Source organism: Streptomyces sp. NPDC034111 (genome assembly GCF_055575375.1).
Map to the genome: position 1 here is coordinate 57,672 of NZ_JBVIST010000004.1, position 225,662 is coordinate 283,333.

Sequence of the window (225,662 nt, forward strand, 5' to 3'; positions counted from 1 at the left end):
GCGGACCCCTGCCGTGCGTTGCGTAGAAGCGGGCCACCTTCCATCCCCTTCTCCCGGTGGGCGCACCGCCGCACGTTACTGACGGCACATCAGATTGGCCGCTCAAGGTACGCCGGGGACCTTGCCGAGGGAAGGCACAGCGCAGCTCCGATCGGTACGGACCCGTGGCAGCGGGGGATTTCCGGCCTGCCGGCGCCACGATCCGGCCGTATCCGGCGCCCGGCCGGGGCCTTGCCCGCGGAACGACGAAGCGCGGGTCCGCAGACCCGCGCTCACTCTTTCCCGGCCACCTCGGCCCGCCCGTCAGGACGGTGCGGCAAGCTCCGCCCATACGGTCTTGCCGGCGCCGTCGGCGTTGCGGACCACACCCCAGTCCAGGCACAGCCGCTGCACGATGAACATCCCGTGGCCGCCCGGGCGGCCCGGACGGTGCGGGCTGCGCGGCGCCGGCGCGCCCGTGCCCAGGTCGGAGACCTCCAGCCGCAGCACCTTGGAGGTGCAGCGCAGCCGCAGTTCCTCGGGCCCCTCGGCGTGCAGACAGGCGTTGGTGACCAACTCCGAGACGACCAGCAGCACATCCTCGGCCGCGGCGCGCTGATCGGCGTTGGCGGCCGGCAGCCAGCCCCAGTCGTGCAGGGCCTGCCGGGCGAAGTCACGGGCCCGTGCCACGGCGCCTCGGGTGCCTGCCAGGCGCAGCCGGCGGATCTGGCCCGCCGGCACGGCGGTGGCCGGAACGGCGGCGGAAGCACCGGCGCCGCCCGACTCCGGGCCGAGATCGCCCGGCGGGTACGGCCGGGTGGTGCTCATCAGCGCTTCACCTCACCGATTCGCCTATTCACGGAGAACAGATAACTGACTGATTGCAACGGATTCAGGTGTCTCCTGCCCGACCGGACGGTGAGAACACCCACTTGTTGGGTACGGAAGTTGTGACACGTACTACGTGCCCGGAATGCATCCTTCCGGGCACCGATGTCATGTCAGTCGGCCAACGCCGCATCGAGGGAGTCGTGCACTGTGAAGACCGCCTCCGCGCCGGTGATCTCAAAGACCCGGGCCACCACCGGCTGCATCCCGGCCAAGTGGACCCCACCCCCCTCGGCCTCCGCCTTCAGACGCGCGCCGAGCAGCACATTGAGTCCGGTGGAGTCCATGAACTCAAGGGGTGAGCAGTCGACCACCAGGCGTGCATAGCCGTCGTCGACGCAGCCTTCGAGTGACTCACGCAACAAATCTGCGGTGTGGTGATCAAGCTCACCTGCAACCGTCACGACCGCGCTGGCGCCGTGATGGCGGATCTCGACGTGAAGCCGCCCCCGGCTTGCACTGCCGACCGTCCCGCGGTCCATGCGCGCGCACCCCTCTTGCTGTCTAGACGCCTGGATTGCTCATGACTGCGCTCGTCGAACCCTACGCCTTCCTGACGCGCGCTGGTAGCCGAACAATCCGCATATTGCCCAATATACGGACAACACGCACTTGCCATCTTCAGGCAAAGCCAGGTAGGCGTAGTAAGGACACATTCGAAACGGCCGGCTTTGGAGGCGCCGCACACCGCAGCTTCACGTAGAGGCATCGGCAGCCATATGCCGAGAACGATGGAGGAGACCATGTCACCCCGGCTCGACGAATTGCGCACCGACGACACCCGGCAGCCCGCATCGTCGACACCCCTGTCCGACCCGACCGGGCACATCCCTTCCCAGATGTCCCCTGCCGACACCGAGGCGGCAGGCATCCCTGAGATCGACGACCTGCCCGAGATCCCGCCGTTCGACGAGGTGGGTCCGGTGGACGCGAGGGCTCTGTCCAAGACCCTCTTCGAGCGGCTTGAATCGCTCGAGGAAGGCACCCACGAGTTCGCGTACGTCCGCAATACCCTGGTCGAGCTCAATCTCGCCCTGGTGAAGTTCGCGGCCTCCCGCTTCCGCTCGCGCAGCGAGCCCATGGAGGACATCGTCCAGGTCGGCACCATCGGCCTGATCAAGGCGATCGACCGCTTCGAACTCAACCGTGGGGTCGAGTTCCCGACGTTCGCCATGCCGACCATCGTCGGCGAGATCAAGCGCTTCTTCCGCGACACCAGCTGGTCGGTGCGGGTACCGAGGCGTCTTCAGGAGCTCCGGCTGGACCTCGCCAAGGCCGGCGACGAACTGGCGCAGAAGCTCGACCGCGCCCCCACGGTGCACGAACTCGCCGAGCGCCTCGGCATCACCAATGACGAGGTCGTCGAGGGCATGGCCGCGAGCAACGCCTACACGGCGAGCTCGCTGGACGCCCAGCCCGAGGAGGACGACAGCGAAGGCGCGCTGGCGGACCGCATCGGCTACGAGGATCACGGTCTGGAGGGCATCGAGTACGTCGAGTCCCTCAAGCCCCTGATCGCCGAACTCCCGCCGCGCGACCGCAAGATCCTCTCGCTGCGCTTCGTCGCCAATATGACGCAGTCCGAGATCGGCGAGGAGCTGGGCATCTCCCAGATGCATGTCTCCCGTCTGCTCTCCCGCACCCTCGGACGGCTCCGCAAGGGGCTGATGGTCGAGGAGTGAGGGACCCGCGGTCGTCCGCTGCCGGCCCACCGTGGCCGGCACCCGCCCGCGCAGAGGAGGGCCTGCCCCGGGGTTTCCCGGGACGGGCCCTCCTCTGCTGTGTCGCCCGTCCCCTGCGGGGCCAGAGGGCCTTCCCTAGAAGCCGTCCTCGTTCAACTCCGTGATACCGGCGAAGAAGTAACTCCACATCACCGCGCCCGGGGCATCGGAGTCGACCGCACCCGGCGCAAGGGCATCCATCTCGTCGAGGAAGGCGACCGGCCCGTCCTCGTCCGGGTACGGGTGCCAGCAGGCGTCCATATAGCGGCGTACGCCCTCCAGGACGCGGGTGAAGTGGTCGAGGTCCGGGGAGAGTTGCACGAGGTCGCTGTCGTCCTCCGAGACGATGTGGACGCTGCCTTCGCGGCGGTGCAGATACAGCTCGCCGTGCTCGCTGGAGCCGAGGGTGAGCAGATCGGCGGCCTCCCAGCCGTCCGGTAGGCCGACGCTCTCCAGGGCGTCCTGGTCCGGCGGCGTCATCGTCTCCGCCGGGCACGGCTCGAAGGTCGTCCAGGCGCACGCCCACCACGACGGAAGCCCGACATCGCGCAAATGGGCCCGGCTCGCGGGGTGTTCGAGGGCGGCCGGCAGCTTGTGCTCGGGAGTGCGGACGACGTCGATGGGGGCGAAGGCCGCGTCCAGCCGCGCGGCGGTGAGCGGGCCGGTGGGGGCGGGGGCAGCCGGTATCCGTCCGGGTGTGCCCTCCTCCGAGGAGTCGTGGTCGATCCGGCCGCGCGGCCAGGTGTCCAGCACCGCAGGGTCGGTCTCCAGGAGGGCGAGGCCGCAGGTGTCCGCCACGAGATAGCGCGTCCGGCCGTCCTCACCGACGAGCGCCTTGGCGTCCGCCCATGCCTCGGGCGCGGACAGCTGCCGGTTGGCCAGGTGCTGTTCGTCCTTCGCGTCGTACCGGAAGCGCAGGTCGGCGACGGCTTCCTCGGGCGGGCCCGGCACCTGCGCCCCGGTCTCCAGATCGAGCCAGGTGTTCTCCCAGGCGCCTTTCACCCGGAGCAGCGCACGGCCGTTGTGCCTCTGCCACCCGAGGGTGTTCAGATAGGTCAGATTCGGGTGCGCGGCATACGTCCCGACCGGCCGCCACCACGCCCAGACCGTCCGCCACGGCATCCCCGGCGCGGCGGCCGCGATCCGCTCGGCGTACGCGTCATGGCCCAGCGCCTTCGCCGCGAAGTGCAGCCAGGACGCGAACTCGGCGCGGGAGACCTCCGCGCTGCCGAACACCGCCTCGGCCTGCTGGAAGACCTCGCGGCCCGCGTGCGGCGCGGACGTCATGCCCTCGATGTGTGCCCGCACCGCCGCCCGCCCGGCGTCCAGCAGCAGCGCCGGATCGTCCAGTACCCGGTCCGTCAGCGCGGCCCGTTCCTCCACCCCGTTGCTCATGCACCCATGGTGACAGGGGGGTCCGACACTCGCGGGCCGTCCCGGGCGGCGGCAGGTGTCAGACCAGAACTCCCTTGTGCCACACCGCCGATACCAGCGGGACGCCCGGCCGGTAGGCGAGGTGGACGTGCGAGGGCGCGTCCAGGAGGGCGAGGTCGGCGCGGGCGCCGGGGGTGATCCGGCCGACGTCGGTACGGCGCAGGGCCCGGGCGCCGCCCGCGGTGGCCGACCAGACGGCCTCGTCGGGCGTCATCCCCATGTCCCGGACGGCCAGTGCGATGCAGAACGGCATGGAACTGGTGAAGGACGAGCCGGGGTTGCAGTCGGTGGACAGCGCGACGGTCGCGCCGGCGTCGAGCAGCGGGCGGGCGTCGGGCCACTGGGCGCGGGTGGAGAACTCGGCGCCGGGCAGGAGGGTGGCGACGGTGTCCGACTGGGCGAGGGCGTCGATGTCGGCGTCGCTGAGGTGGGTGCAGTGGTCGGCGGAGGCGGCGCCCAGTTCGACGGCGAGCTGGACGCCGGGGCCGTGGCCGAGCTGGTTGGCGTGCACCCGCGGCACCAGGCCCTTGGCCTTGCCCGCGGTGAGGACGGCCCGGGCCTGGTCGCCGTCGAAGGCGCCCTTCTCGCAGAAGACGTCGACCCAACGGGCGTGCGGGGCGCAGGCGTCCAGCATCGGGCCCGTGACGAGGTCGACGTAGCCTGCCGGGTCGTCCGCGTAATCCGGCGAGACGATATGGGCGCCGAGGAAGGTGACCTCGTCGGTGTGCGCGGCGGCGATGCGCAGCGCACGGGCCTCGTCCTCGACCGTCAGGCCGTAGCCGGACTTGGTCTCCTGGGTGGTGGTGCCCTGGCGCAGCCCCTCGGCGAGGTAGCGGGCAACGTTGGCGTGCAGGGCGTCGTCGGTGGCGGCGCGGGTCGCGGCGACGGTGGTGCGGATACCGCCGGCGGAGTACGGGCGGCCGGACATCCGGGCGTTGAACTCCGCGGTGCGGTCACCGGCGAAGACCAGGTGCGAGTGGGAGTCGACGAAGCCGGGGATACCGGCCCGGCCGCCGGCGTCGACGGCGTTGTCGGTGGCAGGTGCTTTGCTGGAGGCACCGACCCAGGCGATGCGGTCGCCGTCGATGACGACCGCGGCGTCCTGGATCAGACCGAGGGGGCCGGCGCCGAGGGAGGGGTCGTTGGTGACGAGCTGGGAGATGTGGGTGATGGCGGTGGTCGGTGTGGAGGTCGTCGTCATCGCGGGGGTGTTCTCCTTCAGCCGCGTACGGCGGCGATGGACTCGGCCAGGGCGGTGGGCACGTCGGCGAGAAGAGTGTGCACGCCGTCGCGGACGATCTGCCGCCCGCCGACGATGGTGTGTCGCACGTCCGCTGCGGAGGCGGCGAATACCGCCGTCTCGGCGGCCAGCCGGGGCAGTGGTCCGGCGGTGCGTACGGAGTCCAGCGCGATCGTGGTGAGGTCGGCGAGCGCGCCGGTCTCGATCGTGCCGGCGTCGTCCCAGCCCAGGGCGGCATGGCCGTCGGCGGTGGCGGCGCGCAGCAGGGCGGCGGCCGTCCAGTGGCCGCGGGTGCGGGTGCGCAGCCGCTCGTCGAGCTCCATGGCGCGGGCCTCTTCGAGCAGGTCGATGACGGCGTGGCTGTCGCTGCCGAGCGACAGCGGGCTGCCGCGGCCCTGGAGCTGGGCGGCCGGGCCGATGCCGTCGGCGAGGTCGCGTTCGGTGGTGGGGCACATGCACACCCCCGTGGTGGAGCCGCCGAGCAGGGCGATGTCCTCGGCGGTGAGGTGGGTGGCGTGCACGGCCGTGGTGCGCCGGCCCAGCGCGCCGTGGTCGGACAGCAGCTGGGTGGGGGTGCGGCCGTGTGCCTCCCGGCAGGCGTCGTTCTCGGCGGTCTGCTCGGAGAGGTGGATGTGCAGCGGGGCCTGCCGTTCGCGGGCCCAGTCCGCCACGGTGCTCAACTGCGCGGCGGGGACGGCGCGTACGGAGTGGATGGCGGCGCCGATGCGGGCGTGCTCACGGCCTTCCTTGAGCGCGTCGGCGCGCTGTGCCCAGCGGTCGGCGGTGCCGTCGGAGAAGCGCAGCTGGTGCTGGTTCGGCGGGGCGCCGAAGCCGGCCGAGAGGTAGGCGGTGTCGAGCAGGGTGATGCGGATACCGGCGTCGGCGGCGGCCGCGATCAGCGCCTCCCCCATCGCATTGGGGTCGTTGTAGCGGGTGCCGCCGGGCGCGTGGTGGAGGTAGTGGAATTCGCCGACGCAGGTGATGCCGGCCAGTGCCATCTCGGCGTAGACGGCGCGGGCGAGGGCGTAATAGGTGTCGGGCGTGAGGTGGTCGGCGACGCTGTACATCACCTCGCGCCAGGTCCAGAAGGTTCCGGAGCCGACCTGGACGGTGCCGCGCAGCGCGCGGTGGAAGGCGTGCGAGTGGGCGTTGGCGAGCCCGGGGATGGTCAGCCCGCGCAGCGTGACGGCGCCGGGCGGCGGGGTGTCGGCCCCCTTGTGGACGGCCGTGATCCGCCCGTCCGCGGTGTCCACGGTCACGCCGGGCTCGACGTGCGTGCCGAGCCAGGCGTGTTCGAGCCAGAACGCAGTGGGTGCAGTCGGTGTTGCCTGCGGCGTCAGTGGCACGCCAGCCCCTCCAGTACGTCGGCGAGTGCGAGGACCCCGGCGGCGCAGTCGTCCTCCTCGGCCGCTTCGGCGGGTGAGTGCGAGACGCCGGTGGGGTTGCGGACGAACAGCATGGCCGTGGGGACGGTTCCGGACAAAATACCGGCGTCATGTCCGGCGCCGGTGCCCAGGACGGGCACGGTCCGCTCCCCCGCCTTGCCGAGGATCGCGCTCAGTTCGTCCCGCAGGGCGTGCTGGAACTCCACGACGGGGGTGAAGGATTCGCGGACGACGGTCAGGTCCACCCCGTCGCGGGCCGCGCGCTCGGCGGCCGCCTGCTCGATCCCCTTGATCACGGTGTCCAGGGTGTCCTGGTCGGGGGCGCGGGAGTCCAGCCAGCCGCGGACGAGCGAGGGGATCGCGTTGACGCCGTTCGGCTCCACGCTGATCTTCCCGAAGGTGGCCAGGGCGCCGGCCAGCCGGGCCTGCTCGCGGGCGGCGAGCACGGTCGCGGCGTAGCTGAGCATCGGGTCGCGGCGGTCGTCGAGACGGGTGGTGCCGGCGTGGTTGGCCTCGCCGTGGAAGTCGAACCGCCAGCGGCCGTGCGGCCAGATGGCGGAGGCGATGCCGACCGGGTCGCCGGAGAGGTCGAGGGCGCGGCCCTGCTCGACGTGGAGTTCGACGAAGGCGCCGATCCGGGCGAGCCGTTCGGGGTCCGGGCCGATGGCCTCGGGATCGTATCCGGCGCGCTCCATGGCCTGCGGGAGGGTGATGCCGTCGCCGTCGCGCAGCTGGTGCGCGGCCTCGGTGGTCAGCGCTCCGGCGGCGAGCCGGGAGCCGACGCAGGCGAGGCCGAAGCGGGCGCCTTCCTCGTCGCCGAAGTTGACGATCGCCAGCGGCTTGCCGGGCTCCGTTCCCCTCTTGCGGAGTTCGTCGAGCGCCGCGAAGGAGGAGACGACGCCCAGCGGGCCGTCGAAGGCGCCGCCGTCGGGTACGGAGTCCAGGTGGGAGCCGGTGACGACGGCTTCGCCGGGGGCCACGTCCTGGTAGCCGGTGGCGCCGAGCCAGGCCCACTGGTTGCCGTTGCGGTCCAGTTCGTAGCTGAGCCCGCGGGCCTCGGCCTGCGCCTTGAACCAGGCGCGGCAGTCGGCGTCGGCGTCGGTCCAGGCGTAGCGCCGGTAGCCCCCGGAGGCGGAGCTGCGGCCTATGGGCCGCAACTCTTGCCACATCTCGTGGAACGAGGCGGTCACGCGCCCTCGCCTTCGCCCTCGCGCATCGGGATGCGGACGCCGCGCTCGGCGGCCACCTCGTCGGCGCGCTCGTAGCCCGCGTCGACGTGCCGGATGACGCCCATGCCGGGGTCGTTGGTGAGCACCCGGCGGATCTTCTCGCCGGCCAGCGGGGTGCCGTCGGCGACGGTGACCTGCCCGGCGTGGATCGAGCGGCCCATGCCGACGCCGCCGCCGTGGTGCAGCGAGACCCAGGAGGCGCCGGAGGCGACGTTGACCATGGCGTTGAGCAGCGGCCAGTCGGCGATCGCGTCCGAGCCGTCCTTCATGGCCTCGGTCTCGCGGTAGGGGGAGGCGACCGAGCCGCAGTCGAGGTGGTCGCGGCCGATGGCCAGCGGTGCGCGCAGCGTCCCGTCGGCGACCATCTCGTTGAACCGCTCACCGGCCTTGTCCCGCTCGCCGTAGCCGAGCCAGCAGATCCGCGCGGGCAGGCCCTGGAAGTGGACCCGCTCACCGGCCATCTTGATCCACCGGGCCAGTGACTCATTCTCCGGGAAGAGGTCCAGGATCGCCTTGTCGGTCGCGGCGATGTCGCGGGCGTCGCCGGACAGCGCGGCCCAGCGGAACGGCCCCTTGCCCTCGGCGAACAGCGGCCGGATGTAGGCCGGTACGAAGCCGGGGAAGGCGAAGGCCCGCTGGTAGCCCGCGAGCTGGGCCTCGCCGCGGATCGAGTTGCCGTAGTCGAAGACCTCGGCGCCGGCGTCCATGAAGCCGACCATGGCCTCGACGTGCTTCGCCATCGACTCCCGTGCCCGCTGGGTGAAGTCGGCGGGCTTCTCGGCGGCGTAGGCGGCCATGTCGGCGAAGTCGATGCCGACCGGCAGGTACGCCAGCGGGTCGTGGGCGCTGGTCTGGTCGGTGACGATGTCGATCGGCGCGCCCTCGGCGAGCATCTGCGGCAGCAGCTCCGCGGCGTTGCCGAGCAGCCCGATGGAGAGCGGCTTGCGCTGGTCGCGGGCCTCGACGGCGAGCTGGAGGGCGTGCTGGAGGCTGTCGGCCTTGACGTCGAGGTAGCGGTGTTCGATGCGCCGCTCGATGGCCCGCGGGTCGCAGTCGATGCAGATCGCGACGCCGTCGTTCATCGTGACGGCGAGCGGCTGGGCGCCGCCCATACCGCCGAGGCCGGCGGTGAGCGTGATCGTGCCGGCCAGGGTGCCGTTGAACTTCTTCGCCGCGACGGCCGCGAAGGTCTCGTATGTGCCCTGGAGGATGCCCTGGGTGCCGATGTAGATCCAGGAACCGGCGGTCATCTGCCCGTACATGGTGAGGCCGAGGGCCTCCAGGCGGCGGAACTCTTCCCAGTTGGCCCAGTCGCCGACGAGGTTGGAGTTGGCGATGAGTACCCGGGGCGCCCATTCGTGCGTCTGCATCACGCCGACCGGCTTGCCGGACTGGACGAGCATGGTCTCGTCCTGCTTGAGCGTGGTGAGCGTGCGCACCATCGCGTCGAAGGAGCGCCAGTCACGGGCGGCCTTGCCGGTACCGCCGTAGACGACGAGCTGGTCGGGGTGTTCCGCCACCTCCGGATCGAGGTTGTTCTGCAGCATGCGCAGCGCGGCTTCCTGCTGCCATCCCCGAGCACTCAGCTCCGTACCGCGCGGTGCCCGCACGGGTCGCGGTCCCGACATGGGCCGTGCCTCCTCGCCATCGAATGGATTGAGCTATTCACATAGTGGCGCCACTGAATAGCACTAGTCAACAGCCCGCCGCGAGCGCACTGCGAGGAGTCGGCCGCGGCGCTCGAAATTTCGACTTGCCCGGCGGGAAAGTCTGCGCTAACTTTCCTAGTGGGAAAGTGAACGGGGAACCGTCCGGAACGCCTTGGGGAGGCGAAGGGCATGAGCACATCGGTGGACGCCGAACAGGCATGGCTGGATCTACAGCGGATCCGAGTGCCGCAGGAGCGCGTGTACGACGAGATCGAAAGATCCGCGCAGAGGGACGCGAGCTCCACGTACACCACGGCCGGAATCATGTGGGTCTTCATCGCCAGCTGGGGCCTCGATCTCCCCGGCTGGGCCTTCTGGCTGGTGCTCGCCGCGTACGTCGCCGTGCTCGGCAGGCTGGCCGTGGTCTACAACCGCCGGTCCCGGATCCGGCTGCACCGCTCACGGCTCAGCTGGCGGCAGTTCGCCATGTTCCTGGCGGGCATGGTCGTCACCGGCGCGACCATCCTGCTCTCCGGCCATCTGGTGACATCGCTGGGACTCCCGTACGGCAGCCTGATCCAGGCCACCGTCTCCAGCGCCGTGTTCATGCTCCTCGTCGGCCCGGCCAACCGCTGGGCGGTCAGCACGCTGCGCGACCGCGGCAGCAGAGCCGTGTGTGAGGGGGCGGGCCGATGAGCACCCCGAGCGGGTTCGACGAACTGATCCACCCCTCCACCCGGCTGTCGGTCGTGGCGCTGCTCGCCGCCACGGAATGGGCCGACTTCTCCTTCATCCGCGACAGCCTCTCGCTCAGCGACTCGGCGCTCTCCAAGCAGCTGCACACGCTGGAGGAGGCCGGATATCTGGAGATCCGCAAGGAAGGCGGCGGCCGTAAACGCCGCACCAAGGTACGGCTGACGAGCCGCGGCCGTACCGCCTTCGAGGGCCATGTGGCCGCCCTCCGGGCGATCGTCGAGGGCGCGGGTCCGACGGCGGCGCCCACGGCGGCGACGGCCGAGTCCACCACAGGAGGGGCCGCGGCCCCCCGGCAACAGCAGCACCACGCGGAGGCGGGCCGATGAGGACGACCGGACAGCAAGCAGCAGCCCAGGCACCGGGCACCCCGGAGTCCGCCCAACCTGTCATCCATATCAGCGACTTGAGGATGTCGTACGGCGGCGCCGATGTGCTGCACGGCATCGACCTCGACATCCACCGCGGCGAGATCTTCGCCCTGCTCGGCCCCAACGGCGCCGGGAAGACCACCACCGTCGAGATCCTGGAGGGCTTCCGGCAGCGTTCCGCCGGGGAGGTCCGCGTCCTGGGGACGGACCCGGCGCGCGGCGGCGACGCCTGGCGCGGCCGGATCGGCCTCGTCCTCCAGTCCTGGCGCGACCACCGCCGCTGGCGGGTCGCCGAACTGCTGACGCACTTCGCCGCGTACTACCCCGACCCCCGCGACCCCGCCGAACTGCTGGCCCTGGTGGGCCTCACGGAGCAGGCGGACCAGGTGGTCGACCGGCTGTCCGGCGGCCAGCGCCGACGGCTGGACGTGGCACTGGCCATCGTCGGCCGTCCCGAACTCGTCTTCCTGGACGAGCCGACCACCGGCTTCGACCCGGAGGCACGCCGGGACTTCCACGCCCTGGTCGAACGCCTCGCCCGCGACGAAGGCGTCACGGTCCTGCTGACCACCCACGATCTGGCGGAGGCCGAGCGGCTGGCGGACCGGATAGCGATGCTGGTCAACGGCCGGATACGGGCCTGCGGCACACCGGCGGAGCTGGCCCGGCGGGCCGCCGCCCAGGCCGAGGTCCGCTGGACGGCGCCCGACGGCACGGCCCGCCGCGAGCGCACCGAGGACCCGTCCCTGCTGGTCTGGGAGCTGCACCGCGACACCGGCGGACCGGTCGACGGGCTGGAGGTCCGGCGCCCGACGCTGGAGGACACCTATCTGCACATGGTCCACCGCGACGACGCGGCCCCGGCCGCAGCCGGCGCCGGGGCCGGGGCCGGGGTGCCGCCCGGGGACCGGCACGCCGCGTGAGAAGCGGGAACCGCCCGGCGGAAGAGATGACAGGGGAAGACGTGACAGGGGGACCGAAGTGACAGCGGCAATGGACACCACGCAGGCCCTCGGGCCAACCGGCCCGACCACCAGGCCGGTTGGGGACGGGGGCCGAGGCGGCGGGCCTCAAGCGGGAGGACGCGAGGCGCGGCGGCGCTACTGGCGGGCCGGCTTCCGGCGCGGCACGATCGAGCTGCGCCACCTCCTGCGCACGCCCAAGGAGTTGACCGGCCATCTGGCCAACCTGGTCGTGGCGCTGGTGCTCGCCGGCTACCTCAGCGACGACGTGCCCGGCACCCATGTGCCGATGGCCCATCTGACGCTCTCCGGCTTCGCCGCGTATCTGCTGTTCCAGGTCGGCCTGGTCAACCTCCCGCAGATCCTGGTGACCGAGCGGGAGGAGGGGGCCCTGCTGCGGCTGCGTGCCACACCGGGCGGCATACCGGCCTATCTCGTCGCCAAGTCGGTGCTGGTGGTCGCCCTCGCGCTGGGCACCCTGGTGCTCCTGCTGGGCTCCGCCGCACTGCTGGTGGACGGCCCGCTGCCGCACGGGGCCGGCGGCTGGCTGACCCTGCTGTGGGTCAGTGCGCTGGGGCTGCTCGCCGTCGTACCGCTGGGTGCCGCGATAGGTGCCGTGCTGCCCAACCCGCGGGAGGCGCTTGCGCTGATCATGCTGCCCACGATGGGGCTGCTGGTCACATCGGGCGCGATGTTCCCGCTCACCTCACTGCCGGTGGTGGTCCAGAAGATCGCCTCGGTCTTCCCCCTCAAGTGGATGGCGCAGGGCCTGCGCTCGGCCCTGCTCCCGGACGCCGCCCGCGCCGCGGAACCGGCCGGCTCCTGGGAGCTGCCGACGGTCGCCCTGGTGCTCACCGCCTGGGCCGTCCTCGGCTTCCTGCTCGCCATACCGCTCCTGCGCCGCGCCGCCCGCCGGGAATCCGGCTCCCGGCTCAGCCGGCGCCACGACAAGGCAGGCCTGAGCGGCGCCAGGCCCGCGTAAGGCCGGCGCCCGCCGGCCCCGCGTGTACCGGCCCCCGCGTGCACGGCCCGACTGCGATGGCGGTGGACCCGTTCTCAATGATGGAGTGGAGCCATGAGCATCACGGACCGAGACCGAGCCGTCGAGGCAGCCGTTGCGCAGGGGCTGGTGGGGGCGGAGGAGCCCGTCGCCGGACTGCTGGATGTCGGCGGCGTACGCCGCTCCGCGGGTGAACTCCGCGCCGCCTTCGAGGAGTTCACCGCGCCCGGCACCCCGGTCCTGCATGCGTTCGCGGTGAAGGCCGCCTCGCTGGTGCCCGTACTCCGGCTGCTGGCGCAGGAGGGGCTGGGCTGCGAGGTGGCCAGCCCCGGCGAGCTGGCGCTGGCCCGCGCCGCCGGGGTGCCGGTCGCCCACACCGTGCTGGACTCACCGGCCAAGACCCCCGCCGAACTGCGGGAGGCGCTCGCCCTCGGGATCGCCGTCAACGCCGACAACCCCGAGGAACTGGCCCGTATCGACGGGCTGATGGCCTCCGCGCCGAGCGCCGCACCGATCGGTCTGCGGGTCAATCCGCAGATCGGCGGCGGCAGCATCGGCGCAATGAGCACCGCCACCGACACCTCCAAGTTCGGGGTGGCGCTGCGCGACCAGGGCGCCCGCGACTGGGTCATCCGCTCCTGCGTCACCCGCCCGTGGCTGACCCGGCTGCACGCCCATGTCGGCTCCCAGGGCATGCCGCTGGAGCTGATGGCCGCCGGGGTGCGGGCCCTGCTCGACCTCGCCGAGGAGATCAACGAACGAGCCGGTGAGCGCCGGATCGACACCCTGGACATCGGCGGCGGACTACCGGTGAACTTCGCCTCGGACGCCGTCACCCCGACCTATCGCGAGTACGTCGCGGTGCTGCACTCGGCCGTCCCCGGCCTGTTCTCCGGACGCTACGGGCTGGTCACCGAGTTCGGCCGCTCGCTGCTCGCCAAGCACGGCACCGTCCTCGCCCGGGTCGAGTACGCGAAGTCCGCGGGCGGCCGCCCCATCGCGGTCACCCACGCCGGCGCCCAGGTGGCCACCCGTACGGTCTTCGTGCCCGAGGCCTGGCCGCTCCGGGTCGCGGCCTACGACGCCGAGGGCCGACCCAAGAACGGCGAACCGGTCGGGCAGGACATCGCCGGGCCCTGCTGCTTCGCCGGCGACCTGGTCGCCGAGAACCGCCCGCTGCCGCGGCTGGAGTCCGGCGACCACGCCGCGCTCCTGGACACCGGCGCGTACTACTTCTCGACCCACTTCGCCTACAACTCCCTCCCCCGCCCCGGGATTTACGGCTATGCGGCCGCCCCCGACGGCACCGTCCGCTTCGCGACCATCCGCACCCCCCAGACCCTGGCTGAGCTCACCGCGGAGAGCGGCGGGGCACACGGCGAATCGCTGCGCGAGCTCGGAAGGTAGTCGATGCGCCGGCCGCCCCCACAGCGGCCGGCGCAGGTCTCAGGCCCGTGCTCCCCCGGGCCGCGCGTCCCCGGCGGCCGGCCCCGTCAGCAGGTACCCGCGGACCTCCCTGCCTGCCGCGCCGCCCCGTGCCGCGGCCTCCGTACGGACCCACAGCAGTGCGTCATGCGCCCGCTCCCAGCGGCCCAGCCACCGGGCCTTGGCCCACAGGCCGAGCGCCGCGCCGGCCATCAGCAGACCACCGGCCGCCGGCAGCACGAACGACGAGCCGACGGCGGCCAGGAAGGCGAGCAGCAGCCACCAGCGGTGTGCGCGCCGCCAGATCCGGAGGGTGACCGAGCGGTCCTGGAGGATGTCGGCCTTCGCGGCGCGCGATGCCCCGCCCGCCAGTGCCACATACCGGCCGCGGCGTACCGAGAACACCACCCCGGCGGCGATCACCAGCAGCGCCGCCCCCGCGAACACCCCGGCCCGCCGCCCGGCCGCCCCCGGCACCAGAGCCCCGATGCCCGCCGCCAGCAGCCCCGGCCACCACAGCCAGCCGGCCGGGGCCCGCACCACCACCGCGACCCGGGCCAGCGCATACGCCCCGCGCCCCACGACAGACCTCCTCATCGCAAAGAGACCGCCGGAGCTTAACCAGCCCGGATGAGGATTCTCTGAGACGGCGACGGGGCGGGACGGCTTCCGCTACCGCGCGACAGGCCCACCCGCGACAGGCCCACCCGTGAAAGGCCCCGCGCCCACCCGCGAACGGCCCCGCTCCCACGGGCGAAGGGCTCCGCCCGGCCCCTCACCCCATGCATTCCCTCACCCCACGCATCCCCCTCACTTCCCCACTGCCCTCACTCCACGAACAGACCCCGGGCCGCTGCCTTGGCGTCGAACTCCTCCAGGCGTGCCTGGGCGTCCGGGAGGGCGTCGCACATCGCCTCCAGGAGGACCCGGCCCAGGAGCATGGGGGCGCAGGCCGTGTCGAAGGCCAGCCCCGTGCCGACCGCGGCCGGGAGGAGGAGGTCGGTGTGGTGGGCGACGGGGGCGAAGGCGCTGTCGGCGACGGTGACGACGGTCAGACCGGCCGTGCGGGCGTAGTCGAGGGCGTCGACGACCTCACGGGGGTGGCGGGGCAGCGCGAAGCAGAGCAGGGCGCTGGCACCGGCGCGTACCGCGGCGTCGATGCGGTCGGTGAGCATGGTGCCGCCCTCGTCCAGGAGGCGGACGTCGGGGTGGACCTTGCGGGCGAAGTAGGCGAAGCCGGCCGCCTGGGCGGTGGCGGCGCGCAGGCCGAGCACCGGCAAGGGGCGGGAGGCGGCGAGCAGCCGGCCGGCCTCGCTCACCGGGGAGGGGTCGGCGAGCGCCGCGGCGAGGTGGCGGAGGTTGTCGATCTCCGCCTCGACGGCCTGCTGGTACTCGTTGGACGCGCCGGTGTCGGCGGGCTTCTCGGCAGGGGCGACCTCGCGCAGATGGCGGCGGAGCGCCGGGTAGCCGTCGAAGCCGAGAGCGACCGCGAAGCGGGTGACGGAGGGCTGGCTGACACCGGCCAGTTCGGCCAGTTCGACGCTGGAGAGGAACGGCGCATCGGCCGCCCGCCGCACCATGCAGTGGGCGATCCGGCGCTGGGTGGGTGTCAGCCGGTGGCCCTCGAAGAGCTTCTGGAGGCGCGCGGCGGTACCGGTGTCCGCCGCCGCGCCGGCCCCGGCCGCCGCGCCCCGCGCCGCCGTGGCCCGCGCCTGCTCCGTACCGGCCGTCCGGCCCTCGGCCGCGCCGGCGCTGCCGCCGCCGTTGTCCCCGTCCCCGCTCATCGCCTCTTCTTCCCGGCCTGTTCCGAGGCCTTGTCCTGTGTCGACCGACTGTACGGAATTTCTGGCGGGCACCGGCCCGCATTAGGCCTCATGATCCGGCCGTACGCGCTCGCCGCCCAGCCCGGAGGCCGCGCGGGCCCTCCCCCGCGCCCCGGACCACCGGACAGCAGCCCGCACCGCACGGCAACCGCCCGCACGCAACGGCAGCCCGCACCGCCCCGCAGCCCGGCGGCCCCGCGGCCCCGCGGCCCCGCACGGCAACGGCCCGGCCCGCCCGCAAGCAGCCCCGCACCCCACGGCAACCACCCGGCCCGCACGTCAGCCCCGCACCACCCCGCCCCACCCGGGGCCCGCCCGCGCCCGCGCACCCCGCCCTCATACCGCGGCCAGCCGGTCCAGCAGCCCCGCCGCCACCGCGACATCCGCCGTCAGCGGGCGGTCCTCCATCCGGGGGTCGAGGGCGTCGGCGGCGAGGCCGTACGCGGTGGCCAGTGGGAGGCCGGGCTCGGGTTCGAGGGAGCGCATGCGCACGGCACGGACGGCGGCCACCAGTTCGCAGGACAGGATCTGCCGGTAGTACGTACAGGCGCGCAGGGTCTGGCGGGCGCCGAGCGAGGCGAAGCTGGCCTGTTCCTCGACGCCCCGGGAGAGGACCGCATGGCCGAGGGAGGCCGGGTGGGAGACCGCGCGCATTTCGCCGAGGGCCGCGCCGGCCGCGTATTCGAGGATCATCACGCCGGAGCTGGCCGGGGCGGCGTCGCCCAGGAAGGGCCGCAGACGGGTGAGGTCCGGTTCGGAGAGGGCGGCCAGGCGGGCGGTGGAGAGCCGGGCGGTCTGGAGGACGGCGAGCCGGAAGGTGTCGAGGGCGAGGGCCACATGGGCGGCGTAGAAGTTGCCGTGGTGGTAGGCGGCCTGGTCCTCGATGCTGATCAGGGGGTTCTCGGCGGCGGCGTTGATCTCGACGGTGAGGACGCGGTCGAGGGTGTCGGCGGCGTCGAGGGCCGGGCCGTGGATCTGGGGGATGCAGCGGAAGCCGTAGGGGTCCTGGATGCGGCCCAGGGGCGCGGTGGGGCGGGCCGGGATGCCGGAGAGCGCCCGCAGACGGGCGGCGGCGGCCGCGGAGCCGGGGTGCGGACGGGCGAGCATGACCGGTTCGGCGAAGGGTTCGTAGGAGCCGCCGACCGCGAGCAGGGAGAGCGCGGCGACCGGCAGCGACGCGGCCAGGAGGCGGCGGAGTTCGTCGAGGGCCAGCGCGGACTGGCCGAGGGTGAGGGCGTTGCTGCTGATCAGGGCCAGTGCGTCGTTGTTGTCGAGCGGTACGGGGGCCGGGGCGTGGGCGCCGGGCGTGCAGTGCCAGGGGTGTTCGCCGGCCAGCGCGAGCCCGGTCTGGGCGAGGGCGGCGAGGTCGCCGGTGCCGACCGCGCCGTGTTCGTTGACGACGGGGTGGGCGCCGGAGTCCAGGGCGGCCAGGAGGGCGGTGATGACGGCGGGGTTGAGGCCGGCACCGCCCGCCAGGAGCTGGTTGGCGCGTACCGCGAGCATGGCGCGGACCTCGCGGGCGGGCAGTGGATCGCCGATGGCACCGGCGTGGCTGCGCAGGAGCCGGAGTCCGTGTGCGGCGTCGGCGGCTGTGACGTCCTCGGTGCGGTTGGCGCCGACGCCGGTGCTGCGCCCGTAGACCCGGCCGGTGGCGGCGAGGCGGCGGGCGGTCTCCCAGGACTCCCCGGCGCGGGCGAGCGCCTTGGGGTCGGGCGGCGCGGGGCGGGCGGTGCGCTCGGCGAGGGCGGCGATATCGGTGGCGTGCAGACCTGAGCCGTCGAGTGCGATGCGCCGGCCGGCCCGTCGGCCGTTGTCCAGCATGTGGGAAACCAAGGGGCTCAACTCCCTCTTGAAACGGCCTTTGTGGACGGAAGTCCGACACCTCGTTCCGTACGGCGAGTCGAAGTAACAGGCGACATCAGGCGCCGTTGATCGCGGGTGGCATGCACCGGAAGACCCGGTGCAAACAGGCGATGTACCGGTGCCCTGCTCCGCCCATTGACGTCTATTCACATGCCTAAGACTCTGCATGATGCTATGCAGGCCGGGCAAGGGGCAGCGGTGATCACATTCGACGCAGTCAGCAAGCGCTCCCCGAACGGCACCACCGCCGTGGACGACCTGTCCCTGGACCTCCCCGAGGGCGGCGTCACCGTCCTCGCGACATCCGGGAGGCGGACGCCGCCGAGCTGCGCCGCGGCATCGGCTACGTCATCCAGCAGTCCGGCCTCTTCCCTCACCGTACGATCCTCGACAACATCGCGACCGTCCCGCTGCTGCTGGGCTGGGGCCGGCGCAAGGCCCGCGCCCGGGCCGCCGAACTGCTGGAGCTGGTGGGGCTGCCCACGGACGCCGGCAAGCGCTACCCGCACCAACTCTCCGGGAGAACTCAGTCTGCTGCTGGCGCTGACGGGTCCGGCCGAGGCGCTGTCCGTCGACCGGCCGCCGCCGGGTCCCCCGTGGACGGGCCGTCGCCGTGCGGGCCGTCATAGTGCGGCGGGAGACCGAACAGCGGGAACAGCCGCTCGGTGTCGAGGAACGACTGGAGGGCGGTGATCCGTCCGTCCGCCGTCTCGATGACCTGGATCGCCCAGGGCTTGCCGTCCGCACGGTACTGGCCGAACGCCGGCCGTCCGTTCGCCGCGACCGGCACCAGATGCGAGCCCCGGCAGCCGCAGCCCGGCCCCAGCAGCCACTTCAGGATGTCCTCGCGGCCGCGCAGCCACAGCTCGTACGGCGGCATGGAGAGCGTGGAGTCCTCGTGCAGCAGGGCCGTCAGAGCGTCCATGTCGAAGCGTTCGAAGGCCTCGACATAGCGGTCGAGCAGGGCCTGCTGGGCCTCGTCCAGCGGCTGCGGCGGTGCTCCGCCACGCTCGGCGAGGGTGGCCCGGGCCCGCTGGAGCGCGCTGTTGACCGAGGCGACCGAGCTGCCCAGCAGCTCCGCGACCTCGGACGCCGACCAGCTCAGCACCTCGCGCAGGATCAGTACGGCCCGCTGCCGGGGCGCCAGCCGCTGGAGCGCGGCGATGAACGCCAGCCGGACCGACTCCCGGGCGACCGCGGTCTCGGCCGGGTCCCCGGCCGCCGCCAGCACCCGCTCGTCCGGGACCGGCCCGATCCAGGTGGCCTCCGGCAGCCCGGTCCCGATCGGGGCGTCCACGCTCGACGGTGAGGCGAGATCCATCGGCCGGGCCCGCCGCCGGCTGCCCTTGAGCAGGTCCAGACAGACATTGGTGGCGATCCGGTACAGCCATGAGCGCAGCGAGGCCCGCCCCTCGAACCGGTCGTGGCTCCGCCAGGCCCGCACCATCGTCTCCTGGACGGCGTCCTCGGCCTCGAACGCCGAGCCCAGCATCCGGTAGCAGTAGCCGGTCAGCTCGGTGCGGTGCGCCTCCAGCCGGTCCGCCAACGCGTCCTGCGCGCCCGCCCGTTCACCGCCGTCCGGCACCGCGGCCCGGCCCGTCGCCGGGGCCCCGCCCGTCACCGTGGCTTCGCTCATCGAGGACCGCTTCATGGTGGAACCGTCCCTCCGCCCGTCGGCCGACCACCGGAATCCGCGCCCCGACGGTACCGGAGCACCCGGCACCAGTCTGCGCCCCCGGCACCACCCTCGCGAACCGGTAAGGCACGCGGAGGACGGGCCGGCCGCCGGCCTACTCCGCCACCCGCAGCGCCGAGCCCCGCTCCGACAGGCGCGGGGCGCACACGATGCGCTTGCGGCGGACCCGGCGGCCCTCGATGGCGGCGACCGCGAGGCGGGCGGCCTCCTTGGCGATGTCGGTCAGTCCCCAGTCGACGGTGGTCAGCGGCGGGGTGAGGACCCGGGAGACGGGGTGGTCGTCGAAGCCGACGACGGAGAGGTCGCGGCCCACGGTCAGGGCGGCCTCGGCGGCGGCCGCGTAGACGCCGTAGGCGATGGAGTCGGAGAAGCAGAAGACGGCGGCGGGCGGGGCGAGGCCGGGCGCGGTGGGCCGGCGGCCGTCGGGGCTGTTGGTCAGCACACGGCGGGCGACCGCGGTCGCCTCGCCCAACTCCTGGGCGCAGGGCAGGACTTCGACCTCGATGCCGAGGCGTGCGGCGGCCTCGCGGACATAGACGTCGGCGGGGCGGTCGGGGGTGGAGGGGCCGGTCGGGGTCAGTACGGTGACACGGCGGTGGCCCAGCCCGCGCAGGTACTCCAGGACGGCGTCGATACCGGCGCGGTTGTCGAAGAGCACCTCGCCGGCGGTACGGGCGCGGCTCAGCGCATCGCCGATGGAGACCACCGGCACCGCCTCGGCGATCTTCGACCAGCCCTCGGCGCTCGGGTCGACGGGAGAGACCAGCAGACCGTCCACGCGCTGGTCGCGCAGCTGCTTGGCCAGCGCCAGTTCCCGCTCGGGGTCACCGCCCGCGTCGAGGATCAGCGCATAGCGGTCGCCGGCCAGCAGCTCGCGCCCTATGGCGGCCATCAGCTGCTGCTGCCAAAGGTCCTGGAGGTCTCCGGCGAGCACACCGACGGTGCTGGTGCGGCCGCTGGCGAGGGCGCGGGCGATCGGATCGGCCTCGTAGCCGAGTTCGGCGGCGGCCCTGCGCACCCGCTCCTCGGTCTCCTTGGACACGTGCTTGCCGCGCAGCGCGTAGGAGACGGCGGCGGTGGAGAGTCCGGTGGCCTCGGCCACCTCGCGGAGGGTGGTGCGCTTGTTGGGCCTGGCCATGTCCGGAAGCCTACCCAAGGAGACGGGCGGGCCTGCGCTCAAGGCGGTGCGGAGCAGCTTCGCCGATCCGGCCCAGCCTTGACAGCACAGTTGGTTAACCGCTTCACTTAACCGCATCAGTTAAACGGTTAAGTGAAGCGGTTGAGGAGGTCGGCGCCCGTGGCCACCGACGTCCACCAGCACCTCTGGCCGTCCGGGTTCTGCGCGCTGCTGCGGGCCCGCAGTGCGCCGCCGCGGCTCGACGGCTGGACGCTGCACCTGCCCGGTGAGGCTCCGTACGACGTCGACCCCGCCGACCACGACCCCGCGGCCCGCGCCCGGCTGGCCCGTGCGGACGGCCTGGAGCGGGCCCTGGTGTCGCTCTCCAGCCCGCTCGGCATCGAGTATCTGCCGCCCGGGGAGGCCGCACCGCTGCTCGCCGCGTTCCACGACGGCGCGCTGGCGCTGCCCGCCCCGTTCGGTGTGTGGGCCTCGGTCTGCCTCTCCGCACCGGAGCCGGACACCGGTGCGCTGCGACGCGAACTGCGGCGCGGCTGCGTGGGGCTCCAGCTCCCCGCCACCGCACTGCTCGACGCGGCGGGCTGGGCCCGTAGCGCACCGCTCCTGGACGTCGCCGCCGAGCTGGACAAGCCGCTGTTCATCCACCCCGGCGCGGCCCCTTCCGCGCCCAACGGCGCGCCCGCCTGGTGGCCGGCACTGGTCCCGTACGTCCAGCAGATGCACGCCTCGTGGTTCGCCTTCCGCGCCTTCGGGCGGCCGCGCCACCCGGATCTGCGGGTCTGCTTCGCGGCGCTGGCAGGCCTGGCGCCGCTGCACGGCGAGCGGCTGGTCGCCCGCGGCGGCGGCCGGGACCGCGGCCGGGTGGACGGCAACGCCTTCTACGAAACGTCCTCGTACGGCACCCGTGCGGTGGACGCCCTGGTGCGGGCCGTCGGCATCGATGTGGTCGTCAGCGGCAGCGACCGCCCCTACGCCGGGCCCGTCATCCCCGACCTCGGCGCGGAGGCCGCGGTCCACGCCCTGCGCACCGCCAACCCGGCCCGCCTGCTGGGCCCGACGAAAGGAGCCCGCCCATGAAGCCCGCCGCCTCCCAGGCCGCCACCGCCCGCGAGGTCCCCTACGGCGAGCTGCCGTTCACCGCGCTGCCCGAGCGCAACCTCGACAAGCACGAGCTGCGGGCCCTGGTCGACACGCTCGCCGCCCGCCCGGACCTGTGGCGCAAGCAGGTGGCCTTCTCCGACACCGAGCGCCACTACGCGTCGCTGCACCGCGATGAGTTCGTCGATGTGTGGCTGCTGTGCTGGACCCGGCAGAACGACACCGGCTGGCACGACCACGACATCTCCTCCGGGGCGGTCCATGTCGTCCAGGGCATGCTGACCGAGTCCAACCCCCGGATCGGCGGGGAGCATCTGGCCACCACGGTCGGTGCGGGCACCTCGTTCTGCTTCGGGCCTGACCATATCCACCGCCTCACCGGCGCGACCGACGACGCGGTCTCGGTGCACGCCTATTCGCCGCCGCTGTGGCGCCTGGGCCAGTACGACATCACCGAGGAGGGGCTGATGCGCCGGGTCTCGGTCTCGTACGCCGATGAGCTGCGGCCGATGGGCGGGGCGGCCACCGCCGCCTGAGCCCCGGCCGCCCGAGCCACGGGTGTCACCACGGATCAACTGCCGTTCGCGTCCCACCTATTGACCTTCCATTCACCGCCATCGATCCTGCATGAACCCATACAGGCGCGACCCGAGGCGGACTCATGGCAGGTGTGGTCGAACAGCGCTCCATCGACGTCGTCCCCGACGACGAACGGCACGGCAGCGCGGTCAGCCAGTTCACGCTCTGGCTGGGCGCCAATCTCCAGATCACCGCCGTCATCACCGGCGCACTGGCCGTCGTCTTCGGGGCGAACGCCTTCTGGTCACTGATCGGGCTGCTGCTCGGCAATCTGCTGGGCGGGGCCGTGATGGCACTGCACTCCGCGCAGGGGCCGCGGCTCGGACTGCCGCAGATGATCACCTCGCGGGCGCAGTTCGGCGTGCGCGGCGCGGTGGTCCCGCTGGCTCTGGTCATCGTGATGTACATCGGCTTCTTCGCCAGCGGCAGCGTGCTGGCCGGGCAGGCGGTCGGTGAGCTGACACACCTCGGCGAGACACCCGGGATCGTGCTGTTCGCCGCGGTCACCGCGGTCGCCGCGGCGGTCGGCTACCGCCTGATCCACGCCCTCGGCAGAATCGCCGGCCTGGTCTGCGCACTGGCCTTCGTCCACCTGGGCATCCAGCTGTTCCACCGCGCCGACGTCGGCGCGCTGCTGCACGACCACCGCTTCGGCCTGCCGGTCTTCCTGCTCGCCGTCTCCCTCTCGGCCTCCTGGCAGCTGGCGTTCGGCCCGTACGTGGCCGACTACTCGCGCTATCTGCCGCGGCACACCTCGGCGCGCGCCACGTTCTGGTGGACACTGGCCGGCTCGGTGCTCGGCTCGCAGTGGTCGATGACCTTCGGCGCACTGGCGGCCGCCGCGGCCCCCGCCGCGTTCGTGGGGCACGAGGTCGGCTATGTCGTCGGCCTGGGCGGCGCCGGGCTGGTCGCCTCGTTCCTCTACTTCGTGATCGCCCTCGGCAAGCTCACCATCAACGTCCTCAACACCTACGGCGGTTTCATGTCGCTGGTCACCAGCGTCAGCGGCTTCCGCGGGCAGCGGAAGCTGTCGCCGCGGGGCCGCGCCGGGTACATCGCGGGGATCATGCTGGCCGGCACCGCCGTCGCCCTGTTGGGCAAGGACTCCTTCCTGACGTCCTTCAAGGACTTCCTGCTCTTCCTGCTGACCTTCTTCACCCCCTGGTCGGCGATCAACCTCGTCGACTACTACCTGATCTCCAAGGAGCGTTACGACATCCCGGCACTCAGCGACCCCGACGGCCGCTACGGCGCCTGGAACGTCCGGGCGCTCACCGTCTACGCCCTCGGCGTGCTCGCCCAACTCCCGTTCCTGGCCACGCACTTCTACACCGGTCCGCTGGTCGCACCGCTCGGCGGCGCCGATGTCTCCTGGCTGGTCGGGCTCGCCGTACCGGCCGCCCTGTACTGGTGCGCCGCCCGCCGCGACACCGCGCGCCTCGCGCCGCCGGCCGCGCCCGGCGGGCAGCACCGCGAGGAAACCCCCGCCGGGTCGGGGGGCTAGCCCTACCGCGCCGCGCCCCATGGGTCCGTAGCCTCGACGGCATGGCAATACACGACCGCGAGCTGCGAAAAGAGCTCGACGCGACCCTCCAGACCCGTGAAGAGCTGGGGCCGGAGTACGAGCCGGAGCTGGTGGAGTCCTTTCTGGAGAAGCTGGAGGTGACCGTCGACCGGCGGGTGCGGCGGCAGTTGGCCGAGCAGCAGGTGCAGGTCGCGCGCGGCGCCCGCCCGGCGCGTCAGCGCAGCGGCGGCAACGACTTCTGGCAACGCTTCGGGATCGCCGCGCTCTCGCTGGTGCTCAACATCCCGCTGTCCTTGATCGCCTCGTCCCACGCGGGGCTGCCGGGTCTGCTGGTGTGCTGGGCCGGCGTGGTCGGCGTCAACGCCGTGCACAGCACGGGTGTGCGCGCGCTGCTGCTCGCGCGCGGCGGGCGCCGCGACGGGGAGTGGGACTGACTCCCGCGGCGGAAAAGGCTGTTGCGGGGACCGCCGCACCCCGGCCGGGGCCGGGGGCGGGACGACGGCGGTCCCCGCAAGGGACGCGATCCGGCTTCAGCGCCGGCGTCGCGTCCGGGCGGCGATCTGGGAGGTCCGGGAGCCGCTCCGGAGGTCCGTATCGCCGTGCACATCAATGTGCCTGACGCGTGTTAAGCCCGTGCTGCGAGCACATGACGCATACGTACACCTTGCGACGACGGCCCGTTCCCTGACGGCCACTTGACGCCGCAGCGGGTCCGGTACGGGCGGCGGCCGCCCCGGGGGACGGCCGCCGCGACCGGTGCTACTTGCCGGCCTCGCGCGCCAGGAAGGCCAGCAGGTCCTGCCGGCTCACCACGCCCTTCGGCTTGCCCTCGACGAGGACGATGGCCGCATCCGCGCTCTCCAGGACCGCCATCAGGTCGGAGACCGACTCGCCGGAGCCGACCTGCGGCAGCGGCGGGCACATGTGCTTCTCCAGCGGGTCGGTCAGCGAGGCCCGCTGGGTGAACAGCGCGTCCAGCAGCTCCCGCTCGACGACCGAGCCGACGACCTCGGCGGCCATCACGTCCGGGTGCCCGGCGCCCGGCTTGACGATCGGCATCTGCGAGACGCCGTACTCGCGCAGTACGTCGATCGCCTCACCGACGGTCTCCTCGGGGTGCATGTGCACCAGCGAGGGCAGCGCGCCCTCCTTGTGCTGGAGCACATCGCTGACCCGGGCGGCGGTGCCGCCCTCCTCCAGGAAGCCGTAGTCGGCCATCCACTCATCGTTGAAGATCTTGGAGAGGTAGCCACGGCCGCTGTCCGGCAGCAGCACGACCACCACGTCGTCCGGCCCGAGCTTCGCGGCGACCTCCAGCGCGGCCACCACGGCCATCCCGCAGGAGCCGCCGACCAGCAGGCCCTCCTCCTTGGCGAGGCGGCGGGTCATCTGGAAGGCGTCCTTGTCCGAGACCGCGACGATCTCGTCGGCGACCGTACGGTCGTAGGCGGTCGGCCAGAAGTCCTCACCGACACCCTCGATCAGGTACGGGCGCCCGGAGCCGCCGCTGTAGACCGAGCCCTCCGGGTCGGCGCCGATGACCTTGACCCGGCCCTCGCTGGCGTCCTTCAGATAGCGGCCGGTGCCGCTGATCGTGCCGCCGGTGCCGACGCCCGCCACGAAGTGGGTGATCCGCCCGTCGGTCTGCTCCCACAGCTCGGGGCCGGTGCTCTCGTAGTGGGAGCGCGGGTTGTTCGGGTTGCTGTACTGGTCGGGCTTCCAGGCACCGGGCGTCTCACGCACCAGGCGGTCCGAGACGTTGTAGTACGAGTCCGGGTGCTCGGGGTCCACCGCCGTCGGGCAGACCACCACCTCCGCGCCGTACGCCCGCAGCACATTGATCTTGTCCGTGGACACCTTGTCCGGGCAGACGAAGATGCACTTGTAACCCTTTTGCTGGGCGACGATCGCCAGGCCGACACCGGTGTTCCCGGATGTCGGCTCGACGATGGTGCCGCCCGGCTGTAGCTCACCCGACTGCTCGGCGGCCTCGATCATCCGCAGCGCGATCCGGTCCTTGACCGAACCGCCGGGGTTGAAGTACTCGACCTTCGCCAGGACGGTGGCCTGGATCCCTCGAGTGACGTTGTTGAGCCGCACCAGCGGGGTGTTGCCGACGAGCTCAATCATCGAATCGTAAAACTGCACGGTGGTCTCCGCGGTCGGGGGCACGCTCTCCTGCGCCCGTGCCGCCAGCCTATTGCCCGGGTGGGTTGGCGCACGGATGCGTTGCGTTCCGTGCAGGAACGGGCAACACACTGTTGTAGGAGTTCTTGACGGTTCAAGAGCGCGTCCGGCCCCAGGACCGTGGCGCGCCCGCACTCTACGGGGAGGTACCGGGCCGATGCCGATGACGATGTCCAGGGCGAGGGTGGCGCGGCGGATCGCGACCGCCGCCGCATTCGGCGGCGGCGGGATCGGCCTGCTCGGTGTCGCCGCCGTCGGGGTACTGCTGACCGAGGCGCGGCTGGCCCGCCGTACGGTCGGCGGCTCCAGCGACATCCCGCCGTGCGCCGACGGCCACTACGGCGCCGCGTTCGGCCACCGCACCGACCGCCCGCCGCTGCGCCTGGGCTTCCTCGGCGACTCCACCGCCGCCGGCCAGGGCGTGCACCGTGCCTCGCAGACGCCGGGCGCGCTGCTCGCCTCGGGGCTGGCCGCGGTCGCCGAACTTCCCGTCGACTTCCGCAATGTGGCGCTGCCCGGTGCGCAGTCGGACGACCTGGCGCGCCAGGTGGAGCTGATGCTGGCGGACGGCACGGAGACCCCGGACGTCTGCGTGATCATGATCGGCGCCAACGACGTCACCCACCGGATGGCGCCCGTGCAGTCCGTGCGCCATCTGTCCGAGGCGGTGCGGCGGCTGCGTGCCGCGGGGTGTGAGGTGGTGGTGGGCACCTGCCCTGATCTGGGCACCATCGAGCCGGTCTACCAGCCGCTGCGCTGGGTGGCCCGGCGGCTCTCCCGGCAGCTCGCGGCCGCCCAGACCATCGGGGTGGTCGAGAGCGGCGGCCGTACGGTCTCGCTGGGCGATCTGCTCGGCCCCGAGTTCGAGGCGCGTCCCCGGGAGCTGTTCGGGCCGGACAACTACCACCCGTCGGCCGAGGGGTATGCCACCGCGGCGATGGCCGTCCTGCCGACGCTGTGCGCTGCGCTGGGCCTGTGGCCGGAGGGGGAGCGGCCTGAGCCCGCCCGGGGCGAGGGCATTCTGCCGGTCGAGCAGGCGGCCGCTGAGGCGGCTTCCGAGGGCGGTACGGAGGTCACCGCCTCCCGTGCGCCCTGGGCGCTGCTCAAGCACCGCAGGCGCCGCCAGCTGCCGGCCGCGGAGCCGACGGACCGGTCGTCGGTCACGGGGTGAGGCGACGGGGCGGCAGGCGTCCGCGGCGGCTGCGGCGCGCGGGGCCGTACGGGAATATCCGGCGGCCCTCCGCCGTTCTATAAGCGCCCGCTTAGAAAAGAGGCCCGCATCACAGCGCGCACCCCGTGACCTCAGCAGTACGCGCAGGTAACTTCCCCCACAGTCCCTGCATTTTCTCCCCTTGGAGCCGTGATGCCCGAAGCCGTGATCGTCTCAGCCGCCCGCTCCCCGATCGGCCGTGCCTTCAAGGGCTCGCTCAAGGACCTGCGCCCGGACGACCTGACCGCGAAGATCATCGAGACCGCGCTCGCCAAGGTCCCCGAGCTCGACCCCAGGGACATCGACGACCTGATGCTCGGCTGTGGCCTCCCCGGCGGCGAGCAGGGCCACAACCTCGGCCGCATCGTGGCCGTCCAGATGGGGATGGACCACCTGCCGGGCTGCACCATCACCCGCTACTGCTCCTCCTCGCTCCAGACGACCCGCATGGCGCTGCACGCCATCAAGGCCGGCGAGGGCGACGTCTTCATCTCGGCCGGTGTCGAGATGGTCTCCCGCAGCGTCAAGGGCAGCTCCGACGGTCTGCCCGACACCCACAACCCGCTCTTCGCCGAGGCCGAGGCCCGTACCGCGGCGCGCTCCGAGGAGGAGGGCGCGGGCTGGCACGACCCGCGCGAGGACGGCCTGCTCCCCGACGCGTACATCGCGATGGGCCAGACCGCGGAGAACCTCGCCCGCCTCAAGGGCGTGACCCGCCAGGACATGGACGAGTTCGGCGTACGGTCGCAGAACCTCGCCGAGAAGGCGATCAACGACGGCTTCTGGGAGCGCGAGATCACCCCGGTCACGCTGCCCGACGGCACGGTCGTCTCCAAGGACGACGGCCCGCGCGCCGGCGTCACCGTCGAGGGCGTCTCCGGCCTCAAGCCGGTCTTCCGCCCCGACGGCCTGGTGACCGCCGGCAACTGCTGCCCGCTGAACGACGGCGCCGCGGCGCTGGTCATCATGTCCGACACCAAGGCGCGCGAGCTGGGTCTGACCCCGCTGGCCCGGATCGTCTCCACCGGTGTCTCCGGCCTGTCCCCCGAGATCATGGGCTACGGACCGGTGGAGGCCAGCAAGCAGGCGCTTCAGCGCGCCGGCCTCTCGGTCTCCGACATCGACCTGGTCGAGATCAACGAGGCGTTCGCCGCCCAGGTGATCCCGTCCTACCGGGACCTGGGCATCGACCTGGACCGCCTGAACGTCAACGGCGGCGCGATCGCCGTCGGCCACCCCTTCGGCATGACCGGCGCCCGCATCACCACCACCCTGATCAACTCCCTCCAGTGGCACGACAAGCAGTTCGGCCTGGAGACGATGTGCGTGGGCGGCGGCCAGGGCATGGCGATGGTCATCGAGCGGCTGAGCTGAGCCGAGCTGTAGCGGAGGGTGGGGCCGGGCGCTCACTCCGCGCGCCCGGCCCCACCCTCCGCTCGCTCCGCGGGGGGGGCGGACAAACGGACCAACTTCCGCCCCGCGCACACCCTTCGCGCTCGTACGGACACGGGCGGCTACCCCCGCGTGAGCTGCATCACGTGGTAACGAGATCGCGACCCAATCTCCCCCACGATTGTGACCAACGCCCCGGCTGAGAGGCGTTCTTGCAGGTCAGCATGGGGTTACCCCGGCGCATAAGACCTATGGCCCCCAGCATTTCGGGACATAGTGCACGCGGAGCGGTCGCCGACCCCCGGCAGGCTGATGTAGGAAGTCGGAGAACATTCTGCTAACGGGGGTACGCCGGTGAGCGAGCCGCCACCCGGAGTCACCCCGTGAGCGAGTGCATCAAGGGGGTCACCCCCACCGAAGGGCGGGGGAAGTCCATGTACCGATGCACGGCCCGTGGGAAGCGGGCCGCCGAGCGTACTGCGGAGGACGCATGAGCGAGCGAACCACCGGAAGGTGCACGCCTCGCGAATGCGGGCCCGAGCGAAGCGAGGTTTCAGCATGAGTGCCACCACCCTGGTCCTGGTCACGGCCGCGGCCGCCGCCGTGGCGCTGGGCGTCGCAGCCCTGCGCACCGCCCGCGCACTGCGCCGCCAGCTCGCCGAGCTGCACGCCGAGCTGGTCGCCTACCGCCAGGACACCGCCGCATACGCCGGAGCGGAGGGCGCGGCCATCCCGGCCGCCCGTACGGTCCCGGCCGCCGAGACCCCGCTCGCGGACATACGCGCCGCCGTCGCCGATGCACTGGCCGAGGAGCGGGAGCGCGAACTGGCCGAGGCCCGCGCCTTCTGGGCCGCGCAGGAGGCCAGGGACGCCGCCGACGCCCCGTCGCTGCTGGGCGGTCTGGCCGGCCTCGGTGACGAGAGCCCGCTGGACGCCCGCGCCGACCACCGCGAGCTGCCCGAGCGGCCGGAGTCCGACCGGTTCGACATCCATCCGTTCCTGCCCCGCCAGGCGGACTTCGCCGGCATCGAGCCGCTGCTGGGCCCGGACGCCCTGGAGTCGGTGGAGGCGCTGGAGTCCCTGGACGCGCCGGAACTGGAGCCCGTCGAGGAGGCCGAGTCCGCCGAACTGGCCGCGGCCCGCCGGCGCCACCCCTCGCACCCCGACTTCTCGCCGTCCCCGGTGATCAGCGACCACGAGCGCACGGTCGCGCGGCTGGAGGAGCTGGCGCAGGAGCGCACCCCGGTCGCCGACGTCCGGCCGGGCCCGCTGGGCACCCTGGACGTCTATGTCTTCGCCGACGGCACCACGCTCTGTCTGACCCCCGGGCAGCGCGAGGCCGCCGAGCGGGTGGCCGGCGCACTGCACTCCGGGCTCACCCCGGTGCTGCTGGGCGGCTCCGGTATCTCCGGTGCCTATGCGCTGACCTTCTCGTGGGGCGAGAGCCGCGACGAGAGCGTTTATCTACTCGCCGACCGCGTCATCGCCTCCCTCTGACCCGGCGGCGCCCGGCGCACCCCGCACGCCCCGCGGACGCCCCCTAGCAGCGTTCCGCCGCCGCCCGTACGCATCGCAGGGCCTCCGCCAGTTCGTCGGCGGGGGCCACTTTCGCGTCAGCCTGCGCCGGGCGGGCGGCCGCTGCCCGCAGCGCCTCGACGAGGTCATGTCCGGCCACCGCGAGTTGGTCGCCGGCCGCGAACATCCCGGCGTCCGGGAACTCCCGCGGGGGCTCTCCGGGCCGCTCGATACGCTGCGCACGGGCCGCCAACTCCCGTGCCAGGGCGAGCCCTTCGGCCGCCGCGCCCTGGCTGAGCCGGCTCTGCGGCAGCACTCTGAGGCGGTCGGCGAGGGCATCCACTGCGGTCTGCAAAGGGGTCACGTCAAGCACGTCGTGAGCCTATGCGCCACTTCCGGGTGGTTGCCAACGGCGGAACCCTGAGGCACGGTGTGCTGAAGAACCAGCATCGACCGCGTCCGGAGGCGCCGATGTCTCAGCTCTTCTCCGAAGAGACCCACCGGAACATGCTCTCCCGTATCCCGCACTGCACCGGCCGGGAAATCTCCGACTGGCTCCGCACCGTTGACGAAGGCCCCGCTCTCTTCCGCTTCGACGAAAAGGTCAGCTGGCTCCGCGGCGAGCACAACCTCGCCTACGGGCACGCCAAGGCAATCGTCCATGAACACGACCTCAGGCGCGCTGCGCGGAAGTTCTGATCTGCCATGACGGGCTTAGCGCCTGTCCAGTTCAGGACACGCGACACACTCACGCGGCACATAAGGCGAAGGGCCCGCAGGCAGTGCCTGCGGGCCCTTCGTGGCGCGTGGCGGGTGCCCGCGCCGGGGTGCGTCAGTCGCCGCGGAGGATCGAGATCAGCCGCAGCATCTCCATGTAGATCCACACCAGGGTGAGGGTCAGGCCGAACGCCGCGAGCCAGGACTCCTCACGCGGGGCGCCGTAGGCGATGCCGTCCTCGACCTGCTTGAAGTCCAGGGCCAGGAACAGCGCGCCGAGGACCACACCGACGATGCCGAAGACGATGCCCAGGCCGCCGCTGCGGAAGCCGAGGCCGTCGCCGCCGCCGAACACCATGAACAGCACGTTGACCAGGGACAGCAGGATGAAGCCCATGGCCGCGATCATCACGAAGCGGGTGAAGCGGGCGGTGACCCGTACGATCCGCGTCTTGTAGGCGACCAGCATCGCCACGAACACCGCCATCGTGCCCAGCACCGCCTGCATCGGGGCGCCGCTCATGTTCGGCAGGGTGTTGAGGTAGCCGCTGAGCGCACCGAGGAACAGGCCCTCCAGCGCCGCGTACGACAGGATCAGCGCGGGCGAAGGCTTGCGCTTGAAGGACTGGACGAGGCCCAGCACCATCGCGACCAGTCCCGCGCCGATGGCGAAGCCGAGGTTCTGGGTCAGGAACAGCCAGCCGACCGTGGCGCCGGCGACGACCGTGCCGAGCGTCATGCCCGTGCGCGCGACGACATCGTCCATCGTCATCGGGCGGGTCTGCGGCGCGTACTGCGGCGGTGCCTGGGTGCCGGGCTGCTGGCCCTGGGCGTACGGGTTGGTCGGGGCCTGCGCGTAGGGGTTGCCGCCCTGTGCGTAGGGGTTCGTGCCGGCGTACGGGTTCGCGGTCGGGCCCCCGGCCTGCGGCGGTGCGTTGAAGCCCGCGTAGCCGGTGTCGCGGCTGAAGCCCCGTCGCGAGAAGACCGGGTTGCTGCTCCTCATCCTTCACTCCTCCATGGCCGCCCTGCGCGGCCTTGACGGCAAGCGTAATGGCTTGGCAAAGGCGCGTCGCTAGTTCTTGAGCAGGATCTTTCCCCGAAGCCGGGAGGACGCGTCCGCCATGAGGAGGACGTATGGGAGGGCGCGGACGTGCCCGGAGGCGCCGCGGCGGCCCTGCCCGGCCCCGCCGGCGGTCCCGCGCCGTTATTCGCCGCAGTGGCCGTCACGCGTCCGCAGGCAACCGATTCACCGGTGGAGCCGTCTTCCCTTCCGGCCGGAAGCTGCCCTGGTGGGCGGATCTACAGAGATGACGCATGGTCAAGATCCGAACGCCGGAGTGCCCCTTCTCGATGCACAGATGCATCACCGTACGTAGTGCTATGGGCGCGATCGGTTTAATCCGAGGGTACAGATAGGGCTATTCTGGCGGGAAACAGCAGCGAAAGAGGGTTGAGGTCCCTGTGCCTGACGTCTCAGTAGTCGTCATCGTCTACAACGACGCCGACCGGTTGCCGACCGCGGTCCAGTCCGTACTGGATCAATCGCTCCGGGACGTCGAGGTGGTGATCGTCGACGATTGCAGCACCGACCGTTCTTTCGAAGTCGCACAGCAACTCGCGGCCGCGCACCCCGGGCGGGTGCGGGCCTTCCAGCTGCCGGAGAACAGCGGTGCGGGAGGCGAGCCGCGCAACGTCGGCATCCAGCACACCCAGGGCCGCTACGTCATGTTCCTGGACAGCGACGACGTCCTGGAGCTGAATGCCTGCCGGAACATGCTGGAGGCCGCCGAGGAGAGCGGCTCGGACATCGTTTCCGGCCTGTGCGTGCGACTGCACAAGGACACCCGCAATCAGAAGCGGGACGAGTGGTATTCCTGGCTTTATTCCACCACCCGCACACTGGAATCCGTCACCGAATTGCCGGACCTGTTTGTGTGGGACACCCTCTCCACCAACAAGTGCTATCGCCGCGACTTCCTCATCGAACATAATCTCCGTTTTCCCAAGGGGATGTTCTACGAGGACCTGATGTTTATCGCCGATGCCTATCTCGCCGCGAAGCGCATCACACTGATTCCCAATCAGGTCTATTTCTGGCATGTGTTCGAGCGGTCCGCCGTGAAATCGGTGACGAACCGGCGCCACGAAATGACGAACTATGCGCACCGGCTGGAGATCCACCGGCGCATCGACGCATTGCTGGCCGAGCGCGGGCTGGACGAGATGCGGCTCGCCAAGGACGTCAAATTCCTCAAGCACGACCTGGTACTGCATCTGCGGGACCTGCCGTTCCGGGACGCGTCCTACCGCAGGGAGTTCGCCGAACTCTCCCGGGAGTACCTCGCCGGGATCGCCCCCGAGGCGTACGAGCGCGTACAGCCGATCCAGGCCATCTGTGCGTATCTGCTCCAGCAGGGTGACTGGGACAACCTGATCCCGGCGGTCGACACCCTCATCAACCGCGACAAGGTCTCCTCGCCGCTCACCGAGCACGACGGCCGGATCTACTGGTGCGGCGGCCACCTCGACGACGCGTTCGGCCGCAGCGTGCTGGACGTGACCGACATCGGCTACCACGAGAAGCCGGTCAACCAGCTGTTCCTGCGCAACCAGCTGACCGGCTACCGCGACTCCGGCCGGTCCGTCGCGCTGACCGGACGGATCACCAATCCGCTCGGCATCATCCCGGCGGACGCCAAGCTGACCGGTGAGCTGGAGTTCAGCGCCCGGCGGCGCAGCCTCCAGTCCTTCCACTTCCCGGTGCGGGTGCTGCGCCATGAGGGCGACAGCCTCCACTGGGAGGCCGCGGCGGACCTCACCGCCAAGCTGCGCCCGCTGGGCATCGTCGACACCATCTGGGACGTACGGCTGCGCCTGGACGTGGACGGGGTGCGCACCACGACCCGGCTCACCGTCGCCGACACCGCGCTGTCCGGCGGGCTGCCGGTCCGGCCCCGGCTGACGCGGATGGTCGCCGATCATCTGGAGCCGCATGCCTCGGCCCGGGGACATCTGGCGTTCCGGCTGGTCAGCGAGGGACGTAACGCCGAGCGCGTACAGGAGCTGATCACCCGCGGGGTGCGCGGCAAGCCGGGGACGCTGGCCAAGACCGGCTACCGCAAGGCGAAGGCGCTGCGCAAGAAGGTCACCTCCGGCGACAACAAGCTCCGCGCCTACCACGAGGTGTTCTGCCGGCTGCCCGTCAAGAAGCGCACGGTGGTCTTCGAGAGCCATCTGGGCAAGCAGTACAGCGACAGCCCGCGCGCGATCTACGAGGAGATGCGCCGTCAGGGCCTGGACTTCGAGGCGATCTGGTCGTACTCCGGCTCGCCGAAGGACTTCCCCAAGGACGTCACCCTCGTCAAGCGCTGGTCGCTGCCGTACCTCAAGGCGCTGGCGCAGGCCGAGTTCTGGGTGGACAACCAGAGCTATCCGCTCAAGCTCACCAAGCGCCCTGAGACCACCTACCTCCAGACCTGGCACGGCTCGGCGCTGAAGAACATGGGCTTCGACCAGCCGGCGCTGAAGGCGCAGACCCGGGAGCAGCAGGCCGAGCAACAGCGTTCACTGGACCGCTTCGACCGTTTCCTGTGCCGCTCCGAGCACGATGTGCGCACCCTCGCCAAGGCGTTCCGGCTCAAGGAGAAGACCCTGCTGCGGGTGGGGTACCCGCGCAATGACGCGCTGGTGCGCGCCCGGCAGCGGGAAGCGGAGCTGGGCCGGCGTGAACGCGGGCCGCTGGCCGCGGAGTTGGGCATTCCCGAGGACAAGACCGTACTGCTTTACGCACCGACCTTCCGCAAGGCGGGCGGCCGGCACGGGCGCTTCGAATTGCCCTTCGACGTGGAGCGTTTCGCCGATCAGTTCGGCGACCGCTACGTCCTCCTGGTGCGCTCGCACTACCTCAATCACGTGGTACTGCCACCGACCGTGCAGGGCCGGGTCATCGACGTATCGGCGCGCCATGACGTGACACCGATCCTGGAGCTGGCCGACGGGCTGATCACGGACTATTCGTCGGTGATGTTCGACTACGCGCTGCTCGACCGGCCGCTGGTGTTCTTCACCTACGACTACGACGAATACGTCCACGAGGGCCGTGGCACGTACTTCGATCTGCTGGAGCATGCGCCGGGCCCGGTGGTCCGCACCGAGGACGAATTCCACGAGACGATCAAGTCGTTCGAGTCGCAGGCTCTGGAATACGCGAAGAGCCGCAAGGATTTTGTCGCCAAGTTCGGTGAATACGACCGGGGCGACGCAGCTCAGAGCATCGTCGATCAGTTCTTTGCGCAGTGGAGCCGTTGATGACCAAGTCGTACGCAGCCGAGCCGCGGGACATCTTCTTCGTCTCCAACAGCGTCAACGAGATGGGCGGCATCACCAGTTGGTCGCACCAGATGGCGCGTCTCTTCAGCGAGCGGGGCCACCGGGTGCACCTCGTCGGCATCGTGCCGGCGCCCGAGGGGCGGGCCCAGGAACTCGCCGATGACCTGCCGTTCGGTACCACCACCCTCTACTCCGCACACCCGCCGTCGGTCCGCCCCGCACGCGGTCTGAAGGACCGGCTCAACCTCGCCGAGCAGCGCCGCCGGGCCGCCCGGGAGGCCGGGATGCACGAGCAGGCGGCCAAGATGAGCGCGCTGTTCCGGGCGGCGAAGCCGGGCGGAGTGGTGATCGTCACTCAGGTCTGGGCGATGGAGTGGGTGGCACTGGCCGACACCGCGGGGCTGACGGTGATCGGTATGAGCCATGAGTCGTTCGAGACCTGCCGCAAGTCGTCCCGCTTCGGCCGGGTCAAGCGGTTTTACGCGGACGTCGACCGGATGCTGACGCTCACCCGCGAGGACGCCGACCGCTGGATCCGGCAGCGGATGGACAACGTCGGCTTCATGCCGAACCCCCTGCCGTTCTTCCCCGACGTCCCCTCGGACCGGTCCCGTAAGTGCGTGGTCAGCATCGGCCGGCTCCACGAGGAGAAGGGCGTCGACCTGCTGCTGGAGGCCTGGGCGAAGGTCGCGCCGCAGCATCCGGAGTGGACCCTGCGGATCTACGGTTCCGGCGAAGAGGCGGAGGCGTTGCGCAAGTTGGCGGCGGAGCTGGGGGTGGCCTCGTCGGTCGAGTGGATGGGCCGGACCAGCGATGTCCCCGGGGCGCTGCGGGAGAGCGCGGTGTTCGCGCTGAGTTCGCGCGGTGAGGGCTTCCCGCTGGCCCCTATGGAGGCGATGGCGACCGCGGTGCCCTGTGTGGCCTTCGATGTGGCTCCGGGCGTCCACGAGATCATCACGGACGGCGAGGACGGTTTCCTCGCTCCCCCGGGCAATATCACCGAATTCGCCCGGCATCTCGACACCCTGATGTCCGACAAGGACCTTCGGGACGCGATGGGTGAAGCCGCGCGGAAGAACATCCAGCGGTTCTCCACGGACGAGATTGTCGGCCGATGGGAGAGCTTGTTCGCACTCATCGAACGCTGATCCGACAACGCACAAAGCGAGGAGGGCCGCCGGCTTTCGCCGGCGGCCCTCCTCGTTGAATTTTCAGCCAAGTCGCCTGTCTTTGACCCGCCGTTCGCGGGAGTGCCCGGAGCCGGACTTGAACCGGCACGGCCCGTAGGCCAGCGAGGTTTAAGCTCGCCGTGTCTGCATTCCACCATCCGGGCCTGGGATCCCCCATGCCACCTCAAAGAGGGCAGCACGAGCGTAGCCCGCAGCGCACGACGCACATCGGCCGCTCATCCCGAGGTTGTCTTATTTTATTGGCAACTGAGGGTGCATCAGCGCTGGGTACAGGCCTTCGGCACATGCCTGAAGCCCACTCTTGCCAGAACCCGCCACGGCGCAATTTCGTGCCCGAATTGACGGAAACTCGACGCCCCCTCCGCACGGCCCTCACCCCTGCGGGTGGAAGCCTCCGGATGCTCCGTCCGCGGCAGCGGCATCAGGGTTCGTCTCCTCCCCAGGGATGACCGGGCACCGCCCGGCTACTTCCCAGGGGTAAGCCGAGGACGGTCACAGGGGTTGACGTCCCCCGCCCCTCGCCTGACCCACGATGGAAACCGTCCGCTTGACGTCCGCGGCGCGCCGCCCGGTGGCGCCTCGGCTCCGATGGTCCCTCGTCCCGACAGGAGCTCCTTCCCGTGACCACCACCCACTCAGGCGTCTCCACCGCCGACCGCACCACCGCGGTGGCCGCCCGCGCCACGGATCTCACCAAGGTCTATGGACAGGGCGAGACCGAGGTGGTCGCCCTGGACGCGGTCTCCGTCGACTTCCGCCAGGCCCAGTTCACCGCGATCATGGGCCCCTCCGGGTCCGGCAAGTCGACCCTGATGCACTGCATGGCCGGGCTCGACGGGATCTCCGGCGGCTCCGCCAGGATCGGCGACGTCGAACTGACCGGACTCAAGGACAAGAAGCTCACCCAGCTGCGACGCGACAAGATCGGCTTCATCTTCCAGGCGTTCAACCTGCTGCCGACCCTGAACGCCCTGGAGAACATCACCCTGCCCATGGACATCGCCGGCCGTAAGCCGGACCGCGCCTGGCTGAACCGCGTCGTGGAGACCGTCGGGCTGGGCGGCCGCCTCAAGCACCGCCCCAGTCAGCTCTCCGGCGGCCAGCAGCAGCGCGTCGCGGTCGCCCGCGCGCTCGCCTCCCGGCCCGAGATCATCTTCGCCGACGAGCCCACCGGCAACCTCGACTCGCGCTCCGGCGCCGAAGTGCTGGGCTTTCTGCGCAACTCCGTGCGCGAGCTGGGCCAGACCGTGGTGATGGTGACCCACGACCCGGTCGCCGCCTCCTACGCGGACCGGGTGGTCTTCCTCGCCGACGGCCGGATCGTCGACGACATGCCCAACCCCACCGCCGACATGGTCCTTGAGCGGATGAAGGGCTTCGACGCCAAGGGCCGCACCAGCTGACCGTCAGCAGCCACCCGCCTTCCGGACCTCTCCTCCAGGACTGACCCACTCATGTTCCGTACCGCCTTGCGCAATGTGCTTGCGCACAAGGCCAGGCTGCTGATGACCGTGCTCGCCGTGATGCTCGGCGTGGCCTTCGTCTCCGGCACCCTGGTCTTCACCTCGACCATCTCCGACGCCTTCCAGGCCAGCTCCCAGAAGGGCTACGACAACGTCGACGTCGCCATCCAGCCGCGTGGCTCCGACGGCGAGCCCGGCGCCCCCGGCGCGGCCCCGAAGCTCGACCAGAAGCTGCTCGACCGGGCCTCCCGCGTGCCCGGCGCCGCCTCCGCCACCGGCACCGTCTCCGGCTTCACCGCCATCGCCGACAAGAAGGGCCAGCTGATCGGCGACGGCTTCTCCACCCTCGGCGGCAACTACTCCGCCGGCAAGGACGGCAACGACGCCCGCTACCCGATGCGCAGCGGCGCCGCCCCCAAGGGCCCGCACGAGTTCGCGCTGGACGCCCACACCGCGGACAAGGCCGGCTACAAGGTCGGTGACACCGTCCGGCTCTCCGTCGACGGACCGGTCCGCGAGCAGAAGCTGACCGGCATCTTCACCACCGACGACGGCTCGGTCGCGGCCGGCGGCAGCCTCGCGCTGTTCGACACCCCGACCGCACAGAAGCTGTTCGCCACGCCCGGCGAGTTCAGCGAGATCGACGTCAAGGCCGCGCCCGGCACCTCCCAGAACGCCCTGAAGTCCGCGGTGGACAAGGTCCTGCCCAAGGACGCCGCCGAGGCCACCACCGGCAAGCAACTCGCCGACGACCAGGCCGAGATGATCGCCAAGAGCATGGACGGTATGAAGACCGGCCTGCTCGCCTTCGCCGGTATCGCGCTCTTCGTCGGCGTCTTCATCATCGCCAACACCTTCACCATGCTGGTCGCCCAGCGCACCAAGGAGCTGGCGCTGCTGCGCGCGGTCGGTGCCAGCCGCCGCCAGGTGACCCGCTCGGTGCTGATCGAGGCGTTCGTCGTCGGCGCGGTCGCCGGGGTCACCGGCCTGGCCGCCGGTATCGGGATCGGCGCCGGACTGCGCGCCCTGATGAGCAGCACCGGCGCGACGGTCCCCGACGGCCCTCTGGTGGTCTCGCCGTCCACCGTCCTGGTCTCGCTCCTGGTCGGCATCGTCGTCACCGTTCTGGCCGCCTGGCTGCCGGGCCGCCGCGCCGCGAAGATCCCGCCGGTCGCCGCGATGAACAGCGTGCACGCCACCGCCACCACCAAGTCGCTCGTCGTACGCAACACCATCGGCGCGCTGTTCGCGGGCGCCGGTGCCGCCGGGGTGCTGGTCGCCACCGGCATGACCGACGGCAAGGCCGTGATGGGCGGCGGCGCAGTACTGCTGCTGATAGGCGTGTTCATCCTGACGCCGCTGCTGTCCCGTCCGCTGATCGCGCTGGCCTCGCCCGTACTACGGGCCTTCGGGATCTCCGGCACCCTCGCCCGGCAGAACGCGGTGCGCAATCCGCGCCGTACGGCCGCCACGGCCTCCGCGCTGATGGTCGGGCTGACGCTGATCACCGGCCTGACGGTGATCGCGGGCAGCGTGCAGAAGGGCATCGACAAGATGGCCACCGGGTCGCTCACGGCCGACTACGTCGTCTCCATGGCCAGCCACGTCCCGCTCTCCCCGGACGTGGCGAAGAAACTCGACGGTCTGGACGAGGTCACCGCCGTCAGCCCGCTGCGCAGCTCCTCCGCCCGGATCGGCACCGAACCCGCCCGCCTGACCGGCGTCAACGGCAAGGACTTCGGGCAGCTCACCCAGCTCGACTTCACCAAGGGCGCACTCGGCGACCTGTCCGGCGGCCGGACGATCGTGGACGACGCCACCGCGAAGAAGAGCGGCTGGCAGCCCGGTTCCCGTATCCCGGTGACGTTCGCGGACGGCAAGAAGGGCACGCTGACCGTCTCGGGCGTCTACCAGGGCAACCAGATGATCAACGGCATCATCATGGACAACGCCACCCTGGCACCGCACCAGAAGCAGATCACCGATATCCAGGTGATGGTGAAGACCAAGCACGGCGCCACCGAGGCCGCCAAGGACTCGCTGGTCAAGGGGCTCGGCAAGAACCCGGCGATCTCCGTCTCCGACAAGAAGGACATCTCCGAAGGCATCGCCCAGATGTTCAGCCTGATGCTGAACATGCTCTACGGGCTGCTGGCGATGGCCGTGATCGTCGCGGTGCTCGGTGTCATCAACACCCTGGCGATGTCGGTCTTCGAACGCTCGCAGGAGATCGGCATGCTGCGCGCCATCGGCCTGGACCGCCGCGGCATCAAGCGCATGGTGCGCCTGGAGTCGCTGGTGATCTCCCTCTTCGGCGGAGTGCTCGGCATCGGCCTGGGCGTCTTCTTCGGCTGGGCCGCCGGTGAGCTGGTCAGCGGCTCGCTGCCGACGTACGAACTGGTGCTGCCCTGGGGGCGGATAGGCATCTTCCTCGGGCTGGCCGCGCTGGTCGGCGTGCTCGCCGCGCTCTGGCCGGCCCGGCGGGCGGCCAGGCTCAACATGCTGGCCGCGATCAAGGCCGAGTAGCCGGTTGCGGATGTGCCGGGCCCGGACGGGCCCGGCACACCGCGCGTCATGCGGACCAGGTGCGGGTCCGCAGCGGCAGTCCGGAGGCGCCGGAGTCCGGCGTCCGGACTGCCAGCACCTGGTTGACCCCTATGCGGTTCCGCTCGAACGACAGCGCCGAGGCCGCCATGTAGAGCCGCCAGACCCGGGCCCGCCCCGGAGACGTCAGCCGCGCCGCCTGCTCCCAGTGGGTCTCCAGATTGGTGACCCACTGCCGCAGCGTCAGCGCGTAGTGCTCCCGGATCCCCTCCACGTCCCGCACCTCGAACCCGGCGTCCTCCAGCTGGCCCACCGTCTGCCCGACCGGCGCCAGCTCCCCGTCCGGGAAGACATAGCGGTCGATGAAATCGTCGACGTGGTAGGTCTCCTCGTCGGCCAGCGGCCGCCGCGCGATCTGATGGTTCAGCAGCCGCCCGCCGGGCCGCAGCAGGTCGTACAGCGCGCTCGCATACTCCGCGTACCGCTCCCGGCCGACGTGCTCGGCCATCCCGATCGAGGAGATCGCGTCGAACGGCTCGTCCTTGATCTCGCGGTAGTCCTGCACCCGGATCTCGACCCGGTCGGCGAGTCCGGCCTCGGCGATCCGCTTACGGGCGAAGGTGGCCTGCTCCTCGGAGAGGGTGATGCCGACGGCCCGTACGCCGTACTCACGGGCCGCGTGCAGCACCATCGAGCCCCAGCCGCAGCCCACGTCCAGCAGCCGCACGCCCTCCTTGAGGCCGAGCTTGCGGCAGATCAGGTCGAGCTTGTCGCGCTGGGCGTCCTCCAGGGTGGCCGCGGATCCTTCGGAGGTCCCCCAATAGGCGCAGGAGTAGACCATGGACGGGCCGAGCACCAGCGCATAGAAGTCGTTGCCGAGGTCGTAGTGGTGGCTGATGGCTTCCTTGTCGCGCCGCAGGGTGTGCAGCGGGCCGCGCCGGCGTCTGACCTCTTCGGCGGGCGGGGCGGGCGGTACGGGGGCGCCGCCCAGCGTGAGCAGTTCGCGGGCGGCGCTGCGGATCTCCGGGCGGGCCAGCGCGCGCAGTACGGCGGCGCGCTGCGGTGTGACGTCGCCGCCGCGCTCCCAGATCAGCCCGGCGAGCAGATCGAGCGCTTCGTAGAGATCGCCCTCGATGTCGAGGTCACCGGCCACCCAGGCGCGGGCCAGGCCGAGTTCGCCGGGCCGGAACAGCAGCCGGCGCAGCGCCCGGCGATGCCGGATGACCAGTGTGGGGGCCCCCGGCGGACCGGACTCGCTGCGGTCCCAGGCGCGGATGCGCACCGGGAGCGGGACTCCCAGTACCTCCTCGGCGAGCTTGGTGAGCCGTCGAGCGGCGTCGGCCATGTCGCACACCTCCGTGTTGACGAGTCGGGCAAAGAAGTTTCACCCACCACGCAAACGCCAATGGGGCGCCCAAATAGTCCCGTTCACACGCTAGGGAACCGCAAACTGCCCGCTTTGCGCCACGGCGCACACGCCGAAGGGCGCCCGCCCCACGGATGGCGGACGCCCTTCGGGCTGGTCGGAGTACCCGACCGGGGATTCAGGAAGCCTTGGCCTTCGGCTTGTCGCCGGAGCCGGCCGCGGCCGGAGCGGGGGCCGGCTTGGCCGCCTCGTAGAACTCCTCGCGGGGGTTCTCCATGGCGCCGAGCGAGACGACCTCGCGCTTGAGGAACATGGCCAGCGTCCAGTCGGCGAAGACCCGGATCTTGCGGTTGAACGTCGGCATCGCCATGCCGTGGTACGCGCGGTGCATGTACCAGGCGAGACGGCCCTTGAGCTTGATCTTCATCTTGCCCATGACGATCATCGCGACGCCCTTGTGCAGGCCCAGACCGGCGACCGCACCCTTGTTGGCGTGGCTGTACTCCTTCTGCGGGAAGCCCCGCATACCGGAGACCACGTTGTCGCCGAGGACCTTGGCCTGCCGCAGCGCGTGCTGGGCGTTCGGCGGGCACCAGGCGTTCTCGTTGCCGTTCTTACGGCCGACCAGGTCCGGGACCTGGGCGTTGTCGCCCGCGGCCCAGATGTAGTCGGTGCCCTGCACCTGGAGCGTGGCGGCGGTGTCGACGTGACCGCGCGGGCCGAGCGGCAGGCCGAAGCGGGCCAGCGCCGGGTTGGGCTTGACGCCCGCGGTCCACACGATGGTGTTGGAGTCGACCTCGAGGCCGTTGTTGAGCTTGACGTGACCGTCGACGCAGGAGTCCATACCGGTCTTGAGGTAGATCTCGACGCCGCGGCTCTCGAGGTGCTCCTTGCCGTAGGCGCCGAGCTTCGGGCCGACCTCGGGGAGGATCTTGTCGGCCACGTCCACCAACAGGAAGCGCATGTCCTCGCGCTTGACGTTGTTGTAGTACTTCGCGGCATCGCGGGCCATGTCCTCGACCTCGCCGACGGTCTCCGCACCCGCGAAGCCACCGCCGATGAAGACGAAGGTGAGCGCCTTGCGGCGGACCTCTTCGTCGGTCGTGGAGTCGGCCTTGTCCAGCTGCTCCAGGACGTGGTTGCGCAGGCCGATGGCCTCTTCCACGCCCTTCATCCCGATGCCGTTCTCGGCCAGGCCGGGGATCGGGAAGGTGCGGGAGACCGCGCCCATCGCGATCACCAGATAGTCGAAGGGCAGCTCGTAGGCCTCGCCGACCAGCGGGGCGATCATGGCGACCTTGCGGTCCTGATCGATGGTGGTGACCCGGCCGGTGAGGACCTCCGCCTTCGGCAGGACGCGTCGCAGCGGGACGACGACGTGCCGGGGGGAGATGCTGCCGGCGGCGGCTTCGGGGAGGAAGGGCTGATAGGTCATGTACGACCGCGGGTCGACGACCGTGACGGTCGCCTCGCCGTAGCGCATCTTCTTGAGGATGCGCCGAGCTGCGTACAGGCCTACGTACCCACCGCCTACTACGAGGATCCTGGGACGCTCCGTGGTGCTCATGCAATCGAGTATCCACCCCCACATGGGGGGTCGCTCGTGAGCCCCTTCACAAGGACCTCAGGGGTATCTGCTACACTCCGCCGGCTTCGTGACCGACGCCATAGTCCAAACCGGAACCACCGTGTTACGGAAGGCGTTGGAGACCCCCGTTGATCAGGGCTTGTGGGCCTCCGGACGGCTCAACCACACCCTCCGGGCGTGCGCGGCCAGGACGCCGGAACCCGCGCATCCGCCGGGTCGAAGGGTCCTAGGACCTTCGAATGAGGGTCGGACGAACAGATTGTTCGCCCAACGGGAGGGAATTTCATGTGAAGGATTTCACGAACCTTTTTTCCGAAGCCCTCCGCTGAGCCCCCTCAGGCCCCCTGAAGCCCGCTCAGACGGGTGTCCCACCCGCTCAAAAGCCCGGTCGACAGGGGGCGTTGCGCCAGGAGGTCAGGCCTGGTCGAGTGCGGCGTGCCAGGCGATGCCGTCGAGGATGTCGTGCTCGCTGACGACGACCTCCTCGGCGCCCGCCCGCTCCATGATCGACAGCAGTACCAGCGCGCCCGCGCCGATCACATCGACCCGGCCCGGGTGCATGACCGGGATGGCGGCGCGCTCGGCGTGGGTGGAGGACAGCAGCCGCTCGGTGATCTCGCGGACCTTGGCCAGCGAGACCCGGGAGTGGTGGATGGCCTCGGAGTCGTAGTGGTCCAGGCCCAGCGCGATACCGGCGACGGTGGTGACCGAACCGGCCAGGCCCACCAGGGTGGCGGCCTCGCTCAACGGGACGGTCTCCTCGACCCGGTCCAGCGCCGCGGCGACATCGGCCTTTATGGCGGAGATCTGCCCCGGGGCCGGCGGGTCGGTGAGAGGGGTGTGCGAAGCACTCGTTGAGGGGTGGTGGCCGGGAGACGGGTGGGCCTCGCCGCCGTGCACCAGATGCCGCTCGGTCATCCGTACACAGCCGACGTCGACCGAGCGGGCGGCCCGTACGGACTCCGCGCCGAGCACGAACTCGGTCGAACCGCCGCCGATGTCGACCACGAGGAAGGGCTGGGCGAGGTCCGTGCGTCCGGTGAGTTCCTTGGTGGCGCCGGTGAAGGAGAACTCCGCCTCCTGTTCACCGGTGATCACCTCGGGCTCCACGCCCAGGATGTCCACGACGCCGCGGACGAAGTCCTCGCGGTTCTCCGCGTCCCGGGAGGCCGAGGTCGCCACGAAGCGGACGTGCTCGGCACCCAGGCCCTTGATCACCGCGGCGTACTCCCGGCAGGCCGCGAAGGTGCGCTCCAGTGCACCGGGCGCCAGCCGCCCGGTGCGGTCCACGTCCTGGCCCAGCCGGACGATCTGCATCCGGCGGTCGAGCTCCTTCAGCTCACCGGTCCCGGGGTCAACGTCCGCGACCAGCAGACGGATGGAGTTCGTACCGCAGTCGACGGCGGCGACGCGCTTCACTCGGACTCTCCCTCGTCGTTCCCGGTGTGCTCACCGGTCGCACCGCACGGGCTGACGCACGGCCCCTTCTTCCACCACTCCGGCAGCATCGCGAGCGCCTCGTCCCCGAGCGGGTTGACGCCCGGTCCGGCCGCCAGCGAGTGGCCGACGAGCACATGCAGGCACTTGACCCGGTCGGGCATGCCGCCCGCGCTCGGGAAGCCTTCCAGCACCTCGATGGCGTCCCGCCGCCGGATGTAGTCCTCGTGGGCCGCGCGGTAGGCGGCGGCCAGCTCCGGGTCGGTCGCCAGCCGCTCGGTCATCTCCTTCATCACGCCGTTGGCCTCCAGCGTGCCGATCGCGGAGGCCGCGCGCGGGCAGGTGAGGTAGTAGAGCGTGGGGAAGGGCGTGCCGTCCTCCAGGCGCGGCGCCGTCTCGACGACATCGGGCTGGCCGCAGGGGCAGCGGTGCGCGATGGCGCGCAGCCCGCGCGGCGGGCGGCCCAGTTGCTCCTTGAAGGCGGCGATGTCCGCGGCGGTGGGCTCGGTGGGCTCGGTCTGGGGCGGAGGGGTTTCCATGTGCGCTTTCGGTGAGGTGGGTGGTGAGGCGGCGGTGCGGCCGTCCCTGACGACAGTACGGGGCGGCACGCGCCGAGGGTACGGAACGTCGCGGCCCGACGGTACGGACCGGGCACACCGACGGTACGGGCCGGCGGCAACCGAAGGGTTCGGGACGGCGCTAGCGCCGGTCGGCGGAGTCGACCGCGCTCCACAGATTCTCGTACCAGGGGCGCTGCGCCGCCTGCGGCCCCTTGGGGGCCGTGCCGGTGCCGGAGCCGTCCTGGACGATGTATCCGGTCTCGCCCGGCATGACGTAGTGCAGATGCCGGCGGGCCTGCTGGCGTACGTACTCCGGGTCCTGCCAGCGGGCCTTCTGCTCGCGCAGCCGGTCCAGCGCGGCACCGGCGTCCTGTGCCTTACGCCGCTGGTCGGCGATGTCCGAGCGCTGGGAGACGTACTGCCTTATCGGGTAGGCCAGCGCCACGACCAGGGAGCACATCACCAGCGCCAGCAGGGCGGCGCGGCCGGTGAGGCGGTTGCGGCGGGCCGGGCGGGCGCGGTAGACGCGGGCGGCGGCCTGTTCGCCGAGCGCCTTGAGTCGGGTCGCGGTCGAGAACCGGTCCGCGGGCACGTCGTCTCCCCTTCACTGGCTGAAGCAGGTACGTCCCCGGCAACGGTACGGGACCGGTGCCGGGGACGCTTCGCTTCGCTGCGCCGTTGCTCTCCTGTGGTGCCTTGGGGCGCAAGGCACTCAGGGCTGGCCTGCGGTCAGCCCTTGAACCGCGGGAAGGCGGAGCGGCCCGCGTACACCGCGGCGTCGTCGAGGATCTCCTCGATGCGCAGCAGCTGGTTGTACTTGGCGACGCGCTCGGAGCGGGCCGGGGCGCCGGTCTTGATCTGGCCGCAGTTGGTGGCGACGGCGAGGTCGGCGATGGTGACGTCCTCGGTCTCACCGGAGCGGTGCGACATCATGCACTTGAAGCCGTTGCGCTGGGCCAGCTCGACGGCGTCCAGGGTCTCGGTCAGCGAGCCGATCTGGTTGACCTTCACCAGCAGCGCGTTGGCGGAGCCCTCCTCGATGCCGCGGGCGAGGCGCTCGGGGTTGGTGACGAACAGGTCGTCGCCGACCAGCTGGACCTTGCTGCCGAGCTTGTCGGTGATGACCTTCCAGCCGGCCCAGTCGTCCTCGAACAGCGGGTCCTCGATGGAGACCAGCGGGTAGGCCGCCACCAGCTCCCCGTAGTACTCCGTCATCTCGGCGGCGGAGCGCTCCTTGCCCTCGAAGAGGTACTTGCCGTCCTTGTAGAACTCGGAGGCGGCGACGTCCAGGGCGAGGGCGATGTCCTGGCCGGGGGCGTAACCGGCCTGCTTGATGGCCTCCAGGATGAGGTCCAGGGCCTCGCGGTTGGAGCCCAGGTTGGGGGCGAAGCCGCCCTCGTCACCGAGGCCGGTGGACAGCCCGCGCTCCTTCAGGACCTTCTTGAGGGTGTGGTAGACCTCGGCGCCCCAGCGCAGCGCCTCGGAGAAGGACTCCGCGCCGATCGGGGCGATCATGAACTCCTGGATGTCCACGTTGGAGTCGGCGTGCGAGCCGCCGTTCAGGATGTTCATCATCGGGACGGGCAGGACATGCGCGTTCGGGCCACCGAGGTAGCGGAACAGCGGGAGGTCGCTGGCCTCGGAGGCGGCGTGCGCGACGGCGAGGGAGACGCCCAGGATGGCGTTGGCGCCGAGCGAGCCCTTGTTGTCGGTGGCGTCCAGGTCGAACATCGCCTGGTCGATCAGCCGCTGCTCGGTCGCGTCGTAGCCGACGAGCTCCGGGCCGATCTGCTCGATGACGGCCAGGACGGCCTTTTCGACGCCCTTGCCGAGGTAGCGGTTCGGGTCGCCGTCGCGGAGCTCGATGGCCTCGAAGGCGCCGGTCGAGGCGCCGGACGGCACGGCGGCACGGCCGGTGCTGCCGTCGTCGAGGCCGACCTCGACCTCGACCGTGGGATTACCTCGCGAGTCGAGAATTTCGCGGGCTACGACGACGTCGATGGACGGCACGTTGTCTCCTTCATGGGTGTCTGGAGTTCTCCGGCACGAGCCTAACGGCCCCGGGTGCATCCACTGCCCCTCGGCCCGCTCTGTGGGACGGAAGGGCCCGAAAATCTTCCCAAAGGCATAGTTCGCCGGAGATTTAGCTGCATTGTTCGCGTAACGGGAAAAATCGCTGGACGTGGCAGGTCACAGCCCCGGCCACGCGCTGGCGCACGGAGAAACCCCGCCGCGGCGCGCTGAGGGAACGGCGCGCCGGGCGGGGCTGTCTCAGGAGGAAGGTGACCCGCACCGGGCCTGGACCCGCCGCCCGGGTCCGGTCGGCTCCGGTGCGGGGACGGCTCAGACGTTGAGCTTCTGGCCCGGGAAGATCAGGTTCGGGTTGCCGCCGATGACCGACTTGTTGGCCTCGTACAGCGACTTCCAGTTGGTGCCGTGCGCCTTGGCGATCTTGGCGAGGGTGTCGCCCGCCTTCACGGTGTAGTTGCCGTGGCCGTTGGACTTCTTCGGGGCCGGCTGGGCCTTCTCGGTCTTGGCGGCCGGGGTGGTCTTCTTCACCGCGTCGTCGCTCTTCTGCGGCGCGGACTTGGTCTGCGCGGAGGAGCCGGTGTCGACGTCGGCGGCGGGACCACCGGAGGTGAGGCCGCCGGCGCCCGCGCAGGTCCAGGCACCCGGGCCCTGGATGGCGAGCAGCTTCTCGGCGGCGGCGATCTGCTGGGCCTTGGTGGCCAGGTCCGCACGCGGCGCGTACTGGGTACCGCCGGCGGCGGCCCAGCTGGAGTTGGAGAACTGGAGGCCACCGTAGTAGCCGTTACCGGTGTTGATCGACCAGTTGCCGCCGGACTCGCACTGGGCGACCTTGTCCCAGGTCGCGACGGAGGCGGCGGAGGCGGAGGTGGCGCCCATCAGCGGGACGGCCACGGCGGCACCGGCGACACCGGCGAGGGTGGCGACGCGGGCGGCCTTGGAGGGACGACGGTGCTTGCCTTTGTTGATCAGCATGGTTCGTTCGTTTCCTCACCGACGCCTGCGAGGTGAGCTGTCGGGTTCGGGCTGTGAGTGCCCGGCCGGTGCGCGTGGCGCACCTGCTTCACCCCAAGCCGGCTGACCCGCTTTCACGGTCCTGACCGGCACTTACCTTGGTTCCCCCGCTCCTGCCTACGGCGCTTGCGCGTCAACTGCCTGCGATCACCGGCAGGATTCGGCGTGTGATCACAGGGGCCCGCTTTGGCGAGCGGTCATGACCGTAAGCAGTAACCCTGTTGATGTTCAAACCCCACCATCTGAACCAAGTTGACCGCTTTTGATCACGAGTTGGTCACATATCCGCAGGTGGGGCCCGGTCCGACGAGTCCGGACGGACCGGGGTTCACCAGGCGCAAAGAGACCCTTGTCTCACTTTCGCCAAATCGGGGCGAAGGCTGCGAACTACCCTGCGGTGTGCCCGAGATCGAGCTGCTGACCTGGGTGGATCAGATCCGCGTCGGACCCGATGACGCCCTCGTTGCGCTCGTAGAGCGCGTTCCACCCGCCGGGCAGACTATGGGCCGCGGCGATGGCTGACAGGCTGTCACCCTTGCGCACGGTGTAGTCGCCGTCGTCCGCCGGGTCCGTACGGTGCGCGTCACCGCCGCGCGAGGCGTGCCGGCCCGAGGTGCGGTCACCGCCGTCCCGCTCGCTGTCGTCCACATTGCCGCGGTGCCGGCCCTTGGCGGGCGTCTCGTGCGGGGTGCCGGCGGTGTCCGTACGGCTGCCGTCGTCGGACGGGTCGGCGGACTCGGCGGGGTCGCCGGACTCGGAGGGCTCGGCAGACTCGGACGGGTCGGCGGAGTCGGAGGGGTCCTCGGAGGGGGAGGCGCCGTCGCTGCCGTCCTCGCCGTCGCTGCCGGTCCCCTCGCCGTTGCCCTTGCCCTCGTCGTCCGGCGTCGCGGAGTCGGACGGTTCCTGGGTGCGGTCGTGGCCGCGGTGGGAGGCGTCGTCGGAGTCGGCGGAGTCCGAGGGGTCGGAGTCCGAGGGCGAGGGTGTCGCGTCGGACGGCTCGTCGGACCGGCTGTCGCCGGACCCGTCGTGCGCCCCGGACCCGTCGGACCAGTCGGAGGAGCCCTCCTCGTCGCCCGGGTCGGGCAGCGGCATGCTGGTGTTGCCCGGGTCGACCTCCGGCGCCTGACCGTCCTGGGTCAGGCCCGCGTTCACCGCACAGCTGGGCCAGGCGTCCGGGCCGCGGTCGTCCAGGATCGATTCGGCCACCGCGATCTGCTGGGCGCGGCTGGCGAGGTCGGGGCGCGAGGCGTAGGCGGCGCCGCCGTTCTCGTCCCACATCTCCTGGGTCAGCTGGAGCCCGCCGTAGAAGCCGTTGCCCGAGGCCGCACTCCAGACCCCACCGCTCTCACACTGGGCGACCTTGTCCCAGGTCGCGGTGTCGGCGGCGTGTGCACCACCGGCGGAGAGCAGGGGCAGAGCTAGGCCTGCGCCGGTCACTCCCGCCGTGACAAAGATGGCCGGTGCCTGACGGGGGCGACGGTGTCGGCCGGTCCCGGAACGCATGCGGATGCCTTTCGCGCGGCGGTTGAGTTGTCCGACGATCCGTTCGAATCATTCGAACGGGCCGACAGGTCACCCGTCGACCGATGCGGGCACGGCGCGCACCCTTAGCCCGGTCCACCCCATCACCGCTTCGACCGATCGAGTGAATCCCATCGAATCCTGACGATCGTCGGTCGAAAGGTAGCCGGGGTCACGGGTAGTCACAAGCCGGTGTAGCGCAGATCACGTAATGGTCACGCAGGTGACGCTGCGTCACTTCGGCCTCCGTCGCTGGTCAGAGCCCGCTCGGGAGTGAACTCCACCGGCAACGACCGCAGTCCGCGCATGATGAGCCCGCCGCGCCAGCGCAAATCGTCAGGATCTATGGCGAGACGGATGTCCGGAAGGCGTGTCAGCAGCGTCGCGAGCGCGGTCTGCCCCTCCAGCCGGGCGAGCGGGGCACCCAGGCAGTAGTGGATGCCGTGCCCGTATCCCAGGTGCTTGTTGTCACGCCGGGTCAGGTCGAGCACATCCGGTTCGTCGAAGCGTGCCGGGTCGCGGTCCGCGGCGGCCAGCACCACCAGTACGGGATCGCCCTCGGCGATCCGCTGCCCGCCGAGCGTCAGCTCCTGGGTCGCGAACCGCCAGGTCGCCAGCTCCACGGGACCGTCGTACCGCAGCAGCTCCTCGATACCGGTGGCCAGCAGTCCGGTGTCGCCCGCCGCCAGCGACTTCTCCAGCAGCTCGCGCTGCGCGGGGTGGCGCAGCAGGGCGTACGTGCCGTTGCCGATGAGGTTGACGGTGGTCTCGAAGCCGGCGAAGAGCAGGATGAACGCCATCGCCGCGGCCTCGTTCTCGGTCAGGTGCTCACCGTGGTCGGACGCCCGGATCAGAGCGGAGATCAGGTCCTCGTCCGGCTCCGGACTCGCCCCCAGGGACGCCCGCTTGCGGTGGATCAGGTCGGCGAGATAGCCCCGCATCTTCTTCACGGAGCGGGCGACCCCGCCGCGCGGGCCTCCCCCGTGCCGGATCATCATGCCGGCCCAGTCGCGGAAGTCGTCCTGGTCCTCGCGCGGGACGCCCAGCAGGTCGCAGATCGCGTAGATCGGCAGCGGAAAGGCGAAGTCATGGATCAGATCGGCCTCCCCGCGCCCGGCGAAGTCGTCGATGAGCCGGTCGGTCAGCTCCTGCACACGAGGGGCGAAGGCCCCGACCCGGCGCGGGGTGAACGCCTTGGAGACCAGCCGCCGCAGCCGGGTGTGGTCGGGCGGGTCGATGTTGAGCAGATGCGTCATCAGGTTGGCGCTGCGCTCGCCCGGGATGCCGACCTTGCCCTTGCCGTGCGCGCCGCCGCTGTGGTGCACCGGATTCTTCGACAGCCTGGCGTCGGCGAGCGCCTGCCGCGCCTCCGTGTAGCGGGTCACCAGCCAGGCCTCGACGCCGCTGGGTAGCGCGGTCCGGTGCACCGGCGCATGGTCGCGCAGCCAGGCGTATGCGGGGTACGGATCGGCGGCGAACTCCCAGGTGAACAGCTCGGGGGGAGTCTCGGGGGCCGCCGCGGTGGTGGCGGCCCCGGTGGCGGGGCAGCCGGCCGGGCCGGTGGCAGGGGTGGCGTCGGGGGCGGCGTCGGGCTTGTCGTGCACCTTCCGACCGTAACCGGCCCATGAGCACCTCTGTGCACGTACGGCACTCCCCCCGCTGCTACCCCGCCTCCACCCCCAGCCCCGCCAGGAACGCCAGTGCCGCCGGCGACGGGCCGAGGCCGCTCCACACCACCCGCTCGGTACGCTCCGGCGCCGGCCGCGCCCGCACGATGTGCAGCCCTGACAGCTCCGAGGCGATCGCCTCCGGCACCATCCCGATGCCCAGCCCCGCCCGCACCAGCTTCGCCAGGAACTCGACGGTGGTCACCTCGAACGCCACCTCAGAGGTCAGCCCCGCCGCCCGGAACGCCTCGTCACGCTGCCGCCGGGCCGCCGAACCCGCCGTGAAGTCGACAAAGGTCTCCCGCGCCAGCCGCGCCAGCGTGGTCCACTCCCGGCCGGCCAGCGGATGCCCCGGCGGCACCACCGCCACCAGCTCACCGCGCGCCAGTTCCTTCTCCCGTACGCCGACCGTGCGCGCACCGGGCACCAGTCCGACGAAGGCGACATCCAGCGTCCCCGCCCGCACCTGCGCGATGAGCGCATCGCTCATCTCCATCTGGAGGCTGATCCGCACCTGCGGACAGCGTCTGCGGAAATCCCCCAGCTCACGGGCGAGATCGACGGCCGCAACGGTCGAGATCGCCCCCACCGCCAGCCGGCCGCGCACCTCACCGGTCGCCGCCGCCACCTCCGCACGGGCCCGTTCGGCCGCCTGGAGCGCCTGCCGCGCGACCGGTACGAACGCCTCGCCGGCGGCGGTCAGCCGGACGCTGCGGCTGGTCCGGTCGAAGAGCCGCGCACCCAGCTCCTTCTCCAGCCGGGCGATCTGATGGCTGAGCGCGGACTGCACCACATGACAGCGTTCGGCGGCCCTGGTGAATCCGCCGGTCTCGGCCACCGCCACCACGTAGCGCATCTGCTGGAGCTCCATGCCCCGATCCTAGACAGCATCGATCTCGATTCACGATGGATGCGATGACAATGATGTGTTGGACTCATCGATGCGGCCGGCCCCAGTCTGGGTGGTGCCCGGGCCACGGTGGCCGCGGGCCGCAGACGGGGAGGACATGCCATGGAACCCGACCACCGAACGGAGCCGCGGCGACTGGGCCGCGGCACGCTCCTGCTGATGTCGGTCGCCACCGGGCTCTCCGTCGCCGGCAACTACTTCGCCCAGCCCCTCCTGGACATCATCGGCCGCGAACTTCACCTCACCGCCGCCACCGCCGCGCTGGTGGTGACCGTCGCCCAGGCCGGCTACGGCCTCGGCCTGCTGCTGCTCGTACCGCTCGGCGACCTGCTGGAGCGCCGCCGGCTGGCCGTCACGCTGTGCGCGGCGACGGCCGTGTTCCTGACCGTCACGGCGAGCGCGCCGAACGCCGCGCTGCTGCTGACCGGCACCGCCCTCACCGGCCTCGCCTCGGTCGCCGCGCAGGTCGTCATGCCGTACGCGGCGACCCTCGCGGCCCCCGCCGAGCGCGGCCGGACCATCGGCACCGTCATGACCGGCCTGCTGCTGGGCATCCTGCTGGCCCGTACGGCCGCCGGACTCCTCGCCGAGCTGGGCGGCTGGCGCACCGTCTACTGGGTCAATGCCGCACTGATGCTGCTGATGGCGCTGCTCCTGCGGCTCCGGCTGCCCGCCCTGCGCACCACGGCCGGACTGCGCTACCCGGCGCTGCTGCGCTCCACGCTGGCGCTGTTCGCCCAGGAGCCGGTGCTGCGATGGCGGGCGATGCTGGGCGCGCTGACCTTCGCGGGCTTCTCCGTCCTGTGGACCGCCATGGCGTTCTTGATGTCCGGCCCGGCGTACGGCTGGCAGGAGTCCGCCATCGGGCTGCTCGGCCTGGTCGGTGCCGCCGGTTCGCTCTCCGCCTCGGCGGCCGGACGACTGGCGGACCGCGGTCTGGCGCACCGTGTCACCGGCGCCGCGGCGTTCCTGCTGCTGGGGTCGTGGGGCCTGCTGGCGGCCGGCGGCGCGGGCGGCGCCTGGTCACTGGCGGCGCTGCTCGCCGGGGTGATCGTGCTGGACCTGGCCGCCCAGGCGGTCCATGTCAGCAACCAGAACCTCGTCTACGCGGTCCGCCCCGACGCCCGCAACCGCCTCAACTCGGCGTATATGACCAGCTACTTCGTGGGCGGGGCAGCGGGGTCCGCGCTGACGTCCGTGGTGTGGAGCGCGGGCGGCTGGGGCGGGGTGTGTGTCCTGGGGGCGGGGCTGGCTGCCGCTGCCGTGCTGGTGTGGGTCGCGGACCTGGTGCGGCGGCGCCGGCACCCGGGCGGTACGCGGGTGGAGCGGAAGCACCTGCCGGCGTCGGTGCCGCTCAGTCGCTGACCGGATCCGGCTGCTCCGCCAGCACCCGCCGGGCACCGGGGTGGCCCATGTCGGCGGCCTTGCGGTACCAGGCCTTACCTCGCAGCAACTCGCCCTCTTTCTTGCAGAGTTGGGCGAGGCGGAAGGCGCCGTAGGCATCGCCGAGCTCATAGCCCTTGCGGTACCACTCCCAGGCTTCGGTGACGCGGTCCAGGTCTTCGTAGAGCACGCCGAGGTTGGTGGCGTACAGCGCACGGCCCTTGTCGGCTCCGTCGCGGAAGTTCTCCACCGCTTCTTCCACGGTCTCCGTGGAGAACCTCAGCGCTTCGGCGGCCCAGGCATCGCCCGCATCCGCAGCCCGGCGCAGCCATACCCTGGCGCTCATGTGCTCGTTCCACAGCAGGGCCAGGGCGGCCCTGCCCGCCGCGACCGGGGCGTACCCGGCATGGCTCGCCTTCACATACCAGTAGGAGGCCTCGTCCTCTTCCCGTCTGCCGAGCAGCAGATCACCGAGCAGCTGTGCCGCCTCCGGAATCCCTCCCTTCGCCCCCACTTCCAGCAGGTTCTCCGCCCGCTGCCGCAGCAGCTTGCCGAGCAGCGTCGCCGCCTCGGCGTCCCCCGCATCCGCAGCAGTCTCCAGATACGGCTCCGCCGCCTTCGCCTCCCCCCGCTCAGCCAGCATCCGCCCCAACCGCCCGGCGGACTGCGCCTCCCCCGCCTCCGCGGCACGCCGGAACCACTCCTCGGCCTCCTCGCCCTTGCCCAGCGTTTCCGCGAGCACACCCAGGTTGTGCAGGGCCGTGCTGTCGCCCGCCTCGGCGGCCCGCCGGAAGGCCTCGCGCGCGCCTTCCGCGATCACCGCGAAGTCGTACGCCTCATCCCCCCGGGCCGCCTCCAGCGCGCAGCCCCACACCTGGCCGTCCACCGCGGGCAGATCCTCGTGCCGGCCCGCGGCCTCCAGCAGGAACGGCGCCACCCGCCACGTATCGCCGGTGACGCGCACCAGGCACCGCAGCAGCCCGTACCGCCGCTCGGTCGCCCAGGCGCGGGCTTCCGCCACCGGCTCGCGGTCCATCCCGGCCACATCCGCGTACCCCTCATGCACCTTCAGGAGCAGGTCCATGGGCAGCGGCCCGCCGAGCCCGCAGCGGGCCAGGTCGAGGGCCGCCCGGACCAGGGCATGACCACGGGGGTGCCGGTCGGCGCGCCGGGCACGCCACCACTCCTCCCACAGGAGCGGGCCCAGGGCGAGGTACGCGGCGGCGCCTTCGGAGCCGCTCGACCGGTACGCCTCGGAAAGCCGCGGGTCACCGTTGCCCCGCTCCTCCAAGCGGGCCCGCTCGGCCGGGCTCCACTCCCGCGCCAGCTCGACCGTCTGCGCGAGGTCGAGCACCCGGCCGTGCGGCTCATGGCGGTGCTCGTCGTACGCCTCGTCCCGCATCGTGGCCAGCACCACCACCCGCAGCGCGGTCAACTGCGCCAGCAGCCGCGGCTCCAGCCCGCACGCGCCGAGATGCCCGTCCAGGTCGTCCAGCCATACGGCATACCGCCCCGGACGCCCCTGCAAGAGCGCGGGCAGCCCCCGCAGATCCGCACCCCGCGCGGGCGCGTACACCCGGAAGCCTTCGAGCTGCTCGGCCATCGCCCGCAACGCCGTACGCGACTTGCCGACGAACGGCTCCCCGAGCACCAGCACCAGCCCGCCCCGCTCCCGGGCCTGCACCATCGCCGAGCCGAGCTCGCGGTCACGGTCGCGGGCGACGTACGGCGGAAGCGGCGGAGAGCCGGCCCAGCGGTGCGTCGGCCGCACCCCCAGCGCGATGGGGTCCACGTCCCCCACCGCGGGCCACTCCTCCGGGTCGGGAAGGTTCCCGTAGTACGGATGCGGACCCGCATGGAAGGCGATCGAGTTGATGGTGCTCGCCTGGACGACCGTCCCCTGGCTGCCACCGGAGACGGTGTTCAGCACACCCGGGTTCCGCACCTTCGGGTCCTGCACCTCCGGGTTCCGCACCTCCGGGTTCCGCACCTCCGGGTGAGGACGCTCGCCACCGTCCGCCTCCCCCGAATCCCCTGAATCCCCTGAATCCCCCGACTCACCCAGGATGGAACGGAGTTCATCAGCAGCCTGCGGATCACGCTCAAACAGGTCGCGCAGCAGGATCTGCCAGCGCAACGCGGTGGCCAACGGGTCCCGGCCGGCGGACCGCGCATCCGTCAGCTGCTCGACGAGTTCCGCGGCGGCGCCGTCGTCCGAGCGCCGGAACAGCTCCCGTACCCGCAGCCGTACGTCCGCCCAGCCGTCCATGGCCATCTCGGCGGCCAGCCGCCCGGCCGTCGAGACCGCGGCCTCCACCAACTCCTGTTTCACCGCGCCCCCTCAACACACCGTGCCCCCACGCTACTTAGGTTGCCGCCCCTCCGCAGCCACCACCGCATCCCGGTAGGCCCGGGCCGCCGCCCGCAACGCCGCCTCGGGGTCCACGCCTGCCGCCTCCGCCCGCACCGCCATCGCCAGCAGCTCGTAACCGATCCCGTCACCCGTCGGCAGGGCGACATCGAGACCGGCCGTCCGCACCCGCGATGCCAGCTTCGCCGCCAGCGCGAGCCCGGGCTGGCCCAGCGGCACGCCCTCGGTCACCGACTCCCGCTGCTTCTCCTCCGCCTTCGTCCGCAGCCAGTGCGCCTTGACGTCCTCCGGGGTCGTTGCCGCCTCCTCCCCGAAGACATGGGGGTGCCGGTGGATCAGCTTCTCCACGATCGTGCCCGCCACGTCATCGATGGAGAACGGCTCCTCCGGGTCGTCCTGAGCGATCCGGGCGTGGAAGACGACCTGGAGGAGCACATCCCCCAGTTCCTCCCTCAGCTCCACCCGGTCGCCCGCCTCGATGGCCTCGACCATCTCGTAGGCCTCCTCCAGGCCGTACTTGGCGAGGTCCTGGTGCGTGCGGATGCTGCTCCACGGGCACTCGGCGCGAATCTGGTCCATCACCTGCACGAGGTCGAGGAGGCGGGCCCCGGGCAGGTCGTAGGAGCCGGGCAGCAGCTCCAGGTCGGGCATGGTCTCGCGCCCTGATCCGGCCAGCCGGGCCAGCCCGTCGGTCAGCGCGCTCTCACCCTCCGCCGAGGTCAGGACCACGGCCGTACGGTCGCCCGGCACGCAGTAGTCGACCAGTTCGCGGGCCGTCGGGGCGGCGGTCTCCACCTCGATGCCGGCTTCGCGCAGATAGGGCAGCTGCGGATGGTGCGGGTCGGCGCACAGCACCCGCTCGGCCGCGCGCAGCGTCTGCCACGCGGGCCAGGACAGCAGGCCGGGGGCGACCCGGTGGCTGGTGGTGAGCAGGACCAGGCGGCCGGTGCCGGTGCCCTCGGGGCGGGCGTCGGCGCCGGTGTCGGCGGCAGAGGCGTCAGCGTTCACGCCTCGAACGTAACGCACCCCACCGACAACGCCCGGCGGCGGGCAGAGCCCACCCCGGCCCCCTCCCGCGCGGTACGGCGCCGGCGCTCAGACCTGCTGCTTCGCCCGGGCCGGGGTGATCCACGGCTCCTTGGTCTCGCCGAGGATGACCTGCTGGTCGTCCCACTTGCCGAACCGCGGATTGACGTCGATGCCCATGGAGCGCGAGGTCCTGGCCAGCTCCTGGGCGAGCTGCTGCTGCCCCGCCGGCCTGCCGCGGTCCGCGCCCAGGTGCTTGGCGACACCGTCCAGCAGCAGCTGATTGCGGACCATGGCGTCGATCTCGTCGGGCGCGATGCCCTGCTGGAGCCACATCTCCTTCAGCCGCCCGGCGCCGCCGGCCTGCCGCTCGGCCTCGCCGCGCCACTTCTGGACGGCGCGGCGGGTGACCGTCACCCCGGCGTCCTCGGCGCTGCGCGCCAGCACCTCGTCGAAGATCATGCCGTTGAGGGTGGCCAGGCTCAGCCGCCCGGTGTTCATGATCAGCTGTCCGCCCTGCGGAGAGGTGGCCTGTGCGGCCCGTACGTCCTTCACCTTGGCCTGTAGCTGCGCGACGGTGATCCGCTTCCCGTCCACGATGGCCGCGGCACCGGGGTGTGACTGGCCCCCACAGGCGGCGAGCAGCGGAGTCGCGGCCAGCAGGGCGGCGGCGGTGGATACGGAGAGCGCTGTCCTACGGCGGAACACATGGCCTCCCGGCAGATCGTGCGACGGAGTCTCGACCTTGGTGGATCGATGCTATGGAGTCGTCGTGGCCCAGGCCACTGCTTCGGCCAACGATCTGCGGCGGGGTCGGTTTCTCGGCCCGGCCGGGCCGATTCCCGTTGACGCCCGTGGAGCGCGCGGGTTAGCTGCTGCGGTGACCCACCTTCGTAGCGAACGACCGGACGACGACGCCGGTTTCACAGACTGGCAGTACGTCCACAACCTGATCATCCCGACCCACCTGCTGTCTCTGGACGAGGTGCGCGAGCGCGCCGGGCGCAACCACATGGAGGTCGCGTACCTCGACGACGTTCTTGTGGGCTGTACGACGGTACGTCCGCCCACGGGCGACACCGCCACGGCGACAGTCATCGCCCGTGTGCTTCCCGATCACCGCCGGCAGGGGTTCGGCGAGCAGTTGTACGAGCGGGGGCTGGCCCAGGCCAGGGCACTCGGTGCCGAGGTGATCGAGACGGTCGTCCTGGCGTCCAATGTGGACGGACTGCGGTTCGCGCAGAACCACGGGTTCATCGAAGTCGAGCGCTACCTGCTGCCGGGCGAGACGATCCCTTGGTTCACGCTGCGGCTCCCCTGAGAACGCGGGCCCGGCCCGGTAAGGCGTTCCCGGCCAGGCCTCACCCCTGCACCTGGCCCAGCCAGTACAGCGTCCGCCGCAGCTCCTCCGGGAAGGGGTGGTGCGGGCCGTGGAGGCGTTCGGCGTCGTGGAGGAGGCGGGAGAGGGCTTCCTGGGCGGCGCCGCGTTCGCCCTGGGCCAGGAGGAGGTGGCCTATGGAGCGGCGGATTTCGAGGGGGCGTACGGGGTCGTCGGCGTAGTGCTCGAAGTACGGGAGCAGGGCGCGGTACTCCTCCAGGGCCTGGGTGACCTCGCCGAGCTGTTCCAGGCACTGGGCGGCCTCGTAGTGGAACTGGAGCGCCTGGCGGGTGGCGCCGGCGCCGGATTCCTTGCCGAACTCCTCGGCCAGCAGGCGCAGTTCGGGCAGCGCGCGGCGGTACTGGCCGTCGTCCATGAGGGTGGCGGCGTACTGCTTGCGCAGGGAGCGGACGACCGGGGAGTGGGGGCCGTGCCGTTCGGCGGCGGCCGGCAGGATGCCGCCGAGGATGTCCACGGCGTGGGTGATCCGGCCCTGGTCGAGCAGGCTCTTGACCTCGTCGACGGCGGCCGCGACATCCGGGCCGGTGGCTGCGGGTGCACCGGCCTCGGGGGGCGGGGTGAGCGGGTTGGCCGCGGAGGTCCAGGCGCCGGGGCGGGAGGTCGTCGGGGGTGCTGCGGCGGAGAGGGAAGAGGTGCGGGGGTCCGCGGGTGGATGGGCGGGAGAGCGCGGGGGGCTGCCGGGCGTGGGGGCCGAGGCCGGTGCGGAGGGCGGGGTGGGGGCGGGGGTGCCGGTGGAGCGGGCCGGCCAGGGGGCGTGCGGCCGGCGGAAGGGGCGGGTGGGGTCCATGGGGGCGAGCGGGGCGGGAGGGGACTGTGCGGCCTGCGGCCCGAGGGTGGCGGCGGGCAGCAGGGGGGCCAGCGCCTGGTAGACCTCCTGGGCGTCGGCCGGGCGGGCCTGGGGGTCCTTGCGGAGGAGGTGGAGGACGAGGGCTTCGAGGGCCTCGGGCACGTCGGGGCGCAGTTTGCGCACCGGGACGGGCTCTTCGTGCAGGTGGCGGTGGAGCACGCCCAGGGCCGTGGAGCCGGCGAAGGGGACCTCGCCGCTGAGGAGTTCGTGCAGCAGCACGCCGAGGGCGTAGAGGTCGGTGTACGGGCCGACGGCGCCGCCCATCGCCTGCTCGGGCGCCATGTAGGCGGGGCTGCCGAGGGGCGAGCCGGTGTGGGTGAGGCGGGTGGTGTCGGTGTCCAGGGCGGAGGCGATGCCGAGGTCGAGGACGACCAGGGAGCCGTCCGGCCGGACCATGACGTTGCGGGGCTTGAGGTCGCGGTGGACGATCGGCACGGCGTGGACGGAGGCCAGTACGGCGCACAGCTGGGCGGCGACGGAGACCGCCCACGGCCACGGGTAGGGATCGTGCTCGGCGAGGTGGTCGGAGAGGTCGGCGCCCTCGACGTACTGCATGACCAGATAGAGGTCTTCGTCGTCGCTGCCGGCGTCGTGGACGGTGACCAGCCCGGGGTGGTCGACCTGTGCGGTGACCCGGCATTCGCGTACGAAGCGGCGGCGCATCTCCTCGCCGTCCGGGGTGCCCGCCACCCGGTCCGGGCGCAGCAGTTTGACGCCGACGCGGCGGTCCAGCCGGCGGTCGTAGCCGATCCAGACCTGGCCCATACCGCCCTGTCCGAGCAGCGCGGAGAGTTCGTAACGCCCGCCGATGACCCGGCCGTTCACCGTCCCTCCTCCTTGCGGAGGTAGTCACTGAGTTCGTCGAGCTCGGCCCGTACCCGGTCGATGCGCTGCGGCTGCGGGCGCTCCTGGGGCGGGGGCGCGGGGCGGTACGGGCCAGGCGCGGCCGGGGCCGGCTGCGGGGGCGGCAGCCGGGTCTCGGTCCGTGCGTACGGGTTGACCGGGCCGGCGCCGTACGGGCCGTACGGCTGGGTCTCCTGGGCGTGGAGGGGGAAGGGGGCGGGCGGCTGCGGGGGGCCGTACGGGGACACCGCGGTGGGCGGCGGGCCGGAGTACGGGGCCGCGCCCTGGAGGGCGGCGTACCCCGCCGTGCGCTGGGCACGGAGGTCGGCGGCGAGGTAGTAGGAGACGGCCGCCGCCGTCTGCAACAGCAGCAGCCCGACGCCTGCGTTGGTGCGCCAGTCCGTCTCGGGGTAGCTGACGATCAGCGTGCAGCTGCCGATGACCGCCGCCAGGTCGCCGCCGAGCAGCCACCAGCCCAGCGGCCCGCGCCGCACGAGCGCGGCCCGCAGTACCGGAACCCAGGCCAGCAGCCCGATGCTGAGGACCGCGGTCGCCACGAAGAGCACCCGCAGCGCGATGACCGTCCCCCGCGCCGGGGGACGGTGCGGCGGAGGGGCCTGGGCGGGGCCGTGCATTGCTGCTCCTGACGGATCGTTCGGGTCGGGCGAGACGGTGGCGTGGCGGCCGTGGGGCGGCACCCCTCGCGCGGGCGGGCGGGCGCGGCTGCGCGCACGTGCCTGCGAGCGTATATACGACGCCGAGCGTGTGTGCGCGGTTGTGCGGAAAGGGTCCGGGCAAAGTGCCGGTGCCGAGGCCGGCGCCGTCGCCCGCCCGCGGTGCCGCCCCGTCAGTCCGGGGCGACCGAACCGTCCGTCAGCCCGTCGTGCAGCCCTTGCACCAGCTGTTCGCCGAGCCGGGCGGCGAGCCGCAGCGCGCCCTCGAAGGCGGCCAGCTCGCGGAACCGCTGCCCGTAGCGGTGCTGTTCGGCCAGCGGCAGGCGGGGCAGCTGGAGGCGGCGGACGTCGAGCCGGGTGGCGGTGGAGGCGTAGCTGCTGGCCTGGCGGTTGTTGGCGGTCCCGCGCAGGAACCCGGCGAGGAACCAGGGGTCGAGGGCGGCCGGGTCGGGGCGCAGCAGGGTGAGGTTGCGGCCGAGGGCGACGCCGGCGGTGGCGTCGTCGACGACCCGGGCGATGGCGCCACCGCCGAGGACGGGGACGACCACATCGCCCGCACGCACCAGCACCGGTTCCTCGGCGGGCCCGGAGGCGGGCGCTTCGGGCAGGGTGCCCGAGGGGGCGCCGCCGCCGATGACGTCGTGGTCGGTGAGCACCGCGGGCGCTCCCTCGGCAGGCGCGGTGCCGGTGCCGCCCGCGCGCAGCACCAGGGCGCCGGAGCGGGCGAGTTCACCGACGGTGGTCAGCGGCCAGCGGGCGGTGGTGGCGGGCCCGGGGAGGGTGTCGCCGTCGGCGGGGCGCGGGGTGAGCTCGGTCGTACGGGCCAGGGTTGCGGTCAGCCGGTCGCGTACCCGGTCGAGTTCGGCGGGCCCGCCGGCCGCGGCGGGCGGCGGGAGGTGCCGGGCCGGGGCGAGGTCGACATCGTCGTCGAGCAGGTCGATGGCGGCCAGCGACCGCCGTACGCCGGGACGTTCCTCGATGCCGCCGTCGCGGTCGAAGGCCTGCCAGGCCTCGACGGCGGTGGTCCGGACGGTCCCCCAGTCGGGCTTGTCCCGGCCGGTGGCCGCGCCGGCGGCGGGGCCCGCGGTGTCGACGACGAGGAGCTGGGGCGTGGGCGGGGTGGCACCGCCGGGCTTGCGCAGCACCCACAGGTGCAGCGGGACGCCGTTGGGCGGGGCGGCGCCGGCCGGCAGTGCGATGACCGCGCGCAGCGCACCGCGGCGCAGCAGGTCGGCGCGGATCCGGCGGCCGGAGCGGCGGGAGGCGGCGGCGGGCGGCATGAGCAGTACGGCGGTGCCGCCCTCGCGCAGCCGGGCCAGCGCGTGCTGGACCCAGGCGAGTTCGGACTCCGTACGGGCCGGGAAGCCGTACTCCCAGCGGGGGTCGTAGGCGAGCTCGTCATGGCCCCAGTTGCGTTCGTTGAACGGCGGGTGGACCAGGACGGCGTCGGCGGTGAGCTGCGGGAAGGCGTCGGCGCGCAGGGTGTCGGCGGCGCGCACCCGGACCTGGGCGTCGGGGGCGGCCAGGGCGAGGCGGAGCGCGGTGAGCGCGGCGAGATCGGGGTCGGCCTCCTGGCCGTGCAGGGTCACGGGGGCGCCGGAGGGGTCGGCGCTCTCCTCCCCGGCCCGCTCCTGGGCGGCGGTCAGCAGACCGCCGGCGCCGCAGGCCGGGTCGAGGACGGTGTGCAACGGGCCTGCCAGGGAGGCCAGTTCGGCCATCAGCGCGGCGGGTCCCGGCGGGGTCAGGGTGTACTGGCGGGGGTTGGCGTCCAGGTGGCGGCCGAGCAGGAAGCCGTACGCCTCGGGGGCGCCGTCCGTGGCCGCGAGGTCGCCGGTGGCGCGTACCAGCGCGGCGGAGGGGGCCAGCGCCTCACGGGTCAGTCCGCGGACGGGGTGGCCGGCGCCGAGCCGGGCGGCGAGGACGGAGTCGAGGACGGCGGGGAGGACGCCGGTCAGTTCGGCGTCGTCGGTGGCGGCGCGCAGCTGCTGCCAGGCGGCGGGGCGGTCGCGGGCCAGCAGCAGTACGGCGCCGGCCTGGCGCAGCGCGGCAGCGGCGCCCGCCGGGTGTCCGACGAGCTGCTGCCAGACCCGTTCGCGCAGCGGCACCTCGGCGAGCTTGCCCTGGTCGCGCAGCCACTGCTCGATGTCGCGGAGGGCGAAGGCGGGGCTGGTCTCGGTGCCGCCGACGGGCTTGGGGAAGTCCGCGTGCCGGCGCCGCCAGTTGCTGACCGCGGCGCGGCCGACGCCGGCGAGCCGGGCGATGCCGGCGGCGGTCACCTCGGTCGGGCGGCCTCCCTCGGCGGCGTCCGTCGCCGTGGTGTCCGTCGCGTTGTCCGGTGCTGCGTAGTCCGGCACCTGGCTGACTCCCATCCGCGTGACCCCCGACCTCCCGTGACCCCCGACTCTGTGTCGGCAAGCATACCCATCATCGAACAACCTCCCCCTTCACAGCGTGAACAAACCATTCACAGCCCTTCATGTTGACTCGGTTCACAGCCTCTGCTCTTATTGACCCATCGCTTCATCGGAATTCGCATCGAGTGCCCGGAAGGGGCCCCTACGCATGTCTCAGCAGATGCACTACCAGCCCACCCCCCAGGGGCCGACCGGCCACGCCCACGAGGCGCCCCGCAACGGGCTCGGCATCGCCGCCCTGATCCTCGGCATCATCGGCGCGCTCAGCGGCATCCCGATGATCCTGTTCTGGCTGGCCGGGCCGCTCGGCCTGCTGGCCCTGATCTTCGGCCTGGTGGGCATGAGCCGGGTCAAGAAGGGCCGGGCCACCAACAAGGGCGTGGCGATCACCGGCACGATCCTGGGCGCCCTGTCGATCATCCTCGCGGTCGTCGGAGTCATCGTCACCGTGCTGGCGGTCAACAAGGCCGTAGACGAGGTGAACAAGGAGTTCGACAAGCAGTCGGGCAGCAGCAGCAACATCAAGGACCTCGGCGCGGGGGAGGCCGCGAAGTACAACAACGGCCTGGAGGTGACCGTCTCGAAGCCGAGCCCGTTCACCGTCGACAAGAGCACCCTGATCAGCGGCCACACCGAGGGCAACAAGGCGTACAAGGTCACCGTCACGCTCAAGAACACCGGCGACAAGGCGGCCACCAACCCGGTCATGTCGACCGACGCGGAGGCCGACGGCAAGAAGGCCGAGGAGGTCGCCGACGACAAGCACGGCATCCTCCACCACGACTGGGAGAAGACGCTCGACCCCAACGAGTCCGACAGCGTGGAGATGGTCTTCGACGCACCGCCGTCCGCCAAGGAGCTCTCCATCAAGATCACGCCGGACTTCATGCTCGACCCCGCGAACTGGAAGCTGGCCCTCTGAGCCGCCCGGCTCCCCTGCGCCCTCCCCTTCCTCCCCGACGGCCCGGCCTCGCGATCCCGCGGTGCCGGGCCGTCGGCCGTCCGCCGCCGGGAACGGGCGGCACCGCAGCGCCGTCTCACCCACTGCCGGGCCGGCACCGTGCACCGCCGGGCCGCCCGCATCGCCGGTTCGAGTATCTTTCCGGCAGTTGACAGTGAGTGAGGACCCTCATGGACACGGCCGCAGCAACGGCCGGGGGCGGACCCGGACCGATCCTGGGGGAGGGCGGCGCGACCGTGCCGCCGCCCCGGACCGCCGGCCCGGCCGCGACCACCGCGACCGCCCCCATACCCCCGGGCGACCGCGGCCCCCTGCGCCGCGCCGCCCAACGCCTTCGTGCCCGCACCGCCCCGTTGCGCGCCCCCCGATGGGACCCCTACTGGACCGCCGCGTTCTTCTTCCTCTGCTTCGCGGTGCTGGCCCTCTGCCGCTTCCGCACCATGGCGGGCTCCTCCTGGGACCTGGGCATATTCGAACAGGCCATACGGGGCTACGCGCACTTCCGGGCCCCGATCGTCGACCTCAAGGGCCCCGGCACCAACATCCTCGGCGACCACTTCAGCCCCGTCCTGATCGTGCTCGCCCCGCTCTACCGGCTCTTCCCCTCCGCGCTGACCCTGCTGATCGCCCAGGCCGCGCTGTTCGCGCTCTCCACGATCCCGGTCACCCGCGCCGCCGCCCGCTACCTGGGCCGCCTCCCGGGCCTGGCCGTCGGCCTCGCGTACGGCATGTCCTGGGGCATACAGAAGGCCGTCGACTTCGACTTCCACGAGATCGCGTTCGCGATGCCGCTGCTCGCCTTCGCACTCGAAGCGGTGCTGCGCGGGCGCTGGACCGCAGCGGTCTGCTGGGCCGCGCCGCTGGTCCTGGTCAAGGAGGACCTGGGCGCCACCGCCGCGGTCATCGGCGCACTGGCCCTGCTACGAACCCGGCGGGCCAGCCCCCTGCCCATCGCCCTGGTCGCCTTCGGCCTGACCGCCACCGCCCTCACCCTCGGCGTCCTCATACCCGCCTTCAACGGCTCCGGCTCGTACGACTACTGGAGCAAGTTCGGTGCCGACGGCGCCGGCGCCACCATCCCGCTCGACACCGCCCTGCGCACCACCCTCTGGGTACTGCTGCCCACCACCGGCCTGCTCGCCCTGCGCTCCCCCCTCCTCCTGGTCGCGCTGCCCACCCTCGGCTGGCGATTCCTCTCCCACGAGCCGCACTACTGGGGCATCGACTGGCACTACAACGCCGTCCTGATGCCGGTGGTGTTCCTCGCACTGGTCGACGCCCTGCCCCGGGCCCGCGGCTCGGCCCGCCCCTGGCTGCGCTCCTACGCCCACCACCTGCCGGCCTCCGTACTGGCCGCCGCCCTCGCCCTGAGCGCCACCCTCCCCCTGGCCCGCCTCACCGAGACCGCCACCTACCGCGTCCCGCCGGGCGTCACCACCGCCGAGAAGTGGCTCGACCGCATACCCGACGGCGCGACCGTCGAGTCCGACATCCGCCCCCTGAGCCGGCTCACCGACCGCACCCGGGTCTTCTGGACCGGCGACACGGGTGGTCTGGCCCCCGACTACGTGGCGGCCCAGCTCCGCGACGGCCGCACGCCGCGGCAGGCACTCGCCGATGCGATGGCTCGGCATCCGCGGTCGACGTATGTGGTGCTGGGTGGGGGGGCGGATGTACTTGTGCTTCGCCGAACGTCCGCTCGTTAGCCGCACGTTGTCGACTGCCCCGCCGTGGTGGTTCCTGTTTTTTCGCCTTCGGCGGAGGGGGGTGTTGGGCCGGGGGCGCCTGGTTTCGTGGTGGGGGCCGGGGGCGGTCCTCCGGGCCCTGTTGTGTGGACTGCTTCGCTTTACGTCCACACAACAGGGCCCTCCGGCCCGCCCCCTCCCGTTCGGTGAGGCGCCCCCGCCCGGTGGGGGAGGAATTCAAAAGACCAGAAGCTCGGCCGTGGCGTGCTACGGCCGAGCTTCTGGTCTTCGACAGCTCCCCGCTCCGCCTACCGACTGCGCGCGAAGTCCACGAACGCGGACCACGCGCCGGGGGCGACGGTGAGGACGGGCCCGCGACCGTCGTGCTTCGTGTCCCGGACGAGGATGCGGGGCTGGTCGTCGGCAACCTCTACGCAGTCGTTCGCTCCGCCGCCACTGTAGGAGGACTTGTGCCAGTTGGGGGTCTCGTTCACTTCGACCTCGTCAATGCCTCGTGGATTTTGTCCGTGGACGCCTCAGCCGTCAACGCACTGGCCGTGTACCGATCATAGACCCGCTGATACCTGACGACCTCGGTCATCTCCTCCGAGTAGTTGCCCGTGCGATAGCCCTCCGTGTACGCACCTCTGGTTCCATTTGGAAGGGTCAGGATCGCAACGGTTCCCATGATGTGGCCTGCACCGAACGGCAATACCTGAACGGTGACGTTGGGCTTCTCCTGCTCTTCCAACAGTCGTTCCAGTTGAGCCGTTGTCGCATGGCAGAGCGTGGCCTCATCTATAACGGCAGACATCCACGGTGGGTCCTCTCGCTCCCACACGCTCTGCCGCGCCATCCGCTGCTCAACGTAGGAGTCAATGCCTGTTGGGTCTCCGGCCTGCCCCGCCAGGAGCAGCTTGCGTGCGTAGTCGGGCGTTTGGAGTAGGCCGGGCACGATGAACCCAGCGGTGTGGATCATCTGAGCCTTCTGCTGATTTTGCAGGTACGGCTTCGCGTAGTCCTGGACTGTGCCCTGTTCCAAGATCCGCACCAGGTTCGTCAGACAGCCCCGGGGCAGCTCCAACACCGACTCCAGCTTGCCCGCCAGGTCCCTGTCCGGTGGCAATTCCCCTGTCTCCACCTGGGAGATGCGCGTCTGATTCGTGAACACCCGTTTGGCCAAGAAACGTTGGGACCATTCGCCGCCCTCCGTCTTGGCTCTGGCGCGATCGGTCCGGGCGTCCCTGACCATGTTGCCGATGTACTGCTCCAGGCCGTCGCTGGGATCAACTTCCTTGATTCTTGGCATATGCCGGTTACCCCGATCCCGGTCTCGTACTCAACTGCTGTTGACCATATCCGTATCGGAGCACTCTTATCCCGCGACAGAAGAAAGCACCAAGAGGAGAACAGTGAACATGGCTGGAGTCCGTACGGCATATGCGGCAGCTACCGACACATGCCGTCGATTTGATGCGGCCTTACGTGCCATGGGGATTGATGCGGGGCCCTCGATCGTGTCGGTCACCCGGGTGGACGGCGTCAAGGTCAACAAGATCAATCCCCCGGAGCTGTCCCTCCACCAGGCCGTCCGACTGTGCATGGTCATGGAACGGACGGCACGGCGATGAGTGGTCGAAACAGGGGCCAGGAGCCTCCCGTCGTCCTCGGCGAGCCGTACGCGGAACTCAGCCCCGACCCCGTTCCGGGCTGCCGCGAGTGTGCGGCCTGGGACAAGGAGCGCTACGAGGCACGAAAGCGCCGGCAGTTCGCTGCCGCTGTCGTAGCCAGCCAACGGATCAGGAATCACGCACGTGGGCACTGTGCCTGAGCGAAGTATGCGGTGCCCCAACGGCTCGCACGAGATCCCGCAGGTGCGCAGCTGGATGTACCGCTGTGACGAACACGGCGTCACGGTGGTGTGCCACAACACCAGCACGAGCCCCACAGCCCAACTCCAGCTGGATCGGGTCGAGCGTCAACTCGACGAGCTGGACACCGGCGAAACACCCTAGCTCCCGGCTCGGTTGAATTCACGATTGCGGCGGGTTGCGGGCCGTTCCTTCGCGACTTTGTTCGTGTTCTGAGAATCGCGCTCCGTAACCCTGCAATCCGTCGCAGGAATTCGTTGGTGAATTCAAAGACCAGAAGCTCGGCCGTAGAACGATGCGGCCGAGCTTCTGGTCTTTTGAATTCCTCCCCACCGGGCGGGGGCGCCTCACCGGGCGGGAGGGGGCGGGCCGGAGGGGCCTGTTGTGTGGACGTAAAGCGAAGCAGTCCACACAACAGGCCCCGGAGGACCGCCCCCGGCACCCCCACGAACCAGGCGCCCCCGGCCCAACACACCCCTCGCCGAAGGCGAAAGAAGAGGAACCCCCACGGCGGGCCAGCCGACAACGTGCGGGTCATCCGATTGGCGGGCCAGCCAACAACGTGCGGGTCATCCCATTGGCGGGCCAGCCGAAAACGTGCGGGTCAACTCAAGATCGTCGTGAGGAACTCGCCCACCCAGGCGAGCAGTTCGCGCCCCACCAACGGCTTGCCGCCGATCTTGCCCGTGGTGGGGCGGGGCACCAGGATCTGGCGGGTGGCCGGCTTGAGGACCGTACGGGGGTAGAGGCGCTTGAGGCGCAGTTCCTGGGATTCGCGCAACTCCACCGGGCCGAAGCGGATGTTGGCGCCCTGGAGGGTGATGTCGGAGACGCCGCAGGAGCGGGCGAGCATGCGCAGGCCGGCGACCAGGAGGAGGTTTTCGACCGGCTCGGGCAGCTTGCCGTAGCGGTCGGTGAGCTCCTCGCGGACGGCGGTGATGTCCGCTTCCGTGGCGGCCGAGGCGATCGCGCGGTAGGCCTGGAGGCGCAGGCGCTCGCCGGGGGCGTAGTCGTGCGGGACATGGGCGTCCACCGGGAGCTCGATCTTGACCTCCAGGGGCGGCTCCTCCTCGACGCCGCCTTCGAGGGAGGCGCGGTAGTCGGCGACCGCCTCGCCGACCATCCGGACGTAGAGGTCGAAGCCGACGCCGGCGATATGGCCGGACTGCTCGCCGCCGAGGAGGTTGCCCGCGCCGCGGATCTCCAGGTCCTTCATGGCGACGTACATGCCCGCGCCCATCTCGGTGTGCTGGGCGATCGTCGCGAGCCGTTCGTGCGCGGTCTCGGTGAGCGGCTTCTCCGGCGGGTAGAGGAAGTAGGCGTAGCCGCGCTCGCGGCCACGGCCGACCCGGCCGCGCAGCTGGTGGAGCTGGGAGAGGCCGAAGTTGTCGCCGCGCTCGACGATCAGGGTGTTGGCGTTGGAGATGTCGATACCGGACTCGACGATCGTCGTGGAGACCAGGACGTCGAACTTCTTCTCCCAGAAGTCGACGACGACCTGCTCCAGCTGGGACTCGCCCATCTGGCCGTGTGCGGTCTGGATGCGGGCCTCGGGGACGATCTCGCGCAGGCGGGCCGCCGCGCGGTCGATGGACTCGACGCGGTTGTGGATGTAGAAGACCTGGCCCTCGCGCAGGAGTTCACGGCGGATGGCGGCGCCGATCTGCTTCTGCTCGTAGGGGCCGACGAAGGTCAGGACCGGGTGCCGCTCCTCGGGCGGGGTGGTGATCGTCGACATCTCGCGGATGCCGGTGACCGCCATCTCCAGGGTGCGGGGGATGGGGGTGGCGGACATGGTGAGGACGTCGACGTTGGCGCGGAGCTTCTTCAGCTGTTCCTTGTGCTCGACGCCGAAGCGCTGCTCCTCGTCGACGATGACCAGGCCCAGGTCCTTGAACTTGGTCTCGGAGGAGAACAGGCGGTGGGTGCCGATGACGAGGTCGACGGAGCCCTCGCGCAGCCCTTCGAGGACGGTCTTGGCCTCGGCGTCGCTCTGAAAGCGGGAGAGCGCCCTGACGTTGACGGGGAACTGGCCGTAGCGCTCGGTGAACGTGCCGTAGTGCTGCTGGACGAGGAGCGTGGTCGGGACGAGGACGGCTACCTGCTTGCCGTCCTGGACGGCCTTGAAGGCGGCGCGGACCGCGATCTCGGTCTTGCCGTAGCCGACGTCGCCGCAGATCAGCCGGTCCATCGGGACCGACTTCTCCATGTCCTCCTTGACCTCGGCGATGGTGGTGAGCTGGTCGGGCGTCTCCGCGTACGGGAAGGCGTCCTCCAGCTCGCGCTGCCAGGGGGTGTCCGGGCCGAAGGTGTGGCCGGGGGCCGCCATCCGGGCCGAGTAGAGCTTGATGAGGTCGGCGGCGATCTCCTTGACCGCCTTCTTGGCGCGCGCCTTGGTCTTGGTCCAGTCGGCGCCGCCGAGGCGGTGCAGGGTCGGCGCCTCGCCGCCCACGTACTTGGTGACCTGCTCCAGCTGGTCGGTGGGGATGTAGAGCCGGTCGCCGGGCTGGCCGCGCTTGGCGGGGGCGTACTCGACCAGGAGGTATTCGCGGGTGGCGCCCTGGACCGTGCGCTGCACCATCTCGATGTAGCGGCCGACACCGTGCTGCTCGTGGACGATGAAGTCGCCGGCCTGGAGGGTGAGCGGGTCGATGGTCTTGCGGCGGCGGGCCGGCATACGGGCCGCGTCCTTGCCTGCCGCCTTCTGCCCGGAGAGGTCGGTCTCGGTCAGGACGGCGAGCTTGAGCGACGGGGCGAGGAAACCGTTGTCGAGGGAGCCGCAGGAGACATGGACGACGGACGGCGAGATCTCGGGGAGGTCGGCGTCCAGGCGGGCGGCGATGCCCTCACCGCTCAGGACCTCGACCGTACGGGCGGCGGGGCCGTGTGCCTCGGTGAGGAAGACCGTGCGCCAGCCGTCGGCCAGCCACTGCTTGGTGTCGGCCAGCGCGCGCTGGGTGTCGCCGCGGTAGGTCTCGGGGGCGTGCAGGCCCAGCTTGAGGGTGTCGCCGTCGGTCTCCAGGTCCTCGTCCGCGGCGAACTGGCTCACCGACCACCACATCATGCCCAGCTCACGGGCCCGGTCGCGGACGTCGGCGATGCCCCACAGCGAGGCGGCGCCCACGTCGATCGGCGCCGCTCCCCCGCCGGCACTGGCCGCCCAGGAGGCCTGGAGGAACTCCTGGCTGGTCGCCACCAGGTCGGCGGCCCGGGTCCGTACCCGCTCCGGGTCGCAGACGACGGCCATCGAGCCCTTGGGCAGCACGTCCAGCAGCAGCTCCATGTCGTCGACGAGGACCGGCGCGAGCGACTCCATGCCCTCGACGGCGATGCCCTCGGCGATCTTGCCGAGGAGTTCGCCCAGCTCCGGGTGGTGTTCGGCGAGGGCGGCGGCCCGGCTGCGCACCTGCTCGGTCAGCAGCAGTTCACGGCACGGCGGCGCCCACAGGCCGTGCTCGGCGACCTCCAGGGAGCGCTGGTCGGCGACCTTGAAGTAGCGGATCTCCTCGACGTCGTCGCCCCAGAACTCGACCCGGAGCGGATGCTCCTCGGTGGGCGGGAAGACGTCCAGGATGCCGCCGCGGACCGCGAACTCGCCGCGCTTCTCGACCAGTTCGACCCGGGCGTAGGCGGCCGCCGCCAGCCCGTCGACGACCTCTTCGAGATCGGCCGTCTCGCCGGTGCGCAGACTGACGGGCTCCAGGTCGCCCAGCCCCTTGACCTGCGGCTGGAGCACCGAGCGGATGGGCGCGACGACGACCGAGACCGGTCCTGCGGTGGGGTCGTCGGTCCGCGGGTGGGCCAGCCGGCGCAGCACCGCCAGGCGCCGGCCGACGGTGTCCGAGCGCGGGGAGAGCCGCTCGTGCGGCAGCGTCTCCCAGGCCGGGAACTCGACGACGGAGTTGTCCTCGCCGGCGGGCATGAGGCTGCGCAGCGCGGCGGCCAGGTCCTCGGCCTCCCGGCCGGTGGCGGTGACCGCCAGCACCGGGCGCTCCGACTCGCGGGCGAGCGCGGCGATCACGAAGGGGCGGGCGGCGGGCGGGCCCACCAGATCGACATGCGGACGGTGTCCGTCGGCCGCGGCCTGCACCGCTTCGGCGAGCGCCGGGTCCCGTACGACGGCGTCGAGCAGACCAGTCAGGCTCATGAAAAGGTTCCGTCCCAGCAAGCGAGGCGAACAACGCGAACAGCCCGCAACGGCACACGGGCGGGGCTGCCCACGATACGCCCGACCGCCGACAGCCTGCCGCCGGAGCAGCCGGGCCCCGGCCCGGCGGGCGCGCAGGACGCCCGGGAAGTCCAGCTGCCGAGAAACGGCGTTCCGCATCCTGGTCGCGCAGGGTGGGGGCCCGGCGGGCCCGGCCGGTCAGCGGCGCGGCCGGGGCAGCTCGGTCTCCAGGGTGTCCTCGTTGTCGGGGTCGTGCGCGGGGCCGTGAGCGGGCGCGGCGTCCGAGGCGGTGCCGGGGGTGGTGGTCCGGCCGTCGGCGGTGTCGCCGGGCTCCGCCGCCGGGGCCTTGCCGGTGAGCGCCGCCAGGCTGTTGCGGACATGGGTCATATGGGTGCGGACCTCCTCGCGCTGCTCGCCGTGTTCGCGCAGGATCCGCTCCGTCGTCCGCTCGATGCGCTCCACCTCGACCTTCGCCTGGGCCAGCAGTCCGGCGGCGCGGTCCTCCGCGTCCTCCTGCTGGTGCCGGGCCGCCTCCTCGGCCTCCGCGTAGAGCCGGCGGTGGTCGGCGAGGAGGGCCTGCCCGCGGGCGTCCAGCTCCACGACCAGCTGGTCCATCTCCGTGGCGCGCGCGGCGAGTTGCCGCCCGGCCGCCTCCCACTCCTCGGCCTGCTGCTTCTCCTGGTCGTGCACCATGCGCTCGGTGTTCGCGACCGTCTCCGCGAGCATCGCGGCCGCCTCGGTGCGCAGCCGCTCCGCCTCCTCGGCCGCCGCGGCCACCCGCTTCTCGGCGTCGGCCTGCGCGATCTCCTCGGTACGCCGGGCCAGCTCGTCCGCCTCGGTGCGCAGCGCGTACGCGGCCTGGTCCGCCGACTCCCGGACCTCACGGCCGTGCCGGTCGGCCTCCTTCCGCAGCTGCTCGGCGGCCTCCTCCGCCTCGGCGCGCAGCCGCTCCGCCTCGGACTCCGCCGTGGTGAGGATCAACCGGGCCTCGCTGCCGAGGGATTCATAGGTCTGTGGCGGCAGCTTCGCCAGATAGTCGTGCAGCCCGGCGAGTTCGGCCTCCATCTCGTTGCACAGAACGGTGAGCCGTGCGGCGCGCTCCCAGCAGGAGTCGCGGTCGATCGAAAGCCCCTCGTAGCGGCGGTCCACATCCTCCGGCCGGTAACCACGCCCTCGTACGGTCGCGAACCCGTGAGGCGAAACCGGTGCACTCATCCCTCAAGCCCCTCTGTGCAGTTACGCGCGCTTTTCTTTGGATCGGTGGCGAACCCGCGCCGTCGCGGCACTCCTTACCGGCCCACCTCACCAGGATGCGTCATTTATCGCCAGAAGTCGGAATTGGATCATCGTTGCGGAGTGATTGGAACAATCGCTTGGACCCGATGTCGTCCCACAGCAGCACCGAGCCCGCGCCGCTGACGCTCACCCCCGGCCGCCGCACCGGCACCGTCGTCGCCGCCCCGGCCCCCTCGGAGATCCGCTTCATCGACCAGCCCATGTCCAGCAACTGCCCCACCCCCGCCGCCCGGTCGACGGTCAACGCCGCCAGCGAGGCGTCCAGCACCCGCGTCAGCCGGGACGGATCGAGGACCACGTCGGAGCCGGCCATCTCGTCCGCCACCGCACCGATCAGCTGCCGCTGCCGCTTCACCCGTCCGAGGTCCCCCTCCGGGTCGGTGTACCGCGCCCGTACGTACGCCAGCGCCTGCGTCCCGTTCATCCGCCGGCACCCGGCGGGGAAGTCCGCGCCCGACCGCTCGTCCACGAGCGGCTTGTCCAGACACAGCCGTACGCCCGACAGCGCGTCCACGACCTGGACGAAGCCCAGGAAGTCCACCTCGGCATAGCGGTCGATCCGCAGCCCGGTGGCCTGTTCCACCGTACGGGTGAGCAGCTTCGGCCCGCCGTCCGCGTACGCCTCATTGATCTTCCGGCTGCCGTGCCCGGGTACGGGGACGTAACTGTCGCGCGGCAGGCTGACCAGATACGGGCCGTGCTCACCGGAGTGCAGCACCATGATCGTGTCGGTGTTCTGCACCCGGTGGTTGCCGACATGCAGCTCCTCGCGCTGCCGCGGGGTCAGCGTGGCCCGGCTGTCGGAGCCCACCAGCAGCCAGTTCGTGCCCCGGCCCGCGGCCGGCCGCCCCGCGTACTCCCCCAGCGCATCCGTGTGCCGCAGCTGCCGCCCGGCCCGCATGTACAGACCGACACCGGCCGCCACCGCCACCACGGCCAGCACCAGCAGCGACACCAGCAGCCAGACCAGCCACGACCAGCGGCTGCGCGGCCGCCCCGGCCCGCGCAACGACCTGGCGACCCGCCTGCGGTGCCGCCACCGCGGCCCACCGGCCCGATAGAGCGTCGACGACGACGGGGGTATCGGACGGCCCATATACGCATGGTCGGGGCGCCCGGCCCATCCCGCAGGTCGAGCGCCCTGACCAGGCCGGATACGGCGCAGCACACACCGTGACCACGCCCCGCCGACTGAGGACCAGGCCCTAGGGGTGTCTTCGCGAGCCCGGCGTGATCGGGAAGACGCCCCCTAGAGCAGCCCGTCCCACATCTGCTCGAGCAGCACCGACCACCAGGTCTCCGGAGAGCCGAGCGCCGCCGGATCCAGCGCGACCAGCTGCGCCTGGAAGTCGACGGTCCAGCGGCCCGCCTGCTCCGGCGTCAGCCCGTAGCGCAGCCGCCACATCCGGCCCAGCATCGCCAGACAGCGCACGAACTCCGGCAGCCCGGTGTTCACGAACTGCGGCGTGGCCGGCTGACCGCCCGGCCCGGCAGCCTCCATCGGCACCGCCACGATGTTCGCGGTCCCGTACTGGACGCACAGCTGACGGCCGAAGTCGTTGCCCATGACCAGGTACGACCCGGCATCCGACGCCGGCTGCACCCCGCGCTCCGCCGCCAGCTCCGCCAGCGTCGGCACCGGACGGTGCGGCTGCGCCTGCGCCCAGAAGAACGGCCCGAAGTCCACCGGCAGCCCGGACCACACCAGCATCTGCGCCACCACATCGGGCACCCCGTGCCGGGAGACCGCCCGCTGGTCGAAGCGGAAGATGCCCTGCGGGCCGAAGGCCTGCTCCAGCTCCTGCCCGATCACTTGCGGCGGCACCGGCGGCACGGGCTGCACCTGCGAGGGGTGCGGCAGCGGCACCCGCACCGGCGCCGGCCGCGCCGGACCGTCCGCGACCTGGTGCAACTCGCCCTGATGCTCGACGAGATGCCGTACGCCCTGCTGACGCGAGGCATGGTCCCTGCCGTACGCGGCGGTGTGGCTGATCCGCACCTGCGGCCAGTTCTCCCGCACCATCCGGGCGCAGTAGCCGCCGGGCAGATCGCAGCTCTCCAGCTCGGTGTGCAGCTCCAGCACCTGCTGCGGCGGCACATTCATCTGGCGCAGCTCGTGCAGCAGCTGCCACTCCGGATGCGGCGTACCGGGCGCCGAGCGGCGCACGATCTTCTGCTCCGATCCGTCCGGCGCGCGATAGCTCAGCACGGCCATATAGCCGGGGCCGACCGTCGGCTGGCCACTGGGGGCCTGCGGATAGCCGTACGCACCGGGGCCGCCCGGGCCGGGCACCCCCGGGGGCGGGGCTCCGGGGCCGGCCGACGGAGCCGGCTGCGGCACACCGGGAACGCCAGGACCGCCAGGACCGCCAGGACCGCCAGGACCGCCAGGGCCAGCGTGCCCGCCGGGCAGTGCGGCGCCGCCGGCGAGCATCGTGGCGGCGGCATGCACACCACCGCCACCGGTGCCGCCCGCAACGGGCGCGGCGGGCGGCGCGGGCGGACCGCCCTGGCCTCCCTGACCGCCGGGACCGCGGTCACCGGCGGACGCACCGGGCTTACCGGGCGGGCCGGGCGGCTTCGGCGCACCGGGCACCCCGGGAGGCGCCGGCGGCGGAGGCACACCGGGGCCGCCGGCGGCGCCACCCGGCCCGTTGGCGCCCAGGCCGGCCAGGGACGCGCCGTCGGCGAGCATCGTCGCGGCGGCATGCACCCCGCCACCACCGGAACCACCAGCACCAGGAGCACCCGTGGCACCGGAGCCGGAACCGTCGCCGGAACCGGACCGGTCCCCGCCCGGCCCGTCCACCGCACTGAGGTCGAGATCCGCCCCGTCCAGCTGCGAAACCAGCTGCGTCGGGACATAACCACCGGCAGGCGCACCGGGCGCACCGGGACCGGACGCCGCCGGACCACCCGACGGCCGCCCCTCGGCCTCGCCCGTCCCGGCCTGCGCACGCTCCGCGGGATCCTGCGGCCCGCCCGCGCGGCCCGCACCGGGCTTACCCGGCACGCCCGGGGGCGGCGGCGGACCCGCGGCCGCGTTACCGGGCAGCGACGCACCGTCGGCCAGCATCGTCGCCGCGGCATGCACCCCACCGCCCGCAGGCGGTGCGGGTGGCGGCGGCACACCGGGGCCGGGCACACCCGGCGCACCGGCCCCGGCCGCACCCGGAGGGGGTGGCACATCGGTGACCGGCGCCCCGGACGGCGGCGGAAGATCCGGCAGACCGGCGGCGGCCGGCGGCGCGGGCGGCACCGGCGGCGGCAACGGCGCGCCGCCGGGCCCGCCTGCCGGACGCGCCTGCCCGGCCTGGCCGTCACCCGGCACCGCCCCGTCCGGCAGATCCAGCGCGGGCGCCACCTGCGTACGCGGCAACTGACTGCCGCCGTGCAGAAGTTCGGTCTTGGCTTCGGGCCGGGCACGCGGTGTGGACGGGGTCGCGTCCTCCTCGTCGAAACCGGCCAGCGGCGGCGCGAAGACCGTCTGCGGCAGCCCCACCGAACGGTCCTCGGCCGCCGCCTCCGTACTGGTGGTGTCCGCCGCGGCCCACGGGGTCGCCTCACCGGCGGCCCCCGCGGAGCCGGCCGCGGCACCCGCACCGGTCCGCCCGGCACCGCCCTCGGTCCCGTTGACGCTCACCTCGGCCCATGCGTCCGCGGCCGACGAACCGGAGGACACCGAGGCCGACGCGGGCCCCGAGCCCGACGGGGCCTGCCCGGGGGCGGCCTGCGCGGGCACCGACGGCGCCGCCGGACCGGAGCCCGCCGCCCCACCGGAGCCGGCCCGCCCGTCCGGGACACCCCGCGCGTCCGCCGCCTCCTGCAACCACTCCGGTGGCGTCAGCAGGAACGACGTGGCCTCCAGATCGATCCGCTGCGGCGCCGGCTCGGCCACGCCGTACCCGCCGTCCGCGGCAGCGCCGTACTCCTCCTCGTACCTGCGGATCACCTCACCCACCGGCAACCCCGGCCACAGCGTCGTCTCCCCACTGTCCCGCGCGATCACCATCCGGGCCCGGCCGCCATCCGTCGCCGGACCGCCCTCCCGGTCCTCCGCCCAGGCCACAAAGCCCAGATCGAACTCCCGCACCCGCACCTCACGGTGCAGCGGCGGCGGCACCTCGCCGTTCACCCACCGCTCCGCGCGCTCCTGCGCCTGCGCGAACGTCACCACCGCGATCAGCCCCCCACCGCGACGGCATACGCGAAGCCGCCGTCCACCATCAGATTCGCCACCGTCTCCAGCTCCGGCGGATTGCCCGCCAGCCGCTGGAGGAATTCGTCGAAGTCCGCGCCACACGGCAACAGCAGCCGCTCCACACGCTCCTGCACCGTCCAGCCGTCCTGATCCCGCGCATCGTCATACGGGCAGAACCACACCGAACCCAGCGCCTCGCCGCGCACCTTCACCGCGACCACACCGCCCTGCACGAACGCCACCCCCAGATAGTCCTTGGTGAAGTGGTCGCGCAGACACTTGTTCACATACACCAGGTCGTTGACCGCCGCGTCATCGCGCACCGTGAAGAACGGCTGGTCGACCAGCAGCCCCAACTCCGCATCCAGCCCCGCACCCACCGGCGCACAGCCACCCGCCGCCTTCAGGAACGAGCGGTACGCCCCCGGCAGCCGATAGCCCAACGCCTCCTCGGCCTGCGCCACCTGCTCCTCACCCACCGCCAGATCACGGTGCGGCAGCCCGAAATGCACCGGCCGGGTCTCCTGCAACGGCCGCGTCCCGCGCTTGTCGTGCGCCACCGCCGCCGTCGCCAGCCCGCCGTGATGCCGCAACAGCGCCTTCACCTCGACCGGAACCAGCTCCATCCGCCGCGTACCGGCCACGTGATGCCACGTCCAGCCGTGCGGCGTCGCCACCGCCGGCACATCCACCCACAGCTCATGCCCCTGCGCATGCAGCGCGGCATTCGCCGACACATAGTCCGTCAGCCGCAGCTCATCGACGCCGAACCCCTCCGGCGGCTCGGCGATCTCCACCGCGGCCCGCGCATACGGCGTGAACTCCGGGAAACCCCGCCCGTCGATCCGCACCCCCGCCGGGTACCGCGCGGCACGCACCGGGTCCGGAAAATGCACGACCTGCCCGGCATAGGCCGAATTCGGTGGCGCGGCATGTCCCGCCGCCTGGGGGCCGGGTGGAACCCCCAGCCCTGGCCGACCTGTCGTCATCGCGGTTGCCCCCTGGCTGAAGCTGGCTTTGGGGCACAGCCTATGCCGTACCGCAACACCCTCCGCCGCCCCCGTCCCCCCGCCCGTCAGCCCCGCGACACACCGACGTCACCCACCGCCCCACCACCTCCGAGCCCCCCGCGCACCACCCCGCCCACCAGCCGCGTTATCCGCGAGCCGACACACCGTCAGCCCCGCGTGAGATCACCGACAGCCCGCCCGACTACCACAACACCCAGCACATTTGGCAGGCTGATCCCCCGCAACCGGGGGATTGCAGGGAGGGAAAGCACCACCATGAGCACCACTGCACGGCACGGCACCGACGCCGGGGACCCCCGCGTCGGCTGGAGCGGCACCGCGGACACCCATCGCGCACCCGCCCTCCGCCACCGCCGCGACGGCATCCTCCCCACCATCGGCGCCGCCCTGTCAGTACGCGGACAAACCCTCACCTGCACCGCGAGCAAAGGCGAACAACCCCCCGTCCTGCACCCCCTCGTCCAGGACTTCCTCGACACCCTCGCCACCGCCCAACGCGAACGCTTCACCGGACGCTGCCCCGAAGCCGTCCTGCTCTCCCGCCACCTCACCGCCGTCGAGGCCAACCGCTCCAAACGCGCCTCCCGCAAACCCCTCACCAACGGCGAAGCCCGCCGCTCCCTGAAACACTCCAAGATCACCGCACGCCACATCCGCGAGGACGGCGACCCCCAGCACGGCAGCTACGCCCCGCCCTGCCGCTCCTGCGACGCGCTCCTCGCCCACTTCGGCGTCATGCCCATCGGCGCGACCCCCACAGGAAGCTGACCGCCACCATGCCGCCCACCACCCCCGGCCACCGCACCCCCGCCCACGACCGCACCGGCTCCACCCGCTTCCCCGCCGCCGTGGACGTCGCCCTCCAGGAAGCCGGCTGGCAGCCCGGCCGCTGGGACATACACCAGGCCGAACACTGGGCCGACACCCTCCGCGCCCACACCTCCCCCGCCGGCCACCGCCACACCGTCTTCCCCGCCGCCGTCGAAGCCTGGGCCGAATTCGGCGGGCTGCACATCACCGGCCCCGGCCCCGGCCGCCACATCGCCCCCACCCCCTTCACCATCGACCCCCTGCACGGCCTCCACCTCGCCCGCACCCTCGGCGACCTCGGCCGCGCCCTCGACACCGACGTCGCCCCCCTCGGACGCGAAGAACTCACCGACCCCGACGGCACCACCTACGGCCAGGCCACCCTCGCCATCGACACCGAAGGCCGCATCTACAGCCTCGACCACACCGGCGACTGGTACCTCGGACCGGACATCGATACGGCGCTGGGGGTGCTGGTACTGGGAACGAAGCCGGCGCGGCTGGTGGCCTCCCACGTTGCCGGCTGACCCGCCGTGGGGGTTGCTGTGGTCATTCCCCCGCCTTCGGCGGGAGCGGAGAAGGGTGTGTGGGCCGGGGGCGCCCGGTTCGTGGTGGTGGCGGGGGCGGACCTCCGGGTGGGGGTTTCCGGACTGCTTCGCTTTACGTCCGGAAACCCCCACCCCTCCGGCCCGCCCCCTCCCGCCGGTCAGGCGCCCCCGCCCGTAGGGGGAAGAGTCGGGGGAAGAGTTGGGGGAAGAGTCCGGTACGGCAGGGTCACCCCGTAGGAACGGACGCCGGCACAACCGCCGAGACGCGGAAGCCGCCTGAGTCGGTCGGGCCCGAGACGAACACGCCGCCCAACGCCGTCACCCGCTCCCGCATCCCCACCAGGCCATTGCCGCCGCTCGGCAGACCGGCGTCCGCCGCGCCGCTCTCGCACGGCCCGTTCTCCACCTGCACCGCGAGCTCACCCTCCCGGTGCGCCAGCCGCACCCGCGCCCGCGCCCCCGGCGCATGCTTGTGCACATTCGTCAGCGCTTCCTGAACCACCCGGTACACCGTCTGCTCCACCCGCGCCGCATACCGGCACCCGGCGCCCTCCCCGGCCCCGTCCACCGACAGCTCCACCGTCATCCCGGCCGCCCGGGACTGCCCCACCAAATCCCCCAGATCGGCCAGACACGGCCCCTCGAGCTCCGACTCCGCCACCGCCACCGCGGGCCTCGCCGACTCCGCAGACCGCGCCACCACCGTCTCCGACCGCGCACCCGACGTCACCCGCGCCCGCGACGCCACCGCCGCAAGCCGCTCCGGCGCATCCGACCCCGCGGCACCCCGCACCGCCGTCCCCTCGGCCGTACGCAACACCCCCAGCATCTCCCGCAGCTCCGTCAGCGCCTGACGCCCCATGTCACCGACCAGCGCCGCATTCTTCGACGCCTTCTCCGGATCCTTCAGCGCCACCGCCTGCAACGCCGCCGCATGCACCACCATCAGACTCACCCGGTGCGCCACCACATCGTGCATCTCCCGCGCGATCCGGGTCCGCTCCTCGTTACGGGCCCACTCCGCCCGCTCCTCGGCCCGGTCCGCCAGCAGCGACAGCTCACGCTCCAGACCGTCCGCCCGCTCCCGCAGACTCTCCACCAGCCGCCGCCGGGCCCCGATGTACAGCCCCCACAGCACCGGCGGAGCCGTCAGCACCAGCCCCAGCGCAAGCGCCATCGCCGGCACGAACCACATCGGCGGATGGAAGTCCTCCTGCGCCGCCACGTCCTGCCGCACGCTGAGGAACGTCGTCACCAACGTCCCCGCCACCGTCATCCCCGCCAGCAACGCCGTGATCCGACGCGGCACATCCGACGCGGCGAGCGAGTACAGCCCCACCACACTCAGCAGCCCGCCCATCTCCGCAGGCATCACCGCTATCGAAACCAGCACGACCACCACCGGCCACCGACGCCGCACCAGCAGCACCGGCCCCACCAGCAGTCCGAGCAGCACACCCAGCAACCCGGGCAGCTGCGCCTCCTGCGCGAACCGCGACCCCTCGGCCATGCACTCCAGTGCCGAAGCCGCCGCCAACAACGCATCCAGTACGGCACTCCGGCGGCGGGCCCACCACCACGGCCCGCCCACCGGTGCACCCCGCGCGCCCACTTCTTGACTTGCCCCCGTCGTGGTCATACGGACCAGCCTACGGGCGCTCGCCCCCGTTGCCCCGTCCCGTGACGAGTCACTGGTCTGGCCCATTACCAGCCGTTACCCCGGGTTATCCCTCGAACTGTTGAATCGCCCATATTTTCGCCCCTTCGGCACATGTGTACGCGCCACCCTGTTCCCATGCCGCACACCCATCGGGAACCCCCCGACTACGAGGCGTTACGCCCCCAAGCCGTCGACGAGCCGCCTCCCGCGTGGACCAAGCGCCCCAACGCCAAGGATGACCTGCGGCTGAAGGCTCGCGCCCTACGGGCACAGGGGATGACCTACGACGAAATCAGAGCCGAGCTCGGCGTCTCGAAGAGCTCGATCTCGGCATGGGTCCGCGACCTGCCGAAGCCCCCGCCACGGTGGACCAAGGTCGCGCAGATGCAACGGCTGGAAGCGGCGCAGCGCACCTTTCGTGCAGGGCGGGACGAGGAGCGCCGGCAACTCACGCACGGGGCTTCGCAGCAGATCGGAGAACTCAACGACCGCGAACTGCTCCTGATCGGAGCCGCGCTCTACTGGGCGGAAGGATCCAAGGACAAGGCGTACGCACGCAGGGAGAGCCTCACGTTCGTCAACAGCGACCCACGCATGATCCAGGTGTATGTGCGCTGGCTGGAACTGCTGGGGGTTGAGCGCCACCGCATGCGGTGCAGTCTGCACATCCATGATTCGGCCGACCTGGCCGAGGCCACCGGGTTCTGGTCGGGGATCACCGGCGTGCCCTCCGAGGACTTCCTCAGGCCAAGTATCCGCCAGGACAACCCCGGCACCAACCGCCTCAACCGGGGACCGTCCTACCGCGGCTGCCTGAGGATCTACGTAACGAACAGCGCCCGCTTGTATCGGCAGGTGGAAGGGTGGTGGCGGGGCATCTCGGGTTGGGCAGGCGCCCCCGCAGACGACCAGGTCTCGGGTAAGGTCTGACGCGCCGGTCCCCCGTGGTGTAACTGGCAGCACACTGGTTTTTGGTACCAGCAGGACAAGGTTCGAATCCTTGCGGGGGAGCACGTGCCGCACCAGGCAAAGTCCGGGTCCTGACCGACAGGTCAGGACCCGTGTGCGTTTCAGCTGCAAAACGCACCGGTATCCTTCGGATGACCACCACCCGAAGTAGCCAAGAAGCCGAAGGGCATCCCCGTGAGCGCCAACCGCCCGGCAGCCGTCGTCGTTCTCGCAGCGGGTGAGGGCACCCGCATGAAGTCGGCGACCCCAAAGGTCCTGCACGCCCTCTGCGGCCGCTCCCTCGTCGGACATGTCGTCGCCGCCTCCCGTGAGCTGGACCCCGAGAATCTCGTCGTGGTCGTCGGCCATGCCCGTGAGCAGGTGCAGGCGCATCTGTCCGAGGTCGATCCGGCCGCGCGCACCGCTGTGCAGCATGAGCAGAAGGGCACCGGCCACGCCGTCCGTACGGCGCTGGAGGAGCTGAGCGGCAGCGGTGTCGTGCTCGACGGCACCGTGATCGTGGTCTGTGGTGATACTCCGCTGCTGACCGGGGAGACGCTGGAGCGGCTTGCCGAGACGCATGCCACGGACAAGAACGCGGTGACGGTGCTGTCGGCCGAGGTGCCGGACGCGACCGGTTACGGGCGGATCGTGCGGGATGCGGGCACGGGCGCGGTGACGGCGATCGTCGAGCACAAGGATGCGTCGGAGGCGGAGCGGGAGATCCGGGAGATCAACTCGGGGGTCTTTGCGTTCGATGCGCGGCTGCTCGTCGAGGCGCTGGGGAAGGTGCGTACGGACAACAGCCAGGGTGAGGAGTACCTGACCGATGTGCTGGGGATCGTGCGGGAGGCCGGGCACCGGGTCGGTGCGGCGGTGGCCGGTGATCACCGGGAGATTCTGGGGATCAACAACCGGGTGCAGTTGGCGGAGGCGCGGCGGCTGCTGAATGAGCGGTTGCTGGAGCGGGCGATGCTGGCGGGTGTGACGGTGGTGGATCCGGCGTCGACGTTCGTGGATGTGTCGGTGACGTTCGAGCAGGATGCGACGGTTCATCCGGGTACGCAGTTGCTGGGGTCGACGCATATTGCGTCGGGTGCCGAGGTGGGTCCGCATTCGCGGCTGACGCATACGTCGGTGGGTGCGGATGCGGTGGTGTCGTTCACGGTGGCCGAGGGTGCGCGGGTCGGTGCCGGGGCGAGTGTGGGTCCGTATGCGTATCTGCGGCCGGGGACGGATCTTGGTCCGAAGTCGAAGGCCGGTACGTATGTGGAGATGAAGAACGCGTCGATCGGTGAGGGCACGAAGGTGCCGCATCTGTCGTATGTGGGGGATGCGACTATTGGTGAGTTCACCAATATTGGTGCGGCGAGTGTTTTCGTGAACTATGACGGTGAGGCGAAGCACCACACGACCGTCGGTTCGCACTGCAAGACGGGGTCGGACAACATGTTTGTGGCTCCGGTCACGATCGGGGACGGTGCTTATACGGCGGCCGGCTCGGTCATTACCAAGGATGTGCCCCCGGGTTCGCTGGCGGTCGCGCGTGGCCAGCAGCGGAATATCGAGGGTTGGGTCGCGCGTAAGCGGCCTGGAAGTGCCGCCGCGCAGGCTGCTGCGGCTGCTCGCCAGGAGTCCGAGGGCGGGCAGTGATCGTGCAACCGGGTGCGCCGTGCGGGGCGTACCGTGATGAGCGCACGCAAACTGTGATTCGAGGAGATTTGCTGTGACCGGGATCAAGACGACCGGCGAGAAGAAGCTCATGCTCTTCTCCGGCCGCGCCCACCCCGAGCTGGCGGAGGAGGTCGCGCATCAGCTGGGTGTGGGCCTGGTCCCGACGAAGGCTTTCGACTTCGCCAACGGTGAGATCTATGTCCGTTATCAGGAGTCGGCGCGTGGGGCGGATTGCTTTTTGATTCAGAGCCACACGGCTCCGATCAATAAGTGGATCATGGAACAGCTGATCATGATTGATGCGCTGAAGCGGGCTTCGGCCCGTAGCATCACGGTGATCGTTCCGTTCTACGGTTATGCGCGTCAGGACAAGAAGCACCGTGGGCGTGAGCCGATTTCGGCGCGGCTGATCGCGGATTTGATGAAGACCGCGGGTGCGGACCGTGTGGTCACGGTGGATCTGCACACGGATCAGATCATGGGCTTCTTCGACGGCCCGGTGGATCATCTTTTTGCGCTGCCGGTCCTTGCGGACTATGTGGGTGCGAAGGTTGACCGGGACAAGCTGACGGTGGTGTCGCCGGATGCGGGCCGGGTGCGGGTGGCGGACCGCTGGTGTGACCGTCTGGGTGCGCCGCTGGCGATTGTGCACAAGCGGCGTGACAAGGACGTGGCGAATCAGGTCACGGTGCATGAGGTCGTCGGTGATGTGAAGGACCGGGTGTGTGTGCTGGTCGATGACATGATCGACACCGGTGGCACGATCTGTGCGGCGGCGGATGCGCTGTTCGCGAATGGTGCGTCGGATGTGATTGTGACGGCGACGCATGGTGTGCTGTCGGGTCCGGCGGCGGACCGGCTGAAGAATTCGAAGGTGAGCGAGTTCGTGTTCACGAATACGCTGCCGACGCCTTCGGAGCTGGAGCTGGACAAGATCACGGTGCTGTCGATGGCGCCGACGATCGCGCGGGCGATCCGTGAGGTGTTCGAGGACGGTTCGGTGACGAGCCTCTTCGAGGAGCAGTGAGCGTGTGCCGGTGAGGTGCCGGCGCTGGTCGTCCGTGTCCGGTGGGGTGCGGTAGATCGACTTTGGGGCGGCCTTCCGGCCGGGTAGACTCGTGGAGTTGCTCGGCGAGGGAGGCCGCCTCTTTGTGTGGTGGCTGTCCGTTATCGACGCGCTCTTCGTAGCTGGTCTGTCGTGGGCCGGGTGACGCCCACCAGATGTTTCTGAGATACGAGGAGTGCTGTCATGGCTGAGATCAAGCTCGCCGCTGAGCTGCGTACCGACTTCGGTAAGGGTGCGGCCCGTCGTGCGCGTCGCGAGGACAAGGTTCCCGCGGTCATTTACGGTCACGGTGCCGAGCCGCAGCACGTGGCGGTCGACAGCCACGCGCTGATGATGGCGCTGAAGACCCCGAACGCGCTGATCCGTCTGGAGTTCGACGGGAAGAGCGAGCTGGTCATCCCGAAGGATGTGCAGCGTGAGGCGATTCGCCGGTTCCTGGTGCACGTGGACTTCCTGGCCGTGAAGAAGGGCGAGAAGGTCTCCGTCGAGCTGCCGATCCAGACCGAGGGTGAGCTGGCGCCGGGCGGCAACCTGCTCGAGTACGTGCTGAACACCCTGCCGGTCGAGGCCGAGGCGACCCACATCCCGGAGTCGGTGTCGGTCTCCATCGCGGGTCTGGACGCCGGTCAGGCGGTGCACGCCAAGGACATCTCGCTGCCGTCCGGTACGTCGCTGGCCGTCGACGAGGACGCTGTGGTGCTTCAGATCGTGGCGGCGCAGGCCGAGGCTCCGGCCGAGGAGGCCGCCGAGGGCGAAGAGGGCGCGGAGGCCTGATTCGTTTTCTGGGAGGGCGTCCGATGATGGTGGGCGTGTCCCGGTGATTGTCTTGGTGACCGTCGTTCCGCGCTGTGGCGCGGGGCGGCGGTCGCGTCGTTGAAGGAGCTTGCAGATGTCGGATGCAGTCGGCCCGTGGCTGGTGGTGGGGCTGGGTAATCCCGGTCCTGAGTACGCCGGTAATCGGCACAATGTGGGGTTCATGGTTGCCGATCTCCTTGCGGAGCGGATGGGTGGCCGTTTCAAGGCGCACAAGGCGCGGGCGCAGGTGGTGGAGGGGCGGGTGGGTCCGCCGGGGCCGGGCAGTCGCCGGGTGGTGGTGGCGAAGCCTTTGTCGTTCATGAATCTGTCGGGTGGTCCTACGACGGCGCTGCGGGATTTCTACAAGGTGCCGGTGTCCAACATCGTGGCGATTCATGATGAGTTGGATATTGATTTCGGTGCGTTGCGGCTGAAGCTGGGTGGCGGGGACAACGGGCACAACGGTCTGAAGTCGATCACGAAGTCGCTGGGTGCGGAGTATCACCGGGTGCGGTTCGGGATCGGGCGTCCGCCGGGGCGTATGCAGGTGGCGGATTTTGTGCTGAAGGACTTTTCGTCGGCGGAGCGGCGGGAGCTGGATTACTTCGTGGACCGGGCCGCGGATGCGGTGGAGACGTTGGTGGTGGACGGGTTGGAAAGGGCGCAGAGTACGTACAACACCTGAATGGGACAGCGGGGGTCAGGGGCTGACGAACCGTTGTCGGAGGTTGACCGGGCGTTGGTGGATGGCCAAGGATCGCGGCCATGGCCAGAAGCAGTACGCGCACCGGTTCGGTCAAGCGCAGTCGTGCCCGGCGGTTCACTGAGAGCGCCTATGGGGTGCTGCTTGTCGCCCGGACGGGGTTGATGGGTCTGCTGGCGTTGCTTCTGCTGGTGGCGGGGGCGTGGACGTCGTGGAGTACGGCGCAGTACGCGATGCTCGTCAAGGCGCAGGGGCGGGGCACGATGACGGTGTCGGCGTGTGCGGGTGAGCGGTGCACGGGTCCGTATGTGCCGGTGAAGGGGGAGGGCGGGCCGCGGGCGAAGGTGTCGATTGCGAAGGCGGCGGCGCCGGTGAAGGGTGAGCGTGTCGAGGTGGTGCTGAAGCCGGGGACGTCGCATGCGGTGCGGACGGGCTTGGCGGGGGTGCTGCATGCGTGGGTGCCGTTTGCGGGGGCGTTGTTGCTGGCGGCGCTGGTGGTGGCCGGGGGGATGCGGCTGCGGCGTACGGCGTGGGTGATGGGGTTGCTGGGGGCGGTGCTGCTGGGGGCGGCGTTCGCTGCGTTGTAGGGCGCGTTGCAGGGCTCGTTGCAGGGCTCGTTCGGTAGGTATGACGGCGGCCCGTCCTCTTGGTGAGGACGGGCCGCCGTCGTGTGTTGCGGGGTGGGGTCAGCCGGTGTTGCGGAGTCCGGCGGCGACGCCGTTGACGGTGAGCAGCAGGGCTCGGGCGAGGACGGGGTCGGGCTCCTCGCCGCGTTCGGCGGCGGTGCGCTGGCGGTGCAGCAGGGTGACCTGGAGGTAGGAGATCGGGTCGAGGTAGGCGTCGCGGATGTGGAAGGTCTGCTTGAGGACCGGGCTTGCGTCGAGGAGTTCCTTCTCCCCGGTGATGCGCAGGACCTCGGCGACGGTGAGCTCGTGTTCGGCCTTGATGACGTCGAAGATGTGCTTGAGCTCGTCGGGGACGAGGGTGTCGACGTAGTGCTGGGCGATCCGCAGGTCGGTCTTGGCGAGCGTCATCTCCACGTTGGAGAGGAAGTTGCGGAAGAAGTGCCAGTGTTCGTGCATTTCGTCCAGGACGCTGTCGAGGCCGGCTTCGCGGGCGGCCTTGAGGCCGGTGCCGACGCCGAACCAGCCGGGGACGATCTGCCGGGACTGGGTCCAGCCGAAGACCCACGGGATGGCGCGCAGTCCGTCGAGGCCGGCGCCGGAGTCGGGGCGGCGGGAGGGCCGGGAGCCGAGGTGGAGTTCGGCGAGCTGGTCGACGGGGGTGGAGGCGAAGAAGTAGGCGGGCAGGTCGGGGTCTTCGACGAGGCGGCGGTAGGAGCCGTGGGCGGCGTCGGAGACGGTTTCCATGGCCGCGTCCCAGCGGGCCAGGGCCTCGTCGGACTGGCGGGGGGCGGTGTGCAGGGCGGATGCCTGGAGGGTGGCGGCGACGGTCAGTTCCAGGTTCTCCCGGGCCAGTGACGGCACGAGGTACTTGTCGGAGATGACCTCGCCCTGCTCGGTGACCTTGATCTCGCCTTCGAGGGTGCCGTAGGGCTGGGCGAGGATCGCGTCGTGGGAGGGGCCGCCGCCGCGGCCGACGGTGCCGCCGCGGCCGTGGAAGAGGCGCAGCCGTACGCCGTGCCGGTGGGCGACGTCGCGCAGCAGGCGCTGGGCGCGGTGGATCTCCCACTGGGAGGTGGTGATGCCGCCGAACTTGGAGGAGTCCGAGTAGCCGAGCATGACTTCCTGGACGTCGCCGCGGAGGGCGACCAGGCGCCGGTAGGAGGGGTCGGCGAGCATTTCGTCGAGCAGCTGGTCGGCGATCTTGAGCTCGTCGGTGGTCTCCAGCAGCGGGACGATGCCGATCTTGGCCCAGCCGGCGTGCAGATCGATCAGGCCGGCCTCGCGGGCGAGGACGGCGGCGGCGAAGACGTCGTCGGAGCCCTGGCACATGGAGATGATGTAGGACTCGATGACCTCGGGGCCGAAGGTCTCCTTGGCCTTGAGGATGGTGCGGAAGACGCCGAGGGTCTTGGCGCCGGCCTCGTCGAGGGGGGCGGGGGTGGGGGCCAGGGGCCGGCGGGAGCGCAGTTCCTTGGCGAGGAGCTTGCGGCGGTAGTCGCGCGGCATGTCCACGTAACGCCAGGATTCCTCGCCGAGGCGGTCGAAGAGCTGGCCGAGGGCGTGGTGGTGGGCGTCGGCGTGCTCGCGGACGTCCATGGTGGCGAGCTGGAGGCCGAAGGCGGCGATCGTACGTAGCGTGCGCTCCAGGCGGCCGTCGGCGACCAGGCCGCCGCGGTGTTCGCGCAGCGAGGTCTGGATCAGCGCGAGGTCGTCGAGGAGTTCCGCGGTGCCGAGGTAGTCGCGGCCGGGGACGTGGGGGGTGTCGCCGGCGAGGCGTTCGCGGGTGTTGACGAGCTTCTGGCGGATGCAGGTGGCCTTGAGCCGGTAGGGCTCTTCGCTGTTGAGGCGCTTGTAGCGGGGGCTGATCTCGGGGAGGAGTTCGAGGTCGTGCTGGAGGGAGGCCAGCAGTTCGTCGGTCGCGCCGCAGTTGCGGATCGAGTTCGACAGCGCCCCGCGCAGCTCGTCGACGTGCTCCAGGGCGTCGGTGATGCCGTGCTCGTGCTGGAGGAGCAGGACGTCCCAGGTGACCTGGGGGGTGACGTTGGGGTTGCCGTCGCGGTCGCCGCCGATCCAGGTGCCGAAGGTGAGCGGGCGGGTGCCGGCGGGCAGCTCGGTGCCGGCCCGCTCCAGCTCGGCGGCGAGGTCTTCGAGGACGTCACCGACCGCGCCGCGGCCCAGTTCGTCGAGGTAGTAGATGGCGTTGCGGGCTTCGTCGGTCGGCTCGGGGCGGGCCACCCGCAGCTCGTCGGTCTGCCAGATGAGGTCGATGTTCTCGGCCAGGCGCAGATCGGTGCGGCGGCGCTCGGTGGTGTCCGTGCAGTCGAGCAGTTCGGCGACCTTGCGGAGCTTGGTCAGCACGGAGCGGCGGGCCGCCTCGGTGGGGTGGGCGGTGAAGACGGGGCGGACGCCGAGGTTGGCGGCAGTGGCGCGCAGGTGCTCGGGGTCGGCGTCCTTGAGCATGTCGGCGGTGCGGGCGAGGATGCCGCCCTCGGCGGCGCGCTTGGCGCGCAGCTCGCGGCCGCGGTGGACCTGCTCGGTGACGTTGGCGAGGTGGAAGTACGTGGAGTAGGCGCGCACCAGCTTGGCGGCGGTGGCCAGGTCGGTGTCGCCCAGGAGGCGGGCGGCGGCCTCGCCGTCGGAGCGGGTCAGGGCGCGTACCTGCTCGACGAGGTCGAGCAGGTCCTGGCCTTCCTGGCGGACGAGGGTTTCGCCGAGGAGGTCGCCGAGGCGGCGGATGTCGGCGCGCAGGGCAACATTGGCGCCGGCGCCGGCTTCCGGGCTCCCGGTGGACGCGATCTCCGCGGGGGTGTTGTCGGCACTGCTCACAGGTGCGGCTCCTTGCAGCGATCAGGGGCGTGGCACCGCGACTCGTAGGAGGGGTGTGGCGGGCGACGCATGGGCTGGTCTGATGCGGGCGGGTTGCGGACCGCGCTGTCCGACCTCCCCAGGATAGGTCTGCCCGCTCTCGGCGATTCATGCCGTCCGACTGGTGGGCGCAGGTGCCGGTGTGGTGCCTGTCACGCCCTTGCCCGTGGCGGCGGCACTGCCATACTTACGACACCGTAGGTTACGGTCCCGTAGCCGTAGCCGTGCCCCCGACCCCCCGACGAGGGACACCATGACCGCTGGACCTGAAGCCGTAGAAGATCCTCCCCTTTCCCCCGATTCGCCCGCTGTGGGCGCCGACGCTCCGTTTCCGTCGGCGACGCTGGGTGGCGAGCAGCGCAGGTCGGTCGAACAGATCACACTCCTGCTCTTCATCACCGTCCCCTTCGTGGCACTGGTGGCCGCGGTGCCGCTGGCCTGGGGCTGGGGCGTGAGCTGGCTGGACCTTGCCCTGATGACGGCGATGTACTTCATCGGCTGCCATGGCATCACGATCGGCTTCCACCGTTACTTCACCCATGGCTCCTTCAAGGCGAAGCGCCCGCTGCGGATCGCACTCGCGATCATGGGCTCGCTGGCCGTGGAGGGCCCGCTGGTGCGCTGGGTGGCCGACCACCGCAAACACCACAAGTTCTCCGACGCGGAGGGCGACCCGCACTCCCCCTGGCGCTTCGGCGAGACGGTGCCGGCGCTGATGAAGGGCCTGTGGTGGGCCCATATCGGCTGGATGTTCGACGAGGAGCAGACCCCGCAGCACAAGTACGCGCCGGACCTGATCAAGGACGACGCGATCCGTACCGTCTCCCGCCAGTTCGTCCTGTGGACGACGGTGTCCCTGGTCATCCCGCCGCTGGTGGGCGGCCTGGCCACCTGGTCCTGGCAGGGCGCCGCCACCGCCTTCTTCTGGGGCTCGCTGGTCCGTGTGGCGCTTCTGCACCACGTCACCTGGTCGATCAACTCGATCTGCCATGCGGTCGGCAAGCGCCCCTTCAAGTCCCGCGACCGCTCCGGGAACGTGTGGTGGCTGGCGGTCCTCTCCTGCGGCGAGTCCTGGCACAACCTGCACCACGCGGACCCCACCTGCGCCCGGCACGGTGTGCTGAAGGGACAGCTCGACTCCAGCGCGCGTCTGATCCGCTGGTTCGAGAAGGCAGGCTGGGCCTATGACGTCCGCTGGCCGAACGCCTCGCGCATCGACGCCCGGCGCAATGAGCCGGCCGCCGTGGGGGTACCCCCCAGCGGTAGCTGAGGAAGGCATGATTGACGGGTGGCGATCGACAACAGCAGCAGCGCGAGCAACAGCAAGGGCAAGCCCTCTCCGGCCGCGGCGACGCGCCGGGCCCGCAGGGTCCGGATGACTGGCGCCGAGCGCCGGGAGCAGCTGCTGGACATCGGTCGCACGCTCTTCGCCGAGCGCGGCTTCGAAGGCACCTCGGTGGAGGAGATCGCGGCCAAGGCCGGGGTCTCCAAACCCGTCGTCTACGAGCACTTCGGCGGCAAGGAGGGCCTGTACGCGGTGGTGGTGGACCGCGAGATGCGCCAGCTGCTGGACATGGTCACCGGCGCGCTGACCGCAGGCCACCCGCGCGAACTCCTCGAACAGGCCGCGTTCGCGCTCCTCGATTACATCGAGACGTACACGGACGGCTTCCGCATCCTCGTCCGCGACTCCCCCGTGGCCCAGTCGACGGGCACCTTCGCCTCCCTCATCAGCGATATCGCCACCCAGGTCGAGGACATCCTCGGCCTGGAATTCAAGGCCCGCGGCTTCGACCCCAAACTGGCCCCCCTCTACGCCCAGGCCCTGGTCGGCATGGTCGCCCTCACCGGCCAGTGGTGGGTCGACACCCGCAAACCCAAAAAGGCCGAGGTAGCCGCCCACCTCGTCAACCTGGCCTGGCACGGCCTGGGCAACCTGGAGGCGAAGCCGCGGCTGATAGGGCATCGCAAGAACTAGCAATCAGGCCCTCACCTTCTCTGCGAAGCCACGGCCCGGCTTTTGACGCCCCACGCCTTGACGCCCATAATCTCGGACATTTCCGTGAAATAACCGACCGCATGAATTAGGCGTGCAGTACCACGCCACCACCCCGTCACGCACGCTCTGAACAGGGTGTTTTCAGCCATTGGCGCATTTCTTGGCTCTCCCTGAGTCGCGTTACGGTGAAGCGGCCCATGAAGCGGAAGGCGTGGAGAAGCAGAAACACGGCGGGGGATGAATATGGCGTCAGACTTCAAGATCGATGTTGAGCGAGTACAGGGGATGCTCAACAAGCTGTCCAGTGCCGACGATCGCATGCGGGACGCACAGGGACGCCTCAACAAGGTCGGCCCGAAGGCTCTGGGAACCGAGGGCCTCGACGATGCCTGTGATGAGTTCCAGAGCCAGTGGGGCGACGGCATCAAGCGGATCGCGGATGCCGCGAAGGACATTCACGAGAAACTCAAGATGACGCTGGACGCCTACAAGGCGGGCGAAGAAGAGAACGCCAAAATGCTGGGCAAGAAGTAACGGCCAGCCTTAGAAAAGCGATTGAAACAGGGGGATAAACATGTCCTGGCGCAGCATGTTCATTGACGATGATTCAGCTTGGCCCGGCGTAGGTTTCAATCCGGCCAAGGGGGATCTGCACGCCATCCAGGCCCTCGCCTCCGACGTGAAATCTGTGGGCGACGAACTGGATGAGCTGGATCACCTGCTGAAGTCCGTCGGCAGGAGCGACGGCGCCTGGGAGGGCGAGGCCGCCCAGAACTTCGCCAAGAAGCTCGGCGAGCTGCCCAAGTACCTCAAGCAGGGCAGCGAATCCATGCACGACTGCGCCAAGGCGCTGCGCGGCTGGCACAGCAATTTGCAGGGGTTCCAGGACAAGGCCGGAAAGATCGAGGCGGAAGCGGCGTCGGCCCGTAAGCAGGCGGAGTCCGACCTCGACCACTTCAATGACCTGTACCGCAAGTACCAGCCGTACTTCGGTCAGCCGATGGAACCGGCCGCGGCCAAGAAGATGGACGACGAGATGGACGCGGCCCGGGACAGGGCCGACCACTCCAAGGACAAGCTGGAAGACCTCATCCGCGAGGCGGAGCGGATCTACGCCCAGTGGAAGGACCGCGCCGGCGAGGCCGAGCGCGCGATCCTCAAGGCGTCGGAGAACCACCCCCCGGACCTCCACTGGTGGAACCGTGCGATCGACGGCCTCAAGAGCGCTTGGCGGGGGTTCAAGGACTGGCTGGTCGAGAACGCGGATCTGCTGTCGACGATCTCGTCCGGTCTGGCCGCTGCCGCGCTCGCCTGTCAGATCATCCCGGGTGTGGGCACGGCCGTCGGCACGGTGCTCGGCGGCGCCTCAGCGGTCTTCGCCGCCGGAGCCATGGCGGGGCACTGGATGGGCAACGCTCGGGGCAACGGCACACCGGGGTGGAAGATCGGGCTCGATGCGCTGGGAATCGTCCCGGGCGTCGGTGGAGCGATCAAGGCGGCGAAGGGCGGCTGGGGCGCGGCTGCCAAGGCCGGAGCCCAGTTCGGCGGGAAGCTGGCCGGGGCGGGCAAGGCGCTCGGGGCGGGGAACATCATCAAGAACACCCCCTCGGGCATGGCTGAGGCCCTCTCTGACGGGCTGGGCCAGAAGGGGATCAACTGGGTCTCCAAAACGTTGCTCAGAACGGAACTTCCGGGCGCCCCCACGCAGTTGATCATCAAGACGGGCTCCACGCTCAACGGCGCCTATCACCAGCTCGCCGATGGCGGCGACACAAAGACCCAGGCGCCTGGTCCGTCCGGTGCGAAGTTCCATCAGACGCTGGCCGCCTGAGGATTGAAGAGAGCGAAGAGTGTCGTATCCGTCTGCCCCCGCCGATGAGGCGGTCACCGCTCCGCCTCCGATACCGAAGCGGACCCGGTTGAACATAGGCTGGGTCATGCCGCCGTTCGTACGGGAACTGCCCGTGGACGCCCCCGACTACGAGACCGGCGCGGAGCAGTTGTACACGCTGGTCAACGAGCTCATGCCGGACCGGACGGACGAGGACCGCTTACGGTTCGCGCTGGCGCTCGGGTCCCAAATGGACCTGATGCTGGAGGCCCATGTCATCTACGCCGGGCTCTGCTTCCTCCAAGTGGAAGGCCGTCCGAGCGGCTCCACCATCATCGTCAGCCAGATCGAGCACGAGAGCGACGACGACGAGGAACTCCTGCGCACCACGCAGCAGGCACTGGAGCGGACCCACCCCGACGACGCCTATGAGCGCGTGGAACTGCCGTGCGGGCCCGCTCTCAGCCGCATCGGCGCATCGGGCTTCATCATCTCCGCGCAGTGGTCACCCACGGGTCAGGAGGTGGCGGTCCAGCAGTCGCAGATCCAGGTGTACATCCCGCTGCCCGGGGCGCGCGAGATGTTGATCTTCGCGCTCGACTCCCCCTCCAGCGAGGACTGGGATCTGCACTCGGAACTCTTCGCCGAGATCCTGAAGACCATCGACTGGGGTACCGACCAGGAGGTCGAGGACTACCGCGCCATGCGGCAGAGCGCCCCGGCCGCGATCGAACCGGACGATGCCGTCAAGCAGGAGCTGTACTGGCACTCCAGCCGGCTGGTGGATGCCGTGGCGCTGCACGGCAGCATGGGCGGCGGAGACGTCGCTTCCCTGACGTGTGCCCAGTGCTGGTCCAAGGGCCTGCGGTCCGCCTGCTCGGCCCGGCACAGCTGGTACATCGACGAGGTGACGAGCGGCGATCTCACGCGCGCGCTGGCGCGGGTGGTCGAGTCGTTCGCATCGCAAGGGTGGCGGACGGACAGCGAAAGCACCGGAGAGCGCGTTCGCCTCCTGGCTGGCGACGAGGCGCCCGAGCGGTCGGTGGGTCATACCTTCACCGCCTCGGTGGACACCGCGGCCGGCAGGTTCACCGCCGAGGTGACCGCGCCGTGTATCCGTGCCGCCGCCGCTGCTGATTCCCTGTTCGGCTGAGAGGAGCTGAGAGCATTGCGGGCTGATCTGGAGGAGAAAATCGCCGCGGTACTGCCCGCGGGTGAGGTCTACCTGGGCGGGTTCACCACGATTCGCTCGACGTCCAGCAGTGCGGACCGCTGCGATGCGCCGACCAAGCTGCGGCCCGTGGTGCTGGCCGGTGCCCGGTCCAGCTCGGGAGATTCCCTGGGAAAGGTCGGGGACTTCCTCTTCCGGTTCCTGACCGCTGATGTTCCGTCGCCCGGGCCGGACAATGCGGCACTCGATCCTGCCAAGAGGGCGAAGAGCCAGAAGAGGAAGAAGGCGTTCTTCGGCGGCTGGCACAGCCTGGCCGGACAGTGGCTGGCGGCCGCTCAGCCGCGGACCAAGGTGGGCGTCATCGTCGCGGTTGCCCTCACCGAAAGAAATTTCCAGTTCGTGTACGCCCAGTACAACCGCTGGAACGGGAAACTGGATGAGGCGATCGAACTGGGCGCATCTTTTCCCCGGGATTCCCTTTCCTGGACCCGGCTGAAGGACAGCGGAAACGAAGAGGTGCAACTCGGTTTCACCGACGGCTCGTGGGGGACACTGCGGGGTCCAGACGCCGACGCACGCGCACGATTCTTCCCGCGCACCCTCGGCGAGCGTGACCCCATCCCGTAGCGGCACTGTCGCCCACGGGTCGCGGACCTACTGCTCCGGGTGCCGGGCCCCAGCCCCACTCAGCGCGCTCCTGGGGCCTGGCCGGGCTCCACCGCCTCCAGGAACTCCACCCGGTTCCCCACCGGGTCCACGGAGTAGAAGCGGCGGTGGCCCGGGAGGTTGTCGTCCCAGGTGACGGGGGCGCCGGCGGTGGTGAGGCGGGTGGCGAGGGCGTCGATGTCGTGGACGCGGAGGCCGGGGTGGGCCTTGGGGGAAGGGCGGTGGTGGGGGTCGATGCCGAGGTGGAGGTGGGCCGTGCCGGCCTCGAACCAGCAGCCGCGTGGGGCGAGGGCCGGGGGCTTGGGGGTTTCGGTCATGCCGAGGAGGTCCCCGTAGTAGGCGCGCAGGGCGTCTTCGGCGCCGGGGGGTGCGGAGAGCTGGACGTGGTCGAGGCCGGTGATCATGGCGTGCGCTCAGCTCCGGTGGGTGGGGGGTTTCTGGGCCACGGCGAAGATGCGGCGGAAGGGGAAGACCGTGCCGTGGGGGCCGGTGGGGTAGGCCTTGCGGAGGGCGTCGCGGTATTCGGCGAGGAAGGCCTTGCGGGCGGGCGGGTCGTTCTCCAGGGCGGTCAGGACGGGGCGGAGGGCCGTGCCCTTGACCCAGTCGAGGACCGGGTCGTCGCCTTGCAGGAGCTGGACATAGGTGGTCTCCCAGACGTCGGCGGTGCAGCCGAGGTCGGCGAGGCGTTCGAGGTATTCGGCGGGTTCGAGGACGTGGACGAAGCGCCGGCCGTGGGTGGTCAGGCGCTCGCGCCACTGGGGGGCGTCGCACAGTTCGCCGAGGAGGGCGTGGCTGGGGGAGGTGAAGTTGCCGGGGACCTGGAAGGCGAAGCTGCCGCCGGGGGTGAGGGCGTCGATCCAGCGGGCGAAGGAGTCCGGGTGGTTGGGGACCCACTGGAGGGCCGCGTTGGAGACGATCAGGTCGTACGCCTCGTCGGGGGCCCAGTCGGTGGCGTCGGCGGGGGCGAAGTCGAGGTGGCCGCCGCCCGGGGTGGGGCCGGCGTGGTTCTCGGCCTCCTTCAGCATCTCCGGTGAGTTGTCGTATCCGGTGATGTGCGCGTCGGGCCAGCGGGTGGTGAGCTGGGCGGTGACGTTTCCCGGGCCGCAGCCGAGGTCGGCGATGCGGGCGGGGCGGCCCTGCCGGGGGAGTTCCGGTATCCGGGCGAGCAGGTCGTGGAAGGGGCGGGTACGGTGCCCGGAGTGGCGAAGGTACTGCTGCGGATCCCAGGTTGGCGCGTCGTGCATGTTCGTAGACCCTTTCGCGGTGCAGGGCTGGCACAAGGCCGGCGCGGTGGCTTTGCGCGGTCTGGTTCGGGCCGACTCGGCTGAAAACCGGCCCCCCGGCCGACGATGCCCATAGTCCAGCGAAATATATCTCGACGTCAAGAGACTTCATGTCGACAGACCCTCTACACTGATCGTCATGGAGGACGAGGTCGACCGATTGGTCGCTGCATGGCGCCGCGAGCGCCCGGACCTCGACGTGGAACCGCTCGAGGTCCTCAGCCGCGTCTCCAGGCTGGCCAGACACCTCGACCGGGCCCGCCGTATCGCGTTCGCCGAGGTGGGCCTGGAGCCCTGGGAATTCGACGTACTGACGGCACTGCGCCGCGCCGGGGCGCCCTACCAGCTCTCCCCCGGGGCACTGCTGACCCAGACGCTGGTCACGTCCGGGACGATGACCAACCGCATCGACCGGCTCGCCAAGAAGGACCTCGTCGAGCGGCTGCCCGACCCCAGTGACCGGCGCGGAGTGCTGGTCAGGCTGACCGCCGAGGGCCGCGACAAGGCCGACCGGTCGCTGGCCGGGCTGCTGGTCCAGGAGCGTGCCATCCTCGCCGAGCTCGCACCGCAGCAGCGCCGGGAACTGGCCGGTCTGCTGCGGCGGTTGACCGGGCCGTTCGACAACACCCCCGGGTAACCGAGCGGTCCGACGGGGCGCATGGAGCTGGATGCGGGGTGGTGCGCCAACGCCCGTTCCAGGGGCCGTTGTCGGCGATTTCCTTGCCGGGTGTTCGGTGACGTTCCGGGGCAGGTGAGGGGCGCGCGCTCCCCGGCATTGCGGCGTGGGCGCGGTCGGCCGAGTGTCCGGGTCGGCGGCACACCCTCGGGCGCGGGCCCGCAAAGGCGTGCGACGGGCAGAGGGGTCGTACCTGACGGTGTGTGAAATCAATCTGCGCGCCCCCTGAGTTGGCGCGCGCCCCTCCTGTACCACGTCCCCTTGCCCACGGCTCGCCTTGTGCACTTGGATCGCGCCATGAGCCAGCAGCACACACCGCACCCGGCGAACGGCCCGTACGGCAGGCGGTTCGAGGGCCGTACGGTCCTGGTGACCGGGGCCGCCGCCGGGATCGGGGCGGCCACCGCCGACCGGCTGGCCGCCGAGGGCGCCGGCGTCCTGCTGCTGGACATCGACGACGCGCGCGGTGAGCACCTGGCGCGGCGCATCCGGGCGGCCGGCGGCCATGCCTCGTACGAGCACTGCGATGTGGCGGGTGAGGACGACTGGCGGCGGGCCGTGGAGGCGGCACGGCGGCGCTACGGCCCGGTGGACGGGCTGGTCAGCAACGCCTTCCTGCCCCATGTGGCGGCCGCGGACGAGACCTCGCTCACGGACTGGGACCGGCAGCTGGCGGTCAATCTGACCGGCTCGTTCCTCGGGGTGCGGGCCGCCCTGGACGATCTGCGGGCGCGGCACGGCGCGGTGGTGCTGACCTCGTCCGTGCATGCGCTGATGGGGCTGCCGGGCCGGCCCGCATACGCCGCGGCCAAGGCCGGGCTGACCGGGCTGGGGCGCCAACTGGCCGTCGAATACGGGCCGGAGGTGCGGGTCAACAGCGTGCTGCCGGGCCCGGTGCTGACCGCGGCCTGGGACGGTATCGGCGAGGAGCAGCGGCGGGCCAGCGCCGCGGAGACGGCCGCACGGCGGCTGGGGCGGCCCGAGGAGGTCGCCGCCGCGATCGCCTTTCTGCTCTCCCCCGAGGCGTCCTATGTCACCGGTACGAGCCTCGTCGTGGACGGCGGCTGGAGCGTGTACAAGAACTCGTCATGAGCTCGGAGCCTGCCTCGGGCGGACTGCGGGCGCCCCGACCGAACTCGACCCCCAGGGGGACCGATGGGCATCCATTTCGGCGGCGACTACAACCCCGAGCAGTGGCCCGAGGAGGTGTGGGCCGAGGACCTGAAGCTGATGAAGGCGGCCCACGTCACCATGGTCACCGCCGGGATCTTCTCCTGGGCGAAGGTCGAACCGCGGCCCGGGGAGTGGGACTTCGGCTGGTTCGACCGTGTGATGGACGGGCTGGCGGGCGCGGGGATCGCGGTCTGCCTGGCGACGATGACCGCCTCGCCGCCGCCCTGGCTCTCCCGCGCACACCCCGAGATCCTGCCCGAGGGCCCCGACGGGCAGCGCCGCTGGCCCGGCGGCCGGCAGCACTACTGTCCCTCCAGCCCCGTCTACCGCGCCCACGCCGTACGCCTCGTCGAACAGCTCGCCGCCCGCTACGCCGGCCATCCGGCACTCGCCATGTGGCACGTCGGCAACGAGTACGGCTGCCATACGCGCCAGTGCTTCTGCGAGGTGTCGGCCGAGGACTTCCGGCGGTGGCTGCGGGAGCGGTACGGGTCCGTCGACGCGCTCAACGCCGCCTGGTCGACCGCCTTCTGGTCGCAGGCGTACGGCGACTTCGACGAGGTGCTGCCGCCGCGCACCGCGCCCACCTTCCCCAACCCCGCCCAGCAGCTGGACTATCTGCGCTTCGGCGACGAGGCGCTGCGCGCCTGCTACCTGGCCGAGAAGGCGGTCCTGACGCGGCTGACGCCCGAGGTGCCGGTCACCACCAATCTGATGCCGCAGCACAAGCCGGTCGACGCCTTCGCCTGGTCGCCGCACATGGACACGATGGCGCTGGACTTCTACCAGGACCCCCATGCGCCCGACGACCACCTCCGGGCCGGCTATGTCTTCGACCTGATGCGCTCGGCGCGCTCCGGCCAGCCCTGGATGCTGCTCGAACAGGCGCCGGGTGCGGTCAACTGGCGGCCCCGCAACGGCCCCAAGCCGCCCGGTGCGATGCGGCTGTGGAGCTGGCAGGCCGTCGCCCAGGGCGCGGACGCGGTGCTGTTCTTCCAGTGGCGGCAGTCGCTGGGCGGTGCGGAGAAGTTCCACTCGGCGATGCTGCCGCACGGCGGGACCGAGACCCGTATCTTCCGTGAAGTGACGGACCTGGGACGCGAGTTGGCGTCGGTGCCGGGTATCGAGGGGACCCGGTCGCGGGCCGAGGTGGCGCTGCTGGCGGACTGGCACAGCTGGTGGGCGCTGGAGCTGGACTCCAAGCCGTCGACCGCGCTGGACCATTCGCGGATCGCGCTGGACCACTACCGGCCGCTGTTCGAGGCGGGCGTGGTGTGCGATGTGGTGCCGCCGCAGCGCGAGCTGTCCGGCTACCGGCTGGTGGTCGCGCCCAGTCTGTATCTGCTGACGGCGCGCGATGCGGAGCGGCTGGCGGCCTATGTGCGGGCGGGCGGGCGGCTGCTGGTGTCGTTCTTCTCGGGGATCGTCGACGAGCACGACCGGGTGCATCCGGGCGGGTATCCGGCGCCGCTGCGGGAGCTGCTGGGGCTGCGGGTGGAGGAGTTCTGGCCGCTGGACGCGCAACGGTCGGTGGCGGTCGGCGATGGGGACCATATGGGGCGGGCGGATTTGTGGTCGGAGGCCATCGACCTCGAAGGGGCCGAGGCGCTGGCCCGCTTCACGGACGGGGACCTCGCCGGGCGGCCCGCGATCACCCGGCACTCCTACGGGCGGGGCACCGTCTGGTACCTGGGCACCCGGCCCGACCCGGCGCTGATGCGGGCCCTGATGGACGACGTACGGGAGGCGGCGGGGGTGCGGCCCGTACTGCCGGGGCTGCCGGCCGGTGTGCAGGCCACTGTGCGCGAGGGCGCCGACGGGCGGTACCTCTTCCTGCTCAACCACGGGGCGGCGGCCGTCGAGGTGGAGCTGCCCGGGCCGATGCGGGACGCCCTGGCGGGGGACGGGGAGGGAGCCGGGGCGGCCGGCCGGGTCACGCTGGCGGCCCGGGGCGTGGCCGTGCTGACGGATGTCTGACGGACGCCTGACGGGGAGCACCGCCCCGGTGCCAGGGGAATAGAGCCCCCGGCCCGCCGCGTTGGGCCCCGCAGGGGGCGTTCGTGTCCCCTACGGGATGCGTTCGCCCACCCCCTACGGCACTCCTACGGCACCGGCACCGAAGCCGCCGCGGCCGCCGCCTCCAGCTCGACCGGGCCGACCCCGGCCCGGCGGGCCAGCGCCACCGCCGCGAGCGTCGAGTGCACGCCGAGCTTGCCGAGGACGTTCTGCATATGCGTACGGACGGTGTGCGGGGAGAGGAACAGCCGCTCGGCGACCGCCTTGCGGCCCAGGCCCGCGACCATGCAGCGCAGCACCTCGCGCTCGCGCGGGGTCAGCGACTCCACCAGCCGCTCGCTCTCCGAACGGTGCTTGCGGGCGGCCGTCAGCTCGCGCAGCACGCCGGTCAGCAGCGCGGGCGGCAGATGCGTCTCATCGCGCAGTACGCCGCGGATCACGGCGAGCAGGCGGGAGAGCGAGCAGTCCTTGGCGACCCAGCCGGAGGCGCCGGCCTGGAGGGCGGCGGCCGCGCGGCGCGGGTCGTCGCGGTCGGCGAGGACGACGGTGCGCAGATACGGGTGGCTGGTGCGCAGCCCGGAGACCAGCGCGATGCCGTCCCGCGGGCAGGCGCGCGGGGCGGCGGCCTCACGGGCCGGTCCCGGTGACTGGGCGGGCACCGCGAGCAGCGGCGCGGCGAGGTCGGCGTCGGCGAGCAGTACGTCGAACCGGCGGCCGTCGGTGGCCGCCCGGTCCAGATTGCGCAGGGCGGCGGGCGCGCTGCCCGCGGCCGCGACGTCCACGTCCTGTTCCGCGGCGAGCGCGGCGGCCAGGGATTCGGCGAAGATGCGGTGGTCGTCGACCACCAGAACCCGGATGCGTTGCACAGAGACCCCCTGTCTCGGTGAACGGACCATAGCGGGCACGGCGCCCGGATTGAAGATCGCCCCCGTCGCACGGCCGCCGCCGTGCCGACATGGCTACCTCACCCGGGGCGCCGTACCCGAACGGTCTCGCCCCCTGATCAGCACCGGCCCCCACCGGTGCAGGATCTCAGCGTACGGACGGGGTGCCGCAAGGGAAGGTGATTGGCCAAACTCCTCCCCTGGCGGAGGCATTTGGCGGATCTCCGATGGACGCACGCCGGCTTTCTCCCCGGACGCACCCCTACGCGAGCCGGTGTGCCCCCGCGCTCGGGACGGCCTCGAAGATCCGCGGGGCGGCGTGCCCGGCGGCCGCGAACGCCTCGGTGACCGCCGCGCCGACGGCCGCCGCGGCCGGTTCTTCGACGAGCACGATCGCCGAGCCGCCGAAGCCGCCGCCGGTCATCCGGGCCCCCAGGGCACCGGCGGCGTTGGCGGTGTCGACGGCGAGGTCGAGTTCACGGCAGGAGACCTGGAAGTCGTCGCGGAGCGAGGCGTGGCCTGCGGTGAGCAGCGGGCCGATGGCGCGGGGGCGGCCGGCGTCCAGGCAGGCGATGACCTCTTCGACGCGGTGGTTCTCGGTGACGATGTGCCGGACGAGGCGCTGGACGGTGGGCGCGTCGGCCAGCTGTGCCAGCGCCTCGGGCAGTTGCGCAACGGGCACATCGCGCAGCGCCCGCACACCGAGCGCCCGCGCGCCGCGCTCGCAGCCGGCGCGCCGCTCCGCGTATGCGCCGTCCCCCAGCTCGTGCTTGACGCGGGTGTCCACCACGAGGAGCCGCAGTCCCTCCCCCGCCAGATCGAACGGGACCTGGCGCCGGGTGAGGTCACGGGTGTCGAGGAACAGGGCGTGGCCCGCGGTGCAGCAGGCCGCCGCGGTCTGGTCCATGATGCCGCAGGGCACCCCGACGAAGGCGTTCTCGGCCCGCTGGGCGAGCTGGGCCAGCCGCTGCGGCTCCAGGCCGAGCGCATAGAGGTCGTTGAGCGCGAGCGCGGTCGCCACCTCCAGGGCGGCGGAGGAGGACAGTCCGGCGCCGGTGGGCACCGTGCTGTCGAAGTGCAGATCCGCGCCGCCCACCGGCAGGCCGGCCTCCCGCATCGCCCACACGACGCCCGCCGGGTACGCCGCCCAGCCCGCACCGGCTGCCGGGCGCAGCGCGTCGGTGTCCAGTTCGACGATCCCGCCGCCGGCGCCGCCGGAGTGCAGCCGCAGCACCCCGTCGGTGCGGGGCGAGGCGGCGGCGAGGGTGGTGTGCGGGAGGGCCAGCGGCATCACGAAGCCGTCGTTGTAATCGGTGTGTTCACCGATCAGATTGACCCGGCCGGGTGCCGCCCACAGGCCGGTGGGGGCGGCACCGTACACCGCGGCGAAGCGCTCCGCGGTGTGCCGGGCGCCGTGCGGGCGCCCCAGCGGCTCGGTGACGGCTCCGTGGACGGTCATCAGGACTCCTTCGTCCGGTCTTCCGGGTTCTGCTGGGCGAGGTTCCGGGTGAACTCCCAGGCGTCGGCGACGATGCCGGCGAGGTCGGCGCGGCGGGGCCGCCAGCCGAGGCGGTCGGCGGCGGTCTGCGCGGAGGCGACCAGGACGGCCGGGTCGCCGCCCCGGCGCGGGGCGGTCACCTCGGGGATGGGGTGGCCGGTGACCGTGCGGACGGTCTCGATGACCTCGCGTACGGAGAAGCCGTTGCCGTTGCCGAGGTTGCAGATCAGGTGCTCGCCGGCGGTGGCTGCTTCGAGGGCGAGGAGGTGGGCCTCGGCGAGGTCGGCGACGTGGATGTAGTCGCGGACGCAGGTGCCGTCGGGGGTGGGGTAGTCGTCGCCGTAGACGGAGATCGCCTCGCGCTTGCCCTGGGCGACCTGGAGGACGAGCGGAATGAGGTGCGACTCGGGGTCGTGCCGCTCACCGCAGCTGCCGTAGGCGCCGGCGACGTTGAAGTAGCGCAGCGAGACGGCGGCCAGGCCGTGCGCGGTGGCCTCGCCGCTGATCATGTGGTCGACGGCGAGCTTGCTGGCGCCGTACGGGGAGGTGGGGGCGGTCGGGTCGGACTCGGTGATGGGGGTGTTCACCGGCTCGCCGTAGGTGGCGGCGGTGGAGGAGAAGACCAGCTTGCGCACGCCCGCCGCGCGCATCGCCGCGAGCAGCGCCATGGTGCCGCCGACGTTGTTGTCCCAGTACTTCTCGGGCTTGACGACGGACTCGCCGACCTGCGAGAACGCGGCGAAGTGCAGCACCGCGTCATAGGAGGCGTCGAGCCACTTGGCGGCATCGCGGATGTCGCCCTCGATGAACTCGGCGCCCGCGGGGACGCCGGCCCGGAAGCCGGTCGAGAGGTTGTCGAGGACGGTCACGGCGTGGCCGGCCTCCAGCAGGTGCTGGGCCACCACGCTTCCGACGTAACCGGCCCCGCCCGTCACCAGGTACTTGCCAGACTCAGGCTTGCTCATGACTTGCTTGCTACCTCTCGCAGTCGCTCGGCCGCGGCCTCCGGCGGCACGTCGTTGATGAACACGTTCATGCCGGATTCGGAACCCGCGAGGAACTTCAGCTTGCCGGAAGTCCTGCGGATGGTGAAAAGCTCAAGGTGGAGGGCGAACTCGTCGCGCTGCCGGGCGCGCAGCGGCGCCTGGTGCCAGGCGGCGATGTACGGCGTCGGCGGCGTGCCGTGGCCCGCACCGTTCTGCCCGCCGTCGTGCCGGAAGATCCGGTCGAAGCGCCGCAGGACTTCCAGATAGAGCCGGGGGAACTCGGTGCGCGCGGCGTCGTCGAGGGCGAGCAGGTCGGGGACCCGGCGCTTGGGGTAGAGGTGCACCTCGTAGGGCCAGTGGGCGGCGTACGGGACGAAGGCCGCCCAGTGCTCGCCGTCGAGGACGATCCGGCGGCCGTCGGCCAGCTCGTCGGCGAGGACGTCGTCGAAGAGGTTGCCGCCGGTGGCCTTGCGGTGCCCGGCGAGGGCGTGCAGCATCCGCTCGGTGCGCGGTGTGGTGAAGGGGTAGGCGTAGATCTGGCCGTGCGGGTGGCCGAGGGTGACGCCGATCTCCTGGCCGCGGTTCTCGAAGCAGAAGACCTGCTCGACGCCCGGGAGTTGGGAGAGTTCGGCGGTGCGGTCGGTCCAGGCGTCGAGGACCAGGGCGGCCTGTTCCTCGGTGAGGTCGGCGAAGGAGGCGTCGTGGTCGGAGGTGAAGCAGACGACCTCGCAGCGGCCGTGGTCGCCGGCGAGGGAGGGGAAGCGGTTCTCGAAGACGACGACGTCGTAGTCGGCGGCGGGGATCTCCGAGAGCCGGCCGTCCCGGGAGGGGCACAGCGGGCACTCGTCGGCCGGGGGGTGGTAGGTGCGGGCCTGGCGGTGCGAGGCGATGGCCACATGGTCGCCGAGGAGGCGGTCGTGGCGGATTTCGGAGGCGGTGGCGACGGGGTCGAGGGGGCGCCGGTCCACGGCGTCGCGGACGGCGTCGTCCCGCGAGTCGTAGTAGATCAGCTCCCGGCCGTCCGCGAGCCGGGTCGTCGTCTTCTTCACCGGGAGCTCCTTACACACCACGCCGATCAAACACAAACAAACACAATGAAGCACAACTAAACAGTCGCGTCAATGTCGGCACCAGCCACCGCCCGCGGGCGAAGAAACTGGACAAATCGCTCGTCGCGGTCACGATCCAGCAACTCAACCGAACAAAAGTGTTCAGTTTCCGACCGTCCGCGCGTAGCTTTCTGTGCGTTCAGATCGCTCCCGAAGAAGCGAGTGCCCCATGATCACCTTGGCCGAAGGACTACGGCTTCCCACCAACGGGCTCGACTACACCATCCTCGCCCTCTACTTCGTCGTCGTCCTCGGCATCGGATTCGCGGCAAAACGCAGCGTGAAGACGAGCCTGGACTTCTTCCTCTCCGGGCGGTCGCTGCCCGCCTGGGTCACCGGCCTGGCCTTCGTCGCCGCCAACCTCGGCGCCACCGAGATCCTCGGGATGGCCGCCAACGGCGCGCAGTACGGGGCCTACACCGTCCACTGGTACTGGATCGGCGCCATCCCGGCCATGGTCTTCCTCGGCCTGGTGATGATGCCGTTCTACTACGGCTCCAAGGTCCGCTCGGTGCCCGAATTCCTGCTGCACCGCTTCGGGCCCTCCTCGCACCTGCTGTCGTCGGTGATCTTCGCCGTCTCGTCGGTGCTGATCGCGGGCGTGAACCTGTACGCCATGGCGATCGTGCTGGAAGCGCTGCTGGGCTGGCCCGAGTGGGTCGCGATCGTCATCGCCGGCTTCTTCGTCCTGGCGTACATCACCATCGGCGGGCTGTCCTCGGCGATCTACAACGAGGTCCTTCAGTTCTTCGTGATCCTGGCCGCGCTGATCCCGCTGACCATCGTCGGCCTCAAGCGCGTCGGCGGCTGGGACGGGCTCACCCACTCCCTGACCTCCTCGCACGGCGATGCCTTCCTGACCGCCTGGAAGGGCACCGGCATCGGCGAGGGCAACCCGCTCGGCGCGAACTGGCTGACCATCGTCCTCGGCCTCGGCTTCGTGATGAGCTTCGGCTACTGGACCACCAACTTCGCCGAGGTGCAGCGCGCCCTGTCCGCGAAGAACCTCTCCGCCGCGAAGCGCACCCCGCTGATCGCCGCCTTCCCCAAGATCTTCATACCCATGGTGGTGGTCGTCCCGGGCCTGATCGCGCTGGTCATGGAGCCGACGCTGGGCAAGTCCAAGGACGGGCTCCAGTACAACGACGCGATCCCGGTGCTGATGCGGGACCTGCTGCCCAACGGTGTGCTCGGCATCGCGGTGACCGGTCTGCTCGCGGCCTTCATGGCCGGTATGGCCGCCAACGTCTCGTCGTTCAACACGGTCTTCACCAACGACATATGGGCGGCGTACCTCAAGAAGGGCCGGGAGGACGCGCACTACCTCAGGACGGGGCGTGTGGTCACCGCGGTGGGCGTGCTGATCGGGATGGGCACGGCCTTCATCGCCTCGTCCTTCAGCAACATCATGAACTACCTCCAGACGCTGTTCTCCTTCTTCAACGTCCCGCTGTTCGTCGTCTTCATCATCGGCATGTTCTGGAAGCGGACCAGCGCCGCGGCCGGCTTCTGGGGGCTGCTCTCCGGCACGGCGGCCGCGATGGTCAACTACTTCTGGTTCTACAAGCAGGGCATCATCTCGATCCCCTCCGACCAGGGCGCCAACTTCGTCTCCTCGATCGTCGCGTTCGTCGTCGGCGCCCTGGTGATGTTCGTGGTCACCATGGTCACCAGGCCGAAGCCCGCCGAGTCGCTGGCCGGCCTGGTCTACGGCACCAGGTCGCCCGGTATGGACGAGCTGCCGGCCGAGGGCGACGACGCCTGGTACCGCAAGCCGGCCCTGCTGGGCTGGGGCGCGATCGTCCTCGCCGCCGTCTGCTACGTCCCGTTCTCCTTCTGAACACTGGCCCGAACCAGCGGAGTTGACCCACCATGAGTGACTACCAGCACGAGGTCGAGGAGCTGGAGCGCGAATCGGCGACCGCCGCGCGGCTCTTCGACGTACGGCGCATCATCGGCGGTCTGTTCGTCGTCTACGGCGTGATCGTCACCCTCGCCGGCCTGACCGCCTCCGACGCGGACCTCAAGAAGGCCCAGGACATCAACATCAACCTGTGGACGGGCCTCGGCATGCTCGCCCTCGGCCTGTTCTTCCTGGTCTGGCTCAAGCTGCGGCCGGCCGCCCCGCCGACCGCGGCGGAGCTGCGGGCCGGGACCGGGGACGCTCCCCCGGAGGCCTGAGCCGCCCGCCTCTCACCCGGCCTGTTCCGGCGGGGCCGGATCCCCCGGTCCCGCCGCCGCCAGCCGCGCGGCCCGGCCACTGCCCGCCCGGTCCAGCAGCCCGGTACGCGCCGCCAGCGCGGCGGCCTCCAGCCGGGAGCCCACCTCCAGCTTCATCAGCACCCGCTGCACATGCGTCCGCGCGGTGCTCGGCGCGATGTCCATCCCGGCCGCGATCAGCCGGGTGTCCTCGCCGTCCGCGACCCGCATCAAGACCTCGACCTCGCGCGGGGTGAGCAGTTCCAGCAGCCGCGCGCCCTCGTCGTCCGGCTGCGCCGCGGGGTGCAGCAGCTCCTCGAAGGCCTGCTGCAACAGCTGCGGTGAGACCGCCGACTCCCCCGCCCTGGCCTTCATCATGGCGCGTTCGACGCCCTCGATCCGCTCGTCGTTGCGCACATACCCCGACGCCCCGGCCGCGAAGGCGGCCGCGATACCGCGGGGGCTGGGGACCGGCCCCAGCACCACCACCGCGACCTGCGGCCGCTCCTTCTTGATCCGTACGACCGGATCGAAGGCCCCCGGCTGGGCGGGCGACGCGGTACCCAGCAGGCACACCTCCGGCGCCCGGCTCACCACCAGCTCCGCGGCCCCGGCGCTCGGCGCGGCGGCCGCCAGCACACGGTGCCCGCGCAGCTTCAGCGCCGAGGCGAGCGCCTCCGCGAGCAGACGGTGATCGTCGACCACCATGAGCCGCACGCCCATCGACCAACCCCCTCCACTCCGGCGGGCCCCGGCGCGGCCCCGGCCGGGCCGCTCGTCCCCGGGAAGCTACACGCTCGACTGCCGCAGCGCGCCCCCTACCGGGGAGAAGACCCCCGGAATGCTGGATTCCCGGCCATTCGGGGCCGATTGCGGCCCAAACGATGCGCTCCGCCGGGGATCAGATGCCCGGAGACGGTCCACGGGGCCGGTGTCGGTGCGGTGTGCCACAGTGTGGGTTCAGCTGGCGGGGAGAAGCGAAAACCGGTTCCCTGCGGTGCAGACGGCGCGGTTCGATGCCGGGGGAGTCGCGAAACGTGAGCGAAGGAATGTCATGAGTACACCGCAGCAGCCGCACAACGGCTTCGGGGGCGCGCCGGGTTACGGGAGGCCGCCGGCCGGTCAGCCGGGCGGCCATCCGCAGCAGGTGCCGGGTGGTCAGATACCGCCGGGCGGCGGGCCGTACGCGCCGCAAGGGCCCTACGGGGCGCCGCCGACGGGGCCTTACGACGCGCCGCAGCCGGGACCTTACGGAGCACCACAGCCGCCTTACGGGGTGCCGCCGCAGGGCCAGGCCGGGTACGGCGGGCCCGGAATGGTGCCGCCGGTTCCGCCCCGGAGCAGTGCCGGAAAGGTGTGGGGGATCATCGGCGCGGTCGCCGGTGTGCTGGTGATCGGGGGCATCGCCTCGGCCGTGCTGTCCGGCGGGGGCAGCTCCGGTGGGTCCAGCGGCCCGAAGTACCGGATCACGGTGCCGCAGACGCTGGCGGGCGGTGAGTACAAGCTCACCAAGGACATCTCCCAGCAGGCAGACAGCTCGGTACCGCACGACGGCGCCAACGAACACGGCATGAAGGCGGCGGGCGGCCAGTACACCAGCGGGACCAAGTCCCTGGTGATGCTGGGGCTTTACGGCTCCATAGACGACCCGGAGAGGGCCGTAGACCACACCATCAACGGGATGACGCGCGACGGGAAGACCGATGTCGCGGTGGCGGAGAAGGAGTTCACACCGAGCGGTGGCGGACAGCCGCTGACCTGCGGGGTGGATGTGCGCACCGAGCTGGGGCAGAAGGTCACGCTGGCGTTCTGTGTGTGGGCCGACTCCAGTACGGGCGGGAACGTCGCCGAGACCGATGCCGCGGAGCTGTCGAAGGATCCCCGGTCCGTCGACCTCCAGGCGTTCGCGGACAAGGCGGACAAGATCCGTAGCGAGGTCAGGAAGCCGTTGGGCTGAGGGCCGTACGACGAGGGGCCGGCGGCCGGGCTACAGCGGAGCTGCACAGCCGCCGGCCCACCGGACCGGCCCTGGGGGCCTCCCCCTACACGTCCTCGGCCAGCTCCAGCCAGCGCATCTCCAGCTCGTCCCGCTCGGCGGCCAGCTCGCGCAGCTGGGTGTCGAGGCCGGCGACCTTCTCGAAGTCGGTGGCGTGCTCGGCGATCTGGGCGTGCAGCTTGCCCTCCTTGTCGCCGATCTTGTCCAACTGGCGCTCGATCTTCTGGAGTTCCTTCTGGGCCGCGCGGTTGACGGCGGCGGCCTTCTTGGGCGCCGCGGTCTGCGGGGCCGGTGCGGGCGTGGCGGCCTCGATGACCTTCCGGCGGCGCTCCAGGTACTCGTCCAGGCCGCGCGGCAGCATCCGCAGCGTGGCATCGCCCAGCAGCGCCTGGACACGGTCGGTGGTGCGCTCGATGAAGTAGCGGTCGTGGCTGATGACGATCATCGAGCCGGGCCAGCCGTCGAGCACGTCCTCCAGCTGGGTCAGCGTCTCGATGTCGAGGTCGTTGGTGGGCTCGTCGAGGAAGAGCACATTGGGCTCGTCCATCAGCAGCCGCAGGATCTGGAGCCGGCGCCGCTCACCGCCCGACAGGTCACCGACCGGCGTCCACTGCTTCTCCTTGGTGAAGCCGAACTTCTCGCACAGCTGGCCGGCGGTCATCTCCCGGCCCTTGCCCAGATCGACCCGCTCCCGCACCCGCTGCACGGCCTCCAGAACGCGCCAGGCGGGATCGAGCTCGGCGACCTCCTGCGACAGATAGGCCAGCTTGACGGTCTTGCCGACGGTGATCCGGCCGGCCACCGGCTGCGCCTCGCCCTGCGTACGGGCCGCCTCGGCCAACGCCCGCAGCAGCGAGGTCTTGCCCGCTCCGTTGACGCCGACCAGACCGATCCGGTCGCCGGGCCCCAGCTGCCAGGTCAGATGCTTCAACAGCACCTTGGGGCCCGCCTGGACGCTGACGTCCTCCAGGTCGAAGACCGTCTTGCCCAGCCGCGAGTTGGCGAACTTCATCAGCTCGGCGCTGTCGCGCGGCGGCGGGACGTCGGCGATCAGCTCGTTGGCTGCCTCGATGCGGAAGCGGGGCTTGCTGGTACGGGCCGGAGCGCCGCGCCGCAGCCACGCCAGCTCCTTGCGCATCAGGTTCTGCCGCTTGGCCTCCTCGGAGGCCGCGATCCGCTCCCGCTCGGCACGGGCGAAGACGTAGTCGCTGTAACCGCCCTCGTACTCATGGACCGCCCCGCGCTGCACGTCCCACATCCGCGTACAGACCTGGTCGAGGAACCAGCGGTCGTGAGTGACGACCACCAGCGCCGACCGGCGGGCCTGGAGATGGCCGGCCAGCCAGGAGATGCCCTCGACGTCGAGGTGGTTGGTGGGCTCGTCGAGCACGATCAGGTCCTGCTCGGCGATCAGAAGCTTGGCCAGCGCGATCCGGCGCCGCTCACCACCGGAGAGCGGGCCGATGACGGTGTCCAGACCCTGGGTGAAGCCCGGCAGGTGCAGATCGCCGAAGAGACCGGTCAGTACATCGCGGATCTTGGCGTTGCCCGCCCACTCGTGGTCGGCGAGGTCGCCGATGACCTCATGCCGGATGGTGGCCGCCGGGTCGAGCGAATCGTGCTGGGTCAGCACGCCGAGCCGCAGCCCTCCGCTGTGGGTGACCCGGCCGTCGTCGGCGCCCTCCAGCTTGGCGAGGATCCGGATCAGGGTGGTCTTGCCGTCGCCGTTGCGCCCGACGACGCCGATCCGGTCCCCCTCGTTGACGCCCAGGGAGACACCGTCGAGCAGGGCACGGGTCCCGTAGACCTTGCCGACGGCTTCCAGATTGACGAGGTTGACGGCCATCTCACTCCTGTGCGCTTCACATCGATTGTGCGCTTCACATCGATCGGCCTTCCCAGCCTAGTCGGCGTGCGGCGGGCCTGATCTGCCTGCCGGCCGCGGTATGCCTGCCGGCCCTGGCCTGGCTGGTGTCGCCGGCGGTCATCGGCGCCTGACGCTTGCCCACCCCCGTTGGATAGCGTCCCACCATGACATCGGACACAGATGCGGCAGTGGAGACGGAACGCGGGCTGATCTACGGCCCGAACGGCAAACGGCTGGACATCCACCGGCCGGCGGGGGCGCCCCGGCCGGCGCCGACCGTGCTGCTCTGGCACGGCATCGGCCCCGACGAGCGGGAGGTGCTGGAACCGCTCGCCCGCACGGTCGCGGCGCGCGGTCTGCTGGTGGTCGTACCGGACTGGGCCTCGGACGCCCCGGACGGCGGCCGGGCGCAGCTCCTGGAGTCACTGGCCTTCGCCCGCAAGGAAGCGGGCGGGCTGGGCGGCGACGGGGAGTCCTTCGTACTGGCGGGCTGGTCGGCGGGGGCCGGGGCCGCGCTGGGGGTCGCACAGCGGCCCGAGGTCGCGGAGGGGTGGCGGCCGAGGGCGGTCGTGGGTCTGGCGGGACGCTACGACCTGTCGGCGCGTACGACCGGGACCGCACCGCTGGCCGATCTCGCCGCGGGGCGGGACCCGGCCGTACCGGTGCACCTCGTCCACGGCAGCCGGGACACGGTCCTGGACGCCCGGCACTCCCGTGAACTGGCGGAGGCGCTGCGCACCGCGGGCCGCTGCCCGGTGACGCTCCAGGAGCCGGACACCGACCACGCCGGCGTGATCATGACCGCGTACGACCCGGCGGCGGACCGCTGTGTCCCCACGACCGCCGAACACGCCCTGAGCGCAGGCCAGTTGGTGGCCGAGCTGCTGGCCGAGGCGGCCGGAGGCACGGCATAGCCCTCCGGCCCTCGGGCGGCGGCCTCAGCGGCGTCCGCCCCAGCCCGACGACCACTCGTTGAGCCTCCGCAGGGACTCCGCCAGCTCCCGGCGCCGCGCGTCCTGAGCCACGGGCCGCCGCCCCGCCTCCTGGCCACCAGGCAGGAGCAGGCCGGGCGGCACCCGGGTGACGCGTAAGAGGCGGCGCCTCGCCGGAGGCATCGACGTCAACGGGCGGCCGCCTTGCGGAGGACCTCGGCGAGCTTGCGGGCGGTGGCCGCGTTGCAGTTGCCGAGGGCGACGAGCGGGGCGCCGTAACTGCACGTGAGGCCGGGCAGATCGACGTCGAGCGACGGCAGGGTGATGCCGTTGTCCTTGAGCGCGGTACGGAGCGCTTCGGTGCTGTCGTGTACGTCGTCGTGGAGGTGGCTGGGCATGTGTCGTACGCCTTCCCTGTGCGCAATGTGACGAAGCGCTCACAGCGTGACGTGACGCGGCGTAGCGTGAAAGGCGTTTGGGCTCCCTGCCGTGACACGGGGAATTGCGGTGTGCGGTGGTGGAAATGAGTCAGTTACACCTACGGCGGTGAACCGTGGCACGACGCAAGGACATTGACGGCTCGGAGAGCGTCCCGAGCTTCTACGGCAAGGAACTGCGCTGGAAGCGTGAGGCGGCAGGGCTCACGCTTCAGCAGTTGGCGGACGGGAGTTTCTACGGGCTGAGTCACCTCAGCGAGATCGAGCGTGGCGAGCGGCGGATGCCGGCGGAGCTGGCCGAGCACGTGAACAAGGTGCTCGGCACCGACGGGTTCTTCGCCCGGCGTTGTGCGGACGTCCGCAAGGCCCGTCAGAAGGGGCACGCCAAGTACTTCGAGAAGGTTCTTGAGGCCGAGCGGCACGCCGAGGTCATTGAGGAGTGGTGCCCCACCGTGTTCCCCGGGCTGCTCCAGACCGGCCCGTACGCCCGTGCCGTCGTACGTGCCGCGCATCCGCTGGAGTCGCGGGAGAAGACGGACGAGAAGGTGCAGGCGAGGCTTGCCCGGGCCCGCCTCTTCGATGATGACTCCAGGAACCCCGAGTACTGGGTGGTTCTGCACGAGTCGCTGTTGCGCCTTCCCATCATCCCTCCGACGGAGATGGCGGAACAACTGGAGCGCGTGGTGGGGTTGGCGCGGCGGCCCCGGATCACTCCACAGGTACTTCCGTGGAATTGCGGGGCACATCCGCTGATGGTGGGCACCATCACGGCCATGTCGTTCCCCGACGCCCCTCCGCTGGTCTACACGGAGTCCGCGTACAGTGGCGACACCATCGACGAACCGGCCCTCGTGAAGCAGTACCGCAAGGCATACGATCGGCTCAGGGCCGCCGCTCTGCCGCCGGAGGCGTCCCTCGCCATGATCGAGGAAGCGGCTGAGGACTACCGAAATGGCAAGCAAGCCCTTTGACTTGAGCACCGCCAGCTGGAGGAAGAGCAGCTACAGCAACGGCGACGGCGGCAACTGCATCGAGGTCGCTTCGGACTTCCCGGGCGCCGCCCACTGGCGCAAGAGCAGCTACACCAACGGTGAAGGCGGGAACTGTGTCGAGGTAGTCGACGACCTCCCCGGCATCGTCCCCGTCCGCGACTCCAAGGACCCGCACGGCCCCGCGATCATCTTCCCCGCCGCCGCCTGGTCGTCCTTCGTCTCCGCCGTCAAGGACGCAGGCCTGCCGGGCACTTGAGTCCTTGCGGGCGCCCGGGTGAGTCCTCGCGTACGCCCGAGCGCCCGCGGGAATACCGCCGGGCCCCGGCCCGTTGTGGCCCCGTAGGGGGCGCTCGTACCCCCTACGGGATCTGTTCGCCCGTCCCCTAGAGAACCGTCGCCCCCACCGCCGGCGAATTCGCCACCCGGACCGCGCGGCAGGTGCCCGACGCCACCAGCGACGCCGCCACATGTTGCGCCGACTCCGCGTCCTTGACCAGGAACGCCGTGGTCGGGCCGGAGCCGGAGACGAGTGCGGCCAGGGCGCCGGCGGCGGTTCCGGCGTCCAGGGTGGCGGTCAGGTCCGGGCGCAGTGAGAGCGCCGCGGGCTGGAGATCGTTGGTTAGGGCCGCGGCGAGTGCGGTGGCGTCGCCGGTCTCCAGCGCGGCCAGCAGCTCGGGGGCCGCCTCGGGGACGGGCACCTCGGTCCCCGCCGTCAGCCGGTCGAACTCGCGGTAGACGGCCGGGGTGGACAGGCCGCCCTCGGCGACCGCGAAGACCCAGTGGAAGGTGCCGCCCACGGTCAGCGGCGTCAGCAGTTCGCCGCGGCCGCGGCCCAGGGCCGCCCCGCCGACCAGGCTGAACGGCACATCGCTGCCCAACTCGGCGCAGATGTCGAGGAGTTCGGCGCGGGAGGCGCCGGTGGACCACAGGGCGTCGCAGGCCAGCAGCGCACCGGCGGCGTCCGCGCTGCCGCCGGCCATACCGCCGGCGACCGGGATGTCCTTGGCGATGTGGAGGTGGACGTCCGGCGCGATGCCGTACCGGGCGGCGAGCAGTTCGGCGGCGCGGGCTGCCAGGTTCGTGCGGTCCAGCGGGATCTGGTCGACGTCATGGCCCTCGGCGGTGATCCGCAGGGTGTCCGCGGGGGTGGCCGTCACCTCGTCGTAGAGGCCGACCGCCAGGAAGACGTTCGCCAGGTCGTGGAAGCCGTCCGCGCGGGCGGCGCCGACCGCCAGCTGCACATTGACCTTCGCGGGGACGCGTACCGTCACCGAATCCGTCACTTTCCCGCCTCCCGCATCTCCGCGATCCGTGCGAACTCCTCCACCGTCAGCGCCTCGCCGCGGGCCTGCGGTGAGACGCCCGCGGCGACCAGCGCGGCCTCCGCCGCGGCGGCCGAGCCGGCCCACCCCGCCAGCGCCGCCCGCAGCGTCTTGCGGCGCTGGGCGAACGCGGCGTCGACGACCGCGAAGACCTCGTCGCGGCCGGCCGTGGTCTCGACCGGCCGCTCACGGCGTACGAGGGAGACCAGACCGGAGTCGACGTTGGGCGCCGGCCAGAAGACGTTGCGGCCGATGGCGCCGGCCCGCTTGACCTCGGCGTACCAGTTGGCCTTGACCGACGGCACGCCGTAGACCTTGTTGCCGGGGCGGGCGGCGAGGCGGTCGGCGACCTCGGACTGCACCATGACCAGGGTGCGCTCGATGCTCGGGAAGGTCGCGAGCATGTGCAGGAGGACGGGGACCGCGACGTTGTACGGGAGGTTGGCGACCAGCGCGGTCGGCGCGGGGCCGGGCAGCTCGGTGACGTGCATGGCGTCGCGGTGCACCAGCGCGAAGCGGTCGGCGCGCTCGGGCATCCGGGCCGCGACGGTGGACGGCAGCGCGGCGGCCAGTACGTCGTCGATCTCGACGGCGGTGACCCGGTCCGCGGCCTCCAGCAGCGCCAGGGTCAGCGAGCCCAGGCCCGGGCCGATCTCGACGACCACGTCGTCGGGCCGTACCTCGGCGGTCCGCACGATGCGGCGGACGGTGTTGGCGTCGATGACGAAGTTCTGGCCCCGCTGCTTGGTGGGACGTACCCCCAGCGTGGCGGCCAGTTCGCGGATGTCGGCGGGGCCGAGGAGGGGCCCGGAATCGTCGGTGGTGCTCTTGCTCATGCCAAAGCCTCGCTGCGCTGGTTCACCCGTGAAGCTTACGGCCGCACACGGGCCAGGCACTCGCCCCCCGGCTGATGTAGAGCTTCTTGGCCCGGTAGGTCTGCTCCCGGGCGGGTGCGTCCTGCGGGCGGCCGCGGCCGCCGAGGCGGTGCCAGGTGGCGACATCGAACTGGTAGAGCCCGCCGTAGGTGCCCGAGGAGTCCACCGCGTCCGGCCGGCCGCCCGCCTCGCACTGGGCAAGCGCGCCCCAGGCGAGGTGGTCCGCGCCGCGCACCGAGGTGGGCAGCGTCCGGGTGCCCAGGTGCACGATCTGCGGGCGCGGGGCGCGCACCACCTCGGTGCGCAGCCGCTTCGGCTTCTGCTTGACGCCGTTGACGGTGCGCAGCCGGTAGGTGACCCGCCGCACCCCGGGCCGCCCCTGCTGCACGACGGCGACGGCGCCGCGGGCCAGCTGGGGATCGGCCAGGTGGACCGTACGGAACGGGATCGGCTGCTCGCGGACCTCCTTGGAGCCGGTGATCCGCAGTACCGAGATGGTCTGGCCCTCGTGCGGGAAGCTGTCCGGCGGCACCGACGTGGTGTCCTGGTCGCGCAGCCCGAGACCGGCCTCCGCCAGGGCTTCCCGGACGGTGGCGGCGTTGGTGCGGATCCGGTATTCGCGGCCGTCGGCGATGAAGACCACCGAGCGTTCGGTGCGGACCGCCAGTTCCATGCCGTGCTGCTGGATACGCCGGGAGCGGGAGGCGGACAGATAGGCGCCCTCGGCGCGGACGCCGATCTGGTTGAGCGCGCCGGCGACGGTGTCGGCGGTGGTCCACACCGTGCGGCGCTGTCCGTCGATGGTGAGCACGACCGGCCGGCCGTGCCGGACGACGACCTCGTCGCCGCTGGCCAGCTCGGTGCCGGGAGCGGGCGCGACCAGGTCGTGGGCGCCGATGTCGAGGTCCTCGTCGGCGAGCAGATCGGCCACGTCACCGGCGAAGGTGTGCAGGGTGCGCGGGGAGCCGTCGACGCTGAGCCGGACCGCCTTGTCGTGCGCGATGAAGGCGGTGGTGCCGCCGGCGAGGAAGACCATGACCATGGCCCGGGGCAGTACCCGGAGCAGCGCTTCGGAGCGATCGGCGCGGCGCCTGCGACGGCCGCGCGCGGCGCGGTGGCTGCTGGGTGACTGACTCACGGCGCGCTCCACATGCCACGGCTGCGGTTGACGGCCGGAATGTAGCCGAGCGGCGGTCACTCTCCAAAGGTGATCCGATACGGAAAGTGCTCACATCGGGGTACCCCGGATGGCCGTACGGCAGCGCGGGATTCCGCCCGGACGGGCCGCGGGCGGCCCGTCTCCTGCTCAGTAACCGAAGGCGCGCGCCGTGTTCGCCGCGACCGCGGTGGCCATCGCGTCCTCCGTCAGCCCCTTGACCTCGGCCATCGCCCGGAGGGTGACCGGAATGAGGTACGGGGCATTGGCCCGTCCGCGGTACGGGGCGGGCGTGAGGAAGGGGGCGTCGGTCTCTACGAGGACCAGCTCGGCCGGGGCGACGGCGAGTGCGTCGCGCAGGGGCTGGGCGTTCTTGAAGGTGACGTTGCCGGCGAAGGACATGAAGTAGCCGGCCGCGGCGCAGACCTCGGCCATCTCCGCGTCGCCGGAGTAGCAGTGGAAGACGGTCCGCTCGGGCGCGCCCTCCTCGCGCAGGATCCGCAGCACGTCGTCGTGCGCCTCGCGGTCGTGGATGACCAGCGCCTTGCCGTGCCGCTTGGCGATCTCGATATGGGCGCGGAAGGACCGCTCCTGGGCGGCCATGCCGTCCGGGCCGGTACGGAAGTAGTCCAGCCCGGTCTCGCCGACGCCGCGGACCTGCGGCAGCGCGGCGAGCCGGTCGATCTCGGCGAGCGCGTCGTCCAGGGCGGCGTCACCGCCGGCCTCCCGTGCGCCCTGCCGCGACCAGCCGTCGGGGTCGCCCAGCACGATCCGGGGCGCTTCGTTGGGGTGCAGCGCGACGGTGGCGTGCACGCTCTCGTACGCCGCCGCGGCGTCCGCGGCCCACCGCGAACCGGCCAGGTCGCAGCCCACCTGGACGACCGCGTCCACCCCGACGGAGGCGGCCTTGGCCAGCGCCTCGTCGACGGTGCCGTCCTGCATGTCCAGGTGGGTGTGCGAGTCCGCGACCGCCACCCGGAGCGGTTCGGGCAGCGGCGGCGGGGTGTTCTTGTCCTGCGGAGCCATGGCCGCGATCCTACGAGGACCGCGGCCGGCGCCTCACTTGCGGTGGTGCTGGAAGGGGTGCAGCAGGTCGGAGAGGTGCCAGTGGTGCTTCCCGGCGTCCGGACCGTCCTCGGCGGTGCTGCCGGTACGGCCCTCCGCCGTGTCCTCCGGGGCCTTCTTCTTCTCGCTCTTCTCGTTCTTCTCGCCGCCGGGGTGGCGCTGATGCATGCTCGCGATCGCGTCGGAGACCATCGAGACCTGGCCGGAGCGCATGATGCGTACGACGTTGCTGGCGCAGTTCAGGCAGGTGGGGCGGGTCAGCGGGGACGGCACCCGCTCGCCGTCCGCGTAGTAGACGACGTGCAGCTCGCCCTTGCCGTCGATCTGGTGGACTATCTCGTACGCCTGCTCCCAGCCGTAGCCGCATCGCATACAGGCGAAGGAGTACGCCTCGTGCGCGGCAGGCTCGGGCTGGGGGATCCGATGGTCAGTTGTCCTGGCGATCTCGCTCATGTGCGCTCCTCTTGTCCGCTGGACAAGGTCTTCGGGAACCGTGCGTCCCGTCCCCCAGTGGACGCCTTTCCCTGGCGCAATGCAGCTGGTCGCCGAGGGTATTGGCGCAGATTTGGCCTGCGGTAGGAAAATCACCCCAATGCCCCGGCCTGCGCTTTACCGTACCGGCCAGTCGTTTACCTTCCGATGGGTCGGATTTCGCTCCACGCTGCGCGTCAGCCCTTCGCGTCAGCCCTTCGCGGCGTTCTTCTCGGCGTTCTTCTCGGCGTTCTTCGCGGCCACCACCGCATCGAAGACCTCCCTCTTGGGCAGCCCCACCTCCGCGGCGACCGCGGCGATGGCTTCCTTACGGCGCTCCCCCGCCTCCTCGCGGATCCGCACCCGGCGCACCAGCTCCCCGGCGTCCAGCTCCTGCGGCCCGCTCTCCGGGGCGCCCTCGACGACGATGGTGATCTCGCCGCGTACGCCCTCGGCCGCCCAGGCCGCCAGCTCGCCCAGCGGGCCGCGCTTGACCTCCTCGTACGTCTTGGTCAGCTCACGGCAGACCGCGGCCCGCCGGTCCGCCCCGAAGATCTCGGCCATCGCGGCCAGGGTGTCGTCCAGACGGTGCGGGGCCTCGAAGTAGACGAGGGTGCGCCGCTCCTCGGCGACCTCGCGCAGCCGGGAGCGCCGCTCACCGGCCTTGCGGGGCAGGAAGCCCTCGAAGCAGAAGCGGTCCACCGGCAGACCGGAGACGGCCAGTGCGGTGAGCACCGCGCTCGGACCCGGTACGGCGGTGACCTTGATGCCACGCTCGACGGCCGCGGCGACCAGGCGGTAGCCGGGATCGGAGACGGACGGCATACCGGCGTCGGTGACCAGCAGCACCCGCGCACCGCCGGCCAGCGCATCGGCCAGCTCGGGCGTCCGGGCCGCCTCGTTGCCCTCGAAGTACGACACGATCCGGCCCGCGGGCTGGACGTCCAGCGCCTGGGTCAGCCGCCGCAGCCGCCGGGTGTCCTCGGCGGCGATCACATCCGCGGCCGCGAGTTCGGTGGCGAGCCGCGGCGGTGCGTCCGCGATCTCACCGATGGGCGTCCCTGCAAGTACCAGCGTTCCAGTCACCCGCCCATCCTCCCAGGACGCCGCGGTGCCCCGGCCGGGCGGCATCCCCTGGTGGCGCTCCCCACCGGTCCACAGGCCGCTTCCCTACGATGGGCCGGGTGACGAGTGAGACCACCGCGACCGACGCCGCCGCGCACCGCGCCCCGGAGCTGGCCCAGCAGCCCCCCGTGTGGCAGCGGCGACTGCGCCGCTTCGGGTATCCCGTCCGCCCGCGGGACGACGTGCGGGCGCGGCTGGTGCCCGCTTTCCCCGAGCCGAGCGGCCGGATGTGGGCGGTGTTCGGGGCGGGCCCGGAGGCCGCGGCCCGGCTGGCGCGCTGGTCGGGGTGGGCCGGTCCGCTGCTGGTCACGCTGTTCGCGGGCGTGCTGCGGTTCTGGAACCTCGGCACCCCGCGGAAGGTGATATTCGACGAGACGTACTACCCCAAGGACGCCTGGTCGCTGCTCCAGTACGGCTACGAGGGCACCTGGGCCAAGAACGCCAACGACGCGCTGGTCGGGCATCCGCCGCAGATCCTGCTCTCGCCCGAGCACTCGTACGTGGTGCACCCGCCGATGGGCAAGTGGCTGATCGCGCTCGGCGAGGGCCTGTTCGGGATGAACCCCTTCGGCTGGCGGTTCATGGTGGCGCTGCTCGGCACGCTGTCGGTGCTGCTGATCTGCCGGATCGGGCGGCGGCTGCTGCGGTCGACGGCGCTGGGCTGTCTGGCCGGCATGCTGCTGGCGGTGGACGGGCTGCACTTCGTCATGAGCCGTACCGCCCTGCTCGACCTGATCGTGATGTTCTGGGTGGTGGCCGCGTTCGGCTGTCTGCTGGTGGACCGGGACCGCACCCGGGCCCGGCTGGCGGCGGCGCTGCCCCTGGGGCCGGACGGTTTGGCGCGCCCGGACGACGAGGTCGGCGACCGGCTGCGGCTGGGGTGGCGGCCCTGGCGGATCGCGGCCGGGCTGTGCCTGGGCCTGTCCGCCGCCACCAAGTGGAACGGTCTGTACTTCCTCGCCGCGTTCGCCCTGATGTCCGTGCTCTGGGACGTCGCCGCCCGCCGTACGGCCGGCGCCCGGCGCCCCTTCCGCTCGGCGCTGCGCCGCGACGTCCTGCCCGCCTTCGGCTCCACCGTCGTCGTCGCCCTCGCCGCCTACCTCGCGTCCTGGTCCGGCTGGATCGCCACCAAGGGCGGCTACTACCGCGACTGGGCGGCCACCCCCGAGGGCCGGGCCGGCGGCTGGTCCTGGCTGCCGGACTGGCTGCGCAGCCTGTGGCACTACCAGACCGAGGTCTACGCCTTCCACACCGGACTGACCACCCCGCACACCTACCAGTCCAACCCCTGGAGCTGGCTGGTCCTGGGCCGCCCGGTCTCGTACTTCTACGAGGACCCCAAGGCCGGCCAGGACGGCTGCACCGCGGCCGAGGGCTGCGCCCGCGAAGTACTGGCACTGGGCACCCCGCTGCTGTGGTGGGCGGCCTGCTTCGCGCTGCTCTACGTCCTGTACCGCTGGCTGTTCAAGCGGGACTGGCGGGCCGGCGCCATCGCCTGCGGCATCGCCGCCGGCTACCTGCCGTGGTTCCTCTACCAGGAACGCACCATCTTCCTCTTCTACGCGGTGGTGTTCGTCCCGTTCCTGTGCCTGGCGCTGGCCATGATGACCGGCGCACTCATCGGCCCGCCGGGCTCGACCGAGCGCCGCCGGACGATCGGCGCGGTGGGCGCCGGCGTGCTCGTCCTCCTCATCATCTGGAATTTCATCTACTTCTATCCGCTCTATACGGGTATGCCGATCCCGAAGTCGGCCTGGCACCACCGGATGTGGTTCGACAGCTGGGTCTGACCCGGGCTCAGTTCGACGATTCCGTAACAGGCGTACAACAGCGCGTCACCGGACCGTGCCCGGATCGAGACTCGGGTGCTTCCCCGTGTCCCTTAGAGTGCGGTGCACGTTCTTGTGTGCGTATTCAAGGACGAGACTCCTGGGAGGGGATCGGTGGCAATGCGCCGTGAGGTGAAGTACGGGCTGATCGGCGGATCGGTGGCCCTGGTGGCGGGGGTCGTGGGCGGGCTCGCGCTGTTCGGCGGCTCGGACGACGCCTCGCCGCAGGAGGTGAGGTCGGCCGACGCCAAGGCGGGCGAGGCCGGCACCAAGAAGCCCACCGGGCCCCTGTCGGCCAAGGAGGTCCAGACGACGGCGCAGGAGTTCCTGACCGCCTGGCAGTCCGGCGACGCCGCCAAGGCGGCCGGGCTGACGAGCAGCCCGGCGACCGCCAAGGCCGCGCTGGAGACCTTCAGCAAGCAGGCGAAGTTCTCAAAGGTGACGGTGACGCCGGGCACCCCGTCCGGCGACAAGGTCCCGTACACCGTCGCCGCGCAGATCGACTACAAGGGCAGCAAGGCGCCGTACACCTACCGCACTTCGGCGACCGTGCAGCGCGACAAGACCACCGGAAAGCCGCAGATCGCCTGGCAGCCCGCGGTGCTGCACCCTGGCCTGGCCAAGGGCGACGAGCTGCGTACGGGTGAGGCCGAGGCGCCCCCGATCAAGGCCGTGGACCGCAACGGCACCGCGCTGACCGCCGCCGCGCATCCGACGCTGGCCGGGGTGCTGGACAGCCTGCGCGACAAGTACGGCGACAAGACCAACGGCAAGCCGGGCGTGGAGCTGTTCATCCACCGCGCCAAGAGCGCCAAGCCCGCCGAACAGCAGCCCGACAAGACGCTGAAGGTGCTCTCCAAGGGCACCCCCGGCACCCTGAAGACCACCCTGGACGCCAAGCTCCAGTCGGCCGCCGAGCGGGCGGTCAAGGGCAAGAAGTCGGCGGCCGCCGCGGCCGTCAAGCCCAGCACCGGCGAGATCCTCGCGCTCGCCAACTCCCCGGCGAAGGGCTTCAACCTCGCCACCCAGGGGTCGATGGCCCCCGGCTCCACGATGAAGATCGTGACCGCGGCGCTGCTGATGGACAAGGGCATGACCTCGCCCGGCAAGGCGCACCCGTGCCCCAAGTACGTGACCGTCGGCGGCTGGAAGTTCCAGAACCTCGACAAGTCCGAGATCCCGCACGGCACCTTCGCGCAAAGCTTCGCGGCGTCCTGCAACAACGCCTTCATCTCGCAGGCCAAGGACCTGCGCGACGACGATCTGACCAACGAGGCCCGGGACGTCTTCGGCATCGGCCTGAACTGGCAGACCGGCATCCCCACCTTCGACGGTGCGGTGCCGGTGCAGCACGACGCGCAGATGGCGGCCTCGCTGATCGGGCAGGGCGGGGTGCGGATGAACCCGCTCAACGTCGCCACGCTCGCCGCGACGGTCCGCGCCGGCTCCTTCCACCAGCCGTACATCGTCTCCCCGTCGCTGGACAACCGCACGCTCGCCAAGGCCGCCCGCACGATGAAGCCGGCCACCCTCAGCGGCCTCAAGTCGCTGATGAAGCTGACCGCGACCGCCGGTACGGCCGCCGAGGCGATGTCCGGCATCAGCGGTGACATCGGCGCCAAGACCGGCTCGGCCGAGGTCGACGGCCAGAAGAAGCCCAACGCCTGGTTCACCGCCTACCGCGACGACGTCGCCGCGGCAGCCGTCGTCCCGGCCAGCGGCCACGGCGGCTCCAACGCGGGCCCGGTGGTCCGCGCCATCCTCACCGCGAACTGAGGCACGGCGGGGGCCTCCGGGCCCCCGCTCGCTTGTTCCGCTCCGCCGGATTTCCTTCGCATGGCCCGTACAACTTTCGCTAGCGTGCGGGCCATGACCGATTCCGCGCCCACCGCCCCACAGCCCACCGGCTCCCCGGTCCACCCCCGCTTCGCCCAGGCGCTCGCCGAGCTGGGCCTGAGCGTCGAGGTCCGCAGCTTCCCCGAAGGCACCCGTACCGCCGCGGAGGCCGCCGCGGCCGTCGGCTGCGACCTCGCGCAGATCGCCAAGTCCCTGATTTTCGCGGCGGACGGCGATCCGGTCCTGGTCCTGATGGACGGCGCCTCCCGCGTCGACCTGGACCGCGTACGCGCCGAACTCGGCGCGGCCGAGGTCGGCCGGGCCGACGCCGCACTCGTCCGCGAGACCACCGGCTACGCCATCGGCGGCGTCCCGCCCTTCGGCCACCGCACCCGTACCCGCGTCCTGGCCGACCGCGGGCTGCTCGCGCACGACACGGTCTGGGCTGCCGCCGGCACCCCGCACACGGTCTTCCCGCTCGCCCCCGCCGCCCTGATCGAGTACGCCCAGGGACGCGTGGTGGACGTCCGCGAGCGCCCGGCGTGACCCCGCTCGTCGTCGCGGCCGTGCTGATGGCCGCCCTCACACACGCCAGTTGGAACGCCATCGCGCACGGCATACGTGACCAGCTGCTGGCCTTCACACTGGTCGGCGGCGGCGGTGCGCTCTGCGGCGCCGCACTGGCCGGCTTCACGCCCGTCCCCGCCGCCGGCGCCTGGCCCTTCCTGCTGGCCTCCGCCGTGCTGCACATCGTCTACCAGGCGCTGCTCATGCAGTCGTTCCGGCTGGGCGACTTCGGTCAGATGTACCCCATCGCGCGCGGCACCGCCCCGCTGGTCGTCACGGTCCTGGCCGCCGTCTTCGTCCACGAGCTCCCCGACAAGTGGGCGCTCGCCGGGGTGGCCGTCGCCTCCGCGGGCCTGGTCGGCGTGGCCCTCTGGGGCATCCGCGGTTCCGGCACCCGGCCCCACTGGCCGGCCCTCCTCGCCGCCCTCGCCACCGGCCTGTCCATCGCCGCCTACACCACCGTCGACGGCCTCGGCGTACGCGCCTCCGGCACCCCCCTCGGCTATATCGCCTGGCTGATGATCCTCGAAGGCCTCGCCATCCCCGCCTACGCGCTCGCCACCCGCCGCCGCCAACTCCTCACCGAACTCAGACCGTTCGCCGTACGCGGCCTGGCCGGCGGCATCCTCTCCGTCTTCGCCTACGGCCTGGTCCTGTGGGCCCAGACCCGCGCCCCGCTCGCCCCCATAGCCGCCCTGCGCGAATCCTCGATCATCGTCGGCGCCGCGATCGGCGCCGTCTTCTTCAAGGAACGCTTCGGCGCTCCACGGATCGCGGCGGCGGGGCTGATGGTGGCGGGGATTGCGCTGATGTTGTGTGCCGGGGGTGGGTGAATCCCACGTTGTTGGCTTTCCCGCCGTGGTTGTTGCTGTTGTTTCCGCCTTCGGCGGATCAGCCAACAACGTGGGAAACAGCTCGCAGCAACGCCTGCGCGCGAGGATCCGCGGTCACATTCCGCTGCATGCCGTTCGTGACGTAGCCGAAGGCCACGCCGCTCTCCGGGTCCGCGCAGGCCAGCGCGCCGCCGCGGCCGGGGTGGCCGAAGGAGCCGCGGGCGAGCAGGGGGGAGGCGGGGCCGTGCAGCATGAAGCCGAGGCCGAAGCGGGTGTTGACGAGGAGGGTGCGGTCCAGGCCCGCGGATTCCTCGGTGCGGGCGAGGGTCAGGGTCGCGGGGGCGAAGAGCCGGGGGTGGCCGTCGACGGTGCCGATCAGGCCCGCGTAACAGCGGGCCAGCGAGCGGGCGGTGGCGATGCCCGCGGAGGCGGGGAGCTCCGCCGCCCGGTAGGCCGCGGCGTTCTCGTCCGGCGCCGGGGAGATCGCGCCGAAGGCGCGGCTCGTGAGCGAGGCGGGGTCGGCATAGGCGTCGGCGACGGACTGCTTGGGGCGGACGCGCAGGCCCGACGCGGCGGGGGCGGCCGGTGGCTCGACGGGGGCGAGGCGGCCCACGCGGGACTGTTCGTCCTCGGGGAGGCCGATCCACAGGTCGAGGCCGAGCGGGCCGGATATCTCCTCGGCGATCCAGTTGCCGAGGGTGCGTCCGGTGAGGCGCAGCACCAGCTCGCCGAGGAGCCAGCTGTAGGTCTGGGCGTGGTAGCCGTGGTCCGTGCCGGGCTCCCAGGCGGGCGCCTGGGCGGCGAGGGCGGCGGGGCCGCTGACGCCGTCGATGGCCTGGGCGGGGGTGAGCGGGGTGTCCAGGACGGGCAGTCCGGCGCGGTGGGAGAGCAGGTGGCGGACCGGTACGCGCTCCTTGCCGGCGGCCTTGAACTCCGGCCAGTACGTGCCGACCGGTGCGTCCAGGTCGAGCTGGCCGCGCTGGTGCAGCAGCAGCGGGACGATGGCGGCGATGCCCTTGGTCGCGGACCGGATCACCTGCGCGGTGCCGGCCTCCCACGGCGCGGCCGTGCCGTCCTGCGCGCCGTCGCCGTCCTTCGTACCGCCCCACAGGTCGACGACCTTCCGCCCGTGCCGGTAGACGGCGACCGCCGCCCCCCGCTCTCCGCGCCGCGCGAAGTTGGCTGCGAAGGCGTCCCGGACCGGCTCGAAGCCGTCCTCGACCGTGCCCTGGACGTCCACCACTGTTTCCCGCTTCCCACTTATCCGTCGCTTTCGTGACCCATCAATGGTGCAACGCGCGGATCGGTGCTGATGACCAGGGCCTCTGCTCGTGGCGTGGGTCACATGCGGACGCGTCGGGCCCGTTATCCGGGGACGGTGACCGACCGGGGGTCGAAGCCGAACGGCAGCTCCAGCCGGTGGCTGCGCATCAGTTCCTCGTCGCACAGCAGGTCCTGGGTGGCGCCGTCGGCCACCAGCACGCCCCCGGAGAGCACGACGGAGCGCGGGCACAGCTCCAGTGCGTACGGGAGGTCGTGGGTGACCATCAGCACGGTGACGTCCAACGACCGGAGGATGTCGGCGAGTTCACGGCGGGAGGCCGGGTCGAGGTTGGAGGAGGGTTCGTCGAGGACGAGGATTTCGGGGCGCATCGCGAGGACGGTCGCGACGGCGACCCGGCGGCGCTGGCCGAAGGAGAGGTGGTGCGGGGGTCGGTCGGCGAAGTCCGCCATGCCGACCCGGGTGAGGGCTTCGGTGACGCGTGCGTCGAGTTCCGCGCCGCGCAGGCCCGCGGCGGCCGGGCCGAACGCGACGTCCTCGCGGACGGTGGGCATGAACAGCTGGTCGTCGGGGTCCTGGAAGACGATGCCGACCCGGCGGCGGATCTCCGCGAGGTTCTTCCTGGCAACCGGGAGACCGGCCACCACGACGCTGCCGGCGCCCGCTTCGAGGATGCCGTTGAGGTGCAGGACGAGGGTGGTCTTGCCGGCGCCGTTGGGGCCGAGGAGGGCGACGCGTTCGCCGCGGGCGACGGACAGGTCGACGCCGAACAGGGCCTGGTGGCCGTCGGGGTAGGCGTAGGCGAGGCCGGAGACGGCGAGGGAGGGGGCGGGCGTGGTGGTACTCAAAGGGTCCATCCCAGGAGGCAGACGGCGAGCGCGGCGAGCGGGACGGCGGCCGCGTGGAGCCATTGTGTGCGGGTGGCGGTGGTCGCGTCGATGACGGGCATGGTGCCGGTGTAGCCGCGGCTGACCATGGCGAGGTGGACGCGCTCACCGCGCTCGTAGGAGCGGATGAACAGCGCGCCGGCGGACTTGGCGAGCACGCCCCAGTGGCGTACGCCACGTGCCTCGAAGCCGCGGGAGAGCCGGGCGATCCGCATCCGCCGCATCTCGTCGGTGATCACATCGCCGTAGCGGATCATGAAGGAGGCGATCTGGACGAGCAGCGGGGGCATCCGCAGGCGCTGGAGGCCCAGCAGGAGTTCGCGCAGTTCGGTGGTGGCGGCGAGGAGGACGGACGCGGCGACGCCCAGCGTCCCCTTGGCGAGGATGTTCCAGGCGCCCCAGAGGCCGGAGGCGCTCAGGCTCAGCGGGCCGATGTCGATGCGCGGCCCTTCGGCGACGAACGGCATCAGGACGGCGAAGGCGACGAACGGCACCTCGATCAGCAGCCGTTTGAGCAGGAATCCGGCGGGGACGCGGGCGGCCGCGGCAGTGGCGGCGATCAGCAGCGCATAGAGCCCGAACGCCCAGAGCGCCTCGCGCGGGGTGGAGACGACGATGAGCACGAAGCAGAAGACCGCGGCGATCTTGCAGTGCGCGGGCAGGGCGTGCACCGGCGAGTGCCCGTGCCGGTAGAGCTTGTGTGCGTGGCCTGCGCCCATCTCAGACCCGCTCCGTCGCCGGGGCGTCGGTGGCCGGCTGCGCGGCCGGGCCGGTGTCGGCGCTCCTGCGGCGGCGCAGTACGACGAAGACCCCGGTGCCGGCCGCCAGCGTGGCGCCGACGCCGATGACGCCGGCCAGGCCGCCCGCCAGCCGCGGGTCGGCGATGTCCTTGACGCTGTAGTCGGCGAGGGGGGAGTCCTTGGTGGCGTGGTCCTTGGTCTTGGCGTCGATGCCCTGGTCGTGGGCGACCTTCTCCAGGCCGTCGGGGCTGGAGGAGGCGTAGTAGCTGAGGCCGCCCGCGCAGAGCAGGGCGGCGGCGGTCCCGGCCAGCCAGACGCGGCGGGTGGAGCGGCGCGGGGCGGTGGGCGCCGGACCGGTGGCGGCGGTGGCCGCGGCCACCGGTGCGGCGGTGTCCGGGGCCGCCAGCGGCGAGGTCCGCAGCTCCAGCGGCTTGGTCAGGCCGCGCGCGCCGTACACCAGGTCGGGGCGTACCGCGATCACGGCGCCCACGGTCAGCGCGGTGATCGTCGCCTCGCCGATCCCGATCAGCACATGCACCCCGACCATGGCGGTGAAGACCTTGCCGATCGGCACATCCGCGGTGCCGCCCAGCGCGTAGAGGCCCGTGAAGGCGACCGCGGCGGCCGGTACCGAGACCAGCGCGGCGACGAACGAGGCGACGGTGACCGACCGGCGGCGCCGCGGCAGCACCTTCAGCAGCAGCCGGAACAGGGCGTAGGCGACCACGGTCGTCACGATCCCCATATCGGTGATGTTGACGCCCAGCGCGGTCAGCCCGCCGTCGGCGAAGAGCACGCCCTGCATGAGCAGGACGACCGAGAGGCACAGCACGCCCGTGTAGGGGCCGACGAGGATCGCCGCGAGCGCCCCGCCCAGCAGATGGCCGCTGGTGCCGGCCGCGACCGGGAAGTTCAGCATCTGCACGGCGAAGATGAACGCCGCCACCAGCCCGGCCAGCGGTGCCGTACGCTCCGCGCCCGCCCCGACGCCCTGCCCGGCACCCCCCAGCTCACGCCGGGCACCGCGCAGGCTGACCGCCACCGCGGCCGCGGCGACCGCACCGGTCGCCACCGACACCGGCGCATTGAGGAATCCATCGGGTACGTGCATCTCGGGTTCTCCGCTTCAGGCGCTGCAACCCGCCCATGGTGGTGCCTCCTGCGAAGAGTTTGCAAGAGCGCCTGTGATGCGAAACGGCGCGTACGCCCGCGCACAGTTGTCCGCTCAGGCGCAAAGCCCGGCGGTGGCCCCGGGCGGAGGGGCCGCCGGGCCCCTGGCCGCTCCTTGCGCGCCCGGCTCGTATTCACCCGGCCGAGTTGCCACCCCCTCCCCCTGCCGAAACGATGGGTGCGTGAGCGATGCACCCGAGGCCGCCGGGCCGCCCCCGGAGCCGAATGCCGCCGAACCGCAGGGCCGGCTGCGCCGCATGCCGACCACACCGCCCGGTCCGTCCGAACCGCCCGGCTCGTATCTGCGCTTTCCGCATCTGCACGGCGATCTGCTCTGCTTCGCCGCCGAGGACGATCTGTGGGTGGCGCCGATCGCCGCGGAAGGTCAGGAGCCAGGGCGCGCCTGGCGGCTGACCGTCGACCGCACCCGGGTCGGCCACCCCCGCTTCTCACCCGACGGGCAGCACATCGCCTTCACCACCTGGCGCAGCCTCGACCCCGAGGTGTATCTCGCCCCGGTCGCCGGCGGCCCGGCCCGCCGGCTGACGTACTGGGGCAGTACGGATGCGCGGGTGTGCGGATGGATGCCGGACGGGCACATCCTGGCGGTGTCCTCGCACGGTCAGCCGTTCTCGTACTACTCGTGGGCCTACAAGCTGCCGACCGACGGCGGTCCTGGCGGGAAGCTGCCCTGGGGGCCGGTCTCCGACATCGCGGTCGCCGACATCGACGGGGAGCACAAGACGCTGCTGCTCACCGGCACCCCGCCGCACGAGCCCGCGTCCTGGAAGCGCTACCGGGGCGGCGCGATGGGCAGGATGTGGCTGCACGGCACCCGGCTGCTGCCCGATCTGTACGGGCACCTCGACTCGGTGATGTTCGTGGGCGACCGGATCGCCTTCCTGTCCGATCACGAGGGCGTCGCCAATGTGTACTCATGTCTGCCGGACGGGACCGAACTGCGCCGGCACTCCGACCACGCCGACTTCTACGCCCGGCACGCCTCGACCGACGGCGAGCGGATCGTCTACCAGTGCGCCGGCGACCTCTGGCTGATCGACGATCTGGGCCAGGACGCGGTACCGCGCAGGCTGGCGGTGCGGCTGGGCGGTCCGCGGACCGGCCGCCGCAGCTACCAGGTCCCGGCCGCCGCCCACGTCACCTCGCTCGCGGTGGACACCACCGGGCGGGCGAGCGCGGTGGGCATCCGCGGCAGCCTGTACTGGCTCACCCACCGCGACGGCCCGGCCCGCGCCATCCACGACACCCCGGGCGTCCGCGTCCGGCTGCCCGAAATGCTGGGCGACAGCGGCCGGATCGCGTACGTCACCGACGCCGAGGGAGAGGACGCCGTAGAGATCAGCAATCTGCCGCGGGCCAGCGGGCCGGGCGAACCGCGCCGGCTGGCGGCCGGGGAGCTGGGCCGGGTCCATGAGATGACCTCCTCGCCGGACGGCGAACGCCTCGCGGTGGCCTCGCACGACGGCCGGCTGCTGCTGGTGGACGTGACCCGGCCGGGCGAGGGGTCGACCGAGGAGGACCGCTCCGAGGAGGAGGTGGCCGCCGGCCCCGGCGGGGTCACCGAGCTGATCCGGTCCGCGAACGGCCCGGTGCGCGATCTGGCGTTCTCGCCCGACTCGCGCTGGCTGACCTGGTCGCACCCCGGGATCGGCCGTTCGCTGCGGCAGATCAAGATGGCCCGGCTGTCCGACCGGCACATCGTGGACGTGACGAACGGGCGTTTCGAGGACGAGCAGCCGGTGTTCACCCGGGACGGCCGCTATCTGGCGTTCCTGTCCTGGCGCGGCTTCGACCCGGTCTACGACGTGCACACCGGCGATCTGTCCTTCCCGCTGGGCTGCCGTCCCTACCTCGTACCGCTGTCGTCGGCGACCCCCTCCCCGTTCGCGCTGTCGCCGGAGGGGCGGCCCGCGGCGGGCGGTCTGGACCCGGACGAGATCCCGCCGGCGGGCGGTGAAGGGCCGGTACTGGTGGAGGTGGAGGGGCTGGAGAACCGTGTCACCCCGTTCCCGGTCGCGGCGTCCAAGTACTCCTCCCTGGAGCCGGTCACCGGCGGCGGGCTGGTCTGGCTGCGCTGGCCGATCTCCGGCGCGCTGGGCGAGACCTTCGCCAACCCCGACAACACCTCCGGCAAGCCCACCCTGGAACACTTCGACCTGACCAAGGCGCGGCGCACCGAACTCACCAGTCTCCTGGACGGGTTCGCGCTCAGCGGTGACGGCTCCCGGCTGGTCGTCAACGACGACGGTGAGCTGCGGGCGGTGCCGGCGACCGAGCCGTCGGACAGCGATTCGACGGTCTACCTGGATCTGCGGCGGATCCTGCACGATGTCGACCCCGAGGCGGAGTGGCGCCAGGCGTTCGACGAGGCGGGCCGGATCATCCGGGCGTACTTCTGGGAACCGCAGATGTGCGGTATCGACTGGGACGCGGTGCTCGCGCAGTACCGGCCGCTGGTCGAACGGGTCGCCTCCCCCGACGAGTTCGCCGATCTGCTGCGCGAGGTGCTGGGCGAACTGGGCACCTCGCATGCGTACGTCACGGGCGCCCGGCGCAACGAGGGGCCGCCGCACTACCAGCGCGCAATGGGCCTGCTGGGCGCCAACTTCGTCTGCCGGGACGGTCATTGGGTGGTCCAGCGGATCCTGCCCGGCGAGTCCTCGGACTCCAAGGCGCGCTCCCCGCTGGCCGGTACCGGCATCCGCGAGGGCGCCGCGCTCACCCATGTCGACGGCCGCCCGGTGGACCCGGTCACCGGTCCGGCGCCGCTGCTGGCCGCGGCCGGCGGCACCACCGTCGAGCTCACCTTCTCCCCCGCCGAGGGCAACGGCAACGGCAACGGCCATGCCCGCCGGGTCGCGGTGGTCCCGCTGATCGACGAGCGCCCGCTGCGCTACCAGGACTGGGTCGCCAAACGGCGCGCCGTCGTACGGGAGTTGAGCGGCGGGAAGTGCGGCTATCTGCACATCCCCGACATGGGCGGCTCCGGCTGGGCGCAGTTCAACCGCGATGTGCGGATGGAGATGTCCCGGCCCGCGCTGATCGTGGACGTACGGGGCAACGCCGGCGGCAACATCTCGGAGCTGGTGATCGAGAAGCTGACCCGCACCATCATGGGCTGGGACCTGACCCGCGACGCCGAGCCGGTCTCGTACACCAGCAACGCCCCGCGCGGTCCGGTCGTCGCGGTCGCCGACGAGATGACCTCCTCCGACGGCGACATGATCACCGCGGCCTTCAAGCTCCAGGGCATCGGCCCGGTGGTCGGCATGCGCACCTGGGGCGGGGTGGTCGGGATGACCGGCCGGCACCGGCTCGCCGACGGCACCACCATCACCGTGCCGATGAACGCCGCCTGGTTCCGGCTCTACGGCTGGGGCGTGGAGAACCACGGCGTCGAGGTCGACATCGAGGCGCTGCGCTCGCCGCTGCACTGGGCGGAGGGCCGGCATCCGACGCTGGGTGTGGCGGTGCGGACGGCGCTGGAGTTGCTGGAGCGGCATCCGGCGGCGACACCTCCGGACCTGTCGGACGTGCCGGACCGGCGGCGGCCCCCGCTGCCGCCCCGCGGTGCCGGCGCGGGCGCGGCGGAGGCGGCCGGGGCCTGAACCGGCCGCCGGCCGGGGCGGTCACAGGGCCGGTCACGGAGCGGGTCACGGCGGGCCGATCAGGAACTTCTGCTCGTCGCTCCCGGTGCAGGGCCGTGCCAGCGCCGTCGCGCCGGGCCGGTCGCCGCTGAGCGTGACGCACCGGTCGCCGTCACCGCCGGCGTCACCGTCGCTCAGTCGCAGCCGGTACGCCGTCCGGCCTGCGCCCGCCGGGCCGCCGGCCGGTTCGATGCGGAAGAGCTGCGGGGGGCCGTCCGCGGTGCAGTCGTCCCACGGCTCCAGCAGCCCGGCCACGCCCGCCTCGCGGAGCAGCACCAGACAGCCCTTGCCGTGGTCGGGGTGGGTCCACTGGATGCGTTGGCGGCCCTGCCCGGCCGGCGTGAGCTGGGTGTGCGGCGGCACCGCCTGGGCGCAGGGCCGCTGCACGGCGACCGTGCGGTACTTGTGCGCCCGCAGCACCCTGCCGTCGGTCAGGCACAGCGAAGGCGAGCGCAGCGGGCGGATCAGGACCTCGCCACTCGGCGGCGGCGCGGCGGCGGCCGGTTCGGGCCGCGCGCTGCCGTCGTCCCCGGCCAGCAGCGGTATGCCCACCGCGAGCAGTACCGCGGCCAGCACCGCGGCGCCGGTCAGCAGCGCCCGCTTGCGGTACGGGGGACGCGGCAGGGCCACCGTCGCCCCTTCCTCGATGCGCTGCCGGGCCGCCAGCCACTCCCCGATCTCGTCCTCGGAGCATCCGTTCGCGCGCAGGAATGCGGCGAGCAGTTCCGCCCTGGGCAGGGTGCGGCGGCGCAGTACGTCGGCGAGCGTGCTGCGGGCGAGCAGCTCCCCGTGCTCCGCGGCCCGCTGTTCCAGCTGACGGTAGGTCAGTCCCGTCCGGTCCTTGAGCTGTTGCATCAGGTCGACGAGTGCGGCCGCGTCACCGGCCGACCGTGGAGATAAACCGCCGGTTCCCCCCGTGCGTGTCATGCGGGCCATTGAACCGCCGCCCGGCCGCGGCCACAACACCCCCGCCCCGCGCCCCCGGACAGCGCCGCCCACCCGTCCGGACACGACCGGGTACCCCCCGTCCGACCTGCCCGGACAGCGGGCTGCCTGTCCGGGACGGCGGATCCCCTTGCCGGACGACGGCCGCCCCAGCAAGGTCGTGTTCTGCCCGGCCGGGGCCACCGCACAAGCCACCAACGATCCACATCACAACGGGAGATGCACGATGGGAATCCGTCGACGTACCGTTCCGCTCGCCGCCGCGCTGGCGCTCACCGGCGGCCTCGCCGCCACCGAGGCCGCCCCCGCGCTGGCCGCCCACCCGGCATCCGGGCAGACCGCCCACGCGGCCGCGGCCGGCGGTACGTACCTCTACTTCAACAAGAACCAGAGCAACCCGAGCAAGTCGGCGCTCTACCTGATGAAGAGCGTGCCGAACGCCCGGGACAAGGTCCTCGCCAAGTACCGTGCGGGCTCCGGCAACGGTGGCCGCAACGGCAAGAACGAGTGCGCCAGCATGCAGGGCTGGCTGCCCAACGGCACCTACCGGGTGCTGGAGCACACCAAGCGCCACAACGGCGGTGCCCGGGGCATCAACGGCTATGCGATCCACGTCCAGGACAAGGTGTGCAAGAACGGCCGGACCAAGCGCACCGAGCTGTTCGTGCACAGTGAGATGCGGCCCGACGGCACCCAGGGCCCGCGTCAGCCGGGCAGGGACAACCCCTACCGCTGGGACGGCCCCAACGACTACTACTCGCTGGGCTGCATCAAGCTGACCCCGGCCCACATCCAGAACCTCTTCACCAAGGCCGCGCACTACGGCTGGCCGAAGAAGCTCAAGGTCGTGAGCTGACACGCGGTGGGGCGCACCCGGTCGACCGGGTGCGCCCCTCACGCATGGCGCGTACGCCGCCGCGCGTGTTCAGGACTTGCCACGTCAGCTCTGGAAGCGGCCCTCGGCGTCGTCCAGCACGTCCTGCGCGGTCCGGCGGCCCTGCTGGCCCTGCTGGCCGCGGTCACGCTGCGGGTTGCGCTCCTGGCCACCCTGGCGGCGGCTGCGCTCCTGCTCCTCGCGCCGGCTGCGCTCGTGAGCGTCGTCGCGGCCGCTGCCCATGGCCTTGTTCGCCTGGTCCTTGAGCTCGTTGGCCTTGTCCTGGAACTGGTCCTTGATGCCCATGCTGTTCACTCCTAGTGGGGCGTAGGGGGGTTGGGCCCCGAAACAGCGTGACACGCCCGGACATTGCTCGCATTTCGATCACGGATGGCTACTTTCCGTGAGGGTCGGGGTGGCGCTACCGGCCCGCCCGTGCCTTCTCGTCCGCCTCCCCGCCCGCGCCGACCAGCCCCACCCGCATGCCGTCCAGCCGTGCCCCGAAGCGCCGCATCTCGCGCTGGCCCACCGTTCCGATGACCGCCGGCAGATACCCGCGCAGCGACTGCATCCCGCGCAGCCACCACTGCCCGTAGACATGGGCGGAGCGTCGCTCGATGCCCGCGACGATCCGGTCGACGGCGGGGCCCAGCGGATAGGTCTTGTTCGCCGGCCAGGGCAGCCGGGAGCGCAGCTCCCGCATGATGTCGTCCTGGTCGGCGCCGCGCACCATGTCGGTGTCGGTCCAGCTCAGATAGCCGACGCCGACCCGTACGCCCCGGTGACCGACCTCGGCGCGCAGACTGTGGGCGAACGCCTCGACCCCCGACTTGGAGGCGCAGTACGCGGTCATCATCGGTGCCGGGGTGATCGCGGCGAGCGAGGCGATCTGCAGGAAGTAGCCGCGGGATTCCATCAGTACGGGCAGGAAGGCCCGGCCGGTGACCGCGCCGCCTATCAGGTTCACCTCTATGACCCGCTTCCAGGCGGCCGGGTCGGAGTCGACGAACGGGCCGCCGGTCGCCACCCCGGCGTTGGCGACGACCACATCGACCTTCCCGAAGCGGTCCTTGACCTCGTCCGCGACCCGGGCCATCGCCTCGTGGTCGGTGACATCGGCGTGCCAGTGGTGCGCCGGGCCGTGCAGCGAGGCGGCCACCTTCTCCATCTCGTCCGGCTCCAGGCCGACGAGAGCGAGCGTGGCACCGCGCGCCGACAGCTTGCGGGCCAGCAGCGCACCGACCCCGCGCGCCGCCCCGGTGACGACGACGACCTGGCCGTCCAGGCTCCTGCTCCCGCTCATGCGGTCTTCTCCTCTTCCTTCTTCTGCCGCTCGCGGCCGGGGGCCTGGGCGGGTACGCCGGCGGTGGCTCCAGCCGCCCCGGTATCGGTGCCGCCGGGCAGATGGTCGCGTACGAGCGCACGCAGCAGGCCGGCGACCGCGTCCGGGTCCTCGACCGGTGTCATATGGCCCCGCCCCGGCAGTTCGGTCAGCCCTCGGAGGTCGGGGAGGACGGAGGCCATCCGGCGGGCGTGCACCAGCGGGGTCAGCCGGTCGGCGGTGCCCGCGATGACCGCGGTCGGCACGGTCAGCCTGCTGACGCCCCCGGTCAGTTCGATGCCGGCCAGCACCTTGCCCCAGCGGGCCCGTACGACCGCCGGGCAGGCGTGCACGATCCGCGCACAGGCCTCGACCTGCTCGGGGGTGGAGCCGGCGCCCATCGTGGCGTACTTCAGCGCGCGCCTGGTGAGCGGCGAGACGGGGCCGAGCGGGGCGCGGGAGAGCAGCATCAGCCGGTGCGCACGGCGCCGGCCGGCCGGGCTGCGCAGCGGGAACACCCGTGATTCGGCGGCGAGTTCGGCGCTGCCGGTACTGCACAGCAGCGCGGCGGCGGCCCGGGTGCGCAGCTGCGGCCGCTCGGCGGCGGCCATGATCGTCATACCGCCCATGGAGTGGCCGCCCACCACGGCGCGTTCGCCGTCCGCCAGGGTCCCCTCCAGTACGGCGACCAGGTCGTCGGCGAGCGCCTCGGTGCTGTGACCGGCCGGCCCTGAGGGCGCCGGGCTGCGGCCGTGCCCCCGCTGGTCGTAGAGGACGACCTTGTGGTCGGCGGCCAGCGCGCGGACGACCGGGGCCCAGAAGGCGGTGGAGCAGGTCCAGCCGTGCGCCAGCACGACGGCCGGGGCGTGCTCGGGGCCGTGGAGCTCGGCGTGGATCCGGGCCCCGTCGGCCGAGGTGAGGGTCACCGTCTCGCGCGGGACCGGCGGCGCGTACGGACCACTCGTGACGTGGCCGGGGCGGCGGCTCATGCGGCCACCTCCGCGCGTGCGCCGGCCGGCCGCACGGCCGCCGGCCGCAGCACCTCGTACTCGGCCAGATCGACCTGCCGCGTCACTTTCCTGAACTCCGCGGTGGTCCCCGGCCAGGCGGTGGTGTTCCGCCCGTTCGCATCCAGATACCAGCTGTCGCATCCACCGGTGTTCCACACCGTTCGCTCCATCCGCCGCTGAATCTTTCGCGTCCATGCGTCCACGGCGGACTGCCGGGCGTCCAACGCGATCTTCTCTCCGAGAATGTCCAACTGCCGTACGAAATCGACCAGGTAATTCAGCTGGGACTCGATCATCAGGATCATCGAGCTGTTTCCCAGCCCGGTGTTCGGCCCGATGAGGGTGAGGAAATTCGGGAAACCGGCCGCGCTGGTACCGCGCAGCGCCGCCATTCCGTCCTTCCACTCCTCGGCCAGCGTCGTCCCCCTGGCGCCCGTGACCCGCTGTGCGATCGGCATGTCCGTCACATGGAATCCGGTACCGAAGACGATCGCATCGGCCTCCACCTCGCTCCCGTCGGCCCCCACGAGCGTGCTGCCGCGCACCTCCTTCAGCCCGGCCGTCACCACCCCCACATTCGGCCGGACCAGCGCCGGATAGTAGGTGTTGGAGAGCAGGATCCGTTTGCAGCCGATGCGGTAGTCCGGCGTCAGCGCGGCCCGCAGCCCGGGATCCTTGACCGCCTTCCGCAGATGGTGCTTCGCCAGGAACTCGATCAGCCCCAGCTCGTCGGGCCGCTTGGTGAAGGCGCTGACCTGCAACTCCCTGATGCCCCACAGCAGTCCGCGGCGCGCGGCCCGGGTCGCCGGCACCTTGGTGTGCAGCCACTTCTCGACCGCGGTGATCCTGCGGTCGGCGCGCGGCAGCACCCAGGGCGGGGTGCGCTGGAACACGGTGAGCCGGTCCACCTCCGGCTGGATGGCGGGCACGATCTGGATCGCCGAGGCCCCGGTGCCGACCACGGCAACCCGCTTGCCGCGCAGCTCGACGTCGTGGTCCCACCGCGCCGAGTGGAAGACCTTCCCCGGAAAGGTGTCGAGCCCGGGCACGTCCGGCACCTTGGGGTCCGACAACGGGCCGGTGGCCGACACCACCACATCCGCGGTCAGCGCCCCGCTCGCGGTCTCGATCTCCCAGTGCAGTTCCGCGGTGTTCCACCGCAGGCTGTGCACCTCCGCGTTGAACCGGATGTGCGGACGCAGTCCGAAGGTGTCCGTGACCCGCTCCAGGTACGCGCGGATGTGCGGCTGTCCGGAGAAGTTGCGCGGCCACTCCGGATTGGGCGCGAACGAGAAGGAGTACAGGTGCGAGGGCACATCGCATGCGCACCCCGGGTAGCTGTTGTCCCGCCAGGTGCCGCCGACCGCGTCGGCCCGCTCCAGGACCACGAAGTCGGTGATCCCCTGGCGGCGCAGTCGTACGGCCGCCCCCAGACCACCGAACCCCGATCCGATCACCGCGACCCGCACATGCTGACGCTCGCGCTCAGCCATCCGCCGCCTCCCGAGTCCGACGCTGTCCACCGCAACCTACGACGCCGACAGCCATAGGCCCACCCGATCACGCCAGCAATCACTGGCACGATCGGGCTCACTGGGAGAGTAGGGCAGCCACGTACCGAGCGGTAGGGGTCGGACGGCAGGAAGTTACCGCCGGTCGCACCCCGGCCGGCCGTCCCGCCCGCGGCATACCCTGACCCCGTGGCAGCGAACGAGAACCCCAAGGGCGGGAACCCCGAGGACAAGCGCGCGAAACCACCGCAAAGCGGGCACACCGCGCGCGAATTCCGCATGGCCGACCTGGCCAAGGAGGCCGGCATCACGGTCCGTACGCTGCGCTTCTACCGCGAGCGCAAGCTCCTCCCGGCACCGCGCCGCGAGGGCCGGATCGCCTGGTACAACGAACACCACCTCGCCCGGCTGCGCACCATCGGCGCCCTCCTGGAGCGCGGCCACACCCTCGGCGGCATCGCCGAACTCCTCTCCGCCTTCGAAGCCGGCCGCGACGTGGGCGAACTCCTCGGCCTGCAATCCCCCCTGCTGCCTCCCTGGTCGGAGGAGACCCCGGTACGCCTCACCCCGGAACAGCTCGCCGACCACTTCAGCCAGGACGTCACCGCCGAAAACCTCACCACCTCCCTCGACCTCGGCTACCTCGCCGTCGACGGCGACGAGTTCGTCCACATCAGCCGCCGCCTCCTGGACGCCTCCACCGAACTCGTCAACCACGGCGTCCCGTTGGCCGCCGTCCTGGAAGCCGGCCGCAAGGTCCGCGCCCACGCCGACGCGCTCGCCGACATCTTCACCACCCTCGTCCGCACCCACCTCCTCGCCGGCCTCCTGGAGAGCACCGGCGCGGGCGCCTGCCCCTCCCCGGGCGACGTCGACCGCCTGGCGGGGACGGTCGAGAAGCTGCGCCCCCTGACCAAGGGGGTGGTGGAGGCCGAACTCTCCATGGCCATGGACCGCCGGGTGCGGGCGGAGCTGGACGCATGGCTGCGGGAGCAGGACGGGCGGGCGGACGAGCAGGAGGAGGGGCGGGTCGAGTAGGACGGCCGGACAGGCGGCGGCTCAGCCGACGGACGACGGCCGGCGCCGGGCGAAGTGATCGAGCAGCCGCCGTACGGCCAGGTCCTGAGCGGACCGCGGCTCCTCCGCCACGACCAGCTGCGCGGCGTAGATACGCACCAGCTCCGACCGCACGAAGTGCCCCTGTGCCTGCTCTTCGAGGAGGTGGGCGTCGCACAGCTCGGCGAGGTGACGGCGGGTGCGCTCGACGTCCCGGCCGGCCAGCGCGGCGGCGTCCTGGACCTCCACACAGGGGCCGGGGTGCAGGCCGAGGACGCGGAAGAGCCGGGCGGCGCCGCTCGACAGTGCGCGGTAGCTGAGGTAGAGGCAGGCTTCCACGGCCAGATCCGCGTCGTGTGCGGACAGCTCCCGCAGCCGGCGGCGCTCGTCGGCCAGCGTCTTCGTCCAGCCCTTCAGTGACCATTCGGGGTGGGCCATCAGCCGTGCCGCGGCGATCCGCAGCGCCAGCGGAAGCCGGTCGCACCGCTCGACCAGCGCGGCGGCCGCCTCCTCGTCCGCCCCGACGCGCTGCCGCCCCAGCGCGTGCTCCAGCAGTTGCCGCGCATCCTCCGAGGTGAGCGGCCCCACTCTGACCAGCGCGGCACCGTCCCTGACCACCAGTCCGCTCAGCCGCCGCCGGCTGGTCACCACCGCCAGACAGCCCGGCGTGGCGGGCAGCAGCGGACGCGCCTGCTCGGCGGTACCGACGTTGTCCAGCAGGACGAGCATCCGCCGGCCGGCGAGCAGCGACCGGTAGAGCGCCGCCCCCTCCGTCACGGATTCGGGGATCTCCGCTTCCGGGACCCCCAGGGTCCGCAGGAACGCCGCCAGTACGGTGCCGGGCCGCATCGGGGGACGCTCGAATCCCCGAAGGTCGGCGAAGAGCTGGCCGTCGGGGAAGGCGGACCTGTGGCGGTGCGCCCACTGCACCGCGAGGGTGGTCTTGCCGGTACCGCCTCCCCCGGCGAGCACCACACAGGCCGGCCGCGGCACCCGCTCCAGATGCTGGTCCAGTACCGCGAGTTCCCCCTCACGGCCGCAGAAGTCCGCGATGAGGGGCGGCAGTTGGGCAATCCGAGGCGGGGGCCCCGGCCGGTGGTCGCAGACGTACGGGGCGACGTACGGCGTGGCCGCCGGGCCCGCGGAGGGAGACCCGGGCGGCGGACCGTACGGCGCAGGAGCCGGCGGCCCCCCGTACGCCGGTGCGTCCTGCGCGGCGTAGGCCGTCCCGGCCGGTGCGGTGTGCAGCGCGGTGGCCTTCGGGCGGGCAGCGGCGGGCGGCGCGGCGGCGCGGCTTCCGCCGAGGACCGCCAGGTACGCCTCGCTGAGCGCCGGGCCGGGGTCGATGCCCAGCTGGTCCTTCAGGCGCCGGCGGGCCCGGTGGTAGTGGTCGAGGGCCTCCGCCTGCCGGCCACTGGCCTGAAGGGCCCGCATCAGCAGCGCGGTCAGCTCCTCGTGCAGCGGGTGCTCGGCGATCCACCCGGTCAACTCCGTGACCAGTTCCCCGTACCGGCCGAGCAGCAGCAGCTGCGCACCGAGCTCCTGTATCGCGGCCAGCCGCGCCTGGGACAGACCGACGCCCAGCGTCCTGCGCACCCGCTCGCCGGGCAGATCCGCCAGCGCCTCGCCCCGCCACAGCCCGAGGGCCTGCCGCAGCATCGCGACCGCCACCCATGGCTCGGCGTTCCGGGCGCCGGCGACCAGGCTCCGGAACCGGTGGACGTCCACCGCCCCGGGATCGGCGAGCAGTACGTAACCCTGTCCCCGGGTGGCGAGTTCGGCGTGGCCCGCCAGCAGCCGCCGCAGCCGGTGCACATGGTTGTGGACCACGCCCCGTGCCCGGGCCGGCGGATCCCCGTCCCATGCCAGGTCGATCAGCCGGTTCACCGGGACCGCCTGGTTGACCTCACTGATCAGCACAGCGGCAACGGTGCGGATCCGGCCCGACCCCAGAGCCAGCAGGCCCTGCTCGGTCTCGATCTCCACCGGCCCTAGGAGCCGCAACTGAACCATCGTGCCCTCTGGTGCGTACCGCCGAACGGGGCGCGCCCTGAACGCCCTTGCCCAAGTAAAGACCATGGAAAACCGGACCGGGCGGGAGCCCCACCCCCCTCTCACTATGTGGACATGTCCGGTGCATCCGGGTGCGGCCGGAACCGGACCGATGCAGTCCGATGCGGTCCGATGCCGTCCCATGCCGTCCCATGCCGTCGATGCGGTCCGATGACGGAAACGGGCCGCATGAGCGGAATATGAGCCGATCATGAGCGCCACCTCGGAGCCTGGTGTCCCTGCCGGAGCCGCGGTTCTTCCCGCTGCCCCGGCCCGTTCTCCGTGCCTTCGGAGACGAACCCCCCATTCATCGAGGAGATCCATGTCCACTTCGGGCATCCTGAAGAAGAGCGTGGCGGCAATGGCCCTGTGCGCCGCGCTCACCGCGGCGGGCGCCGCCGCTTTCCCGGCCACCGCCGTGGCCGCTCCGACCGCCGCCGCGGCCGCCGCCGGCGAGGGCTCGCCGGTCAGCGTCGGCGCCAACCTGAACTTCAACGTCGATGTGCTCGGCATCGCCAACAAGATCGAGTCGTCGATCAAGACGGCCCAGAACCGCGAGGGCTTCGTCAAGAACCTGCGGGAGTCGGCGTTCTACGCCGCCGGCGGCCAGTACAACGTCATGGTGCACAACCTCAGCCAGGGCTACGACGACCACCTCAACGGCGTGAAGGCCTACGGTTCGGCCACCTACGACGGCGTCGTCTACGGCATCTGGGTGTTCGAGGACGGCGAGTTCACGAACCAGGGCGACGGCGGCTACATCAACTGGGCCTTCCGGGGCTGGTTCGACCGCCCGGACAACGGCGGCTATGTGAAGTTCTACCGCCCCTGAGCCCTCCCGGGCTCAACCGGCCGTCCACCCACGGTCCCTGACGGCCCGCCACCACTCCTGGCGGGCCGTCCCCGAACCGGGGCGCCCTCGTTCACTCCCCCGGGAGGGCGCCCCACCCCGGCCGGGCGGGCCCCACACCGGCCCGCCCGGCCTTCCGTCGGACGACGGAACCGTGCGGGCACGCCCTGACGCGTCTCCCCTTACCGCTCGTACACCACCGTCACCGGCGCATGATCGCTCCAGCGCTGGTCGTAGGCCGCCGCCCGCTCGACATAGGCCTTCACCGCACGCCGGGCCAGCCCCGGGGTCGAGAGGTGGTAGTCGATGCGCCAGCCGGCGTCGTTGTCGAAGGCGCGGCCCCGGTACGACCACCAGGAGTACGGGCCCTCGGTGTCCGGGTGCAGGGCGCGGACGACGTCCACATAGCCGCCGCGGTCCTCGTCGAGGACATCGGTGAGCCAGGCGCGCTCCTCCGGCAGGAAGCCGGACTTCTTCTGGTTGGCCTTCCAGTTCTTGAGGTCGGCCTCCTGGTGGGCGATGTTCCAGTCGCCGCAGACCACGACCTCGCGGCCGTCCGCCGCCGCGCGCTTGCGCAGCTCCACGAGGTACGGCAGGAACTCCGCCATGAAGCGTTCCTTCTCGTCCTGGCGCTCGGTGCCGACCTCTCCGGAGGGCAGATAGAGGCTGGCGACGGTCACGCCCGGCAGGTCGGCCTCGACGTAGCGGCCGCTGCCGTCGAACTCCGACGAGCCGAAGCCCACCTGGACGCGGTCCGGCTCGCGGCGGGTGTAGAGGGAGACCCCGGCCCGGCCCTTGGCCGCCGCAGGGGCGTGCACCGTGTACCAGCCGGCCGGCTCGCGCACCTCGTCCGGGAGCTGGGCGGTCTCGGCCCGTACCTCCTGAAGGCACAGCACCTCGGCCGCGGTCTCCGCCAGCCACGGGACGAAGCCCTTCTTGGCCGCGGCGCGCAGCCCGTTCACATTCACAGAGGTCACGGTGAGCATCCGGGCACGATACCCAGCCCCGCCCCGTGATCGCTTTCCCGTCCCGCCGGGACCGGTGCCGCACCCCGTACGCTTCATGGAATGGAGATGCGCCACGCCCGGATACGCCCCGTCCGCTATGACCACCCCGACGCGGTCGCGCTCGACGGTCTGGTGCAGCAGGAGTATGTGCGGCGCTACGGCGACGGCGATATGACGCCACTGGATCCGGCGATGTTCACCCCGCCCAACGGGGTCTATCTGATCGCTTACGAGGGCGGCCGGGCGCTGGCCACCGGCGGGTGGCGGGTGCAGGAGGACGCGGCCGAGGGGTATGCGGCCGGGGATGCCGAGATCAAGCGGATGTTCGTGGTGCCGGAGGCCCGCGGCCGGGGGCTGGCGCGGCGGATCCTGGCCGCGCTGGAGGCCGATGCCCGGGCGGCCGGGCGCTCCCGGATGGTGCTGGAGACCGGTATCAAGCAGCCCGAGGCGCTGGAGCTGTATGCGTCCAGCGGCTATGTCCCGGTGACGAAGTTCGGGCTGTACCGGACGTACGAGGACAGTCGGTGCATGGCGAAGCCGCTGGTGGACCCGGCGGGCTGAGGAGCGGGGCGGCCGCCCGCCGATTGTGTTGACAGGGGTTCCGGGACGCTTCCATACTCATTCCACTAATCAACTAGCTAAAGGGGGGATCCGGGTGAGCGACCCGAGCCCATGGGCCGTCGAGGCCGTAGGACTGGGGAAGAAGTACCGCCGCGGCTGGGCGCTGCGGGACTGCTCCTTCCGGCTCCCCACCGGCCACATCTGCGCGCTCGTCGGCCCCAACGGGGCGGGCAAGAGCACGTTCCTGGGCGCCGCCACCCGGCTGGTGCAGCCCACCACCGGGACCCTGAAGCTCTTCGGCGTCCCGGTCACCGACCCGGCCGTCCTGGAGCGGGTCGCGTTCCTCGCGCAGGACAAGCCGCTCTACCCGCGCTTCACGGTCGCCGAGACCCTGCGGCTGGGCCGCGAGCTGAACCCGCGCTGGGACCAGGCGCTGGCCGAGCGGATCGTACGGTCCGGGGACGTGCCGCTCACCGCCCGGATCGGCACCCTCTCGGGCGGCCAGCGCACCCGTATCGCCTTCGCCCTCGCCTTCGGCAAGCGTCCCGAGCTGCTGCTGCTCGACGAGCCGATGTCCGACCTCGACCCGCTCGCCCGGCACGAGCTGTCCGGACTGCTGATGTCCGAGGCCGCCGAACACGGCACGACGGTGGTGATGTCGTCCCACATGCTCTCCGAGATGGAGGAGATGTGTGACTACCTCCTCGTGCTCGCCGAGGGACGGCTGCGGATGGCGGGCCGGACCGAGGAGCTGGTGCCGGCGCACATGCTGGTGACCGGTGTCGCCGACGGTGACGACGGGGTGCCCGAGGAGCTGCGGCGGCAGCACACCGTGGTCGAAACCCGGGTCAGCGGACGGCAGTTCAGCGCCATGGTGCGGCCCGGCGGCGCGCTCTCCGACAGCTGGGAGGCCCTGGTGCCGAGCATGGAGGAGGTCCTGCTGGCCTATCTGCGCTCGCCCGGGGCGCCCCACCTGATCGCGGACGAGGCCCGGGTCCCGGACGCGGCAGGCCCCGACACCTCAGGGGAGGTGGCGGCATGACCACCTCCGGCACGACCACCAGCGGCAGGACGACGAGCGACATGACCACCGGCGAGAAGACCACCCCTGCGGCCACGCCCGCGCCGCCCCGTACGCCGCTGCGCGGCCTGCCCTGGCTGGTCTGGCGGCGGCACCGCTCCGCGCTGCGGCTCGCCCTGCTGGTCACCGCCGCCGGCTGCGCGCTCTTCCTGTACGAGCGGATCGGCCTGATGGACTTCCTGCACGCCAAGGGCGCCTCGGCCGGCACCCAGGCCGGCTGGTCCCCGGCCGACGAGCGGCTGCACACCGAGTTCCAGGGCCACTTCGGCAAGCTGTTCAACGACAGCGCCGGTTTCCTGCACCTTCTGCCCATCGTGGCCGGCATCTTCCTGGGCGCACCCCTGATCGCGGGCGAGCAGGAGCACGGCACGGTCAGGCTGGTCACCACCCAGTCGGTGAGCCGCAGCCGCTGGCTCGCCGCCACGCTCGGCCTGCCGCTGGCCGTCGCCGCCATGTGCGCCACCCTGCTGTCGGCCGCCTTCACCTGGCTGTGGACACCGGCCCACAACCTGGCCATGGACGGCAACTGGCTGGAGGGCGGCGCCTTCGAGAGCACCGGCCCCATCCCGGTCGCCACCACCCTCTTCCTGACGTCCTGCGGTATCGCCCTTGGCATGCTGATCAAGCGGGTGGTGGCGGCGATGGCGGCCACCGCCGTCCTCGCCGGGATCTTCACCGTGATGTGGGACGAAAGGGTCCGCAACCAGCTCGGTACCGTGCGCAGCATCAGCTATCCGTACAACGGCCACGGCCCCGACCTGCCGCTCAGCTCCGTACGGATCGACGAGTGGGTGTCCACCGCCGACGGCAAGCTCTACGGCTTCGGCACCTGCGTCAACGGCGACATCGAGGCCTGCCGGGCCAAGCTCGGCATCGTCAACCGGGTGACCCAGTACATCGACTACGGACAGATGCCCGCAATGCAGTGGCTGGGCGCGGGCATCCTGCTGGCGCTGACCGCCCTGGTGCTGGCCTTCGTCGTCTGGCGAGCCCACCGGCGGCCGCTCTGAACGCCCGGCTGCGACACCCCCCGGGCAGCGCTTTGACACCCGGCACGGCCGGGCCGATCATCAAGCGGTCGGGCAGCGCGGCACCGGCGAGAGCAGAAGAGAGGTGGTGAGGGTCGTCGAGTTCCGTATCGACCGTCGCAGCGGCGTCGCCACCTACCTCCAGATCGTCCAACAGGTCCAGCAGGCGCTGCGGTTGGGCATCCTCGTGGAGGGCGACCGGCTGCCGACCGCCGCGCAGGTCGCCGCCACGACCAAGGTCAACCCCAATACGACCCTCAAGGCCTACCGCGAACTGGAACGCGAGGGCCTGGTCGAACCACGCCCCGGCCTCGGCACGTTCGTCAGCCGTACGCTCGCCCGCCCCGAGTCCGCCGCGGACGCCCTGCTCCGCGAGGAGCTGCGCTCCTGGATGGCGCGCGCCCAGGCGGAGGGGCTGGACCGTCAGGACGTCCAGGCGCTGGTGAACTCGGTGCTGGAGGAGCGGTACGCGGAGGGGTGAGCGGGCTGCCCCGCAGTACGCGGAAGGCTGGCGAGTGCCCTCCCCCGCTCCCCCCGCTTGACCCTCACCCCACGTCAGGCCGCACCCTGATCGCCGTACGACGACGGGGAACGAAAGGCGCTGCGATGGGCTACTCGGTGGGGCAGGTCTCCGGCTTCGCGGGGATCACGGTGCGCACCCTGCACCACTACGACAAGGCCGGTCTGCTCTGCCCCAGCGACCGCAGCCCCGCCGGCTACCGCCTCTACAGCGACGCCGACCTCGCCCGGCTCCAGCAGATCCTCTTCTACCGGGAGCTCGGCTTCCCCCTCGACGAGATCGCCACCATCCTCGAGGACCCGCAGGCCAACGCCCTCGACCACCTCCGCGCCCGGCACCGGCTGCTCAACGACCAGATCAGCAAGCTGCAACGGCTGGTCGAGGTCGCCGAGCAGGCCATGGAGGTACAGCAGACCGGGGTGCGGCTGACGCCCGAGGAGCGGTTCGAGGTCTTCGGCGAGGTGACCTTCGACCTCACCTACGCCACCGAGGCCCAGCTGAAGTGGCAGCACCGCGAGGGCCATCAGCGGGCGATGGCCCGGGCCGCCGCACACTCCAAGGAGGACTGGGCGAAGCTGATGGCCGAGGCCGCCGACTGGCGCCTGCGGCTGACCGCCGCCTTCGACGCCGGGGAACCGGCGGACGGCGAACGGACGATGGACCTCGCGGAGGAGCACCGGCAGCACATCAGCCGCTGGTTCACCCCGTGCCCCACCGATATGCACGGCCGGATCGCCGACGACTTCGCCGCCGACCCGCGTGCCTTCGCCCTGATCGTCCCGCCCGGCGAACAGCGCCCCGGCCTCGCCGGGTATCTGCGCACGGCCGTACACGCCAACGCCGTACGGCAGTCGACGGACCGTACGGGCGAAACGGCCGCCACCGCCGCGCCCACCCCGCCCCACGAGGCCTGACCCACACGGCCAACCGCCCACCCCACCTCACCACTTCCTGACCCGAAGGGCTGCCCCACCCATGCCCAGAATCCTGCTCACCGCCGCCGGCTCCTACGGCGACATCGCCCCGTACACCGGCGTCGGCGCCCGCCTCCGCGAGGCCGGCCATGAGGTCGCCCTCGCCACCCACGACAGCTACGCCCCGCTCGTACGCGCCGCCGGCCTGGAGTTCCGCCCACTGCCGGCCGACCCGCGCACCCGGCGGCCCGGCACCGCCGCCGAGCCGGCACCGCACGGCACCCCCGGCAACCGACGCGATCTGATGCGCAGGGCCGCCGCGTTCATCGAGGAGCTGGGCGGCGGACTCGCCGACGCCGCCGAAGCGGGCCCCGGGCCCGATCTGCTGCTGCTCTCCACCACCACCGCACCCCTCGGCCGGCACCTCGCCGAGGCGAGGGGCATCCCGGCCCTGGAGCTGCCCCTCGTACCCGGCGCCCCCACCGGCGACTTCGCCCCCGTCGTCAGCGGCGGCCGCTCCCTCGGCCGCTGGGGAAACCGCGCCGCCGGCCGCCTCTCCCTCCGTATCGTCGACCGCCTCTATGCGGACGCGGCCCGCGCGCTGCGCGCCCGCCTCGGGCTGCCGCCCGCCACGCCCCGTACGGTCCGCCGCCGCGCCGAGGCGTCCGGCGAGCCGGTACTGCACGGCTTCAGCGAGGTCCTGGTGCCCCGCCCCGGGGACTGGCCGAGCCGCCTGGCCATCGTCGGCAACTGGTGGCCCTGGCACGCCCCCGACGCCCAACTCCCGCCCGTTGTACGGGACTTCCTCGCCGCGGGCCCGCCCCCCGTACTCCTCGGCTTCGGCAGCATGGCGGGCGGCGAGGGCGAGCGGCTGAGCGCCCTGGCGGTACGCGCCCTGCGCCGGGCCAAGGTCCGCGGCATCCTCCAGTCCGGCTGGGCCGGCCTCACGGCGAGCCCGACGGACGACATCCTCACCATCGACACGGTCCCGCACGCCCTGCTCTTCCCGCACCTGGCCGCCGTGGTGCACCACTGCGGCGCCGGCACCACCGCCGCCGCGCTGCGCGCCGAACTCCCCACCGTGCCCGTCCCGGTCACCGCCGACCAGCCCTTCTGGGCCGCCCGCCTGGCCTCGATGGGCGCCGCCACCGCCCCGCTCCCCTTCAAGGACCTGGCCACCGAGCACGCCGTCACACGTCTGGCCGACGCCCTCACCCGGGCCACCACCGACCCCGCCCTGCGCGCCCGTGCCACCGAGGCCGCCCGCCGGCTGGCCGTCGAGGACGGCGCCGGCGCGGTGGCCGAGGCGGTCGACCGGCTGACGACCTGACCCGAGCGGGCCGCACACCCCGCTTCCCACCCGATCGGCCGCGCCCCGCCCCACCCCGGGATGCGGCCACCCGCCACAAGGCGTGGGCTCACAACTATGACCATGTTCCGCAAGAGCACCCCGCTTCACCGCATGCTGCTGCATGCCATAACCCCGGCGGCCCTGGGCGCGGTCATCACCCTGACGGCGCCCCAGGCGGCCCACGCCGCCCCCGCCGACTCCTGGACCCGCCCGGTGAAGGCCTGGGCCCACCACCGCATCAGCTCGCCCTACGGCGTACGCGGCACCTGGCAGGCCGGCCACCACACCGGCATCGACTTCGCGGTCCGCGCCGGGACCCGGGTCCGGTCCGTGGGCGCGGGCACCGTCGTCCTCGCCAAGCGGTCCGGCGCCTACGGCAAGGCCGTCACGATCCGCATGAAGGACGGCCACTACACCCTCTTCGGCCACCTCTCCCGCATCACCGTCCGCCCCGGCCAGAAGGTCCGCGCCCACACCCCCCTCGGCTACTCCGGCGCCACCGGCCGCGCCACCGGCCCCCACCTCCACTTCGAGGTCCGCACCTCCCGCCACTACGGCTCGGACATCAACCCCCTCCGCTACCTGGCCAAACACGGCGTCCGCCTCCCCGCCCGCGCTCTCCCCCACTGAGCCCGCCCACCACCGCAACTTCCCCTAACATCCCCCATCCTCCCCTAAATTCCATCCCCACAGGGGAAAATGCGGTAAGTTGCCGCACATGGACGACCGCCACCTCTACTCCGTGGACCAAGTAGCCGAACGCCTGGGACTGCACGTCCGCACCATCCGCAATTACGTGCGGGACGGACGACTGCCCGCGGTCCGCATCGGCAAGCAGTACCGGATCGCACACTCCGACCTGGAAGCCTTCACCGGCCGCCCGGTGCCGGCGCCCCCCAGCGAGACGGCCGGCCGGCAGCGGCACACCGAGGTGTCGAGCATCGTGGAGATCGACGCGGTCAGCGCCGAAACGGCCCACCGCCTGACCACCCTCCTGACGGCCTCGGCCGCCCACCACCGCCCGGACGACGGACTGCTGCGGATCGAGACCGTTTACGACGAGGAACGGGCCCGGATGAAGATCATCGTCCTGGGCGGCCTGGGCGACACCGCCCGGCTCTTCGACTACATCGAGGGGGTGCTCTCCTCATGAGCACGATCTACAAGTCCGCGGCCGGCGCGCGCGAGATCCAGCGGCGCTACCAGGAGGCGCTGAGCACCTGGCCGGTCCCCGCCGAGCACCTACGGGTGCCGACCCGCGAGGGCGAAACCTTCGTCGTCGTCTCCGGCCCCGAGGACGCCCCACCCCTCCTGCTGCTGCACGGCTCCGGCGCGAACACCACGATGTGGCGCGACGACATCACCTCCTGGTCAGCGCACTTCCGCACCTACGCACTCGACCTCATCGGCGAACCGGGCCTGAGCGCCCCCTCCCGCCCGCCGTTGACCTCCGACGCCTGCGCACGGTGGCTGGACGACGTACTGCACGGCCTGGGCCTCACAAGCACCGCGGTCGTCGCGACCTCCCTCGGCGGCTGGCTGGCCCTGGACTACGCCACCCGCCGGCCGGAGCGGGTGACCCGGCTGGCCCTGCTGTGCCCCGGCGGCCTGGGCCGCCAGAAGGTGGGCTGGCTGCTCAACGCCCTCCTCCTACGCCCCTTCGGACGCCGGGGTCGGCACCGTTCCACAGCCAAGGTCGCCGGCCTGGACACACCACAGACCCGCCCCCTCCTCGACAACCTGGTCCTGACCTTCACCCACTTCAAGCCGCGCACGGAACGACTCCCCGTCTTCCCCGACGACAGACTGCGCCGCCTGACCATGCCCGTACTGGTGATAGCCGGCGCCCGCGACGCCATGTTCGACTCCGAGGCCACCGCCCGCCGCATTCACCAATGCGTCCCCCACGCGACCATGACCCTCCTGCCCGACACCGGCCACGCCATCTTCGGCCAGACCGACACGATCCTGAGGTTCCTCCGCCCCAATTAACAGGTCAGGGCAGCAACTTGACCCCCCGTCGGGGCAGCCCGGCAAATCCGGCCTCACGCAAGGACGCCCCCGCCCTCGACAACGACCCCACAAAACGAAGAAATCCCGCCCGGTCAACCAGACCGGGCGGGATCTCATCAACTCTTCCTGATGCGACTCAAGAACAGTCGTGCGGTGGACCTGAGGGGATTCGAACCCCTGACCCCCTCGTTGCGAACGAGGTGCGCTACCAGCTGCGCCACAGGCCCTTGCGACGAATGAAACTCTAGCATCCCGGTCGCGGTGCTCGGAAATCGCTTCCGGTGCTGGTCAGTGGAGGGCCATCAGGCGTTCGCCGGTGGGCCGTGGTCGCCCGTGGGTGGTGTGGTGCGGGTCACTCGTTCGCGGCGCGGGGGCGGTCCTCGTCCTCGTACTGGTCGAAGAGAGGGGTGCGGCTGCGGGTGCGGCGGGCGGGGGTTTCGGGGCGGGGGTGGTCGGGGGCGGCGCTGGAGCGGGCGGAGCTCCAGGCGTCGTCGGCGTCCAGGTCGACGTGGCTGGTGGCGCGCGGGGCGACCGGGGCGGTGACGTAGGTGGGGAGCGGGACCGGGACGGGGTCCCAGCTGCCGGCGGGGCGCGGGCGTTCGCGTTCGCGCTGCTGGTCGACCCACTCGGCGTGGTCGGTCTCCTCGACCACGGCGCGGCGGCCGGCGGTGTGGGCAGGGCGGGCGGAGGGAGTCGCGCGGGGCGGCTCGGGGGCGGCGTCGGCGGGGGTGTCGGTGCGGACGTCGGCCTGGTGGTCGTCGGCGGGCGGCTGGCTGTCCGTCTGCCGGGGGCGGTGCCGGCCTTCCCGCAGTCGCTGCGCGGCCGCCTCGGCCTTGCGCTGGTCCATGGTGAAGATGAAGCGGCGGCGCTCCTGGGCGCGCAGGTAAATGATGTACGCGGTCAGCAGGAGGGCGGGGATGGCGGGGGCCCAGAGGAAGGGGAGGCCGCCCACGGCCGCGACGATGGCGCCGGTGGTGAAGGTGAGGAAGAGGATGGTGATGGTGCGCCGGCGGCGGGCGAGCACCTTGGCGCGCTTGGCCCGCTCGGAGAGCGAAGGGCGCGGCGGGGCGGGCTGCACCCGGGTGGGGGCCTCGGGCTCGGCGGGGGCGGGGTCGCCGAAGGGCCCGGCGGCGGCCTCGTCGGCCGGCACATCCGGGTCCCGTTCCTCGCCCGCATCGTCGGCGGGGTACTCCCCACGCGCCTTGTCGTAGCGGCGCTGCATGGCCGCGCGTCCGGACAGCAGCCGGATGGCGGTGCTGAAGCGCTCGGTCGGACGGGCCTCGTTGAGCTCGTCCTGCCTACGGAGCCACATCGGCACCAAGTAGGCGGCCCAGGCCCCGACGATGACTGCGTAGATGAGGCCGCTGCTTCTCACAACTCACACGGTAGAGGGGTTTGCATGGGGCCATCCGCCAATTGGGCCGGTGTGTCGCACGATCTGGCTGATATCTCGAACTTTTTTGTGATGGTAGAGATCGGCGCCGTCGCCAATCAGGCCAATCGGGAATTTTTTTCGAACATTTATTTTATTTGTGGGGTGTGCCGGGGGTACTGGGTTTCTCCCGGCGCCAGCGGTTGAGCAGGCCCTCGGGCACCTCTTCCGCGGTGAGGGCGTAAACCGCGTGGTCGCGCCAGGCGCCGTCGATGTGAAGGTAGCGCGGCCGGATGCCCTCTTCGCGAAAGCCGAGTTTTTCCACCACCCGGCGGCTGGGGATGTTCTCCGGGCGAATGCAGACCTCGATGCGGTGCAGTCCCACGGAGTGGAAGCAGTGGTCGACGGCGAGCGCGACCGCGGTCGGGATGACGCCGCGGCCGGCGACTTCCTGGTCGACCCAGTAGCCGATATGGCCGGAACACATGGAGCCCCAGGTGATGCCGGCGACGGTGAGTTGTCCGACGAGCCGGCCCTGGTATTCGACGACGAACGGGAGCATCCGTCCGGCGTGGGCCTCCGCACGCAGATGCCGGACCATCTGGCGGTAGGTGGGGCGGTTGGGGGGCGCGAGGCCGGGCGGGGGCGGCGGGATGGTGGCTTCCCAGGGGCGCAGCCAGTCGCGGTTGCGGCGGTTGACCTCGCGCCAGGCCCGTTGGTCGCGCAGCTTTATCGGGCGGAGGGTGACCACACCGTCCGTCAGGACCACCGGCCAGGGCGCGTTCAGTTCGGACTCCCGGTGGGGCGGGGGTGGTCGGCGCCGCGGAGCTGGTCGGCCGCGTGCGGGAGGAGGTCGGCCAGGACGGCGAGGCCGTCGCGTACGCCGCCGGTGGAGCCGGGGAGGTTGATGATCAGCGTCGTCCCGGCGACACCGGCGAGGCCGCGGGAGAGGGCGGCGGTGGCGACCTTGGTCCGGCCGGCCGCGCGGATCGCCTCGGGGATGCCGGGGACCTCGTAGTCCAGGACCCGGCGGGTGGCCTCGGGGGTGCGGTCGGTCGGGGAGAGGCCCGTACCGCCGGTGGTGAGGATGACGGCGTAGCGGGAGGAGTCGACGGCCTGGCGCAGGGCGGCCTCGACCGGGTCGCCGTCGGGGACGACCTGGGGGCCGTCGACCTCGAAGCCCATGGTCGCCAGGCCCTCGGCGAGCAGCGGGCCGCCCTTGTCGGCGTAGATGCCGGCCGCGGCGCGGTTGGAGGCGGTGACGACCAGGGCGCGGGCGGGAGTCATGACCGGCTCCAGTCACCGGACTTGCCGCCGGTCTTCTCCTCCACACGGATGTCGGAGATCACCGCGGCCTTGTCGACTGCCTTGATCATGTCGACGACGGTGAGGGCGGCGACCGAGACGGCGGTCAGCGCCTCCATTTCGACGCCGGTGCGGTCGGTGGTCTTGACGGTGGCGGTGATCTCCACGGCCTCGTCGGTGAGGGAGAGATCCACCTTGACGCCGGAGACGGCGAGGGGATGGCAGAGCGGGATCAGCTCGGGGGTGCGCTTGGCGCCCATGATGCCGGCGATCCTGGCGGTGGCCAGGGCATCGCCCTTGGGCATGCCCTCACCCCGCAGCAACTCGATGACCTGCGGCGATACCAGGACCCGGCCGCGGGCACGGGCCGTACGGGCGGTGATGTCCTTCCCGGAGACATCGACCATCCGCGCCGCGCCCGCCGCGTCGAGATGGGTGAGGTGTTGCTGACCGCTGCTCATCGTTCTCCCGGTCCGAACTGCCGCCTGTGGGACGACACCGTACCCCCGCGGGGCGCGGGTCACCCGGCGGGCTGCCCCAGCACGAGGACGTCCACGGACTCGCCCGCGGGGACCTCGGTGGTCTCCTCGGGGACGACGATCAGTGCGTTGGCGTGCGCCATGGCCTTGATCAGGTGGGAGCCGGCGCCTCCTACGGGGGTGACCGTGCCGGCCTGGGCGTCATAGGAGCCGCGCAGGAACTGCCGCTTGCCCTTGGGTGAGGAGGCGATGGCGTCGGTGCAGCGGGCGGGGGTGGTGGGGCGCTGGACGTCCGGCAGGCCCATCAGGGCGCGGATGGCGGGCCGTACGAACAGCTCGAAGGAGACATAGGAGCTGACCGGGTTGCCGGGCAGGGCCAGCAGCGGGATGCGGTCGGGGCCGATGAGGCCGAAGCCCTGGGGCTTGCCGGGCTGCATGGCGAGCCTGCGGAACTCCACGGTGCCCTCCTCGGCCGACAGCGCGGTCAGGGTCTCCTTGACCACGTCGTACGCGCCGACGCTGACGCCGCCGCTGGTGACCAGGATGTCGGCCCGGATGAGCTGGTCCTCCAGGGTGGAGCGGAGGATTTCGGCGTCATCGGCGACGGCGCCGACGCGGTAGGCGAGGGCGCCGGCGGCGCGGGCGGCCGCGGTGAGCTGGAAGCTGTTGGAGTCGTGGATCTGGCCCGGGCCCAACGCCTCGCCGGGCTGGACCAGTTCGCTGCCGGTGGACATCACCACCACCCGGGGGCGGGGGCGGACCCGGACCGTGCCGAGGCCGAGGGCGGCGAGCAGGCCGATCTGGGAGGGGCCGAGGACCGTGCCCGCCGCAAGGGCCGGGGCGCCCTCGGTGACATCGCTGCCGCGGGCCCGGATGTGGGCGCCGGCGGCGGCCGGGCGGTGGACCCGGACCTCGCCGGCGGCGTCCTGGGGGGCGGCGCTGTGGGCGCGCATGGTGTCGGCCGGTCCCTGGCCGGAGCCGCCGTCGGTCCACTCGACGGGGACGACCGTCTCGGCGCCGGGCGGCAGGGGGGCGCCGGTCATGATCCGGGCGGCCTGGCCGGGGCCGATCTCCGGCAGCTCGCCGCTGCCCGCCGCGACGTCGCCGATGACGGTGAGCACGGCCGGGGCGGTCTCCGTCGCGTCGGCCACATCGGCGACGCGGACCGCGTAGCCGTCCATGGAGCTGTTGTCGAAGGGCGGCAGGGCGACGGGGACGGTGAGGTCGTCGACCAGGACGCACCCCTGGGCGTCGAGGAGTTGCAGCTCGATCGGCTCCAGGGGGGCGATCCTGGACAGTACGTCGTCGAGGTGCTCGGCCACCGACCAGACGCGGTCCTGGTGGCTGGTCCGGCCGGTGGCGCTGTTCAAGTCCTACATCTCCTCGGTGACGTAACTGCGAAGCCAGGTCCGGAAGTCCGGGCCCAGGTCTTCACGTTCGCATGCGAGTCTGACAATGGCACGCAGATAGTCGCCACGGTCGCCGGTGTCATAGCGCCGGCCCTTGAAGACCACGCCGTGCACCGGGCCGCCCAGGGACGGGTCGGCGGCCAGCGCCTGGAGGGCGTCGGTGAGCTGGATCTCGCCGCCGCGGCCCGGGTCGGTCTTGCGCAGCACCTCGAAGACGGCCGGGTCGAGGACGTAGCGGCCGATGATGGCGAGGTTGCTGGGGGCCTCGGCCGGGGCGGGCTTCTCGACCAGGGCGGAGACGGTCACCACGTCGTCGTCGCCGGTGGGGGCGGCGGCCGCGCAGCCGTAGAGGTGGATCTGCGCCGGGTCGACCTCCATGAGGGCGATGACGGAGCCGCCGTACTGCTCCTGGACCTCGACCATGCGCGCCAGCAGCGGGTCGCGGGGGTCGATCAGGTCGTCGCCGAGGAGGACCGCGAAAGGCTGGTCACCTACGTGGGGAGCAGCGCACAGCACCGCGTGGCCGAGGCCCTTGGGGTCGCCCTGGCGGACGTAGTGCATGGTCGCCAGGTCGCTGGATTCCTGCACCTTGGCGAGGCGGGACTCGTCGCCCTTGCGGTGCAGGGCCTCTTCGAGCTCGTAGTTGCGGTCGAAGTGGTCCTCGAGGGGGCGCTTGTTGCGGCCGGTCACCATCAGGACGTCGGAGAGTCCGGCGGCGGCCGCCTCCTCCACCACGTATTGGATGGCAGGCTTGTCGACGACCGGGAGCATCTCCTTGGGTGTGGCCTTCGTGGCAGGGAGAAACCGGGTGCCGAGGCCGGCTGCTGGGATGACAGCCTTGCTGATCCGTGTGTGCGATGGGGTCATGCGCGACACCATAACCGGCCCTATCGGAACGATGATGAGGGTCTGGTCAATAGAGCACGAGAGCGGGAGCAAGGGCGCACAGTGAGCATTGAGCACGATAGAAAGCGCAGGTTGCGGCTGGATCTCCTGGAGGTAAGGAGGTCGTTGCCGCCGGATGTCGTCGCAGCGACGGGTGAGGCCCTGGCCCGACGGACGCTGGAACTGGACGAGTTGGCTCCGTACGTCGCGCCCCCGGCCGGCGAGCACCATGGCACCCCGCCGACCGTCGCCGCATATGTGTCGATAGGGGGTGAACCCTCCACCCGTGTCCTGTTGGACCGGTTGCGGGCGGCGGGGGTGCGGGTGCTGCTGCCCGTCCTGCTGCCGGACAACGATCTGGACTGGGCGCTCTACGAGGGCGCCGAGCGGCTGGTACCGGCGGGCTGGGGGCTGCTGGAGCCGGACGGCGAGCGGCTGAGGCCGGAGGCGGTCACCGGGGCGGATGTGGTGCTGCTGCCGGGCCTGGCGGTGGACCGGAGCGGGCTGCGGCTGGGGCGCGGCGGCGGCTCGTACGACCGGGTGCTGGAGCGGCTGGAGCGGGCCGGTGCCGGTACGTCGCTGGTGGTGCTGCTGTACGACGCGGAGGTGCTGGAGGAGGTGCCGGCCGAGCCGCACGACCGGCATGTGCATGCCGCGGTGACACCGTCGGGGGTGCACCGGTTCGCGCCGCCGGGGGCCCGTACGGAGCGCTGAGCCGGCGCCGCGCACACGCCGGAGGCCCCGGAACCGGTGAGTGGTTCCGGGGCCCTCCGGCGGCGTGGAGCGGGCGGCGGTGCCGCTACGGCGACAGCGTCAGGGTGTCCTTGCCCGCCTTCTTGACGGCGTCCTGGCTGAAGGCCCAGGGCAGCAGTTCGCCCTTGGCCCACTTGTCGGTCTGGTCGTAGTAGTGCGCGTCGTAGGCGTGCCCGGAGGCGCCGGTGAGGTTGATCCAGCGGGACTTGTCGAGGTCGGCGAGGTTGACGACCATCCGCATCGACGGGACCCAGGTGACCTTGTAGCCGCCGGCGGCGTTCCAGCCGGTGGCGTCGACCGCGGCCTCACCGCCGCCGAGGTTCCAGGGACCGCGGTTGAACAGGCCCTGGAGCATGCCGGGCCCGTCGGTGCCGAGGGTCTGGTTCTGGAGGTACATCTGGTGCAGCCGGCCCCAGGTCCAGTTGTCGATGTTCTTGCCCAGCTTGGAGGTCAGCTCGTAGCGGGCGTCCGTCATGGCGTGCGCGAGGAGCTGGTCGCGGTTCTTGTCGCCGGCGCGGCCGGGCCGGTCCTCGGTCTTCCACCACGCGTTGTCCGGGTCGTCGAGGATGTTGCGGACGACCTCGTACCAGCGGTCGCCGCCGTCGGGCTGGGCGGTGTCGCCGGCCCGCTCACCGCATTCGCGGATGTAGGTGTCGTTCCGGTCGGCGGGGCCGGTCTCGTCGGCCGGGCGGACGGTCAGGCACTGGCCCTCGACCCGCAGCTCCTTGGGCATCTTGTTGCCGAAGGCGAGCTTGAGGGTGTTGCGCCACACCGCGTTGAAGTAGGCGGCCGCGGCGGAGTCGGGCTCCTGGGTGAAGTCCCAGCCCTCCAGCAGCTGCTGGGCGTCGCGGACGTACTTGTCCTTGATGTCGATCTTCGTCAGGTAGGGCGTCAGCAGCCGGGCGATCTCGCTGCTGTTGTCCTTCTGGAAGGTCTGCATGTCGTCGGTGGAGACCTTGCCGCCGTCCTTGATCTTTGACTGGATCAGGTCGTTGATCCGCTGGCTGCGGGAGCCGTAGCCCCAGTCCTTGGTGATCAGGTACGGGTACTTCTGGTCGGTGACGGCCTGGTTGGCGGTGACGATGTAGCCGCGCTTGGGGTTGTACTCGTACGGCAGGGCCTTCTGCGGGATGAAGCCCTTCCACTGGAAGGCCGGGTCCCAGCCGGGCGCCGGGTAGGTGCCGTCGGCGTGGCCGTCGCCCTTGCCGCGGACCGGGATCCGGCCGGGCGCCTGGTAGCCGATGTTGCCCTTGGTGTCGGCGTAGATCAGGTTCTGGGAGGGCACCTCGAAGTGGCCGGCGGCCCTGCGGAAGCCGGTCCAGTCCTTGGCCCGGTCCATCTCGAAGACGGCGTCCATGGACTTGCCGGCGTCCAGCGCGGTCCAGCGCAGCGAGACCGCGTAGCCGTCGCCGCGGTCCGGGGCGGCGTTGCCCACGGGGGCGTCCTTGCCGACGTTGCCGAGCTCCTTGTCGCGGTCGGAGACGATCGGACCGTTGCGGGTCGAACGGACGGTGATCTCATGGCTCTCGCCGCCGGCGACCTTGATGGTCTCCTTGCGGGTGAGGAAGGGCTGCTGCTTGCCGTCGTAGAAGTACCCGGCGGCGTTGATCTTCTCCAGGTACAGATCGGTGACGTCCGCGCCCAGGTTGGTCATGCCCCAGGAGATGTTCTGGTTGTGGCCGATGACGACGCCGGGCATGCCGGAGAAGCTGAAGCCGGAGACGTCGTAGTTGCACTTGGGGCCGGTGGTACGGCAGTGCAGGCCCATCTGGTACCAGAGCGAGGGCATCTGCGGTGCCAGGTGCGGGTCGTTGGCGAGCAGTGGTTTGCCCGTGGTGGTGTGCGCGCCGGAGACGACCCAGGAGTTGGAGCCGATGCCGTTGCCGTTGGGGCCGAGCAGCGCCGGGATCTCGTCGAGGGTCTTGGACAGCGAGGACAGCTGCGTCTGAAGGCCGGTGGCGGCGGAGGCGGCGCCCGCGGGGGCGGAGTTGGCCGAGCCCTTGGGCGTGAACTGCTTGGTGGCCGGGTCGACCGTGCCGCCGTCGACGACCGGCTGGTTGCGCTTGTACGGGTACGCCGGGTAGAGCTGGGCGATCTGCTCCGGGGTGAAGCGGCTGGTCAGCAGGGAGCGGTCGATCTCCTCCTGCATGTTGCCGCGCAGGTCCCAGGCCATCGCCTTGAGCCAGGCCACCGAGTCGACCGGCGTCCACTTCTCCGGCTTGTAGTCGTTCTCGAAGTCCAGTGCCGCGTACTCCAGGGAGAGCGCGGAGCCCTGGTGGTCCTTGAGGTAGGCGTTGACGCCGTCGGAGTAGGCCTGGAGGTACTTCTTGGTGCTGGGCGACAGCTTGGTGTCGTACTCCTTCTGCGCCACGTGGTGCCAGCCGAGGGTGCGCAGGAATTCGTCGGTCTTGACCTGGCCCTTGCCGAACATCTCCGAGAGGCGGCCGGCGGTCATATGGCGCCGGACGTCCATCTCCCAGAAGCGGTCCTGGGCCTGGACATAACCCTGGGCGCGGAAGAGGTCCTCGTCGGTGTCGGCGTAGATCTGCGGGATGCCGTTGGCGTCACGGGTGACGTCCACCGGGTCGGTCAGGCCCGGGAGTTTGAGCGACCCGGTGGTCTGCGGGAACGAGGCACGGACGGTGCTTACTCCCCAGAACGCGCCGAAGCCGATGCCCGCCACGAGCAGCAGCACGACCGTGATCGCGACGAGGCGGCCGCGCCGCCCCTTCTTCTTCCTGGGGACTGGGCCGGACTTGTTGGCGGGCATCTCTGTCCTTCGAGGGGCAGGGTGGGAGTGCTGGAGCAACCATAGGCGCACGGGTTCGGCGACCCCTACGCGGAGTCAGAGCCAGCACTTCCAAGATTCAAGCAATGGTAAATTGTTAGTCTCAGTAACTAGATAAGGTAAGGAAAGGCCACCCCAAAGCCACCGACCGGACCCGAGCGAGGAAGGACCAGCTCCTGACTGTCGACCACCTCAATCAACTCCTGCTGATCTGCTCGCTCGTCCTGCTCATCGCGGTTGCCGCAGTACGGGTCTCGTCGCGCAGCGGGCTCCCCAGCCTGCTCATTTATCTGGGGATCGGCGTCGCCATAGGGCAGGACGGCCTCGGTGGCGTCATCTTCGACAACGCGGAGCTGACCCAACTCCTCGGCTATGCCGCGCTGGTCGTGATCCTCGCCGAGGGCGGCCTGGGCACCAAATGGAAAGAGATCAAACCGGCCCTTCCTCAGGCGGCGGCGCTCTCGACGGCCGGCGTCGCGGTGAGCGTGGGGGTCACCGCGGCCGGAGCGCACTATCTGGCAGGACTGGACTGGCGCCAGGCGCTGCTGATCGGCGCCGTGGTCTCCTCCACGGACGCCGCGGCGGTCTTCTCCGTCCTGCGCAGTGTGCCGCTGCCGTCGCGTCTGACGGGTGTTCTGGAAGCCGAATCCGGCTTCAACGACGCCCCGGTGGTCATCCTCGTCGTCGCCTTCTCCACCGCAGGACCGGTCGACCCGTGGTACGTCCTGCTCGGCACGATCGCCCTGGAGCTGGCGATCGGCGCCGCCATCGGCCTGGCCATCGGCTGGCTCGGCGCCTACGGGATGCGGCATGTGGCACTGCCCGCCTCCGGTCTCTACCCGATCGCCGTCATGGCCATCGCGGTCTCCGCCTACGCGGCCGGCGCCCTGGCCCACGGCTCCGGCTTCCTCGCCGTCTACCTGGCCGCGATGATCCTCGGCAACGCAAAACTGCCGCACGCACCGGCCACCCGCGGCTTCGCCGAGGGCGTGGGCTGGATCGGCCAGATCGGCATGTTCGTCCTGCTGGGCCTGCTGGTCACCCCGCACAAGCTGCTCGACGACATCGTGCCCGCGCTGCTCATCGGCATGATCCTCACCCTGGTGGCCCGCCCGACGTCCGTCTTCGCCGCGCTGCTGCCGTTCCGGGTGCCCTGGCGGGAGAAGACCCTGCTGTCGTGGGCCGGGCTGCGCGGTGCGGTCCCCATCGTGCTGGCCACCATCCCGATGGTCACCGACGTCCCCGGCAGCCAGTCGGTCTTCAACATCGTCTTCGTGCTTGTCGTCGTCTACACCCTGGTCCAGGGCCCCACCCTGCCGTGGCTGGCCAAGCGGCTGGACCTGGGCGACGGCGAGGAGCCCGCCGACCTGGGCATCGAGTCGGCACCCCTGGAGCGGCTGCGCGGCCACCTGCTGTCCACGTCCATCGGGCCGGCCTCGCGGATGCACGGTGTCGAGGTCGGCGAGCTGCGGATGCCCGCGGGGGCCGCGGTCACCCTCGTCGTCCGGGACGGCTCCAGCTTCGTCCCCTCGCCGACGACGGTGCTGCGGCGCGGCGACGAGCTGCTGGTGGTCGCCACCGACCCGGTGCGCGACGCGGCCGAACGCCGCCTTCAGGCGGTCTCCAGGGGCGGCAAGCTGGCCGGCTGGCTGGGCACCGACGGCGCCCCGCGGCGCCCCCGCGGGCACTAACCGGCCGCGGCCGTGCGGGATCCGGGGCAAGCACCGGGAATGTGCTGCAAATCTCCATGGATCCCAGGGAAAACCACAAGAAGCCCTGGTTAATCCCAGGGCCTCGCACCCGCCGGCCTGTAGTATGAAGAGCGAACAACTACGAACCAACTCTGCCTGATGCAGAGCTGGCGCGACCGCTCGGCGGCCGCGGTCCCCTGCCACACGCAGCCACCTCTCGGGGTGCGGACCACGCGGTATCACTCGGTCCTGCGCGAGAGGACAGCTCTCGGCGCGTTCCCGTGACGACCTCGCGGGCGGCGCGCTACCAGGCGGCAGAAAGGCCCGGCCGTGGCATCCGCGGTCAAGGATTCCCGTCCCGGTTACGGACAACTGCTCCGCACCCCTGGTGCATGGACGTTCCTGCTGCCCGGCTTTCTGGCCCGGCAGCCCTTCGCGATGCTGACGATCGGCATCGTGCTGCTCGTCGAATCCACCACCGGCTCCTACGGGACCGCCGGTGCGGTCTCCGCCGCCACCGGTGTCTCGATGGCGCTGTTCGCCCCGCAGAACGGCAAGCTCGCCGACCGCTTCGGGCAGCGCGCGGTGCTGATCCCCGGCGTACTGGTGCACGTCGCCGGTGTCTCGGCGCTGATCGCGCTGGCCCTCTCCCACGCGCCCCTGTGGGCGCTGCTCGCGGTGGCGGTCCCCACGGGCGCCTCGACCCCGCAGGTCGGCCCGATGGTGCGGGCCCGCTGGGCCTCCCAGCTCGGCGGCAGCCCGCTGATGCCGACGGCCGCCGCCTTCGAGTCGGTCACCGACGAGTTCACCTTCGTCGTCGGTCCGGTGCTGGCCACCGCGCTGTGCACCGGCATCCACCCGGCTGCCGGGCTGCTCGCCGAGGCCGCGCTGACGCTGGCCGGCGGGCTGCTGTTCGCCTCCCAGAAGCGCAGCCAGCCGCCGGTGCACCAGGACGCCTCCGGCGACCGGCCGCGCGTCTCGGCGCTGTCGGTGCCCGGCGTACGCGTACTGATCGTGGCGTTCCTCGGCATCGGCGCCGTCTTCGGCGGTATGCAGGTCTCGCTGACGGCATTCACCCAGCACATCGGACAGCCCGGCATCAACGGCGTCCTCTACGGGATCTTCGCCGGCGGCAACATGCTCGCCGGCATCGCCTGCGGCGCCATCGCCTGGAAGGTCGGCCCGCGCCGCCGGCTGCTGGTCGCCTACGGGCTGCTGGCACTGGCCACCACCCCGCTGTGGGCGGTCACCGCGGTGCCGCTGCTGGGCGCCGTCGGCCTGATGGTCGGCCTGTGCATCGCCCCGGCCCTGATCACCGGCTACACGCTGGTCGAGTCCCTGGTCCCGGCCACCGCCCGTACCGAGGCCTTCACCTGGCTGACCGGCGCCGTCGCACTGGGCCAGGCGTCCGCCGCCACCTCCGCCGGCCAGCTGGCCGACCACTTCGGGCCGAGCACCGGTTTCCTGGTGCCGCTGGCCGGAACGGCACTGGCCCTGACGGTCCTCCTGGCACTCCGCGCGCACCTGCTGCCGCGCTCCTCGACCCTGCTCACCACCCAGAGCTCCGCCACCGCCGGCACGGCCGCCGAGGGCCGCGAACGGGAGCTGGCGAACGCGTGAGCCGAGCGGGGCGGACGCGGAGCCGGACGTGGAGTCGAGAGCCGGCCCGGACGTCGGGTCGGACGTCGGGTCGGACTTCGGGTCGGACGTGGAGTCGGTCACCCGAAGGCCGGTCGCAGTGGACTGGCGCGCCGGAATACTGCAATATGGAGCGTCGTTAGCACTCATCGAGTGAGAGTGCCAGGAGGAAGTCAAGTGCCGACCTACCAGTACCAGTGCACCGAGTGCGGCGAGGGCCTCGAGGCGGTGCAGAAGTTCACCGACGATGCGCTCACGGAGTGCCCGAGCTGCAACGGACGCCTCAAGAAGGTGTTCTCCGCGGTCGGCATCGTCTTCAAGGGATCCGGCTTCTACCGCAACGACAGCCGTGGCGCGTCGTCCAGCAGCAGCCCCGCGAAGAGCTCCGGGTCGAGCACCACGTCCTCCTCCGACTCCGCCGGCTCCTCGTCGAGCAGCTCCGACACCAAGTCGGCCACCCCGGCCGCGTCGTCCTCCAGCAGCACGTCGAGCACCAGCTCCGCCGCCTGAGCTGCCCACCCGTACCACTTCACCGGGCCCCGTCGTCATCAACTGACGACGGGGCCCGGCGCTTCTCGCGCCTTACGGAGACCGGCCGTGTCCACGCGGGTGCTCTACGACTCAGGTGTCCACGCGGGCGCTCCACGACTCGCTCACGTCAAGCCTCAAGCCTCCTGACCCGCCCGGGCCTTACGTGACGCCGCCTCCTGACTCGCTCGGGCGGGTGCCCTACGCCTTACGACTTTCTTGCGTCCTGCTCGCATCCCCACAACCGGCCGTCGCCGCGGCGGCCCGTCCCGCTAGGGTGACCGCCATGGCTGACGCGGAAATAGGTGTTATCGGCGGTTCGGGGTTCTACTCCTTCCTCGACGACGTGACCGAGATCACGGTGGACACCCCCTACGGTGCCCCCAGCGACTCGGTGTTCCTCGGAGAGATCGCCGGCCGCCAGGTGGCGTTCCTGCCCCGGCACGGCCGCGGCCACCACCTCCCGCCGCACCGCATCAACTACCGCGCCAACCTGTGGGCGCTGCGCTCGCTCGGCGTACGCCAGGTCCTCGGCCCGTGCGCAGTGGGCGGTCTGCGCCCCGAGTACGGCCCCGGCACGCTCCTGGTCCCCGACCAGCTCGTCGACCGCACCAAGGCCCGCCCGCAGACCTACTTCGACGGCGAACCGCTCCCCGACGGGAGCATCCCCAACGTCGTCCACCTCACCTTCGCCGACCCGTACTGCCCCACCGGCCGCCGGGCGGCCCTCGCCTCGGCCCGCGGCCGTGACTGGGAGCCGGTCGACGGCGGCACCCTCGTCGTCATCGAAGGCCCCCGCTTCTCGACCCGCGCCGAATCACGCTGGCACGCCGCCCAGGGCTGGTCGGTGGTCGGGATGACCGGCCACCCCGAAGCCGTCCTGGCTCGCGAACTGAGCCTGTGCTACACCTCGTTGACGCTGGTCACCGACCTGGACGCGGGCACCGAGACCGGTGACGGCGTCTCCCACGAAGAAGTCCTCAGCGTCTTCTCCCAGAACGTCGGCCGGCTGCGCGAGGTCCTCTTCGACGCGGTCGCCGCCCTCCCTGACAGCACGGCCCGCGACTGCCTGTGCGCCAACGCCCACGCGGGCTGGGATCTGGGCATCGAGCTGCCGTAACGCCTCGGCCCCGCCGCACTCGGCCTCCCCCTCGTGGGTGGCCGAGTTATCCACAAAGGCGGGGTTGTGCACAGCCCGGAGCGGGCGCGAGCGAACTGCGGCACGGTGGTGATCGCCGGATCATCCACAGCCCTCCAACCCGAGGCGGTGCCCACCCATGCCCCACACCAACCCCTCCCCCTCCCGCCCTGAGGCGCCCTCCACCTCCGTGCCCGCGTGGGCCTCACAGGCGCGCCCCCCGTCCCACACAAACCCCGCCTCACAAACGCGGCCCACCCCGCCCTCCCTCACCGCTCCCCGCCTCCATCCCCGTATCCCCCTCATCGACACGGAATCGGACCTCTCCCCACCACTCCCCACGCCCCCACCGTGTGAAGTGCCCCACTTTGCTCCGGTACGGGCCGGTGGCGGCAGGCTCCACGGAGGACGGGGCGGCCGGCGGCGCCTGGTGGCCGCCGGCCTGGCGATGGCCGCCGCAGCACTGGCCGGCGGCGCCTCGTACGGTGCCGTACGCACCGCTCCCGCGGCGGGCTGCCCGTCGGCGGCGGCGCCGGAAGGGCGATGATCATGCTCCAAGATCGAGTGGCGTCGCCCCGGGCCTCACGCCAGACTGCTGCGAGTGGCGGGGCACCTGCCGCGCGCCAATGGAGGCGCGCCCACCGCACCGGTACCGCCGAATCCGTCGGTCCCCTCGACCGGACCCACCCCCTCCGCCAGATCCGCACCGCGGCCCTGGCCGATCGCCGGTTCGTGTTGCGCGACTGGACATCCCTGCCCCGCCCTGCCGTAAGTTGCGGTGCTGATTGTTGGTGCACCGTCCGTAGTGAGCGTGGAAAGAGGCTGTCAGGTGAGCGAGAGCAAGGGCGTCCTTCAGGGATTCAAGGATTTCCTGATGCGCGGCAACGTCATCGAACTCGCGGTTGCGGTCGTCGTCGGTGCGGCGTTCACCAACATCGTGAATGCCGTGGTCAAGGGCGTCATCAACCCGATCATCGGTGCCCTGGGCTCGCAGAACCTCGACAATTACAAGGCCTGCCTCACGTCCTGCCACACCGACAAGAAGACGGGCCAGTTCACCGACGGCATCTACGTTCTCTGGGGCTCGGTGGTCAGCGCGGCGCTGACTTTCCTGATCACCGCCGCGGTCGTCTACTTCCTCATGATCCTTCCGATGAACAAGTGGAAGGATCGCCAGGCGGCCAGGAAGCCGGCCGAGGACACCCCGGCAAGTCTCACCGAGGTCGAGCTGCTCACCGAGATCCGCGACGCACTGATCGCCCAGCGCCTCGCCTCCCCCACCATGCCCTCCACCGGCTCGGGCACCATCGGCGCCCAGCGGACCCAGGCTCAGGACTAGCGGGCGTCAGCGGCCGGCCCATGCCGCCCTGTCGCCTCACTCAGAGGTGGTGGGGCGGCTTTTCGTCGAGGAAACGGGCGAGGTCGGCGGCGCTGTCGCTACCGGCGGGCCGCTCTCCCCAGCCGCGGTCGGTGTCGTCCGAGGACTGCTGGCTCAGCGGATCGTCGAAGATCAGGCGCGCGGCGGAGGGGGTGGGCGCGGGACGCGCGGCAGACGCGGCCTCGGATACGTCAGCCCGGCCGCGATCGGAACCGGGACCGGCGTCGGGGTCGGGGGCGGGGCCGGTGCCGGGATTGCGGTCGCGGACGTCGTCGCCGTCTCGGACGTCGTCGCCGTCGAAGGCAGCCTCGGGCCCTGGGGTCCGCTCGGATTCGGGGGTGGTGCTCACCCCTCCAGGGTACGGGCGAGCCGGATGTGCCCCCTGGCCGACAGGGGTCCCGTAGATCCCTTCGCCCGTAGAACGCCTCGGCAGCTGCGCGGCTGCCTCCGGCCGGCGGCCCGTTGTCGGTGGGCGACTGTACGTTCGGCCCCTCCGGCTCGCACCACGCGCCACCGCAGACGGGCGACCACTGCCTCGAGCTACCACCTGCACCATCGCGCCGTACCGGTAGCCGAGATCCGCGACGATCATGCTGCCCTAACGGTGCATGGCGCCTGCCCGCACCTCTACAGCGGGCGCATCATCAATCACCCGACGGCTCCCGGCCGCGCTTCATGATCCTCACCCCGGCAGAGACCCGGACGGCAGCGGACTTGCACGCCGGCACGGGCCAACTCGCCCTGTGTACGGCCGGACTCCTCGACCGGTTCCACGCGCTCGCCCGTAAGGCCCGTTCCTGGTCCTGGTCCTAGTGGCCCTTGTCGTGGGTGGGTATGGGGTGCGGGCGCTGGCCGTCGCGGGGCCGGGTCGGTGGGCTCTGCGAGCCATGACCGCGCCTGCGGGGGCGGCCCCGGTCGGTTCCGGGGAGCGGATGACGAGGGTGCGCGTGCGCGTGCTCATCGGGCGGCATGGGGCAGCGCCTTCCTGTGGGGGGCGGTGTTATTGGTGGGTGCCGCGGGTTCTGGCCTGGCTGAGCGGCGGTTGGGGTCCGGTCATGTGAAGTTCCGTGCCAGGGGGGTGAGATGGGCGTCGCCGTGTAGCGGGCGGGCCCTTAGGTGTCGCCACAGCGGCGATCCGGCTTGTGCGATGACGAAGGCGGCGGCGAGGCCGAGGCAGGGGCCGTGGAACAGGGCCCGGCCGAGGGCGTCGGAGAGTTGACGCCGAACACGGCTTTGAAGCACCGGAGTCGCACTGCGTAGTCGGGTACGGCGCCGGTTGCCGCGGTGCAGGTGAGCCATTCCCCAGGTGAGCGGGAAGGTGCGCGGAGAGGCGACCGGGGAGGTGAGCGGGGAGGTGACGAACGCGGCGGGGATGCGGCCGCCGGAGAGGAGTTGGCGGGCGGGCCTGCGGGCGTTCGAGGGGGCGCCGGGGGTTCTTCTCCGGGAGCCGAGGATGTGGCGTGGCGGTCGGTCGGCGGCTGGGTCGCGGGTCCGGAGGGTGGAGCGGCGGGCGACGCCGAAGGTGAGGCAGACCGTGGCCACGGCGCAGGGGAGCAGTGCGTAGGGAAGCAGCGCGGAGGGGAGCCGTGCGGAGTCGTCGACGTTCCGCGGTATGTGGCTGGCCAGGATGGTGGCGGTGAGCAGCAGGGGTGCGGCGGTCGTGGCCACCAGCGTCGCGCCGACGGCCGGTGACCTCGGCCGGGAGGGCATCGCCGTTACCGCCGACGTGGTGTCCGGGGCGGTTGGGGCGTCCGAGGCGTGTCGCACGGACACCACGCTAGGCACCCATGAGGCCAATTGCCCGTTTTATGGCCTTAGTGGGTGAGGGATGGCGGTGAGGGATAGCGGTGAGGTACGTCGTGAGATGACGGGTGAGGTGGTGGGCCAGGGGCGGTGCGTGCGGCCGGTCAGCGGTGGGCCGTCATGCCGTTCAGCGCCTCGTGCCACCACAGGTCGCGGCCCGGCTTCCAGGAGACCGGTCGCGAGCACCGGTTCACCACCAGCACCTTCCGCTGTGACGCGCCCCCCGCGGCCGCGCCTCGCGCCAGTGCATGGTCGAGCAGCGGCTTCACCGGCCGTACTGCCCCGTCCCAGAACGCCGCATCCGCCGTGATCACCACCCGGGCATCCGACTCCCGGGTCCGGGCGACCAGTTCGGGCACGGTCAGCGAGACCGGCAGCGTGGTACGTATCGCGTCCAGCCGGCCGCAGGCGAGCGTGGCGATCACCGACTCCGGGACCAGTGGCAGATGCACCGCGACCCGGTCGCCGGCCCGCACGCCGAGTCTGGTGAGCGCCGCTGCGGCCCGTTTGGCCTGGTCGAGGAGCATTCCATGGGTCAGCTCCTCCAGACGTCCTGGCTCCCCGGTCCAGGTGAGGGCGATCCGCGACGCGTCCGGCTCTTGAACTTCCCGGGCGTCATCTGCATGCTCTGAGATCACACTGCGCAACATGCGGACCAGCATGACGATCATCGATCAACGTTCGCTGAACGTCCGCTTTACGGGGCCGGCGCCCGCCCCTTCCCGCACCGCGGCCCTCAGGGCTCCTTAGCGAGTTCCCTGCGGCGAGTCCCTGCGGCCCTCAAAGGGTCTGCCCGCTTCTGGTGCACTCCATCCCTCCTCTCCCCACCTGTTTCGTCTTTTCTTCGCATGCCTTGTGCGAGAGGGCCTGTGAGATTGAGAGGTGCGCCCATGCCCGTAACACCGAAACCCGTACCGCATCCGACCCCGAGGCCGGGACGGCGCCCATGGGCCGCCCGCCGCCCGCGCTCCCGTCCACGCCCACGCCCCCGCCCGCGCCCGCAGGCTTTCTGGGCGCAGGCCGGTGTCGCCACGGCCGCGTTCTGCGTCCAGTTGGACTCCTTCGCGCTGAACGCCGCGCTGCCCGTCATCCGCGCCGACCTGCACGGCTCCCCGGCCGCCACGCCCTGGGTCGTCAGCGGCTACCTCCTTGCCGCCGGTTCGCTGATGCCGGTCGCCGGGCGACTCGGCGACCTCTACGGGCGACGCCGGCTGCTGACCCTGGGGCTGGCGCTCTTCGCCGCCTCCGCCACGTTGTGTGCACTCGCACCCTCGCTGCCGCTCCTGGTGGCGGCGCGGATCTTACAAGGCGCGGGCGGCGCGCTGATCATGCCCGCCGGTCTGGCGCTGCTGACGAACACCTGCACATCGGGGCGGGGACAGCGGGCGCTGGGGACGGCCCTGGGGCTGGCCGGACTGGCCACCGTCTGCGGGCCGTTCCTCGGTGGCGCGCTCGCCGAGTCCGTCTCCTGGCGGGCCGTCTTCTGGCTTACGGTGCCGCTGTGCGGGGCCTCCGCATGGTGCGTGTGCCGCACGGCCGAGTCGCGCGACCCGGAGGCGGGGCGGTTCCCCCTCGACCGCACCGGTGCTGTCACCTCCACCGGCGCGCCGGCCTGTCTGGCCCGCTGGCTGGAGTACCCCGCGTCCTGGGGCTGGGCGGTGGCCGCGGCAGCGCTGGGCGCGCTGTTCGTCCGGGCCGAACGCCGCGCCCCTGCCCCGCTGGTGGACCTGACGTTGTTCCGTAATCGTCCGTACATGGCGCTGACGGCGGCGGGCGCGGTCGCCAACTCCGCGACCGTGGCCCTGTTGTACGCGGTCCCACTGCTGCTCCAACGGGGCCACGGGTGGTCGGCGTTGGGCTCCGGGGTTGCCTTTGTCGCTCCTGCGGTCGCGCTGGCGGTTGGCGGGCCGTGGGCCGGCCGGGTGCGGGCCGCGGCGGCGGTGCCGGTGATGGCGCTCTGCCTGTCTGCCGCCGCGGCGGGGCTGTGGACCACCGGGCAGGGTGCGGGGCCGGCCGCCCTGCTGTTGTCGTCGACGGCGGCCGGGGTGGCGCTGGGCGTGGCCGGTGCGCTGGCCCTGACCGGCACGCAGGCGGTCGTACGGCGCGAGCGGGCGGGCGAGGCGTCCGGGGTGACCAAGGCCGTGATGACGGCCACGGCGGGGGTCGGGCTCACGTTGGTCGGGGCGGACGGAGGTACGGGCGGTGGCGCGGGTCTTCCGGCGTTCCACCCGTCGCTCGCCCTCCCTGCCGCCGCCTGCCTGCTCGCCGCCGCGGCGCTCGGGCTCGTAGGCGTTCTGGGGCGTGCGCGCGGCGGCCCGGGTCAGGGAGCAGCCGACGGGAGCAGTCGACGGGGCGGGGCCCGGCCCTGATGAGGGGCAGGGCATGAGGAGGGCCAAGGCCTGATGAGGGCCAGAGGCCGGCGAGGGGCAGGACCTTGGTGAGGGGTGCCCGGATGGGAGGCAGGCTCTGGGGCGAGACGAGGCGAGGCGAGGCGAAATTCGACGGGGCGCGGGGCCCGGGGCGCGGGGCGCGGCCGCGAGCCCCGGGTGCCCGCATGCAGTCGTCCCGTACGCCCGCGTGGCATCGTCTCGTACGCCCGCGCGCCGTCGTCCCGTACGTACGCCCGCGTGCAGGCGTCCCCTGCGCGTCCTCACCCCACTCCCGCGCCACTCCCCGTTGATGCCATCGCCTCGAATCCCCCCACCACATCGCACACCTCGCCGAACCCGCGCGCCTCCAGCAGCGCTGCCGCGATCACCGAACGGTTGCCGCTGCGGCAGTAGAGGACGACGGGACGGGCCGGGTCCAGTTCGGTGATGCGGTCGGGGAGGGTGGCCAACGGGATGCTGTGGGCGCCGGGCAGGGCGCCCGCCTCGTATTCGGCGGGGTTGCGCACGTCGACCACCTGGGCGTGGGCCGGCAGGTCGTCGTCGTGCTGGATGCGGTGGCTGTGCCGGACGAGTTCCGGTGCGCTGTCCAATACGGCGGCGGGGTCGGGCAGATGGCCGATGACGTGGTCGTAGCCGATGCGGGCGAGGCGCAGCCGGGCCTCTTTCTCGGCGCCGGGCTCGGCGAGCAGCACGATCGGGGTGCCCGGGGCGACCACGCTGCCGGCGTACTCCGCGAACCGGGTGTCCAGGCTCGTGTGGAGCGAGCCGGACAGATGCGCGCGGGTGTAGGCGGCGAGCGGGCGGCAGTCGAGGAGGGCGGCGCCTTGCCGGTCGCGGGCGGTGAGCGCTTCCTGAAGGGTGAGGACGGGCAGCGGGGCGGCGTCCAGGAGGGGGTGGCCGTCCCGGTTGAGGGCCGCGTCGTGGGCGAAGTAACCGGGGGTGGCGGGCTGTCCGGCGGTGACCAGCCGGACGAATTGCGCCTCCGGCATGGGCTGTAGGGCGTAGTTGAGGCGGCGCTGGTCGCCGATGGTGGAGCTGGTCTCGGTGGAGAGGCTACGGCCGCAGGCCGAGCCGGCGCCGTGTGCGGGGAAGACCCGGGTCGCGTCCGGGAGAACCATGAGTTTGGTGTGCAGGGAGCGATGCAGGCGGGCGGCCATCTCCTCCGGGGAGTGCCCGGCCGCGGAGAGCAGGTCGGGGCGCCCGACATCGCCGACGAAGAGGGTGTCGCCGGTCAGCACGCCGAACGGCACGTCGTCGTCGGGGCGTTCATGGACGACCAAGCAGATGGACTCCAGGGTGTGGCCGGGGGTGGCGAGGACGGTGAGGGTGACCCCTTCGTCGTCGCGCTCCCCCAGGGAGATGCGCTCGCCGTCCCGTAACCGCCTTATGGGGAAGCCGGTTTCGGCGGCCTCCCCGAAGGCGATGGTGGCTCCGGTGGCCCGGGCGAGTTCGAGATGGCCGGAGAGGAAGTCGGCGTGAACGTGGGTCTCGATGACGAGCTCGATACGCAGTCCGGCGGCGTCCGCGTCGTGCAGGTAGTCGTCGATGTCGCGGCGCGGGTCGACGAGGACGGCGCGTCCGCTGGTCTGGTCGCCGATCAGATACGACGCCTGGGAGAGGCAGTCGAGGTAGTACTGCGCGAAGTGCACGGTCGGCCTCCGGGAGAGGTGGGCGGGCGCCAGGCACGGCGGTTGGTGTCCGCTCGGGTGGGGTGCGTTGTGCGGATGCACGGATGTACGTACATTATGGATCCGGGTAGGCGGGCGACAAGCCGGGAGCCCTCCGTCGCCGGGTGGTTCGGGCTTCGGCCGAGCGGCTTGATTGGCGGTGGGGCTTGATGGCTGGTCAGCTTGATTGTTGAGGTCAGGTTGATTGATACCGGCCTGATTGCTGGTCGGGTTGTTGGCCGGTCGGCTTAGTTGGCCGGTGGGCTTGTTGGCCGGTCGGCTTGGCTGCCGGTCGGCTTGATGGCCTGTCGGCGGATTTGGCCTTCCCTCAGGCGAGGCGAGGCCCGATCGCCACCCAGTACCGATACCGCGTACCCCGTAGCCCGTAGCCCGTAAGCAGCCCGCGGAGGAACCCGCCATGACGACCGAGGCGCCGGACGGCGCACCCGGCGCGCACGCCCCGCGCCCCCTCGACCGGCGCTCACCGCTCCCCCTCTGGGCGCAGCTCTTCGCGGATCTGCGCCGCCGGATGGAAGCAGGCGCGTTCACCGAGGAGTTCCCGGCCGAGCACCGGCTCACGGCCGAGTACGAGGTCAGTCGGCACACCGTCCGCGAGGCGCTGCGCAAACTCCGCGCCGACGGTCTGGTGATCGCCGAACGCGGGCGCGCCAGCCGCCTGGACACCCGCCGCATACAGCAGCCGCTGGGCTCGCTGTACAGCCTCTTCCGCGATCTGGAGGGCCAGGGCGTGGAGCAGCGCAGCGAGGTGCTGCGGCTGGAGCGGACCGCGGACGCCACGGTCGCGGGACAGCTGGGGCTGGTCCCGGACGCGCCGCTGGTCGTACTGGAGCGACTGCGGCTGGCGGACGGCGAACCGCTCGCCCACGACACCGCCTATCTGCCCGCCGAGATCGCCGAACCCCTGCTGAAGGCCGACTTCGGGCACACCTCGCTCTACGGCGAACTGTCGCGGCGCTGCGCGGTGAAGGTCACCGGCGGCCAGGAGCGGATTCATCCCTTCCTGCCGGACATCCGGCAGGCGTGGCTGCTGGGGCTGGCCGACCGGGAGGCGGCGTTCGCCATCGCGCGGCTGGGGCGGGCCGGTGAGCGGCCGGTGGAGTGGCGCGAGACGGTGGTACGGGGTGACCGCTTCACCTTCGTCGCCGAGTGGTCCGACGACACCCCGGCCGTCGCCCTCGCGCCGCGTGCCGCAGCCCCGGCCCTGGCCCCGGCTCCGGCCGCTGCCTCCGCCGCTGATCCGGGCCCGGCCCCGGCTGCCTTTCCGCCCGCGGCCTCGTGTACGTCCTCGTAGCGTGTCCGTCCTCTTAGCCGTGACGGCACTGCCGTGCGGACTGCTGATCGGGCTGCTGCTGGGGGCGCTCGGCGGCGGCGGATCGGTACTGGCGATGCCCGCGCTGGTGTATCTGCTGGGGCAGTCGCCGCATGAGGCGACAGCGGGCGCGCTGGTCGTCGTCGCGGTGGGCGCGGTGCCCGGGCTCGTCTGCCATGCCCGCGCGGGCCGGGTCCGTTGGGCGGCCGGCGTGGCCTTCGGGGCACTGGGGACGGCCGGCAGCTACCTCGGCTCCCGTTGGAGCGCAGCACTGTCGCCGCACGTCCTGATGGCCGCTTTCGCCGTGCTGATGCTCGTGGTGGCGGCGATGCTGGTGTTACGGGGGCGGCGCGAGCGGCGGACGACGGAGGCCACGCCGGTACGGAACACGGAGGCCACGCCAGTACGGAAGACGAAGGCCACGCCGGTACGGAAGACGGAGCCCACGCCGGTACGGAACCGGACGGGGAGAGCAGAACCCGCTGTACCGACCCCAACGGGAGAACTTGTACCGGCCCCCACGGGAGAATCCGTATCGGCCCCCACGGGGGAACCCGTACCGACCCCCACCGAGAAGCCCGTACCGACCCCTGCGGGGGAACCTGTACGGAATCCCACCGGGAAGCCCGTAGCGACCCCCGCGGGGGAACCCGTACGGAATCCCACCGGGAGGGCGGCGCCCCGGGGTGCCCGTAAGGGGTCCCCGCTCCGCATCGCGGTCACCGCCTCCGCCGTCGGCCTGCTCACCGGCTTCTTCGGGGTCGGCGGCGGCTTTGTCGTCGTACCGGCCCTCACCCTGGTCCTGGGCCTGGAGATGCCCGTCGCGATAGGCACCTCCCTCCTCGTCATCCTCATCAACTCGCTCACCGCGCTGGGCACTCGGGTCGGCACCACCGCGCTGGACTGGCCCCTGCTGGCCGGTTTCGCAGCCTGCGCGGCGGTCGGCAGCCACCTGGGCCAGCGCCTCACCACCCGTATGCGCCCTCAGACCCTGACCGCGGCCTTCGCCTCCCTCGTCACGGTCCTCGCCGTGATCATGGCGGCGGCCGCCGTCCCGCACCTGTAGTCCCACCACCCTCCAGGAGGAACCGCATGACGTCCCCGACCGCCGCCGCCCCGTCCCACCACCAGATCCTGATCGTGGGCGGCGGCACCGCGGGCATCACCGTCGCTGCCCGCTTACGCCGTGCCGGCATCCGCGGCATCACCCTGCTGGAGCCTGCCGAAACACACTGGTACCAGCCCCTGTGGACGCTGGTGGGCGGCGGCCAGGCCCCGCTGCGTGCCGCACTGCGCACCGAGGCGGACGTGATACCGCCCGGCGTGCGCTGGCTGCGCGAGCGCGCCACCGCCGTCGATCCGGCCGCCCGTACGGTCACCACCGCCTCCGGCCGGGTCCTCTCCTACGGGCGGCTGGTCCTGGCGCCCGGCCTACAGCTGGACTGGGACGGCGTACCCGGCCTGGCCCAGGCCCTCGGGCACGGCGGGGTGAGCAGCAACTACCGGCCCGATCTCGCCCCTCTCACCTGGCAGTTGATCCGCCGGATGCGCCGCGGCACGGCGCTGTTCACCATGCCGTCCGGGCCGGTGAAGTGCGGTGGCGCCCCGCAGAAGATCGCCTATTTGGCGGCCGACTACTGGCGCAAGCGCGGCGTGCTGGGCTCGATCCGCACCATCCTGGTGCTCCCTGAGCCCACCATGTTCAAGGTGCCGGTCTTCGACCAGGCGCTGACCGAGACGGCCCGGCGGTACGGCATCGAGGTGCGGCTGAGCTCGGAGATGACCAGCCTGGACGGCGCGGCGCAGACGGCGGTGATCACCGATCACACCACCGGGAAGGACGAGACCGTCCACTACGACCTGCTGCACGCCGTACCGCCCCAGCGCGCCCCCGAGTGGCTGGCCGACGGCCCGCTCGCCGATCCTCAATCCCCTTACGGGTACGTCGCGTCGGACCGCGAAACCCTTCAGCACCCTGATTTCCCCCAGATCTTCGTGCTCGGCGACGTCGCCAACCTGCCGACGTCCAAGACCGGTGCCGCGATCCGCAAGCAGGCTCCGGTGGTCGTGGACAACCTCCTCGCCGGCCTCCGCGGCCGCCCCGCCCACGCCCGTTACGACGGCTACACCTCCTGCCCCCTGGTCACCGCCCGCCACAAGATGCTGCTCGCCGAGTTCGACTACGACCTCCGCCCCACCCCCTCCTTCCCCTTCATCGACACCACCCGCGAACGCACCGACATGTGGTTCCTCAAGCGCTACGGCCTGCCGCAGCTCTACTTCAAGGGGATGCTGAAGGGGTTGGCGTAGTACAACGCGTGTGACCGCTGGGGGCGGCAATAACGCCTGCGTCCGCTCGGGGCGGCGTAACGCGCGTAACCGCTGGGAGTTGGCGTAACGGGCGTCCTCGATGGGGGTCGGCGTAACGGACCGGGGTGGGCGTGGTCTTGCCCAGGGCCGGCCTGGTCTGTTCCTGGACCGACGTGGCCTGCCCCCGGACTGGCATGGTCTGCTCCGCGGACCGGCGTGGTCTGCCCCGGACCGGCGTGGCTGCGCCGCGGAGCAGGCCACGCCGGCATACGTCGGCATATCGACGGCCCCCGCGGGGCAGGCCCATGCAAGGGATGTTCGCCACCCCTAGGGGCCATTCCCTACGGCTGTGTCTCGCCGGCGGCCCTACCGGCTGCCCGGCCTACCAGCCCTAGGCCGCCTAGGCCGCCCTACGCGTCCTCCACCGCCACCACGTCCCCCACCGCACACCCCACGTTGTCCGGTGCTCCCGCCTCATGGGCCAGGGTGATCAGGGTCGTTATGGCCTGTTCGGGGGTGTCAGCGGCGGACAGTACGCCCTGGATCGTCTCCGGCGGGACCACGCCGGTCAGGCCGTCGGTGCAGAGCAAATAGCGCTCTCCGGGGCGGGCGTCCAGGAGTTGGAGGTCGGGGGCGAACTCGGTGCTCCCGTCGAGGGCGCGCAGGAGCTGGGCGCGCTGGGGGTGGGACGGGGCCTCCTCGGGGGTGAGTCGGCCCTCGTCGATGAGGGACTGCACGAGGCTGTGGTCATGGGTGATGCGGAAGAGGCCGGAGTCACGCAGAACATAGGCGCGTGAGTCGCCGATGTGCAGCAGGCCCAGGCGGGAGCCGGAGCGGAGCAGGGCGGTGAGGGTGCTGCCGGTGGCCTCGTCGGCTGACGGGGCCGGTGGGGCGGCGTGGTTGGCGCGGTGGGCCGCTACCTCCAGTGCCGTCAGCAGGTCCTCGGCGACGTTCGTGGAGGACTCCGCAGAGAGCCCCGCAGAGGTCCCCGTAGTGGTCTCCGTAGAGGTCCCCGTAGTGGTCAGGGGTGTGTCTTCCAGCTGCTTGAGCGCGTTGACGGCGGCGGTCGCGGCGTAGGCACCGCTCGGGCCGTAGCCGTCTGCGACGGCAAGCAGGCGAGGGCCCGCGTAGGCGACGTCCTGGTTGGACGGGCGTACCAGCCCGCGGTCCGTACGGGCGGCGAAGCGCAGGGTCACGGGGGTGGGCGATGCGGTCATGGCGGTGTCCTTCCGCTGGAGCTGGTCGACGAGGAAGGCGGCCAGGTCGCGGCGGGCCGCGGTGTCGGCCTCGACCTTCGCCCAGTACGCGCTGACCGCCTCGGCCGCAGCGGTCGGCGACAGTTCGCAGACCTCGCGGATACGGGCCAGCGGCATGCCGAGCCGGCGCAGCCAGGCGACCAGCCGGGCCCGCTCCAACTGGGCCGGCGCGTAGTGGCGGTAGCCGTTGAGCGGGTCGACGCGGGCCGGGGGCAGCAGGCCGAGCTCGTCGTAGAGGCGCAGGGCTTTCGGCGAGAGCCGGGATGCTCGGGCGAACGCGCCGATGGTGAGCAACTCCGCACCGTCCGGCTGCCAGTTCACGCCCGCACCCCCGTTCACCCGTCCCCCTTCGTCCCCTCCGTGCCTGTCCGTCTTCCTCGTACCGGGCACTCAGGGCCCGGCCCCACCGATGCTGGGCCTTCCCCCAAGGACAAGGTCAAAGGGCGAGGTCAAGGGCGGTCAAACAGCAAGGGCACAGACAAGAGGGCGAGCCAGGGAACGGGCAAGCGCCAGCTTCATCGGCCTCGCCGCCCCGGTCACCCACCCGCCGCCGAGCCACCCGCCGTCACCCATCCGCCCCCGAGCCGCCCGACGCCGAGCCACCCACTCCCCCGCCGCCCGTCATCGAGCCGCCCGAAGCAACCTGCGCCGCATCCGACGCCCCTGAATCCGACACACCCGAATCCAACGCCCCCGAATCCGCCGCGGCTCCACCCGGCACCCCCCTCGCCAGCCGATTGAGTGCCCCCGCAGTCAGCGCCTGTACCCCCATCGCGAGTGTGGGCCGGACCACCGGCACGAAGCGTGGTGAGTGGTTGGAGGGAATGTCCTGGACGAGGCGGCCGGTCGCCAGCGCCGCCCGGAATTCCTCCGGGTCCCAGCCGCCCAGCCACCAGTAGTACAGGGGCGCACCGGCGGCGGTCGCCAGGAGGCCGGCGTCCTCGCTGCCGGTGGCCGGTTCGTAGGCGAACAGGCGCTGTTCACCGAAGAGTTCGGCGAACTCCCCATTGACGCCGCGGAGGGTCGCCGCGTCGTTGACGGTGACCGGGAAGGAGTCGAGGAACTCGGTTTCGGGGGCGCGTTCGGCGCCGGAGGCGGTGGCCTCGGCGCGGGCGATCCGGTCGATGGCGGTGAGCACGGCGGTGCGTACGGTCTCGTCGAAGGTGCGGACGCTGAGCCGTACGACGGCCCGGTCGGGGATGACATTGGCGGTGTCGCCGGCGTGGAACGAGCCGACGGTGACCACGACCCGGTCCTTGGGGGCGACCTCGCGGGCCACCACGGACTGCACCCGCTGGACGAACGAGGCCGCCATGAGGATCGGGTCGACGGTGGTCTCGGGGCGGGAGCCGTGGCCGCCGGTGCCGTGGAAGGTGATCTCCAGGCTGTCGGAGGCGGCCATACAGGCACCCGGGCAGTAGGCGATCAGTCCGGCACCGAAGGGGGCGACGTGCTGGGCCAGCACCACGTCCGGCGTAGGCACCAGGCCCTTGCTGTAGAGGCCGGCGTCGAGCATGGCGCGGGCGCCGCTGCCGACCTCCTCGGCGGGCTGGAAGAGCGCGATCAGTGTGCCGGACCAGTGCTCTCGGCCGGCGGCGAGCAGGTCGGCGGCGCCCAGCAGACAGGTGACGTGGACGTCATGACCGCATGCGTGCATCCGGCCGGGGACCGTGGAGGCGTACTCCAGGCCGGAGTTCTCGGTGACGGGCAGCGCGTCCATGTCGGCGCGCAGCAGTACGACCGGGCCCGGGCCGTTGTGCAGGACGCCCACCACGCCGGTGCCGGCGATACCGGTGGTGACCTGGTAGCCGGCGGCGGTCAGCCGGCGGGCGGCCTCGGCCGCGGTACGGGTCTCCTCGAAGCCGAGTTCCGGGTGGCGGTGGAGGTCTTTGTAGAGCGCCTCAAGGTCGGGGAGGCGGTCGTCGAGCGGGGCCAGTACGGCGGCGGGGGTGGCGTCGGGGGTGGCGCGCGAGCCACCGATACGGCCGGCCTCGGCAGCGGGGGCAGCGTCCTCCCCGGCCCGTCCGGTCTTCCCGGCACGCCCGGCCTCCGCGACCCGTCCGGTCTCCCCGGCCCCTCCGGTCTTTCCGTTCATGTCGCTCCCGCTCCCGCTCCCGTCCTCGCCGACGCTTCCGCTCCCGCTCTCGCCCTCGCTGCACCTCTCGCCCATACGGGTATTCGACCATGAACGCCCGCCGGGCATCGAGCTCACGGCCGCCCCCGGGCAGGCCTGCCGCTGGCCGGAGTTGGCGGTTGGTCCTCGCACTGTCCGTGACACCGCAGCCCCAGGCTGCAACCGTGGATCAGCCCGCCTGCGACCGTCGCCCAGCAGGCCCGAGCCGAGGACCGGAGGCTGACGTTGGCCACTTCACCGCATCGACCGATCGATGAGCCGCACGACATCACGGCCCATCTGATGGACCAGGCCATGGGCCATCTCTTCTCCGCCGCCTTACGCACCGCCGCCCGCTACCGCATCGCCGACCACCTCTCCGAGGGGCCGCGTACCGTCGAGCAGCTGGCCGCCGCGACCGGTACCCACGCCCCGCATCTGCGCCGTGTGCTGCGCTATCTCGCCACCCGCGGCCTGTTCCGGGAGGACGCCGCGGGCGCCTACCGGCTGACGCCGGCCGCCAGACCGCTGCGTACCGACGTGCCCGATTCGCTGCACTCCGCCGTGCTGATGATGACCGACGAGCTGTTCCTGCGGACCTCGGCCGCGATGCCGGAGTCGGTTCAGGAGGGCGGTGCGTCCTTCGAGCGGGTCTTCGGTGCGCCGCTCTTCGAGCATCTGACGGCGGATCCGGAGGCCCGCCGGCTCTTCGACGACGGGATGGCGTCGCTGTCCGCCCCGGTGGACGAGGCGGTGGCGGTCACCTACCCCTTCCCCGAGACCGGCACGGTCGTGGACGTCGGCGGTGGGCGCGGCGGGCTGCTGCGCGCCGCACTGCGCCGCCATCCGCAGCTGACCGGTGTGCTCTTCGACCAGGCGCCGCCGCTCTCCCATCACCTGCTGGACGGCGACGAGTTGAAGGGACGGTGGCGTACCGAGGCAGGCGACTTCTTCGTGTCGGTGCCGGAGGGCGGCGATGTCTATGTCCTCAAGCATGTGCTGCACGACTGGCCGGACGACGCCTGCCGGCGCATCCTGCGGACCTGCCGTGCGGCGATGGCGGCGGGCAGCCGGCTGCTGATCATCGACTCCGTGCTGCCGCCGGGCAACGCCCCGCACTTCGGCAAGACCCTGGACGTCGCGATGATGGCGGTGGTCGACGGGCAGGAGCGGACCGCGGAGGAGTTCGCGAACCTGCTGTCGGCGGCCGGTTTCCGGCTGACGCGGGTGCTGCCGACGTCGGCCTTCCCGTCGATCGTGGAAGCGGTCGCCGAGTAACGGCGGCCGTCCGGTGGACGCGGTCGCCGGGCGGCGGAGCGGCCCGCGTACGACACACCATGCTCCCTCGTTGGCGGCACTGCGCGCCCGCGCTGTACTGAGGGCGGCCTCGCCGGCCGACGAGAGGAGCTGATGTGCCGGACCTCATGCGGGCCCGCCGCCGCGACGAGGAGCATCGGGCCGCCACCCCGCTGGAGCTCTTCTTCGACCTGTGTTTCGTGGTGGCGGTCGCCCAGGCGGGCCGGCAGCTGGCGCATGCGCTGGCCGAGGGGCACTGGGGGCACGGCATCTCCGGCTATCTGATGCTGTTCTTCGCGGTGTGGTGGGCGTGGATGAACTTCAGCTGGTTCTCGTCGGCGTATGACACCGACGATCCGCTCTACCGGGTGGTGACCCTCGTACAGATCACGGGGGTGCTGATCCTGGCGGCCGGGGTGCCGCGTGCCTTCGCCGACAGCGACTTCAGCGTCATCTGGTTCGGGTATCTGGTGATGCGGCTGGCCCTGGTCAGCCAGTGGCTGCGGGCCGCGCACGGCAGCCGGGACGCGGAGCGGGGCACCGCGCTGCGCTACGCCTTGGGGGTGACGGTCTGCCAGGTCGGCTGGCTGGGTCTGCTGCTTCTGCCGAAGGGGGCGGTGCCCTGGGTGTTCGTGGTCGTGGGGCTGCTGGAGCTGGCCGTTCCCGCCTGGGCCGAGCGCCGTCGGCAGACGACCTGGCATCCGCGTCACATCGCCGAGCGCTACGGCCTGTTCACCATCATCGTGCTGGGCGAGACGGTCGCGGCGGCCTCCGTGGCCGTGCAGTCGGCGCTGGGCGACAGGGAGGAGCTGGCCACCCTGCTGCCGCTCGCGGGTGGGGGGCTGCTGGTGGTGTTCGCCGCGTACTGGATCTACTTCGCGGTGCCCATCCATCTGCACCTGCGCTCGAACCGTCAGGCGTTCCTGTGGGGCTACGGCCACTATCTGGTGTTCTGCTCGGCGGCCGCGGTGGGGGCGGGCATCGAGGTGGCGGTGGCGCAGGCGTTCGACAAGGCGCATGTGACGGTGTTCGCGGCGGGCGCCTGTGTCACCGTGCCCGCCGCCCTGTTCATGTTCACCGTCTGGCTGATCCACTCCCGCCATCAGAAGCGCGGCCTGGCCCAGCAGCTGGTGCTGCCGGTGGCGTCCGTGCTGGTTCTGGCGGGCACGTTCGCCGGGCGGTGGGCGGTGCCGGTGGCCGGCCTGGTGGCCGCGGCGGCGGTTGCGGTGGGCGTCACCCTTACGGCCCGTCAGGGGACCGCACTGGAGCAGTAGGGAGGGTGGTCCGGGCCCGACCGTCACCCGTCTCGGCGAGCGGGCCGGGGGCAGGACGGGTGAAGGGCCACCGTTACGGCTCCACCGGGCCGCCCGGCCGCTCCTCCATAAGCGTGCCGAACGGCCGTACAGGCCCCCTTGTCACTCTGATTCCGTATCAGATTCGGCCATCTTCCGGTCCGCCCGGAAAGCGCCCGTCACCAGGGCAGTGTCCGCCCGGCCGCCATCCCATTCCCCGTCAATTACCCACCAATGGCCCCTACTTCTCAAGGATTCGCGCTCTTGTTCCCCGTCGTTCACCAAGGCCCCCGGAGGCGCGTCGACGCAGACGCGGTAGGGTGCAGATTGCCCTTTTTATGACAGGGAGGCCTCCTGAGGGAAGCCCCTGGGGCCGCCCGCCGTCCGTATCTGGAGGAGACGCCAGCCATGGCCCGCCATGCTCAGTCCCGCGCATGGACGAGACTGTCCCGGCGCAGCAAGGCCGTGAGCGGTCTCGCCCTCTCCACCCTGGTCGGCACCGCCCTGTGGGCGTGGCCGGCATCGGGCGACGACCACGACAGCCGGACCGACGCCAAGAGCACCACGTCCACGACGGCTTCCGGCCCGGACACGCCACGCACTCCCGCCGTCGCGGCAAAATCCGCCCCGAACGCCGCACCGAACCCGCCCGGTGGCGGGCCGATCCCCGGGCTCAGCGACGCCGCCCGTAAGCGGATACCGGCCGACAGCCGGCAGGTGCTGGTCGTCACCGGCAAGGACATGGACTCCTTCGAATCCCGGGTCGTCCTCTACACCCGTGAGGAGGGCTCGGACGACTGGGAGCCGGGGCCCACCTGGTCCGCGCACAATGCCGCCCACGGCTGGACCGACGATCACCGCTACGGCGATCTGCGCTCCCCCATCGGTGTCTACAGCCTCACCGATGCCGGCGGCCGGCTGCCCGCGCCCGACGGCACCAAACTGCCCTACGACCACAACGACAGCTTCGTCGCCGACGGCACCGGTGTGGAGGGCGAGCCGCTGGCCGGCGCCTTCGACTACGTCATCGCCATCAACTACAACCGGGAGCCGGGCACCTCCCCGCTGGACCCCCATCGCCCCTGGGGCGATGCCAAGGGCGGCGGCGTCTGGCTGCATGTCGACCACGACGGCCCCACCCAGGGCTGTGTGAGCCTCAAGCCCAAGGTGATGCGGGAGCTGCTGCGCACCCTCGACCCCGACCTGCACCCGGTCGTCGTGATGGGACCGGCCGATTACTGAGCGGACCGGCGCCGGGCCGCACCCCGTGGGGCCGCGGGACGCCCTGACCGACGTCCTGGGGCTGCGGGTCGGCCATGCGCAGCACACCGGCGGCGGACGGCTGACCGGCACCACGGTCGTGCTGGCCCCCGAGGGCGGCGCGATCGCGGCTGTCGACGTACGCGGCGGCGGCCCCGGTACCCGCGAGACCGATGCGCTCGATCCGCGCAATCTCGTCCAACGGGTCGAGGCGGTGGTGCTGACCGGCGGCAGCGCCTTCGGGCTTGACGCCGCGTCCGGTGTCGTGGGCTGGCTGGAGGAGCGGGGCCGCGGCTTCCGGGTGGGGCCCGACCCCGCCCAGGTCGTGCCCGTCGTCCCGGCCGCCGCCCTCTTCGACCTGGGCCGCGGCGGCGACTGGCGGGCCCGGCCGGATGCCGCGCTGGGCCGGGCCGCGGCCGAGGCCGCCGCGGCCACCACCCCCGGCGCACCGGTCGCCCAGGGCAACACGGGCGCCGGCACCGGCGCGGTGGCCGGCGGCGTCAAGGGCGGTATCGGCACCGCCAGCGCGGTGCTGCCCTCCGGCGCCACCGTCGCCGCGCTCGCCGCCGTCAACGCCGCGGGCTCCTTCGTCGACCCGCGCACCGGCGCGCTCTACGGCCGGCTCTACGACGGTCCCGTCACGCTGCCGCCCGCCGAGGTGCACGCCACCGCGGTGCGCCGGCTGGCCGAGGCCAAGGAGATCTCCCGGGCCCGCTCGGCCGCCTCCGTCCGCCCGCCGCTCCATACGACGCTCGCCGTGGTGGCCACGGACGCCGCGCTCACCCGCGCCCAGGCCCAGAAGCTCGCCGGCACCGCCCACGACGGTCTGGCCCGCGCCATACGGCCGGTGCACCTGCTCTCCGACGGCGACACGGTCTTCGCGCTGTCCACCGGCGCCCGCCCGCTCACCCCCGAAGGGGCCCCGGCGGATCCGGCGTTCGGCGTCCATGCGGAGGCCGGTGCGCTCAACGACGTCCTGGCCGCCGGCGCGGACGTGCTGACCCGCGCGGTGGTGCGGGCCGCCCTGGCGGCGGAGACGGTGGACGGGCCGGGCGGGCTGTTCCCGTCGTACCGGGAGCTGTACCCGGACGCGGGCGGCTGATCCGGCGGCGGGCCCGGGTCAGACGCCGACGGCGCCCAGTACCGAGCCCGCGGCGTAGGTGACGGCCATCGCCACCGCCCCGCCGCCCACGTTGCGCAGCACCGCCCGCCGTACCGGCGCGGCGCCCAGCCGGGCGCTGCTCCACCCGCACAGCGCCAGCGCGCCGAGCACCGCCACCACGGTGATCCACAGCCGCTGCCCGGCGGGCGGCAGCACGATCGCCAGCAGGGGCAGCAGCGCGCCCGCGGTGAAGGCGAGGAAGCTGGCCCCGGCCGCATGCCACGGGTTGGTGAGTTCGTCGGGGTCGATGCCCAGCTCGACCTCCGCGTGGGCGCGCAGCGCATCGTGCTCGGTCAGCTGCTCGGCGACCTCCCGGGCCAGCTGCCCGTCGAGCCCCTTGCCCTCCAACAGCTGGGTCAGCTCGATGAGTTCCGCCTGCGGTTCGGTGGCCAGCTCCCGCTTCTCCAGCGCCAACGCGGCCTTCTCGGAGTCCCGCTGGGTGGAGACCGAGACATATTCGCCGGCCGCCATGGACAGCGACCCGGCGAGCAGTCCGGCCAGCCCCGCCGTCAACAGCGCGCCGCGGTCGTCGGTCGCGCCGGCGACACCGACGACCAGTCCGGCGGTGGAGACGATGCCGTCATTGGCGCCGAGCACCGCGGCCCGCAGCCAGTTGAGCCGGCTGCCGAGCCCGCCGCCGTGCGCCTCGTCGTGCTCCGAAGTCCCCAAGGTCACCGGCACAGCGTCTCATCCGGCACCGGCCCCGGCCCACCCCGACGCGACCACCGTCCCGCCCGCTCACCCCGCGCGCGCCGTGCCGGGTCCGGCCGTTGCGCGGTCAACCCTGCCGTGCCCCCGGCCGACGCCCCCGCCTCGGCCATGATCGGCCGGTGGTAGAACGGCCATATGTCCGCACCGCCCCCCTCCCAGCCTCCGCAGCCGCCACCGCCCACCCTCGTCCAGCAGGCCCCCCGCAAGCCCGCACCACGCCGCCGACTGTGGTGGCACCGGCTGATATTCGGGCTCTGGTACCGGCCGGTGGACGTCATGGACGAGGCCCGGGACCGCAGCGCGTGGAGCGCGGCGGTGCTGCTGTCGCTGATCAGCGGCGGCATCGGGGTGGTGTCGGCGGACGCGTTGCGCGGGCAGTGGGCGGCCGACCGTACGGCGGCGCTCCAGCTCGCCGGGATCGCCGGGGCGGGCGTGCTGGCCGCCAGTCTCGCGCTGGGCGTGGTCACCCACGCCATCGCCCGCACCCTCGGCGGCAACGGCCGCTTCGCGCCGACCGCGAGCCTGTTCATCGTGCTCTTCTGGGTGACGGATCTGCCGCGGCTGGTGATCGCCGCGTTGCTGCCGGCCGAGTCCACCTTCGTCCAGGCCGTGACCTGGACGACCTGGGGCTTCGGCTACGTCCTCGCGGTGCTGCTGATACGGGGCCAGCACCATCTGTCGACGTGGAAGTCCACGGCGGCGGTGTCGGTGCAGATGCTGACCGCGCTGGCGCTGCTGAATCTGCGGCCGGGCCGCTGATCAGCTGCGGCTGGTCAACTGCCGTACCAGTCCCTCGAACGCCGCGCGCTCCGCGGCGCTGAGCTCCACACACTCCGACGGCGGGCCGGCCGGTCCGGTCTGCCGCGGCACGGAGCCGAGCAGCTCCGGCGCCTCGGGCAGCGGGCCGGCGGACGGCGCGGACGGGCCGCGCCCGTAGCGCAGCCGCATCTCCCGGCGGTCCCGGCGCATCGCCGCCTCGTACCGTCCCCGCCGCAGGAGTCTGGTCATCACCACGGCCCAGACGACGGCCATCGCACACAGCATGCCGAGGCCGAGCTGCTGCAGAATCGATACGGAGGGAAGCATGGGGTCCTCCCGGACGGATGAGGCGCTGGCTTGCAGCCAGTAGACACCACACGGCGGCGCTTCGGACAGGGGATCTAGGGACTTAAGTCCCTAAGTGACGCATCTCCTATGACATTTCGCCACATTTCCGGCTCATACTTGGCGGTGAGCCGGCGCCGGGGTGCCGCCCCGGCAGGGTCCGGCCCGCCCCGTTGGACACCCCGGCGGCTTCCCCCGCCGCAAGAGGGGACCGACGATGACGGGCACACCGCCCGCGACGTTGAGGAGTACGTACGTGCCGCAGCCGCCCGTTCAGCGCCCGCAGCCGCCCGTCACCGCCGCCCCGCCCTCCCGTGCCCTGGAGGGCCTGCTCGTCGCCGACTTCAGCCGGGTGCTGGCCGGGCCGCTGGCCGCCGGCACGCTCGCCGACCTCGGCGCCGAGGTGATCAAGGTGGAGCGGCCGGGCACCGGCGACGACACCCGGGCCTGGGGCCCGCCGTTCGCCCCGGAGGGGACCGCCGCGTACTTCGACGCCGCCAACCGCTCCAAGCGCGGGCTGGCCCTGGACCTGGCCGATCCGGAGGACGCCGCCGCGGCGCGCGAACTGGCCCGCCGGGCCGACGTACTCATCGAGAACTTCCGCCCTGGCTCGCTGGCCAAGTACGGCCTGGACCCCGCCGCCACCCGCGCCGCCCATCCGGGCCTGGTGCACTGCACCATCACCGGGTTCGGCTCCGGCGCCGGCGCGCAGCTGCCCGGTTACGACTTCGTCGTCCAGGCCGTCGGCGGCCTGATGAGCATCACCGGCGAGCCCGGCGGCACCCCGCTCAAGGCGGGGGTGGCGCTGGTGGACGTACTGACCGCGAAGGACGCCGCCACCGGCATCCTCGCGGCCCTGCACCACCGCGCGCGCACCGGCCGGGGCCAGCTGGTGGAGGTGAATCTGCTCTCCTCCCTGCTGGGTTCCCTGGTCAATCAGGCGTCAGGTCATCTGGCCACCGGCCACGATCCGGGCCCGATGGGCAATCGCCATCCGAGCATCGCCCCGTACGAGACGCTGGTGTGCCGCGACGGGCAGCTGCTCGCGGTGGCGGTGGGAAACGACCGTCAGTTCCGGGCGCTGGCCGAGACGCTGGGCGCGCCGGAGCTGGCCGGGGACGCCCGGTTCGCCCGCAATCAGGACCGGGTGCAGAACCGGACGGATCTCATCAAAGCACTGGAAGCCCTGCTGGCCGCCGACACCCCGCAGGGGTGGGCCGAGCGGCTGACCGCGGCCTCGGTTCCGTGCGGTCCGGTCAATACGGTCTCCCAGGCCCTGGAGTTGGCGGCGCGGCTCGGACTGGACCCGGTCACACCGGTCGGCGAGGGACGTATCCCGCAAGTCACCAGCCCGCTCCGGCTCTCGGACACGCCGGTGACCCAACCCTTTGCCCCACCCGGCCTGGACGAACACGGCACCGCGCTGCGAACCTGGCTGTCGGGACCGGCCGACCACCCCCTGCCCCCGCGCATGTGACCTTGGTCACAACCAGGCCGAACCCGCAACCAAATCCGCTCGTAGGTGCTGTTTACCAGCACGGAATCACAACACCCTTGTATGGAGCAGCTCGTGACATCGCCGGACAACCCCGCGCCCGCTCGGTCCCGCACCCCGCACCAGCTCCTCCAGCCGGCCGAGCAGCAGGTGCCGGGCGCACCGCGCCGGGCGCGCCGGATGCGCCGCACGATGGCGGTGACCGCCCTCTTCGCGGCGGGCGCGCTGGCACTGTCCGCCTGTGGCGGCGACGCTTCGGCCGGCGGCAATGACGACGACAAGAACGGCCAGGCAGGCGCGGATGCCGCGGCCGCCAAGAACGCCTCCGACGTCAAGATCAAGGTCTCGTCGAAGGACGGCGCCACCAACGCCAGCATCAACGACACCGGTGTGAAGGTCACCGGCGGCAAGTTGACCGAGGTGAAGCTCACCGAAGCGGACTCCGGCAAGGACGTCGCCGGGGCCATATCGCCCGACGGCACGTCCTGGAAGCCCGGCGTCCAGCTGGAGCGCGGCACCAAGTACCGGATCGTGGTGAAGGCCAAGGACGCGAAGGGCCGGGCCGCCACCGAGAACGCCTCCTTCACGACGGTCTCCTCGGCCAACAGCTTCATCGGCTCCTACACCCCCGACAACGGCAAGACCGTCGGCGTGGGCATGCCGGTGTCCTTCAACTTCGACAAGGCGATCACCAACAAGAAGGACGTCCAGTCCCACATCACGGTGACCTCCAGCAGCGGCCAGGAGGTCGTCGGCCACTGGTTCGGCGCGCAGCGCCTGGACTTCCGTCCCGAGGACTACTGGAAGGCCGGCTCCAAGGTCACCATGAAGATCGACCTGGACGGGGTCAAGGGCGGCAACGGCATCACCGGCGTCCAGTCCAAGACGGTCTCCTTCACCATCGGCCGCTCGCAGGTCTCCACTGTCGACATGAACACCCAGACCATGACGGTCAAGCGGGACGGCAAGACCTACAAGACCATCAAGATCTCCGGTGGCAGCCCCGAGAACCCCACGTACAACGGCCAGATGGTGATCTCGGAGAAGTTCGAGCAGACCCGGATGGACGGCTCCACGGTCGGCTTCAAGAAGGAGAACGGCAAGGGCGAGTACGACATCCCCGACGTGCCGCACGCCATGCGGCTGTCGACCTCCGGCACCTTCATCCACGGCAACTACTGGGGTGACCCCTCCGTGTTCGGCAACGCCGGCACCAGCCACGGCTGCGTCGGTCTGCGGGACCAGAAGGGCGGCGGTGGCGACACCGACGGCAAGTGGTTCTTCAACGAGTCGCTGATCGGCGATGTCGTCGTCGTGAAGAACTCGAAGGACAAGACGGTCCAGCCGGACAACGGCCTCAACGGCTGGAACCTGTCGTGGTCGGACTGGAAGGCGGGCAGCGCGGTCTGACCCGCACCGCGCCCACACGGCGGTGGCCGGCCCTTCTCCGGGCCGGCCACCGCCGTTTCGTACGCCTGCGCAGGATGACCATGGCGTGATAACTGCACCGGGTGGAGTGCCGGTTGACGGCGGGCGGCCCGCGCGGGACCGTCGTTCCGGACAGCCGTACGGGAACGGCGGGGAGGCGGGGGACCATGAGCGACGAGCTGATGTGGCACCGGTCCAGCTACAGCGACGACGGCACCGCCTGTCTGGAGATGGCCCTCGAACCGGACGGCTCCCGGGTCCACATCCGGGACTCCCGGCACCCCGGCAGCCCGGCCCGGCTCGCCTTCCCCGCCCCGGCCTGGTCGCTCTTCCTCGCCGCCACCACCGCCGACTGAGGCGGCCCGGCCGAGGCGGCCGGCTCAGCGTGGATGCAGCAGCTCGATCACCCCGGCGAACCCCTCGCTCCCGTGACCGTCCGCCACCCGCCGCTCCATCAGCGCGAACAGGGGCGTGAAGAGTTCCGGGCTGACGCCCTGCGCCCGGCTGACCGCACCGATGCTGTCGTGCGAGACCTGCATGGCGAGCGGGGAGCCGGTGACGGCGTAGTCGCCGGTGTCGGTCTGCGCCGCCATCGCGGGCAGCGCGCCGGTCATCGCCCGTAGCCACGGCAGCAGCAGCGTCGTGGTGAACTCCGCGACCGAGCCGCCCGCCGAACGCACCAGGGCGGCCGCATGCGCAAAGCCGCCGAACATCCCGTACATGGCGCTGAGCAGCGCGAGATCGTGGAGCGCCGCGAGGCCGGGGTCCGCCCCGAGATGGACGCTGCGGGCGAAGGTGTCCAGCAGTTCCCGGTGGGCGTCGAAGGCCTCCCGCGGGCCGCTGTAGAGGACGAAGGCCTCGGGGCTCGCGATGAGCTCGGGTACGGCCATGATGCCGCCGTCGAGGTAACCGGCGCCGAGCGCACCCACCCGTTCCGCCATCGCCCGGGCCTCCTCGGGCGACCCATTGGTCACATTGACCACCACCCGCCCCTGCCATATCCCGGGCCCGCCGCCCTGCTCCAACAGGGGCCCGATATCGGCGTAATCGAGGATGCAGACGAGGACCACCTCAGCGGCGACGACCGCCTCGGCCACCGAACCGGCGCGCCGCGCACCCCGTTCCACGAGCCCGTCCGCCCTGCCGGGCGTCCGGTTCCACACCGTCACCCGATGGCCGGCCGCCAGCAGCGCCCCGGCCAGCGCGGCCCCCATGCTCCCCAGGCCGAGCACCGCAACGCTCCGCACCCTCTTCTCCACCCTCGCCACGACTGAACTCCCCATCTCCGGTACGCAATTCAGCGGCCGCCGGTCAGATCCGGCGGCCGCTGTCTCAGTCTTGACGGGAGTCCCGCACCGGACAAGTACCCACTTTTCAGTGCGTACTTACCTTGAGGTGCGTACCGCCGGCGCAGGGGCCTGACTCACGGGCGGTAGTGCTCGACGACCTTCGTGGCGGCGCCGTCCACCACCGTGACCCGTACCTCGACGGTGCCCAGCCGGGCCGCCTTGCGCAGGTCGGCGAGGGTGCAGGGGGTGGTGCCGTAGCCGGAGCCGTCCGTGTGGACCCGGCCGTCGGACGCCTCGCAGAGCGCTGCCGCGCCGAGCGCCTTGGTGCTGTCGGTGAGGTAGAAGGCCTGCTCCATACCGCTCTTGGGGGCCACCGTGAGCTTGTCCTCGCTGAGCCACTTCAGGGTGCCGGTCCAGGTGCCGCCGACACCCTTGCGCCCGGCGGACGCACCGCCCTGCGCACCTGCCCCGCCGCCCGCCGAGGCCTGCCCCGAGCCCGCCCCGGTACGCGACGCCCCCTTGCCCTCCGCGGCACCGGACCCGCCACCCTTCTGCTGCCCGCCCGAGGACCCCCCGGAGGCCGAGGCTCCCGGCTTCGCGCCGCCGTCCGGGGCGACGGGGCCGCTGGCGACGGCGGAGGGCGCGGGCGCCGCCTTGCGCTCCCCGTCCTGGCAGGCGGTCAGCGAGAGCGCCGCCGCGGCGATGAGCGAGGCGGCGAGGACCCGGCGACCGCGGCGGAGAGCGGCAGTGGAGAGCGACATGTGATTCCCCCGAGCTGAGGCGTGATGAGTGAGGAGTGAGGCCGTTCGGCGTGACACCCATGACTCTCGTCGCCGCTGCTAAGGATCCACTAACGGGCGGGTAACATCGCCCCCGCCCGGGACTGACAGGCCGTCAGATTGCTGGTCGCTCGGACTCAGTTGACCGGCCAGGTGCGCTCGGCCGCCCAGGTGTCGAAGCGCTGCCAGCCGATCTCCGGAAAGTCGCGCCGCAACGCGTCCACGTCCACATCGAGGCCGACCTCGGTGAAGTAGCGGAACATCGCGGCAAGGTCGGCCGAGTACGCCTCGACGCGGGCAATCGGCATCCGCTCGAAAACGATCGGCCTGCCGCACACGCCGGTCAGCGCCTGCGCGATCTCCGGGCAGGTCAGCTCGTCTGAGGCGATGTCGATGCGCCGGCCCGCGAACTCCTCGGGCCGCGCGAGGGCATGGGCGGCGAAGGCACCGATGTCCCGTGCGGGAATCAGCGTCAGCGGCCGGTCGGCCGGCACGGGCAGGGCGAACCGGCCTTCACGCAGACCTTCGAGCGAAAACTCGACCAGGTAATTGTCCATGAACACGGCCGGACCGAGGACCGTCCACGGCACACTCAGCCCTCGTAGGTGCTGCTCGATGCGGTACTTGCTGTCGAAGTGCGGGATGCCCGTGCTCCGGTCGGCGTGGGCGGCCGAGGTGAACACGATGTGCCCGACACCGCGGGCGGCCTCCAGCAGGTCGATGCCCTGCCGGACCTCGGTCTCCGGGTCGGAGCCGAACGGCGTGGACATCGCGAACAGTGCGTCGGCACCCTTCAGGGCGGCTTCCAGCGACTCGGTGTCGTCGAAGTCGGCCGCGAGGACCTCGGCGCCGAGGGCCCGCAGAGCGTGGGCGGCGGCCGAGTCGGGGGTGCGGGTCAGGGCGCGGACCTGGAAGCCCTGGTCGAGCAGCGAGCGGGCGGCAGCGCCGCCTTGGGCGCCGGTGGCTCCGGCGACGGCCACCACGGGCCGATAGAATTCCTTCGTCATGCTGTAACCGTACAGCGCAGTCACTGCGTCGCGCAGATAATTTTGGAGGACATCCATGCGGATCGACGATCTTCAGCAGGAGTCCCGCCGATACCTGGCCTCGTACGTCATGTTCAATCAGGCTGTCGCGGACCATCTCGATCTGCATCCCACCGACGTCCAGTGCCTCAACCTGCTGACCGCCGAGCCCGGCCCGTTCACCACCGGCCGGATCGCCGAACTCACCGGTCTGACCAGCGGCTCGGCGACCCGGCTGGTCGACCGTCTGGAGAAGGCCGGCTACGTGGTCCGGCGCCGCGACACGGCCGACCGCCGCCGGGTCCTGGTGGAGCCCGTCCCGGAGGCGATGCGGGACCTCTCGGAGCTGTGGGCCGAGCTGGGTGAAGGATGGCGGGCGATGTTCGCCGACTACACCGAGGACGAACTGGCCCTGCTGTACCGGCACATGCGGCGCACCGTCGAGCTCTCCCGGCAACAGATCGCCCATCTGCGCAGCAAGGGCTGACGTCCGGCCGGCCCCCTGGCAATGCGGCTCCCAGGTGAGCCGAGCACCTGGAGGGGCGCGTCAGGCGGCGACCGTCACCTCGGAGTTGTCGGCGGCCGAGGTGTCCGCCGTGCGGTCGGGGGACGGCTTGCGCAGGCCCTTGAGGAGGATGACCAGACCGGCGCTGACGGCCGTACCCGCGGCGATGGCGAGCAGGTAGACGAGCGGCTGGCCGATCAGGGGGACCACGAAGATGCCGCCGTGCGGGGCGCGCAGGGTGCAGCCGAAGGCCATCGACAGGGCGCCGGTGATCGCGCCGCCGGCCATCGCCGACGGGATGACGCGCAGCGGATCGGCGGCGGCGAACGGGATCGCGCCCTCGGTGATGAAAGAGGCGCCCAGCACCCAGGCCGCCTTGCCGTTCTCCCGCTCGGCCTTGGTGAACAGCCGGCCGCGTACGGTCGTGGCCAGCGCCATCGCCAGCGGCGGCACCATACCGGCCGCCATCACCGCGGCCATCACCTTCAGGCTGCCCTCGTTGGGGTTGGCGAGGCCGCCGATCGCGAAGGTGTAGGCGACCTTGTTCAGCGGGCCGCCGAGGTCGAAGCACATCATCAGGCCGAGGAGCGCGCCCAGGATGATCGCGTTGGCGCCGGAGAGGCCGGACAGCCAGTCGGTCAGGCCCTTCTGGAGCGCGGCGATCGGCTTGCCGACCACGAGGAACATCAGAAAGCCGACGAGCGCCGAGGACAGCAGCGGGATGACGACGACCGGCATGATGCCGCGCAACGGCGCCGGGATGCGGACCCGTTGGATCGCCATCACCACGCCGCCCGCCATCAGGCCGGCGATCAGACCGCCGAGGAAGCCCGCGTTGATGGTGAGGGCGATGGCTCCGCCGACGAATCCGGGGACCAGGCCGGGCCGGTCGGCCATGCCGTACGCGATGAAGCCGGCCAGGACGGGGACGAGGAAGCCGAAGGCGACACCGCCGATCTGGAAGAGCAGCGCCGCCCAGCTGGCGGACTCGGTCCACAGGAAGTGGTCGGCGACGGACGGTGCCTTGTTGATCGTGTAGCCGCCGATGGCGAAGGCGAGCGCGATCAGCAGACCGCCGGCGGCGACGAACGGGACCATGTAACTGACTGGCTACTATCACTTAGGTACTTGACCTTCAGTCAGGAGGCTACCAGTGGTGAAGCCCTCTTCCAAGTGGCAGTTGCACCCCGACCTACAACGGGCACTTGCCGACGGACAGGCCTTCGAGGAGTGGCTTGGGGACCGCAAGCCGTGCTGTTCATACGCACGCATCACCCAAGACAGGCGCCAGGAAAAGGGAGTTGGCCGCCAGCACCGCAACTGCGACGAGATGGCGGAGCGACACGGATGCGCCATCGTCTACCGCTACACGGACAACCACATCACGGCCGCCGATCCGGATATCGAAAGGCCGGCATTCCTCCGCCTCGTACGAGATCTACGGGCCCGCAGGACCGAGGAAGGCTACCCCGTCCACGGTGTGTTCGTCGTAGAAGAAGAGCGAGTTGTACGACTCCCGGAAGACTACCTTCGGTTGCACCGCGCACTTACCGTGGACGAGCGCGGACTGTATGGGGTAACCGATACGAAGACCGTCCTGGACGTTCACAGTGACGCTGAAATGATCCGGGGCCTGTTGACCTCAGCCATGGGAGAGCGTGAGGTTGTGAGGGTCAAGCGCCGGGTTAAGCGCAACGTGCGTGACCACGCGCTTGAAGGGAAGCCCTCGGGACCTCGCCGCTTTGGCTGGCTAGGGGCCGACCCGAAGTCGGGCCGTTTGGTTAACGAGAAACTGCACCCGAAAGAATCACCAGTGCTCCGAAAAGCCGTCAAGATGGCCCTGACGGGGAAGAAATGGTCATCCATCGTCGAGTATTTGGACAAGAGCGGTTTCCTCACCACCAAGGGAAATCCCTGGGCAGTGACACCAGTTCAGTACATGCTCACAAACCCGGCACTCTGTGGATATCGAGTAATCAACGGCGAATTGGTTTGTGACCCAAAGACCGGAGAGCCCGTGGCAGGAAAATGGGAAACCATCTGCACTCCGGAAGAGTGGCACAAGCTCATTACGCGTTGCAACGTGTGGTTCAACCTCAAAGGAGACACAGCAGCGAGCCGCTATCGCGAAAAGGTGCGACGAGAAGGCAAGAAGGACTACCGAACTCTGGCAGAGGCTACCCGCCGCTTCTATTTGACCAATATCGCACGGTGCGGGTACGTGAACGAAGAAGGGAAGATGTGCCTAGCCAAGATGAAAGGCATGGGCCCGACTGGCACAAATAAACAGGATCGCTATCGATGCGGCGACCCTCGCTGTTACCGGGTTAGCCGACGGTCCGACTATGTCGATAAGGCTATCGAGCTTATCGTCATCAAGGTACTGGAAGATCAGTTCTCCGCTATGGCGCCGAATGAAGAGAAGTGGTACGGGGAAGACACACTTAATTTCCTACTGGCCAAACGACAGGAGATCAAAGACAGTTACGACAGTGGGGCATTCAGCCTCGCTGAATACATCGAATTCCGCGACAGCAACGATGCGCAGATCTCCGAGTCACAGAAAGATCGAAACGAGTTCTATACAGAGCAGACCGCAAGGAACTTTCTCGCCGGTTTCACAAAAGAAAAGTGGGAAGAGTTCGACATGCGTCAGAAGCGGCAGGCGACAGCGACAGTGCTACAGGCAGTCATCATCCATCCTCTCCCGAAGGGTCGCGCACGCGGAGGGAAGTTCGATCCCGCACTCTTGGAACCAGTCTTCCGGACGCCTCACTGAAACAACTCTCGTAGCGCTTCTAGCTGTCCCTCGCCCAGGCGGGGGGCAGCTTTCGCGTGTGCCGCCGCCCACCTATCAATGGACGATTCCACATCATCCGTAGCAGTCGACGCAGGGCCATCAACGGGAGGGTCGACAGGCTGCCTATGGTCTTGGCCCATCGAGGTCCCTCCCCTCCCAGCCCTCCTTTTGCTCCTTCGCGATCTCTCTTAGCTGTGCTTGATCTTCGGCGATGCCCGCTGCAATCTCAGCTTCGGCGAGCGTGTGCCCCGACCCGACGTATCGCCACATGGCCTCTGTGACGGTCCCGCCATTTGAGCCTCCTGATCCACCGTCAGCCGCTTGACGCCAGTGGTCCGCGCGAGCAGCCCGAAGAGCTGCGTACGTAGTCGAGTACCGCCGGGATTTGGTGAGGACGTGTCCCCTGAAGCCGAGCGCGTGAGCCCAGGCCCGGAGTCTCAACGGCTCCAGTTCGCGCAGCCCGCCGAGGCGCCAGCACGCCGTCATCAGTGCCCGCACATGAGCGGATGAAGCCGCGTACGGAATCTCAGCAGACGAGCTGAGCGGAGTGTCAGAGCCGCCGGTCTCCGCCACAGATTTGCCGACGTACTTAGCGACGTAGGCGGCAACGCGATCGTCGGTCACGGGCGAGTCATCATTGAACGCACGGATCGGGTGGACCTCGAACTCAGTGCCCCACCTCATGACCCGTTCCCCTACCGCAGGCGAGTACGGGGCTGACACCGCCACCGCGGCTACTGCCTCACAGACGGCCGCTTCCAGCAGACCGGCGTTCGCCCATGCAGGAGGCGGCGCGTCCGGGCCGCTCGGGCCATCGAGCCGTATCACGGCGTGGAAGTGCACTGCGGCACGGCGCTGGTACTCCGCGACCTTGGCGAAGGACAGCCGGGCGTGCTCCCCCAGCCGGCTTTGCGCGATTCCCGCGGATGTGGCCAACGACCGCCGGACCTGATTGCAAAACCGGTTCCAGAGTGGTCCGGCATGGGCGTGCCAGAGAACGTGCTCTGTGTAGTCGTAGCAGTCAAGACAGAGGGGCTGCCCCACCAGTGGGTCGCCCGTGCTGTGCACCAGGCCGCAGCCGACTGGACGGCCGTGCTCGCAGGCGCCTTCCCTGCGGCGCGGATGGCATTGCATTCCTGCGTCTGTGGCGCGGTGCACCCTGCCGAAGGAAGGAGCGGTGAGGGTGAGGAAGAGTCGGGGGTGATCCCGGATCTCAACCGGGGTTCCCTTGCCGCCGGAAAGGCCGGAGCGGACGAGCTGGAACGTGTCTCCAGCGTGCAGGTAGGAGCAGGGCTGGCAGCGGGTCTCTCTCCTGTTGCGACACCGTACGGCCAACCGTCCGCCTGGTTCGGTTGCGGTGTCGAAGTGCTGCAAAATCTCTCCGGATGCGGCATCGCGCACGATGGTGGCGCCGGAGAGGTAGATGGGGTGAGCACAACCTCCGATATTGCGGATCTGTTCCAGCCAGCGCGCGAATGCTGGATCGCCAGCCAGTCGGACCATGTCGCGTTCTGTCTCGGTGAGGGACCGCATTCGCTGTTCCCGAACAAGGGCGGAGCGCCGGGCGTCGGGGTTGGTGAATGGGTTACCGCGGTCATCAATCATGGGCATGGAGGGGACCTTTCACGGGCCGTAGCAGCCCAGCGTTGAACTCCCTTACTGCGCAGACGGGTAGACGATTGAGGCATGGAGTCCGGGATTCGTTCCTTGGCGGAGGACTGACGCGATGAATGCGCTGAAGTAGGTGTGGCGCCGGGAACGGGCGCAGCCCAGCACGTTGGCCGGCCACGCCCGTCAGACCCTGCACAGCAACTAGTGCTGGTCAGACGCCCTTACCGCATGACCCGATGATGACGCCGATGACGACGACCAGGGCCATGAACTTGAGAAACCCTTTCATGGGCCTACCTCGATCCTTCCGTCCGGGATATGGGGTCTATCCGAAGAGACCGGCAATTAAGTTGCCGATCCATGCCACGACATATCCGAGAGGCGTCATGGCGATGTAGAACCCCATTACCGAGAACGTGAATGCTTGCCAGAAGCGCACTTCGCCGGACCGGACGAGCATCACAGCGACAATGCCGAGAAACACGACCAACCCATAGATCTCGTTCTGACTCAGATGGTTTGTCATGCCGCTTTCCCTCCCTCCGACATGGCGCCCACAAGGGCAGGAAGGTCCGGGGTTCGGTGTGCGTAGTGATCTGCGACCGATCGGGCCTGTTCCGTGGTGACCAGGTCGGAGCGGGCACGCATCCATCGGCCGCCAACTGTGGTCACCGCAACGCCCTGTTCCTCGGGAGTGATCGTCTGTGACACTTCGATGGCGTCCGGCGACAGATCGCCCAGGGCCATCTTCGCGGTTTCCTCATCGTTGACCCGGTGCGCTACCCGGCCCCCCAGCTGAGCGCGGAGGGCCGTAACCCCGGGTCCGAGTTCCGAGCCCACCCGCTGACCGGCAATGATCAGATGCAGGCCGAGGGCCGCGCCGAGTTGCGCGATGCGAAGCAGCAGGGTTGAGCACTGCGCCACTTCGTCTCGGGACTGTCGGGAGCCGTCCGACAGGTACAGCTCCGCCAGTTCATCCACCAGGAGCACGACTGGCACGGGCCGCTGCTCCTCAGGCAGCTCGTACACCGAGCGCTTCCTTAGCGCGCGGCATGCCGCCATGCGCTTCTGCATCTCGGCCACCAGGGCAGTCAGCAGGCCTACCGCCTGCGGGCGGTCGCAAGCGAGGGCAGACAGTCGCGACTCGAAGAGGCTGAGTTCCATGCCTCCCTTGCAGTCGATCCCGACCAGTGCCACAGGCTGCGCAGCCAGACGGCTGATCCATGCCGCGAGCAGAGTTGATTTGCCGGATTGCGTGGCACCGACCACGAGCCAGTGCGGGACTTGCCGCAGATCCAGCACCCATGCGCCGCCGTCCTCGAACCGGCCGACCCGGGCAGCAAGGAGCGGTTCCGGCTGCCGGTCAGCGTCAATGGCCTTGTCATGAAGGGAGTCGCCAGCTGTCACCGTCACGATCAGCTCCCCACGGTGCGGTGAGCTGATCCGTACGCGGTGGACGCGCCAGGCGTGCTCCAACGCCTCGGATGCTGCCAGGAACGCCCGGGGCGTCTGGCCGGGGTTCAAGCGGATGCGTACAACCAGACCTGTCTTGGTCAGCCGAGGCAGCCCGAGCCGCGGTGCGATCGGCCGCAGAGCAGTGCCCTTCACAGCCAGGTCCCCGACCACGGCACGGGTGGGCTTCCGGCTGATGGACAGATCGTTCACGAGGCACACTTGCTTCCAGCGCCACCGCATCCGGACCGCAGTCGCCGGGAAGCCGACGACGTACCAGCGCCAGGGAATCGCCCGCCGATCTAGTCCTGATCTGGCGAGCAAGGGATCCCACCATCGTTGCGTGAGCACGCCCAGGATCAGCAGCGCCGACGCCGACCACACGATCAGAGAGCCCACCATCAGTTGCTCTCCTCTTCATCGCGTCCCAGGTCCAACCGCACCACCCGAGCGTGGAAGGCTGCGAGTTCAGCGTTCTTCTCCACCAGGTCGAGCAGCCACCGCACCGTAGGCACGTCGACAATCACGTCGATCAGGGGCAGCAAGCCGCCCAGCACCTTCAGATGCGTCATCAGTCGCCGTACGTCCAGGCCGTTGACGTCCTGTACAGCCATCAGGCGTCACCACCCGACTTCCCGCGATTGCCCGCAGCGCCGGCCCCGGCTCCGGGGGGAGCACCAGTCGGAGGTCCGGCCGGGGTGATCCCGGAGGCGCGGAACGAGATCCCGGATCGGTCTCCGATGGACCAGGCAGTTGCCACCAGGTCAGCGATCAGCACCGGTACGCCCTCAGAGACGCCGCGCGGTTCCACCGGGACGGACACCTCGATCACGTCCGCGCGCCGCCGGTCCTTCTGACGGACCGAGATGCCGACGACGTACATCCTGTTGCCGTCCCGGTCCTTGCGTACTTCTCCGGTCTCGGGGTTCACACGCACCTCGGGCGGGACGACGCACAGGCAGTTCCCGAGCCGAGCCACGTCAATAGGCATGCTTTGCAAGGTTGTTCGCCTCCTTGGTTGGGGACGCAGGCGAACCACTTACTAGAACGCCTCTCGTCCTGATAAGTACCAAGCATGCGCCGCCTTGACGGTGGTAGGCAACCCCTTATCCTGACGAGTGACAGACTCACGCCCATACCACGAGCCACTGACAGCCCGACGCCGACGGGAGCCATCCATGCCGGACGATCTGATCCGCCCCACAGCCATGTATATGCAGGTCGCCGACCGACTTGCGCAGGCAATCAAGGCAGGTGAGTACGAGCCCGGCAGCAAGCTGCCGAGCGAAACCGAACTCATGGAGCGCTATGGCATCAGCCGCCCCACCGCGCGGCAGGCAGTTGCCGAGCTACGCACCATGGGCCTGGTGGAGAGCCACCACGGCCGCGGAAGCTTTGTAAGGAGGCAGACCCCGCCAGCATCGACCCTTGAGCGAACCATCACCCGATCCGGCAAGCGCTACGACGTCCCGGACATGGCGGAGAAGGAGGAGCCCGCCGTTACCCGCATCCACCTCATCGGCATCCATGCCGAACTCTTGGGCCGCCCCGAGGAGGACGCAGACGACGCCTTTAGCGCCGATCACCTCATGACCTCAGAGACCGGTGCCCGCATCTCACAGCGGGTCATCATCCCGTTGTCTGTAGCGTCGGAGATCCCCGTCCTGGCCGAGGCGCCAGATGCACCACTCCCCCAGATTTACGCACATCTCACCGGCGCCGGTCATGATCTCTCGTGGCAAGAGTTCGTGACCGCACGGACGCCGCTACCGGATGAGCGACAAGTACTGGGGCTCTCGGATGCGAGCCCCATCCTGATTACCTACCGCGTCACGTACGGCACCGATGACCGTCCGCTGATCTGTGAAGAGCTCCACGCCCCTGCGGCCAGCTCCCGACTCGCCTACCGGATCACCCCGGAGCGGGCAGCGGGCAAGCGCCCCTGTCAGACCCGGAGTTGACCGGTGTAAAACTTCTTCACTTACTCAAGGGCGCGCCTTCGGCGCGCCGGGCGGCCGGGCGCACCGGCCGGGCGTGCGGCCTTCGGCCGGTCCCGTCCGGGCCCCCGCCGCCCTATCGCCTCACCGCACCTGAGACGCGCGAAGCCCCCACCGGCAACACACCGGCGGGGGCTTTCCCCGTGCCCTTCGCGCTCCAGGTAGCGAGCGGAGACGCCTTCCGGGACGTGCCGCTTCACATCAGCGACGGCACGTTCGCGCGTGCCGCTCAGCTTTAGATCGGGGCGAACCGAAGCCTGTAGCAATCATCCGTTTGCGGCAGCCAGCGCAAACAACCCACCGCACTCCCCGGGCATCCTCTTCAATGCGCACCTCACTACCCAGCCGAGTTTTTAAGTTTCGACCCATTGCCATCTGACTCTCCAATCTCAGGCCGCTACCGCCGGCGCCATTTCCCGGACTCGTATCTCGGCAGATGCTGCGGCATCGCTGGGCGGCTTACGTGGCGCCACCGCTGCCGTGTTCAGGGAATCGGTTGTGCTGTAACAAAGGCTGGCTACGGGAGAGGAGTGGGGAGGCTCACCTCCGGCCGCCGTCTGCTTCCCCGGAGATGGGCTGGCCGCCGTACCGCCACCGTCGCAGATGCAGGTGCGTGAGCGGACCAACGCCAGGAAATGGCTGAGGGGGAGCGCCCTGCTGCCGCGATGCGGCTAAGCACCGTGTGGGCGCTCCGCTCAGCGCGGGCAGTCGAGGGCGCGCCGTTCGTCGCGAAGACCGTTGGCAACTCCCTCACTACGCAGCGCCCTTGTGGGCCGGATTCGTGTTCTCCAGCAACCGCGCCACCAGCCGTACAGCTGTGGGAGACAGCCAGACCACGCCTTCCCCCAACGGCCCCGCGTGGGGGGACGCTCGAACAAGATCAGCGCTGTAACCCGCCTTGACCGCCGCTGCGTTGAAGTCCGCTGCCGCCTCTTCCGCCGCGCGCCAACCGGTCAGGTAGTCGCCGCCCCGCACCCACACGGCATCATCATCCTCTTCATCCCAGCGTTCCGCCGCATTCACGGCCATGCACCCCCGCTCTTCGTGCAGTTCCCAAACACCCGCCTCACCACCGACGAGCCAACCAGCCAAGCAGTCAGATCAACGACGGCGCAAGCATTTGTCCTTGGGCAATTCCCGGGCATTCCACCCAGTAAAATCGAGCGCCCAACCGATTCCACCTAATAAAAACCGGCCATCCGGAAGGTAATGCCGAATATGCATGTGACCCCCCACCGCCGCAGCGGAAGAGGGTCACACGATCAGACCTCAGGGGTTACCGCAGGTACCCCTTCCAGACGTAACCTCGCGTCTCGAACGGCAGGCCCCCGGCACTCCTCTGCGTGAGAACCACGCCCACCCAATTGGGCTTGTAGGACGACGCATAGGTGGTACGGACGAACACCTTGTCGCCACCGAACAACAGGCCCTTGGTGTAGCCGCCAAGGCTCGGAGTCGACCGCAGGCGAAGACCGTTGACGTTCACGGTTGCCACCGAGCCGGCCCCCACCCCAGACACCGATTCCGGCGCCCCGACCTCCGGAGCAGGAGCAGCCGAAGCGCTAGCCGCTCCAACCCCCAGCCCCGCCACCGTCACCGCACCAACAACCAGAGCCGACCGCAGCCGCACAGGAACAGACCTCATCTGAACTCCCTTTCCATGCTGGACGACGAGCGCCGAGCGACTTGCCAGACAGGCGCTCGTCCTGATGAGTTACCAGCATGCGACAGCGTTACCCGACAGGCAACCTCTTATGCTGATGAGTTCGGATGGTGTGAGGAGTGGCTAGGTTCTTCCGGGGTGCCTTCCGGGCCGGGCCAGGTGGCTCCGCGATGCAGTCCCGCCGTCAGTGAGCCTCAGGCAGCCGGATACTCCGCAAGAAGGGCTGCCACCTCCGGCACATCCTGGAACGTCTCCAAGCGTCGGAGGGCCACCCTCGACCGGTCGGCGGTGCGTTCTGAAGCGCCTGTTGTCGACAGGGCCAGCATGCGTTCCGTCGCAGCTGCCGCTTGCTCCGGCTCGTTGGCGTCTGCGTAAGCCACTGCCAACCACGAGAGGTAGAGCGCCAGCTCTCGCGTATGCGTCACTTCGTACCGTTCCAGGACCTGAGACAGCAGAGGGACGGCGCGGAGTGGCTTATGGAGTTCCGTATAGACCCTGGCGTCCATGACTTCCAGCTCCTCCGTGGAAACCCAGTACGTCCAGTCCGGTTCGTCTGCTCCGCGCTGATCGCCGAGCGCCGTGTGTGCTTCCCCGAGAGCGCGAATTGCGGCGTTGGGGTGATTGGCCTTGGTGTGCGCCCATGCCACACGGTCGAGGAACAGGGCACGTACCCGGGACGGTGCATCGGGCCCGGCGGCTCCCACGGCAGCCACGGCCATATCCACGGCCTCCCGCGGATCACCCTGATTAGCTACCTGGTAGGAAAGCGTGCTCAGGAGCTGGCCTGTCAGAGTCCCGTCCTCGGCCCTTTGGGCGGCAGATAGTCCCAGGCGATAGATCCGTTCCGCTTCTGGGTACTCCCCGGCATCGCTGGCCACCCAACCTACGATCTGCGCCAACTCCGCAATCGCTTGGAGGAGTTGGCGCCCTACCGTGTCCGTGTGCGTCGTTTCGCGGTAGAGAGTGATTGCCGACTTGAGGTCCCGGCGTGCACGCCCGATCAGGTCACGCCCGTACACCACGTCGTCCGCCAGGCGGAGGCCATGGACCCGGCTCGCCAGATCCAGCACCGTGGACCTCCCGATGCGCCGGCCTGAGCTGCGAGCCAAGGGGGCAAACGGATCCCCTGCTGGTAGGAAGTCCTCCACGGTGCGAGGAGCAGCCACGGCAGGAGTCTCCCCTACGGCGGTCGCCGCCTCCAACTCTTCCCTAGCCACGCCCAAGACGATGGCCAGGACGGGGAGCCATTCACGAGGCGTGCGTTTCCCTGCCTCCCAGCGGTACACATCCTGGCGGCTCAAGGTGGCGTTCAGCCCCAGCGCAGGGAGGTCACGGGCAACAGCGTTCATCTGCTCCGCTAAGCGGTCCTGCGTCCAGCCCCGCGCCTTGCGCAGGCGCTTGATCATTGCTCGGATCGTCTCCCCACTCATGCGTCCAGTCTGGCCTACGCGGAGGCATACACCTAGGCCGCTCCCCAAACGCGCTCGGAGCGAAATGCTGACCTTCATGGCAAGCGAACCGGGCACGAATACAGAGGCACCGGCCCGCGAGGGCTTGGCGCCGCTGGACATCACCGTCCTGCGGTGGGAGTTGAGGCGAATGCGTACCGACACGCGGACTCCGATCCATAGCCCGTACGTGCAGCCCGACCGCGTACTCATTGAGCGCACAACGGCCGGGCTAAGGCGGATTCACGATGAATGCCGCTGAACAAGCCACGGTGGCCATGCCATTGGCGAATCCTGAGCTGGAGCCCGTCGCCGTACCTGGCTGTGACGTGTGTCAGTCCTGTCATGCGGACAGGGAGCGTGCCCGCACCAAGAGGCATCACCTGACCGTTCGGAGCTGCAACGCCGTGATCGCTGGCCACCCGCATGGAAGGGAGAACCGGACGTGACAACAAAGCTGACGGACACCTTGGCAGGCACCGTCGGAGACAACGTGATGACCGTGCACGAATTGAGGCTGGTTGGTGAAACCCTCCGCCCCAAGTGTGGCGCCGGAAAGTCCAAGGACGAGACCGTCCAATGGTTGCGCGCCGTAAATTGTCGCGCCTGCCTGAAAGGTGGCTAACTCGTAAGAAAGGACCCCCGGTTACCTGTGACCGGGCGCGCTCCTCACGGAGGGCCCACAATTCCCCCGGCCCCCGTCTCCCCTTCAAGTGCTGGGAGACGCAGAGGGGAGCGCGAAGCGGTCGCCCGGGAAAATGAGGCACCCGGGCGGCCGCCAAATACGGTTGGGCAACGCGGGCACGCAGGTGCGTATGCGCCGCAACATCCTCCAGGTAGGCCTGTCACCAGCCGTTTCAGTCCTTCGTCGGCCACTCCGCCTAGACTGCCAGGATTGCTTGAGGAGGAGACCTACAATGCGCCCCACCCGCTTCCCCAGGTTCGCTGCCGACCTGATCCGGCAGTCTGCCAGTCCGATGATCAAGGACGTTTCGACGTTCGAAGACGAGCGGTTCACCATGGTTCCGTACGGAGTGGTGATCACGTTCATGACTGGCGCCACGGCCTACATTCACGCCGTCGGGGCGTCCGAGTCGAAGGATGATTTCGACCAGCCGGAGCAGATCATCGAAGGGGACACGGCCTTCGAGCCGCTGCCGTTCCCGGACGGACTGGGCGCCGGAGGAAAGATCAAGCTGTCGGATGTAGACGCGTGGCTTGCGGCCGTGCTCACCTCCGGCGGCAGCCGCGAAATCAGCGGCGTTGAAGCTTGGTCCCAGCGGGACGACGCAAAGCCAGGGCGAGCGGGAGTGACGATGCATTTCCACTCTGGGGCCCGGATCTTCGCAGCCGTCGCGCATCTCGTGGGGCCAGGGCAAAGCACGGACCGTCAGCAATGGTATTCACCAGCTCAGGAGGTCTAATGCGATTCGATCCCGGAATGTGCGAGGGGTACTGCCCCGTGTGTGGCGCCGGAGTGGGTGCTGAGCCTGGACAGTCGACCGCACAGCACCAGCGGCAGGGAAGCTTAGAGTTGTGCCCCGGCAGTGGGCAGCCCGCCGTCTGATCGACGCAAGCCCCGTTCGCAAGCCTCAGAGCGGGACTTCTGCGTAGGTTGACCAGGCACACAGAGGCCCCCACCGGCCAAGGTGGGGGCCTCAGTGCGCTTGGGGGCGCGTCGGTGGCCGGAGGAAGATCACTCAGGCAGTTCGATGCCCAAGCTGTCCGCCAGATCTCGGAGGTCTTCAACGGGGATAGCAGGCGCCTTGGCCGCTTGTTCGGCTGCCCAGCGCTCCAAAATTTCGTCCATGATGGCTCTGACCTGCCCTTTCTCCAAGTGTCTTGACACAAGTACCTGACGCCGGTCATCAGCCATTTGCGCAGCCGGGTGGCGAAGCCGTCGGCCGCGTCGGCGCCCTTGTCCATGGGGGCGGTGCGGCGTGCGGGGGCGCTCAGCTCACCGCGTGCGGCCTTCTGCCGTACCTCGGCGATGAGTTCGGCGGGACGGTTGATGCCCGCCTTCACCCCGACGTCGACGGTCGGCTTCCCGGCGAAGCGCTCCTTGTCCCGAACCTCGACGTCGTGCGCGAGGATCACCCCGTCGGCGTCCGCGACCAGCTGCGGGTCGAGCCGCTTGAACCCGGCCGAGCCCTGGGTCTCGACGAACACCTCGACACCGGCGGCCGCTCCGGCCTTCTCCAGCGACTCGGCGGCCATGTAGGTGTGCGCGATGCCGGTGGGGCAGGAGGTGATGGCGACGATACGGAAGGGGGTCGCGGACTCGGGCGCGGCGGCCTCAGGGGCGGGGGCCTCGGGTGCCGGGACGTCGCCGGGTTCCGAGGTGGGCTCCTCGGTGGCCGGCGCGGGCTCGTCCGCCGGTGCCTGGTCTCCGCGGATCAGCGCTGCCGCCCGCGCCGGTTCGGCGGCGGACCGCAGCGCTCCGGTGAAGTCCTCGTCCATCAGGTGGCGCGCGAGGGTCGACAGGATCGACAGATGGTCCGCGTCGCCGCCCGCCGGGGCCGCGATCAGGAAGATCAGGTCGGCCGGGCCGTCCGGCGCACCGAAGTCGATACCGGAGGCGCTGCGCCCGAAGGCCAGCGTCGGCTCGGTGACATGCGCGCTGCGGCAGTGCGGTATCCCGATCCCACCGTCCAGACCGGTCGGCATCTGGGCCTCGCGGGCCGCCACGTCCGCGAGGAAGCCCTCCAGGTCGGTGACGCGTCCGGCCGCGGCCATCCGCTCGGCCAGCGAGCGTGCGGCGGCGTCCTTCGTTTCTGCGGACAGGTCGAGGTCGACCAGTTCCGTGGTGATCAGCTCACTCATCGCGGGCTCCCTTGCGGGCGGTACCGCCGGGGCGGCGGCGGGGACGGAACGGGGGGTGGCAGGGGGCGGCGGGAAGCGTGGCGGTGCGGCGCACGGTCATGCGACCGGCTCCAGGCGGGGCAGGCGTGGTGGCTTTCATAGCACCGGCTCCGTCAGCTCACGGTCGAGCGGCACCTCGTCCGTGGTCAGCACCGCCGCGGGCGCCAGATCCTGCGGCGTCGGCATCAGGCTGCCCGGCAGCTGGACGGCGGCCGCGCCGTGCGCCACCGCGGCGGCCAGCGCGGTCACGCCGCTGCCGCCCGCCGCGAGGAAGCCGGCCAGCGAGGCATCGCCGGCGCCGACGTTGCTGCGGACGGCGGCGACCGGTGCGGTGCCGAAGTGGGTGCCGGTCTCGTCGACCAGCAGCTGGCCGTCCGCCCCCAGCGAGGCCAGTACGGCACGGGCGCCGCACGCCCGCAGCTCCTCGGCGGCCTTGACCGCATCGCCCAGGGTCGCCAGCGGACGGCCCACGGCCTGCGCCAGCTCCTCGGCGTTCGGCTTGACCACGTCCGGGCCCTCGCGCAGCGCCTCGGTCAGCGACGGCCCCGAGGTGTCCAGGGCGATCCGGGCGCCGGCCCGGTGGGCGCGGGCCACCAGCTCGGCGTACCACTCGGGCGTCAGACCGCGCGGCAGGCTGCCGCAGCAGGCGATCCAGGCGACGCCCGCCGAACGCTCGCCGACCTTCCGCAGCAGCGCCTCCGCCTCACCCGCGGTCAGCTCGGGCCCGGGCGCGTTGATCTTCGTGAGCGTGCCGTCGGGTTCGGCGACCGAGATGTTGGAGCGGGTCTGGCCTGCCACCGGCACCCGCGCCACCTCGATGCCCTCGGCGCCCAGCAGCCCGGCCAGCGCCTCGCCCGCGGGGCCGCCCAGCGGCAGTACGGCGAGGGTGCGGTGCCCGGCCGCGGTCAGCGCCCGCGAGACATTGACGCCCTTGCCGCCCGGGTCGATCCGGTCGGCGGTGGCCCGCAGTACGGACCCGCGGTCCAGCGCCGGGATCTCGTACGTACGGTCCAGGCTGGGGTTGGGGGTGACGGTGAGGATCATGCGCGTACCACTTCTGTGCCCGCACGCTCTAGGGCGAGGGCGTCGTCGGGGCTGAGGCCGGTGTCGGTGATGAGCAGGTCCACGTCCGAGAGTTCGCCGAAGCGGGCGAAGTGCTGCTGCCCGAACTTGGCGGAGTCGGCGAGCAGCACGACCCGGCGGGCGGCGCGGATCAGCGCCCGCTTGACGGCGGCCTCGGCGAGGTCGGGGGTGGTCAGACCGCCGTCGAGGGAGAAGCCGTTGGTCGCCAGGAACAGCACATCGGCGTTGATCTCGCGGTAGGCGCGCAGCGCCCAGTCGTCGACCGCGGCCCGGGTACGGTGCCGGATCCGGCCGCCTACGAGGTGGAGCGTGAGGCCGGGGTGGTCGGCCAGCCGCGCGGCGACCGGCAGACCATGGGTGACGACGGTGAGCTCCGCCTCCAGCGGGATCTCGGCGGCGAGCCGGGCTGCGGTGGTACCCGCGTCCAGGATGACGCTGCCGGAGCTGCCTGAGCCACCCGTGCCGCCCGCGCCGCCGGGGAGTTCGGCGAGTGCGGCCCGTGCGATGCGCTGCTTCTCGTCGGCGGCCACCGCGTCCCGCTCGGCGAGGTCCGGCTCGAAGTCCAGCCGGCCGGCCGGGATGGCGCCGCCGTGCACCCTGCGCACCAGTCCGGCCCGGTCCAGCGCCTTCAGATCGCGCCGTACGGTCTCGGCGGTGACCTGGAACTCCTCCGCGAGGGAGAGCACATCGACCCGCCCACCCTCGCGGGCGAGACGCAGGATCTCCTGCTGGCGCTCCGGTGCGTACATCTGCGTCTACGTCCGTTCCATGCCCGAACCTGTGGTTTCACCCCGAGGCTACGCCCACATTCCCGGGAAGTAAACAGATTCGGACCTCGCTCGGACTCAAACAGACATCGAGGGGAGGCACGCCCCAGACCTCCGCGCAGGGCAGAGCAGGACAGGAGAGGGCAGGCCACGGCCCCGGGGACATGGGGACGTGGGGACATACAGGAGCCCCGACGCCAGATATGGCACCGGGGCTCGTCCTACCGGGGTACGGGTGTACAGGTACGGGGCCTCACGCGGCCGCCGGTACCGGGGCCTTATGCGGCCGCGTCGAATCCCGTGTCGCGCGCCATCCGCTTCAGCTCCAGCAGCGCATGCTTCTCGATCTGCCGGATCCGCTCACGGGTCAGGCCGTGCTCCTTGCCGACCTCGGTGAGGGTGCGCTCACGGCCGTCCTCGATGCCGTAGCGCGCCTTGATGATCGAGGCGGTGCGGTGGTCGAGGCGGTCGATCAGGTCCTCCAGCTCCTCACTGCGCAGCAGCGTGAGCACCGACTGCTCGGGAGAGGCGGCGGAGGTGTCCTCCAGCAGGTCGCCGAACTGGGTGTCCCCGTCGTCGTCCACCGACATGTTGAGGCTGACCGGGTCGCGCGCCCAGTCCAGTACGTCGGTGACGCGGGCGGGCGTCGAACCCAGCTCGCCGGCGACCTCCGCGGGCTCCGGGTCGCGGCCGTTCTCACGGTTGAACTCGCGCTGCACCCGGCGGATCCGGCCGAGCTCCTCGACGAGGTGCACGGGCAGCCGGATCGTGCGCGACTGGTCGGCTATGGAGCGGGTGATGGCCTGACGGATCCACCACGTCGCATACGTCGAGAACTTGAAGCCCTTGGCGTAGTCGAACTTCTCCACGGCACGCACCAGACCGGCGTTGCCCTCCTGGATCAGGTCCAGCAGCGGCAGTCCGGCGCGCGGATAACGGCGGGCGACGGCAACCACCAGCCGAAGGTTGGAGCGGATGAAGACGTCCTTGGCCCTGGCGCTCTCTTCGGCCAGCGCCTCGAGCTCCTCGCGGCTGGCACCTGCGGCATTGCCGTCGGTCACCTCGCCGTCCAGGATCTGCTGGGCGTAGACACCCGCCTCGATGGTCTGGGACAGCTCGACCTCCCTGGCGGCGTCGAGCAGAGGCGTACGCGCGATCTCGTCGAGGTACATGCCGACCAGGTCGCGGTCGGCGATCTCCCCGCCTACGGCGCGAACACTGTGGGCCCCGTCAGAATCGCTGCTGCTTTCCTGGCGGCGGGCGACGGCACGGGTTGCCATGCGTGTGCTCCCTTTGCGATGGGTCGTTCGCGGGACGATGGGGCGGGCCGGTTGGTGCTCCTCCGGCTGCGATGCTCGCCGTGTGGCCCGTCCGAAGGAAACAACGGCTGGAATCCGGACAGAATTCCCACACGGCACCTCAATTTTTCTGATCATGCAGTACCCTGCATGGCCAGCTAGGGGGGCGCATGCCGGTAGAACACGGGGAAGTGCAGGTCAGGGCGGGCTCCGAGGGGGACCTCCAGGCCCTTACGGATCTTTACAATCACTACATCCGTGAGACGTCCCTCACCTTCGACACGGAGCCCTTCACCGCCGAGCAACGCCGCCCGTGGCTGCTTTCCCACCCCCAAGACGGCCCGCACCGTCTTCTGGTTGCCCAGGAGGCGCCGAAGCGGTCGGAAGGCCCCCACAACGGATCCGGTGCCCTGCTCGGATACGCGACCAGCAGCGCCTTCCGCCCCAAGGCGGCGTACGCCCCGTCCGTCGAGGTCACCGTCTACTGCGCCCCGCACGCCGCAGGCCGGGGCGTGGGCACCCTGCTCTACGAGGCCCTGTTCGAGGCGCTCGCCGCCGAGGACGTCCATCGCGCCTACGCCGGAATCACCCAGCCCAACGAGGCCTCCACCCGTCTCCACACCCGCTTCGGCTTCCGGCACATCGGGACGTTCACGGAGGTGGGCCGCAAGTTCGGCCGCTACTGGGACGTGGCCTGGTACCAGAAGGACCTGCGGGGCCGCGGCGCCCCGGCGCCCGAGGGGCCGGCCGGGCCCACCTCCCGCGCCCGCTGATCCAGTTGACGCCGACGGCCCCCGGGTGTCGCCTGGACAGGAAGGCAACCGAGAGGAGCCGCCATGGACCAGCACGCTCAGCGGCACGGCGCCAGGGCCGCCCGCTCCCACGGCACCGTCGAGGTCGAGCACGGTGCGACGGCCAGGGCCGGCACCCCGTCATCACCGCAGCCCTCGCGCCTGGCGGCGATGGCCGGCCGTATCCCGGCGACCGTCTCGGTGCCGGTCATCACGGCGCTCGCCTTCGGCTGCTTCACGATCTTCCGTACCCACACCGCCGGCATCAAGGGCGGCCCCGCCATGCTGTACGGGCTGGCCGGGGCCGTGGTCACCGGCGTTCTGGGCCTGATCATCGTGCACTTCCAGTCGAGCATGCTCACCGAGACCCGGGCGATCGCCTACGGTGCGCTCTTCGGCTGCGCGGTGGGCTGGAACTACAGCCTCGGCGGGGAGTCGATCCTCAAGTCGGTCGGCTTCGGTCTCGGGCTGGGCGCCGCCATGTTCGTCGCCTCACTCTACGTCTTCCGCACCCATCGCGTCCGTGAGGCGCACGGCCTGCACCGGCCGTACAAGCACCACCTCACCCGCCGGGGCCGGCGCCTGGCCGCAGCCACCCCCCGAGCCCTCGGCAGTTGACCTCAACCGCAATTGAGGTCCTAGCGTCCCCGGCATGAGTGTCTTTACGCAGAAGGAACGCGACTACCTCGCCGGACAGCAGCTGGCCCGTCTGGCCACCACCGGACCGGACGGCGGTCCGCAGGTACGCCCGGTCGGCTTCGTGCTGAACGAGGACGACACCTTCGACATCGGCGGGCCCACGCTCAGCCGCAGCCAGAAATACCGCAACGCCCAGGCCCGCCCCCAAGTCTCCCTGCTCATCGACGACATGGCACCGGACGACGACCCCGTCGCGCCCGGCTGGGGCCGCGGTGTGGAGATCCGCGGCCACGCCGAACTGCTGACCCTCGACGCGCCTCCGATGGCCCCCGAGTTCTTCAGCAACGAAGTGATCCGCATCCATCCGCACCGGATCATCAGCTGGCACCTCGAACCGGACGGCGCCCGCTCCCGCAACGTCAACTGACCGGCTCCCCCGGCTCCCCCGCCGCGCCGTCCACGATCCGCGTCGCCTCGTCCAGCCTCCGCCGGACGGTGCGCAGCGGCCGGCCCGGCAGCCAGCTCTCCACAACCAGGCAGGGCGAGTCGCTGTACGTGCGCACCACCTCCGTCAGTTCCGCGCGGAAGAGATGGAACGGCTCCGGCGGCCCGACCGCCGCCGCGTAGCGCGCCACCATTCCGGGGTCGGTCACCGCGACGGCCCGCCCGGACACCCGGACGTCGCCCCCGTCCATGCCGGTGCCCGGCCCCGGATTCGCATGCAACGAGAACCGCGGGTCGCGCCGCAGATCGAGCACCTTGCGCGAGCCCACCATCATGCCCAGCCACAGCTCGCCGTGGCTGAACTCCGCCTCCAGGCCGCTGAGCCGTGGTGCACCGTCCTTGCGGAGCGTGGCCAGCACATGGTGCCGGTACCCCGCGAACCGCTGCCGCACCCGTGCGGCGAACGCGGGCGCCGTCTCCTCGACCGCCACCCAGCCGACCGCGCTGCTCGCACGGCCGCCTGCACGGCCCCCGCCACCTGCAATCCCTGAGTCATCACTCGTCATGCCGGCCACTCTCCCTCCGATACCCGACACCTTCTGTCGGGTATCGGCGCCGCCGTGCCCGGCTGTCCCCCGGAAGTGAAGAGGCCCCGCGCCACGCCGAGTTGGCGCACGCCCTCGGCATCACCCGTATTGCACCGACCGCTTCGCCAGCCCCATCCAGAAGCCGTCGATCACGCTGCGCCCGCTGTCCAGCTGCCCCTGGGCGTCCGCCGCCCCCAGGGTCACGAACAGTGGCGCGAAGTGTTCGGTGCGCGGATGCGCCAGCCGCCCGGCCGGCGCCTTGTGCTCGAAGTCGAAGAGGGCGTCGAGGTCCTGCGCCTCCAGCGCCCGCCGGCCCCAGTCGTCGAACTCCGCCGACCAGCCGGGCGTCTCACCGTCGCGCTGCCGCAGCGCCGCCAGGTTGTGGGTGAAGAAGCCACTCCCGATGATCAGTACGCCCTCGTCGCGCAGCGGTGCCAGCCTGCGGCCGAACTCGAAGAGCCGGCGCGGGTCGAGGGTCGGCAGCGAGACCTGGAGCACCGGGACGCCGGCGTCCGGATACATCTCGACGAGCGGGACGTAGGCGCCGTGATCGAGCCCCCGCTCAGGGAGGTCCACCACGGGCGTGCCCGTCGCGCGCAGCGTCTTGCGTATCCGCTCGGCCAGCCCCGGCGCACCGGGGGCGGGGTAGCGCACCTGGTAGTAGTGCGCCGGGAATCCCCAGAAGTCGTGGACGAGGGGCACCGTCTCGGTGGCGCCGAGCGCGAGCGGGGCCTCTTCCCAGTGCGCGGAGACGATCAGCACCGCCTCCGGACGCGGCAGCCGCGCGGACCAGGCAGCCAGTTCGCCCGGCCAGGACGGGTCGTCGGCGAGCGGCGGTGCACCATGACTGAGAAAGAGAGCCGGCATAGGGGACATTGCAACTCCACGGCGTCACACTGGGCGGTAGTCGGTCCACCAAAAACATTCAGCCACCGCACAGCGCAGTACTTGAATGTTCAAGCGTTACTTCTCAGTCTAACCCGATGTTGTTAAAACTTAAATAACTCTCCTAGCGGTGAGAGAGTGGTTGGTATGAGCACCGAACCCGCAGCCGAGCCGCGCTGGCTCACCGACGAGGAGCAGTACGCCTGGCAGTGTTACCTCCACGCGACCACGCTCCTGGAGGATCACCTCGATCGTCAGCTGCAACGCGACGCCGGGATGCCGCATGTCTATTACGGCCTGCTCGTCCAGCTGTCCCAGGCACCGCGGCGCCGGATGCGCATGACCGAGCTGGCTCAGAACGCCAAGATCACCCGCTCCCGGCTCTCCCACGCGATCGCCCGCCTGGAGAAGAACGGCTGGGTGCGCCGGGAGAACTGCCCCTCCGACAAGCGGGGCCAGAACGCCCACCTCACGGACGAGGGGATGCGGGTGCTGGAGAAGGCTGCCCCCGGCCATGTCGCCGCGGTCCGCGCCGCGATCTTCGACCGCCTCTCCCCCGAGCAGGTCCGTCAACTCGCCGAAATCTGCCGAGTGATGACCGAAGGGCTGCAACCGCACGGCGCCGACCTCCCCTGGCTCCGCTGACGAACCGGCGGAACCGGGAGAGGCCGGCACCTGGCCGGGCGAGCGGCCCGGAGGGGCCGGTGCACGTATGAATGCGGTAGGAGTCCGGTAAGAGTCCGGCCGCCCCGGAGCGCGGGCCGGGGCGGCCGGAAGGTGACGGAGGGACTCCGAGGCGAGGAGGGGGCCGGAAGGCGGCGCCGGGACCGGAAGGCGATGACGGAGCCGGACGGTGGTGAGCGTCCGGCCCCTGGCGGCTCAGCCCGTCCGCCCCTGGCAGCTCAAGCCGCCCGACTCCGGCGGCTCAGTGCGCCATCACCGGCACCGGCACCTCGTCCTCCGCCCGGGCCGCGTCCGCGCCGTCCTCCGAGGAGGCCACCGGCGAACCGCCGCCCGGACGTCCGGTGTTGATGAAGGTGAAGGCGATCGCGCCGGCCAGCAGCAGGATGCCGACCGCCCACCAGATGGCGGTGGTGTAGCCGTGCACCATCGACTGGAGCTTGAGCACGCTCACCGAGCGCGCGCCGGCCGCGTGCGAGGTCGCGTACGCGGTGGTGGCGCTGGCCGCGATGGTGTTCAGCAGGGCCGTACCGATCGCGCCGCCCACCTGCTGCGAGGTGTTGACCATCGCCGAGGCGACACCGGCGTCGCGCGGCTGGACACCGTGCGTGGCCAGCGACATGGCCGGCATGAACGCCGTACCCATCCCGAGTCCCATCAGCAGGAAGCCGGGCAGGATCAGCGTCGCGTAGGACGTGTCCAGGTCGATCCGGGTCAGCACCAGCATGCCGGTCGCGGCGACCACGAAGCCGGGGGCCATCAGCAGCCGCGGCCGGACGCGGGTCATCAGCCGGGCACCGATCTGCGTCGAGCCGGTGATCATGCCGACGATCATCGGCAGGAAGGCCAGACCGGTCGTTACCGGTGTGTAGCCCTTCACGATCTGGAGGTAGTAGGTCAGGAAGAGGAACAGGCCGAACATGCCGATCACGGCGAGGCCCAGCGAGGCATAGACACCGGCGCGGTTCCGCTCGGCGACCACCCGCAGCGGCAGCAGCGGGGCCTTCACCTTGGACTCGACCAGCACGAACGCCAGCAGCAGTACGGCCGCCGCGACGAACAGACCGAGCGTCGGGCCGGCCAGCCAGCCGTCGGACTCGGCGCGGGTGAACCCGTAGACCAGCGAGACCAGGCCGAGCGTCGCCAGGATGACGCCGGGGATGTCCAGCCTGGACGGGTTACGGCTCTCCGAGGGCTCGCGGATGACCAGCAGGGCGCCGGCGGCGGCGACCACGGCGAACGGGATGTTGACGAAGAAGGTCCAGCGCCAGTTCATGTACTCGGTGAGTACGCCGCCCAGGATCAAGCCAACGGCGCCACCGCCACCCGCGATCGCACCGAAGATGCCGAACGCCTTGGCGCGCTCCTTGGCCTCGGTGAACGTCACCGCCAGCAGAGACAGCGCGGAGGGCGCCAGCAGCGCACCGAAGACACCCTGGAGACCGCGGGCCCCCAGCAGGATCCCCTCGTTGGCCGCGGCCCCGCCGAGTGCGGAGGCGACCGCGAAGCCGACCAGTCCGACGATGAAGGTCCGCTTGCGTCCCCACAGGTCGGCGATCCGGCCACCGAAGAGCAACAGGCCACCGAAGGCCAGTGCGTAGGCGGTGATCACCCACTGCCGGTTGGCGTCGGTGATCCCCAGATCCTGCTGGGCGGAGGGCAGCGCGATGTTCACGATGGTCGCGTCGAGGACGACCATCAGCTGGGCGAGGGCGATGAATATCAGCGCTTTCCAGCGCCGGGGATCGACGTATGGGGCGGTTTCAGGCATGGGGGTATCCACCTAGGGATGCGAAGACGAGCGAAGGACGGGACGTGTGAACGGGACGCGTAATCGGAACGGGTAAACGGGTCGCGTGAACGGGACGTGTGAGGCGGGCGGAAGCCCATTGGGCGGTGCAGTGGGGCGGCGTGCTGCGCGTGTGGGTGCACCACCCCGGAAGTCGGCTACGAGCGGCGCCTCAGGTCGTCCAAGGAGGCTGCGGAACCGGGCAGTTCGGAGCGGGCGGGCGCCTGCAAACCGTCCAGGAACAGTTGCAGATGCCGGTGCACGAACCGGCCGAAGTCCATACACCCTCCCCCGGACTTCGCCCGGGAGGACCCCCAGTCCGGCAGCGGCCGGGTGAGCTGGGTGAGCGCGACCATCAGATCACCGACGGCGATGTCGGTGCGCAGCTGGCCACTGTCGCGCGCGGCACCCATGACGGCCTCGACGGCCACCTCCAGGCGTTCGCGCGCCGCGAGCAGATCGGGGTGGTCACGGTCGATACCGTCGGAGAGCAGCGGGCACAGGGCCCCGATCCGTTCCTCCACGGCGTCGTGGACGAAGCGCCTCAGCGCCTGGAAAGCATCGGGCTCCTCGGCAAGAGCGCTCTCCGCACGTTCCGCGGTACGGGACATGACGGAGAGCGTGACGTGATGGATCAACTCCGGGCGATCCGCGAAGTGACGATAGAGCGTCGCATTGCCGACCCCCGCACGTCGAGCGATTTCATCGAGCGGGACCTCGGCCCCGAACTCGACCACCGTCTCGCGGGCGGCCGCGATGATCCGCTCGCGGTTGCGCAGGGCATCGGCCCGCAGACGGTGCGGCTGCCCCGGCTTCCCGGACTTCGCACGGCCGGCGACGGCACTCACTCGACTCACTCCCCTCGACTACATGGCCTGGACGGACGGTCCCTCCGACGAACCGGGGACCCACTCCCCGTTTCATCCGGACACCCAGCTAAACGGGGAAACCCTCCCCGGATATTTCCCGCCCCCGCTGTGACCTGCACCACAGCCCGGGTGGCCGGATGACTCCAGTCGATGTAACCCCGCGCGCGAGGCGGCATCCGGCGTCCCAAGGTGAGCGATATGAGGCTCAAGGTATCCGCGGCACTGGCCGCAGGCGCGGCCACCGCGGCCGCGGCCATAGGGCTGGGTTCACCCCCCAGCGCGGTGGCCATACCGCCGGGGCCGGGCGCCCCGCCCAGCGGCCCGTGCGCACTGCACGGCATCACCAACGACGTCGCCGAATCCGCCGACACCCCCGCCGGCTTCGCCCGCTCCTCCGGCGTCGTACGGGCCCTGACCCTGTTCGTCGACTTCCCGGACGCCCCGGCCACGGTGCCGCCGGGCGTCCGCTTCGCCGAGTTCTTCCCGGCCGCGACGGACTACTTCCGGATCAGCTCGTACGGCAGGCTGAGCTATCTGCCCATACCGCTGCTCCGGTGGATCCGCATGTCCCGGCCGCTCGCGGCGTACGGCATCCAGCGCGGCGCCAACTTCGACCCCGCCTCGGGCAGCGGCTATCACGCCCTCTCTCAGGAGCTCGTACGAGCCGTCGACCCGATCGTCGACTTCCGCGCTTACGACGTCATCAACGTCATCGCCGCGCCCAACGCCGGCCCGCCCGCGACGCGTACGGTCCTCTCGGTCACCTTCAGCGGTGGTGACATGGGGCTGAAGACCGCCGACGGGGTGCCGTTCCGGAATGCGTCCTTCATCTGGAGCCGGCAAACCGGGCTGAGCGCGTTCCGCGTCCTCAACCACGAGAACGCCCACAGCTTCGGCCTGCCCGACCTCTACTACACCGACGACCGTCACGCCCCGCCCCCCGTGGGCCACTGGGACCCGATGGACGAGGACTGGGGACCGAACAACGACTTCGTCGGCTGGCACAAGTGGAAGCTCGGCTGGCTCTCCGCCGAGCAGGTGCACTGCGCGCCGCGCAGCGGTACACCCGGCGAACACACCCTCACGCCGGTCTCGACCCCCGGCGGCACCAAGATCGTCGTCATTCCGACCTCGCCGCACACCGCGCTGGTCGCCGAGGCCCGCGCCCGCGGACTGCTCGACCCCGCGGTCTGCCGGCCCGGCATCCTGATCTACCGCGTCGCCACCGACGTCCCCTCCGGCCGCGGCCCGCTCCGCATCGTGGACGCCACCCCGCGCAGCGGCGGCTGCTACCGGGCCAGCAAGTACGTCGACCCGGAACTGACCGACGCCACCTTCCGCCCCGGCGAGTCCTACACCGACGACGCCAGCGGCGCCTCGGTCTCCGTCCTGACGGAAAACCCGGACGGCACATACCGCGTACGCGTCACCCCGACCCGATCCTGACCCCGCCGAACGATCCGCTACCTATCGAGCCCCACAGGCACAGGCACACCACGGTCCCTACCCCCGGCCCCCTCATTCCCCCTGCTCGCCCTCCTCCCGCCAGTGCCGCCGCCCGATGCTGATCAGCCGCAGCTGCCGGCGCGCCACCCGCACCACCTGCTCGGCCGCGCCCGGCGCCCCGTCCTCCTCGGCGTCGAGCAGCGCCGCGGCCGTCGTCACCAGCCGGTCCACATAGAGCTCCGCCAGCATCCGTACGTCGTCATCGCCCCACCCCTCCGACACCGGCTGGGACTTGAGCGCCGCCGCGACCTCTTCCGCGAACCGGTCCAGCTCGCCCGAGATGGCCTGCCGTACGGCCCGTACGCCGCCGTGCCGCTCCCGCGCGACGAACCGGATGTGCAGCGGATGCAGCCGCACATGCTGCTCCACGACCGCGACCGTACGGTCGATCCGCTCCTCGGCCGCATCCTGCTCGGCAAGGATCGCCCGCACCATCACATGCAGACTCCCCAGCGCCTCCTCGACCAGCGCGACGCCCAGCTCGCCCATGTCGCGGAAGTGCCGGTAGAACGCGGTCGGGGCGATCCCCACCACCCGCGTCACCTCCCGCAAACCCAGGCTGCTCAGGCTCTGCTCCTCCAGCAGGCCGAGCGCGGCGTCGAGCAGCGCCTGACGGGTCTTCTGCTTCTGGGCCTGACGGACTCCAAGGGTGTGACTCATGTCTCCCAGTAAACAACCGTTCTCCGAACTTCTCCACCCGTGGGGAGTCGTATGCTGGAGTCAGTGAGTGAACAACTGTCCTCCGAGTTGGAAAGGCAGATCATGCTCTTCCTCGTCGCAGCCCTCCTCCTGATGGGGATCGCGTTGGGCACCGCGGCACACCTCCCCGTCCCCGTCACTCTCATCGCCGCGGCCGTCATCGCCGGCTGGCTGCTCGTCTTCTTCCTTCGCGAACGCCGCCACGACTCCGAGGTGACCTCCCGATGACCGCGCTCAGCGAAGCCGCAGCCAAGTCCGCGCACCGGCCCGCCTCCCGTTCGCGCTCCCAGGCCGACGGCATGGCCGTGGCCTCCTTCGTCCTCGGACTGCTCGGCACCCTGGTGCTCAACATCGTCCTCGGCCCCTGTGCCCTGATCCTGGCCGGCCTGGCCCTGGCCCGCGGCACCACCCGTCGCGGCCGCGCCCTCCTCGGCCTCGCCCTCGGCGCCGTCGACCTCCTCCTGCTCGCCGCCCTCGTCACCACGGACGGCACCGTCAGCTGGCACATCGGCGGCTGACCCCCAACCAACAGCCCCAGGCACGGCACAACCCCTACAGAAGCGAACCCCGACGAACACATCCGCTACGCTGTCAGGGGCCATCCAGGCCCTTGCCTCCGTAGCTCAGGGGATAGAGCACCGCTCTCCTAAAGCGGGTGTCGCAGGTTCGAATCCTGCCGGGGGCACCAGCGTGAAGGCCCCGGACCGATCTGGTCCGGGGCCTTTGGCATTTTCGCCTTCGGAGGCTGAGGGCGTGGCCCCACAGGAACGTGGGTGCCGCGGCAGTTTTCGCGTCGGTCCGGACGAAGCCCCCAACCGGGCGGGCTATCAGGGCAGTCCGGCATGGCACCGTGCCGGGGGTGTGGTGTGCGCGAAGACTGGGGGCCTCGCGGGAGGCAGGAGAGGTTGTGGACGAGCTCAGCCGTCGGGGAGGGCGGGAGGGTGTGTCTGTCGGGGCCGGCGGTGCGGGCGGTCATGGTGTTCCCGCGCAGTCGGGGGTCATTGGTATCGCGCTTGCCGCCGTGCTGACGGCCGCGCTCGCGAATGGCTCCTGGGAGTGGTTCGCCACGTACATCGGGGTGACGCTTCTCGCGGTGATCTTCTCCTTCTACCGTCTGCCGCCGCCGATGCCCGGCCCGCGCTCCGCGTACGTGCTGAATCTGGTGGCGTATGCGCTGGTCGTGGGCCTGTGTGTCGCGATCGCGCTGGCCCCGGTGTTGCAGCGCTCGGCGTGGCTGTTTCCGATGCCGGGGGCCCGCAGCGCGTGTCGGGAGCTGGGCGCCTACGAGAGGCTGCGCGTGACGGCCTCGCTGGCGAATCTTGCCGGTCGCGACGGTGATGCCCTGGCGCATGCGCGGGAGGTGCAGAGCCATGTCGCTGTTGCCGACTGCCTGGCGAACACGACGACGCGGTGGCTGCCGGTGTACGGGGCCGGGGCGGCCGTACTGGTGGGGCTGGGCTCTTGGTTCTTCGAACGCGGGCGGAGGCGGGGGCGGGCACGGTCATAGGTTGCGGAGTGGTGCGAGCCGGGCGAACTCTTAAGCGGGTGGGGGAGGTTCGGGGCGGGGATGCAAAGCGGCGAGAAGCCAGGTCGGAGAGGGTCCGACCTGGCTTCCTGCCGTACCGGCGGCGGGGCCGTCAGCTCTCCGGGTGGTGGACGGAGTAGACCGTGTAGGCGTGCGGGTCCGGCTTGGCGAGTTGGGCGGCGCGGTCGCGGTAGTACTGGACGTCGGGGTCGCCCATGGTCGCCTTGATGTCGGCCTTGCTGCGCCACTGGGCGTAGTAGACGAGGCGCTTGCCGTCGGTGCTGGTGAGGATGTTGACCGAGATGCAGCCGGGGCGGTGCCGGATGAAGCGCTCGGCGCCCTCGCTCATCACCTCGGCGAGTTCTTTCTGCTGGTCGGGCTCCACTTCGAAGACGTTGATCATGGCGTAGGTGCCGTCGTCGGTGCGGATGACGGTTTCATTGCTCATGGGTTCTGTTCCTTTCCGGTGCATGGATTGCGGGGCAGGGATTGCGGGGCAGGGTGGGGCATCGCAGGGCGGGGCTCGCTCAGTGGAGTGCGGAGCCCGCCATGCGCGTTGTGGACCGCGCGGGCGGGGCTGCCGCCCATGCGCGCGCCACCTCGACGGCCTGGGCGGGGTTGAGGCGGGGGTCGCAGTGGGACGGGGGGACGCGGGAGGCGGAGGGAGTGGTGGGAGTGGAGGGAGTGGAGGGGTATTCGGGGGTGGCTTCTAGTTCTGCGGGGTCCTGCCAGACGCACTCGGCCACGTCGTACGGAGTGGTTTCGAGGTGGAGGCCGGCGGGGGTTCCGCCCGCTTCGGTGACGGCCCTCAGGAAGGCCCGGACCTCGGCGACGAGCGAGCGCACCGTCCGGACCTTCGCCCCGGTCGGCGACTTGACGGTGTTGCCGTGCATCGGGTCGCACAGCCACACGACGGGGTGGCCCGCGCGGTGCACGGCGGAGACCAGGGGCGGGAGTGCGGTGCCGGCGGTGCGGGCGCCCATGCGGGCGATGAGCGTGAGCCGGCCTGGTTCGCGTTCCGGGTCGAGCCGGGAGCACAGGGCGAGCAGGTCCTCCGGCCGCGTCGTCGGCCCGACCTTGCAGGCGACCGGGTTGTCCACCTGCGCCAGCATCATGACGTGCGGGCCGTCCGGCTGACGGGTCCGCTCGCCGATCCAGGGCAGATGGGTGGAGGCCAGCAGGGTGTGGCCGGCCGGGGTGCGGCGCAACAGCGGGAGCTCGTAATCGAAGACGAGCGCCTCGTGGCTGGTCCATACCGGCGCGGCGGTGGGCGGCGTCCAGGCGCTGGTGCGCTGCCGTAGGTACGTCACGGCGCGGAAGGCGGCCTGGTAGCAGTCCAGCATCCGTTTCGGGTCGGCCTGGCGGGCCAGTGGGGTGGGCTCGGGGTCGTTGACCAGGTGGCCGCGGTAGACGGGCAGCGTCAGGCCGCCGACGGTTTCGGTCGTGGCGCTGCGCGGTTTGGCGAACTGGCCGGCGATCCGTCCGATGCGTACCACCGGCTTGCCCGTGCCGGCCTCCATCACTCCGGCGAGGGCGTCGAGCAGTCCGGCCTTGCGCATGACCGCCGACGGTTCGCACTCGGCCGGGTCCTCGGCGCAGTCGCCCGCCTGGATCACCTGGTAGTGCCCTGCCGCGGCCTCGGCGAGGAAGGTCCGCAGCAGCCGGACCTCCTCCCATTCGACCAGGCCGGGCAGCCCGGCCAGTTCGGCGCCGATGGCGGCGGCCTCGACGGGGTCGTTCCAGTCGGGCTGCTGTGCGGCCGAGCCGATGGCCCGGGCCAAGCGCTCGTCGAGTTCCACGAAAGGCCCTTCGGCTTGCCGGACTTCTGGGTGGTGCGGTGTGCCGGTGCGCCGGGTGGCTGCGTGCACTGACCTGTGCGCGTCCTGGGGTTGTTGTGTCCTCGATCGCTCCATCAGGCCGGTGACTCCCCGGGCGGCAGACGACGGGCCAGGGTCAGGCCGTCCGCGATCGGCAGCATGACCAGCTCGACGCGTTCGTCCCGACGGGCGTGCTCGTTGAACTCGCGGATGGCGGCGGCCTTTTCACCGGGCTGTTCGGCGATCACTTCGCCGCTGAAGAGGGTGTTGTCGGCGAGGAGCAGCGCGCCGGGGCGCAGCCGCGGCACCAGTTCCTCCCAGTAGCCGATGTAGCCGGGCTTGTCGGCGTCGATGAACGCCAGGTCCAGGTGCGGCTCGGCGGGCAGCGCGCGGAGGGTGTCCAGTGCGCGGCCGATCCGTAGCTCGATGCGGTCGCTCACCCCGTCGCGGGCCCAGAAGTCGCGGGCGAGAGCGGTCCATTCGGCGGAGACATCGCAGGTGATCAGCGAGCCGTCGGCGGGCAGGCCACGGGCCATGCAGAGCGAGGAGTAACCGGTGAAGGTCCCAACCTCGACGATGCGGCGGGCGCCCAGGAGACGTACCAGGAAGGTCAGCAGGGCACCCTCTTCGGGCGCGACGACCATATGCGCCTGGTCGGGGATCGCCGCGGTCGTGCGCTCGATCACCTCGGCCAGCAGCGGATCGGGGGTCATCCTGCCCTGGTCGAGCAGATAGCCGTGCAGCTCGGGGGTGAGCGGCAGATTCCTGGGGGTCAGCGTGTCGTTCCGCAGCATGGGTTCTCCCGTTGTGTGGTGGGACTGGTGCGCGGGTGTCGGCGGGGCGCGGGGCTTACGCGGGTGCGTCCTGGCCGGTGCGCCGCCACGCGGCGTAGGCGAGGCGTACGGCTTCGGTGTCCATGGGGACGCGGTTGAGGAAGGTCCGCAGATCGCCGGCGCAGTGCAGCTCGAAGCGGCGTCGCCGGGACGGCTGCGCGTGGTCCCTGACGAAGTACAGGACGGTCGAGCCCTGGGGACCGCCCTCGTGCGGGTTGTGTCCGCCCCCCTCCCACAGCAGACCGGCCTCGGAGCGCCATGCGGTGACGAGGTTTCCCAGCAGCGGCGGGCTCGGCCGCCGGACCACGAACGCCGTATGGTCCTCAAAGCCCTGTGCCGCTTCCCACTCCGCTATCCGCTGGTCGAACCCGCCGCTGTCGCGGGGGAAGAGGAACACCTCGACCGCCGGTCGGCGTCGTCCGTCCGGTAAGCCCAGGCGGAGCCGCGTGAGGTGGACGTCGCAGGCGGCCGGGTCGAGTCCGTGGCGTTCGCTCAGCCGGCGGCGGACCACCGTGCTCGGGACGGTGGGGAGCGGTGCCAGGCCACGCGCCTCCAGGTGGCGCAGCCCCGCGGCAAGGGTCAGCGGGAACAGCAGGACCGCGCAGTGGTCGAAGACGCAGTTCCGCTCGGTCAGCGCCGTGGCGTCGCCGTCCGCCACGGCCGGTTCGAGAAGCGACGACGCCGAGGCCGTGGAAGCGAGCCGGGCGTCGCGGATCGTGTCGTCGAGCCGCCGCAGGTCGGTGCCCGAGAATGCGCTGCCCACAGACAATTCGTTGTCGGCGGTGGATAATTCGCCGGCGGATCGCACTCTTCCATTTGTGGTGTGAGAAGCGCGGACTACGGACATCGGTACCTCCTGCTTCGGGGCCGTCGGAATTCTGTGGTGAATCTCGAACGCCCGGCAAGTCCCGATGTGCCCGGAGGCGGTCGAATAGCGGCTCCGAGTCGGACGGATCTCGGTCGTCATGGTGGCTGACCAGGCAGAACGTGGCACCTTCGGTCATTCCGATGACATCCATCGGTGGCGCCGAACACTCATATCGGAGCCTTTGGCGGCGCTCTCTTCAACCGGAGGTCAGGTCGTCACTATTGAGATTCCTTATTGAATCGGCGGCGTGGCGTACCCGCTTCGGGACATCGACTGTGCAGTGGTGGCACCGCGCCCCTGTCCGTGTGGGCAGCATCCATCGGTGCGGGCGAACGGCTCCGGTGAAATCAATCAACAGCGGCTGCCTGCGCCTATATTCGGGACCGCTTCGATCCGCCGTGGTCCCGGATAGCGAGGCGTTATCGTGCCGGACCCCGGTAATCCGGTTCAGGAGTTCTTATCGGTCTTCCTCTGGACGTTCCTTCGTATTGCCGCACAGAATCCGTACGGCATGGCAGCAACTATTGGTTCTGCCCGGAACGGAGGATTCTTCGTGAACGCGCTCCACGCACAATCGGCGACGGTTTCTTTGACGTTCACCGAAACTCTTGAGCGTGCCGCGGCCCGCCGTACGGGCACCGCCGTGTGGGACGGCATCCACCGGCGGACCTGGCGCGACTGCCTGCTCCAGGCCGAACGGACCGCCGGCGCGCTGCACCGGCGAGGGCTGCGGCCCGGTGATGTGCTGGCCGTCCAGCTGCCCAACTCCTGGGAGCTGGTGGTGCTGCACGCCGCCACCGCCCGGCTCGGTGTGCTGCTGCTGCCGCTGCACTCCGCATACGGTGCCCGCGAGGTGCAGTCGCTGGTCGAACAGGCCGGGGCCGCCGCGCTGGTGGCGCAGGGGTCCTCCCGTGGCCGCGACCGCGTCGGAGAGATCCGCGCCCTGCGCGAACGCTGCCCTTCCCTGCGGCACGTATGGATCGTCGACGGCGGGGATGCGGGTGCGGGTGCGGCTGCCGGGGCGTCACACCGGGCGGGCGCCACGCCGCTGCGGGCCTGGTCGGAGTTGCTGGACGAGGCGCCTGGCCCGCTCCCTGAGCTGCCGGATCCGCCGCGGGACCCGGACGCGCCCCTGGTGCTGCTCGCCTCCTCCGGGACGACCTCCCAGCGGCCGAAACTCTGTGTGCACCGCCATGGTGGCCTGCTCGGCAACGCCGCCGCGGTCGCCGCGGACGGCGGTCTGGGCCCCACCGACACGATCGTCTCCGCGAGCCCGCTCAGCCATGCCTTCGGTCTGCTCTCGGTCCATCTGGCCCTGGTCGCCGGCGGCGGTGTCGGACTGTTCGGCGGGTGGGACCCACGGCGGTTCCTCGACGCCCTGCGCGACGCCTCGGCCACCACGGCGTTCCTCGTTCCGGCCCAACTGCGCGACGTACTGGCGGTGTTGGCCAAGGAGGGCCCGGCGGGCGGCCGGCCGCCCCTCGCGCTGCGGGAGGTCCGCACCGGCGGCGCGCCCGTCCCCCGCGAGCTGGCCGAGGACGTACGGCGGCTGCTGGGCGCGCGGCTCATCGTGCAATGGGGGATGACGGAGATCGGCGCAGGGACGTTCACCCGCCCCGGCGACCCGCCCGAGGCCGCATGCACCATCGGGCGGCCGGTGTCCGGCGGGGAGGTCAGGGTGGTGGACGGCGAGGGTGACCGCACCGGGCCGGGTGTGACCGGAGAGCTCCAGTACCGCAGCCCCTATATGTTCCGCGGCTACCTGCGCGCGCCGGAGCTGACCCGGGCCGCGCTCACCGCCGACGGCTGGCTGCGCACCGGCGACCTGGCCGCGCTCGACCCGGACGGTTCGGTGAGCTACCGGGGCCGCTCCGACGAGCTGATCAACCGCGGCGGGCTGAAGTTCAGCGCCCTGGAGGTGGAGGAACTCCTCAACGATCTGCCGCAGTTGCTCCAGCACGCCGTCATAGGGCGGCCCGATCCGCGCCTGGGTCAGCGCTCGTGTCTGCTGGCCTCGCTCCGTGCCGGCGCCGGTCTGACGCTGGACGAGGTGACCGGTCACCTCTCCCGCAAGGGGCTCGCCACGTACAAGCTGCCCGAACAGCTGGTGATCCTGGACCGGTTGCCGACCACGGTCACCGGCAAGATCGCCCGCGCCCGGCTGACGACGATCCCGCTGCCGTCCGTGCCCCTGCCGCGGCCGTCGGCGCCCGCGGCACGGCCCGTTCCCGCACCCCACGAGGCGGACCGGTGACCGGTGAACTGCTCCCGTC

The 225,662-nt window shown here is 71.2% G+C and carries 199 protein-coding genes, 4 tRNA genes, 3 pseudogenes and 1 riboswitch (2 of these 207 cut by a window edge); of the genes and pseudogenes, 97 read left to right on the forward strand and 109 right to left on the reverse strand.

The features are described 5' to 3' along the window. The 3 genes from ACZ55A_RS12360 to ACZ55A_RS12370 form a co-directional block, all read right to left on the reverse strand. A protein-coding gene (locus ACZ55A_RS12360) for an LPXTG cell wall anchor domain-containing protein (protein WP_468838089.1) crosses the window boundary here: on the reverse strand, positions 1 to 37 show its beginning. The gene continues 671 nt to the left of window position 1, outside the view; only the first 37 of its 708 coding nucleotides appear in the window; the start codon lies at positions 35 to 37; its stop codon lies beyond the left edge, outside the window. 266 nt (positions 38 to 303) lie between these two features. Further along, positions 304 to 807, reverse strand: coding sequence for an ATP-binding protein (locus ACZ55A_RS12365; RefSeq protein ID WP_468838091.1), 504 nt, complete (start codon positions 805 to 807; stop codon positions 304 to 306). Positions 808 to 980: 173 nt separating this feature from the next. After that, complete coding sequence (locus ACZ55A_RS12370) at positions 981 to 1,349, reverse strand: STAS domain-containing protein (RefSeq protein WP_468838093.1); 369 nt, start codon at positions 1,347 to 1,349, stop codon at positions 981 to 983. Between the two features lie 261 nt (positions 1,350 to 1,610). On the opposite strand from ACZ55A_RS12370, the gene ACZ55A_RS12375 reads away from it, so the two are divergent. Further along, the gene (locus ACZ55A_RS12375) at positions 1,611 to 2,549 is read left to right on the forward strand and encodes an RNA polymerase sigma factor SigF (protein WP_468838095.1); all 939 of its coding nucleotides are present in this window, start codon (positions 1,611 to 1,613) and stop codon (positions 2,547 to 2,549) included. Positions 2,550 to 2,684: 135 nt separating this feature from the next. On the opposite strand, the gene ACZ55A_RS12380 is transcribed toward ACZ55A_RS12375, so the two are convergent. Genes ACZ55A_RS12380 through hutU form a run of 5 tightly spaced genes read right to left on the reverse strand, consistent with a single transcriptional unit; the run spans position 2,685 to position 9,504 of the window. Next, the gene (locus ACZ55A_RS12380; RefSeq protein WP_468838097.1) at positions 2,685 to 3,983 is read right to left on the reverse strand and encodes an SUKH-4 family immunity protein; all 1,299 of its coding nucleotides are present in this window, start codon (positions 3,981 to 3,983) and stop codon (positions 2,685 to 2,687) included. Between the two features lie 58 nt (positions 3,984 to 4,041). Further along, entirely contained in the window at positions 4,042 to 5,223 is a 1,182-nt protein-coding gene (gene hutI, locus ACZ55A_RS12385; protein ID WP_468838099.1) for an imidazolonepropionase, read from the reverse strand. A gap of 17 nt (positions 5,224 to 5,240) precedes the next feature. Then, on the reverse strand, positions 5,241 to 6,608 hold the full coding sequence (locus ACZ55A_RS12390) for a formimidoylglutamate deiminase (RefSeq protein ID WP_468838100.1): 1,368 nt from the start codon (positions 6,606 to 6,608) through the stop codon (positions 5,241 to 5,243). Further along, positions 6,599 to 7,816, reverse strand: a complete 1,218-nt coding sequence (locus tag ACZ55A_RS12395; RefSeq protein WP_468839115.1) for an allantoate amidohydrolase — start codon at positions 7,814 to 7,816, stop codon at positions 6,599 to 6,601. The genes ACZ55A_RS12390 and ACZ55A_RS12395 overlap by 10 nt, the downstream gene beginning before the upstream one ends. Positions 7,817 to 7,833: 17 nt before the next feature. After that, positions 7,834 to 9,504, reverse strand: a complete 1,671-nt coding sequence (gene hutU, locus ACZ55A_RS12400; protein ID WP_468838102.1) for a urocanate hydratase — start codon at positions 9,502 to 9,504, stop codon at positions 7,834 to 7,836. Positions 9,505 to 9,714: 210 nt separating this feature from the next. On the opposite strand from hutU, the gene ACZ55A_RS12405 reads away from it, so the two are divergent. From ACZ55A_RS12405 to ACZ55A_RS12425, 5 genes are all read left to right on the forward strand, one after another. Further along, positions 9,715 to 10,221, forward strand: a complete 507-nt coding sequence (locus ACZ55A_RS12405) for a hypothetical protein (protein WP_468838104.1) — start codon at positions 9,715 to 9,717, stop codon at positions 10,219 to 10,221. After that, positions 10,218 to 10,607, forward strand: coding sequence for a transcriptional regulator (locus ACZ55A_RS12410; protein WP_468838106.1), 390 nt, complete (start codon positions 10,218 to 10,220; stop codon positions 10,605 to 10,607). The genes ACZ55A_RS12405 and ACZ55A_RS12410 overlap by 4 nt, the downstream gene beginning before the upstream one ends. Beyond that, a complete protein-coding gene (locus ACZ55A_RS12415; RefSeq protein WP_468838108.1) occupies positions 10,604 to 11,572 on the forward strand; it encodes an ABC transporter ATP-binding protein in 969 nt (322 codons plus the stop codon). Before ACZ55A_RS12410 ends, ACZ55A_RS12415 begins: the two co-directional genes overlap by 4 nt. A 70-nt stretch (positions 11,573 to 11,642) precedes the next feature. Further along, a complete protein-coding gene (locus ACZ55A_RS12420) occupies positions 11,643 to 12,593 on the forward strand; it encodes an ABC transporter permease (protein WP_468838110.1) in 951 nt (316 codons plus the stop codon). Positions 12,594 to 12,686: 93 nt separating this feature from the next. Further along, entirely contained in the window at positions 12,687 to 14,018 is a 1,332-nt protein-coding gene (locus ACZ55A_RS12425) for a type III PLP-dependent enzyme domain-containing protein (RefSeq protein WP_468838112.1), read from the forward strand. 39 nt (positions 14,019 to 14,057) lie between these two features. On the opposite strand, the gene ACZ55A_RS12430 is transcribed toward ACZ55A_RS12425, so the two are convergent. The 3 genes from ACZ55A_RS12430 to ACZ55A_RS12440 all read right to left on the reverse strand — a co-directional run bounded on the left by ACZ55A_RS12430 (position 14,058) and on the right by ACZ55A_RS12440 (position 17,680). Next, on the reverse strand, positions 14,058 to 14,618 hold the full coding sequence (locus tag ACZ55A_RS12430) for a hypothetical protein (protein WP_468838114.1): 561 nt from the start codon (positions 14,616 to 14,618) through the stop codon (positions 14,058 to 14,060). Between the two features lie 245 nt (positions 14,619 to 14,863). Next, on the reverse strand, positions 14,864 to 15,820 hold the full coding sequence (locus ACZ55A_RS12435) for a MurR/RpiR family transcriptional regulator (RefSeq protein ID WP_468838116.1): 957 nt from the start codon (positions 15,818 to 15,820) through the stop codon (positions 14,864 to 14,866). 375 nt (positions 15,821 to 16,195) lie between these two features. Then, on the reverse strand, positions 16,196 to 17,680 hold the full coding sequence (locus ACZ55A_RS12440) for an aromatic amino acid ammonia-lyase (RefSeq protein WP_468839118.1): 1,485 nt from the start codon (positions 17,678 to 17,680) through the stop codon (positions 16,196 to 16,198). 240 nt (positions 17,681 to 17,920) lie between these two features. Between ACZ55A_RS12440 and ACZ55A_RS12445 the strand changes: the two are divergent. Continuing rightward, positions 17,921 to 18,321, forward strand: a pseudogene (locus ACZ55A_RS12445) (ATP-binding cassette domain-containing protein); the annotation flags it as partial. Here ACZ55A_RS12445 and ACZ55A_RS12450 read toward each other — a convergent pair. Together ACZ55A_RS12450 and ACZ55A_RS12455 are read right to left on the reverse strand one after the other, a co-directional pair. Continuing rightward, positions 18,249 to 19,358 (reverse strand): sigma-70 family RNA polymerase sigma factor, encoded by a 1,110-nt coding sequence (locus ACZ55A_RS12450; RefSeq protein ID WP_468839120.1) that lies wholly within the window; start codon positions 19,356 to 19,358, stop codon positions 18,249 to 18,251. The pseudogene ACZ55A_RS12445 and the gene ACZ55A_RS12450 overlap by 73 nt on opposite strands. A 154-nt stretch (positions 19,359 to 19,512) precedes the next feature. Further along, positions 19,513 to 20,556: a LacI family DNA-binding transcriptional regulator gene (locus tag ACZ55A_RS12455; RefSeq protein WP_468838118.1), complete on the reverse strand. Its 1,044-nt coding sequence runs from the start codon at positions 20,554 to 20,556 to the stop codon at positions 19,513 to 19,515. 159 nt (positions 20,557 to 20,715) lie between these two features. Between ACZ55A_RS12455 and ACZ55A_RS12460 the strand changes: the two genes are divergently transcribed. The 4 genes from ACZ55A_RS12460 to ACZ55A_RS12475 all read left to right on the forward strand — a co-directional run bounded on the left by ACZ55A_RS12460 (position 20,716) and on the right by ACZ55A_RS12475 (position 24,192). Further along, positions 20,716 to 21,633 carry an amidohydrolase family protein gene (locus ACZ55A_RS12460; protein WP_468838120.1) on the forward strand — a complete coding sequence of 306 codons (918 nt, stop codon included), beginning with the start codon at positions 20,716 to 20,718 and terminating at the stop codon, positions 21,631 to 21,633. Then, positions 21,630 to 22,190: a cysteine dioxygenase gene (locus ACZ55A_RS12465; protein WP_468838122.1), complete on the forward strand. Its 561-nt coding sequence runs from the start codon at positions 21,630 to 21,632 to the stop codon at positions 22,188 to 22,190. Before ACZ55A_RS12460 ends, ACZ55A_RS12465 begins: the two co-directional genes overlap by 4 nt. 125 nt (positions 22,191 to 22,315) lie before the next feature. Beyond that, a complete protein-coding gene (locus tag ACZ55A_RS12470) occupies positions 22,316 to 23,737 on the forward strand; it encodes a purine-cytosine permease family protein (protein WP_468838124.1) in 1,422 nt (473 codons plus the stop codon). A 41-nt stretch (positions 23,738 to 23,778) separates the two neighbouring features. Next, positions 23,779 to 24,192, forward strand: coding sequence for a hypothetical protein (locus ACZ55A_RS12475; RefSeq protein ID WP_468838126.1), 414 nt, complete (start codon positions 23,779 to 23,781; stop codon positions 24,190 to 24,192). A 325-nt stretch (positions 24,193 to 24,517) separates the two neighbouring features. On the opposite strand, the gene ACZ55A_RS12480 is transcribed toward ACZ55A_RS12475, so the two are convergent. Then, positions 24,518 to 25,906 carry a cystathionine beta-synthase gene (locus ACZ55A_RS12480; protein WP_468838128.1) on the reverse strand — a complete coding sequence of 463 codons (1,389 nt, stop codon included), beginning with the start codon at positions 25,904 to 25,906 and terminating at the stop codon, positions 24,518 to 24,520. Between the two features lie 196 nt (positions 25,907 to 26,102). Here ACZ55A_RS12480 and ACZ55A_RS12485 point away from each other — a divergent pair, with 196 nt between their 5' ends. From ACZ55A_RS12485 to ACZ55A_RS12495, 3 genes are all read left to right on the forward strand, one after another. Continuing rightward, positions 26,103 to 27,116, forward strand: a complete 1,014-nt coding sequence (locus tag ACZ55A_RS12485; protein WP_468838130.1) for an SGNH/GDSL hydrolase family protein — start codon at positions 26,103 to 26,105, stop codon at positions 27,114 to 27,116. 192 nt (positions 27,117 to 27,308) lie between these two features. Next, positions 27,309 to 28,529, forward strand: coding sequence for an acetyl-CoA C-acetyltransferase (locus tag ACZ55A_RS12490; protein ID WP_468838132.1), 1,221 nt, complete (start codon positions 27,309 to 27,311; stop codon positions 28,527 to 28,529). A gap of 576 nt (positions 28,530 to 29,105) precedes the next feature. Beyond that, a complete protein-coding gene (locus tag ACZ55A_RS12495; RefSeq protein ID WP_468838134.1) occupies positions 29,106 to 30,044 on the forward strand; it encodes a hypothetical protein in 939 nt (312 codons plus the stop codon). 43 nt (positions 30,045 to 30,087) lie between these two features. Here ACZ55A_RS12495 and ACZ55A_RS12500 read toward each other — a convergent pair whose 3' ends face one another. After that, complete coding sequence (locus tag ACZ55A_RS12500; RefSeq protein WP_468838136.1) at positions 30,088 to 30,435, reverse strand: hypothetical protein; 348 nt, start codon at positions 30,433 to 30,435, stop codon at positions 30,088 to 30,090. Positions 30,436 to 30,533: 98 nt separating this feature from the next. Between ACZ55A_RS12500 and ACZ55A_RS12505 the strand changes: the two genes are divergently transcribed. Continuing rightward, positions 30,534 to 30,761, forward strand: a complete 228-nt coding sequence (locus ACZ55A_RS12505; protein WP_006605171.1) for a DUF4287 domain-containing protein — start codon at positions 30,534 to 30,536, stop codon at positions 30,759 to 30,761. Between the two features lie 133 nt (positions 30,762 to 30,894). Here the strand turns inward: ACZ55A_RS12505 and ACZ55A_RS12510 are convergent, their stop codons facing one another. Then, positions 30,895 to 31,782, reverse strand: a complete 888-nt coding sequence (locus tag ACZ55A_RS12510; RefSeq protein ID WP_468838138.1) for a Bax inhibitor-1/YccA family membrane protein — start codon at positions 31,780 to 31,782, stop codon at positions 30,895 to 30,897. Positions 31,783 to 32,240: 458 nt separating this feature from the next. On the opposite strand from ACZ55A_RS12510, the gene ACZ55A_RS12515 reads away from it, so the two are divergent. Together ACZ55A_RS12515 and ACZ55A_RS12520 are read left to right on the forward strand one after the other, a co-directional pair. Then, positions 32,241 to 35,087, forward strand: a complete 2,847-nt coding sequence (locus tag ACZ55A_RS12515) for a bifunctional glycosyltransferase/CDP-glycerol:glycerophosphate glycerophosphotransferase (protein WP_468838140.1) — start codon at positions 32,241 to 32,243, stop codon at positions 35,085 to 35,087. After that, complete coding sequence (locus ACZ55A_RS12520; RefSeq protein WP_468838142.1) at positions 35,087 to 36,256, forward strand: glycosyltransferase; 1,170 nt, start codon at positions 35,087 to 35,089, stop codon at positions 36,254 to 36,256. Before ACZ55A_RS12515 ends, ACZ55A_RS12520 begins: the two co-directional genes overlap by 1 nt. A gap of 103 nt (positions 36,257 to 36,359) precedes the next feature. On the opposite strand, the gene ACZ55A_RS12525 is transcribed toward ACZ55A_RS12520, so the two are convergent. Then, a tRNA-Leu gene (locus tag ACZ55A_RS12525) sits at positions 36,360 to 36,441 on the reverse strand. A gap of 477 nt (positions 36,442 to 36,918) precedes the next feature. Between ACZ55A_RS12525 and ACZ55A_RS12530 the strand changes: the two genes are divergently transcribed. Both ACZ55A_RS12530 and ACZ55A_RS12535 read left to right on the forward strand, forming a co-directional pair. After that, complete coding sequence (locus ACZ55A_RS12530; protein WP_468838145.1) at positions 36,919 to 37,701, forward strand: ABC transporter ATP-binding protein; 783 nt, start codon at positions 36,919 to 36,921, stop codon at positions 37,699 to 37,701. A 51-nt stretch (positions 37,702 to 37,752) separates the two neighbouring features. Next, positions 37,753 to 40,287: an ABC transporter permease gene (locus tag ACZ55A_RS12535; RefSeq protein ID WP_468838148.1), complete on the forward strand. Its 2,535-nt coding sequence runs from the start codon at positions 37,753 to 37,755 to the stop codon at positions 40,285 to 40,287. 46 nt (positions 40,288 to 40,333) lie between these two features. Here the strand turns inward: ACZ55A_RS12535 and ACZ55A_RS12540 are convergent, their stop codons facing one another. The 10 genes from ACZ55A_RS12540 to ACZ55A_RS12585 all read right to left on the reverse strand — a co-directional run bounded on the left by ACZ55A_RS12540 (position 40,334) and on the right by ACZ55A_RS12585 (position 52,357). Then, the gene (locus tag ACZ55A_RS12540) at positions 40,334 to 41,650 is read right to left on the reverse strand and encodes a class I SAM-dependent methyltransferase (RefSeq protein ID WP_468838150.1); all 1,317 of its coding nucleotides are present in this window, start codon (positions 41,648 to 41,650) and stop codon (positions 40,334 to 40,336) included. 199 nt (positions 41,651 to 41,849) lie between these two features. Beyond that, complete coding sequence (locus tag ACZ55A_RS12545; RefSeq protein WP_468838153.1) at positions 41,850 to 43,238, reverse strand: NAD(P)/FAD-dependent oxidoreductase; 1,389 nt, start codon at positions 43,236 to 43,238, stop codon at positions 41,850 to 41,852. Positions 43,239 to 43,673: 435 nt separating this feature from the next. Then, positions 43,674 to 44,678 carry a Ppx/GppA phosphatase family protein gene (locus tag ACZ55A_RS12550; RefSeq protein WP_468838155.1) on the reverse strand — a complete coding sequence of 335 codons (1,005 nt, stop codon included), beginning with the start codon at positions 44,676 to 44,678 and terminating at the stop codon, positions 43,674 to 43,676. Beyond that, the gene (locus ACZ55A_RS12555; protein ID WP_468839123.1) at positions 44,675 to 45,235 is read right to left on the reverse strand and encodes a DUF501 domain-containing protein; all 561 of its coding nucleotides are present in this window, start codon (positions 45,233 to 45,235) and stop codon (positions 44,675 to 44,677) included. The genes ACZ55A_RS12550 and ACZ55A_RS12555 overlap by 4 nt, the downstream gene beginning before the upstream one ends. A gap of 160 nt (positions 45,236 to 45,395) precedes the next feature. After that, complete coding sequence (locus ACZ55A_RS12560) at positions 45,396 to 45,848, reverse strand: FtsB family cell division protein (protein WP_468838158.1); 453 nt, start codon at positions 45,846 to 45,848, stop codon at positions 45,396 to 45,398. Between the two features lie 137 nt (positions 45,849 to 45,985). Beyond that, positions 45,986 to 47,266 (reverse strand): phosphopyruvate hydratase, encoded by a 1,281-nt coding sequence (eno, locus tag ACZ55A_RS12565; protein ID WP_468838161.1) that lies wholly within the window; start codon positions 47,264 to 47,266, stop codon positions 45,986 to 45,988. 333 nt (positions 47,267 to 47,599) lie between these two features. Then, the gene (locus tag ACZ55A_RS12570; protein WP_468838164.1) at positions 47,600 to 48,259 is read right to left on the reverse strand and encodes a transglycosylase family protein; all 660 of its coding nucleotides are present in this window, start codon (positions 48,257 to 48,259) and stop codon (positions 47,600 to 47,602) included. 7 nt (positions 48,260 to 48,266) lie between these two features. Further along, a riboswitch (cyclic di-AMP (ydaO/yuaA leader) is annotated at positions 48,267 to 48,433 on the reverse strand. 252 nt (positions 48,434 to 48,685) lie between these two features. Continuing rightward, complete coding sequence (locus tag ACZ55A_RS12575; RefSeq protein ID WP_468838166.1) at positions 48,686 to 49,735, reverse strand: LysM peptidoglycan-binding domain-containing protein; 1,050 nt, start codon at positions 49,733 to 49,735, stop codon at positions 48,686 to 48,688. A gap of 299 nt (positions 49,736 to 50,034) precedes the next feature. Next, a complete protein-coding gene (locus ACZ55A_RS12580) occupies positions 50,035 to 51,423 on the reverse strand; it encodes a cytochrome P450 family protein (RefSeq protein WP_468838169.1) in 1,389 nt (462 codons plus the stop codon). 58 nt (positions 51,424 to 51,481) lie between these two features. Further along, positions 51,482 to 52,357, reverse strand: coding sequence for a LysR family transcriptional regulator (locus ACZ55A_RS12585; protein WP_468838172.1), 876 nt, complete (start codon positions 52,355 to 52,357; stop codon positions 51,482 to 51,484). A gap of 141 nt (positions 52,358 to 52,498) precedes the next feature. Between ACZ55A_RS12585 and ACZ55A_RS12590 the strand changes: the two genes are divergently transcribed. Next, positions 52,499 to 53,761 carry an MFS transporter gene (locus ACZ55A_RS12590; RefSeq protein ID WP_468838175.1) on the forward strand — a complete coding sequence of 421 codons (1,263 nt, stop codon included), beginning with the start codon at positions 52,499 to 52,501 and terminating at the stop codon, positions 53,759 to 53,761. Here ACZ55A_RS12590 and ACZ55A_RS12595 read toward each other — a convergent pair. The 3 genes from ACZ55A_RS12595 to ACZ55A_RS12605 form a co-directional block, all read right to left on the reverse strand. Then, complete coding sequence (locus tag ACZ55A_RS12595; RefSeq protein ID WP_468838177.1) at positions 53,751 to 56,111, reverse strand: tetratricopeptide repeat protein; 2,361 nt, start codon at positions 56,109 to 56,111, stop codon at positions 53,751 to 53,753. The two genes, ACZ55A_RS12590 and ACZ55A_RS12595, sit on opposite strands and share 11 nt — an antisense overlap. Positions 56,112 to 56,141: 30 nt before the next feature. After that, on the reverse strand, positions 56,142 to 57,158 hold the full coding sequence (locus ACZ55A_RS12600; protein ID WP_468838180.1) for a nucleoside triphosphate pyrophosphohydrolase: 1,017 nt from the start codon (positions 57,156 to 57,158) through the stop codon (positions 56,142 to 56,144). A gap of 87 nt (positions 57,159 to 57,245) precedes the next feature. Then, positions 57,246 to 57,884 carry a SurA N-terminal domain-containing protein gene (locus tag ACZ55A_RS12605; RefSeq protein ID WP_468838182.1) on the reverse strand — a complete coding sequence of 213 codons (639 nt, stop codon included), beginning with the start codon at positions 57,882 to 57,884 and terminating at the stop codon, positions 57,246 to 57,248. 172 nt (positions 57,885 to 58,056) lie between these two features. On the opposite strand from ACZ55A_RS12605, the gene ACZ55A_RS12610 reads away from it, so the two are divergent. Then, on the forward strand, positions 58,057 to 58,497 hold the full coding sequence (locus ACZ55A_RS12610; protein ID WP_468838184.1) for a GNAT family N-acetyltransferase: 441 nt from the start codon (positions 58,057 to 58,059) through the stop codon (positions 58,495 to 58,497). Between the two features lie 40 nt (positions 58,498 to 58,537). On the opposite strand, the gene ACZ55A_RS12615 is transcribed toward ACZ55A_RS12610, so the two are convergent. The 3 genes from ACZ55A_RS12615 to ACZ55A_RS12625 form a co-directional block, all read right to left on the reverse strand. After that, positions 58,538 to 60,247, reverse strand: coding sequence for a protein kinase domain-containing protein (locus ACZ55A_RS12615; RefSeq protein WP_468838187.1), 1,710 nt, complete (start codon positions 60,245 to 60,247; stop codon positions 58,538 to 58,540). Next, positions 60,244 to 60,900: a hypothetical protein gene (locus tag ACZ55A_RS12620; protein WP_468838190.1), complete on the reverse strand. Its 657-nt coding sequence runs from the start codon at positions 60,898 to 60,900 to the stop codon at positions 60,244 to 60,246. The genes ACZ55A_RS12615 and ACZ55A_RS12620 overlap by 4 nt, the downstream gene beginning before the upstream one ends. Positions 60,901 to 61,112: 212 nt before the next feature. Next, complete coding sequence (locus tag ACZ55A_RS12625; RefSeq protein WP_468838193.1) at positions 61,113 to 63,293, reverse strand: N-6 DNA methylase; 2,181 nt, start codon at positions 63,291 to 63,293, stop codon at positions 61,113 to 61,115. Positions 63,294 to 63,501: 208 nt separating this feature from the next. Here ACZ55A_RS12625 and ACZ55A_RS12630 point away from each other — a divergent pair, with 208 nt between their 5' ends. Both ACZ55A_RS12630 and ACZ55A_RS12635 read left to right on the forward strand, forming a co-directional pair. Continuing rightward, positions 63,502 to 64,275, forward strand: coding sequence for a DUF4190 domain-containing protein (locus ACZ55A_RS12630; protein WP_468838196.1), 774 nt, complete (start codon positions 63,502 to 63,504; stop codon positions 64,273 to 64,275). A 209-nt stretch (positions 64,276 to 64,484) separates the two neighbouring features. Then, complete coding sequence (locus tag ACZ55A_RS12635; protein WP_468838199.1) at positions 64,485 to 66,020, forward strand: DUF2079 domain-containing protein; 1,536 nt, start codon at positions 64,485 to 64,487, stop codon at positions 66,018 to 66,020. 287 nt (positions 66,021 to 66,307) lie between these two features. Here ACZ55A_RS12635 and ACZ55A_RS12640 read toward each other — a convergent pair whose 3' ends face one another. Continuing rightward, on the reverse strand, positions 66,308 to 66,493 hold the full coding sequence (locus ACZ55A_RS12640; RefSeq protein ID WP_468838202.1) for a DUF397 domain-containing protein: 186 nt from the start codon (positions 66,491 to 66,493) through the stop codon (positions 66,308 to 66,310). Then, complete coding sequence (locus ACZ55A_RS12645) at positions 66,490 to 67,308, reverse strand: helix-turn-helix domain-containing protein (protein WP_468838204.1); 819 nt, start codon at positions 67,306 to 67,308, stop codon at positions 66,490 to 66,492. The genes ACZ55A_RS12640 and ACZ55A_RS12645 overlap by 4 nt, the downstream gene beginning before the upstream one ends. A 181-nt stretch (positions 67,309 to 67,489) precedes the next feature. On the opposite strand from ACZ55A_RS12645, the gene ACZ55A_RS12650 reads away from it, so the two are divergent. Together ACZ55A_RS12650 and ACZ55A_RS12655 are read left to right on the forward strand one after the other, a co-directional pair. After that, positions 67,490 to 67,630, forward strand: coding sequence for a hypothetical protein (locus ACZ55A_RS12650; protein WP_468838207.1), 141 nt, complete (start codon positions 67,490 to 67,492; stop codon positions 67,628 to 67,630). 183 nt (positions 67,631 to 67,813) lie between these two features. Further along, a complete protein-coding gene (locus ACZ55A_RS12655) occupies positions 67,814 to 68,014 on the forward strand; it encodes a hypothetical protein (protein ID WP_468838209.1) in 201 nt (66 codons plus the stop codon). Between the two features lie 460 nt (positions 68,015 to 68,474). On the opposite strand, the gene mfd is transcribed toward ACZ55A_RS12655, so the two are convergent. The 5 genes from mfd to ACZ55A_RS12680 form a co-directional block, all read right to left on the reverse strand. Next, entirely contained in the window at positions 68,475 to 72,017 is a 3,543-nt protein-coding gene (mfd, locus tag ACZ55A_RS12660) for a transcription-repair coupling factor (protein WP_468838212.1), read from the reverse strand. Between the two features lie 219 nt (positions 72,018 to 72,236). Then, positions 72,237 to 73,253 carry a cellulose-binding protein gene (locus ACZ55A_RS12665; protein WP_468838214.1) on the reverse strand — a complete coding sequence of 339 codons (1,017 nt, stop codon included), beginning with the start codon at positions 73,251 to 73,253 and terminating at the stop codon, positions 72,237 to 72,239. 100 nt (positions 73,254 to 73,353) lie between these two features. After that, positions 73,354 to 74,235 carry an LCP family protein gene (locus tag ACZ55A_RS12670; RefSeq protein ID WP_468839126.1) on the reverse strand — a complete coding sequence of 294 codons (882 nt, stop codon included), beginning with the start codon at positions 74,233 to 74,235 and terminating at the stop codon, positions 73,354 to 73,356. Between the two features lie 348 nt (positions 74,236 to 74,583). Continuing rightward, entirely contained in the window at positions 74,584 to 77,511 is a 2,928-nt protein-coding gene (locus ACZ55A_RS12675) for an SUKH-4 family immunity protein (RefSeq protein ID WP_468838217.1), read from the reverse strand. Positions 77,512 to 77,516: 5 nt separating this feature from the next. Then, the gene (locus tag ACZ55A_RS12680; protein ID WP_468838219.1) at positions 77,517 to 78,524 is read right to left on the reverse strand and encodes an SMI1/KNR4 family protein; all 1,008 of its coding nucleotides are present in this window, start codon (positions 78,522 to 78,524) and stop codon (positions 77,517 to 77,519) included. 297 nt (positions 78,525 to 78,821) lie between these two features. Between ACZ55A_RS12680 and ACZ55A_RS12685 the strand changes: the two genes are divergently transcribed. Both ACZ55A_RS12685 and ACZ55A_RS12690 read left to right on the forward strand, forming a co-directional pair. Continuing rightward, complete coding sequence (locus tag ACZ55A_RS12685; protein ID WP_468838222.1) at positions 78,822 to 79,334, forward strand: YwqJ-related putative deaminase; 513 nt, start codon at positions 78,822 to 78,824, stop codon at positions 79,332 to 79,334. A gap of 8 nt (positions 79,335 to 79,342) precedes the next feature. Next, positions 79,343 to 79,903: an SUKH-3 domain-containing protein gene (locus ACZ55A_RS12690; protein ID WP_468838224.1), complete on the forward strand. Its 561-nt coding sequence runs from the start codon at positions 79,343 to 79,345 to the stop codon at positions 79,901 to 79,903. A 247-nt stretch (positions 79,904 to 80,150) separates the two neighbouring features. Here the strand turns inward: ACZ55A_RS12690 and ACZ55A_RS12695 are convergent, their stop codons facing one another. Further along, positions 80,151 to 81,563, reverse strand: coding sequence for a sensor histidine kinase (locus ACZ55A_RS12695; RefSeq protein ID WP_468838227.1), 1,413 nt, complete (start codon positions 81,561 to 81,563; stop codon positions 80,151 to 80,153). Positions 81,564 to 81,719: 156 nt separating this feature from the next. Here ACZ55A_RS12695 and ACZ55A_RS12700 point away from each other — a divergent pair, with 156 nt between their 5' ends. From ACZ55A_RS12700 to ACZ55A_RS12730, 7 genes are all read left to right on the forward strand, one after another. Next, positions 81,720 to 82,514: a helix-turn-helix domain-containing protein gene (locus ACZ55A_RS12700; protein ID WP_468838230.1), complete on the forward strand. Its 795-nt coding sequence runs from the start codon at positions 81,720 to 81,722 to the stop codon at positions 82,512 to 82,514. Between the two features lie 8 nt (positions 82,515 to 82,522). Then, a tRNA-Gln gene (locus ACZ55A_RS12705) sits at positions 82,523 to 82,595 on the forward strand. A gap of 132 nt (positions 82,596 to 82,727) precedes the next feature. Continuing rightward, complete coding sequence (glmU, locus tag ACZ55A_RS12710; RefSeq protein WP_468838233.1) at positions 82,728 to 84,185, forward strand: bifunctional UDP-N-acetylglucosamine diphosphorylase/glucosamine-1-phosphate N-acetyltransferase GlmU; 1,458 nt, start codon at positions 82,728 to 82,730, stop codon at positions 84,183 to 84,185. 73 nt (positions 84,186 to 84,258) lie between these two features. Beyond that, positions 84,259 to 85,233, forward strand: coding sequence for a ribose-phosphate diphosphokinase (locus ACZ55A_RS12715; protein WP_046927657.1), 975 nt, complete (start codon positions 84,259 to 84,261; stop codon positions 85,231 to 85,233). Positions 85,234 to 85,455: 222 nt separating this feature from the next. Next, positions 85,456 to 86,046, forward strand: a complete 591-nt coding sequence (locus ACZ55A_RS12720; protein ID WP_468838236.1) for a 50S ribosomal protein L25/general stress protein Ctc — start codon at positions 85,456 to 85,458, stop codon at positions 86,044 to 86,046. A gap of 115 nt (positions 86,047 to 86,161) precedes the next feature. Next, positions 86,162 to 86,752 (forward strand): aminoacyl-tRNA hydrolase, encoded by a 591-nt coding sequence (gene pth, locus ACZ55A_RS12725; protein ID WP_468838239.1) that lies wholly within the window; start codon positions 86,162 to 86,164, stop codon positions 86,750 to 86,752. An 80-nt stretch (positions 86,753 to 86,832) separates the two neighbouring features. Continuing rightward, positions 86,833 to 87,357, forward strand: coding sequence for a hypothetical protein (locus tag ACZ55A_RS12730; RefSeq protein WP_468838242.1), 525 nt, complete (start codon positions 86,833 to 86,835; stop codon positions 87,355 to 87,357). 99 nt (positions 87,358 to 87,456) lie between these two features. On the opposite strand, the gene ppc is transcribed toward ACZ55A_RS12730, so the two are convergent. Further along, the gene (ppc, locus tag ACZ55A_RS12735; RefSeq protein ID WP_468838244.1) at positions 87,457 to 90,222 is read right to left on the reverse strand and encodes a phosphoenolpyruvate carboxylase; all 2,766 of its coding nucleotides are present in this window, start codon (positions 90,220 to 90,222) and stop codon (positions 87,457 to 87,459) included. A 292-nt stretch (positions 90,223 to 90,514) separates the two neighbouring features. Here ppc and ACZ55A_RS12740 point away from each other — a divergent pair, with 292 nt between their 5' ends. The 6 genes from ACZ55A_RS12740 (at position 90,515) to ACZ55A_RS12765 (ending at position 95,889) form a co-directional block, all read left to right on the forward strand. Further along, on the forward strand, positions 90,515 to 91,531 hold the full coding sequence (locus ACZ55A_RS12740) for an acyl-CoA desaturase (RefSeq protein ID WP_468838246.1): 1,017 nt from the start codon (positions 90,515 to 90,517) through the stop codon (positions 91,529 to 91,531). An 18-nt stretch (positions 91,532 to 91,549) separates the two neighbouring features. Then, on the forward strand, positions 91,550 to 92,239 hold the full coding sequence (locus tag ACZ55A_RS12745) for a TetR family transcriptional regulator (protein ID WP_468838249.1): 690 nt from the start codon (positions 91,550 to 91,552) through the stop codon (positions 92,237 to 92,239). Positions 92,240 to 92,503: 264 nt separating this feature from the next. Next, positions 92,504 to 92,794, forward strand: coding sequence for a WXG100 family type VII secretion target (locus ACZ55A_RS12750; RefSeq protein WP_468838252.1), 291 nt, complete (start codon positions 92,504 to 92,506; stop codon positions 92,792 to 92,794). Between the two features lie 55 nt (positions 92,795 to 92,849). Next, positions 92,850 to 94,091, forward strand: a complete 1,242-nt coding sequence (locus ACZ55A_RS12755; RefSeq protein ID WP_468838255.1) for a putative T7SS-secreted protein — start codon at positions 92,850 to 92,852, stop codon at positions 94,089 to 94,091. Between the two features lie 106 nt (positions 94,092 to 94,197). After that, positions 94,198 to 95,244 carry a hypothetical protein gene (locus ACZ55A_RS12760; protein ID WP_468838258.1) on the forward strand — a complete coding sequence of 349 codons (1,047 nt, stop codon included), beginning with the start codon at positions 94,198 to 94,200 and terminating at the stop codon, positions 95,242 to 95,244. Between the two features lie 15 nt (positions 95,245 to 95,259). Then, positions 95,260 to 95,889 carry a hypothetical protein gene (locus tag ACZ55A_RS12765; RefSeq protein WP_468838260.1) on the forward strand — a complete coding sequence of 210 codons (630 nt, stop codon included), beginning with the start codon at positions 95,260 to 95,262 and terminating at the stop codon, positions 95,887 to 95,889. Positions 95,890 to 95,948: 59 nt separating this feature from the next. Here ACZ55A_RS12765 and ACZ55A_RS12770 read toward each other — a convergent pair whose 3' ends face one another. Together ACZ55A_RS12770 and ACZ55A_RS12775 are read right to left on the reverse strand one after the other, a co-directional pair. Beyond that, positions 95,949 to 96,332, reverse strand: a complete 384-nt coding sequence (locus ACZ55A_RS12770; protein WP_468838263.1) for a VOC family protein — start codon at positions 96,330 to 96,332, stop codon at positions 95,949 to 95,951. Positions 96,333 to 96,341: 9 nt separating this feature from the next. Continuing rightward, entirely contained in the window at positions 96,342 to 97,172 is an 831-nt protein-coding gene (locus ACZ55A_RS12775) for a trans-aconitate 2-methyltransferase (protein ID WP_468838266.1), read from the reverse strand. Between the two features lie 178 nt (positions 97,173 to 97,350). On the opposite strand from ACZ55A_RS12775, the gene ACZ55A_RS12780 reads away from it, so the two are divergent. From ACZ55A_RS12780 to ACZ55A_RS12790, 3 genes are all read left to right on the forward strand, one after another. Then, on the forward strand, positions 97,351 to 97,848 hold the full coding sequence (locus ACZ55A_RS12780; RefSeq protein WP_468838269.1) for a MarR family winged helix-turn-helix transcriptional regulator: 498 nt from the start codon (positions 97,351 to 97,353) through the stop codon (positions 97,846 to 97,848). A gap of 336 nt (positions 97,849 to 98,184) precedes the next feature. Continuing rightward, positions 98,185 to 98,979, forward strand: a complete 795-nt coding sequence (locus ACZ55A_RS12785) for an SDR family NAD(P)-dependent oxidoreductase (protein WP_468838272.1) — start codon at positions 98,185 to 98,187, stop codon at positions 98,977 to 98,979. A 63-nt stretch (positions 98,980 to 99,042) separates the two neighbouring features. Next, on the forward strand, positions 99,043 to 101,037 hold the full coding sequence (locus ACZ55A_RS12790) for a beta-galactosidase (protein ID WP_468838275.1): 1,995 nt from the start codon (positions 99,043 to 99,045) through the stop codon (positions 101,035 to 101,037). Between the two features lie 125 nt (positions 101,038 to 101,162). Here the strand turns inward: ACZ55A_RS12790 and ACZ55A_RS12795 are convergent, their stop codons facing one another. The 4 genes from ACZ55A_RS12795 to galT form a co-directional block, all read right to left on the reverse strand. Beyond that, entirely contained in the window at positions 101,163 to 101,942 is a 780-nt protein-coding gene (locus ACZ55A_RS12795; RefSeq protein ID WP_468838278.1) for a response regulator transcription factor, read from the reverse strand. A 280-nt stretch (positions 101,943 to 102,222) separates the two neighbouring features. Then, positions 102,223 to 103,419: a galactokinase gene (gene galK, locus ACZ55A_RS12800; RefSeq protein WP_468838281.1), complete on the reverse strand. Its 1,197-nt coding sequence runs from the start codon at positions 103,417 to 103,419 to the stop codon at positions 102,223 to 102,225. After that, entirely contained in the window at positions 103,419 to 104,423 is a 1,005-nt protein-coding gene (galE, locus tag ACZ55A_RS12805) for a UDP-glucose 4-epimerase GalE (protein ID WP_468838284.1), read from the reverse strand. Before galE ends, galK begins: the two co-directional genes overlap by 1 nt. Further along, a complete protein-coding gene (galT, locus tag ACZ55A_RS12810) occupies positions 104,420 to 105,493 on the reverse strand; it encodes a galactose-1-phosphate uridylyltransferase (RefSeq protein WP_468838287.1) in 1,074 nt (357 codons plus the stop codon). The genes galE and galT overlap by 4 nt, the downstream gene beginning before the upstream one ends. Before the next feature lie 229 nt (positions 105,494 to 105,722). On the opposite strand from galT, the gene ACZ55A_RS12815 reads away from it, so the two are divergent. Further along, entirely contained in the window at positions 105,723 to 107,393 is a 1,671-nt protein-coding gene (locus tag ACZ55A_RS12815) for a sodium:solute symporter family protein (protein ID WP_468838290.1), read from the forward strand. Between the two features lie 32 nt (positions 107,394 to 107,425). Beyond that, on the forward strand, positions 107,426 to 107,734 hold the full coding sequence (locus ACZ55A_RS12820; RefSeq protein WP_468838293.1) for a hypothetical protein: 309 nt from the start codon (positions 107,426 to 107,428) through the stop codon (positions 107,732 to 107,734). 12 nt (positions 107,735 to 107,746) lie between these two features. Here the strand turns inward: ACZ55A_RS12820 and ACZ55A_RS12825 are convergent, their stop codons facing one another. Beyond that, positions 107,747 to 108,475, reverse strand: a complete 729-nt coding sequence (locus ACZ55A_RS12825; RefSeq protein WP_468838296.1) for a response regulator transcription factor — start codon at positions 108,473 to 108,475, stop codon at positions 107,747 to 107,749. Positions 108,476 to 109,067: 592 nt separating this feature from the next. On the opposite strand from ACZ55A_RS12825, the gene ACZ55A_RS12830 reads away from it, so the two are divergent. Continuing rightward, the gene (locus ACZ55A_RS12830) at positions 109,068 to 109,709 is read left to right on the forward strand and encodes a hypothetical protein (RefSeq protein ID WP_468838298.1); all 642 of its coding nucleotides are present in this window, start codon (positions 109,068 to 109,070) and stop codon (positions 109,707 to 109,709) included. A gap of 85 nt (positions 109,710 to 109,794) precedes the next feature. Here ACZ55A_RS12830 and ACZ55A_RS12835 read toward each other — a convergent pair whose 3' ends face one another. Beyond that, entirely contained in the window at positions 109,795 to 111,594 is a 1,800-nt protein-coding gene (locus ACZ55A_RS12835; protein ID WP_468838301.1) for an ABC-F family ATP-binding cassette domain-containing protein, read from the reverse strand. Positions 111,595 to 111,779: 185 nt separating this feature from the next. On the opposite strand from ACZ55A_RS12835, the gene ACZ55A_RS12840 reads away from it, so the two are divergent. Continuing rightward, a complete protein-coding gene (locus ACZ55A_RS12840) occupies positions 111,780 to 112,529 on the forward strand; it encodes an alpha/beta hydrolase (protein ID WP_468838304.1) in 750 nt (249 codons plus the stop codon). A gap of 206 nt (positions 112,530 to 112,735) precedes the next feature. Here ACZ55A_RS12840 and ACZ55A_RS12845 read toward each other — a convergent pair whose 3' ends face one another. Continuing rightward, on the reverse strand, positions 112,736 to 112,945 hold the full coding sequence (locus tag ACZ55A_RS12845) for a hypothetical protein (RefSeq protein WP_468838307.1): 210 nt from the start codon (positions 112,943 to 112,945) through the stop codon (positions 112,736 to 112,738). A 155-nt stretch (positions 112,946 to 113,100) separates the two neighbouring features. On the opposite strand from ACZ55A_RS12845, the gene ACZ55A_RS12850 reads away from it, so the two are divergent. Continuing rightward, positions 113,101 to 113,955 (forward strand): helix-turn-helix domain-containing protein, encoded by an 855-nt coding sequence (locus ACZ55A_RS12850; protein WP_468838310.1) that lies wholly within the window; start codon positions 113,101 to 113,103, stop codon positions 113,953 to 113,955. Then, on the forward strand, positions 113,936 to 114,232 hold the full coding sequence (locus ACZ55A_RS12855) for a DUF397 domain-containing protein (RefSeq protein WP_468838313.1): 297 nt from the start codon (positions 113,936 to 113,938) through the stop codon (positions 114,230 to 114,232). The genes ACZ55A_RS12850 and ACZ55A_RS12855 overlap by 20 nt, the downstream gene beginning before the upstream one ends. A 127-nt stretch (positions 114,233 to 114,359) precedes the next feature. Here the strand turns inward: ACZ55A_RS12855 and ACZ55A_RS12860 are convergent, their stop codons facing one another. The 6 genes from ACZ55A_RS12860 to rsmI all read right to left on the reverse strand — a co-directional run bounded on the left by ACZ55A_RS12860 (position 114,360) and on the right by rsmI (position 119,951). Beyond that, entirely contained in the window at positions 114,360 to 115,259 is a 900-nt protein-coding gene (locus ACZ55A_RS12860; protein ID WP_468838316.1) for a 4-(cytidine 5'-diphospho)-2-C-methyl-D-erythritol kinase, read from the reverse strand. Continuing rightward, on the reverse strand, positions 115,256 to 116,134 hold the full coding sequence (gene rsmA / locus ACZ55A_RS12865; RefSeq protein WP_468838318.1) for a 16S rRNA (adenine(1518)-N(6)/adenine(1519)-N(6))-dimethyltransferase RsmA: 879 nt from the start codon (positions 116,132 to 116,134) through the stop codon (positions 115,256 to 115,258). The genes ACZ55A_RS12860 and rsmA overlap by 4 nt, the downstream gene beginning before the upstream one ends. A 22-nt stretch (positions 116,135 to 116,156) precedes the next feature. Then, positions 116,157 to 117,311 carry a ubiquitin-like domain-containing protein gene (locus tag ACZ55A_RS12870; protein WP_468838321.1) on the reverse strand — a complete coding sequence of 385 codons (1,155 nt, stop codon included), beginning with the start codon at positions 117,309 to 117,311 and terminating at the stop codon, positions 116,157 to 116,159. Between the two features lie 168 nt (positions 117,312 to 117,479). Continuing rightward, complete coding sequence (locus tag ACZ55A_RS12875; RefSeq protein ID WP_468838324.1) at positions 117,480 to 118,355, reverse strand: TatD family hydrolase; 876 nt, start codon at positions 118,353 to 118,355, stop codon at positions 117,480 to 117,482. 33 nt (positions 118,356 to 118,388) lie between these two features. Next, a complete protein-coding gene (locus tag ACZ55A_RS12880) occupies positions 118,389 to 118,847 on the reverse strand; it encodes a hypothetical protein (RefSeq protein WP_468838328.1) in 459 nt (152 codons plus the stop codon). A 228-nt stretch (positions 118,848 to 119,075) separates the two neighbouring features. Then, on the reverse strand, positions 119,076 to 119,951 hold the full coding sequence (gene rsmI, locus ACZ55A_RS12885) for a 16S rRNA (cytidine(1402)-2'-O)-methyltransferase (RefSeq protein ID WP_468838331.1): 876 nt from the start codon (positions 119,949 to 119,951) through the stop codon (positions 119,076 to 119,078). A gap of 89 nt (positions 119,952 to 120,040) precedes the next feature. On the opposite strand from rsmI, the gene ACZ55A_RS12890 reads away from it, so the two are divergent. The 4 genes from ACZ55A_RS12890 to ACZ55A_RS12905 all read left to right on the forward strand — a co-directional run bounded on the left by ACZ55A_RS12890 (position 120,041) and on the right by ACZ55A_RS12905 (position 125,055). After that, positions 120,041 to 121,780, forward strand: a complete 1,740-nt coding sequence (locus ACZ55A_RS12890) for a dolichyl-phosphate-mannose--protein mannosyltransferase (RefSeq protein ID WP_468838335.1) — start codon at positions 120,041 to 120,043, stop codon at positions 121,778 to 121,780. Between the two features lie 159 nt (positions 121,781 to 121,939). Continuing rightward, entirely contained in the window at positions 121,940 to 123,595 is a 1,656-nt protein-coding gene (locus ACZ55A_RS12895; RefSeq protein WP_468839129.1) for a penicillin-binding transpeptidase domain-containing protein, read from the forward strand. A gap of 93 nt (positions 123,596 to 123,688) precedes the next feature. After that, positions 123,689 to 124,201, forward strand: a complete 513-nt coding sequence (locus tag ACZ55A_RS12900) for a YbaK/EbsC family protein (protein WP_468838338.1) — start codon at positions 123,689 to 123,691, stop codon at positions 124,199 to 124,201. Next, positions 124,198 to 125,055 carry an EamA family transporter gene (locus tag ACZ55A_RS12905; protein WP_468838341.1) on the forward strand — a complete coding sequence of 286 codons (858 nt, stop codon included), beginning with the start codon at positions 124,198 to 124,200 and terminating at the stop codon, positions 125,053 to 125,055. The genes ACZ55A_RS12900 and ACZ55A_RS12905 overlap by 4 nt, the downstream gene beginning before the upstream one ends. A gap of 58 nt (positions 125,056 to 125,113) precedes the next feature. Here the strand turns inward: ACZ55A_RS12905 and ACZ55A_RS12910 are convergent, their stop codons facing one another. From ACZ55A_RS12910 to ACZ55A_RS12925, 4 genes are all read right to left on the reverse strand, one after another. Then, positions 125,114 to 126,298, reverse strand: a complete 1,185-nt coding sequence (locus ACZ55A_RS12910) for a serine hydrolase domain-containing protein (RefSeq protein WP_468838344.1) — start codon at positions 126,296 to 126,298, stop codon at positions 125,114 to 125,116. Between the two features lie 122 nt (positions 126,299 to 126,420). Next, on the reverse strand, positions 126,421 to 127,194 hold the full coding sequence (locus ACZ55A_RS12915) for an energy-coupling factor ABC transporter ATP-binding protein (RefSeq protein ID WP_468838347.1): 774 nt from the start codon (positions 127,192 to 127,194) through the stop codon (positions 126,421 to 126,423). Next, positions 127,182 to 127,943, reverse strand: coding sequence for a cobalt ECF transporter T component CbiQ (gene cbiQ / locus ACZ55A_RS12920; RefSeq protein WP_468838350.1), 762 nt, complete (start codon positions 127,941 to 127,943; stop codon positions 127,182 to 127,184). Before cbiQ ends, ACZ55A_RS12915 begins: the two co-directional genes overlap by 13 nt. A 1-nt stretch (position 127,944) precedes the next feature. Next, on the reverse strand, positions 127,945 to 129,075 hold the full coding sequence (locus ACZ55A_RS12925; RefSeq protein ID WP_468838353.1) for an energy-coupling factor ABC transporter permease: 1,131 nt from the start codon (positions 129,073 to 129,075) through the stop codon (positions 127,945 to 127,947). Between the two features lie 316 nt (positions 129,076 to 129,391). Here ACZ55A_RS12925 and ACZ55A_RS12930 point away from each other — a divergent pair, with 316 nt between their 5' ends. Beyond that, a complete protein-coding gene (locus ACZ55A_RS12930; protein ID WP_468839131.1) occupies positions 129,392 to 132,763 on the forward strand; it encodes a S41 family peptidase in 3,372 nt (1,123 codons plus the stop codon). 45 nt (positions 132,764 to 132,808) lie between these two features. On the opposite strand, the gene ACZ55A_RS12935 is transcribed toward ACZ55A_RS12930, so the two are convergent. Further along, entirely contained in the window at positions 132,809 to 133,657 is an 849-nt protein-coding gene (locus ACZ55A_RS12935; RefSeq protein WP_468838356.1) for a hypothetical protein, read from the reverse strand. Positions 133,658 to 133,973: 316 nt separating this feature from the next. Here ACZ55A_RS12935 and ACZ55A_RS12940 point away from each other — a divergent pair, with 316 nt between their 5' ends. Then, positions 133,974 to 134,603: a hypothetical protein gene (locus ACZ55A_RS12940; RefSeq protein WP_468838359.1), complete on the forward strand. Its 630-nt coding sequence runs from the start codon at positions 133,974 to 133,976 to the stop codon at positions 134,601 to 134,603. Positions 134,604 to 134,687: 84 nt separating this feature from the next. Here the strand turns inward: ACZ55A_RS12940 and ACZ55A_RS12945 are convergent, their stop codons facing one another. The 4 genes from ACZ55A_RS12945 to ACZ55A_RS12960 all read right to left on the reverse strand — a co-directional run bounded on the left by ACZ55A_RS12945 (position 134,688) and on the right by ACZ55A_RS12960 (position 138,445). After that, the gene (locus ACZ55A_RS12945; RefSeq protein ID WP_468838362.1) at positions 134,688 to 134,927 is read right to left on the reverse strand and encodes a hypothetical protein; all 240 of its coding nucleotides are present in this window, start codon (positions 134,925 to 134,927) and stop codon (positions 134,688 to 134,690) included. Positions 134,928 to 135,042: 115 nt separating this feature from the next. After that, positions 135,043 to 135,924 (reverse strand): SDR family oxidoreductase, encoded by an 882-nt coding sequence (locus tag ACZ55A_RS12950; RefSeq protein ID WP_468838365.1) that lies wholly within the window; start codon positions 135,922 to 135,924, stop codon positions 135,043 to 135,045. Further along, positions 135,921 to 136,931 (reverse strand): alpha/beta fold hydrolase, encoded by a 1,011-nt coding sequence (locus ACZ55A_RS12955; RefSeq protein WP_468838368.1) that lies wholly within the window; start codon positions 136,929 to 136,931, stop codon positions 135,921 to 135,923. The genes ACZ55A_RS12950 and ACZ55A_RS12955 overlap by 4 nt, the downstream gene beginning before the upstream one ends. Beyond that, positions 136,928 to 138,445, reverse strand: a complete 1,518-nt coding sequence (locus ACZ55A_RS12960; protein WP_468838371.1) for a flavin-containing monooxygenase — start codon at positions 138,443 to 138,445, stop codon at positions 136,928 to 136,930. Before ACZ55A_RS12960 ends, ACZ55A_RS12955 begins: the two co-directional genes overlap by 4 nt. Positions 138,446 to 138,652: 207 nt before the next feature. Between ACZ55A_RS12960 and ACZ55A_RS12965 the strand changes: the two genes are divergently transcribed. Continuing rightward, positions 138,653 to 139,501 carry a MerR family transcriptional regulator gene (locus tag ACZ55A_RS12965; protein ID WP_468838382.1) on the forward strand — a complete coding sequence of 283 codons (849 nt, stop codon included), beginning with the start codon at positions 138,653 to 138,655 and terminating at the stop codon, positions 139,499 to 139,501. A 21-nt stretch (positions 139,502 to 139,522) separates the two neighbouring features. On the opposite strand, the gene ACZ55A_RS12970 is transcribed toward ACZ55A_RS12965, so the two are convergent. Next, positions 139,523 to 141,505, reverse strand: coding sequence for an AfsR/SARP family transcriptional regulator (locus ACZ55A_RS12970; RefSeq protein ID WP_468838387.1), 1,983 nt, complete (start codon positions 141,503 to 141,505; stop codon positions 139,523 to 139,525). 388 nt (positions 141,506 to 141,893) lie between these two features. Between ACZ55A_RS12970 and ACZ55A_RS12975 the strand changes: the two genes are divergently transcribed. After that, positions 141,894 to 142,403 carry a stress protein gene (locus ACZ55A_RS12975; protein WP_468838390.1) on the forward strand — a complete coding sequence of 170 codons (510 nt, stop codon included), beginning with the start codon at positions 141,894 to 141,896 and terminating at the stop codon, positions 142,401 to 142,403. A 200-nt stretch (positions 142,404 to 142,603) separates the two neighbouring features. Here ACZ55A_RS12975 and ACZ55A_RS12980 read toward each other — a convergent pair whose 3' ends face one another. Beyond that, positions 142,604 to 143,407 carry an exodeoxyribonuclease III gene (locus ACZ55A_RS12980; protein ID WP_468838393.1) on the reverse strand — a complete coding sequence of 268 codons (804 nt, stop codon included), beginning with the start codon at positions 143,405 to 143,407 and terminating at the stop codon, positions 142,604 to 142,606. An 81-nt stretch (positions 143,408 to 143,488) separates the two neighbouring features. On the opposite strand from ACZ55A_RS12980, the gene ACZ55A_RS12985 reads away from it, so the two are divergent. The 9 genes from ACZ55A_RS12985 to ACZ55A_RS13025 all read left to right on the forward strand — a co-directional run bounded on the left by ACZ55A_RS12985 (position 143,489) and on the right by ACZ55A_RS13025 (position 150,875). Then, positions 143,489 to 143,989 (forward strand): GNAT family N-acetyltransferase, encoded by a 501-nt coding sequence (locus ACZ55A_RS12985; protein ID WP_468838396.1) that lies wholly within the window; start codon positions 143,489 to 143,491, stop codon positions 143,987 to 143,989. 94 nt (positions 143,990 to 144,083) lie between these two features. Beyond that, entirely contained in the window at positions 144,084 to 145,031 is a 948-nt protein-coding gene (locus ACZ55A_RS12990) for an ABC transporter ATP-binding protein (RefSeq protein WP_468838399.1), read from the forward strand. Then, on the forward strand, positions 145,028 to 146,080 hold the full coding sequence (locus ACZ55A_RS12995; protein WP_468838405.1) for an ABC-2 transporter permease: 1,053 nt from the start codon (positions 145,028 to 145,030) through the stop codon (positions 146,078 to 146,080). The genes ACZ55A_RS12990 and ACZ55A_RS12995 overlap by 4 nt, the downstream gene beginning before the upstream one ends. A 103-nt stretch (positions 146,081 to 146,183) precedes the next feature. Next, positions 146,184 to 146,579 carry a GntR family transcriptional regulator gene (locus ACZ55A_RS13000; RefSeq protein ID WP_468838408.1) on the forward strand — a complete coding sequence of 132 codons (396 nt, stop codon included), beginning with the start codon at positions 146,184 to 146,186 and terminating at the stop codon, positions 146,577 to 146,579. Between the two features lie 125 nt (positions 146,580 to 146,704). Further along, the gene (locus ACZ55A_RS13005) at positions 146,705 to 147,532 is read left to right on the forward strand and encodes a MerR family transcriptional regulator (protein ID WP_468838411.1); all 828 of its coding nucleotides are present in this window, start codon (positions 146,705 to 146,707) and stop codon (positions 147,530 to 147,532) included. 61 nt (positions 147,533 to 147,593) lie between these two features. Further along, on the forward strand, positions 147,594 to 148,862 hold the full coding sequence (locus ACZ55A_RS13010; protein ID WP_468838414.1) for a glycosyltransferase: 1,269 nt from the start codon (positions 147,594 to 147,596) through the stop codon (positions 148,860 to 148,862). A gap of 102 nt (positions 148,863 to 148,964) precedes the next feature. Further along, complete coding sequence (locus tag ACZ55A_RS13015; protein ID WP_468838417.1) at positions 148,965 to 149,513, forward strand: M23 family metallopeptidase; 549 nt, start codon at positions 148,965 to 148,967, stop codon at positions 149,511 to 149,513. Positions 149,514 to 149,601: 88 nt separating this feature from the next. Further along, positions 149,602 to 150,036, forward strand: a complete 435-nt coding sequence (locus ACZ55A_RS13020; RefSeq protein WP_468838419.1) for a helix-turn-helix domain-containing protein — start codon at positions 149,602 to 149,604, stop codon at positions 150,034 to 150,036. Continuing rightward, a complete protein-coding gene (locus ACZ55A_RS13025; RefSeq protein ID WP_468838423.1) occupies positions 150,033 to 150,875 on the forward strand; it encodes an alpha/beta fold hydrolase in 843 nt (280 codons plus the stop codon). Before ACZ55A_RS13020 ends, ACZ55A_RS13025 begins: the two co-directional genes overlap by 4 nt. A 175-nt stretch (positions 150,876 to 151,050) precedes the next feature. On the opposite strand, the gene ACZ55A_RS13030 is transcribed toward ACZ55A_RS13025, so the two are convergent. From ACZ55A_RS13030 to galU, 7 genes are all read right to left on the reverse strand, one after another. Beyond that, positions 151,051 to 151,123: transfer RNA gene (locus ACZ55A_RS13030), tRNA-Ala, on the reverse strand. 125 nt (positions 151,124 to 151,248) lie between these two features. Next, positions 151,249 to 152,271: a divisome protein SepX/GlpR gene (sepX, locus tag ACZ55A_RS13035; RefSeq protein WP_468838427.1), complete on the reverse strand. Its 1,023-nt coding sequence runs from the start codon at positions 152,269 to 152,271 to the stop codon at positions 151,249 to 151,251. Positions 152,272 to 152,422: 151 nt separating this feature from the next. Further along, positions 152,423 to 153,037 (reverse strand): GNAT family N-acetyltransferase, encoded by a 615-nt coding sequence (locus tag ACZ55A_RS13040; protein WP_468838430.1) that lies wholly within the window; start codon positions 153,035 to 153,037, stop codon positions 152,423 to 152,425. A 14-nt stretch (positions 153,038 to 153,051) separates the two neighbouring features. Next, positions 153,052 to 153,555, reverse strand: coding sequence for a MogA/MoaB family molybdenum cofactor biosynthesis protein (locus tag ACZ55A_RS13045; protein ID WP_468838433.1), 504 nt, complete (start codon positions 153,553 to 153,555; stop codon positions 153,052 to 153,054). Beyond that, positions 153,552 to 154,034 (reverse strand): cyclic pyranopterin monophosphate synthase MoaC, encoded by a 483-nt coding sequence (gene moaC / locus ACZ55A_RS13050; RefSeq protein ID WP_468838435.1) that lies wholly within the window; start codon positions 154,032 to 154,034, stop codon positions 153,552 to 153,554. The genes ACZ55A_RS13045 and moaC overlap by 4 nt, the downstream gene beginning before the upstream one ends. 59 nt (positions 154,035 to 154,093) lie before the next feature. After that, the gene (glp, locus tag ACZ55A_RS13055; protein ID WP_468838438.1) at positions 154,094 to 155,422 is read right to left on the reverse strand and encodes a molybdotransferase-like divisome protein Glp; all 1,329 of its coding nucleotides are present in this window, start codon (positions 155,420 to 155,422) and stop codon (positions 154,094 to 154,096) included. A 3-nt stretch (positions 155,423 to 155,425) separates the two neighbouring features. Continuing rightward, positions 155,426 to 156,328, reverse strand: coding sequence for a UTP--glucose-1-phosphate uridylyltransferase GalU (gene galU, locus ACZ55A_RS13060; protein WP_468838441.1), 903 nt, complete (start codon positions 156,326 to 156,328; stop codon positions 155,426 to 155,428). A gap of 111 nt (positions 156,329 to 156,439) precedes the next feature. On the opposite strand from galU, the gene ACZ55A_RS13065 reads away from it, so the two are divergent. Then, a complete protein-coding gene (locus tag ACZ55A_RS13065; RefSeq protein ID WP_468838444.1) occupies positions 156,440 to 157,060 on the forward strand; it encodes a 5-formyltetrahydrofolate cyclo-ligase in 621 nt (206 codons plus the stop codon). Positions 157,061 to 157,145: 85 nt separating this feature from the next. Here the strand turns inward: ACZ55A_RS13065 and ACZ55A_RS13070 are convergent, their stop codons facing one another. Beyond that, entirely contained in the window at positions 157,146 to 159,869 is a 2,724-nt protein-coding gene (locus tag ACZ55A_RS13070) for a penicillin acylase family protein (protein ID WP_468838447.1), read from the reverse strand. A gap of 194 nt (positions 159,870 to 160,063) precedes the next feature. On the opposite strand from ACZ55A_RS13070, the gene ACZ55A_RS13075 reads away from it, so the two are divergent. The 5 genes from ACZ55A_RS13075 (at position 160,064) to mscL (ending at position 166,221) form a co-directional block, all read left to right on the forward strand. Then, positions 160,064 to 161,578, forward strand: a complete 1,515-nt coding sequence (locus ACZ55A_RS13075; protein WP_468839133.1) for a potassium/proton antiporter — start codon at positions 160,064 to 160,066, stop codon at positions 161,576 to 161,578. Positions 161,579 to 161,908: 330 nt separating this feature from the next. Further along, positions 161,909 to 163,198, forward strand: a complete 1,290-nt coding sequence (locus ACZ55A_RS13080) for an MFS transporter (RefSeq protein WP_468838450.1) — start codon at positions 161,909 to 161,911, stop codon at positions 163,196 to 163,198. Between the two features lie 195 nt (positions 163,199 to 163,393). Then, positions 163,394 to 163,726: an FmdB family zinc ribbon protein gene (locus ACZ55A_RS13085; protein ID WP_468838452.1), complete on the forward strand. Its 333-nt coding sequence runs from the start codon at positions 163,394 to 163,396 to the stop codon at positions 163,724 to 163,726. 304 nt (positions 163,727 to 164,030) lie between these two features. Continuing rightward, positions 164,031 to 164,864 carry an S-methyl-5'-thioadenosine phosphorylase gene (locus ACZ55A_RS13090; protein ID WP_468838454.1) on the forward strand — a complete coding sequence of 278 codons (834 nt, stop codon included), beginning with the start codon at positions 164,031 to 164,033 and terminating at the stop codon, positions 164,862 to 164,864. Between the two features lie 847 nt (positions 164,865 to 165,711). After that, the gene (gene mscL, locus ACZ55A_RS13095) at positions 165,712 to 166,221 is read left to right on the forward strand and encodes a large conductance mechanosensitive channel protein MscL (RefSeq protein WP_468838457.1); all 510 of its coding nucleotides are present in this window, start codon (positions 165,712 to 165,714) and stop codon (positions 166,219 to 166,221) included. 40 nt (positions 166,222 to 166,261) lie between these two features. On the opposite strand, the gene ACZ55A_RS13100 is transcribed toward mscL, so the two are convergent. The 3 genes from ACZ55A_RS13100 to ACZ55A_RS13110 form a co-directional block, all read right to left on the reverse strand. Beyond that, on the reverse strand, positions 166,262 to 166,609 hold the full coding sequence (locus ACZ55A_RS13100) for a hypothetical protein (protein WP_468839172.1): 348 nt from the start codon (positions 166,607 to 166,609) through the stop codon (positions 166,262 to 166,264). A gap of 704 nt (positions 166,610 to 167,313) precedes the next feature. Next, the gene (locus ACZ55A_RS13105; protein ID WP_468838460.1) at positions 167,314 to 168,027 is read right to left on the reverse strand and encodes a hypothetical protein; all 714 of its coding nucleotides are present in this window, start codon (positions 168,025 to 168,027) and stop codon (positions 167,314 to 167,316) included. A 140-nt stretch (positions 168,028 to 168,167) separates the two neighbouring features. Beyond that, positions 168,168 to 168,713 carry an AMP-binding protein gene (locus ACZ55A_RS13110; RefSeq protein ID WP_468838463.1) on the reverse strand — a complete coding sequence of 182 codons (546 nt, stop codon included), beginning with the start codon at positions 168,711 to 168,713 and terminating at the stop codon, positions 168,168 to 168,170. Positions 168,714 to 168,953: 240 nt separating this feature from the next. Here ACZ55A_RS13110 and ACZ55A_RS13115 point away from each other — a divergent pair, with 240 nt between their 5' ends. Further along, on the forward strand, positions 168,954 to 170,432 hold the full coding sequence (locus ACZ55A_RS13115) for an MFS transporter (protein WP_468838466.1): 1,479 nt from the start codon (positions 168,954 to 168,956) through the stop codon (positions 170,430 to 170,432). 281 nt (positions 170,433 to 170,713) lie between these two features. Here the strand turns inward: ACZ55A_RS13115 and ACZ55A_RS13120 are convergent, their stop codons facing one another. Continuing rightward, complete coding sequence (locus ACZ55A_RS13120) at positions 170,714 to 172,102, reverse strand: rhodanese-like domain-containing protein (RefSeq protein ID WP_468838469.1); 1,389 nt, start codon at positions 172,100 to 172,102, stop codon at positions 170,714 to 170,716. A 436-nt stretch (positions 172,103 to 172,538) separates the two neighbouring features. Between ACZ55A_RS13120 and ACZ55A_RS13125 the strand changes: the two genes are divergently transcribed. Genes ACZ55A_RS13125 through ACZ55A_RS13135 form a run of 3 tightly spaced genes read left to right on the forward strand, consistent with a single transcriptional unit; the run spans position 172,539 to position 175,760 of the window. Further along, entirely contained in the window at positions 172,539 to 173,432 is an 894-nt protein-coding gene (locus ACZ55A_RS13125) for a GntR family transcriptional regulator (RefSeq protein WP_468838472.1), read from the forward strand. A 19-nt stretch (positions 173,433 to 173,451) separates the two neighbouring features. Continuing rightward, a complete protein-coding gene (locus tag ACZ55A_RS13130; protein WP_468838475.1) occupies positions 173,452 to 174,516 on the forward strand; it encodes a sulfite exporter TauE/SafE family protein in 1,065 nt (354 codons plus the stop codon). A 26-nt stretch (positions 174,517 to 174,542) separates the two neighbouring features. Continuing rightward, the gene (locus ACZ55A_RS13135) at positions 174,543 to 175,760 is read left to right on the forward strand and encodes an NAD(P)/FAD-dependent oxidoreductase (protein ID WP_468838478.1); all 1,218 of its coding nucleotides are present in this window, start codon (positions 174,543 to 174,545) and stop codon (positions 175,758 to 175,760) included. 410 nt (positions 175,761 to 176,170) lie between these two features. Here ACZ55A_RS13135 and ACZ55A_RS13140 read toward each other — a convergent pair whose 3' ends face one another. Together ACZ55A_RS13140 and ACZ55A_RS13145 are read right to left on the reverse strand one after the other, a co-directional pair. Continuing rightward, positions 176,171 to 177,337 carry a MerR family transcriptional regulator gene (locus tag ACZ55A_RS13140; protein WP_468838481.1) on the reverse strand — a complete coding sequence of 389 codons (1,167 nt, stop codon included), beginning with the start codon at positions 177,335 to 177,337 and terminating at the stop codon, positions 176,171 to 176,173. Positions 177,338 to 177,581: 244 nt separating this feature from the next. After that, positions 177,582 to 179,111 (reverse strand): amidohydrolase, encoded by a 1,530-nt coding sequence (locus ACZ55A_RS13145; protein ID WP_468838484.1) that lies wholly within the window; start codon positions 179,109 to 179,111, stop codon positions 177,582 to 177,584. Between the two features lie 264 nt (positions 179,112 to 179,375). On the opposite strand from ACZ55A_RS13145, the gene ACZ55A_RS13150 reads away from it, so the two are divergent. From ACZ55A_RS13150 to ACZ55A_RS13165, 4 genes are all read left to right on the forward strand, one after another. Next, complete coding sequence (locus ACZ55A_RS13150; RefSeq protein ID WP_468838487.1) at positions 179,376 to 180,407, forward strand: methyltransferase; 1,032 nt, start codon at positions 179,376 to 179,378, stop codon at positions 180,405 to 180,407. A gap of 134 nt (positions 180,408 to 180,541) precedes the next feature. Beyond that, entirely contained in the window at positions 180,542 to 181,699 is a 1,158-nt protein-coding gene (locus tag ACZ55A_RS13155) for a low temperature requirement protein A (RefSeq protein ID WP_468838490.1), read from the forward strand. Positions 181,700 to 182,125: 426 nt separating this feature from the next. Beyond that, complete coding sequence (locus ACZ55A_RS13160) at positions 182,126 to 182,959, forward strand: L,D-transpeptidase family protein (RefSeq protein WP_468838493.1); 834 nt, start codon at positions 182,126 to 182,128, stop codon at positions 182,957 to 182,959. 25 nt (positions 182,960 to 182,984) lie between these two features. Beyond that, complete coding sequence (locus tag ACZ55A_RS13165; RefSeq protein ID WP_468838496.1) at positions 182,985 to 184,079, forward strand: P1 family peptidase; 1,095 nt, start codon at positions 182,985 to 182,987, stop codon at positions 184,077 to 184,079. Positions 184,080 to 184,097: 18 nt separating this feature from the next. On the opposite strand, the gene ACZ55A_RS13170 is transcribed toward ACZ55A_RS13165, so the two are convergent. Further along, the gene (locus ACZ55A_RS13170) at positions 184,098 to 184,814 is read right to left on the reverse strand and encodes a VIT1/CCC1 transporter family protein (RefSeq protein WP_468838498.1); all 717 of its coding nucleotides are present in this window, start codon (positions 184,812 to 184,814) and stop codon (positions 184,098 to 184,100) included. A 171-nt stretch (positions 184,815 to 184,985) separates the two neighbouring features. Between ACZ55A_RS13170 and ACZ55A_RS13175 the strand changes: the two genes are divergently transcribed. Continuing rightward, positions 184,986 to 185,609 carry a Yip1 family protein gene (locus ACZ55A_RS13175; RefSeq protein WP_468838501.1) on the forward strand — a complete coding sequence of 208 codons (624 nt, stop codon included), beginning with the start codon at positions 184,986 to 184,988 and terminating at the stop codon, positions 185,607 to 185,609. Here the strand turns inward: ACZ55A_RS13175 and ACZ55A_RS13180 are convergent, their stop codons facing one another. Further along, positions 185,610 to 185,936 carry a hypothetical protein gene (locus tag ACZ55A_RS13180; RefSeq protein ID WP_468838503.1) on the reverse strand — a complete coding sequence of 109 codons (327 nt, stop codon included), beginning with the start codon at positions 185,934 to 185,936 and terminating at the stop codon, positions 185,610 to 185,612. Between the two features lie 274 nt (positions 185,937 to 186,210). On the opposite strand from ACZ55A_RS13180, the gene ACZ55A_RS13185 reads away from it, so the two are divergent. The 3 genes from ACZ55A_RS13185 to ACZ55A_RS13195 all read left to right on the forward strand — a co-directional run bounded on the left by ACZ55A_RS13185 (position 186,211) and on the right by ACZ55A_RS13195 (position 189,233). Continuing rightward, positions 186,211 to 187,431: a CaiB/BaiF CoA transferase family protein gene (locus tag ACZ55A_RS13185; protein WP_468838506.1), complete on the forward strand. Its 1,221-nt coding sequence runs from the start codon at positions 186,211 to 186,213 to the stop codon at positions 187,429 to 187,431. Positions 187,432 to 187,512: 81 nt separating this feature from the next. After that, positions 187,513 to 188,859 carry a L,D-transpeptidase gene (locus tag ACZ55A_RS13190; RefSeq protein WP_468838509.1) on the forward strand — a complete coding sequence of 449 codons (1,347 nt, stop codon included), beginning with the start codon at positions 187,513 to 187,515 and terminating at the stop codon, positions 188,857 to 188,859. A gap of 185 nt (positions 188,860 to 189,044) precedes the next feature. Next, complete coding sequence (locus ACZ55A_RS13195; protein WP_468838512.1) at positions 189,045 to 189,233, forward strand: DUF397 domain-containing protein; 189 nt, start codon at positions 189,045 to 189,047, stop codon at positions 189,231 to 189,233. 24 nt (positions 189,234 to 189,257) lie between these two features. On the opposite strand, the gene ACZ55A_RS13200 is transcribed toward ACZ55A_RS13195, so the two are convergent. The 3 genes from ACZ55A_RS13200 to ACZ55A_RS13210 all read right to left on the reverse strand — a co-directional run bounded on the left by ACZ55A_RS13200 (position 189,258) and on the right by ACZ55A_RS13210 (position 191,952). Further along, a complete protein-coding gene (locus tag ACZ55A_RS13200; RefSeq protein WP_468838515.1) occupies positions 189,258 to 190,124 on the reverse strand; it encodes an NAD(P)-dependent oxidoreductase in 867 nt (288 codons plus the stop codon). Positions 190,125 to 190,300: 176 nt separating this feature from the next. Continuing rightward, complete coding sequence (locus ACZ55A_RS13205) at positions 190,301 to 190,927, reverse strand: hypothetical protein (protein WP_468838518.1); 627 nt, start codon at positions 190,925 to 190,927, stop codon at positions 190,301 to 190,303. Between the two features lie 155 nt (positions 190,928 to 191,082). After that, entirely contained in the window at positions 191,083 to 191,952 is an 870-nt protein-coding gene (locus ACZ55A_RS13210) for an NmrA/HSCARG family protein (protein WP_468838520.1), read from the reverse strand. Between the two features lie 55 nt (positions 191,953 to 192,007). Between ACZ55A_RS13210 and ACZ55A_RS13215 the strand changes: the two genes are divergently transcribed. Beyond that, on the forward strand, positions 192,008 to 192,457 hold the full coding sequence (locus ACZ55A_RS13215) for a MarR family winged helix-turn-helix transcriptional regulator (protein WP_468838523.1): 450 nt from the start codon (positions 192,008 to 192,010) through the stop codon (positions 192,455 to 192,457). 60 nt (positions 192,458 to 192,517) lie between these two features. Here ACZ55A_RS13215 and ACZ55A_RS13220 read toward each other — a convergent pair. Further along, positions 192,518 to 193,582, reverse strand: a pseudogene (locus ACZ55A_RS13220) (PTS fructose transporter subunit IIC); the annotation flags it as partial. A 46-nt stretch (positions 193,583 to 193,628) separates the two neighbouring features. On the opposite strand from ACZ55A_RS13220, the gene ACZ55A_RS13225 reads away from it, so the two are divergent. Further along, complete coding sequence (locus ACZ55A_RS13225) at positions 193,629 to 195,254, forward strand: recombinase family protein (RefSeq protein WP_468838526.1); 1,626 nt, start codon at positions 193,629 to 193,631, stop codon at positions 195,252 to 195,254. A 144-nt stretch (positions 195,255 to 195,398) separates the two neighbouring features. Here the strand turns inward: ACZ55A_RS13225 and ACZ55A_RS13230 are convergent, their stop codons facing one another. The 5 genes from ACZ55A_RS13230 to ACZ55A_RS13250 all read right to left on the reverse strand — a co-directional run bounded on the left by ACZ55A_RS13230 (position 195,399) and on the right by ACZ55A_RS13250 (position 199,329). Then, a complete protein-coding gene (locus ACZ55A_RS13230) occupies positions 195,399 to 196,886 on the reverse strand; it encodes a replication initiator (RefSeq protein WP_468838529.1) in 1,488 nt (495 codons plus the stop codon). Positions 196,887 to 197,211: 325 nt separating this feature from the next. Continuing rightward, positions 197,212 to 197,412 (reverse strand): hypothetical protein, encoded by a 201-nt coding sequence (locus ACZ55A_RS13235; RefSeq protein ID WP_468838532.1) that lies wholly within the window; start codon positions 197,410 to 197,412, stop codon positions 197,212 to 197,214. Next, on the reverse strand, positions 197,409 to 198,740 hold the full coding sequence (locus ACZ55A_RS13240; protein ID WP_468838534.1) for an FtsK/SpoIIIE domain-containing protein: 1,332 nt from the start codon (positions 198,738 to 198,740) through the stop codon (positions 197,409 to 197,411). The genes ACZ55A_RS13235 and ACZ55A_RS13240 overlap by 4 nt, the downstream gene beginning before the upstream one ends. Next, positions 198,740 to 198,952, reverse strand: coding sequence for a hypothetical protein (locus ACZ55A_RS13245; protein WP_468838536.1), 213 nt, complete (start codon positions 198,950 to 198,952; stop codon positions 198,740 to 198,742). Before ACZ55A_RS13245 ends, ACZ55A_RS13240 begins: the two co-directional genes overlap by 1 nt. Next, positions 198,952 to 199,329, reverse strand: a complete 378-nt coding sequence (locus ACZ55A_RS13250; protein ID WP_468838539.1) for an SCO3933 family regulatory protein — start codon at positions 199,327 to 199,329, stop codon at positions 198,952 to 198,954. Before ACZ55A_RS13250 ends, ACZ55A_RS13245 begins: the two co-directional genes overlap by 1 nt. Before the next feature lie 187 nt (positions 199,330 to 199,516). Between ACZ55A_RS13250 and ACZ55A_RS13255 the strand changes: the two genes are divergently transcribed. Further along, positions 199,517 to 200,299 carry a GntR family transcriptional regulator gene (locus tag ACZ55A_RS13255; protein WP_468838542.1) on the forward strand — a complete coding sequence of 261 codons (783 nt, stop codon included), beginning with the start codon at positions 199,517 to 199,519 and terminating at the stop codon, positions 200,297 to 200,299. 789 nt (positions 200,300 to 201,088) lie between these two features. Here ACZ55A_RS13255 and ACZ55A_RS13260 read toward each other — a convergent pair. The 6 genes and pseudogenes from ACZ55A_RS13260 to ACZ55A_RS13285 form a co-directional block, all read right to left on the reverse strand. Next, positions 201,089 to 201,364 carry a hypothetical protein gene (locus ACZ55A_RS13260; protein WP_468838545.1) on the reverse strand — a complete coding sequence of 92 codons (276 nt, stop codon included), beginning with the start codon at positions 201,362 to 201,364 and terminating at the stop codon, positions 201,089 to 201,091. Positions 201,365 to 202,192: 828 nt separating this feature from the next. Continuing rightward, on the reverse strand, positions 202,193 to 203,404 hold the full coding sequence (locus ACZ55A_RS13265; RefSeq protein WP_468838548.1) for a helix-turn-helix transcriptional regulator: 1,212 nt from the start codon (positions 203,402 to 203,404) through the stop codon (positions 202,193 to 202,195). A 1,890-nt stretch (positions 203,405 to 205,294) separates the two neighbouring features. Further along, positions 205,295 to 206,269, reverse strand: a pseudogene (locus ACZ55A_RS13270) (fructose PTS transporter subunit IIA); the annotation flags it as partial. 135 nt (positions 206,270 to 206,404) lie between these two features. Next, the gene (gene pfkB, locus ACZ55A_RS13275) at positions 206,405 to 207,352 is read right to left on the reverse strand and encodes a 1-phosphofructokinase (RefSeq protein WP_468838550.1); all 948 of its coding nucleotides are present in this window, start codon (positions 207,350 to 207,352) and stop codon (positions 206,405 to 206,407) included. Then, entirely contained in the window at positions 207,349 to 208,140 is a 792-nt protein-coding gene (locus tag ACZ55A_RS13280) for a DeoR/GlpR family DNA-binding transcription regulator (RefSeq protein ID WP_468838552.1), read from the reverse strand. Before ACZ55A_RS13280 ends, pfkB begins: the two co-directional genes overlap by 4 nt. Before the next feature lie 296 nt (positions 208,141 to 208,436). Beyond that, positions 208,437 to 209,438 (reverse strand): sigma-70 family RNA polymerase sigma factor, encoded by a 1,002-nt coding sequence (locus ACZ55A_RS13285; RefSeq protein WP_468838554.1) that lies wholly within the window; start codon positions 209,436 to 209,438, stop codon positions 208,437 to 208,439. A gap of 188 nt (positions 209,439 to 209,626) precedes the next feature. Here ACZ55A_RS13285 and ACZ55A_RS13290 point away from each other — a divergent pair, with 188 nt between their 5' ends. From ACZ55A_RS13290 to ACZ55A_RS13300, 3 genes are all read left to right on the forward strand, one after another. Beyond that, positions 209,627 to 210,229, forward strand: a complete 603-nt coding sequence (locus tag ACZ55A_RS13290) for a GNAT family N-acetyltransferase (RefSeq protein WP_468838556.1) — start codon at positions 209,627 to 209,629, stop codon at positions 210,227 to 210,229. A gap of 63 nt (positions 210,230 to 210,292) precedes the next feature. Further along, a complete protein-coding gene (locus ACZ55A_RS13295; protein ID WP_468838558.1) occupies positions 210,293 to 210,865 on the forward strand; it encodes a hypothetical protein in 573 nt (190 codons plus the stop codon). Positions 210,866 to 210,899: 34 nt separating this feature from the next. After that, entirely contained in the window at positions 210,900 to 211,313 is a 414-nt protein-coding gene (locus ACZ55A_RS13300; RefSeq protein ID WP_468838560.1) for a PPOX class F420-dependent oxidoreductase, read from the forward strand. On the opposite strand, the gene ACZ55A_RS13305 is transcribed toward ACZ55A_RS13300, so the two are convergent. Continuing rightward, on the reverse strand, positions 211,306 to 211,896 hold the full coding sequence (locus ACZ55A_RS13305) for a pyridoxamine 5'-phosphate oxidase family protein (RefSeq protein ID WP_468838563.1): 591 nt from the start codon (positions 211,894 to 211,896) through the stop codon (positions 211,306 to 211,308). The two genes, ACZ55A_RS13300 and ACZ55A_RS13305, sit on opposite strands and share 8 nt — an antisense overlap. Positions 211,897 to 212,016: 120 nt before the next feature. Next, positions 212,017 to 212,784 carry a dioxygenase family protein gene (locus ACZ55A_RS13310; protein ID WP_468838565.1) on the reverse strand — a complete coding sequence of 256 codons (768 nt, stop codon included), beginning with the start codon at positions 212,782 to 212,784 and terminating at the stop codon, positions 212,017 to 212,019. A gap of 165 nt (positions 212,785 to 212,949) precedes the next feature. Between ACZ55A_RS13310 and ACZ55A_RS13315 the strand changes: the two genes are divergently transcribed. Beyond that, on the forward strand, positions 212,950 to 213,447 hold the full coding sequence (locus ACZ55A_RS13315; RefSeq protein ID WP_468838567.1) for a MarR family winged helix-turn-helix transcriptional regulator: 498 nt from the start codon (positions 212,950 to 212,952) through the stop codon (positions 213,445 to 213,447). Between the two features lie 280 nt (positions 213,448 to 213,727). Here ACZ55A_RS13315 and ACZ55A_RS13320 read toward each other — a convergent pair whose 3' ends face one another. Further along, positions 213,728 to 215,254 carry an MFS transporter gene (locus ACZ55A_RS13320; protein ID WP_468838570.1) on the reverse strand — a complete coding sequence of 509 codons (1,527 nt, stop codon included), beginning with the start codon at positions 215,252 to 215,254 and terminating at the stop codon, positions 213,728 to 213,730. Positions 215,255 to 215,430: 176 nt separating this feature from the next. Further along, positions 215,431 to 216,120, reverse strand: coding sequence for a TetR/AcrR family transcriptional regulator (locus ACZ55A_RS13325; protein ID WP_468838573.1), 690 nt, complete (start codon positions 216,118 to 216,120; stop codon positions 215,431 to 215,433). A gap of 219 nt (positions 216,121 to 216,339) precedes the next feature. On the opposite strand from ACZ55A_RS13325, the gene ACZ55A_RS13330 reads away from it, so the two are divergent. Then, positions 216,340 to 217,587, forward strand: a complete 1,248-nt coding sequence (locus tag ACZ55A_RS13330; RefSeq protein ID WP_468838576.1) for a M6 family metalloprotease domain-containing protein — start codon at positions 216,340 to 216,342, stop codon at positions 217,585 to 217,587. 72 nt (positions 217,588 to 217,659) lie between these two features. Here the strand turns inward: ACZ55A_RS13330 and ACZ55A_RS13335 are convergent, their stop codons facing one another. Next, the gene (locus tag ACZ55A_RS13335; protein ID WP_468838578.1) at positions 217,660 to 218,307 is read right to left on the reverse strand and encodes a TetR family transcriptional regulator; all 648 of its coding nucleotides are present in this window, start codon (positions 218,305 to 218,307) and stop codon (positions 217,660 to 217,662) included. Between the two features lie 63 nt (positions 218,308 to 218,370). Here ACZ55A_RS13335 and ACZ55A_RS13340 point away from each other — a divergent pair, with 63 nt between their 5' ends. The 4 genes from ACZ55A_RS13340 to ACZ55A_RS13355 all read left to right on the forward strand — a co-directional run bounded on the left by ACZ55A_RS13340 (position 218,371) and on the right by ACZ55A_RS13355 (position 219,853). Further along, positions 218,371 to 218,574: a hypothetical protein gene (locus ACZ55A_RS13340; RefSeq protein WP_468839174.1), complete on the forward strand. Its 204-nt coding sequence runs from the start codon at positions 218,371 to 218,373 to the stop codon at positions 218,572 to 218,574. Further along, positions 218,571 to 218,864 carry a hypothetical protein gene (locus ACZ55A_RS13345; protein WP_468838581.1) on the forward strand — a complete coding sequence of 98 codons (294 nt, stop codon included), beginning with the start codon at positions 218,571 to 218,573 and terminating at the stop codon, positions 218,862 to 218,864. The genes ACZ55A_RS13340 and ACZ55A_RS13345 overlap by 4 nt, the downstream gene beginning before the upstream one ends. 94 nt (positions 218,865 to 218,958) lie before the next feature. Further along, a tRNA-Arg gene (locus ACZ55A_RS13350) sits at positions 218,959 to 219,034 on the forward strand. 219 nt (positions 219,035 to 219,253) lie between these two features. After that, positions 219,254 to 219,853 carry a hypothetical protein gene (locus tag ACZ55A_RS13355; RefSeq protein ID WP_468838583.1) on the forward strand — a complete coding sequence of 200 codons (600 nt, stop codon included), beginning with the start codon at positions 219,254 to 219,256 and terminating at the stop codon, positions 219,851 to 219,853. A gap of 130 nt (positions 219,854 to 219,983) precedes the next feature. Here ACZ55A_RS13355 and ACZ55A_RS13360 read toward each other — a convergent pair whose 3' ends face one another. From ACZ55A_RS13360 to ACZ55A_RS13375, 4 genes are all read right to left on the reverse strand, one after another. Further along, positions 219,984 to 220,319: an antibiotic biosynthesis monooxygenase family protein gene (locus ACZ55A_RS13360; RefSeq protein ID WP_468838586.1), complete on the reverse strand. Its 336-nt coding sequence runs from the start codon at positions 220,317 to 220,319 to the stop codon at positions 219,984 to 219,986. Positions 220,320 to 220,398: 79 nt separating this feature from the next. Then, positions 220,399 to 221,670 (reverse strand): 3-deoxy-7-phosphoheptulonate synthase, encoded by a 1,272-nt coding sequence (locus ACZ55A_RS13365; protein WP_468838589.1) that lies wholly within the window; start codon positions 221,668 to 221,670, stop codon positions 220,399 to 220,401. 113 nt (positions 221,671 to 221,783) lie between these two features. After that, positions 221,784 to 222,482 (reverse strand): O-methyltransferase, encoded by a 699-nt coding sequence (locus ACZ55A_RS13370; RefSeq protein WP_468838592.1) that lies wholly within the window; start codon positions 222,480 to 222,482, stop codon positions 221,784 to 221,786. 55 nt (positions 222,483 to 222,537) lie between these two features. Then, a complete protein-coding gene (locus ACZ55A_RS13375; RefSeq protein WP_468838595.1) occupies positions 222,538 to 223,284 on the reverse strand; it encodes a hypothetical protein in 747 nt (248 codons plus the stop codon). A 658-nt stretch (positions 223,285 to 223,942) separates the two neighbouring features. Here ACZ55A_RS13375 and ACZ55A_RS13380 point away from each other — a divergent pair. After that, on the forward strand, positions 223,943 to 225,643 hold the full coding sequence (locus ACZ55A_RS13380) for a class I adenylate-forming enzyme family protein (RefSeq protein WP_468838598.1): 1,701 nt from the start codon (positions 223,943 to 223,945) through the stop codon (positions 225,641 to 225,643). A gap of 17 nt (positions 225,644 to 225,660) precedes the next feature. Here ACZ55A_RS13380 and ACZ55A_RS13385 read toward each other — a convergent pair whose 3' ends face one another. Beyond that, a protein-coding gene (locus ACZ55A_RS13385) for a LysR family transcriptional regulator (protein WP_468838600.1) crosses the window boundary here: on the reverse strand, positions 225,661 to 225,662 show a 2-nt sliver of it. It continues 874 nt past the right edge of the window; just 2 of its 876 coding nucleotides fall inside the window; its start codon lies off the right edge, out of view; the stop codon is cut by the window's right edge — 2 of its three bases fall inside, at positions 225,661 to 225,662.

What these genes read in the sequence shown, in the direction of transcription:
- ACZ55A_RS12365 (WP_468838091.1), bottom strand. Translation starts at nt 807, where the DNA reads ATGAGCACCACCCGGCCGTACCCGCCGGGCGATCTCGGCCCGGAGTCG.
- ACZ55A_RS12370 (WP_468838093.1), bottom strand. Translation starts at nt 1,349, where the DNA reads ATGGACCGCGGGACGGTCGGCAGTGCAAGCCGGGGGCGGCTTCACGTC.
- ACZ55A_RS12375 (WP_468838095.1), top strand. Translation starts at nt 1,611, where the DNA reads ATGTCACCCCGGCTCGACGAATTGCGCACCGACGACACCCGGCAGCCC.
- ACZ55A_RS12380 (WP_468838097.1), bottom strand. Translation starts at nt 3,983, where the DNA reads ATGAGCAACGGGGTGGAGGAACGGGCCGCGCTGACGGACCGGGTACTG.
- hutI (WP_468838099.1), bottom strand. Translation starts at nt 5,223, where the DNA reads ATGACGACGACCTCCACACCGACCACCGCCATCACCCACATCTCCCAG.
- ACZ55A_RS12395 (WP_468839115.1), bottom strand. Translation starts at nt 7,816, where the DNA reads ATGTGGCAAGAGTTGCGGCCCATAGGCCGCAGCTCCGCCTCCGGGGGC.
- hutU (WP_468838102.1), bottom strand. Translation starts at nt 9,504, where the DNA reads ATGTCGGGACCGCGACCCGTGCGGGCACCGCGCGGTACGGAGCTGAGT.
- ACZ55A_RS12405 (WP_468838104.1), top strand. Translation starts at nt 9,715, where the DNA reads ATGAGCACATCGGTGGACGCCGAACAGGCATGGCTGGATCTACAGCGG.
- ACZ55A_RS12410 (WP_468838106.1), top strand. Translation starts at nt 10,218, where the DNA reads ATGAGCACCCCGAGCGGGTTCGACGAACTGATCCACCCCTCCACCCGG.
- ACZ55A_RS12415 (WP_468838108.1), top strand. Translation starts at nt 10,604, where the DNA reads ATGAGGACGACCGGACAGCAAGCAGCAGCCCAGGCACCGGGCACCCCG.
- ACZ55A_RS12420 (WP_468838110.1), top strand. Translation starts at nt 11,643, where the DNA reads ATGGACACCACGCAGGCCCTCGGGCCAACCGGCCCGACCACCAGGCCG.
- ACZ55A_RS12425 (WP_468838112.1), top strand. Translation starts at nt 12,687, where the DNA reads ATGAGCATCACGGACCGAGACCGAGCCGTCGAGGCAGCCGTTGCGCAG.
- ACZ55A_RS12435 (WP_468838116.1), bottom strand. Translation starts at nt 15,820, where the DNA reads ATGAGCGGGGACGGGGACAACGGCGGCGGCAGCGCCGGCGCGGCCGAG.
- ACZ55A_RS12440 (WP_468839118.1), bottom strand. Translation starts at nt 17,680, where the DNA reads ATGCTGGACAACGGCCGACGGGCCGGCCGGCGCATCGCACTCGACGGC.
- ACZ55A_RS12450 (WP_468839120.1), bottom strand. Translation starts at nt 19,358, where the DNA reads ATGAGCGAAGCCACGGTGACGGGCGGGGCCCCGGCGACGGGCCGGGCC.
- ACZ55A_RS12455 (WP_468838118.1), bottom strand. Translation starts at nt 20,556, where the DNA reads ATGGCCAGGCCCAACAAGCGCACCACCCTCCGCGAGGTGGCCGAGGCC.
- ACZ55A_RS12465 (WP_468838122.1), top strand. Translation starts at nt 21,630, where the DNA reads ATGAAGCCCGCCGCCTCCCAGGCCGCCACCGCCCGCGAGGTCCCCTAC.
- ACZ55A_RS12470 (WP_468838124.1), top strand. Translation starts at nt 22,316, where the DNA reads ATGGCAGGTGTGGTCGAACAGCGCTCCATCGACGTCGTCCCCGACGAC.
- ACZ55A_RS12475 (WP_468838126.1), top strand. Translation starts at nt 23,779, where the DNA reads ATGGCAATACACGACCGCGAGCTGCGAAAAGAGCTCGACGCGACCCTC.
- ACZ55A_RS12485 (WP_468838130.1), top strand. Translation starts at nt 26,103, where the DNA reads ATGCCGATGACGATGTCCAGGGCGAGGGTGGCGCGGCGGATCGCGACC.
- ACZ55A_RS12490 (WP_468838132.1), top strand. Translation starts at nt 27,309, where the DNA reads ATGCCCGAAGCCGTGATCGTCTCAGCCGCCCGCTCCCCGATCGGCCGT.
- ACZ55A_RS12495 (WP_468838134.1), top strand. Translation starts at nt 29,106, where the DNA reads ATGAGTGCCACCACCCTGGTCCTGGTCACGGCCGCGGCCGCCGCCGTG.
- ACZ55A_RS12505 (WP_006605171.1), top strand. Translation starts at nt 30,534, where the DNA reads ATGTCTCAGCTCTTCTCCGAAGAGACCCACCGGAACATGCTCTCCCGT.
- ACZ55A_RS12510 (WP_468838138.1), bottom strand. Translation starts at nt 31,782, where the DNA reads ATGAGGAGCAGCAACCCGGTCTTCTCGCGACGGGGCTTCAGCCGCGAC.
- ACZ55A_RS12520 (WP_468838142.1), top strand. Translation starts at nt 35,087, where the DNA reads ATGACCAAGTCGTACGCAGCCGAGCCGCGGGACATCTTCTTCGTCTCC.
- ACZ55A_RS12535 (WP_468838148.1), top strand. Translation starts at nt 37,753, where the DNA reads ATGTTCCGTACCGCCTTGCGCAATGTGCTTGCGCACAAGGCCAGGCTG.
- ACZ55A_RS12540 (WP_468838150.1), bottom strand. Translation starts at nt 41,650, where the DNA reads ATGGCCGACGCCGCTCGACGGCTCACCAAGCTCGCCGAGGAGGTACTG.
- ACZ55A_RS12545 (WP_468838153.1), bottom strand. Translation starts at nt 43,238, where the DNA reads ATGAGCACCACGGAGCGTCCCAGGATCCTCGTAGTAGGCGGTGGGTAC.
- ACZ55A_RS12555 (WP_468839123.1), bottom strand. Translation starts at nt 45,235, where the DNA reads ATGGAAACCCCTCCGCCCCAGACCGAGCCCACCGAGCCCACCGCCGCG.
- ACZ55A_RS12570 (WP_468838164.1), bottom strand. Translation starts at nt 48,259, where the DNA reads ATGCTGATCAACAAAGGCAAGCACCGTCGTCCCTCCAAGGCCGCCCGC.
- ACZ55A_RS12585 (WP_468838172.1), bottom strand. Translation starts at nt 52,357, where the DNA reads ATGGAGCTCCAGCAGATGCGCTACGTGGTGGCGGTGGCCGAGACCGGC.
- ACZ55A_RS12590 (WP_468838175.1), top strand. Translation starts at nt 52,499, where the DNA reads ATGGAACCCGACCACCGAACGGAGCCGCGGCGACTGGGCCGCGGCACG.
- ACZ55A_RS12620 (WP_468838190.1), bottom strand. Translation starts at nt 60,900, where the DNA reads ATGCACGGCCCCGCCCAGGCCCCTCCGCCGCACCGTCCCCCGGCGCGG.
- ACZ55A_RS12630 (WP_468838196.1), top strand. Translation starts at nt 63,502, where the DNA reads ATGTCTCAGCAGATGCACTACCAGCCCACCCCCCAGGGGCCGACCGGC.
- ACZ55A_RS12635 (WP_468838199.1), top strand. Translation starts at nt 64,485, where the DNA reads ATGGACACGGCCGCAGCAACGGCCGGGGGCGGACCCGGACCGATCCTG.
- ACZ55A_RS12645 (WP_468838204.1), bottom strand. Translation starts at nt 67,308, where the DNA reads ATGCCAAGAATCAAGGAAGTTGATCCCAGCGACGGCCTGGAGCAGTAC.
- ACZ55A_RS12650 (WP_468838207.1), top strand. Translation starts at nt 67,490, where the DNA reads ATGGGGATTGATGCGGGGCCCTCGATCGTGTCGGTCACCCGGGTGGAC.
- mfd (WP_468838212.1), bottom strand. Translation starts at nt 72,017, where the DNA reads ATGAGCCTGACTGGTCTGCTCGACGCCGTCGTACGGGACCCGGCGCTC.
- ACZ55A_RS12665 (WP_468838214.1), bottom strand. Translation starts at nt 73,253, where the DNA reads ATGAGTGCACCGGTTTCGCCTCACGGGTTCGCGACCGTACGAGGGCGT.
- ACZ55A_RS12670 (WP_468839126.1), bottom strand. Translation starts at nt 74,235, where the DNA reads ATGCGGGCCGGGCGGCAGCTGCGGCACACGGATGCGCTGGGGGAGTAC.
- ACZ55A_RS12680 (WP_468838219.1), bottom strand. Translation starts at nt 78,524, where the DNA reads ATGACGACAGGTCGGCCAGGGCTGGGGGTTCCACCCGGCCCCCAGGCG.
- ACZ55A_RS12685 (WP_468838222.1), top strand. Translation starts at nt 78,822, where the DNA reads ATGAGCACCACTGCACGGCACGGCACCGACGCCGGGGACCCCCGCGTC.
- ACZ55A_RS12690 (WP_468838224.1), top strand. Translation starts at nt 79,343, where the DNA reads ATGCCGCCCACCACCCCCGGCCACCGCACCCCCGCCCACGACCGCACC.
- ACZ55A_RS12695 (WP_468838227.1), bottom strand. Translation starts at nt 81,563, where the DNA reads ATGACCACGACGGGGGCAAGTCAAGAAGTGGGCGCGCGGGGTGCACCG.
- ACZ55A_RS12700 (WP_468838230.1), top strand. Translation starts at nt 81,720, where the DNA reads ATGCCGCACACCCATCGGGAACCCCCCGACTACGAGGCGTTACGCCCC.
- ACZ55A_RS12720 (WP_468838236.1), top strand. Translation starts at nt 85,456, where the DNA reads ATGGCTGAGATCAAGCTCGCCGCTGAGCTGCGTACCGACTTCGGTAAG.
- pth (WP_468838239.1), top strand. Translation starts at nt 86,162, where the DNA reads ATGTCGGATGCAGTCGGCCCGTGGCTGGTGGTGGGGCTGGGTAATCCC.
- ACZ55A_RS12730 (WP_468838242.1), top strand. Translation starts at nt 86,833, where the DNA reads ATGGCCAGAAGCAGTACGCGCACCGGTTCGGTCAAGCGCAGTCGTGCC.
- ACZ55A_RS12740 (WP_468838246.1), top strand. Translation starts at nt 90,515, where the DNA reads ATGACCGCTGGACCTGAAGCCGTAGAAGATCCTCCCCTTTCCCCCGAT.
- ACZ55A_RS12750 (WP_468838252.1), top strand. Translation starts at nt 92,504, where the DNA reads ATGGCGTCAGACTTCAAGATCGATGTTGAGCGAGTACAGGGGATGCTC.
- ACZ55A_RS12755 (WP_468838255.1), top strand. Translation starts at nt 92,850, where the DNA reads ATGTTCATTGACGATGATTCAGCTTGGCCCGGCGTAGGTTTCAATCCG.
- ACZ55A_RS12760 (WP_468838258.1), top strand. Translation starts at nt 94,198, where the DNA reads ATGCCGCCGTTCGTACGGGAACTGCCCGTGGACGCCCCCGACTACGAG.
- ACZ55A_RS12770 (WP_468838263.1), bottom strand. Translation starts at nt 96,332, where the DNA reads ATGATCACCGGCCTCGACCACGTCCAGCTCTCCGCACCCCCCGGCGCC.
- ACZ55A_RS12775 (WP_468838266.1), bottom strand. Translation starts at nt 97,172, where the DNA reads ATGCACGACGCGCCAACCTGGGATCCGCAGCAGTACCTTCGCCACTCC.
- ACZ55A_RS12780 (WP_468838269.1), top strand. Translation starts at nt 97,351, where the DNA reads ATGGAGGACGAGGTCGACCGATTGGTCGCTGCATGGCGCCGCGAGCGC.
- ACZ55A_RS12785 (WP_468838272.1), top strand. Translation starts at nt 98,185, where the DNA reads ATGAGCCAGCAGCACACACCGCACCCGGCGAACGGCCCGTACGGCAGG.
- ACZ55A_RS12790 (WP_468838275.1), top strand. Translation starts at nt 99,043, where the DNA reads ATGGGCATCCATTTCGGCGGCGACTACAACCCCGAGCAGTGGCCCGAG.
- galK (WP_468838281.1), bottom strand. Translation starts at nt 103,419, where the DNA reads ATGACCGTCCACGGAGCCGTCACCGAGCCGCTGGGGCGCCCGCACGGC.
- galE (WP_468838284.1), bottom strand. Translation starts at nt 104,423, where the DNA reads ATGAGCAAGCCTGAGTCTGGCAAGTACCTGGTGACGGGCGGGGCCGGT.
- ACZ55A_RS12815 (WP_468838290.1), top strand. Translation starts at nt 105,723, where the DNA reads ATGATCACCTTGGCCGAAGGACTACGGCTTCCCACCAACGGGCTCGAC.
- ACZ55A_RS12820 (WP_468838293.1), top strand. Translation starts at nt 107,426, where the DNA reads ATGAGTGACTACCAGCACGAGGTCGAGGAGCTGGAGCGCGAATCGGCG.
- ACZ55A_RS12825 (WP_468838296.1), bottom strand. Translation starts at nt 108,475, where the DNA reads ATGGGCGTGCGGCTCATGGTGGTCGACGATCACCGTCTGCTCGCGGAG.
- ACZ55A_RS12830 (WP_468838298.1), top strand. Translation starts at nt 109,068, where the DNA reads ATGGTGCCGCCGGTTCCGCCCCGGAGCAGTGCCGGAAAGGTGTGGGGG.
- ACZ55A_RS12835 (WP_468838301.1), bottom strand. Translation starts at nt 111,594, where the DNA reads ATGGCCGTCAACCTCGTCAATCTGGAAGCCGTCGGCAAGGTCTACGGG.
- ACZ55A_RS12840 (WP_468838304.1), top strand. Translation starts at nt 111,780, where the DNA reads ATGACATCGGACACAGATGCGGCAGTGGAGACGGAACGCGGGCTGATC.
- ACZ55A_RS12845 (WP_468838307.1), bottom strand. Translation starts at nt 112,945, where the DNA reads ATGCCCAGCCACCTCCACGACGACGTACACGACAGCACCGAAGCGCTC.
- ACZ55A_RS12855 (WP_468838313.1), top strand. Translation starts at nt 113,936, where the DNA reads ATGGCAAGCAAGCCCTTTGACTTGAGCACCGCCAGCTGGAGGAAGAGC.
- rsmA (WP_468838318.1), bottom strand. Translation starts at nt 116,134, where the DNA reads ATGAGCAAGAGCACCACCGACGATTCCGGGCCCCTCCTCGGCCCCGCC.
- ACZ55A_RS12875 (WP_468838324.1), bottom strand. Translation starts at nt 118,355, where the DNA reads ATGGCTCCGCAGGACAAGAACACCCCGCCGCCGCTGCCCGAACCGCTC.
- ACZ55A_RS12880 (WP_468838328.1), bottom strand. Translation starts at nt 118,847, where the DNA reads ATGAGCGAGATCGCCAGGACAACTGACCATCGGATCCCCCAGCCCGAG.
- ACZ55A_RS12890 (WP_468838335.1), top strand. Translation starts at nt 120,041, where the DNA reads ATGGGCCGGGTGACGAGTGAGACCACCGCGACCGACGCCGCCGCGCAC.
- ACZ55A_RS12895 (WP_468839129.1), top strand. Translation starts at nt 121,940, where the DNA reads ATGCGCCGTGAGGTGAAGTACGGGCTGATCGGCGGATCGGTGGCCCTG.
- ACZ55A_RS12900 (WP_468838338.1), top strand. Translation starts at nt 123,689, where the DNA reads ATGACCGATTCCGCGCCCACCGCCCCACAGCCCACCGGCTCCCCGGTC.
- ACZ55A_RS12915 (WP_468838347.1), bottom strand. Translation starts at nt 127,194, where the DNA reads ATGGACCCTTTGAGTACCACCACGCCCGCCCCCTCCCTCGCCGTCTCC.
- cbiQ (WP_468838350.1), bottom strand. Translation starts at nt 127,943, where the DNA reads ATGGGCGCAGGCCACGCACACAAGCTCTACCGGCACGGGCACTCGCCG.
- ACZ55A_RS12925 (WP_468838353.1), bottom strand. Translation starts at nt 129,075, where the DNA reads ATGCACGTACCCGATGGATTCCTCAATGCGCCGGTGTCGGTGGCGACC.
- ACZ55A_RS12930 (WP_468839131.1), top strand. Translation starts at nt 129,392, where the DNA reads ATGCCGACCACACCGCCCGGTCCGTCCGAACCGCCCGGCTCGTATCTG.
- ACZ55A_RS12935 (WP_468838356.1), bottom strand. Translation starts at nt 133,657, where the DNA reads ATGCAACAGCTCAAGGACCGGACGGGACTGACCTACCGTCAGCTGGAA.
- ACZ55A_RS12940 (WP_468838359.1), top strand. Translation starts at nt 133,974, where the DNA reads ATGGGAATCCGTCGACGTACCGTTCCGCTCGCCGCCGCGCTGGCGCTC.
- ACZ55A_RS12945 (WP_468838362.1), bottom strand. Translation starts at nt 134,927, where the DNA reads ATGGGCATCAAGGACCAGTTCCAGGACAAGGCCAACGAGCTCAAGGAC.
- ACZ55A_RS12950 (WP_468838365.1), bottom strand. Translation starts at nt 135,924, where the DNA reads ATGAGCGGGAGCAGGAGCCTGGACGGCCAGGTCGTCGTCGTCACCGGG.
- ACZ55A_RS12955 (WP_468838368.1), bottom strand. Translation starts at nt 136,931, where the DNA reads ATGAGCCGCCGCCCCGGCCACGTCACGAGTGGTCCGTACGCGCCGCCG.
- ACZ55A_RS12960 (WP_468838371.1), bottom strand. Translation starts at nt 138,445, where the DNA reads ATGGCTGAGCGCGAGCGTCAGCATGTGCGGGTCGCGGTGATCGGATCG.
- ACZ55A_RS12975 (WP_468838390.1), top strand. Translation starts at nt 141,894, where the DNA reads ATGTCCACTTCGGGCATCCTGAAGAAGAGCGTGGCGGCAATGGCCCTG.
- ACZ55A_RS12980 (WP_468838393.1), bottom strand. Translation starts at nt 143,407, where the DNA reads ATGCTCACCGTGACCTCTGTGAATGTGAACGGGCTGCGCGCCGCGGCC.
- ACZ55A_RS12985 (WP_468838396.1), top strand. Translation starts at nt 143,489, where the DNA reads ATGGAGATGCGCCACGCCCGGATACGCCCCGTCCGCTATGACCACCCC.
- ACZ55A_RS12995 (WP_468838405.1), top strand. Translation starts at nt 145,028, where the DNA reads ATGACCACCTCCGGCACGACCACCAGCGGCAGGACGACGAGCGACATG.
- ACZ55A_RS13005 (WP_468838411.1), top strand. Translation starts at nt 146,705, where the DNA reads ATGGGCTACTCGGTGGGGCAGGTCTCCGGCTTCGCGGGGATCACGGTG.
- ACZ55A_RS13010 (WP_468838414.1), top strand. Translation starts at nt 147,594, where the DNA reads ATGCCCAGAATCCTGCTCACCGCCGCCGGCTCCTACGGCGACATCGCC.
- ACZ55A_RS13015 (WP_468838417.1), top strand. Translation starts at nt 148,965, where the DNA reads ATGTTCCGCAAGAGCACCCCGCTTCACCGCATGCTGCTGCATGCCATA.
- ACZ55A_RS13020 (WP_468838419.1), top strand. Translation starts at nt 149,602, where the DNA reads ATGGACGACCGCCACCTCTACTCCGTGGACCAAGTAGCCGAACGCCTG.
- ACZ55A_RS13025 (WP_468838423.1), top strand. Translation starts at nt 150,033, where the DNA reads ATGAGCACGATCTACAAGTCCGCGGCCGGCGCGCGCGAGATCCAGCGG.
- ACZ55A_RS13045 (WP_468838433.1), bottom strand. Translation starts at nt 153,555, where the DNA reads ATGACTCCCGCCCGCGCCCTGGTCGTCACCGCCTCCAACCGCGCCGCG.
- moaC (WP_468838435.1), bottom strand. Translation starts at nt 154,034, where the DNA reads ATGAGCAGCGGTCAGCAACACCTCACCCATCTCGACGCGGCGGGCGCG.
- galU (WP_468838441.1), bottom strand. Translation starts at nt 156,328, where the DNA reads ATGACCCCATCGCACACACGGATCAGCAAGGCTGTCATCCCAGCAGCC.
- ACZ55A_RS13070 (WP_468838447.1), bottom strand. Translation starts at nt 159,869, where the DNA reads ATGCCCGCCAACAAGTCCGGCCCAGTCCCCAGGAAGAAGAAGGGGCGG.
- ACZ55A_RS13090 (WP_468838454.1), top strand. Translation starts at nt 164,031, where the DNA reads ATGGCTGACGCGGAAATAGGTGTTATCGGCGGTTCGGGGTTCTACTCC.
- ACZ55A_RS13110 (WP_468838463.1), bottom strand. Translation starts at nt 168,713, where the DNA reads ATGTTGCGCAGTGTGATCTCAGAGCATGCAGATGACGCCCGGGAAGTT.
- ACZ55A_RS13115 (WP_468838466.1), top strand. Translation starts at nt 168,954, where the DNA reads ATGCCCGTAACACCGAAACCCGTACCGCATCCGACCCCGAGGCCGGGA.
- ACZ55A_RS13125 (WP_468838472.1), top strand. Translation starts at nt 172,539, where the DNA reads ATGACGACCGAGGCGCCGGACGGCGCACCCGGCGCGCACGCCCCGCGC.
- ACZ55A_RS13135 (WP_468838478.1), top strand. Translation starts at nt 174,543, where the DNA reads ATGACGTCCCCGACCGCCGCCGCCCCGTCCCACCACCAGATCCTGATC.
- ACZ55A_RS13145 (WP_468838484.1), bottom strand. Translation starts at nt 179,111, where the DNA reads ATGAACGGAAAGACCGGAGGGGCCGGGGAGACCGGACGGGTCGCGGAG.
- ACZ55A_RS13160 (WP_468838493.1), top strand. Translation starts at nt 182,126, where the DNA reads ATGGCCCGCCATGCTCAGTCCCGCGCATGGACGAGACTGTCCCGGCGC.
- ACZ55A_RS13175 (WP_468838501.1), top strand. Translation starts at nt 184,986, where the DNA reads ATGTCCGCACCGCCCCCCTCCCAGCCTCCGCAGCCGCCACCGCCCACC.
- ACZ55A_RS13180 (WP_468838503.1), bottom strand. Translation starts at nt 185,936, where the DNA reads ATGCTTCCCTCCGTATCGATTCTGCAGCAGCTCGGCCTCGGCATGCTG.
- ACZ55A_RS13190 (WP_468838509.1), top strand. Translation starts at nt 187,513, where the DNA reads ATGGAGCAGCTCGTGACATCGCCGGACAACCCCGCGCCCGCTCGGTCC.
- ACZ55A_RS13195 (WP_468838512.1), top strand. Translation starts at nt 189,045, where the DNA reads ATGAGCGACGAGCTGATGTGGCACCGGTCCAGCTACAGCGACGACGGC.
- ACZ55A_RS13205 (WP_468838518.1), bottom strand. Translation starts at nt 190,927, where the DNA reads ATGTCGCTCTCCACTGCCGCTCTCCGCCGCGGTCGCCGGGTCCTCGCC.
- ACZ55A_RS13210 (WP_468838520.1), bottom strand. Translation starts at nt 191,952, where the DNA reads ATGACGAAGGAATTCTATCGGCCCGTGGTGGCCGTCGCCGGAGCCACC.
- ACZ55A_RS13215 (WP_468838523.1), top strand. Translation starts at nt 192,008, where the DNA reads ATGCGGATCGACGATCTTCAGCAGGAGTCCCGCCGATACCTGGCCTCG.
- ACZ55A_RS13230 (WP_468838529.1), bottom strand. Translation starts at nt 196,886, where the DNA reads ATGCCCATGATTGATGACCGCGGTAACCCATTCACCAACCCCGACGCC.
- ACZ55A_RS13235 (WP_468838532.1), bottom strand. Translation starts at nt 197,412, where the DNA reads ATGACAAACCATCTGAGTCAGAACGAGATCTATGGGTTGGTCGTGTTT.
- ACZ55A_RS13240 (WP_468838534.1), bottom strand. Translation starts at nt 198,740, where the DNA reads ATGGTGGGCTCTCTGATCGTGTGGTCGGCGTCGGCGCTGCTGATCCTG.
- ACZ55A_RS13245 (WP_468838536.1), bottom strand. Translation starts at nt 198,952, where the DNA reads ATGGCTGTACAGGACGTCAACGGCCTGGACGTACGGCGACTGATGACG.
- ACZ55A_RS13250 (WP_468838539.1), bottom strand. Translation starts at nt 199,329, where the DNA reads ATGCCTATTGACGTGGCTCGGCTCGGGAACTGCCTGTGCGTCGTCCCG.
- ACZ55A_RS13255 (WP_468838542.1), top strand. Translation starts at nt 199,517, where the DNA reads ATGCCGGACGATCTGATCCGCCCCACAGCCATGTATATGCAGGTCGCC.
- ACZ55A_RS13260 (WP_468838545.1), bottom strand. Translation starts at nt 201,364, where the DNA reads ATGGCCGTGAATGCGGCGGAACGCTGGGATGAAGAGGATGATGATGCC.
- ACZ55A_RS13265 (WP_468838548.1), bottom strand. Translation starts at nt 203,404, where the DNA reads ATGATCAAGCGCCTGCGCAAGGCGCGGGGCTGGACGCAGGACCGCTTA.
- pfkB (WP_468838550.1), bottom strand. Translation starts at nt 207,352, where the DNA reads ATGATCCTCACCGTCACCCCCAACCCCAGCCTGGACCGTACGTACGAG.
- ACZ55A_RS13280 (WP_468838552.1), bottom strand. Translation starts at nt 208,140, where the DNA reads ATGTACGCACCGGAGCGCCAGCAGGAGATCCTGCGTCTCGCCCGCGAG.
- ACZ55A_RS13285 (WP_468838554.1), bottom strand. Translation starts at nt 209,438, where the DNA reads ATGGCAACCCGTGCCGTCGCCCGCCGCCAGGAAAGCAGCAGCGATTCT.
- ACZ55A_RS13290 (WP_468838556.1), top strand. Translation starts at nt 209,627, where the DNA reads ATGCCGGTAGAACACGGGGAAGTGCAGGTCAGGGCGGGCTCCGAGGGG.
- ACZ55A_RS13295 (WP_468838558.1), top strand. Translation starts at nt 210,293, where the DNA reads ATGGACCAGCACGCTCAGCGGCACGGCGCCAGGGCCGCCCGCTCCCAC.
- ACZ55A_RS13300 (WP_468838560.1), top strand. Translation starts at nt 210,900, where the DNA reads ATGAGTGTCTTTACGCAGAAGGAACGCGACTACCTCGCCGGACAGCAG.
- ACZ55A_RS13305 (WP_468838563.1), bottom strand. Translation starts at nt 211,896, where the DNA reads ATGACGAGTGATGACTCAGGGATTGCAGGTGGCGGGGGCCGTGCAGGC.
- ACZ55A_RS13310 (WP_468838565.1), bottom strand. Translation starts at nt 212,784, where the DNA reads ATGCCGGCTCTCTTTCTCAGTCATGGTGCACCGCCGCTCGCCGACGAC.
- ACZ55A_RS13315 (WP_468838567.1), top strand. Translation starts at nt 212,950, where the DNA reads ATGAGCACCGAACCCGCAGCCGAGCCGCGCTGGCTCACCGACGAGGAG.
- ACZ55A_RS13320 (WP_468838570.1), bottom strand. Translation starts at nt 215,254, where the DNA reads ATGCCTGAAACCGCCCCATACGTCGATCCCCGGCGCTGGAAAGCGCTG.
- ACZ55A_RS13330 (WP_468838576.1), top strand. Translation starts at nt 216,340, where the DNA reads ATGAGGCTCAAGGTATCCGCGGCACTGGCCGCAGGCGCGGCCACCGCG.
- ACZ55A_RS13335 (WP_468838578.1), bottom strand. Translation starts at nt 218,307, where the DNA reads ATGAGTCACACCCTTGGAGTCCGTCAGGCCCAGAAGCAGAAGACCCGT.
- ACZ55A_RS13345 (WP_468838581.1), top strand. Translation starts at nt 218,571, where the DNA reads ATGACCGCGCTCAGCGAAGCCGCAGCCAAGTCCGCGCACCGGCCCGCC.
- ACZ55A_RS13360 (WP_468838586.1), bottom strand. Translation starts at nt 220,319, where the DNA reads ATGAGCAATGAAACCGTCATCCGCACCGACGACGGCACCTACGCCATG.
- ACZ55A_RS13370 (WP_468838592.1), bottom strand. Translation starts at nt 222,482, where the DNA reads ATGCTGCGGAACGACACGCTGACCCCCAGGAATCTGCCGCTCACCCCC.